The organism is Bacillus sp. NPDC077027, from assembly GCF_050269555.1.
Taxonomy (GTDB): Bacteria; Bacillota; Bacilli; order Bacillales; family Bacillaceae; genus Bacillus.
Genome location: NZ_JBNNIO010000002.1, coordinates 22670 through 253355, shown reverse-complemented (window position 1 = coordinate 253355; position 230686 = coordinate 22670). Strand labels below are relative to the sequence as shown.

At 39.0% G+C, this 230686-nt stretch carries 237 protein-coding genes, 11 pseudogenes and 2 riboswitches (1 of these 250 only partly in view); of the genes and pseudogenes, 180 read left to right on the top strand and 68 right to left on the bottom strand.

Annotated elements, in window-relative coordinates; genetic code table 11:
* On the bottom strand, window positions 1-135 hold the 5' portion of the coding sequence (locus ACQKEZ_RS06890) for a metal ABC transporter permease (RefSeq protein WP_427299576.1). Its footprint begins 738 nt before the window's first position; only the first 135 of its 873 coding nucleotides appear in the window; it begins with the start codon at window positions 133-135; its stop codon lies beyond the left edge, outside the window.
* Window positions 135-878 (bottom strand): metal ABC transporter ATP-binding protein, encoded by a 744-nt coding sequence (locus ACQKEZ_RS06885; protein WP_427299575.1) that lies wholly within the window; start codon window positions 876-878, stop codon window positions 135-137. Before ACQKEZ_RS06885 ends, ACQKEZ_RS06890 begins: the two co-directional genes overlap by 1 nt.
* A 436-nt stretch (window positions 879-1314) precedes the next feature.
* Here ACQKEZ_RS06885 and ACQKEZ_RS06880 point away from each other — a divergent pair, with 436 nt between their 5' ends.
* The 8 genes from ACQKEZ_RS06880 (at window position 1315) to ACQKEZ_RS06845 (ending at window position 12267) form a co-directional block, all read left to right on the top strand.
* Complete coding sequence (locus tag ACQKEZ_RS06880) at window positions 1315-3417, top strand: heavy metal translocating P-type ATPase (protein ID WP_427299574.1); 2103 nt, start codon at window positions 1315-1317, stop codon at window positions 3415-3417.
* A 152-nt stretch (window positions 3418-3569) separates the two neighbouring features.
* Window positions 3570-4247 (top strand): DsbA family protein, encoded by a 678-nt coding sequence (locus ACQKEZ_RS06875; RefSeq protein WP_427299573.1) that lies wholly within the window; start codon window positions 3570-3572, stop codon window positions 4245-4247.
* Window positions 4244-4657: a disulfide oxidoreductase gene (locus ACQKEZ_RS06870; RefSeq protein WP_427299572.1), complete on the top strand. Its 414-nt coding sequence runs from the start codon at window positions 4244-4246 to the stop codon at window positions 4655-4657. Before ACQKEZ_RS06875 ends, ACQKEZ_RS06870 begins: the two co-directional genes overlap by 4 nt.
* 149 nt (window positions 4658-4806) lie before the next feature.
* Window positions 4807-5418 (top strand): trimeric intracellular cation channel family protein, encoded by a 612-nt coding sequence (locus ACQKEZ_RS06865; protein ID WP_427299571.1) that lies wholly within the window; start codon window positions 4807-4809, stop codon window positions 5416-5418.
* 294 nt (window positions 5419-5712) lie between these two features.
* Window positions 5713-8037, top strand: a complete 2325-nt coding sequence (gene helD, locus ACQKEZ_RS06860) for an RNA polymerase recycling motor HelD (protein WP_427299570.1) — start codon at window positions 5713-5715, stop codon at window positions 8035-8037.
* Window positions 8038-8397: 360 nt separating this feature from the next.
* Complete coding sequence (locus ACQKEZ_RS06855; protein WP_427299569.1) at window positions 8398-10413, top strand: Na+/H+ antiporter; 2016 nt, start codon at window positions 8398-8400, stop codon at window positions 10411-10413.
* 70 nt (window positions 10414-10483) lie between these two features.
* Window positions 10484-11353: an ROK family protein gene (locus ACQKEZ_RS06850; protein WP_427299568.1), complete on the top strand. Its 870-nt coding sequence runs from the start codon at window positions 10484-10486 to the stop codon at window positions 11351-11353.
* A 68-nt stretch (window positions 11354-11421) separates the two neighbouring features.
* Window positions 11422-12267, top strand: a complete 846-nt coding sequence (locus ACQKEZ_RS06845) for an aldo/keto reductase (RefSeq protein ID WP_427299567.1) — start codon at window positions 11422-11424, stop codon at window positions 12265-12267.
* Between the two features lie 53 nt (window positions 12268-12320).
* Here ACQKEZ_RS06845 and modB read toward each other — a convergent pair whose 3' ends face one another.
* Both modB and modA read right to left on the bottom strand, forming a co-directional pair.
* On the bottom strand, window positions 12321-12980 hold the full coding sequence (modB, locus tag ACQKEZ_RS06840) for a molybdate ABC transporter permease subunit (protein WP_427299566.1): 660 nt from the start codon (window positions 12978-12980) through the stop codon (window positions 12321-12323).
* Window positions 12981-12985: 5 nt separating this feature from the next.
* Window positions 12986-13765 (bottom strand): molybdate ABC transporter substrate-binding protein, encoded by a 780-nt coding sequence (gene modA / locus ACQKEZ_RS06835; RefSeq protein ID WP_427299565.1) that lies wholly within the window; start codon window positions 13763-13765, stop codon window positions 12986-12988.
* A gap of 120 nt (window positions 13766-13885) precedes the next feature.
* Between modA and ACQKEZ_RS06830 the strand changes: the two genes are divergently transcribed.
* Window positions 13886-14800: a substrate-binding domain-containing protein gene (locus ACQKEZ_RS06830; RefSeq protein WP_427299564.1), complete on the top strand. Its 915-nt coding sequence runs from the start codon at window positions 13886-13888 to the stop codon at window positions 14798-14800.
* 115 nt (window positions 14801-14915) lie between these two features.
* Here the strand turns inward: ACQKEZ_RS06830 and ACQKEZ_RS06825 are convergent, their stop codons facing one another.
* Both ACQKEZ_RS06825 and ACQKEZ_RS06820 read right to left on the bottom strand, forming a co-directional pair.
* Complete coding sequence (locus ACQKEZ_RS06825) at window positions 14916-16766, bottom strand: LTA synthase family protein (protein ID WP_427299563.1); 1851 nt, start codon at window positions 16764-16766, stop codon at window positions 14916-14918.
* A gap of 118 nt (window positions 16767-16884) precedes the next feature.
* Window positions 16885-17376 carry a metal-dependent hydrolase gene (locus ACQKEZ_RS06820; protein ID WP_427299562.1) on the bottom strand — a complete coding sequence of 164 codons (492 nt, stop codon included), beginning with the start codon at window positions 17374-17376 and terminating at the stop codon, window positions 16885-16887.
* 170 nt (window positions 17377-17546) lie between these two features.
* Here ACQKEZ_RS06820 and ACQKEZ_RS06815 point away from each other — a divergent pair, with 170 nt between their 5' ends.
* The 3 genes from ACQKEZ_RS06815 to ACQKEZ_RS06805 all read left to right on the top strand — a co-directional run bounded on the left by ACQKEZ_RS06815 (window position 17547) and on the right by ACQKEZ_RS06805 (window position 20100).
* Complete coding sequence (locus ACQKEZ_RS06815; RefSeq protein WP_427299561.1) at window positions 17547-17972, top strand: MarR family winged helix-turn-helix transcriptional regulator; 426 nt, start codon at window positions 17547-17549, stop codon at window positions 17970-17972.
* An 88-nt stretch (window positions 17973-18060) separates the two neighbouring features.
* Window positions 18061-18201, top strand: coding sequence for a small acid-soluble spore protein SspJ (sspJ, locus tag ACQKEZ_RS06810; RefSeq protein WP_427299560.1), 141 nt, complete (start codon window positions 18061-18063; stop codon window positions 18199-18201).
* Window positions 18202-18322: 121 nt separating this feature from the next.
* A riboswitch (Lysine riboswitch) is annotated at window positions 18323-18501 on the top strand.
* Window positions 18502-18693: 192 nt separating this feature from the next.
* Window positions 18694-20100: an amino acid permease gene (locus ACQKEZ_RS06805; protein ID WP_427299559.1), complete on the top strand. Its 1407-nt coding sequence runs from the start codon at window positions 18694-18696 to the stop codon at window positions 20098-20100.
* A 38-nt stretch (window positions 20101-20138) separates the two neighbouring features.
* Here the strand turns inward: ACQKEZ_RS06805 and ACQKEZ_RS06800 are convergent, their stop codons facing one another.
* Window positions 20139-21038: an iron-hydroxamate ABC transporter substrate-binding protein gene (locus ACQKEZ_RS06800; RefSeq protein WP_427300496.1), complete on the bottom strand. Its 900-nt coding sequence runs from the start codon at window positions 21036-21038 to the stop codon at window positions 20139-20141.
* 303 nt (window positions 21039-21341) lie between these two features.
* On the opposite strand from ACQKEZ_RS06800, the gene ACQKEZ_RS06795 reads away from it, so the two are divergent.
* The 20 genes from ACQKEZ_RS06795 to ACQKEZ_RS06700 all read left to right on the top strand — a co-directional run bounded on the left by ACQKEZ_RS06795 (window position 21342) and on the right by ACQKEZ_RS06700 (window position 42849).
* Window positions 21342-22394 (top strand): FecCD family ABC transporter permease, encoded by a 1053-nt coding sequence (locus tag ACQKEZ_RS06795; protein WP_427299558.1) that lies wholly within the window; start codon window positions 21342-21344, stop codon window positions 22392-22394.
* Window positions 22395-23417 carry a FecCD family ABC transporter permease gene (locus ACQKEZ_RS06790; RefSeq protein WP_427299557.1) on the top strand — a complete coding sequence of 341 codons (1023 nt, stop codon included), beginning with the start codon at window positions 22395-22397 and terminating at the stop codon, window positions 23415-23417.
* A 21-nt stretch (window positions 23418-23438) separates the two neighbouring features.
* Window positions 23439-24254, top strand: coding sequence for an ABC transporter ATP-binding protein (locus ACQKEZ_RS06785; protein WP_427299556.1), 816 nt, complete (start codon window positions 23439-23441; stop codon window positions 24252-24254).
* A gap of 183 nt (window positions 24255-24437) precedes the next feature.
* A complete protein-coding gene (locus ACQKEZ_RS06780; protein WP_427299555.1) occupies window positions 24438-25154 on the top strand; it encodes a response regulator transcription factor in 717 nt (238 codons plus the stop codon).
* A 3-nt stretch (window positions 25155-25157) separates the two neighbouring features.
* The gene (locus ACQKEZ_RS06775; protein ID WP_427299554.1) at window positions 25158-26921 is read left to right on the top strand and encodes a sensor histidine kinase; all 1764 of its coding nucleotides are present in this window, start codon (window positions 25158-25160) and stop codon (window positions 26919-26921) included.
* Window positions 26922-27047: 126 nt separating this feature from the next.
* Complete coding sequence (gene uxaC / locus ACQKEZ_RS06770; RefSeq protein WP_427299553.1) at window positions 27048-28481, top strand: glucuronate isomerase; 1434 nt, start codon at window positions 27048-27050, stop codon at window positions 28479-28481.
* A gap of 55 nt (window positions 28482-28536) precedes the next feature.
* Window positions 28537-29547, top strand: a complete 1011-nt coding sequence (locus ACQKEZ_RS06765; RefSeq protein ID WP_427299552.1) for a LacI family DNA-binding transcriptional regulator — start codon at window positions 28537-28539, stop codon at window positions 29545-29547.
* Between the two features lie 50 nt (window positions 29548-29597).
* A complete protein-coding gene (locus ACQKEZ_RS06760) occupies window positions 29598-31058 on the top strand; it encodes a tagaturonate reductase (RefSeq protein WP_427299551.1) in 1461 nt (486 codons plus the stop codon).
* On the top strand, window positions 31055-32548 hold the full coding sequence (locus ACQKEZ_RS06755; RefSeq protein WP_427299550.1) for a UxaA family hydrolase: 1494 nt from the start codon (window positions 31055-31057) through the stop codon (window positions 32546-32548). The genes ACQKEZ_RS06760 and ACQKEZ_RS06755 overlap by 4 nt, the downstream gene beginning before the upstream one ends.
* A gap of 20 nt (window positions 32549-32568) precedes the next feature.
* A complete protein-coding gene (locus ACQKEZ_RS06750; protein ID WP_427299549.1) occupies window positions 32569-33954 on the top strand; it encodes a glycoside hydrolase family 28 protein in 1386 nt (461 codons plus the stop codon).
* A gap of 178 nt (window positions 33955-34132) precedes the next feature.
* Window positions 34133-35083 (top strand): ABC transporter substrate-binding protein, encoded by a 951-nt coding sequence (locus tag ACQKEZ_RS06745; RefSeq protein WP_427299548.1) that lies wholly within the window; start codon window positions 34133-34135, stop codon window positions 35081-35083.
* Window positions 35049-36110 carry a FecCD family ABC transporter permease gene (locus tag ACQKEZ_RS06740; RefSeq protein ID WP_427299547.1) on the top strand — a complete coding sequence of 354 codons (1062 nt, stop codon included), beginning with the start codon at window positions 35049-35051 and terminating at the stop codon, window positions 36108-36110. Before ACQKEZ_RS06745 ends, ACQKEZ_RS06740 begins: the two co-directional genes overlap by 35 nt.
* On the top strand, window positions 36103-37407 hold the full coding sequence (locus ACQKEZ_RS06735; RefSeq protein ID WP_427299546.1) for an ABC transporter ATP-binding protein: 1305 nt from the start codon (window positions 36103-36105) through the stop codon (window positions 37405-37407). The genes ACQKEZ_RS06740 and ACQKEZ_RS06735 overlap by 8 nt, the downstream gene beginning before the upstream one ends.
* Window positions 37408-37566: 159 nt before the next feature.
* Window positions 37567-38136: a cob(I)yrinic acid a,c-diamide adenosyltransferase gene (locus tag ACQKEZ_RS06730; RefSeq protein ID WP_427299545.1), complete on the top strand. Its 570-nt coding sequence runs from the start codon at window positions 37567-37569 to the stop codon at window positions 38134-38136.
* A 164-nt stretch (window positions 38137-38300) separates the two neighbouring features.
* Window positions 38301-38690: a hypothetical protein gene (locus tag ACQKEZ_RS06725; RefSeq protein ID WP_427299544.1), complete on the top strand. Its 390-nt coding sequence runs from the start codon at window positions 38301-38303 to the stop codon at window positions 38688-38690.
* A gap of 16 nt (window positions 38691-38706) precedes the next feature.
* Window positions 38707-39375, top strand: a complete 669-nt coding sequence (locus tag ACQKEZ_RS06720; RefSeq protein WP_427299543.1) for a PspA/IM30 family protein — start codon at window positions 38707-38709, stop codon at window positions 39373-39375.
* Window positions 39376-39482: 107 nt separating this feature from the next.
* Window positions 39483-40352, top strand: coding sequence for a LiaG family protein (liaG, locus tag ACQKEZ_RS06715; RefSeq protein ID WP_427299542.1), 870 nt, complete (start codon window positions 39483-39485; stop codon window positions 40350-40352).
* Between the two features lie 36 nt (window positions 40353-40388).
* Window positions 40389-41156 (top strand): cell wall-active antibiotics response protein LiaF, encoded by a 768-nt coding sequence (gene liaF, locus ACQKEZ_RS06710; RefSeq protein WP_427300495.1) that lies wholly within the window; start codon window positions 40389-40391, stop codon window positions 41154-41156.
* Window positions 41153-42214, top strand: coding sequence for a two-component system sensor histidine kinase LiaS (gene liaS / locus ACQKEZ_RS06705; protein WP_427299541.1), 1062 nt, complete (start codon window positions 41153-41155; stop codon window positions 42212-42214). Before liaF ends, liaS begins: the two co-directional genes overlap by 4 nt.
* Window positions 42214-42849: a response regulator gene (locus ACQKEZ_RS06700; RefSeq protein WP_427299540.1), complete on the top strand. Its 636-nt coding sequence runs from the start codon at window positions 42214-42216 to the stop codon at window positions 42847-42849. Before liaS ends, ACQKEZ_RS06700 begins: the two co-directional genes overlap by 1 nt.
* Window positions 42850-42890: 41 nt before the next feature.
* Here ACQKEZ_RS06700 and ACQKEZ_RS06695 read toward each other — a convergent pair whose 3' ends face one another.
* From ACQKEZ_RS06695 to ACQKEZ_RS06680, 4 genes are read right to left on the bottom strand one after another with little or no spacing between them, the layout of a single operon-like run.
* Entirely contained in the window at window positions 42891-43259 is a 369-nt protein-coding gene (locus ACQKEZ_RS06695) for a hypothetical protein (RefSeq protein ID WP_427299539.1), read from the bottom strand.
* Window positions 43260-43296: 37 nt separating this feature from the next.
* Window positions 43297-44415 (bottom strand): Ger(x)C family spore germination protein, encoded by a 1119-nt coding sequence (locus tag ACQKEZ_RS06690; protein ID WP_427299538.1) that lies wholly within the window; start codon window positions 44413-44415, stop codon window positions 43297-43299.
* Window positions 44412-45506, bottom strand: a complete 1095-nt coding sequence (locus ACQKEZ_RS06685; RefSeq protein WP_427299537.1) for a GerAB/ArcD/ProY family transporter — start codon at window positions 45504-45506, stop codon at window positions 44412-44414. The genes ACQKEZ_RS06690 and ACQKEZ_RS06685 overlap by 4 nt, the downstream gene beginning before the upstream one ends.
* Entirely contained in the window at window positions 45493-46917 is a 1425-nt protein-coding gene (locus ACQKEZ_RS06680; RefSeq protein ID WP_427299536.1) for a spore germination protein, read from the bottom strand. The genes ACQKEZ_RS06685 and ACQKEZ_RS06680 overlap by 14 nt, the downstream gene beginning before the upstream one ends.
* A gap of 114 nt (window positions 46918-47031) precedes the next feature.
* On the opposite strand from ACQKEZ_RS06680, the gene ACQKEZ_RS06675 reads away from it, so the two are divergent.
* Together ACQKEZ_RS06675 and fumC are read left to right on the top strand one after the other, a co-directional pair.
* Entirely contained in the window at window positions 47032-47199 is a 168-nt protein-coding gene (locus ACQKEZ_RS06675; protein ID WP_427299535.1) for a YvzF family protein, read from the top strand.
* Between the two features lie 89 nt (window positions 47200-47288).
* A complete protein-coding gene (gene fumC, locus ACQKEZ_RS06670; RefSeq protein ID WP_427299534.1) occupies window positions 47289-48683 on the top strand; it encodes a class II fumarate hydratase in 1395 nt (464 codons plus the stop codon).
* A 70-nt stretch (window positions 48684-48753) separates the two neighbouring features.
* On the opposite strand, the gene ACQKEZ_RS06665 is transcribed toward fumC, so the two are convergent.
* A complete protein-coding gene (locus ACQKEZ_RS06665) occupies window positions 48754-49632 on the bottom strand; it encodes a TetR/AcrR family transcriptional regulator (RefSeq protein ID WP_427299533.1) in 879 nt (292 codons plus the stop codon).
* 192 nt (window positions 49633-49824) lie between these two features.
* Here ACQKEZ_RS06665 and spxO point away from each other — a divergent pair, with 192 nt between their 5' ends.
* Window positions 49825-49989: an anti-adapter protein SpxO gene (spxO, locus tag ACQKEZ_RS06660; RefSeq protein ID WP_427299532.1), complete on the top strand. Its 165-nt coding sequence runs from the start codon at window positions 49825-49827 to the stop codon at window positions 49987-49989.
* Window positions 49990-50007: 18 nt separating this feature from the next.
* Here spxO and ACQKEZ_RS06655 read toward each other — a convergent pair whose 3' ends face one another.
* Together ACQKEZ_RS06655 and ACQKEZ_RS06650 are read right to left on the bottom strand one after the other, a co-directional pair.
* Window positions 50008-51339, bottom strand: coding sequence for a sensor histidine kinase (locus ACQKEZ_RS06655; RefSeq protein ID WP_427299531.1), 1332 nt, complete (start codon window positions 51337-51339; stop codon window positions 50008-50010).
* Window positions 51336-52010, bottom strand: coding sequence for a response regulator transcription factor (locus ACQKEZ_RS06650; RefSeq protein WP_427299530.1), 675 nt, complete (start codon window positions 52008-52010; stop codon window positions 51336-51338). The genes ACQKEZ_RS06655 and ACQKEZ_RS06650 overlap by 4 nt, the downstream gene beginning before the upstream one ends.
* Before the next feature lie 371 nt (window positions 52011-52381).
* Between ACQKEZ_RS06650 and ACQKEZ_RS06645 the strand changes: the two genes are divergently transcribed.
* Window positions 52382-53758 carry a S1C family serine protease gene (locus ACQKEZ_RS06645; RefSeq protein WP_427299529.1) on the top strand — a complete coding sequence of 459 codons (1377 nt, stop codon included), beginning with the start codon at window positions 52382-52384 and terminating at the stop codon, window positions 53756-53758.
* Between the two features lie 261 nt (window positions 53759-54019).
* Here the strand turns inward: ACQKEZ_RS06645 and ACQKEZ_RS06640 are convergent, their stop codons facing one another.
* The gene (locus ACQKEZ_RS06640) at window positions 54020-54865 is read right to left on the bottom strand and encodes an SDR family oxidoreductase (protein ID WP_427299528.1); all 846 of its coding nucleotides are present in this window, start codon (window positions 54863-54865) and stop codon (window positions 54020-54022) included.
* Window positions 54866-54991: 126 nt separating this feature from the next.
* On the opposite strand from ACQKEZ_RS06640, the gene ACQKEZ_RS06635 reads away from it, so the two are divergent.
* The 3 genes from ACQKEZ_RS06635 to ACQKEZ_RS06625 all read left to right on the top strand — a co-directional run bounded on the left by ACQKEZ_RS06635 (window position 54992) and on the right by ACQKEZ_RS06625 (window position 56739).
* Window positions 54992-55441 (top strand): YusW family protein, encoded by a 450-nt coding sequence (locus tag ACQKEZ_RS06635; protein ID WP_427299527.1) that lies wholly within the window; start codon window positions 54992-54994, stop codon window positions 55439-55441.
* A gap of 144 nt (window positions 55442-55585) precedes the next feature.
* Window positions 55586-56416: an ABC transporter ATP-binding protein gene (locus ACQKEZ_RS06630; RefSeq protein WP_427299526.1), complete on the top strand. Its 831-nt coding sequence runs from the start codon at window positions 55586-55588 to the stop codon at window positions 56414-56416.
* A gap of 71 nt (window positions 56417-56487) precedes the next feature.
* Window positions 56488-56739 carry a DUF2573 family protein gene (locus ACQKEZ_RS06625; protein ID WP_427299525.1) on the top strand — a complete coding sequence of 84 codons (252 nt, stop codon included), beginning with the start codon at window positions 56488-56490 and terminating at the stop codon, window positions 56737-56739.
* Window positions 56740-56790: 51 nt separating this feature from the next.
* On the opposite strand, the gene ACQKEZ_RS06620 is transcribed toward ACQKEZ_RS06625, so the two are convergent.
* Genes ACQKEZ_RS06620 through ACQKEZ_RS06610 form a run of 3 tightly spaced genes read right to left on the bottom strand, consistent with a single transcriptional unit; the run spans window position 56791 to window position 57580 of the window.
* Window positions 56791-57138 carry a spore coat protein gene (locus ACQKEZ_RS06620; RefSeq protein ID WP_427299524.1) on the bottom strand — a complete coding sequence of 116 codons (348 nt, stop codon included), beginning with the start codon at window positions 57136-57138 and terminating at the stop codon, window positions 56791-56793.
* Between the two features lie 11 nt (window positions 57139-57149).
* Window positions 57150-57383 carry a hypothetical protein gene (locus ACQKEZ_RS06615; protein ID WP_427300493.1) on the bottom strand — a complete coding sequence of 78 codons (234 nt, stop codon included), beginning with the start codon at window positions 57381-57383 and terminating at the stop codon, window positions 57150-57152.
* 41 nt (window positions 57384-57424) lie between these two features.
* Complete coding sequence (locus ACQKEZ_RS06610; RefSeq protein ID WP_427299523.1) at window positions 57425-57580, bottom strand: YuzL family protein; 156 nt, start codon at window positions 57578-57580, stop codon at window positions 57425-57427.
* 197 nt (window positions 57581-57777) lie between these two features.
* On the opposite strand from ACQKEZ_RS06610, the gene ACQKEZ_RS06605 reads away from it, so the two are divergent.
* The 19 genes from ACQKEZ_RS06605 to sufB all read left to right on the top strand — a co-directional run bounded on the left by ACQKEZ_RS06605 (window position 57778) and on the right by sufB (window position 74739).
* A complete protein-coding gene (locus ACQKEZ_RS06605) occupies window positions 57778-60165 on the top strand; it encodes a 3-hydroxyacyl-CoA dehydrogenase NAD-binding domain-containing protein (RefSeq protein ID WP_427299522.1) in 2388 nt (795 codons plus the stop codon).
* Window positions 60166-60178: 13 nt separating this feature from the next.
* Complete coding sequence (locus ACQKEZ_RS06600; protein ID WP_427299521.1) at window positions 60179-61354, top strand: acetyl-CoA C-acetyltransferase; 1176 nt, start codon at window positions 60179-60181, stop codon at window positions 61352-61354.
* Window positions 61355-61370: 16 nt separating this feature from the next.
* The gene (locus ACQKEZ_RS06595; protein WP_427299520.1) at window positions 61371-63152 is read left to right on the top strand and encodes an acyl-CoA dehydrogenase family protein; all 1782 of its coding nucleotides are present in this window, start codon (window positions 61371-61373) and stop codon (window positions 63150-63152) included.
* 108 nt (window positions 63153-63260) lie between these two features.
* Window positions 63261-63617: an arsenate reductase family protein gene (locus ACQKEZ_RS06590; RefSeq protein ID WP_427299519.1), complete on the top strand. Its 357-nt coding sequence runs from the start codon at window positions 63261-63263 to the stop codon at window positions 63615-63617.
* A 66-nt stretch (window positions 63618-63683) separates the two neighbouring features.
* On the top strand, window positions 63684-64067 hold the full coding sequence (gcvH, locus tag ACQKEZ_RS06585) for a glycine cleavage system protein GcvH (RefSeq protein WP_251215871.1): 384 nt from the start codon (window positions 63684-63686) through the stop codon (window positions 64065-64067).
* Between the two features lie 43 nt (window positions 64068-64110).
* Window positions 64111-64347: a YusG family protein gene (locus ACQKEZ_RS06580; RefSeq protein ID WP_427299518.1), complete on the top strand. Its 237-nt coding sequence runs from the start codon at window positions 64111-64113 to the stop codon at window positions 64345-64347.
* 130 nt (window positions 64348-64477) lie between these two features.
* Window positions 64478-64858 carry a toprim domain-containing protein gene (locus tag ACQKEZ_RS06575; protein ID WP_427299517.1) on the top strand — a complete coding sequence of 127 codons (381 nt, stop codon included), beginning with the start codon at window positions 64478-64480 and terminating at the stop codon, window positions 64856-64858.
* A 12-nt stretch (window positions 64859-64870) separates the two neighbouring features.
* Window positions 64871-65173 carry a thioredoxin family protein gene (locus tag ACQKEZ_RS06570; protein WP_427299516.1) on the top strand — a complete coding sequence of 101 codons (303 nt, stop codon included), beginning with the start codon at window positions 64871-64873 and terminating at the stop codon, window positions 65171-65173.
* Window positions 65174-65293: 120 nt separating this feature from the next.
* The gene (locus ACQKEZ_RS06565; RefSeq protein WP_427299515.1) at window positions 65294-65635 is read left to right on the top strand and encodes an SCP2 sterol-binding domain-containing protein; all 342 of its coding nucleotides are present in this window, start codon (window positions 65294-65296) and stop codon (window positions 65633-65635) included.
* Between the two features lie 101 nt (window positions 65636-65736).
* A riboswitch (SAM riboswitch) is annotated at window positions 65737-65847 on the top strand.
* Window positions 65848-65990: 143 nt separating this feature from the next.
* The gene (locus ACQKEZ_RS06560; protein ID WP_427299514.1) at window positions 65991-67016 is read left to right on the top strand and encodes a methionine ABC transporter ATP-binding protein; all 1026 of its coding nucleotides are present in this window, start codon (window positions 65991-65993) and stop codon (window positions 67014-67016) included.
* Complete coding sequence (locus ACQKEZ_RS06555; protein ID WP_427299513.1) at window positions 67009-67677, top strand: methionine ABC transporter permease; 669 nt, start codon at window positions 67009-67011, stop codon at window positions 67675-67677. The genes ACQKEZ_RS06560 and ACQKEZ_RS06555 overlap by 8 nt, the downstream gene beginning before the upstream one ends.
* A 13-nt stretch (window positions 67678-67690) precedes the next feature.
* Window positions 67691-68518 carry a methionine ABC transporter substrate-binding lipoprotein MetQ gene (metQ, locus tag ACQKEZ_RS06550; protein ID WP_427299512.1) on the top strand — a complete coding sequence of 276 codons (828 nt, stop codon included), beginning with the start codon at window positions 67691-67693 and terminating at the stop codon, window positions 68516-68518.
* A gap of 102 nt (window positions 68519-68620) precedes the next feature.
* A complete protein-coding gene (locus tag ACQKEZ_RS06545) occupies window positions 68621-68989 on the top strand; it encodes a carboxymuconolactone decarboxylase family protein (protein ID WP_427300491.1) in 369 nt (122 codons plus the stop codon).
* A gap of 215 nt (window positions 68990-69204) precedes the next feature.
* Window positions 69205-69339: a hypothetical protein gene (locus ACQKEZ_RS06540; protein WP_427299511.1), complete on the top strand. Its 135-nt coding sequence runs from the start codon at window positions 69205-69207 to the stop codon at window positions 69337-69339.
* A 211-nt stretch (window positions 69340-69550) separates the two neighbouring features.
* Entirely contained in the window at window positions 69551-70336 is a 786-nt protein-coding gene (gene sufC / locus ACQKEZ_RS06535) for a Fe-S cluster assembly ATPase SufC (RefSeq protein WP_427299510.1), read from the top strand.
* Window positions 70337-70354: 18 nt separating this feature from the next.
* Entirely contained in the window at window positions 70355-71668 is a 1314-nt protein-coding gene (gene sufD, locus ACQKEZ_RS06530) for a Fe-S cluster assembly protein SufD (RefSeq protein WP_427299509.1), read from the top strand.
* Entirely contained in the window at window positions 71668-72888 is a 1221-nt protein-coding gene (locus ACQKEZ_RS06525; RefSeq protein ID WP_427299508.1) for a cysteine desulfurase, read from the top strand. The genes sufD and ACQKEZ_RS06525 overlap by 1 nt, the downstream gene beginning before the upstream one ends.
* Window positions 72878-73321: a Fe-S cluster assembly sulfur transfer protein SufU gene (gene sufU, locus ACQKEZ_RS06520; protein WP_427299507.1), complete on the top strand. Its 444-nt coding sequence runs from the start codon at window positions 72878-72880 to the stop codon at window positions 73319-73321. The genes ACQKEZ_RS06525 and sufU overlap by 11 nt, the downstream gene beginning before the upstream one ends.
* Before the next feature lie 20 nt (window positions 73322-73341).
* The gene (sufB, locus tag ACQKEZ_RS06515; RefSeq protein ID WP_427299506.1) at window positions 73342-74739 is read left to right on the top strand and encodes a Fe-S cluster assembly protein SufB; all 1398 of its coding nucleotides are present in this window, start codon (window positions 73342-73344) and stop codon (window positions 74737-74739) included.
* 78 nt (window positions 74740-74817) lie between these two features.
* Here sufB and ACQKEZ_RS06510 read toward each other — a convergent pair.
* The 4 genes and pseudogenes from ACQKEZ_RS06510 to ACQKEZ_RS06495 form a co-directional block, all read right to left on the bottom strand.
* A pseudogene (locus tag ACQKEZ_RS06510) lies at window positions 74818-75509 on the bottom strand (site-specific integrase).
* Between the two features lie 37 nt (window positions 75510-75546).
* Window positions 75547-75948 carry an Arm DNA-binding domain-containing protein gene (locus tag ACQKEZ_RS06505; RefSeq protein ID WP_427299505.1) on the bottom strand — a complete coding sequence of 134 codons (402 nt, stop codon included), beginning with the start codon at window positions 75946-75948 and terminating at the stop codon, window positions 75547-75549.
* A gap of 59 nt (window positions 75949-76007) precedes the next feature.
* Window positions 76008-76424, bottom strand: a complete 417-nt coding sequence (locus ACQKEZ_RS06500) for an ImmA/IrrE family metallo-endopeptidase (RefSeq protein WP_427299504.1) — start codon at window positions 76422-76424, stop codon at window positions 76008-76010.
* Between the two features lie 11 nt (window positions 76425-76435).
* Window positions 76436-76861, bottom strand: coding sequence for a helix-turn-helix domain-containing protein (locus ACQKEZ_RS06495; RefSeq protein ID WP_427299503.1), 426 nt, complete (start codon window positions 76859-76861; stop codon window positions 76436-76438).
* Window positions 76862-77162: 301 nt separating this feature from the next.
* Here ACQKEZ_RS06495 and ACQKEZ_RS06490 point away from each other — a divergent pair, with 301 nt between their 5' ends.
* The 7 genes and pseudogenes from ACQKEZ_RS06490 (at window position 77163) to ACQKEZ_RS06460 (ending at window position 82627) form a co-directional block, all read left to right on the top strand.
* Window positions 77163-77366: a helix-turn-helix domain-containing protein gene (locus ACQKEZ_RS06490; protein ID WP_427299502.1), complete on the top strand. Its 204-nt coding sequence runs from the start codon at window positions 77163-77165 to the stop codon at window positions 77364-77366.
* Window positions 77366-77635, top strand: a complete 270-nt coding sequence (locus tag ACQKEZ_RS06485; protein WP_034317531.1) for a group-specific protein — start codon at window positions 77366-77368, stop codon at window positions 77633-77635. Before ACQKEZ_RS06490 ends, ACQKEZ_RS06485 begins: the two co-directional genes overlap by 1 nt.
* Window positions 77636-77714: 79 nt before the next feature.
* Complete coding sequence (locus ACQKEZ_RS06480) at window positions 77715-77882, top strand: hypothetical protein (RefSeq protein WP_427299501.1); 168 nt, start codon at window positions 77715-77717, stop codon at window positions 77880-77882.
* A 203-nt stretch (window positions 77883-78085) separates the two neighbouring features.
* Window positions 78086-78734, top strand: a pseudogene (locus ACQKEZ_RS06475) (peptidoglycan recognition protein family protein); the annotation flags it as partial.
* Between the two features lie 298 nt (window positions 78735-79032).
* Window positions 79033-79725: a hypothetical protein gene (locus ACQKEZ_RS06470; RefSeq protein ID WP_427299500.1), complete on the top strand. Its 693-nt coding sequence runs from the start codon at window positions 79033-79035 to the stop codon at window positions 79723-79725.
* 1425 nt (window positions 79726-81150) lie between these two features.
* Entirely contained in the window at window positions 81151-81753 is a 603-nt protein-coding gene (locus ACQKEZ_RS06465; RefSeq protein WP_427299499.1) for a DUF3885 domain-containing protein, read from the top strand.
* The gene (locus ACQKEZ_RS06460) at window positions 81743-82627 is read left to right on the top strand and encodes a S8 family peptidase (protein ID WP_427300490.1); all 885 of its coding nucleotides are present in this window, start codon (window positions 81743-81745) and stop codon (window positions 82625-82627) included. The genes ACQKEZ_RS06465 and ACQKEZ_RS06460 overlap by 11 nt, the downstream gene beginning before the upstream one ends.
* Before the next feature lie 1324 nt (window positions 82628-83951).
* On the opposite strand, the gene ACQKEZ_RS06455 is transcribed toward ACQKEZ_RS06460, so the two are convergent.
* Entirely contained in the window at window positions 83952-84341 is a 390-nt protein-coding gene (locus ACQKEZ_RS06455; RefSeq protein ID WP_427299498.1) for a hypothetical protein, read from the bottom strand.
* Between the two features lie 502 nt (window positions 84342-84843).
* Between ACQKEZ_RS06455 and ACQKEZ_RS06450 the strand changes: the two genes are divergently transcribed.
* Together ACQKEZ_RS06450 and ACQKEZ_RS06445 are read left to right on the top strand one after the other, a co-directional pair.
* Window positions 84844-85410 (top strand): TetR/AcrR family transcriptional regulator, encoded by a 567-nt coding sequence (locus ACQKEZ_RS06450; RefSeq protein ID WP_427299497.1) that lies wholly within the window; start codon window positions 84844-84846, stop codon window positions 85408-85410.
* Between the two features lie 58 nt (window positions 85411-85468).
* Window positions 85469-87325 carry an alpha/beta fold hydrolase gene (locus ACQKEZ_RS06445; RefSeq protein WP_427299496.1) on the top strand — a complete coding sequence of 619 codons (1857 nt, stop codon included), beginning with the start codon at window positions 85469-85471 and terminating at the stop codon, window positions 87323-87325.
* A gap of 227 nt (window positions 87326-87552) precedes the next feature.
* Here the strand turns inward: ACQKEZ_RS06445 and ACQKEZ_RS06440 are convergent.
* A pseudogene (locus ACQKEZ_RS06440) lies at window positions 87553-88029 on the bottom strand (IS3 family transposase); the annotation flags it as partial.
* A 43-nt stretch (window positions 88030-88072) separates the two neighbouring features.
* Here ACQKEZ_RS06440 and ACQKEZ_RS06435 point away from each other — a divergent pair.
* The 5 genes and pseudogenes from ACQKEZ_RS06435 to ACQKEZ_RS06415 all read left to right on the top strand — a co-directional run bounded on the left by ACQKEZ_RS06435 (window position 88073) and on the right by ACQKEZ_RS06415 (window position 92361).
* A complete protein-coding gene (locus ACQKEZ_RS06435) occupies window positions 88073-89671 on the top strand; it encodes a M48 family metallopeptidase (protein WP_427299495.1) in 1599 nt (532 codons plus the stop codon).
* A gap of 263 nt (window positions 89672-89934) precedes the next feature.
* Window positions 89935-90283: pseudogene (locus tag ACQKEZ_RS06430) on the top strand (sensor histidine kinase); the annotation flags it as partial.
* 37 nt (window positions 90284-90320) lie between these two features.
* Window positions 90321-90761, top strand: a complete 441-nt coding sequence (gene psiE, locus ACQKEZ_RS06425; protein WP_427299494.1) for a phosphate-starvation-inducible protein PsiE — start codon at window positions 90321-90323, stop codon at window positions 90759-90761.
* Between the two features lie 315 nt (window positions 90762-91076).
* Complete coding sequence (locus ACQKEZ_RS06420; RefSeq protein WP_427299493.1) at window positions 91077-91622, top strand: PadR family transcriptional regulator; 546 nt, start codon at window positions 91077-91079, stop codon at window positions 91620-91622.
* Entirely contained in the window at window positions 91615-92361 is a 747-nt protein-coding gene (locus ACQKEZ_RS06415) for a VOC family protein (protein ID WP_427299492.1), read from the top strand. The genes ACQKEZ_RS06420 and ACQKEZ_RS06415 overlap by 8 nt, the downstream gene beginning before the upstream one ends.
* Window positions 92362-92630: 269 nt before the next feature.
* On the opposite strand, the gene ACQKEZ_RS06410 is transcribed toward ACQKEZ_RS06415, so the two are convergent.
* Complete coding sequence (locus tag ACQKEZ_RS06410) at window positions 92631-92852, bottom strand: hypothetical protein (RefSeq protein ID WP_427299491.1); 222 nt, start codon at window positions 92850-92852, stop codon at window positions 92631-92633.
* Between the two features lie 239 nt (window positions 92853-93091).
* Between ACQKEZ_RS06410 and ACQKEZ_RS06405 the strand changes: the two genes are divergently transcribed.
* The 4 genes from ACQKEZ_RS06405 (at window position 93092) to ACQKEZ_RS06390 (ending at window position 96953) form a co-directional block, all read left to right on the top strand.
* Complete coding sequence (locus tag ACQKEZ_RS06405) at window positions 93092-94048, top strand: ABC transporter substrate-binding protein (RefSeq protein ID WP_427299490.1); 957 nt, start codon at window positions 93092-93094, stop codon at window positions 94046-94048.
* 69 nt (window positions 94049-94117) lie between these two features.
* Window positions 94118-95134: a FecCD family ABC transporter permease gene (locus ACQKEZ_RS06400; RefSeq protein ID WP_427299489.1), complete on the top strand. Its 1017-nt coding sequence runs from the start codon at window positions 94118-94120 to the stop codon at window positions 95132-95134.
* Window positions 95127-96164 carry a FecCD family ABC transporter permease gene (locus tag ACQKEZ_RS06395; protein WP_427299488.1) on the top strand — a complete coding sequence of 346 codons (1038 nt, stop codon included), beginning with the start codon at window positions 95127-95129 and terminating at the stop codon, window positions 96162-96164. The genes ACQKEZ_RS06400 and ACQKEZ_RS06395 overlap by 8 nt, the downstream gene beginning before the upstream one ends.
* Before the next feature lie 30 nt (window positions 96165-96194).
* Window positions 96195-96953, top strand: a complete 759-nt coding sequence (locus ACQKEZ_RS06390) for an IucA/IucC family C-terminal-domain containing protein (protein WP_427299487.1) — start codon at window positions 96195-96197, stop codon at window positions 96951-96953.
* Window positions 96954-96971: 18 nt separating this feature from the next.
* On the opposite strand, the gene ACQKEZ_RS06385 is transcribed toward ACQKEZ_RS06390, so the two are convergent.
* Complete coding sequence (locus ACQKEZ_RS06385) at window positions 96972-97853, bottom strand: endonuclease I family protein (protein ID WP_427299486.1); 882 nt, start codon at window positions 97851-97853, stop codon at window positions 96972-96974.
* Between the two features lie 264 nt (window positions 97854-98117).
* On the opposite strand from ACQKEZ_RS06385, the gene ACQKEZ_RS06380 reads away from it, so the two are divergent.
* The 6 genes from ACQKEZ_RS06380 (at window position 98118) to yunB (ending at window position 105440) form a co-directional block, all read left to right on the top strand.
* On the top strand, window positions 98118-99350 hold the full coding sequence (locus ACQKEZ_RS06380; RefSeq protein WP_427299485.1) for a pyridoxal-phosphate-dependent aminotransferase family protein: 1233 nt from the start codon (window positions 98118-98120) through the stop codon (window positions 99348-99350).
* A 169-nt stretch (window positions 99351-99519) separates the two neighbouring features.
* Entirely contained in the window at window positions 99520-100713 is a 1194-nt protein-coding gene (locus tag ACQKEZ_RS06375; RefSeq protein WP_427299484.1) for an MFS transporter, read from the top strand.
* A gap of 1217 nt (window positions 100714-101930) precedes the next feature.
* A complete protein-coding gene (locus tag ACQKEZ_RS06370; protein WP_427299483.1) occupies window positions 101931-102782 on the top strand; it encodes a DUF72 domain-containing protein in 852 nt (283 codons plus the stop codon).
* 64 nt (window positions 102783-102846) lie between these two features.
* A complete protein-coding gene (locus ACQKEZ_RS06365) occupies window positions 102847-104226 on the top strand; it encodes a bifunctional metallophosphatase/5'-nucleotidase (RefSeq protein ID WP_427299482.1) in 1380 nt (459 codons plus the stop codon).
* A 67-nt stretch (window positions 104227-104293) separates the two neighbouring features.
* A complete protein-coding gene (locus ACQKEZ_RS06360) occupies window positions 104294-104599 on the top strand; it encodes a YunC family protein (RefSeq protein WP_427299481.1) in 306 nt (101 codons plus the stop codon).
* A gap of 70 nt (window positions 104600-104669) precedes the next feature.
* Entirely contained in the window at window positions 104670-105440 is a 771-nt protein-coding gene (gene yunB / locus ACQKEZ_RS06355) for a sporulation protein YunB (RefSeq protein WP_427299480.1), read from the top strand.
* Window positions 105441-105471: 31 nt separating this feature from the next.
* Here the strand turns inward: yunB and ACQKEZ_RS06350 are convergent, their stop codons facing one another.
* Window positions 105472-106461 carry a peptidoglycan DD-metalloendopeptidase family protein gene (locus tag ACQKEZ_RS06350; RefSeq protein ID WP_427299479.1) on the bottom strand — a complete coding sequence of 330 codons (990 nt, stop codon included), beginning with the start codon at window positions 106459-106461 and terminating at the stop codon, window positions 105472-105474.
* 302 nt (window positions 106462-106763) lie between these two features.
* On the opposite strand from ACQKEZ_RS06350, the gene lipA reads away from it, so the two are divergent.
* Window positions 106764-107660 carry a lipoyl synthase gene (gene lipA, locus ACQKEZ_RS06345; protein ID WP_427299478.1) on the top strand — a complete coding sequence of 299 codons (897 nt, stop codon included), beginning with the start codon at window positions 106764-106766 and terminating at the stop codon, window positions 107658-107660.
* A gap of 38 nt (window positions 107661-107698) precedes the next feature.
* Here the strand turns inward: lipA and ACQKEZ_RS06340 are convergent, their stop codons facing one another.
* Window positions 107699-108331: a YhcN/YlaJ family sporulation lipoprotein gene (locus tag ACQKEZ_RS06340; RefSeq protein WP_427299477.1), complete on the bottom strand. Its 633-nt coding sequence runs from the start codon at window positions 108329-108331 to the stop codon at window positions 107699-107701.
* A gap of 119 nt (window positions 108332-108450) precedes the next feature.
* Between ACQKEZ_RS06340 and ACQKEZ_RS06335 the strand changes: the two genes are divergently transcribed.
* From ACQKEZ_RS06335 to ACQKEZ_RS06325, 3 genes are read left to right on the top strand one after another with little or no spacing between them, the layout of a single operon-like run.
* Window positions 108451-108726, top strand: a complete 276-nt coding sequence (locus tag ACQKEZ_RS06335; protein ID WP_427299476.1) for a YutD family protein — start codon at window positions 108451-108453, stop codon at window positions 108724-108726.
* Window positions 108727-108745: 19 nt separating this feature from the next.
* Window positions 108746-109180: a DUF86 domain-containing protein gene (locus tag ACQKEZ_RS06330; RefSeq protein WP_427300488.1), complete on the top strand. Its 435-nt coding sequence runs from the start codon at window positions 108746-108748 to the stop codon at window positions 109178-109180.
* 20 nt (window positions 109181-109200) lie between these two features.
* A complete protein-coding gene (locus tag ACQKEZ_RS06325; protein ID WP_427300486.1) occupies window positions 109201-109971 on the top strand; it encodes a TIGR01457 family HAD-type hydrolase in 771 nt (256 codons plus the stop codon).
* A gap of 39 nt (window positions 109972-110010) precedes the next feature.
* Here the strand turns inward: ACQKEZ_RS06325 and ACQKEZ_RS06320 are convergent, their stop codons facing one another.
* Entirely contained in the window at window positions 110011-110511 is a 501-nt protein-coding gene (locus ACQKEZ_RS06320; RefSeq protein ID WP_427299475.1) for a phosphatidylglycerophosphatase A family protein, read from the bottom strand.
* A 115-nt stretch (window positions 110512-110626) separates the two neighbouring features.
* Between ACQKEZ_RS06320 and yutH the strand changes: the two genes are divergently transcribed.
* From yutH to ACQKEZ_RS06290, 6 genes are all read left to right on the top strand, one after another.
* Complete coding sequence (gene yutH, locus ACQKEZ_RS06315; RefSeq protein ID WP_427299474.1) at window positions 110627-111655, top strand: spore coat putative kinase YutH; 1029 nt, start codon at window positions 110627-110629, stop codon at window positions 111653-111655.
* A 113-nt stretch (window positions 111656-111768) separates the two neighbouring features.
* Complete coding sequence (locus ACQKEZ_RS06310) at window positions 111769-112737, top strand: 2-hydroxyacid dehydrogenase (RefSeq protein WP_427299473.1); 969 nt, start codon at window positions 111769-111771, stop codon at window positions 112735-112737.
* A 222-nt stretch (window positions 112738-112959) separates the two neighbouring features.
* The gene (locus ACQKEZ_RS06305; RefSeq protein ID WP_427299472.1) at window positions 112960-114264 is read left to right on the top strand and encodes a homoserine dehydrogenase; all 1305 of its coding nucleotides are present in this window, start codon (window positions 112960-112962) and stop codon (window positions 114262-114264) included.
* On the top strand, window positions 114261-115322 hold the full coding sequence (gene thrC, locus ACQKEZ_RS06300) for a threonine synthase (RefSeq protein ID WP_427299471.1): 1062 nt from the start codon (window positions 114261-114263) through the stop codon (window positions 115320-115322). Before ACQKEZ_RS06305 ends, thrC begins: the two co-directional genes overlap by 4 nt.
* Window positions 115319-116239, top strand: coding sequence for a homoserine kinase (gene thrB / locus ACQKEZ_RS06295; RefSeq protein ID WP_427299470.1), 921 nt, complete (start codon window positions 115319-115321; stop codon window positions 116237-116239). The genes thrC and thrB overlap by 4 nt, the downstream gene beginning before the upstream one ends.
* Before the next feature lie 154 nt (window positions 116240-116393).
* Complete coding sequence (locus ACQKEZ_RS06290; RefSeq protein WP_427299469.1) at window positions 116394-118361, top strand: prolyl oligopeptidase family serine peptidase; 1968 nt, start codon at window positions 116394-116396, stop codon at window positions 118359-118361.
* A gap of 62 nt (window positions 118362-118423) precedes the next feature.
* Here the strand turns inward: ACQKEZ_RS06290 and ACQKEZ_RS06285 are convergent.
* A pseudogene (locus tag ACQKEZ_RS06285) lies at window positions 118424-118723 on the bottom strand (NifU family protein).
* A 121-nt stretch (window positions 118724-118844) separates the two neighbouring features.
* Between ACQKEZ_RS06285 and ACQKEZ_RS06280 the strand changes: the two are divergent.
* Both ACQKEZ_RS06280 and ACQKEZ_RS06275 read left to right on the top strand, forming a co-directional pair.
* On the top strand, window positions 118845-119174 hold the full coding sequence (locus tag ACQKEZ_RS06280) for a YuzD family protein (RefSeq protein ID WP_427299468.1): 330 nt from the start codon (window positions 118845-118847) through the stop codon (window positions 119172-119174).
* Window positions 119175-119274: 100 nt separating this feature from the next.
* Window positions 119275-119505 carry a WYL domain-containing protein gene (locus ACQKEZ_RS06275; RefSeq protein WP_427299467.1) on the top strand — a complete coding sequence of 77 codons (231 nt, stop codon included), beginning with the start codon at window positions 119275-119277 and terminating at the stop codon, window positions 119503-119505.
* A gap of 53 nt (window positions 119506-119558) precedes the next feature.
* On the opposite strand, the gene ACQKEZ_RS06270 is transcribed toward ACQKEZ_RS06275, so the two are convergent.
* Window positions 119559-120626: an NAD(P)/FAD-dependent oxidoreductase gene (locus tag ACQKEZ_RS06270; protein ID WP_427299466.1), complete on the bottom strand. Its 1068-nt coding sequence runs from the start codon at window positions 120624-120626 to the stop codon at window positions 119559-119561.
* A gap of 257 nt (window positions 120627-120883) precedes the next feature.
* On the opposite strand from ACQKEZ_RS06270, the gene ACQKEZ_RS06265 reads away from it, so the two are divergent.
* The 5 genes from ACQKEZ_RS06265 (at window position 120884) to ACQKEZ_RS06245 (ending at window position 124255) form a co-directional block, all read left to right on the top strand.
* A complete protein-coding gene (locus ACQKEZ_RS06265) occupies window positions 120884-121120 on the top strand; it encodes a YuzB family protein (RefSeq protein ID WP_427299465.1) in 237 nt (78 codons plus the stop codon).
* A 269-nt stretch (window positions 121121-121389) separates the two neighbouring features.
* Complete coding sequence (gene dapF, locus ACQKEZ_RS06260) at window positions 121390-122244, top strand: diaminopimelate epimerase (RefSeq protein WP_427299464.1); 855 nt, start codon at window positions 121390-121392, stop codon at window positions 122242-122244.
* Between the two features lie 75 nt (window positions 122245-122319).
* Window positions 122320-122682, top strand: coding sequence for a HesB/IscA family protein (locus tag ACQKEZ_RS06255; RefSeq protein ID WP_427299463.1), 363 nt, complete (start codon window positions 122320-122322; stop codon window positions 122680-122682).
* A gap of 246 nt (window positions 122683-122928) precedes the next feature.
* Entirely contained in the window at window positions 122929-123903 is a 975-nt protein-coding gene (locus tag ACQKEZ_RS06250; RefSeq protein WP_427299462.1) for a YqiA/YcfP family alpha/beta fold hydrolase, read from the top strand.
* A gap of 145 nt (window positions 123904-124048) precedes the next feature.
* Window positions 124049-124255 carry a hypothetical protein gene (locus tag ACQKEZ_RS06245; RefSeq protein ID WP_427299461.1) on the top strand — a complete coding sequence of 69 codons (207 nt, stop codon included), beginning with the start codon at window positions 124049-124051 and terminating at the stop codon, window positions 124253-124255.
* 45 nt (window positions 124256-124300) lie between these two features.
* Here ACQKEZ_RS06245 and yumC read toward each other — a convergent pair whose 3' ends face one another.
* Window positions 124301-125299 carry a ferredoxin--NADP reductase 2 gene (gene yumC / locus ACQKEZ_RS06240; RefSeq protein ID WP_427299460.1) on the bottom strand — a complete coding sequence of 333 codons (999 nt, stop codon included), beginning with the start codon at window positions 125297-125299 and terminating at the stop codon, window positions 124301-124303.
* Window positions 125300-125684: 385 nt separating this feature from the next.
* Here yumC and ACQKEZ_RS06235 point away from each other — a divergent pair, with 385 nt between their 5' ends.
* From ACQKEZ_RS06235 to ACQKEZ_RS06220, 4 genes are all read left to right on the top strand, one after another.
* Window positions 125685-126902 carry an NAD(P)/FAD-dependent oxidoreductase gene (locus ACQKEZ_RS06235; protein ID WP_427300484.1) on the top strand — a complete coding sequence of 406 codons (1218 nt, stop codon included), beginning with the start codon at window positions 125685-125687 and terminating at the stop codon, window positions 126900-126902.
* Window positions 126903-127034: 132 nt separating this feature from the next.
* On the top strand, window positions 127035-127163 hold the full coding sequence (locus ACQKEZ_RS06230) for a YuiA family protein (RefSeq protein ID WP_427299459.1): 129 nt from the start codon (window positions 127035-127037) through the stop codon (window positions 127161-127163).
* Between the two features lie 80 nt (window positions 127164-127243).
* Entirely contained in the window at window positions 127244-127564 is a 321-nt protein-coding gene (locus tag ACQKEZ_RS06225; protein WP_427299458.1) for a YuiB family protein, read from the top strand.
* Window positions 127565-127673: 109 nt separating this feature from the next.
* Window positions 127674-128318: a 3D domain-containing protein gene (locus ACQKEZ_RS06220; protein ID WP_427299457.1), complete on the top strand. Its 645-nt coding sequence runs from the start codon at window positions 127674-127676 to the stop codon at window positions 128316-128318.
* A gap of 46 nt (window positions 128319-128364) precedes the next feature.
* Here the strand turns inward: ACQKEZ_RS06220 and ACQKEZ_RS06215 are convergent, their stop codons facing one another.
* Window positions 128365-128841 carry a divergent PAP2 family protein gene (locus ACQKEZ_RS06215; protein ID WP_427299456.1) on the bottom strand — a complete coding sequence of 159 codons (477 nt, stop codon included), beginning with the start codon at window positions 128839-128841 and terminating at the stop codon, window positions 128365-128367.
* Between the two features lie 330 nt (window positions 128842-129171).
* On the opposite strand from ACQKEZ_RS06215, the gene ACQKEZ_RS06210 reads away from it, so the two are divergent.
* Window positions 129172-130662 (top strand): leucyl aminopeptidase, encoded by a 1491-nt coding sequence (locus ACQKEZ_RS06210; RefSeq protein ID WP_427299455.1) that lies wholly within the window; start codon window positions 129172-129174, stop codon window positions 130660-130662.
* A gap of 149 nt (window positions 130663-130811) precedes the next feature.
* Window positions 130812-132140 (top strand): Na+/H+ antiporter family protein, encoded by a 1329-nt coding sequence (locus ACQKEZ_RS06205; RefSeq protein ID WP_427299454.1) that lies wholly within the window; start codon window positions 130812-130814, stop codon window positions 132138-132140.
* Window positions 132141-132177: 37 nt separating this feature from the next.
* On the opposite strand, the gene ACQKEZ_RS06200 is transcribed toward ACQKEZ_RS06205, so the two are convergent.
* The 3 genes from ACQKEZ_RS06200 to ACQKEZ_RS06190 all read right to left on the bottom strand — a co-directional run bounded on the left by ACQKEZ_RS06200 (window position 132178) and on the right by ACQKEZ_RS06190 (window position 135372).
* Window positions 132178-132780: a biotin transporter BioY gene (locus ACQKEZ_RS06200; protein ID WP_427299453.1), complete on the bottom strand. Its 603-nt coding sequence runs from the start codon at window positions 132778-132780 to the stop codon at window positions 132178-132180.
* A gap of 114 nt (window positions 132781-132894) precedes the next feature.
* Window positions 132895-134031, bottom strand: coding sequence for an alanine dehydrogenase (gene ald, locus ACQKEZ_RS06195; RefSeq protein ID WP_427299452.1), 1137 nt, complete (start codon window positions 134029-134031; stop codon window positions 132895-132897).
* A 111-nt stretch (window positions 134032-134142) separates the two neighbouring features.
* Entirely contained in the window at window positions 134143-135372 is a 1230-nt protein-coding gene (locus tag ACQKEZ_RS06190; protein ID WP_427299451.1) for a PucR family transcriptional regulator, read from the bottom strand.
* 452 nt (window positions 135373-135824) lie between these two features.
* Here ACQKEZ_RS06190 and ACQKEZ_RS06185 point away from each other — a divergent pair, with 452 nt between their 5' ends.
* The 8 genes from ACQKEZ_RS06185 to ACQKEZ_RS06150 all read left to right on the top strand — a co-directional run bounded on the left by ACQKEZ_RS06185 (window position 135825) and on the right by ACQKEZ_RS06150 (window position 147284).
* Window positions 135825-136118 carry a WXG100 family type VII secretion target gene (locus tag ACQKEZ_RS06185; protein WP_003213769.1) on the top strand — a complete coding sequence of 98 codons (294 nt, stop codon included), beginning with the start codon at window positions 135825-135827 and terminating at the stop codon, window positions 136116-136118.
* A 93-nt stretch (window positions 136119-136211) separates the two neighbouring features.
* Window positions 136212-136451 (top strand): EsaB/YukD family protein, encoded by a 240-nt coding sequence (locus ACQKEZ_RS06180; protein ID WP_427299450.1) that lies wholly within the window; start codon window positions 136212-136214, stop codon window positions 136449-136451.
* Between the two features lie 14 nt (window positions 136452-136465).
* Entirely contained in the window at window positions 136466-137800 is a 1335-nt protein-coding gene (gene essB / locus ACQKEZ_RS06175) for a type VII secretion protein EssB (RefSeq protein ID WP_427299449.1), read from the top strand.
* Between the two features lie 54 nt (window positions 137801-137854).
* Window positions 137855-142345 carry a type VII secretion protein EssC gene (essC, locus tag ACQKEZ_RS06170; RefSeq protein ID WP_427299448.1) on the top strand — a complete coding sequence of 1497 codons (4491 nt, stop codon included), beginning with the start codon at window positions 137855-137857 and terminating at the stop codon, window positions 142343-142345.
* Complete coding sequence (esaA, locus tag ACQKEZ_RS06165) at window positions 142342-145290, top strand: type VII secretion protein EsaA (protein ID WP_427299447.1); 2949 nt, start codon at window positions 142342-142344, stop codon at window positions 145288-145290. Before essC ends, esaA begins: the two co-directional genes overlap by 4 nt.
* On the top strand, window positions 145280-145762 hold the full coding sequence (essA, locus tag ACQKEZ_RS06160; protein ID WP_427299446.1) for a type VII secretion protein EssA: 483 nt from the start codon (window positions 145280-145282) through the stop codon (window positions 145760-145762). The genes esaA and essA overlap by 11 nt, the downstream gene beginning before the upstream one ends.
* A 99-nt stretch (window positions 145763-145861) precedes the next feature.
* Entirely contained in the window at window positions 145862-146605 is a 744-nt protein-coding gene (locus ACQKEZ_RS06155; protein ID WP_427300483.1) for a (S)-benzoin forming benzil reductase, read from the top strand.
* A gap of 145 nt (window positions 146606-146750) precedes the next feature.
* A complete protein-coding gene (locus ACQKEZ_RS06150; RefSeq protein ID WP_427299445.1) occupies window positions 146751-147284 on the top strand; it encodes an HD domain-containing protein in 534 nt (177 codons plus the stop codon).
* Here the strand turns inward: ACQKEZ_RS06150 and ACQKEZ_RS06145 are convergent.
* Complete coding sequence (locus tag ACQKEZ_RS06145) at window positions 147281-148780, bottom strand: esterase/lipase family protein (protein WP_427299444.1); 1500 nt, start codon at window positions 148778-148780, stop codon at window positions 147281-147283. The genes ACQKEZ_RS06150 and ACQKEZ_RS06145 overlap by 4 nt on opposite strands.
* A gap of 176 nt (window positions 148781-148956) precedes the next feature.
* On the opposite strand from ACQKEZ_RS06145, the gene ACQKEZ_RS06140 reads away from it, so the two are divergent.
* The 9 genes from ACQKEZ_RS06140 to ACQKEZ_RS06100 all read left to right on the top strand — a co-directional run bounded on the left by ACQKEZ_RS06140 (window position 148957) and on the right by ACQKEZ_RS06100 (window position 155296).
* Complete coding sequence (locus ACQKEZ_RS06140) at window positions 148957-149193, top strand: YuzF family protein (protein ID WP_427299443.1); 237 nt, start codon at window positions 148957-148959, stop codon at window positions 149191-149193.
* Between the two features lie 184 nt (window positions 149194-149377).
* Complete coding sequence (locus ACQKEZ_RS06135; RefSeq protein ID WP_427299442.1) at window positions 149378-150481, top strand: AI-2E family transporter; 1104 nt, start codon at window positions 149378-149380, stop codon at window positions 150479-150481.
* A gap of 67 nt (window positions 150482-150548) precedes the next feature.
* Window positions 150549-150770 carry a spore germination protein gene (locus ACQKEZ_RS06130; RefSeq protein ID WP_427299441.1) on the top strand — a complete coding sequence of 74 codons (222 nt, stop codon included), beginning with the start codon at window positions 150549-150551 and terminating at the stop codon, window positions 150768-150770.
* Window positions 150771-150829: 59 nt separating this feature from the next.
* The gene (locus ACQKEZ_RS06125; protein ID WP_427299440.1) at window positions 150830-151051 is read left to right on the top strand and encodes a spore germination protein; all 222 of its coding nucleotides are present in this window, start codon (window positions 150830-150832) and stop codon (window positions 151049-151051) included.
* A gap of 96 nt (window positions 151052-151147) precedes the next feature.
* A complete protein-coding gene (locus tag ACQKEZ_RS06120) occupies window positions 151148-151396 on the top strand; it encodes a YueH family protein (protein WP_427299439.1) in 249 nt (82 codons plus the stop codon).
* Between the two features lie 27 nt (window positions 151397-151423).
* Window positions 151424-151831, top strand: coding sequence for a YueI family protein (locus tag ACQKEZ_RS06115; RefSeq protein ID WP_427299438.1), 408 nt, complete (start codon window positions 151424-151426; stop codon window positions 151829-151831).
* Window positions 151832-151891: 60 nt separating this feature from the next.
* Window positions 151892-152443: a cysteine hydrolase family protein gene (locus tag ACQKEZ_RS06110; RefSeq protein ID WP_427299437.1), complete on the top strand. Its 552-nt coding sequence runs from the start codon at window positions 151892-151894 to the stop codon at window positions 152441-152443.
* A 17-nt stretch (window positions 152444-152460) separates the two neighbouring features.
* Window positions 152461-153909, top strand: a complete 1449-nt coding sequence (locus ACQKEZ_RS06105; protein ID WP_427299436.1) for a nicotinate phosphoribosyltransferase — start codon at window positions 152461-152463, stop codon at window positions 153907-153909.
* 160 nt (window positions 153910-154069) lie between these two features.
* The gene (locus ACQKEZ_RS06100; protein ID WP_427300481.1) at window positions 154070-155296 is read left to right on the top strand and encodes an EAL and HDOD domain-containing protein; all 1227 of its coding nucleotides are present in this window, start codon (window positions 154070-154072) and stop codon (window positions 155294-155296) included.
* A gap of 41 nt (window positions 155297-155337) precedes the next feature.
* Here the strand turns inward: ACQKEZ_RS06100 and ACQKEZ_RS06095 are convergent, their stop codons facing one another.
* Window positions 155338-155688, bottom strand: coding sequence for an inner spore coat protein (locus tag ACQKEZ_RS06095; RefSeq protein ID WP_427299435.1), 351 nt, complete (start codon window positions 155686-155688; stop codon window positions 155338-155340).
* 505 nt (window positions 155689-156193) lie between these two features.
* Here ACQKEZ_RS06095 and degQ point away from each other — a divergent pair.
* From degQ to ACQKEZ_RS06065, 6 genes are all read left to right on the top strand, one after another.
* On the top strand, window positions 156194-156334 hold the full coding sequence (gene degQ, locus ACQKEZ_RS06090; RefSeq protein ID WP_427299434.1) for a degradation enzyme regulation protein DegQ: 141 nt from the start codon (window positions 156194-156196) through the stop codon (window positions 156332-156334).
* 150 nt (window positions 156335-156484) lie between these two features.
* A complete protein-coding gene (locus ACQKEZ_RS06085; protein ID WP_427299433.1) occupies window positions 156485-157408 on the top strand; it encodes a polyprenyl synthetase family protein in 924 nt (307 codons plus the stop codon).
* Complete coding sequence (gene comX, locus ACQKEZ_RS06080) at window positions 157386-157559, top strand: competence pheromone ComX (protein ID WP_427299432.1); 174 nt, start codon at window positions 157386-157388, stop codon at window positions 157557-157559. Before ACQKEZ_RS06085 ends, comX begins: the two co-directional genes overlap by 23 nt.
* 13 nt (window positions 157560-157572) lie before the next feature.
* On the top strand, window positions 157573-159879 hold the full coding sequence (locus ACQKEZ_RS06075; RefSeq protein ID WP_427299431.1) for a histidine kinase: 2307 nt from the start codon (window positions 157573-157575) through the stop codon (window positions 159877-159879).
* Between the two features lie 80 nt (window positions 159880-159959).
* A complete protein-coding gene (locus ACQKEZ_RS06070; protein WP_427299430.1) occupies window positions 159960-160601 on the top strand; it encodes a response regulator transcription factor in 642 nt (213 codons plus the stop codon).
* Between the two features lie 21 nt (window positions 160602-160622).
* Complete coding sequence (locus tag ACQKEZ_RS06065; RefSeq protein ID WP_427299429.1) at window positions 160623-161012, top strand: hotdog fold thioesterase; 390 nt, start codon at window positions 160623-160625, stop codon at window positions 161010-161012.
* A 35-nt stretch (window positions 161013-161047) separates the two neighbouring features.
* Here the strand turns inward: ACQKEZ_RS06065 and mnhG are convergent, their stop codons facing one another.
* The 7 genes from mnhG to ACQKEZ_RS06030 are packed head-to-tail and all read right to left on the bottom strand — an operon-like array spanning window position 161048 to window position 166818.
* Window positions 161048-161422, bottom strand: coding sequence for a monovalent cation/H(+) antiporter subunit G (gene mnhG / locus ACQKEZ_RS06060; protein ID WP_427300479.1), 375 nt, complete (start codon window positions 161420-161422; stop codon window positions 161048-161050).
* Window positions 161406-161690, bottom strand: a complete 285-nt coding sequence (locus ACQKEZ_RS06055) for a Na(+)/H(+) antiporter subunit F1 (protein ID WP_427299428.1) — start codon at window positions 161688-161690, stop codon at window positions 161406-161408. Before ACQKEZ_RS06055 ends, mnhG begins: the two co-directional genes overlap by 17 nt.
* Window positions 161687-162166 (bottom strand): Na+/H+ antiporter subunit E, encoded by a 480-nt coding sequence (locus ACQKEZ_RS06050; protein WP_427299427.1) that lies wholly within the window; start codon window positions 162164-162166, stop codon window positions 161687-161689. The genes ACQKEZ_RS06055 and ACQKEZ_RS06050 overlap by 4 nt, the downstream gene beginning before the upstream one ends.
* Window positions 162167-162172: 6 nt before the next feature.
* Complete coding sequence (locus ACQKEZ_RS06045; protein WP_427299426.1) at window positions 162173-163654, bottom strand: Na+/H+ antiporter subunit D; 1482 nt, start codon at window positions 163652-163654, stop codon at window positions 162173-162175.
* Window positions 163647-163988, bottom strand: coding sequence for a Na(+)/H(+) antiporter subunit C (locus tag ACQKEZ_RS06040; protein WP_427299425.1), 342 nt, complete (start codon window positions 163986-163988; stop codon window positions 163647-163649). The genes ACQKEZ_RS06045 and ACQKEZ_RS06040 overlap by 8 nt, the downstream gene beginning before the upstream one ends.
* The gene (locus ACQKEZ_RS06035; protein ID WP_427299424.1) at window positions 163988-164419 is read right to left on the bottom strand and encodes a Na(+)/H(+) antiporter subunit B; all 432 of its coding nucleotides are present in this window, start codon (window positions 164417-164419) and stop codon (window positions 163988-163990) included. Before ACQKEZ_RS06035 ends, ACQKEZ_RS06040 begins: the two co-directional genes overlap by 1 nt.
* Window positions 164416-166818 (bottom strand): Na+/H+ antiporter subunit A, encoded by a 2403-nt coding sequence (locus tag ACQKEZ_RS06030; protein ID WP_427299423.1) that lies wholly within the window; start codon window positions 166816-166818, stop codon window positions 164416-164418. Before ACQKEZ_RS06030 ends, ACQKEZ_RS06035 begins: the two co-directional genes overlap by 4 nt.
* A 224-nt stretch (window positions 166819-167042) precedes the next feature.
* Between ACQKEZ_RS06030 and ACQKEZ_RS06025 the strand changes: the two genes are divergently transcribed.
* Window positions 167043-167252 (top strand): hypothetical protein, encoded by a 210-nt coding sequence (locus ACQKEZ_RS06025; RefSeq protein WP_427299422.1) that lies wholly within the window; start codon window positions 167043-167045, stop codon window positions 167250-167252.
* Window positions 167253-167387: 135 nt separating this feature from the next.
* On the opposite strand, the gene ACQKEZ_RS06020 is transcribed toward ACQKEZ_RS06025, so the two are convergent.
* The 7 genes from ACQKEZ_RS06020 to malK form a co-directional block, all read right to left on the bottom strand.
* Window positions 167388-168728 carry a 2-hydroxycarboxylate transporter family protein gene (locus ACQKEZ_RS06020; protein WP_427299421.1) on the bottom strand — a complete coding sequence of 447 codons (1341 nt, stop codon included), beginning with the start codon at window positions 168726-168728 and terminating at the stop codon, window positions 167388-167390.
* A 176-nt stretch (window positions 168729-168904) separates the two neighbouring features.
* Entirely contained in the window at window positions 168905-169864 is a 960-nt protein-coding gene (locus tag ACQKEZ_RS06015) for an ABC transporter permease (RefSeq protein WP_427299420.1), read from the bottom strand.
* A complete protein-coding gene (locus ACQKEZ_RS06010; RefSeq protein WP_427299419.1) occupies window positions 169865-170911 on the bottom strand; it encodes an ABC transporter permease in 1047 nt (348 codons plus the stop codon).
* A complete protein-coding gene (locus ACQKEZ_RS06005) occupies window positions 170904-172439 on the bottom strand; it encodes an ABC transporter ATP-binding protein (RefSeq protein ID WP_427299418.1) in 1536 nt (511 codons plus the stop codon). Before ACQKEZ_RS06005 ends, ACQKEZ_RS06010 begins: the two co-directional genes overlap by 8 nt.
* A 163-nt stretch (window positions 172440-172602) precedes the next feature.
* Window positions 172603-173685 (bottom strand): BMP family lipoprotein, encoded by a 1083-nt coding sequence (locus ACQKEZ_RS06000; protein ID WP_427299417.1) that lies wholly within the window; start codon window positions 173683-173685, stop codon window positions 172603-172605.
* A gap of 398 nt (window positions 173686-174083) precedes the next feature.
* Window positions 174084-174791, bottom strand: coding sequence for a response regulator (locus ACQKEZ_RS05995; RefSeq protein ID WP_427299416.1), 708 nt, complete (start codon window positions 174789-174791; stop codon window positions 174084-174086).
* Window positions 174784-176385 carry a malate sensor histidine kinase MalK gene (gene malK, locus ACQKEZ_RS05990; RefSeq protein ID WP_427299415.1) on the bottom strand — a complete coding sequence of 534 codons (1602 nt, stop codon included), beginning with the start codon at window positions 176383-176385 and terminating at the stop codon, window positions 174784-174786. The genes ACQKEZ_RS05995 and malK overlap by 8 nt, the downstream gene beginning before the upstream one ends.
* A 190-nt stretch (window positions 176386-176575) precedes the next feature.
* On the opposite strand from malK, the gene ACQKEZ_RS05985 reads away from it, so the two are divergent.
* Entirely contained in the window at window positions 176576-177133 is a 558-nt protein-coding gene (locus ACQKEZ_RS05985) for a DUF5366 family protein (RefSeq protein WP_427299414.1), read from the top strand.
* A gap of 40 nt (window positions 177134-177173) precedes the next feature.
* Here ACQKEZ_RS05985 and ACQKEZ_RS05980 read toward each other — a convergent pair whose 3' ends face one another.
* The 3 genes from ACQKEZ_RS05980 to ACQKEZ_RS05970 all read right to left on the bottom strand — a co-directional run bounded on the left by ACQKEZ_RS05980 (window position 177174) and on the right by ACQKEZ_RS05970 (window position 180795).
* The gene (locus ACQKEZ_RS05980) at window positions 177174-177587 is read right to left on the bottom strand and encodes a thiol-disulfide oxidoreductase DCC family protein (protein ID WP_427300477.1); all 414 of its coding nucleotides are present in this window, start codon (window positions 177585-177587) and stop codon (window positions 177174-177176) included.
* Between the two features lie 24 nt (window positions 177588-177611).
* A complete protein-coding gene (locus ACQKEZ_RS05975; RefSeq protein WP_427299413.1) occupies window positions 177612-179474 on the bottom strand; it encodes a transglycosylase domain-containing protein in 1863 nt (620 codons plus the stop codon).
* A gap of 142 nt (window positions 179475-179616) precedes the next feature.
* Window positions 179617-180795 (bottom strand): MFS transporter, encoded by a 1179-nt coding sequence (locus tag ACQKEZ_RS05970; RefSeq protein WP_427299412.1) that lies wholly within the window; start codon window positions 180793-180795, stop codon window positions 179617-179619.
* Between the two features lie 219 nt (window positions 180796-181014).
* Here ACQKEZ_RS05970 and kapD point away from each other — a divergent pair, with 219 nt between their 5' ends.
* Entirely contained in the window at window positions 181015-181632 is a 618-nt protein-coding gene (gene kapD / locus ACQKEZ_RS05965) for a 3'-5' exonuclease KapD (protein WP_427299411.1), read from the top strand.
* Here kapD and ACQKEZ_RS05960 read toward each other — a convergent pair.
* On the bottom strand, window positions 181629-182021 hold the full coding sequence (locus ACQKEZ_RS05960; RefSeq protein ID WP_427299410.1) for a kinase-associated lipoprotein B: 393 nt from the start codon (window positions 182019-182021) through the stop codon (window positions 181629-181631). The genes kapD and ACQKEZ_RS05960 overlap by 4 nt on opposite strands.
* An 89-nt stretch (window positions 182022-182110) precedes the next feature.
* Between ACQKEZ_RS05960 and ACQKEZ_RS05955 the strand changes: the two genes are divergently transcribed.
* The gene (locus tag ACQKEZ_RS05955; protein WP_427299409.1) at window positions 182111-182272 is read left to right on the top strand and encodes a hypothetical protein; all 162 of its coding nucleotides are present in this window, start codon (window positions 182111-182113) and stop codon (window positions 182270-182272) included.
* A gap of 17 nt (window positions 182273-182289) precedes the next feature.
* On the opposite strand, the gene ACQKEZ_RS05950 is transcribed toward ACQKEZ_RS05955, so the two are convergent.
* Together ACQKEZ_RS05950 and ACQKEZ_RS05945 are read right to left on the bottom strand one after the other, a co-directional pair.
* A complete protein-coding gene (locus ACQKEZ_RS05950; RefSeq protein WP_427299408.1) occupies window positions 182290-183582 on the bottom strand; it encodes an ATP-binding protein in 1293 nt (430 codons plus the stop codon).
* A gap of 133 nt (window positions 183583-183715) precedes the next feature.
* Complete coding sequence (locus ACQKEZ_RS05945; RefSeq protein WP_427299407.1) at window positions 183716-184891, bottom strand: MalY/PatB family protein; 1176 nt, start codon at window positions 184889-184891, stop codon at window positions 183716-183718.
* A gap of 84 nt (window positions 184892-184975) precedes the next feature.
* Between ACQKEZ_RS05945 and ACQKEZ_RS05940 the strand changes: the two genes are divergently transcribed.
* On the top strand, window positions 184976-185236 hold the full coding sequence (locus tag ACQKEZ_RS05940) for a DUF1871 family protein (protein ID WP_427299406.1): 261 nt from the start codon (window positions 184976-184978) through the stop codon (window positions 185234-185236).
* A 5-nt stretch (window positions 185237-185241) separates the two neighbouring features.
* Here ACQKEZ_RS05940 and ACQKEZ_RS05935 read toward each other — a convergent pair whose 3' ends face one another.
* The gene (locus ACQKEZ_RS05935; RefSeq protein WP_427299405.1) at window positions 185242-186066 is read right to left on the bottom strand and encodes an alpha/beta fold hydrolase; all 825 of its coding nucleotides are present in this window, start codon (window positions 186064-186066) and stop codon (window positions 185242-185244) included.
* A 182-nt stretch (window positions 186067-186248) separates the two neighbouring features.
* Here ACQKEZ_RS05935 and ACQKEZ_RS05930 point away from each other — a divergent pair, with 182 nt between their 5' ends.
* The 3 genes from ACQKEZ_RS05930 (at window position 186249) to yugI (ending at window position 188532) form a co-directional block, all read left to right on the top strand.
* Entirely contained in the window at window positions 186249-186749 is a 501-nt protein-coding gene (locus ACQKEZ_RS05930) for an Lrp/AsnC family transcriptional regulator (protein WP_427299404.1), read from the top strand.
* Complete coding sequence (locus ACQKEZ_RS05925; protein WP_427299403.1) at window positions 186750-187943, top strand: aminotransferase; 1194 nt, start codon at window positions 186750-186752, stop codon at window positions 187941-187943.
* 196 nt (window positions 187944-188139) lie between these two features.
* Window positions 188140-188532, top strand: a complete 393-nt coding sequence (gene yugI / locus ACQKEZ_RS05920) for a S1 domain-containing post-transcriptional regulator GSP13 (RefSeq protein ID WP_427299402.1) — start codon at window positions 188140-188142, stop codon at window positions 188530-188532.
* A gap of 273 nt (window positions 188533-188805) precedes the next feature.
* Here the strand turns inward: yugI and ACQKEZ_RS05915 are convergent, their stop codons facing one another.
* Complete coding sequence (locus ACQKEZ_RS05915) at window positions 188806-189039, bottom strand: DUF378 domain-containing protein (protein ID WP_427299401.1); 234 nt, start codon at window positions 189037-189039, stop codon at window positions 188806-188808.
* Between the two features lie 147 nt (window positions 189040-189186).
* Between ACQKEZ_RS05915 and ACQKEZ_RS05910 the strand changes: the two genes are divergently transcribed.
* The 5 genes from ACQKEZ_RS05910 to ACQKEZ_RS05890 all read left to right on the top strand — a co-directional run bounded on the left by ACQKEZ_RS05910 (window position 189187) and on the right by ACQKEZ_RS05890 (window position 193895).
* The gene (locus ACQKEZ_RS05910) at window positions 189187-190350 is read left to right on the top strand and encodes an iron-containing alcohol dehydrogenase (RefSeq protein ID WP_427299400.1); all 1164 of its coding nucleotides are present in this window, start codon (window positions 189187-189189) and stop codon (window positions 190348-190350) included.
* Between the two features lie 120 nt (window positions 190351-190470).
* The gene (locus ACQKEZ_RS05905; RefSeq protein WP_427299399.1) at window positions 190471-191643 is read left to right on the top strand and encodes an iron-containing alcohol dehydrogenase; all 1173 of its coding nucleotides are present in this window, start codon (window positions 190471-190473) and stop codon (window positions 191641-191643) included.
* Window positions 191644-191768: 125 nt separating this feature from the next.
* Window positions 191769-193124 (top strand): glucose-6-phosphate isomerase, encoded by a 1356-nt coding sequence (locus ACQKEZ_RS05900; protein WP_427299398.1) that lies wholly within the window; start codon window positions 191769-191771, stop codon window positions 193122-193124.
* A gap of 118 nt (window positions 193125-193242) precedes the next feature.
* Window positions 193243-193464 carry a spore germination protein gene (locus tag ACQKEZ_RS05895; RefSeq protein ID WP_427299397.1) on the top strand — a complete coding sequence of 74 codons (222 nt, stop codon included), beginning with the start codon at window positions 193243-193245 and terminating at the stop codon, window positions 193462-193464.
* Between the two features lie 29 nt (window positions 193465-193493).
* Entirely contained in the window at window positions 193494-193895 is a 402-nt protein-coding gene (locus tag ACQKEZ_RS05890; RefSeq protein WP_427299396.1) for a YugN-like family protein, read from the top strand.
* Here the strand turns inward: ACQKEZ_RS05890 and ACQKEZ_RS05885 are convergent.
* The gene (locus ACQKEZ_RS05885; RefSeq protein WP_427299395.1) at window positions 193892-194878 is read right to left on the bottom strand and encodes a potassium channel family protein; all 987 of its coding nucleotides are present in this window, start codon (window positions 194876-194878) and stop codon (window positions 193892-193894) included. The two genes, ACQKEZ_RS05890 and ACQKEZ_RS05885, sit on opposite strands and share 4 nt — an antisense overlap.
* Window positions 194879-194996: 118 nt before the next feature.
* On the opposite strand from ACQKEZ_RS05885, the gene ACQKEZ_RS05880 reads away from it, so the two are divergent.
* The 6 genes and pseudogenes from ACQKEZ_RS05880 (at window position 194997) to ACQKEZ_RS05855 (ending at window position 199222) form a co-directional block, all read left to right on the top strand.
* On the top strand, window positions 194997-195221 hold the full coding sequence (locus tag ACQKEZ_RS05880) for a hypothetical protein (protein WP_427299394.1): 225 nt from the start codon (window positions 194997-194999) through the stop codon (window positions 195219-195221).
* 80 nt (window positions 195222-195301) lie between these two features.
* On the top strand, window positions 195302-195976 hold the full coding sequence (locus ACQKEZ_RS05875; protein ID WP_427300475.1) for a zinc metallopeptidase: 675 nt from the start codon (window positions 195302-195304) through the stop codon (window positions 195974-195976).
* A gap of 50 nt (window positions 195977-196026) precedes the next feature.
* Complete coding sequence (locus ACQKEZ_RS05870) at window positions 196027-197319, top strand: hemolysin family protein (RefSeq protein ID WP_427299393.1); 1293 nt, start codon at window positions 196027-196029, stop codon at window positions 197317-197319.
* A 168-nt stretch (window positions 197320-197487) separates the two neighbouring features.
* Complete coding sequence (locus ACQKEZ_RS05865) at window positions 197488-197889, top strand: secondary thiamine-phosphate synthase enzyme YjbQ (protein ID WP_427299392.1); 402 nt, start codon at window positions 197488-197490, stop codon at window positions 197887-197889.
* A gap of 18 nt (window positions 197890-197907) precedes the next feature.
* Window positions 197908-198936, top strand: coding sequence for an NAD(P)H-dependent flavin oxidoreductase (locus ACQKEZ_RS05860; RefSeq protein WP_427299391.1), 1029 nt, complete (start codon window positions 197908-197910; stop codon window positions 198934-198936).
* A 33-nt stretch (window positions 198937-198969) separates the two neighbouring features.
* Window positions 198970-199222, top strand: a pseudogene (locus tag ACQKEZ_RS05855) (hypothetical protein).
* A gap of 18 nt (window positions 199223-199240) precedes the next feature.
* Here ACQKEZ_RS05855 and ACQKEZ_RS05850 read toward each other — a convergent pair.
* The gene (locus tag ACQKEZ_RS05850; protein ID WP_427299390.1) at window positions 199241-199981 is read right to left on the bottom strand and encodes a protein-glutamine gamma-glutamyltransferase; all 741 of its coding nucleotides are present in this window, start codon (window positions 199979-199981) and stop codon (window positions 199241-199243) included.
* Between the two features lie 154 nt (window positions 199982-200135).
* Here ACQKEZ_RS05850 and ACQKEZ_RS05845 point away from each other — a divergent pair.
* The 9 genes and pseudogenes from ACQKEZ_RS05845 to ACQKEZ_RS05805 all read left to right on the top strand — a co-directional run.
* Window positions 200136-201185: pseudogene (locus tag ACQKEZ_RS05845) on the top strand (cache domain-containing protein); the annotation flags it as partial.
* Entirely contained in the window at window positions 201177-202127 is a 951-nt protein-coding gene (locus ACQKEZ_RS05840) for a methyl-accepting chemotaxis protein (RefSeq protein WP_427300473.1), read from the top strand. The pseudogene ACQKEZ_RS05845 and the gene ACQKEZ_RS05840, both read left to right, overlap by 9 nt.
* 121 nt (window positions 202128-202248) lie before the next feature.
* Window positions 202249-203295, top strand: a pseudogene (locus tag ACQKEZ_RS05835) (cache domain-containing protein); the annotation flags it as partial.
* A complete protein-coding gene (locus ACQKEZ_RS05830) occupies window positions 203290-204240 on the top strand; it encodes a methyl-accepting chemotaxis protein (protein ID WP_427300471.1) in 951 nt (316 codons plus the stop codon). The pseudogene ACQKEZ_RS05835 and the gene ACQKEZ_RS05830, both read left to right, overlap by 6 nt.
* A gap of 173 nt (window positions 204241-204413) precedes the next feature.
* Window positions 204414-205451: pseudogene (locus ACQKEZ_RS05825) on the top strand (HAMP domain-containing protein); the annotation flags it as partial.
* Complete coding sequence (locus ACQKEZ_RS05820) at window positions 205446-206393, top strand: methyl-accepting chemotaxis protein (protein ID WP_427300469.1); 948 nt, start codon at window positions 205446-205448, stop codon at window positions 206391-206393. The pseudogene ACQKEZ_RS05825 and the gene ACQKEZ_RS05820, both read left to right, overlap by 6 nt.
* Before the next feature lie 166 nt (window positions 206394-206559).
* Window positions 206560-207603 (top strand): annotated as a pseudogene (locus ACQKEZ_RS05815) (HAMP domain-containing protein); the annotation flags it as partial.
* Entirely contained in the window at window positions 207595-208548 is a 954-nt protein-coding gene (locus ACQKEZ_RS05810) for a methyl-accepting chemotaxis protein (RefSeq protein ID WP_427300467.1), read from the top strand. The pseudogene ACQKEZ_RS05815 and the gene ACQKEZ_RS05810, both read left to right, overlap by 9 nt.
* A gap of 98 nt (window positions 208549-208646) precedes the next feature.
* Window positions 208647-209171: a type 1 glutamine amidotransferase domain-containing protein gene (locus ACQKEZ_RS05805; RefSeq protein ID WP_427299389.1), complete on the top strand. Its 525-nt coding sequence runs from the start codon at window positions 208647-208649 to the stop codon at window positions 209169-209171.
* Window positions 209172-209196: 25 nt separating this feature from the next.
* On the opposite strand, the gene ACQKEZ_RS05800 is transcribed toward ACQKEZ_RS05805, so the two are convergent.
* Window positions 209197-210186: a Gfo/Idh/MocA family protein gene (locus ACQKEZ_RS05800; protein WP_427299388.1), complete on the bottom strand. Its 990-nt coding sequence runs from the start codon at window positions 210184-210186 to the stop codon at window positions 209197-209199.
* Between the two features lie 208 nt (window positions 210187-210394).
* On the opposite strand from ACQKEZ_RS05800, the gene ACQKEZ_RS05795 reads away from it, so the two are divergent.
* The 3 genes from ACQKEZ_RS05795 (at window position 210395) to ACQKEZ_RS05785 (ending at window position 212964) form a co-directional block, all read left to right on the top strand.
* Complete coding sequence (locus ACQKEZ_RS05795; RefSeq protein ID WP_427299387.1) at window positions 210395-210787, top strand: DoxX family protein; 393 nt, start codon at window positions 210395-210397, stop codon at window positions 210785-210787.
* A 64-nt stretch (window positions 210788-210851) separates the two neighbouring features.
* Window positions 210852-212003: an AI-2E family transporter gene (locus ACQKEZ_RS05790; protein WP_427299386.1), complete on the top strand. Its 1152-nt coding sequence runs from the start codon at window positions 210852-210854 to the stop codon at window positions 212001-212003.
* A gap of 127 nt (window positions 212004-212130) precedes the next feature.
* Complete coding sequence (locus ACQKEZ_RS05785; protein WP_427300465.1) at window positions 212131-212964, top strand: undecaprenyl-diphosphate phosphatase; 834 nt, start codon at window positions 212131-212133, stop codon at window positions 212962-212964.
* Window positions 212965-213086: 122 nt separating this feature from the next.
* On the opposite strand, the gene bioB is transcribed toward ACQKEZ_RS05785, so the two are convergent.
* From bioB to ACQKEZ_RS05765, 4 genes are all read right to left on the bottom strand, one after another.
* Entirely contained in the window at window positions 213087-214082 is a 996-nt protein-coding gene (gene bioB / locus ACQKEZ_RS05780; protein WP_427299385.1) for a biotin synthase BioB, read from the bottom strand.
* 188 nt (window positions 214083-214270) lie between these two features.
* A complete protein-coding gene (locus tag ACQKEZ_RS05775) occupies window positions 214271-214633 on the bottom strand; it encodes a hypothetical protein (RefSeq protein WP_427299384.1) in 363 nt (120 codons plus the stop codon).
* Between the two features lie 74 nt (window positions 214634-214707).
* Complete coding sequence (locus ACQKEZ_RS05770) at window positions 214708-215058, bottom strand: hypothetical protein (protein WP_427299383.1); 351 nt, start codon at window positions 215056-215058, stop codon at window positions 214708-214710.
* A 338-nt stretch (window positions 215059-215396) separates the two neighbouring features.
* Window positions 215397-215774 carry a helix-turn-helix domain-containing protein gene (locus ACQKEZ_RS05765; RefSeq protein ID WP_427299382.1) on the bottom strand — a complete coding sequence of 126 codons (378 nt, stop codon included), beginning with the start codon at window positions 215772-215774 and terminating at the stop codon, window positions 215397-215399.
* Window positions 215775-215931: 157 nt separating this feature from the next.
* Between ACQKEZ_RS05765 and ACQKEZ_RS05760 the strand changes: the two genes are divergently transcribed.
* From ACQKEZ_RS05760 to ACQKEZ_RS05675, 18 genes are all read left to right on the top strand, one after another.
* Window positions 215932-216165 carry a helix-turn-helix transcriptional regulator gene (locus tag ACQKEZ_RS05760; RefSeq protein WP_427299381.1) on the top strand — a complete coding sequence of 78 codons (234 nt, stop codon included), beginning with the start codon at window positions 215932-215934 and terminating at the stop codon, window positions 216163-216165.
* A 34-nt stretch (window positions 216166-216199) separates the two neighbouring features.
* Window positions 216200-216352: a hypothetical protein gene (locus ACQKEZ_RS05755; protein WP_427299380.1), complete on the top strand. Its 153-nt coding sequence runs from the start codon at window positions 216200-216202 to the stop codon at window positions 216350-216352.
* On the top strand, window positions 216327-216509 hold the full coding sequence (locus ACQKEZ_RS05750; RefSeq protein ID WP_427299379.1) for a hypothetical protein: 183 nt from the start codon (window positions 216327-216329) through the stop codon (window positions 216507-216509). The genes ACQKEZ_RS05755 and ACQKEZ_RS05750 overlap by 26 nt, the downstream gene beginning before the upstream one ends.
* Window positions 216510-216671: 162 nt before the next feature.
* Window positions 216672-217106: a RusA family crossover junction endodeoxyribonuclease gene (locus ACQKEZ_RS05745; RefSeq protein ID WP_427299378.1), complete on the top strand. Its 435-nt coding sequence runs from the start codon at window positions 216672-216674 to the stop codon at window positions 217104-217106.
* A complete protein-coding gene (locus ACQKEZ_RS05740; RefSeq protein WP_427300464.1) occupies window positions 217099-217278 on the top strand; it encodes an XtrA/YqaO family protein in 180 nt (59 codons plus the stop codon). The genes ACQKEZ_RS05745 and ACQKEZ_RS05740 overlap by 8 nt, the downstream gene beginning before the upstream one ends.
* 125 nt (window positions 217279-217403) lie before the next feature.
* Complete coding sequence (locus ACQKEZ_RS05735; RefSeq protein ID WP_427300462.1) at window positions 217404-217922, top strand: sigma-70 family RNA polymerase sigma factor; 519 nt, start codon at window positions 217404-217406, stop codon at window positions 217920-217922.
* A gap of 152 nt (window positions 217923-218074) precedes the next feature.
* Window positions 218075-218758, top strand: coding sequence for a phage terminase small subunit (terS, locus tag ACQKEZ_RS05730; protein ID WP_427299377.1), 684 nt, complete (start codon window positions 218075-218077; stop codon window positions 218756-218758).
* Entirely contained in the window at window positions 218758-220050 is a 1293-nt protein-coding gene (locus ACQKEZ_RS05725; protein WP_427300461.1) for a PBSX family phage terminase large subunit, read from the top strand. Before terS ends, ACQKEZ_RS05725 begins: the two co-directional genes overlap by 1 nt.
* A 29-nt stretch (window positions 220051-220079) precedes the next feature.
* Window positions 220080-221549, top strand: coding sequence for a phage portal protein (locus tag ACQKEZ_RS05720; RefSeq protein WP_427300460.1), 1470 nt, complete (start codon window positions 220080-220082; stop codon window positions 221547-221549).
* Between the two features lie 32 nt (window positions 221550-221581).
* Complete coding sequence (locus tag ACQKEZ_RS05715) at window positions 221582-222682, top strand: XkdF-like putative serine protease domain-containing protein (protein ID WP_427299376.1); 1101 nt, start codon at window positions 221582-221584, stop codon at window positions 222680-222682.
* A gap of 27 nt (window positions 222683-222709) precedes the next feature.
* On the top strand, window positions 222710-223633 hold the full coding sequence (locus tag ACQKEZ_RS05710; RefSeq protein ID WP_427299375.1) for a phage major capsid protein: 924 nt from the start codon (window positions 222710-222712) through the stop codon (window positions 223631-223633).
* A gap of 71 nt (window positions 223634-223704) precedes the next feature.
* The gene (yqbG, locus tag ACQKEZ_RS05705; RefSeq protein WP_427299374.1) at window positions 223705-224097 is read left to right on the top strand and encodes a protein YqbG; all 393 of its coding nucleotides are present in this window, start codon (window positions 223705-223707) and stop codon (window positions 224095-224097) included.
* Entirely contained in the window at window positions 224094-224450 is a 357-nt protein-coding gene (locus ACQKEZ_RS05700) for a YqbH/XkdH family protein (protein ID WP_427299373.1), read from the top strand. Before yqbG ends, ACQKEZ_RS05700 begins: the two co-directional genes overlap by 4 nt.
* Window positions 224447-224953, top strand: coding sequence for an HK97 gp10 family phage protein (locus tag ACQKEZ_RS05695; RefSeq protein ID WP_427299372.1), 507 nt, complete (start codon window positions 224447-224449; stop codon window positions 224951-224953). Before ACQKEZ_RS05700 ends, ACQKEZ_RS05695 begins: the two co-directional genes overlap by 4 nt.
* A 4-nt stretch (window positions 224954-224957) precedes the next feature.
* Window positions 224958-225413: a phage portal protein gene (locus tag ACQKEZ_RS05690; RefSeq protein ID WP_427299371.1), complete on the top strand. Its 456-nt coding sequence runs from the start codon at window positions 224958-224960 to the stop codon at window positions 225411-225413.
* Window positions 225400-225612 (top strand): hypothetical protein, encoded by a 213-nt coding sequence (locus ACQKEZ_RS05685; protein WP_427299370.1) that lies wholly within the window; start codon window positions 225400-225402, stop codon window positions 225610-225612. Before ACQKEZ_RS05690 ends, ACQKEZ_RS05685 begins: the two co-directional genes overlap by 14 nt.
* A gap of 3 nt (window positions 225613-225615) precedes the next feature.
* Window positions 225616-226962 (top strand): phage tail sheath family protein, encoded by a 1347-nt coding sequence (locus tag ACQKEZ_RS05680; protein ID WP_427299369.1) that lies wholly within the window; start codon window positions 225616-225618, stop codon window positions 226960-226962.
* Between the two features lies 1 nt (window position 226963).
* Window positions 226964-227407, top strand: a complete 444-nt coding sequence (locus ACQKEZ_RS05675; protein WP_427299368.1) for a phage tail tube protein — start codon at window positions 226964-226966, stop codon at window positions 227405-227407.
* Window positions 227408-227687: 280 nt separating this feature from the next.
* On the opposite strand, the gene ACQKEZ_RS05670 is transcribed toward ACQKEZ_RS05675, so the two are convergent.
* The gene (locus tag ACQKEZ_RS05670; RefSeq protein ID WP_427299367.1) at window positions 227688-227795 is read right to left on the bottom strand and encodes a putative holin-like toxin; all 108 of its coding nucleotides are present in this window, start codon (window positions 227793-227795) and stop codon (window positions 227688-227690) included.
* A 157-nt stretch (window positions 227796-227952) separates the two neighbouring features.
* Between ACQKEZ_RS05670 and ACQKEZ_RS05665 the strand changes: the two genes are divergently transcribed.
* The 3 genes and pseudogenes from ACQKEZ_RS05665 to ACQKEZ_RS05655 all read left to right on the top strand — a co-directional run.
* On the top strand, window positions 227953-228402 hold the full coding sequence (locus ACQKEZ_RS05665; RefSeq protein WP_427299366.1) for a phage tail assembly chaperone: 450 nt from the start codon (window positions 227953-227955) through the stop codon (window positions 228400-228402).
* A gap of 41 nt (window positions 228403-228443) precedes the next feature.
* Window positions 228444-228581, top strand: a complete 138-nt coding sequence (locus ACQKEZ_RS05660; protein WP_008344097.1) for a hypothetical protein — start codon at window positions 228444-228446, stop codon at window positions 228579-228581.
* A gap of 1 nt (window position 228582) precedes the next feature.
* Window positions 228583-230686 (top strand): annotated as a pseudogene (locus tag ACQKEZ_RS05655) (transglycosylase SLT domain-containing protein); the annotation flags it as partial.

Below are 230686 nucleotides of genomic sequence, written 5' to 3'. Positions count from 1 at the left end.
GGCGTCTCCCATCAGTGCCATTCCACGTAGAATAATGAAACAGCCAATGACTCCGCAAATAACACCAACCATGACAGAGGTAAATAAAGCTTTCTGTAAAAAAGCATACTCTAAAAGTCCAGATAGGAATTCCATTACAAGTCTCCTCCTGCTGTTTTTAAAAACGGAAGCTGTGTTTCATAAGCCTCCAGCATGATCTCTGGACGAAGAATTTCGTGAACTGGCCCAGCTTTAATTAATTTTTTATTTAATAACACAAGGTGATCAAAGTAATCGTCTGCTTTGCTTAAATCATGGTGGACGACAAGAATGGTTTTGCCCTCATCTCTAAGCTCCTTTAAGATGCGAACCATTGTTTCCTCACTTGTCATGTCAATTCCGACAAACGGTTCATCCAAGCAAAAGAGCTGTGCGTTTTGTGCGAGTGCTCTAGCGAGAAAGACACGTTGCTGCTGCCCGCCTGATAATTCACCAATTTGCCGTTTTGCAAAATCTTGCATTCCAACTTTTTCTAAACAGTAGTAGGCATGCTCCCGCTCCTTTTTGCCAGGTCTTTTGAGCAAGCCGAGCTGCGGATAAGTACCAAGCAGTACAGTGTCAAGGACATGAATTGGGAATGTCCAGTCTAAGTCATTGCGCTGTGGTACATATGCAACGCTCTTTCTTACTTGTTTGAATGGCTGATCGAAAAAGAGGATATTCCCTTGATCTTTTTCAATCAAATGTAAGCTCGCTTTTAGCAAAGTAGATTTGCCTGCACCATTTGGACCGATGATGCCTGTCATTGTTCCTGTTTTGATGGAGAATGATATATTTTCAAGCGCATCCTGTCCATGATATGAAACATATAGTTGATCAATTGTTAATGCGGTAGACATGTCTGACGGCCCCCTTTCGAAAAAAATTGCACTTCATAAATATATGTGCATAAATTAAAGAATTTTGACTTAACGATCAAATGATTCTCTTATGCTAATTTGTTTCCTTAAGGAAACTTTTATCTTATTTTAAGCTGACAGCGCTCATTTGTAAAGAGAATTGGGTTAAAAAAGTGGGCAAGTATTTTGAAGATCAAGTAGATTATCGCTCTCATGATATGCAATTCATAAAGGACATGAGCATGGATTTATGAATTTTTAAGGAAATGACATAAAAACAAAAACAATGACCAATAAATGATTGACAGTTTGGGAGGTCGGCTCATATAATAAAGGTAATCCAATATATGAATATGTGCTCATATATAACATATGAAGTGACTTGATAGGTTTGAAGTGAACAGGGGAAGCTACTTATATAGAAGAAGGTGAGAACATGAAAATGACGAAGCAAGAATACGTATTAAACGGTCTAGATTGCGGAAACTGTGCACGGAAAATTGAAACAGGTGTCAGCAAAATGGATGGAGTTGAAGCATGTTCAATTAATTTCGCCACAGGCACTTTAACTGTGACTCATGGTGATCAAAAAGAACAAATGTCTGAGCGTATTCAAAAAACCGTTCAATCCATTGAACCTCATATAAATGTATCGCCAAAGGACCCAGAACATCATCACCAGCACGATCATGGTGCAAAAAATTTAAAAATGATTACCCTGAAATTAGTTGGCGGAGCGCTTATCGGAACAGCTGCCTTTGCATTTCCTGTAACTGGATGGATGGAGTTTGTGTTATTCTTTGTTGCTTACTTGCTAGTTGGCGGCGACGTTGTTCTGAAAGCAATAAAAAATATATACCGTGGGCAAGTGTTTGATGAGAATTTCTTAATGACTATTGCGACGGTAGGGGCTTTTATTATTCAGCAATACCCAGAGGCTTTAGCCGTTATGCTGTTTTATCAAATAGGTGAGTTGTTTCAAGGAGCGGCAGTTAACCGTTCACGTAAATCTATTGGTGAACTGATGAATATCCGTCCTGAATATGCGAACTTAAAAACGGGTGACGAAACCAAAAGGGTCAAACCAGAAGAGGTTTCAGTCGGTGATCTCATAGTTGTGAAGCCAGGAGAGAAAATCCCTCTTGATGGTGTGGTCATAGAAGGCTACTCACTTGTCGATACGTCTGCATTAACGGGAGAATCAGTTCCAAGAGATGTTGAACCAGGAGAAGAAGTGCTTGCCGGATTTGTGAATCAGAATCGTGTTCTTGAACTTGAGGTCAAAAAAGAGTTGAAAGAATCGGCTGTCACAAAAATTCTTGATTTAGTAGAGAATGCAAGCAGTCGTAAGGCACAAACTGAAAACTTCATTACGAAATTTGCAAAATATTATACACCTGTTGTCGTTGTGTTTGCTCTCTTGCTTGCCTTTGTACCACCACTAGTAATGCCTTCAGCCGAACTATCAGAGTGGGTTTATCGTGCTCTTGTCTTTCTGGTTATTTCATGTCCTTGTGCTCTTGTAGTGTCCATTCCACTCGGCTTCTTTGGCGGAATTGGTGCTGCGTCGAAACGAGGTATTCTCATAAAAGGAAGCAACTATCTCGAAGCCCTCAACAATGTAGGTTATGCTGTATTCGATAAAACAGGGACGTTAACAAAAGGCAACTTTACAGTCAGTGATATTGTCACTACGAACAAAAAATGGTCAAAAGAAGAGTTGCTTGAATATGCGGCCCTTGCAGAAGCGCACTCCTCACATCCGATTGCTGAATCAATTAAAGCCGCATATGGATCTATGATTGATGAGAATCGTATTGAAGCATATGAGGATATAGCAGGACACGGGATTAAGGCAACAGCTAACGGTGCTTTCATCTTGGCGGGTAATCACCGTTTAATGGAAAGAGAGGGTATTTCATATGAACGAGAAGAACGGAGCGGAACAGTCATCTATATTGCATTAAATGGAGAATTCGCTGGTTCTATTTTGATTGCTGATGAGCTCAAAGAAGATGCAAAAGAAGCCATTTCTGCTCTTAAGCAAGCAGGTGTGAAAAAAACCGTCATGCTGACAGGGGATGCACACAAAGTTGGTCTAGCTGTTGCAAATAGCGTTGGAATAGATGAGGTTTATACTGAATTACTTCCACAGGATAAAGTTACAAAAATAGAAGAAATAGATCGACAAAAATCACCAAAAGAAAAATTGCTATTTGTTGGTGATGGAATTAATGATACGCCAGTGCTAGCACGCGCAGATATTGGGATTGCAATGGGCGGGCTTGGTTCGGATGCCGCGGTAGAAGCAGCGGATATTGTCATCATGACAGATCAGCCTTCAAAAGTTGCTGAAGCGATCAACGTGGCAAAAAGAACGAGAGCGATTGTCTGGCAGAATATTGCATTTGCACTTGGGGTAAAAGGTGTGTTCCTTTTACTTGGAGCGTTTGGCATTGCGACAATGTGGGAAGCTGTTTTCTCTGATGTCGGTGTGACATTACTAGCTGTCTTAAATGCAATGCGCGTCATGAGATAAAAAATTGTTAGGAAAAATTCACTTTACACTCTTTAATAAAAGAGAGGCTCTTGTTAAAATTGAAGAAGTTGGATAATAGCAAAAAAAGAGAGGCTATGATCCGCTTCTTCTTTTTTTGAAAAATTTATGATAAACATAAGGTAGGTGCTTTTGTGAGTAAAAAAAATCAATCTTCATCAGTAAAGTTCGCTGTTATATTAACCATTATTGCAGCCTTGCTCATTGCTATTTTTGTTGTTTTTGGAAACAAGGACAGCGAGCCGGCTCAAACAGTTGATGCCAAACCACCAATTAAAGGACAACCGGTTCTTGGTGAAAGTGATGCGCCTGTTCAAGTAGTAGAATTTGGTGATTATAAATGTCCATCATGTAAAGCCTTTGAACAAGACGTTTTTCCCAAGCTGAAAAAAGACTACATAGATAACGGAGATGTGAAGTTTTCATTTATACATGTTCCTTGGCACGGTGATGGTTCAGTACTTGCTGGACTTGGATCAGAAGAAGTCTGGAAAGAAGACCCTGATAACTTTTGGAAATTCCATCAAGCTGTTTTTGCTGCTCAGCCAGCAAGTGAAGCTGAGTGGGTCACACCTGCGAAGCTCACACAGCTTGCTAAAAAGACAACGGACATTGATACAGATAAGCTGAAAGAGAACCTGTCTAAGAAAACCTATCAAGCAGAAGCGGATGTCGATGATAAACTAACAAAACAGTTTAATATTACAGGCACACCAACCATCTTTGTCAACAATAAACAAGTCCAAAACTTCTATGATTACGATGAAATCAAAGAATTAATTGATGGTGAGCTTAAAGGGAAAAAATCATGAAAAACAAGCTTATCTACTTGTACAGCGCTTGGCTCGTTTCCATTGTCGCAACGATGGGAAGCCTCTACTTGAGCGAAGTGAAGAAATTTATTCCCTGTGACTTGTGCTGGTTTCAGCGGATTTTTATGTACCCACTCGTCATATTACTCGGTATCGCGACATTCCGTGGGGATGTAAAAATCAAATACTATGTACTACCATTAGCCATTATTGGTGCATGTATCTCTATTTTTCATTATATGGAGCAAAAAGTTCCTGGCTTTGCGGCAATGAGACCTTGCCTTAGTGGTGTGCCATGTTCATTTGATTACCTCAATTGGTTTGGCTTTATCACGATTCCATTTTTGGCTTTGATCGCCTTTATACTCATCATCATCAGTATGCTAATGATCAATGCAAAACAAGACTAAATATCTCGCCTCACTTTTTATGAAAAGTGAGGCATTTTATTTTTTGAAAAAGATAAAATTTAAAGGAAATTTGTATTGCTTTTCAGCTGATTCGGATATACATTTAGTTGAGTAAGCTTATCAGACAATATTAAGGAGATCAGCGGAAAATGGCGTGGGAAGTATTAAGTATCATTGGCATTATGGCGTTCGCTATTAGTGGTGCCATTGTAGCGATGGAAGAAGAATACGATATACTCGGTGTGTACATTTTAGGCATTGTAACAGCTTTTGGTGGAGGCGCAATTCGGAATTTATTGATTGGTCTGCCGATATCGGCTCTATGGTCACAGGGCAAAATGTTTACAATTGCACTTATATCCATTACAGTTGTGTTTTTATTTCCAAAAATGCTCTTAAAACACTGGAGCAAATGGGGGAATTTTTCTGATGCAATTGGTCTCGCGGCCTTTGCAATCCAAGGTGCATTATTTGCGGTTGAAAAACAACTTCCTCTTAGTGCGGTTATAGTGGCAGCAGTTTTGACTGGAAGTGGTGGAGGGATTGTTCGTGATTTATTAGCAGGACGTAAACCTCTCGTACTCAAAGCAGAAATTTATGCTGTGTGGGCAGCATTAGGTGGTTTGTTGATTGGACTTGGTTTAGCAGAAGGACAGATCAGTTTATATATTCTTTTCCTCATGTTAGTGACATGCCGTGTATGCTCTTATTTATTTAACTGGCGGCTTCCGGCTAGATCGTACTTTCTTCATAAAGGATAAACAAAAAAGAGGGCCGAGGCGTCCTCTTTTTTGTTTATCCTTTGGAAGCATGCCGTGTGGTAATACGTGAGCGGAAGCCAATAGTTTATTCCCATACAAAAAGCACCTTCTAGGGTGAAAAGGTGCTTTAGAATAGGGTGAGACCCTGATCATGTAATTGTAGTTGAAATCAAATGCAAAATAGTTTAAAATAAAAGAGTTTACTATATATTTTTTCGTAAGTATATATCTATCCAATTTTATTATACACTGTATTCTTCTGTTTGTCAAATCTTAATATGCAGGAGGCTTTATATGGCGAAATCAGATAAGTCAGTAGAAATGTTGTACCTTCATTACACGTTAGAAAATGTTCGAAAACAAAAGAAATCAGTCAATCAGCAAATGACAAACATCTCTGCTGATATTTTACATTTACGAAAAGGTTTTTTTGATGATGTGAAAATCAATGTTGATCATCCAGAGGAAGCCGCAGAAACGATGTCCAGTATCAAACAGCAAGGAGAGATTTTATCAGAAAGAGAGAGAACACAAAAACAGCTAGCAAAACAGCTCAAAAAGTTGGAGAAACAAGAGCTTATTCCGTATTTTGGAAGGATTGATTTCCTTGAAAAAGGAGCACTGGCAGCTGAACAAGTGTATATTGGCATTCATTCACTGATGGATGAAAAAGAGGAGCATTTTCTCGTTTATGACTGGCGAGCACCTATTTCCAGTCTTTATTATGAGCATACACTTGGGAGAGCCGCTTACGAAACAGAGGAAGCGGTCATTCACGGTGAATTGACATTAAAAAGACAATTTTTGATTAAAAATGGGCAGCTTGATGCGATGTTTGATACAGAATTAACGATTGGGGATGAAATGCTGCAAACTGTTTTAAGTGGAGCGGCAGATACACAGATGAAAAACATTGTATCAACGATTCAACGTGAACAAAATCTGATCATTCGTGAACAGAAAAGTCCACTTTTAATCGTGCAAGGTGCGTCTGGTAGCGGTAAAACATCTGCGGCTCTGCAAAGGGTTGCTTATATGCTTTATACACATCGAGAAACACTGCGTGCAGACGAGATCGTGCTCTTTACACCAAATCAGTTGTTTAACAGTTATATTGCCACTGTATTGCCTGAGCTTGGAGAAGAAAATATGAAGCAGCTAACCTTCCAGGAATACATCGAACAAAAACTAGACGGAGATTTTCGTTGTGAAACGCCCTTTCATCAGCTTGAATTCTGTTTGAAAAACGATGATTTACCAGTGAAGCAACTTCGAATAAGGGGAATCCAATATAAGGGATCTCTTGCATTTAAGCAAGACGTTGATCGGTTTATTGATCATTTATCTAATGAAGGAATGCAATTTAAACGCATTAAATTCAAAGGTCGGTTGCTCATTGAAAAAGAAGACATTCTGTCCTATTTTTATTCACTGGATCTAAAGAGCTCCATTCCAGACCGTTTAGAGCAAACTAAACATTGGTTGCACAAGAAACTGGACCATTTTGAAAAGATCGAAAGAAAGCGAAGCTGGGTGACAGAAACAAGCGAATTGCTAGATCCGCAGGTATATATCAAGGTATATCAAAAGCTTCAAAAAAAGCGTCAATTTGATCAAAATACATTTGATGATTATACAAGGGAAAAGCGTGTGATCGAAGCGGTCATTGTCAGAAAAGCATTTAAGCCACTACGAGATGCGATTGAAAAACTTGAGTTTGTCCACATGAAGGGCGTGTATGTGAACTTTCTTTCGGATTGGAGTTTAAGGGATGCTCCAGATGACTGGGATGCTATTTTCAAGCAAACAAAGCGATATATGGTGAAAGGTTTGATGCCCTATGAGGACGCAGCCCCTTATTTGTATTTACAAGGGATGATAAAGGGAAATGTGCAAAACCGAATGATTCAACATGTGCTGATTGACGAAGTACAGGATTATTCGCCATTTCAGCTTGCACTCATTCAAGCGGTTTATCCCAAAAGCAAGATGACGCTACTTGGAGATGTGAATCAGTCCATTTATGCACATGCTATAGAGCAAGAGGAGCCAATACTTGCAAGCATTGATGGTGATGCGACCTATTTTACTTTGTCAAAGACATATCGTTCGACAAAACCGATTGTTGAGTTTACAAAGCATCTTCTTGATCGTTCGGAGGCAGACCGTATTGAACCCTTTCAGCGGTTAGGTGAAAAACCGGTTATACAGTTAGTAACTAACAGTAATCATTACAAACAAACCTTGCTGGACATGTTCAGTTCTTTGGAAAAAAAGAATGTGTCGACCATCGCTGTCATTTGTCAAACAGCAGAGGAGTGCAGACAGCTCCATGCAATGCTCAATCAATATGTAAAATTAAAACTGATTCATGATGAAACGACTCCGTTCGAAACAGGTGTGTGCGTCATCCCTATTTATTTGGCAAAGGGCATTGAATTTGATGCGGTCATTATTGCAAATGGGTCAAGGGAGTTATATATTAACGAACATGATCGCAAACTGTTGTACACTGCTTGTACGAGAGCAATGCATGAGTTGTATGTATGCGTAAACGGTGAAATGAGCCCATTTTTAGCAAAAATCCCAACAACATGTTATCAATCATTTTATGAATAAAAAAAGTAATACTAAGAGCTAATGAATGTTCAAATGCTCATATCTTAGTGTAAAATAAAAAGAAAATACCCCTGTCGATATATATGGACAGGGATCATGCATGGTGTACGACTTCTTAATCAATTTGGCTGAATAACTGTATTCAGCCTATTTATGATGTGAGTGGATGCTGAAGCAGTTTTGCGGAATACTGTGAAGAGGAAAATATTTATTGATACTGAGGATTTTTTATGCGTGTGGTCAAATTTCCTTTTTTGATGATATTTAAGTCATTCATATTAAAAAACACCAAAACGTTTCAATCAGTCTAACCATGAGAAAAGGGTCACTCTATTACTAGACACAGGAGGTTTTGAAGCAGTGGAGATTTTTTTAGCGGTGCTAGTGCTACTAGCACTTATTGCATCATCTAATATTATCAATCGATTCGTACCATTTATTCCAGTCCCATTAATTCAGGTTGGACTTGGAATCTTGATTGCAGCCTTTCCATCAGGTTTGCATATTTCACTAAATCCTGAACTGTTTTTTGTTTTATTTATCGCCCCGTTGCTATTTAATGACGGAAAACGAACACCTAGGGATGAACTTTGGAAGCTAAGAGCACCCATTTTACTTCTTGCGCTTGGATTGGTGTTTGCAACAGTAATTGTGGCAGGCTATACGATTCACTGGATGATTCCAAGCATTCCTCTTCCTGCAGCATTTGCACTAGCGGCTATTTTATCACCAACAGATGTTGTTGCTGTTAGTGCACTATCAAGCCGAGTGAACATGCCAAAAGGAATTATGAGGCTATTAGAAGGCGAAGGGCTGATGAATGATGCGTCGGGTCTTGTTGCTTTTAAGTTTGCCATTGCAGCGACAGTAACTGGAGCATTTTCTATCGCAGAGGCATCCTTCAGCTTTGTCATCATTGCGATTGGTGGCTTGTTAACTGGATTTATACTTTCCTTTTTTATTATTCGTTTTCGATTTTTCCTTCGTCGGTTAGGTATGGATGACGTCACGATGCATATTATCCTCCAAATCCTCACCCCATTCGTTATTTATTTAGCTGCGGAAGAGATTGGGGTATCAGGCATTTTAGCCGTTGTGGCAGGTGGAGTTACTCATGCAATAGAAAAGGATCGAATGGAAGCAAATTTAGCAAAACTCCAAATCGCATCTTCAAATACGTGGAGTATTATTTTGTTTATTTTAAATGGACTGGTTTTCGTGATACTCGGCTTACAAATCCCTGATGTGGCAACGGTCATTTTCAAGGATGAAGCATTCAATAACCTGCAGGTGCTTGGATACATTATAGCCATTACCCTTTGCTTAATGGTACTTCGCTTTTTATGGGTGTGGTTATTCTGGGCTGGAAAATGGAATATCACCAAGAAGAAAAATGTGAAAAAACCAAAACTAAGAGCATCCTTGTTGATGACCTTTTCGGGTGTACGAGGAGCTGTTACCTTAGCAGGTGCGTTTTCCATCCCATTTGCACTTGATAATGGCTCACCTTTTCCTGAGCGTCATTTAATTATTTTTCTAGCGGCAGGTGTTATTTTATTGACGCTTGTCATGGCGAGTATTTTATTACCATTGCTTTCAGAGAAAAAAGATAAAAAAGCAGATATGGATATGGAAACAAAAATACAACATGCAAAACGTAAGTTGTTTAGAAGTGCAATTAAAACTTTAAAAGAAGGAATGAATGCTGAAAATAGTGAAGTGACGCTCGCTGTTATTAACGATTATCGTCAAAAGCTAAGAAACATTCAGCGTGAGCCTTATCAGTTTGGCATGAAAAAGCAAGAAAGAAAAATTCGGCTTCATGGGATAAAAGCGGAACAACTGAAACTCCAGCAATTAATTGATGAAGAAAAAATAAATATAGAAGAAGCATATGAACTTCAAGAACGCTTCCATGAGCTTGAAATGCTTTATTCCAACTCGTTTAAAATTCGTTTTTCTAAAGTGAAATTTTTGCGATTGCTTCAGTGGCTCCAATTATGGCGACCAAATCAGCACGTATCAAGCGGAATTTTAGAGAACGAACAATCTTATAAGCAAATTCGAAAGGAAACAGCCGAATCGGCAGTTGAATCAATTAAGAAACATATGACAGATGACAATCAGCAAACATGTCATCAAGTGATTGGCTTTTATAATCAAGTCATTTTTAGATGTGAACACGGTCCTTCCTTCTTTAAACAAAGAGATCGTATGTTTGACAGAAAGAAGAAGGAGTTGAACTTTCAAGCGGTTCAATCGATTCGAAATGAAGTACAAACATTATATGAAAAAGGTGAAATCAACCGCGATATTGCACATCATCTAAGAGAATATACCAATGATATGGAAGCAGTGTTGCTTGATAACAACTAATATTGTCATCTACGCACCCGTGTTTTAAGATGGAAGTATGATCGAAAAATAAGGGTGAAGGAGATAAAGGATGGCATATTATGGGGGAATTGAAGCGGGAGGTACAAAGTTTTGCTGCGCAATAGGCAATGAACATGGAGACATCATTGATGAATTAACGATAGCGACAGAACATCCTGAGGATACACTTGAAAAACTCATTCCATTCTTTAAAAAATATGAAATTGAGGCAATGGGGGTTGGGTCCTTTGGCCCGATCTGTGTGACAAAAGGTGATCCACACTATGGTTACATTATGAACACACCGAAAACGGCTTGGAAGAACTACCCGTTCATTCCTAAACTAGAAAAAGGACTAGGCGTACAGGTATCTTTCACAACAGACGTGAATGCAGCTGCGTTAGGTGAGCTGAAAAAAGGTGCCGCTCAAGGTTTAAATAGCTGTTTATACATCACGGTTGGAACTGGGATTGGTGCTGGTGCAGTGGTAAGAGGAGAATTGCTTCATGGCCATTCACACCCTGAGATGGGACATATTCTCGTCAGAAAAAATGAGAAAGATTCGTTTGACGGGGTTTGCCCGTATCATGGAGCGTGTTTAGAAGGTTTAGCCTCTGGACCGGCGATTGAAAAAAGATGGGGAACACCAGCGAAAGAGTTAGTGGACAAGCAAGCAGTTTGGGAGCTTGAGGCGGACTATCTTGCACAAGCTTTGATGCAATATACGCTGATTTTAAGCCCAGAGCGAATTATTATGGGTGGTGGCGTGATGAAGCAAAAACAGTTATTCCCGCTGATCCGTGAAAAACTAGCATTTTATTTGAATGAGTATACAGAGCTACCAGCGCTAGAAACTTATATCGTATCGCCTGGACTAGAGGATAAAGCAGGAATGACAGGCGCTTTAGCACTAGCTATGGAAGCTAAGGTGAGAGTTTGAAATTAGAGATTTCCTGATCAACGTGAGATAATCAAAAGGATAGAATCTACGAAAAGGTGGTTGGTGAAATGGTAAAAAGCTTGAAAGATACCGTTACATTAAATAACGGAGTAGAAATGCCTTGGTTTGGTCTTGGTGTATTTAAAGTCGAGGATGGCGATCAAGTCGTTGAAGCCGTAAAAGCAGCCATAAAAAATGGGTACCGTAGCATTGATACGGCAGCCGTTTATAAAAATGAGACAGGCGTTGGGAAAGCGATTAAAGAATCAGGTGTAGCTAGAGAGGAATTGTTTATTACATCGAAAGTGTGGAATAGTGATCAAGGATACGATCAGGCACTAGCCGCTTTTGATGCAAGCTTAAACAGATTAGGTCTGGACTACTTAGACCTATACTTAATTCATTGGCCAGGACCAAATGCTGCTACGTATAAAGAAACATGGCGAGCACTTGAAAAGCTTTATAAAGATGGAAAAGTCAGAGCAATTGGTGTTAGCAACTTCTATATTCATCACTTAGAGGAACTATTAAAAGATGCTGAAGTCGTTCCAGCTGTCAATCAAGTAGAATTCCATCCGAAGTTGACATTAACAGAGCTTCGTGAGTATGCAAAAGAAAAAGGGATTCAAATTGAAGCGTGGTCACCATTAATGCAAGGGAAACTATTAGATCATGACGTGTTAAAAGAAATTGCAGAACGCCATAAGAAGTCGGTTGCTCAGGTCATTTTACGCTGGGATCTGCAAAGTGATGTTGTCACCATTCCAAAATCAATTAATGAAGAACGTATTATTCAAAATGCAGATATTTTCGATTTCGAGTTGACGCAAGAAGATATCGAAAAAATCAATGCACTCAACAACAACGAAAGAGTCGGTTCTCATCCAGATTCAGTGACGAATGGATTCGAGTAAAAGCATAAATGGAACCCCCTTACCTTCACAGGCACAGGGGGTTTTTTAATACTCTACACGTGACGAGCACGTACAGCAAGCAGCATGAGAAAGGATAGAATGACAATGCAAATGGTCCATGTCCATGCGAGCTCCATTCGGCCGGAGTCGATGGCAACATATATAGCGGTTGGGAGTGTTTGTGTTTTCCCAGGAATATTGCCTGCAAACATCAAGGTTGCGCCAAATTCTCCTAGGGCTCTGGCGATGCTGAGTACGGCACCGGAAAGCAGGGCAGAGATTGCTAAGGGGATGGTGATGAATACAAAGACTTGTAACTGACTGGCACCATCTACCTTTGCTGCACCTTCTATATCTGTATCAATGGTTGAAAATCCTGCTTTAGCTGATTGGTACATGAGCGGAAATGCGACAATGGTGGAGGCGATGACGGCTGCCCACCATGTGAAAATCACTGGCTGATGAAAGAGCCATTCAATGGCTTTTCCGATGAGGCTATGTTTCCCAAAGATGATCAATAATAAAAAACCAACAACCGTTGGCGGAAGAACGAGTGGCATCATAAAAAGTGTCTCTACAATGACCTTCCCTTTAAAGAAAGTCCTTGACATCCAATATCCTGCTACTGTGCCAAGGATAATCGCTAATGTACCACTTGCAGCTGCAATTTGGACGGAAAGCCAAATTGGATCGAAAAATTCTTCAGTCGTCATGTGTTTCACCTAATTTGGAAGCCGTATTTTTTGAAGACGGTGACTGCCTCATCAGATTGGAGGTACTCATAGAAAGCCTTTGTTTCCTTTAAATGCTTAGTTGATTTGATGATACCAAGCGGGTACACGATAGGAGAATGCGTATCAGTATTTGCCTTGTCTACAATGTCGACTTTTTTTGAAACAAGTGTGTCTGTTTTATACACAATTCCAGCATCTACATTACCGGTCTCGACATAACTTAGCACTTGACGTACATCTTTTCCATAAACCGCTTTATTCCTTACTTGATTCCATAATTTCATCTTTGTTAGCACTTCTTTTCCATATGTACCAGCAGGAACGGACTCTGGTGTACCTAGAGCAATCTTCCCTTGACTGTTTTTTAAATCTTCAAAGCTTTTGATGGATGACGTGCTTTTTTTCGGAACGATGAGGACAATCTCGTTCCCTATTAAATCAATCGTATGATCCTGATTGATCTCTCCTGATTTGACTAGTGCATCGAAAGGTTCTTCAGCTGCTGAGAAAAATAAGTCTGCATTTGCTCCTTGAGCTAGTTGTTGCTGTAGTGCGCCTGATGACCCGAAGTTATTTATGAATTGAATGTTAGGGTGCTTGTCCTTATAGGTTGTTTCAATTTCTTTTAAAGCATCTTGTAAACTAGCGGCTGCTGATATGATGAGCTCGGTCTTTTTGCTTGAAGCCGAATCTTGTTTCGTTCCTGCTTGACAGCCAGCAAGTAATAAAAGAATGGTGATTAATACGATAAAAAAACGATTCATCTTTACACCTCTTATTATTAGTTATAACTATATATCACTTATTATAATAAAGCCTATTTCAATTTTCATTGGTTTTTATAAAAAAAGACACAGTATAATAGGAGATAGAGGAGGGGGCACATGAGACAAGAAACATCTTATACAATTGAAGAACTCGCTGACCTTCTAAAAGTCTCAAAGCTGACGGTTTACGATTTAATTAAAAAAGGGACGCTTACGGCATATCGTGTTGGACGCCAAATGCGGGTGGATGAAGCGGATCTATTCACATATAAAATGAAGATGAAAACGACACCACCTGTCAAACAAGAGGTAACTCAGTCTTCTGCACCACATTCGCTAGTCATTAGTGGACAAGACGTATCAATGGACATGCTTTCACGTTTATTGGAAGATGAGCTAACTGTGCCCCCATTGCGGAAGTATAGTGGAAGTTTAACGAATTTGGTGGAGCTCTTTCACGGAAAAGGGGATATTGTGGGTCTCCATTTATATGATCACGATACCAAAACGTATAATGTCCCATATGTCAAAAGGGTACTCACTGGACAGCGTTATTGTTTGATTCATGTTGTTAGGCGAACAGCTGGTCTTTATGTTCAAAAGGGAAATCCGAAAAATATCATGGGATGGAAGGATATGCTTCGGCCAGAAATTCGAATCGTTAATCGAGAAATTGGTGCAGGCGCTAGAGTGCTACTTGATGAAAAGTTAAAAGAAATAGGGGCTACATTTACAGCGATCAATGGATACGATCAGGTGGCGACAAGTCATCATGCTATTGCAGCGGCTGTAGCTGCAAATCAAGCAGATGTCGGGGTTGGAACGTTACAGGCAGCAAAATTGGCAGATATTGAATTTATTCCGATGATTGAAGAGCAATACGACGTACTCATTTTAAAAAAGGATCATACACTAAACTTAATTAAAACGGTCAAGCGAATACTAAAAAGCGAGTTCTTCATTCAAATGTTTCAAGCGATGGAAGGATACGATATCAGTCAATCTGGTACTGTTATTGAAGAATCGGAATAAATCCAGTGGACTGTCCATTCTTTTGTCACACCTAAAGTGAAAAACCACCCATTGAAGTGCCTCCTATTGTTAGAAATGTATCTAACCTTTAAGGACACTCCATCATGGGTGGTTTTTATTTTTGATAAAAGCGAAGCAAATTGCCGTTAATGACTTTATCTGATAGGGATAATTCATTATTCGCTTTTTCGATATATGGCTGACAGACAAGATCGTCTTTGACAGGTTCACCTGTATTCTTGTCATAGCAAGTGTTTTTTGTATAAAGATAATTGTTAGTGATGAAATTACCATTTCGAAGCACTGTAAATGGCGTTCGTTCGTTTGAGAAAAGATCATTTCCAAATTGAATGGAACCTTTCGTATTGATTCCTAATAAATGAAGCAATGTAGGTTTGACATCCATTTGACCCGCAGTATCTGACATCCGTTTAGGTGCTTGATCGGTTACACCTGGGATGTAAATGACGAAGGGAACACGCTGAAGTTTAACAGAATCAAACGGTGTGATTTCCTCTTGATCTAACAGCTGTGCCATTGCATCATTGTGTGCCTCTGAAATCCCATAATGGTCGCCCATCAGGACAAACATTGTGTTGTCGTAAAGTCCTTCTTCTTTCAGTCGCTTAAAGAACTGTTTAATTGCTTCATCTTGATAGCGCACTGTGGTTACATACCTGTTCAAAATGTCACTGTTTGAATCGAATTGGTCAATGAGCTGATCCTTCTCATCAATTTCAAACGGAAAATGGTTTGTGAGCGTAATGAAAGAACTGTAATAAGGTGACTTTAGCTTCTTTAAGTAATCTACCGATTGATCAAAAAATGCCGCATCCTTTAAACCCCAACCAGTCGAATTTTTTTCGTTCACAGTAAAAGAATCAACATCATAAAAACGATCAATTCCAAATGATTGATACATCACATCGCGATTCCAAAATGTTTTGTTGTTTGCATGAAATTGTACTGATTGATAATCTTCCGTTTTTAACTGTTTATATAATGTATCATAGTCATTGTCACTTGCGGTAAAAAAGACAGCGCCACTGCTAGACGGATAAAGAGAATTGGCCACAATAAATTCAGAATCTGACGTTTTTCCTTGCTCTGTCTGTTGATAAAATTCATCAAAGTAATAGCTTTTTTGAATGAGTTGATTTAGAAAAGGCGTGATTTCTTCTCCATTTATCTTCCGATCAACGACAAAATGTTGTGTTGATTCTAAGGAGATAAATACGACATTTCTTCCTTTGGCAAGACCGAAGTAGTTTTCGTTTGGCGCACTGAAATCTGCATTTGTATAGTTTGCTACAGTTGACAGTGTGTCTTCATCCGCAAATGCTTTTTGACCGATTCGGGCCGTTTGAGCGATGCCATCATAAATGTGAAACTGAAATAGCCCTAAGTTCCGAACAATGACTTCTCGGTCATAGGAGCTTGTTAAAAAGCGCGGGTGATCAATGGTAGCGGCACCAAAATGAAAAATGAGAAAGCCGCAACACACCGCATAATATGTTTTGATCGTACGTTTGGAGGCTCTCGACTTCAGTGTTCTTCGTCTAAGGAGCCAAAATAAACAAACAAAATCAATTAGTACCAACAAGAAGAGGGGATGGAACAATTCCGTAATACTGCTGCCCATATCACCCATATTTTTTGCCTGAAATAAAACAGGTATCGTAATAAAATCAATATAAAAGCCGTAAAAAATTGTGTTTGAAATCAATATCGCCGTTAAAGCAAAATTTGTCGTCAATAAAAAAACCTTTTGTTTGGCTTCATTTAAAAAAAGTGCGATGCCGAACAGAGGAAGCAAAAAGCTGAGCGGATTCACAAATAGTAGCCATTCATGAAACAAATGGGCTGTTCGAATGTTGAAACCAAACTTATAAATGATGTATGTTTTCATCCACATAAAGAGGATGGAGTACACTAAAAACCACCGGTCTTTGAAAAAGTCTTTCATCTATGTAGCTCCTCATCATCGAAAATCAGCCTGTATTTCAAAAAAAGCGCTTAACTTAAAACTACTAAAAAATTGCTCATTGATCAAATCATATCTTGTTTTTTGTTAAAACTCTTTGTTAAGAGTGGAATGGAATGGGAAGACCGCATAATGATGCGATGTAGTAAAACGTCACGATTGTGAGTGCTGCTAAAACAGCTTGTTCACCTGCACTACCTGTTTTCACATAAAGAGGAAGTCGTACTTTCAAAGTGGCAGGAAACAATAATTTAATGCCATTGACTGTTGCGGCATCAAGCAATAGATGACTTGCCATCCCAACTAGTAAACCTATCTTTAAGTTATCACTGGGAATGTATGTCGTAGCGATGAAATAAATGATGAGCATAAACAATAAACTATGCGTAAATGTACGATGACCGAATACGCTGCTAATGAGTGATGATAACAGAGGGAATTTTCTGCCGATTTTGCTTTTCGTATGACATAAATCTGGGATCAATGCACCAATTGCGCCAGAAGATGTAGCAATTATTGGATCTAATCCATAGTAATACGAAACTGCTGTACAAGCAGCAATCCCACCCATGATATGTGTTTTTCCTGTCATGATGCGTACTCCTGTTCTATCAATAGTCCAAATTAACACTATAACAAGGCTTGATTGTTTCAGCAAGGCTTATTTCACTAAAGAATAACATAAAACACTTTGGTTATATGGAAAAAAAAACTATAATAAAAAATGAGGATTTTGACATTAACAATAAGGATGCGATTGGGATGAGCAATGCTGAATTATTAAAAGAAATCGTTCTTGTACATTATGAAGTCAGTAGGAAGTTGAATCGTAAGTTACTTGAATTAGAAAAAGATATCACTCCGCCACAAATTTATGCACTCTCCATGTTGATTCAAGGTAAAGTGACGAATGCAGAGGACTTGAAGCAAAGACTTTCCTTAAATCCAGGTGCGGCATCCATTGCCTTAAACAAGCTATGTGAACATGGGTATATCCAAAGGGAAAGAGATACAGAGGATCAGTCCGTCGTTCGTCTAGAGGCAACGGAAAAAGGAGTTGCTATCTATGAGAAGCACACCTATCTTTTTGGTAAGGTCGTGCAACATATGATGGCAGATTTTTCAGAGCAAGATTTAAAGAACTTCCTTCATTATTTGCAAAAGATGAGGGAAACCTTTCAGGATTGATGATGTATTTCGTCTGCTTTGTATAAAGAATGGATTCAACGCACACATTATAAAGGCAATTCCAATCAAGAAAAAGGGGTGAATTGACTTGTCATTCTTTCAAAAAGATAAAAAAGCTAAAAGTGAAAAGGAACATAAAGAAGTGAATCAATTGCTAGAGGAAGCGAGTAAAGAACTAGCCGGAGACCCACTTCAAGAAGCGGTACAAAAAAAGAAAAACAACAAATAGTCATTAAGAACAGGCAGAGTGAAAAATCTCTGCCTTTTACTATGATTTCCCTTTGACAGATCAGTGAATGTTTGGTAACCTTCGTGTAGTAAAAATGAATAGAAATCCTCACGCTATGTCTCAGTGAGGTAGAGGTTGCGCGGATGATGAGTCACACATGGGAGAGATGGGATCAATGATCATGTGAAAAAAGGCATCAGCGCCGAAGTGTAGAGAAGCTCCACCTTTCTTTATGCTGGGTCTGCATTGAATAAATGCAGGACTGCCGCGTCTTAGATAACGCGGAGGGCTATCCGGAGATCAAGGTGTATGTTATTGAAAAGCATGGACTTTTGTTCAGGCTTTTTTATGTTCTAAATGACTTTAAAAAGGGTATGTTACGAACATCTCGCCATTCGTATGAACATAAGAACTGCATTCAATTGCTTGACAATATATCAATGTAGATACTGCCGGGTCTGGTCCAAAGTGAATGAAAACGGAGGTACAGAAATGGAACAGACAAAGAAATGGGGATTTTGGTTACTAACGGCGTTTGTCGTTGGGAATATGGTGGGGTCAGGCATTTTCATGTTGCCAAGTACACTTGCCCAAAATGCTAGTCCTTTAGGCGTGACAATGGCTTGGCTTGTGACAGGTGGCGGTGTACTTATGATCGCACTTGTATTTGGGCATCTGTCTATGCACAAGCCTGAATTGACGGCTGGACCACAAAGCTACGCAAGAGCACTTTTTAAAGATCCCAAAAAAGGGAAAGCTGCTGGATTTACAATGGTGTGGGGCTACTGGGTGGCAAGCTGGATTAGTAATGTTGCCATTATTACGAGCCTTGCAGGGTATTTAACAACCTTTTTGCCGATTTTAACAGTAAAGCAAGTTGTCTTTACCTTTGGAAAAGAAGCAATCACACTAGGACAGCTTATGACTTTTATTGTGTGTACACTGCTCTTATGGGGAACGCATTTAATTTTAATCACAAGCTTAAATGCTGCGAGTAAATTGAACTTTATGACAACTTTTTCAAAGGTTCTTGGTTTCGTTCTATTTATTGTGGCGGGACTGTTTGCTTTTCAAACGGCATTGTTTGAGCATTTTTATTTTCCTGTAGAATTATCGGGAGAAGGAACACTTGATCTTGGAGGCCAAGTCCATCATGCAGCCATCTCAACATTATGGGCATTTGTCGGTATTGAATCTGCCGTTATCCTATCTGGAAGAGCTTCTTCACAGCGGGATGTGAAGCGTGCAACCATTACAGGTCTGATCATTGCACTTTCTATCTATATGATCATTACGTTAATTACAATGGGTGTTTTGCCACATGACCAACTCCAGGGCTCAGATAAGCCATTTGTGGATGTGCTTCAACTCATTATTGGGAATGCTGGTGGCATTGTCATGGCATTACTTGCAATTATTTGTCTATTTGGCTCAATGTTAGGTTGGATTTTGTTAGGTTCTGAAGTACCGTATCAAGCTGCAAAGGCTGGTGATTTCCCAGCGGTGTTTGCTAAAACGAATAAAAAGGGAAGCCCAGTAGTTGCGCTGACGTTGACGAATATGATGTCTCAGTTGTTCATTTTTTCGGTCATGTCACGTACAATTAATGAAGCATTTACGTTCCTAACAACATCTGCGACACTCGCTTATTTGATCCCATATATTGTATCTTCTATCTACTGCCTAAAAGTCATATTGAAGGGAGATACGTATGAGATGCAAAAAGGGAATCGCGCAAGAGACGGGATCATTGCACTCATTGCAATGGGATATTCAACTTGGGTGATTGTATCAGGAACTGCTGATGTAAAAACATTCGGTTTAGGAATCGGACTGTTTTTAGTAGGGATATTGCTATATCCGTTTATGTCTAAAAAGTTTTCAAGTGAAGTATCATAAGTAAAAAAACGTTTCTCCATTTCTGGAGAAACGTTTTTTCATGAAGAAGTCGTTAGTTTTTCAACAATAAACTCAAGTTGACCTTCTAGTGAAACAGGATCGTTGAAGAAATAGCCGATAGGATCAGTCTCAAAGACTTGTTTGTTTTTCACGGCGGGTAGTGACTTCCAAATGCTGCTATTGTATACATTGTCACCATTGTTCTTTGATGCGCTCCATGGACCAGTGAAAATATAATCACCAGCGAAATCAGGAAGTTTTTCAAGAGAAATATTGGCATAACCGATACCACTATCAATCGCTTCTTTTTTCACTGCCTTTGGTGCATTGAGCTTTAATTCGTCATAAATGATCTCTCCGCCACGTCCATACGTGTTGCCGAAGATATAAATACCTTTGTCATATGGAGAGACGATAGAAACGGTTTTGTTACCAACCGATTTTTTCACTTTTGGTTCGACTTCTTTGATTTTTGCGTTCCAATTTTCAATCCATTCATCAGCCTTTTTCTCGTGACCAGTCATTTTGCCAAATTCCTTTAATTGATCCTTAAAAGAGTATTGATTGTATGTAATCGCAACAGTTGGGGCGATTTGTTTATATTTGTCAAAATTCTCATCTTCTGCCCAAGCAATAATTAAATCAGGATTCAGTACCGCGACCTTTTCAACAGAAGGTGTTTTCCCAAGGTTTTTCACCTCATCTGTTTTGCCTTTATAAAATGGGTTTCTAAAGATGGGTGATGTTGTGGCAATCGGTGTAATGCCAACCGTGATGAGATCACCATAGTAACTCTCAGCAAGGAGCACAACCTTTTTAGGGTATTTAGGAAGATTCACTTCTCCCTTTGCGTCTTTATATGTAATGGTTGTTGCCTCATTCTTTGATTGAGTAGATGGTTGATTGGAAGTATTGCCACAAGCTGTAGCAAAGGTCATGAGTGCCACAAAACAAAGAAATAGAAACCGATTTTGTTTTTTCAAGGTGTTCGCTCCTAGTTATAATTTTACTGATAATGATTCTCATTGTTGGTAAAATTGTAACATGATGATAAAAGAATTGCATTGTAATTTTGTCAAAATCTAGTCAAATAATACAGAAGAATGATCTTTCTCTGAAAAATACGAAAAAATACTTAGAACAGGATTCCAATTGGCGAAGAAAGTGATATACTAGATGTCGATATTGATAATCATTATCAACGAAAACAATAGAAGTAAACAGAAAGGAAGATATGGCTTTTGGGCGCACAATCAAAAAGACAGCCTGATTCCAATGACGATTCAATTGAAATTGTCACAAAGCCTCTTGGAACAGCAGCTGTTCTCATCTTAGGAATAATTGCATTAGCATTTGGTCTTTTTTCTTCAGTTTCTCTTGGAGCGGCAAACATCCATTTAAGTACTGTATGGGAAGCTGTTTTTCATTTTGATCATAGTAGTACATCACATCAAATCATACGAGAATTGCGACTTCCACGAACAATTGGAGCTGCACTTGTAGGCGCATTTTTGGCGATATCAGGTGCTATCATGCAAGGAATGACACGCAATGCACTGGCTTCTCCTGAAATTATGGGTGTGACCAATGGATCAGCATTTGCCATTGCTGTCGCATTTGCCTTTTTCCCAGGCCAAACTTCTTTTTCTTTAATCCTTTGGTCATTTGTTGGGGCAGCACTTGGTGCTTCAATTGTTTTTGGGGTTGGAGCCTTTTCTAAAGGAGGGTTAACCCCTGTCAAATTGGCATTGGCAGGTACAGCAGTCGGTGCACTTCTTAGTTCCATTTCTTCTGCTATTGCCATTCGTTTCGATGTTGCACAGGACATGAGCTTTTGGTATGCAGGCGGAGTGGCAGGTGTGAATTGGAGTAATGTGAAAGTCATCGTTCCTGTTGCTGTAATTGGTCTTATTGTGGCAATGGTGCTTGCACGCTCCATCACTGTTCTTAGCCTTGGTGATGATTTAGCAAAAGGGCTAGGACAATACACAAAAACAGTGAAGGTCTTCGGCATTTTGGCTGTCGTTCTAATGACTGGTGCCGCAGTATCAGTAGCTGGCTCAGTCGGGTTTATAGGTCTTGTCATTCCGCACGTGACTCGCTTTTTAGTTGGGGTTGATTACAGATGGATTATTCCGTGTTCAGCAATCTTAGGGGCTGTCCTCTTAATATACGCTGATATTGCTGCAAGACTAATCAATGCTCCGTTTGAGACACCAGTTGGAGCAATTACTGCCATCATCGGCGTTCCTTTCTTCTTATACTTAGCACGACGTGAAAGGAGCGGAATTTAGATGGAAATGGTTCAACTTGCAAAACAAAAGAAATATAAGCGAACAATGCTAATGATTTTCTTAGGCATTGTCATTGTCTTTATAATTAGTTTAAATACAGGAGAAATTCGCATTTCTCCGCTCGACACAATCAAAACACTTTTTGGTTTTGGTTCTGAAATGGATGAACTCGTCTTATTTGAATTTAGGCTTCCGCGAATGGTCATTGCCCTCTTAGTCGGAGCTTCTATCGCAGTATCTGGTGCCATTTGGCAAGGTGTTTCACAAAATGGTCTTGCTGATCCAGGGATTCTTGGTATCAATGCCGGAGCTGGTTTTGCTGTCGTCCTATTTATTTTCGCATTTCAAGGAACGATGTCAAATTTAGGTGATTTTAGTATCTTTGTTTTACCGCTTTTTGCATTTATAGGAGCCGGATTTGCGGCATTTCTCATCTATGTGTTGGCATGGAAAAAAGGAATTACACCTGTTCGTCTCATTTTGACAGGGATCGGGGTCAACGCAGCATTTTCAGCAGTAATCGTTGTCATTCAATTAAAAATGAGCCCGAATGATTTTAACCAAGCCATTGTATGGCTGTCAGGAAGCATTTGGGGATCTAGTTGGACGTATGTATTATCCATTCTACCTTGGATGCTGATCTTTATGGTATTGGCGATCGTTAGAGCACGCTATTTAAACATTATGAATCTAGGTGATCAGCTTTCATATGGGTTGGGTATTTCTGTTAATAAAGAAAGAAGTTTGATGATGATCATCGCAGTTGCGCTTGCAGGCGCAAGTGTTGCTGTTGCAGGAAGTATATCGTTTCTCGGCTTAGCGGCTCCGCATTTAGCAAGAAAACTCGTCGGACCGAAACATCAAGGAATGATTCCTGCTTCTGCTTTAATTGGTGCATTTCTGCTTTTATTAGCTGATTTGCTCGGACGTGTTATCTTAGCTCCATCGGAAGTTCCTGTTGGACTTGTTGTTTCTGCTTTAGGTGCACCTTATTTCATTTATTTATTAATGAAAACGAACTAGTGAGAAGGGAGAGGACATCAGATGAAATCGCTCGAAACAGAACAACTTTGCATCGGCTATAGTGATCGGCTGATTGTAGAGGATTTAAATATCAGTATCCCTAAAGGCAAGGTGACGACACTTATCGGACCGAATGGCTGCGGGAAATCGACAATTTTAAAGACGATGTCTCGTATTATGAAATCAGATAGAGGGGCTGTCTATTTAAACGGGAAAGCAATACATGAAACGCCAACGAAAGAGATTTCAAAACAAATGGCGATCTTGCCACAATCACCAGAAGCACCAAGTGGATTAACTGTATATGAGCTTGTTTCATATGGGCGTTTCCCACATCAAAATGGGTTCGGACGTTTGTCAAATGAAGATAAACGTATCATTAAATGGGCACTTGAGGAAACAGGGATGGTCGCATTTCATGATCGACCAATTGAAGCCCTATCAGGTGGACAGCGTCAACGAGTGTGGATTGCTTTGGCTCTCGCTCAGGAAACAGAGCTATTGCTTTTAGACGAACCAACAACATATTTAGACCTTGCTCACCAACTAGAAGTACTTCAATTGCTAGATCGCTTAAACCGTGAACAAGGACGCACCGTTTTAATGGTGATCCATGATTTGAATCATGCAGCCCGATTTTCACATTATATGGTGGCACTGAATCAAGGGAAGGTCATGAAAGAAGGCTCACCACAAGAAGTCATGACATCAGAAGTGTTAAAACAAGTATTCAACATTGATGCTGAGATTGTGCTTGATCCAAGAACGAGTAAGCCAATTTGCTTAACCTATGATCTAATTGAACATGAAAGAAAGCTTGAGGCAGTCAGTGTATAGAGACGTGAACATGAAAAACTCGGTGTGTATACCGAGTTTTTTATTTTACTTTTTTTGACCCGTAGATTCTGCTGATCAACATTAATATATTTTTTTTGCTTTTATGCATAAAAGAGGTATTTTTTCACTTTAGACAATGGTAATATACGGTTAGAGATTGATAGTCAGAAAGGAAAGAGATGCGTGGAAACAGCAAAAATATTGATTGCAGACGATGAAGAAGCAATTGTAAAAATGGTTGAACGCGTATTAAAAAAAGAAGGATTTCAACATATCTATCGTGCATATCATGCAGATGAGGCACTAGAGATCGTGAAGCAGAATGAAGTCGATCTTTTATTACTAGATGTGATGATGCCTGGAAAGACAGGCTTTGAAATTCTGCCTGATATTAGACAGTATACGAAATCGCCAATATTCTATTTAACAGCTAGAACATCAGATGTAGACAAATTAACAGGATTTGCTCAGGGCGCTGATGATTATATTACAAAGCCATTTAATCCATTAGAGCTTGTGGCACGAATTAAAGCACATTTAAATCGTACATTTATATCCTTGCAAGATGAAAAAGAAGACAATGTTTATGAATATGAATATTTCTCCTATCATCCACATTCCGCTGAACTGAAGGTAGCAGGTCAAATGACATCTTGTTCTGCACAGCTTATGTCATTACTACAGTTCTTTTGTGATCATCCGAATATTGTGTTATCAAAAGATCAGATTTATGAAAAAGTATGGGGTGTTCCTTCATATGGGGACAATAATACTGTGATGGTACATATTCGAAAGCTAAGGGAAAAGATCGAAAAAGATCCTAGTCAGCCAGAATATATTGTGACAATTCGCGGAATGGGATATAAATTCATCCCTCATCCGGTTAAGGTACTTAGCTAAATTATGAATTTACGAGCAAAACTTTTTTTTCACTTCGTTGGTCAAATGTTTATCGTGATTTTGTTGCTCAGAACTGGAAACAACTTTTCTGAAAACCTATATAATCATAAGTACTATGAAAATGTGACAGAGACTGGTTTGACAAAGGCTGATGATGAAACGCTTATGAGCTGGTTGTATTTTGACGGTGATGGAAATATGATTGCCGATTCGCAATTAAAACAAGCCGTTGAAAAACGAGATGGTTGGCTACAAGTCATTGATTCCAAGAAACAGACAATATACGATTACCATCTACCAAGCGATATTCCAAGCTCTTATCAGAAAAATGAAATGGTGCAAATCTTTGAAAAGAGGCAATATAAAAACTATAAAATGTATTTCTGGCCAATTGAAATTGGTCATGAGAGTTTTATCGTTTTATATGGATTCAAAACAAGCAGTACAAATGTTGCTGCTTATATAAAAAAACATGAAAAAAATCTCGCTGCATTGTCTCATTACTCAAAGGAGACAAAAGAATATATAAAAAAGATGAATGGTTCTGTCCATTTATTTAATGAAGAGGGAAAATATCTTCAAGGAATTCGACCAAATAAAGATTTTAAGAATGGTTCAACAGACGTTGAACTATTGAAATATCAATCAAAGCCGTGGGAATTCCGAAGTGACCTATCATATATCAATATCAATAAAGATTTATGGATGATTGTGTCCGTTCCAAACAAAGTGTATAGCCCTGATGAACGTTTTTATCAGCAAACAGATGAATTAAGACAGTATTCGACCTTTTTAATTGTATGCATCATATCCATTATCATCGGTGTGATGACGTTTTGGTACTCGTATCGTTACGCTCTACCTATCTATCACATTATTAGATGGCTCTCATTCTTATCAAGAAACAAATTACAAGAGCCAACGAATCGAAAAGGGATCCCCTATAGTAAAAATAAAAAGGGACGCATTAAAAGAGAGTATCGATTATTTGAGGATATCATCAAGACAATGGATCGGCTCACCAATACACTGAAAGAGAATGAAGAAAACCGCAGAAAAATCCAAACAACAAGGGAAGAATGGATTGCGGGGCTATCCCATGATTTAAAAACCCCTCTCAGTACGATATACGGCTATGGTTTAATGCTAGAAACCAATCAATATCAATGGTCTAAAGAAGAAGTCGTTGAGATGGGGCAAGTCATTCGAGAGAAGTCAGAATATATGTCATCCTTGATTGAAGACTTAAACTTAACGTATCGATTGAAAAATAGTGCTTTGCCAATTAACCGAAAGCCGATTGACCTTGATTTGTTTCTCGCATCCATTATGGATGAATTTGCGAGAAGCTCATTTTCTGAAGGTTATCTATCATCATTTGAAGATCAAACGAATAATGGTGTTATCTTTGATATAGACAAAGCGTGGTTTAGAAGAGTGATTGAGAATCTTCTAGCAAATGCGGTGAAGCATAATGAAAAAGGGACACATATTATGGCCATCTTGTCCGAAAATGGTCAAGAAGTGCGTATTGAGATTCGTGACAATGGGCGCGGTATGGAGACAGAAACGGTAGATAAGCTATTCAATCGTTATTATAGAGGCACAAATACCAATGTCTCTTCAAATGGAACGGGTCTCGGACTAGCCATTGCAATGGAGCTAGTGCTTCTCCATAACGGCGATATCAAAGTGGAAAGTGAAATCGATAAGGGAACATCTATTGTGATTATCCTTCAAAAGCAGAATGAAGTAAAATCAACATAAAAGCAATTTCCTTGCAAAAGGAGGTTGCTTTTTCCTATTTTGGGATTGAAAAAGAGAATGTGAATCGGTACAATAAAATTGTTAACGTGAACAAAAAAGTTTGATGAGGAAGAATGGGGGAGTTTCATGAAAGCGTTTTTAGATGAGCAATTTTTGTTAAACAGTCAAACAGCGGAAAAGCTTTATCATGAGTATGCGAAGGACCTTCCGATTATTGATTACCATTGCCACTTAAGTCCAAAAGAAATTTATGAAAATAAAGCATTTCGCAATATCACTGAAGCCTGGCTTTATGGGGATCACTATAAATGGCGAGCTATGAGGGCAAATGGTGTTTCAGAAACACATGTGACGGGGGATGCATCTGATAAAGATAAGTTTTTAGCTTGGGCAAAAACAGTACCAATGACGATTGGAAATCCACTTTATCATTGGACTCACTTAGAGCTAAGACGCTATTTCAATGTAGAGGAACTATTAAACGAAGAAAATGCAGAGCTCATTTGGGGAAAAGTGAATGAACAGCTACAAGGAGAAGGCTTTGGTGCGAGAGATTTGATCATAAAGTCCAATGTGGAAACAGTTGTCACCACAGACGATCCGATTGATTCTCTTGAATATCATCAAAAGCTACGTGAAGAAAGTTTTTCTGTTCAAGTCCTGCCAGGATTTCGCCCAGACAAGGCACTCGACATCACGAGTGAGAACTTCGCAAATTATGTACGTCAGCTAGGAGAAGCTGCTGATTTGGACATTCAAACTTATGAGGATTTTTTGAAAGCGCTTAAAATAAGAGTGGCATTTTTTCATGAGCAAGGCTGCTTAGTCTCTGATCATGCAGTGAATGAAATGGTGTTTGCTGAAACAAATGAGAAAGAGGTAAGAGAAATCTTTTTTAAAAGATTAGCAGGCTGGAAATTGACAAAAGAAGAGGAAATGAAGTTTAAGACATATACATTCGGTTTTCTTGGGAAGGAATACAAAGCGTTAGACTGGGCAATGCAACTTCATATCAATGCACTTCGCAACAATAATTCAAAAATGTTTCGTAAACTTGGACCTGATACGGGGTATGATGCAATGAATGATGAGGATATTGCGAAGCCACTTTGTCAGTTTTTAGATCAGCTCGAACAGGAAGATGCTCTTGCAAAAACCATTATATATTCATTAAATCCACGTGACAATGTGGTGATTTCGACACTCGCAGGAAGCTTTCAGGATGGGGAAACACCAGGGAAAATACAACATGGAACAGCTTGGTGGTTTAATGATACGAAGCAGGGGATGACAGAACAAATGTCTGCTCTCTCTAGCATTGGATTAATTAGCCGATTCATTGGTATGCTGACCGATTCAAGAAGCTTCCTTTCTTATACGAGACATGAATATTTCCGCCGTTTGCTTTGTGACATCATAGGAGAGTGGGTTGAAAAAGGTGAAGCACCAAATGATTTAGCGTTGCTTGGCAAAATCGTCAAAGGCATTAGCTATGAAAATGCGAAGCAATATTTTCAATTTGAACGAGCAGAACAGCCAGTGCTGCAATCTAAGAGATGAAGTTGAAAGCGGTTTTATGGTAAGATGTTGGTAAAAAACATAAAGGCGGATTAGCATGACAGTCACAATAAAAGATATAGCAAAATTGGCAAATGTTTCTCATACCACGGTATCAAGAGCTTTAAACAACAGCCCTTTTATTAAAGAGAATACAAAACAGAAGATATTGTCGATTGCAAAACAGTTGAACTATTCCCCAAACGTCCATGCGAGAGGCCTTGTGTCACAGAAATCATTTACAATTGGATTGTTTTTTACGAGTCTAACCGAGGGGACATCCTCCAGTTTTTTCGTAGATGCTTTAAAAGGTGTAAACAGTGTGATCACTGAAAATTATAATATGTTTGTCAGAGGCATTGATGATTTTCATGATTACTCTACGATTCATAAGCAACGCTACGATGGCATCTTGCTGATGAGTCAAAGCGAGCATGATGAAGCATTTATCCATCATGTAAAAAAACAAGAGATACCAATCATCGTCTTAAATCGTCGTGTGGAAAATGAAGATGTCATGAATATATTAGCAGATGATAGTCAGGGCGCTTACAAAGCAACTAATTACTTTATCCAACATGGGCACAGGCACATTGCCATTATCGAAGGAAAAGAAGGCTTTAAATCTACTCAAGAGCGAAAAGCAGGGTTTCTACAAGCACTAATTGACCATGAAATACCAATTAAAAAGGAATATATGATGAAGGGTGACTACCATATGAAAAGCGGCTACGAATCTATGGAAGCGCTCTTAGCGCTAAAACAACCACCGACTGCACTCTTTTGCTCTAATGATGATATGGCGATTGGGGCAATGAATGCTCTCTATGCCAACGGTAAAACATGTCCAGACGATCTATCAATCATCGGTTTTGATGATATTGTGTTTTCGTCGTACACAACACCGGCACTGTCGACTGTTAAAAAACCGATAGAAAAAATGTGTATTTTAGGGGCAAAGGCTATTCTTTCCATGATGAGCGGGGAAGAAACGACTGGAAACAAACCGAAAAAAACTTATGTTCACACGGAGCTCATGGTGAGAAAGTCTGTGAAGAAGGTGCGGTAACAAGTACCTTTTCGTCAAAATGTTAACGTGTGCATGATAAGGAGGACGATATGAACCGATTATCTAAAGCGTTGTATTCATCAACTACTACTTATCCAGAAACCATTTTGCAAATTGGTGAAGGGAATTTTATGAGGGGATTTATCAATTGGCAAATTCAACAATTAAATGATCGAACAAATTTTAAAGGCAGTGCGGTTGTGGTTCCTCCAAGAAAAGGGTCTGTTGATATGCTAAATGCACAGGATGGGTTGTACACATTGTGTATTCAAGGGTTTCATCAAAATAAAGCAATCAATGAAAGAATGATTATTCATTCGATTAGTAGAGGAATTAGTACCTATGTTGATTATGACGGCTTTTTACAGGTGGCGGAAAATCCTGATTTGCGGTTTGTTTTTTCGAATACAACAGAAGCAGGGCTTGTTTTTCGGGAAGAAGATCGTCTTGAAGATCGTCCGCAAGCAAGTTATCCTGGGAAGCTGACAGCTTTTTTATATCAAAGGTTCAAGACCTTCTCTGGTAATTTAGAAAAAGGATTAGTTGTTCTTCCATGTGAATTACTAGAGGAAAATGGTGATTTACTAAGACAGCTTGTGGTGAAAATGGCAGAGGCGTGGCAGCTCTCACCAGCGTTTATTTTATGGTTAAAAGAAGCCAATGTTTTTTGTAATACACTGGTAGATCGAATTGTACCAGGCTTTTCAGAGGAAGCCGCACGAACAGTGCTAAAAGAAGAGGGGTATGAAGATGATCTTCTGGTAACGGCAGAATACTACCACCTTTTTGTCATCGAGGCACCTGCTTTTGTTCAAAAGGAGCTACCATTTCAAGAGGCGGGCTTAAATGTTTTATTTGTTGATGACATAGCGCCATATCGAATGAGAAAGGTCAGAATATTAAATGGTGCGCATACAGCGATGGTGCCACTTGCCTATCTATCTGGTCTGGAAACAGTCAAAGAAGCAGTGGAAGATGAAGTAGTAGGCACATTTATTCGCAGTATGCTAGATGAAGAGATTTTGCCAGGGCTTGATTTGCCACAGGCTGAGACAACGAGATATACACAAGAGGTGTGGGATCGTTTTTGTAATCCTTTTGTCAGGCATCAACTGATGGATATCGCTTTAAATGGCATTTCAAAATTTAAAGCAAGAAATTTGCCGTCGCTTCTTGCTTACATGAAGCTTGGGTGTGGTCTCCCTAAGAAATTAGTCTTTGTCCTCAGTAGTTTGATTTATTTTTACGGCGAACTTGCGAATACGTTAAAGGATGATGAGGATGTACTCGCTGTGATGAAAAAGGCTTGGTGTAAGGGAGAAGCGCCTTTTTCAAGCGTAGCAAAAAATATACTTTCAAGCAGAACACTTTGGGGAATGAATCTAAATGAAATAGAGGGATTATGTGATGCAGTTACCTCTCACCTGACTCACATACATGAGCATGGGATGAGAGCCTCTATTAAAGAGATGCTTGCTCAACAGTATGAACAACAGGGGGAAAAAGCATGAAAGATTTTATTGTGATACACCCTTCAGATAATGTCGGAATTGCGCTTAGGGTATTGGAGCAAGGGGAAGAGGTCGAGTATCAAGATCACTCAATCGTTTTGAAAGAAACGATCGCAAAGGGGCACAAGTTTTCTTTGACTGCCATACAAGCTGGGGAACATGTAATCAAATACGGTTATCCGATTGGGCATGCGATTTCTCATATTGCGCTTGGAGAATGGGTGCATACAAGGAATACAAAAACGAATTTATCTGGAAAGTTAGATTATGAATACAATCCCACTTTTACAGAAAACCCGTATAAAAAAACAGCGCTTACATTTAAAGGGTATAAAAGAAAAAACGGTACAAGCGGGATTCGCAATGAGCTATGGGTCGTGCCAACAGTCGGTTGTGTCAATGGGATTGCAGATCAAATCATCCGTATATTTACAGCTGAAATGGGAGGAGATATTTCTCCATTTGAAACCGCTTTGGTTTTAAAACACAATTATGGCTGTTCACAGCTTGGGGATGATCATGAGAACACAAAAACCATTTTGCAAAATGCTGTAAAACACCCGAATGCTGGCGGAGTACTTGTGCTTGGACTTGGTTGTGAAAACAACGACATAGAAGATTTTAAAGAAACGTTAGGTGATTATGATCCGCAACGGGTCAAATTTTTGCGAAGCCAAGAGGTAGGAGATGAAATTGAAACTGGCGTTGCATTGCTGAAAGAAATTTATGATGCAGCAAAGAATGATCACCGGGTGGACCTCCCATTGTCTGAGCTGAAGCTTGGCTTAAAATGCGGGGGATCGGATGGCTTTTCAGGTATTACAGCGAATCCACTTTTGGGGAGGCTTTCTGATTTTATCGCTGCCCAAGGAGGCACGACTGTTTTAACAGAAGTTCCGGAAATGTTTGGAGCTGAAAAAATTTTAATGGAGCGAGCAGAGTCAGAAGACATATTTCATGATATCGTGCACATGATTAATGATTTTAAACAATACTTTCTTGATCATCAGCAGCCGGTATATGAAAATCCTTCCCCAGGAAATAAAGCGGGAGGAATCTCGACATTAGAGGATAAGTCGCTCGGATGTACACAGAAAGCTGGAACATCTCCAGTAAGAGGCGTGCTCAAATATGGTGAACAATTACAGCAAAAGGGCTTGAATTTACTAAGTGCGCCAGGTAACGACCTTGTGGCATCATCGGCTCTTGCAGCCTCTGGTTGTCAGATGGTTCTCTTCACAACAGGAAGAGGGACGCCATTCGGCACGTTTGTACCAACAATGAAAATCTCAACCAACACGGCATTATATGAAGCCAAAATACATTGGATTGATTTTAATGCTGGAGAGCTGCTAGAAGATGTTCAAGAAGATTTGGTTCTTGAAAAACTCATTTCCTATGTGATTGATGTGGCAAGTGGTCGTCAACTAAATCACGAAAAAAATCATTTTAGAGAACTTGCAATCTTTAAGACAGGTGTCACACTTTAGGCTGATGGGGGGAAAGATGGATGTCAAAGAAACGGGATTTTATGTATATCACAGCAGGAACAGTCTTAACGGGTATTGGTATCGCTGGATTAGCAAAACAAAGGAAAAAAGTTGCACACTTACAAGAACATATTTTAAAGCAAATCGAGCCTCCTGTTTTTCCAGCTAAAGAATTCAATGTGATTCATTATGGTGCTGACCCAAAAGGAGAGGGGCTTTCAACTAAGGCGATTCAATCTGCAATTGATGATGCCAACAGATTAAAAGGAGGGCGTGTCATTATTCCAGCAGGCACTTTTTTAACCGGTGCGCTTGAATTGAAGAGTAATGTAGAGCTTCATTTACATGAAAAAGCTCATCTCATGTTTAGCCAAGAGACAAAACATTACTTACCGCTCGTTTTAACTAGATACGAAGGGATTGAGCTGTATAATTATTCACCGCTCCTCTATGCGCACCATGCCGAAAACATTGCGATCACAGGTACTGGTACACTAGATGGACGAGGTGATGAACATCACTGGTGGCCATGGAAGTATGGCACGAACGGACAGCCTTCTCAAGAACGCGATCGTCAGTTTCTTTTTGATATGGCTGAAAAGCGTATACCTGTTGAAGAAAGAGTGTTTGGAGAGGAACACTATTTGAGATCAAGCTTTATTCAGCCATATCAATGTCGGAATGTGCTAATTGAAGGAGTGACTGTGAAGGACTCACCTATGTGGCAAGTACACCCCGTCCTCAGTGAAAATATCACAGTGCGCAAAGTAAAGGTGATTGGACATGGGCCAAATACGGATGGTGTTAATCCTGAATCTTGTAAAAATGTACTAATCGAGGACTGCTATTTTGATAATGGGGATGACTGTATAGCAATTAAATCGGGAAGGAATGAGGATGGAAGAAGAATTGGGATACCTTCTGAAAATATCGTCATTCGCCGCAATGTAATGCGAGACGGACATGGTGGTGTAACGATTGGAAGTGAAATATCAGGCGGTGTGAGACATGTATATGCAGAGGACAATGTGATGGATAGCCCAAACCTTGATCGGGCTTTGCGAATAAAAACGAACTCTGTACGAGGTGGAACGATTGAACACATTTATTTCAAAAACAATACCGTTAATAGCTTGAAGCATGAAGTAGTGTGTATTGACATGATGTATGAGGAAGGGGATGCAGGCATGCATCGTCCAGTCATTCGTCATATCGAGGTAGAAGGGTTAAGAAGCAAAGGAGGCAGATATGGTGTGAAAATTGCAGCTTACCCACATTCGCCTGTCAAAGGCTTTAAAATGAAAGACTGTATTATAGATGATGTCTCTTATCCGCTCTCACTAGAACATGCAGAATCACCATCTTTCACAAATGTCGTGGTGAATGGTGAAAAAATAAATTCATAGTCGAGATAAAACAGTCTTTTCACAGTAATTGCAAAGGCTGTTTTCTTTTTTTAGCCTTAAAAATCCCCTTTTAGAAACCGCATATACAAGCCTTCTCCACTGTAGTATAATATTCCCGAAATTAGAAAAGAATTGACTGAAGGAACAGGCGTCAGTACATAAAGCAGGGGGTTTATTAATGAAGAAAATTACAACCTTATGGCTATCGTTATTGCTTGTGTTTGGTGTTTTGGCAGGTTGTGCAGGTGCAAACACAGATAACAAAGCAGCGGAATCACAGAAAAAAGAAACAGTCACAGCCGCATTCCCTGTATCTATTAAAGATGCAACAGGTAAAACGGTTAAAATTGAACAAGAACCGAAGCGTATTGTGTCGTTAATACCAAGTAATACGGAGATTGCTTATGCGCTTGATTTAGGTGACAAAATTGTTGGGAGATCAGACTTTGACAACTATCCAAAAGAAGTTGAAAAAGTTGAAAAGATTGGTGGAATGGATTTCAATGTGGAAAAAGTCATTTCATTGAAGCCGGATCTTGTACTAGCTCATGCTTCACAGTTATCCTCTAAAGCCGGGTTTAAGCAGCTTGAGGATGCGGGTATTCAAGTGTTGACGGTGAGTGATGCGACATCATTTAAAGACGTTTATCAGTCGATCAACATGATTGGACAAGCAACTGGTGCGAAAGATCAGGCATCAAAACTTGTGAAAAGCATGAAAACAAGTATGAGTGATTTGAAGGAAAAATCAGGCGTGATTTCAAGTAGCAAACAAAAAACGGTATTTGTCGAAGTGTCAGGCTCTCCTGAAATCTATACGACAGGTAAAAATACATTTATGGATGAAATGATCCAAACAATCAATGCTAAAAATGGAGCTGGAGATCAAACTGGCTGGGTGCAAATGACAGAAGAAGCGATTATAAAATTAAACCCAGATGTCATTGTCACAATTGATGGTGCCTCTTTGGCTGACCTGAAAAAAAGAGATGGTTGGAGCGATTTAAAAGCAGTGAAGGAAGGACAAGTCTTTCAAATTAACACTGATCTTGCTTCAAGGCCTGGTCCAAGGTTAATTGAAGGGGTCGAGGAACTTGCGAAAAGCATCTATCCTGACACGTACAAATAAGTTAATACTGACGTACGCTTTTAGCGTCATGCTGCTTGTTGTCAGCATTGGAATGGGAATCTCATTTGGTAGTCTAGGGATTCCCATTCCATCTATTCTGAAGATTTTTGTTCATGAAATAATGGGCATTCAAATAGGTACTATTGATGCCATTGATCGTAATATTATGATGAATATACGTTTGCCACGGGTTATTTTAGCAGCACTTGTTGGCGCAGCACTTGCTCTTTCTGGTGCGGCATTTCAAGGTCTATTGAAAAATCCACTTGCTGATCCGTATACACTCGGTGTATCACAGGGGGCGTCTGTTGGAGCGGTTGCGACCTTATTCTTTGGTCTTCAGTTCCCGTTTTTAGGTGGTTTTACATTGCCTTTTTTAAGTATATCGTCAGCGCTCGTCACCCTATTTTTTGTGCTGTTTTTTGCTCGGATTGTTCATCGAGGCATGAGTATTTCTTCATTGATTTTGACAGGTGTCATTTTTAGTTCATTTCTTGGTGCGCTTATTTCGCTCATGATCGCTTTAACTGGTGACGACTTGAGACAGATTATTCATTGGCTACTAGGCAGTGTATCAATGAGGGGCTGGAGCTATATTGTGTTGTTTCTGCCGTTTTTCATTCTTGGTGTACTCGCCCTTGTGCTGAGCAGCCGAGAATTAAATGTGATGACGTATGGAGAGGAAAAAGCACAACTACTCGGTGTGAATGTCAAAAGGAGTAAGTATGTCGTTCTTTTGGCAGGTTCTATTTTAACTGGCAGTGCTGTTGCCGTTTCAGGAACCATTGGATTTGTCGGACTAGTCATTCCCCACTTCATTCGGCTTTTGTCTGTGACAGACCATCGTCACCTGCTCCCGTTATCAATGTTAAATGGGGCTTCATTCCTTGTACTATCTGATCTTTTGTCGAGAACAATCATTGAACCGACAGAGCTTCCGATTGGTATTGTGACTGCACTGATTGGAGCGCCTGTGTTTGGAATGATCCTCATCCGTAGATATAGAGGAGGTCAAATTCATGATTAACGTGGTGCAGGTCTATGGAGGTTATGGTCAGAAGGATGTCATTCAGAATATCAGCTTCAGTGTAAAGCCAGGGGAATTTTTAGGAATCCTTGGACCAAATGGAAGCGGAAAATCGACTTTACTTAAAATGATTTCAGGTATCATGACGCCAAAGAGCGGCAGTATCTGGCTAGATGGATGTCCGCTTCAATCTTATCATTCGAAGAAGCTTGCCAAAAAGCTAGCTGTCTTACCACAGAAAACCGATCAAGCCTTCTCCTTCACAGTTGAGGAAACCGTTCAGTTTGGGCGCTATCCTTATCATAAAGGGTTGTTTCAAACACTAACTGATGCAGATCATCGTATGATCAATCAATTCATGAAGCAAACCGATATTGAACGTTTTAGAGAGCAGTCTATTCACGAATTAAGCGGCGGCGAACAACAACGTGTCTATTTAGCACAAGCTCTTGCCCAAGAACCAGATTATTTATTGTTAGATGAACCGACAAGCTTTCTTGATCTGGCTTATCAAAAAAATCTCCTGGATCTAATGAAAGAAGAGACGGTCAACTCTCAGTTGGCGGTCATCGGTGTTTTCCACGATGTGAATGTTGCCAGTCTCTATTGTGACCGGCTGCTACTGTTGAATGAAGGAAAAGGAGAGGTACTTGATCGACCAGAAAGTGTTCTTTCAGCTAAGCGGATCGGTGATATATACGAAACCAGTGTAACGGAGCTGAGTCATCCTGAGCGTGCCAATCCTCAGTTCACCATTGATGCAATTCGCTTTCCAAAGGTGATAGAAAGGCGGAGCTGGGAAGATGGACTGACCACTATCGGAGCAGACGGCCTCCTCTTTTCCATTGATCAACCACTCCGCATTCTGTCCTCTTCTTCGGGCAGTGGCGGCTTCTTTTGGAAAAGAGCACTTGGCACAGGTGTGCATTTCTCTAAGTGGGAAAGGCAGATTCCGTATAAATCAGAGGAAATGTGGTTTGTTCAGCAAAAGGGTGGCATTCATCAGCATGTGAGTGATTTTGATCAAGACAATCTGTGTATCATTGGTATGAGAAATGGAAAAGGCGAGCTAGCTGTTTGGGTGATGTTAAACAGCTATATCACAGAGGGGACGTTTGTACAGCTGCTTAGCTTTGTGATGCAGACGATTCAGGCGTATATGCAAATAAAAGTTGACCATATTTGTGTGGCATCGACGCAATGCGATCAACAACGAAACAATGCCTCTGATTCACAGCTCTTTCCCTCTATCCAAAGAAAAATGATCCATGTGCTCGATCAGTTATGCTCTACGTAAAGCGGACAATTTTTAGTCCGCTTTTTGTGTGTCAAAAAAACACCATGACGTTTAAACAATCGGTGCTATTTTGAAAAGTGTTTCATAATAAAACAAATCGGATTTCCATGAAACAGGGTATACTAAAAGCATGAGCATATGAAGGAAGGAGAGAAACACATGAAACTTTACACTAGAGCTGGTGATCAAGGGAAAACAAGTTTAATAGGCGGTAAAGCAGATAAGGATCATTTACGAGTAGAGGCTTACGGCACTCTAGATGAAGCGAATAGTTTTATTGGTTTGACACATGCCTGTCTTAAAAAACAGGAAGAGCTTTTTGAAGATCTGTTATCAGAACTGACAGTCATTCAACACGAGCTCTTTGATTGCGGTGGAGACCTTGCCACAGTAAAGCGAAAGCATGACGGGAAACTAAAGGAAGCTTCGGTAGAAGTACTAGAACAAAGGATGGATCGATATGTGGAGGAAGCGTCGCCACTGACGAAGTTCATTTTGCCAGGCGGTACTGAAGGAGCTGCGCTGTTACATGTCGCAAGAACAGTGGTCAGAAGAGCAGAACGCAACATTGTCTCACTAGCGAAGCAAGAAGACATTCCTCCTGTCACATTAAAATATGTGAACCGTTTATCAGATTATTTATTTGCCGCATCCCGTATTGTCAATCATCGTCTCGGATCAGAGGATGTCGAATATGAGCGAAGTGCTAACGTTTTTCATACGGATTAATTGGAAGCACTCTTCAAGCTGAAGGGTGTTTTTTGCTGTCTGTTTAAGGGAAGTCTTAACATATTTACGACTCTGGTCGCAATCAAAAATCAAACTGCGACACGTTTTGCACAGTCTTTGATTTGACTATAGTTAAAGCAAGGAGCAAGAAAGGAGGCATATAGATGAATATGTCAGGTAAAGCAATCATCGGGTTGATCCTGATGCTGTTAGGTCTTTCCATCTTCTTTGGTGGTTCGGTTGGTGGCATCATTCCTAGTATCATTGGCGCTTGGCTCATTTATGTAGGGGTTAAAAAATATGATAAAGGCAACAAAATAGGTGGCGTCATCATCGCAATCATCGGCTTGATGATGCTGGTACACTTTCTTCCGCTATTGATCAGTATCGTGCTTGCGTTAGCTCTATTCTATTTTGGGTGGAAGCTGATGAACGTAGAATCATCTAGATCACATAGACGTTCATACAGAGAGGCAGAAACAGTCCCTCACAGCGAAGATAAATTTGAATCTTCATTTGATCAAGAATGGGAAGATTTCTTAAAGAAAAAATAAAAGGGAGGAAAACAAAATGGTATTAAGAAGAGTAAGAGATGTGATTGTTGCAACTGTAAATGAAGGGTTGGATAAACTCGAAAATCCACGTGTGATGCTCAATCAATATGTGCGTGATATGGAGAATGACATCGCCAAAGCGAAGCATGCGATCATGGAGCATCAATCAATTCAACGAGGGTTTTTACGTAAGGTGAATGAAACTGAAGCTCTATTAGCGAAACGAAAAAATCAAGCACAATTAGCCTTTGATGCAGGAGAAGAAGAGCTTTCACGCAAAGCGCTAACGGAAATGAAATACTTTGAAGAGAAATATGAACAGTACAGAGAATCCTACGATCAGTCTCAGGTACAAATGATTGAACTAAAAGAGCAGTTACAGCAGTTAGAAACAAAACTTCGAGATATTAAAGATAAAAAGCAGGCACTCATTGCAAGAGCCAATGCTGCACAGGCAAAACAACATATGAATGAGTCGATGAATAAGGTAGATAGTGAGAGTGCTTATAAAGAATTTCTCCGTATGGAAAATCGAATCGAAGACTTGGAAACAAAAGCAAGCGGATACCATCAATTTTCTGAGCAACATGGTGCCTATGCTCATCTTGATTATGCAGACGATGTAGAAAGAGAATTACAGAAGCTAAAAGCGACTAAAATAAACGAAGAAAAAGCAGCAAATTAAATCATACCTACTGATTGGAAGAAAAAACGTTTTTTCTTCCGATTTGATTTCTTTCTTAGCTGCTTTTACTTATAATAAAAAGGTCACAAGGATAAAGGGTGAAACAAATGAAACGATTGTTAGGTTTGCTGTTTATGGTCGTTGGTATTTTTTTAATCATTGGTATGTTTTTTAAAGATCGTGGCTTTGCTGATTTTGGATTCACGCGAGGAGAAGCGGTGACAACTGCTTCAGCAAAAACAGCAGATATTCAGCGTCTTGATGTCTCTCTCTCTGGTTTTCATGTCACAGTAGAGCCAGAAAAACGCAAGGATATTGCGGTATCAGTTGAAAATGGAAAAGGAAAGATGTATGCCGAACAAACAGGCAGTACGTTTCGAGTTCGTGCGGAAAACAAAAGGTTTTTGTTTTTCTCCGGAGTCGAAAAAGGTGAACTCCTTATAAAAGTACCTGTTGACTATCATCAAAATGTTACGATTACAGGAGACAGTGGAAAAATATATGTGGACGGACGAGGCGAGCTTACGCTCAATGATGTGGTCTTGAAATCCACAAGTGGCAAATTGATTGCAGAAAATCTGTCTGCCAAAAACGCTGAAATAAAAGCAACTTCTGGTAAGCTGGAAGTGTCCCATATTGATGCAGAGGATAGTGAGATTAGTGTAACCTCAGGTAACGTAGACATTGCTGATGTCAAGGGGAGCTTGAAAATGGGAATGACAAGTGGGCGTCTTCGAGCAAGCTTTGATACAATCACTGCACCCATTTCCTTTCACATGACCTCAGGAAGTGCGAAAATTGATCTGCCTGATCAAGGCGATTTTAAAGTGAAAACAAAGGTGACTAGTGGAAAAATAGATCATTCCTACAACTTTGATCAAGTAGACGGTGGCAATAGGAATTTCACAGGAATTATTGGGAAGGGAACACACCTTTTTGATATCGAGATGACAAGTGGTAAGCTACGTTTACGCTAATCGGTCAAAAAACGGAAGGAGGCGAGTCCACTGCGTATTTCAAGAAATCAAATTTTAGGCATCATTGTGGTCATCTTTGGTATTAATCTTTTTTTAAATATTATTGGCGTAGGGGGCGAGTTATTTTGGCCTCTGTTTTTTGCACTAGCCGGATATTTTCTGCATACGCGCTCTAAACGCTGGCTCGGTTCTGTTTCTTACATTTTTGCTGGTTTTCTATTTTTGAGGTTTTTGTTAAACATTACGTTCAGTTTAGCAGGGTATTTATTTGCCGCCTTTTTAATCTATGCAGGCTATCGGTTGTTAAAAAACAAGCCAGTATTTGATGCAGGTAAGAAGGAAGAACCTGACAATAAGCCAGAAACAGAGCCGGAAAAGAAGGTCAACCTTGAAAAAGAGGATGATCACAAAAAAACAAAAAGCAGTGCAAGGCCACGGAAGGAGCATGACTTTTTTATAGGAGAAGTCAGGCTTATGAAAAAGCCTTTTCAGCTTAGTGATTTGACGATTTCTGGTTTTGTTGGAGATGTGAAAATTGATTTGTCAAAGGCTATTATTGCTGAAGAGGAAAGTACCATTTTGATTAGCGGATTAATTGGTGATGTGGATATATATGTTCCTCAGGATATAGAAGTGTGTGTGAGTGCTTCTGCTGCTATCGGTGATATGAAGATCATTGATGAAAAACGGAGTGGGTTTGGTAGTAAGGTTTTTGTAATGACCAATGATTATGACGAGAGTAAACGAAAGGTCAAAATCTCTATATCTCTCCTCATTGGTGATGTGGACGTGAGATATTTATGAAGAGATTGCGTCTAGGAATTCAGTGGCAAGCTGTCCGTTTGGCAGTAGGAATCGCCCTGAGTGTTGTCATTCTGTCTACACTGCTTATGGTTTTTTATTATCGGCTCGATCCAATGCTTCTACTCTCTTATCGTTGGTCAGGCATTCCGTTCTTTTTAATTTTGCTATTAATGAGTTTGATCATTGGTGTGACGGCTGGTCTGATGTTTGGTTACCAGCAGAAAAAACGCTTGGAGCAGATCATTGAATCCATTTTGAAATTTGAGAATGGGAACTTTGCCTTCAGATTACCACCTCTTGGTGATGATGAGATCGGCATTGCCGCTGATCAGTTGAACGAAATGGCAAAACGTGTTGAAATGCAAGTTGCCTCCTTACAGAAGCTTTCCAACGAGCGTGCAGAGTGGCAAGTACAAATGAAGAAATCGGTTGTCTCAGAGGAACGTCAGCGGCTAGCAAGAGAGTTGCATGATGCAGTAAGTCAGCAACTATTTGCGATCTCGATGATGACATCTGCCATTCTTGAGGGAATGAAGGAAAAGGATGAAAAGGTGCTAAAGCAAATGAGACTTGTGGAAAGCATGGCGGGTGATGCACAAAATGAAATGCGTGCACTACTGCTTCATTTACGACCAATCACACTTGAGGGCAAAGACTTGAAAAAAGGTCTGATCCAACTGCTCAATGAATTTCAGGCGAAACAACCTATCGACATTGATTGGGAAATTGAAGACACATTACGTTTATCAAAAGGGGTAGAAGATCATTTATTCCGTATTGTTCAGGAAGCACTGTCAAATGTATTTAGACATGCGAAAGCAACAAAAGTGACGGTGCGTCTTTTAATTAGAAACAGCCAAATTCAGTTGAAAATTATTGACAACGGGATCGGTTTCCAAACAGATGTGATAAAAACCGCCTCATATGGACTTGAGTCCATAAAGGAGAGAACAAGTGAGGTTGGGGGCGTAGCAGAAATCATTTCATTTGAAGGAAAAGGGACGCAAATTGATGTAAAGGTTCCGATTTTCGATGAAGGTAAAGGAGAGAATATCTGATGATTCGAGTGCTTTTAATCGACGATCACGAAATGGTGCGAATGGGGCTTGCTGCCTTTTTAGAGGCGCAGCCAGATATTGAAGTCATTGGTGAGGCGTCAGACGGACAAAAAGGAGTGGAGCTGGCCATTGAACTGAGACCAGATGTCATTCTAATGGATCTTGTAATGGAAGGAATGGATGGCATCGAGGCAACGAAAATGATCTCCAAGCAAATGAGTGATGTCAGAATCATTGTCCTTACAAGCTTTATTGATGATGATAAAGTGTATCCTGTCATTGAAGCAGGGGCGCTTAGCTACCTATTAAAAACATCCAAAGCAGGCGAAATTGCTGATGCAATCCGTTCTGCAAGCATTGGAGAGCCAAGGTTAGAATCAAAAGTTGCAGGCAAGGTCATGAATAAACTCCGTGATTCATCAAGTGGTACACTCCTTCACCAATCATTGACCGCAAGAGAAATGGAAATTTTAAAACTCATTGCAGATGGCAAATCAAATAAAGTGATCGCAGAAGAGTTGTTTATTACGATTAAAACAGTTAAAACCCATATTACGAACATTTTATCGAAGCTTGAAGTCGAGGATCGAACGCAAGCAGCCGTTTATGCTCATCGGCATAAAATAATCCAATGAAAAAACAGCTTTCTTTTGAAAGCTGCTAGGTCATGTGTAGGTTAATCCTTTTGTCCTGATTGAGGACGTTCGGATAGTTGATGGAGTTCAGGAACTGGAAAAGCCTCCTGCTCCTCGGCCGATTTTTCTTGTAGTGTTTTCTTCATATCGGATAACAGCTCCAAGCTCTCCTTTGCCAATGCAGTCTTTTTTTCCTGCAAATCAATTACTTTTGACAATCCAGTAAGGAACCCGCCTCCAACGATCATGAGTGCAGGGGTTTGTCCATAATAAATGAGGATCATTAATGTGCTTGTTAAGCTGTTGGCTTCAATAAAGAAATCTTCTTTTGATTGTGAGAATACGACAATGAATAGAAGTATTCCTAAAACCACAAGTAGAATTCCGGCCACCAGTAAAGCTCGTTTCATGATTGACACCCTTTTTTTCTTCTCATTCTAACATACTCTACGAGGATTGTGTTGCGCCCTTAGTCCCGAAGTCACGGATTTTCACATCTGCTTTGTAGTGAATATCGGCTTCGCTAAAGGTGTCATCCCAGTGTTTTGCTTCTTTTTTGAACTCTTGAGGATAAGAAATTCGGGCTTTTGTATAAAATCCGCAAATGTCTACTTTCATATTTTTTAGATCGTGGACAAAATCAATAACCGACGATTCTATATTCTTCTTGACGGCAGATTCTATTTCGTTTAAATATTTTTCATCAAACGCATTTTCTCTTTCATTCCAATCCTCCGATAGTCTTCCATCAATAGAGACAGACACATCAAACCGGTATGTTCCGCTTTTTGTTCGACTTGTTTGAATGCTCTGCTTTAATTTATATATTTCAAATGAGTAAATGCTATGTTCATGTTCAAATTCAATGACACCACCTTGAACTTCACCAGTTAAGAGGTTATACGCCTGAACACCTAGAGGTGAAATGTTTGTCAGAAACCGTTTCTTCTTAATAATAGATGCCCCGTCAACCATCAATTTCCCCTTCTCAATGCTTATTTTAGGAACGGCAAAAGAGACATTGTTTTGCATATAGGAGGAGATATTACCAAGTGATACAGCTGGAAATAGTCGAGTCGAAGACTTTGCGTTCTTTGCAATATCATATATTGTTGTTGAAGCGGGTTGTCCAGCATCATCAATGGATAGAACTTCACTAGGATTTTCAGGTGTCATAAACACAAGGTTATCTCTTCTTGTTTCATTATCACGAATAAATTGGTTAATAACCAAATCAAATTGATTTTCATTGATTAATTCCTGAGAAAATAAAGAAATACGGAGCTGTTGGGCAAAAATGCGATGACTGGTTAAAGCCGTCGTTCGAAAAATTTGGTGGACAGAATCACCAGAAGTCTCAATGATTTTTGTTGGGTCTTTCACATTTGCTTGTTGATCAATTTTTTGCGGGACGAGCACTTGCATAGATACTTTAAGTTTCTTCCCGTTATCTCCTTTATCTACAGCATAACCAATGGCCATGTTGAGGTCTTCGATGTTTGTACTATCCCAGCATCCACATAATAAAAAAAGTATGATCAATACCGAGATGGCTCTATATCTCATGCTTGTTTACGCCTCCTTTTTATAAAAACAATGACAAATAGGAGAAATGGCAGAATGCCAAACAAAACGAAAAATAAATTGTTGACATAGATTAAGTAATCTCTGACTGTATCGACATTCTTTGGATAGATAGCCGCACCGTAAATGATGATCGTCAAGAGGGCGAGAACAATGATTTTAGGGAGCTTAGTTAATTGGCATAAACCGATAGTGGCAAAGAACGTGTATCCGACAAAACTCGTATAAAGCTGGATAAGCCATACGATGAGTAAGAACGATTCAAGGCGTTCGATGAAAATGCCATGAATATCAAATGATTGAAACAGTGCGATTGTTGGCCAAGTTAAAGTAGCGGTTTCCTTTACTGTTAATGCCCCGACAACAAGTACATACGTAAATATATAAATGATGACAGGGATCATAAAACCGATCGTGCCATAAGCAAACGTGTGCTTTTGTGTCTTTAGAAAAATCGGCATAAACAGCATCATCTCAATGCCAACAAATGAAATCGCAGATGCGTTAAATGATTGAAAAACAGGCTTCATTCCATCACTTAAAACAGGCCGCAAGTTATCTAACTCGAATTCTTGGGCACTAAAGCCATAGGCAACACATAAAATAATTAAGGTAACAATTAAAAAAAAGGGACAGAGTCTGGCAAAATCACCAATTCCACCAATGACGAGATAAAACGCAACTAGGATAAAGCTCATCATTGTAATAAATGTGGGGGTGTTTTGAAGTAAAAAAAACTTGACCATTTCTGACATGGCTCTCACTTCATAGCTTGCCACACCAAGGAAGTAAACAATGATCAATATATTGACAAACGATCCAAGCCATTTACCAAGCCCTTCTTTTGTATAGTCATAGTAGGAGGAGAAAGGCACTTTTTTCATCATCAGCACATTCAAATAGATGAAAATGATAAAGATGAAACTCATCAGCAGGAGAGCAATCCAGCCATCAGGTGTTTTACCTGCTTGTGTCATGGCTCTTGGCAAAATTATCATACTCGCACCAAGCGTCGTGTTGGCAATGATTGCTCCAGCCTGATAGCTTGTAATAGACTCTTTATGATTGACCATGTCGCTCTCCTTTCTTTTGGTTTTTTAAAGGCAATCTAATAATTGAGTTGTCCTCGTTTTTATAGCTAAACACAAAATCAGGCGAGAAGTATGGCGTGCCGAAGCTCTTTTGTCTCGATAAATGCGTCAGTAAAACGAGCATGAATAGTACGAGACCATACAACCCAAAAGCAGCTGCGGTGAACATAGAAACAAACCGAAGCACACGAAACGACATCCCCATCCCATATTGAGGGACTGTAAATGAAGCCAAGGCAATGACACTCACGATAATAACCATAATGGAGCTGACAATATGGGCCTGTACCGCCGCTTGTCCGATGACAACTCCACCAACAAGTCCGATGGTTTGTCCAAGTGGATTTGGCAGTCTAAGCCCTGCCTCTCTCAGCAATTCAATCGTCATTTCCATAATCAGTGCCTCCACAATGGGAGGGAATGGGACGTTTTCTCTCGTGCTTGAAATGGAGATCGCAAGGTTTGTTGGTAACATCCCTTGGTGAAATGAAACAAGGGAAATATAAATGGCTGATAAGAAAAGTGTAATGAAAATAGAGGTGAATCTGAGTAACCGAATCAATGAAGCTGCAATCCATCTTTCATAATAATCATCTGGTGATTGCATAATGGTAGCCAGTGAAGCCGGGACAATGAGGACAAACGGTGAATTATCCACAAAAATAGCAATGCGTCCGTTGTTCAAGGCAGAGGCTACTTTATCTGGTCGTTCGGTATTCTGAATTTGTGGAAAAGGAGAATAGACATTGTCCTCTATCAGTTCCTCAAGCACGCCAGAATCTTGAATATCATCAATTGTGACTTGCTTGAGCCTCTTTTTCAGCTCTTTTAGTGCGTACATATCTACGATCCCATCGATGTACATAATCGTAACGTTATTGTATTTTTTTTGGCCGATAGGAACTTCAATCGATTTCAATTCAGGGTTTTTTAAACGCTGTCTAACCAGTGCCAGATTTGTGGGAGTGTCCTCAATGAAGCCAACTTTTGGCCCTCTGACTACTGTTTCAGACGTCGAATCAGTGAGATTTCTTTTTTTTGTTCCAGTCGTTTCTAAAATATAGGCATGCTGAAAGCCGTTAATGAGAAGGGCACAATGACCTTGAAATATAGCGTCTAACACTTCTTCTATTGTTTTGACGGACTGAGTGGTCATCATGGACAGATTTGTTTCAAGCTTCTCTTGTGTTAAGGAAGCATGATCCTGCAAAAGGAGTTTCAAAAATGTTTGAATCTCCATTTCCTGCGTCATCTCTTTAATATACAAATAGTAGATAATCTGTCCGTTGCTCAATGTTTTTTTCTCATGGACGAGGTCATCCATATCTTTTAACTGTGGGAGAATCATTGAGAGGTTATCGTATATGTGCTCTTTCAAATTTGTTTGATTCAATGATATCACTCACCTAAAATTGATTTTTATTAGCATTACCTGGTTGAAAAAACAATATTCTGTGATACATTATTTTGTGGTAAAGAAAGTGGGATCATGTTTGGAGGAGTAAAGATGGCACAAATACGTTTAGCAGGAACGAAGGATGAGCTAGACAGCATATTGAAATCTTTTGAGAAGCATTATAAGATTACATATACGTCGAAGGAATATGGAAAAACGAACCCAAAATACAAATATTCGAAAGATCTTCGTGTTTATATTGAACTAAAATTAAAATAAAGATAAAATTTTAATTGGAAACGCTTAAAGGATTTTTGTTTTTTGTATAGAATAGGGTTGAGTGACGAGAAGCTATGGAGGGATACATAATGACGGAATATAGAATCGAAAAAGATACAATGGGCGAAATCAAGGTGCCAAAGGACAAGTTCTGGGGCGCACAAACACAACGAAGCAAAGAGAACTTTAAAATCGGTTCTGAGAAAATGCCTAAAGAGGTTGTGAATGCGTTTGCAATTTTAAAGCGCAGTACAGCCATTGCCAACGAACGTCTTGGAAACCTTGAAAGCGAAAAAGCAGAAGCGATCGCAGCAGTATGTGATGACATCATGAGTGGCAAATATGATGAACACTTTCCACTTGTCGTCTGGCAAACAGGAAGCGGTACACAAAGTAACATGAACATGAACGAAGTCGTATCAAACAGAGCGACAGCTTATTTAAAAGATAAAAACAGTGAGTTCACAATTCATCCAAATGACGACGTGAACCGCAGTCAAAGCTCGAATGATACATTCCCAACAGCAATGCATGTTGCAGCTGTACTTGCTGTTTACAACAAATTAATTCCTGCAATTGACCAATTAAGAGCAACCCTTGATGAAAAAGCGAAAGCGTATCAAGATATCGTAAAAATTGGTCGTACACACCTTCAAGATGCAACACCACTGACTTTAGGACAAGAAATTAGCGGTTGGGTGTACATGCTCGATCGTTCAAAAGAAATGGTGCTTGAATCTACTGAAAAAATCAGAGAGCTTGCCATTGGGGGAACAGCAGTTGGTACAGGAATCAACGCACACCCTGAATTCGGGACATATGTTGCTGAAGAAATCAGCAAGTTAACTGGTCAAACTTTTAGCTCTTCACCAAATAAATTCCATGCGCTTACAAGCCATGATGAAATCACATATGTACACGGTGCTTTAAAAGCCCTTGCCGCCGATTTAATGAAGATTGCTAATGATGTCAGATGGCTTGCAAGTGGTCCGCGCTGTGGTATCGGTGAATTAATCATTCCTGAAAATGAACCAGGAAGCTCAATTATGCCGGGTAAAGTAAACCCTACGCAGAGTGAAGCATTAACAATGGTTGTCGCCCAAATTATGGGGAACGATGCGACGATCGGGTTTGCAGCGAGCCAAGGGAACTTTGAATTAAATGTATTTAAACCAGTGATTATCTATAACTTCTTACAATCTGTTGAACTTCTTGCAGACGGAATGAACTCATTCCATGACAAGTGTGCAGTTGGGATTGAACCGAACCGTGAAACGATTGAAAAGAATTTACAAAATTCATTAATGCTTGTTACAGCATTAAATCCGCATATCGGTTATGAAAATGCAGCAAAGATTGCGAAGCTTGCTCATAAAGAAGGCTTGACATTGAAACAAGCAGCACTTCATTTAGAACTTCTTACTGAAGAGCAATTCGAGCAATTTGTGAAACCAGAAGAAATGGTTACACCAAAAGCAAAATAAAAAAAACAGGGGCGCCAGTAAAATGCGCCCCTGTTTTTAGTCGTTTTAAATAGGGAATCTAGAAATGATGTTATAGATGATCCTCTTTCACAATCCTTAGGAGTGCTTCAGCATGAGGCTGAAGTGGTATAAACGTGTTTAATTGATGAAGCATGCCTTTTAGAATAACCTGTCTAGGCTTTTGCTTCCTTAATTCATTTTCTAAAATCGTTAATGCTTCAAAAATGTCAGGCTCCTCTGACGCATCATAGTGTGCTTCAGCCTCTTCAATAAGGTGAATCAAAAGTGACTGAGTGAGCGGATCAACTGCTCGTTCGTAAATGGGACCGAACCATTTACTAGCTTGATCAAGAGTGATGAGCGGAGTATCTTTTCTTTTCATCATCCCTGCCATGAGATCATCAATACGATAAAGGATGGTTTTGGCAAGCTCGTCCGCTTCTACTTGATAATCATATAACATAACCAGTTCAAAATAGACATGACTAATCCCTTCAATCATCAAACAAGCGTCCGCTGTATACGTTCTCGCATCATCTCCGTAAATACGCTGAATGTTATCAATGTGGAGCTGAATCGTAGCAAGTCTAATTTTTTTAGCAAGCTGTTGAGTTTCCTCATTGAGTGGCAATGAACTATCGCTCATTTGCATTTTAATAAAATCTTTTTGTTTTAAAATATTCTCGTAATAGACTGTTAATTGCTTACGATAAGCCTCTCTTGGTGTGCCACCTTCTGTTTGAAGCTCGTGAATACGGGTAAATACCTTATCATAATAGTAATGCAGGATGGCTATGAGCAAAGCTTCTTTAGATTTGAAATAAAGATAAAATGCGCCCTTGGACATATGGCATTCATCGGCAATTTCTTGAACAGAGGTCGTGTTATAGCCTTTATTGGCAAATAATCTCATACCGGCTTCGATCATCATTTTTTCCTTTTTCTTCAATACGAATGTCATCCTTTCTGAACCGAGAGACAAATGTCTTAGGAAATGTTGCAAATAGAATATGACTTATCGGTCATAAAGCGGGAAAAATTTAAAAAATTAATCAGATTGTAACTTGTTTTTTACAGTGTAATTCTTTATATTATAAAGTAAGGTGACCAACTGGTCAAAAAATAGAAAGGATGATGATTCATGAGAGAGATCGACGATATGATTAGACGTTTGCGTAGCAAAGGCATTCAAGTAGAAAAAGTGAAAATGCCGAAGGAAACGACGATTGAGAAAAAATGGATCTATCAAGCTGGCAAGAAGATCAAAACAACGTACCGCGATTTTAATGGATATTCGTTCATATAAAAAAGACTGCGGTCAAGCCTACAGTCTCTTTTGCGGAACGATGATTGTATAACGTACGCCTAGCTCATCATTTTCTATTGAAATGGATGCTTGATGCATTGATAGGATTCGTTTCACAATGCTTAAACCAATGCCGAATTCGCCTTTTTTTCCCTTACTAAAAGGTTCATACAGGCTTGTTAGCATTTCCTGTTCAATAGGAGGGCCGTCATTACGGATCACGATATGAATTTGATTGCTTTCTTGTGTCATGTGAATGTCAATCTTACTTTTGGCATAACGAAGTTGGTTTTCTAAGACATTTTCAAATAGTTTACTCCATTGTTCTGGATCGCCTTCAAGTGTAGCCTCATCATCTAAGTCCACGTTCCATTGTAATTCATTTTTCGACCAGCGTATTCGGTCGACCACTTCCATCAGCGTATTACCAATAAGAAATGAATCATGTGATCGTTTCTGTTTTGATAAATAATCAAGCTTCGTTAAATAAAGCAAATCCTTGATTTTCTTTTCAAGCTTTTCTGCTTCACCTTCAATGACTTCAACTGTGGTTTCAAGATCTCCCTTTGGAAAAATTCCATCTTTAATTGATTGTGTGTATCCTCGTATGACCATGACAGGTGTTTTCAGGTCATGTGAAATGTTTTGCAGAAGTGTTCGTTCGGTCTCGTCTTTTTGAATAAGCTTTTGTCTCATATCTTCAATGGTGTAACCGAGTTTGCCGATTTCATCCTGACGGTCAACGATGACAGGATCATCCCAATCCTCCTGTGAGATGCGCTTCACATGTTTTTCAAATGCAACAATTGGCCTGGATAGATAACGTGCGAGCCATATGGATGGAATCCAGCTGAGTAAGATCACCGATCCTAAAATAAAGAGTAGCTGTTTAAAGAGTGTGAAGGACAGATCATCTCGGTAAGAATCGGGCGCATATGAAAGTAAAATATATTGCGTATCGTTGACAGATACCTTTTTAATGACAAAAAAGATATTTTGTCCATTTACTTCATCAGAATAGCGTTTTGTGACGCTTTTTTGTTTTTTGATGAAGGTCTGTACTTTCTCAATAAAAGATTGCGGGAAAAACTGCGACATCCGATTGATTTCGTCTGATGGGACGAGCATATGCTGAACAGAGCGATTCTCAGGAGTTGGCTTCGTCTTACCATCCTCAGAGAGAGGATATTCGGTCAAAACCTGTTGTTCATTTTCTATTGTTTTATAAATTTCATTCGTGAAGAAATTGCGTAATGTGTTTGAAAATAAAATGATCAGGACAATGGAGATGGTTAACAGAATGCCTGATATGACCACCCAGATTTGAAAGGCAAGTGGCTTATTCTTCATCCTTTTAGCATCCTGTAACCGAAGCCATAAATGGTTTCCACTTTTAAGTCTGGCATTTTTTTGCGTAAGCGCCTGACAAGATCGTCAACGACACGGTCTGTCCCAAAGTAATCATGTCCCCAGATCTTTAATAAGATATCTTCACGTGAAAAAGCATGCCCTTGATGATGTGTAAATAACAGCAGAAGATCAAATTCCTTTGAGGTCAAATTAATCAGTTTGTCCTGTTCATATACCTCCCGTATGTCTTCGTGAATGACATACGAAGAGACCGGTGTGACGCTCTTATTTGGGATATCACTTTTTTTATAGACAAGCTCAAGTAATTTTTGTACGCGAATGATCAGCTCACGTGGGAGAAATGGCTTCGCGATATAGTCACTGCTGCCAAGCTCAAGACCAAGAACACGATCAATATCTGCATCCCGTGCCGAGATAAAGATGACTGGTACGTCAGGGTTTTTCGCCTTGATTTCTTTAATTAATGTATACCCGTCTGTATCTGGTAGCATAATGTCCAAAATCCATAGGTGAGGCGATTGATTCATCGCTTTTCGAGCAGCTTCTCCTGTTAAAAAAGATGATACATTCCAATTTTCACTTTCTAAATACTTGGTCAGTAGTTCATTTAAATTTTGTTCATCTTCAACTAAATAAATCGTGTACGACAAGGTCTTCCACATCCTCTCAACGTCATTATAACGGCAAACAAAGGCGGCATGTCAACAATCACACGCTTTTTCATAATTTCACATATTCTTCTCATTTTTATCCCACAATGTTTGCGTACGATAGGGTCAAGGGAAAAAAGGGCAATGAAAAAAAGCGTTATTTGATGATTAAAAATGAAATGAATGATGAACAAAAGGTGATGAACGAGTACCGATGTGCACACCTTGCTTTTTTTTTGTAGATAAGTATTATATAATTTGACATACTGTAAGAAGCCTTCATTAGACTTACACAATCAAAGGGTCTCAGATCCTATCTAAACATATGCATGAGAGTAATTCATGAAAATGATGGCGAAGGAGTGCGAAAGATGGATTATCGAAGAGAAGACGAAGAAAAAAATCTAACAAATCACGAAGAACATGTAAATGAAGAGAATTCCAATCAAATAGAAGAAACACCAGTTGAAAAAGAACTTGTCTTACAGCACCGTGAAGATGAAACACCGTCACCATATCAAGCGGAAAAAACTAGCACTACGCATCAGGTGATTGATGAAAAAGCCTCTAAGAAAGAGAAAAAGCGCAAAGCAGCATGGCTTAGCCCTATTCTTGGAGGAATCATCGGTGGTGGTCTCGTGCTTGGCATTACGCCACTTCTACCACAATCACAGGAGACGACGACAAACAGTCAAACACAAACCGCTTCAAGCGAAGCGACACCATCTGAAAATTTCTCAACGAAACAAATCACGAAAGCAACAAATGTAGCAGATATGGTGGAAGACTTAGAACCAACCATTGTCGGTGTATCAAACTATCAATCTACTCAAAACAGCTTCGGGCTAAACGGTGATTCAACTGAAGCAGAAGCAGGTACTGGATCAGGGGTCATCTTTAAGAAAGATGGCAATAAAGCATACATTATCACCAACAACCATGTGGTAGAGGGTGCAAATAATTTAAAAGTATCCTTGTATGACGGAAAATCGAAGGAAGCGAAACTTGTCGGTAGTGATGTCATGACAGATTTGGCTGTCTTAGAAATCAATGCAGATGGTATTGATAAAGTGGCAAGTTTTGGCGACTCATCTAAGTTGCGTGCTGGCGATAAAGTCATTGCGATTGGTAACCCGCTAGGCGCACAATTTTCAGGAACAGTGACAGAAGGAATCATCAGCGGTGTAGATCGTACAGTAGAAGCAACTACGTCATCAGGTAATGTAGAGATGAACGTTCTTCAAACAGATGCGGCAATCAATCCTGGAAACAGTGGAGGTCCGCTCATCAACACAAATGGTCAAGTGATTGGAATTAATAGCTTGAAGATTAGTGAGAGTGGTGTAGAATCACTAGGCTTTGCAATTCCAAGTAACGATGTGAAGCCAATTGTTGACGAATTGTTGAAAAACGGAAAGGTTCAACGACCATATCTTGGCGTACAAATGATTGATCTTGAGCAAGTGCCAGAAGCCTATCAAGAAAATACGTTAGGATTATTCGATAAACAAATCGGAAACGGTATTTATGTGAAAGACGTCTCTCAAGGATCACCAGCACAAAAAGCAGGTCTTAAGACTGGTGATGTTATTGTGAAATTTAATGGCAAAGATGTAGCCAATAGTTCTGTGTTAAAGGAAATTTTATATAAAGAAACAAAAGTTGGCGACAAAACAACCATGACGATTATTCGTAACGGGAAAACAAAAAAACTAGATATTACCCTCGGACAGTCTGATACAGAGTAAAACAAAAAGCAGGTGGCAATAGCCCACCTGCTCAGTGTGTAGACAAACCCTCGCATTCGTTGTCAGATCTGCGCGCTGGTGCTCACGAATGTTCAATTCGCTCCGCTCCAGTGCTCAATCTTCCTAGACTTCAAGGGTTTTCAATTCACGCTGAAAAGAAGACAAAGGGCTAAAATAAAAAATCATTTTAGCCCTTTGTCAACAATCTGAAGCAGGTGGCAATAACCCACCTGCTTTTTGTTTTGAAGACAGATTAAATGGTTATTTTCGAGAAAATAGAGTGCGTAAAATGATGCCTTCCCACAGCCTCCAAGGCAATATGCGTTTAGCAATGAGCGAGAGGAGAACCCCTTTTCCCACCATATAACGGAGTTGTTTCAAATGCTTTTTGGCGGCGAGTTTGCTCACAAGCGTAGCCACTTCATTTGGGTCACCGTACTGAGTTTTTTGTGCTTCGATGTAGGCAAGCATTTTACGGTGATAGTTCGCATATTTTGAATCCGCTGTGGGCGGAATAAATTGCTTGTTTATTGATGTGTCCCATATATTCGTTTTAAACGATCCAGGCTCAATCAGTGCAGCTTCAATACCAAACGGGGCAAGCTCTATGCGTAAGCTCTCTGTATAGCCTTCTAGTGCGAACTTGGAAGAAACATACGGGGAAAGAGCGGGCATGCCCATCAAACCACTCACACTGCTCATGTTCAAAATTTTCGAGCCGTTTCTCATATAAGGTAGAACAGCTTGCGTCATCTGCATGACGCTGAACACATTTGTTTCAAATTGCTGCCTATAGTGGTCAATTGGCACTTCTTCGGCAAAACCCGCAAAAGCAGTCCCAGCATTATTCACTAATAAGTGGATAGGTGCGAGCGTCTCAAGTTTTTGCGTAAATGCTTCAATTGACTCGGTATTTGTAACATCAAGGGAAGTAATGTGAACGCTATCTGCCAAACCTGCTTGATTGACTTCCTCTGCTAATTTTTCAGCATTTGCTGCTTGTCTAACCCCTGCAATCACCGTATATCCTTCAGACGCAAGACGCATGGTAATTAATTTTCCAAACCCGCTGTTTGCTCCAGTGACGATGGCTGTATTTTTTTCCATATGTTTCTCTCCTATGTACAGATTTTCTTTCTTTCACCTTATCACATCTCTCCAATCGTTGGTGAATAAGGAAAAAGTGGTTAGAGAAGAATAGAACAGATTGAATGTACTTATAGGAGGAAGCATATGTTTTTAGTAAAGAAAATGTGTCTGATATGTGGGATACCGTTACTCATTGCGGGATGTCAATCATTTGAGTCCATTCAAGATACACAGGATGCACAGGTAGAAAGCTTGACTGCTATTCAAATGAAGGAATTATCTTTTCAGCGGATGAGCCTGCATGTTCAATATGGTCATCAAAAGCAGACCTATCAAGCAACATATCAGCAATCAGGTGGCAAAGAGGAAGCACTCATACGTGATCATATGAATGGCGTACGTTATGAAGGTGAGGAAGCATTAAACGAAGTGAAAATGAAGCTGAGCGAAATGGATGATTCTGTTCACACAATCAATGAGGCGTTTGTCAGTGAGCTATTATCCGCCTTTAACCTTGATGATGATTATCGGTATATCAAAGTAAACCTAACACTTGCTGATGGGACGACTCGCTCATTTGAAAAGAAACAATAATGAGAACTTTTCTCATCTTTTAAATGAAAATGATTTTCAAGATCACTTAAATCTGTTACACTTGGATTAGTAAAATGAACTTTTGCGTCTTTTAAGACGATCATATTATAAAACATAGATGAGCAAAAGGAGCGGGTGAGCGTAATGAGTGCCATTTCTACTGAAGGCCTAAAATTAGGATACGGAGAAACGATCATCATTGATGAATTAAACTTATCAATTCCTAAGGGAGAAATTACAGTATTTATCGGCAGCAATGGGTGCGGAAAGTCAACGCTTCTTCGCTCTTTGGCACGTCTAATGAAGCCGATGGGCGGATCTATCTTGCTTGAGGGTCATTCGATTGCAAAGCTACCAACGAAAGAAGTAGCAAAAGAACTTGCCATCCTTCCGCAAGGTCCTGATGCACCCGAAGGTTTGACAGTTCATCAGCTTGTGAAGCAAGGAAGATATCCGTATCAAAATTGGCTGAAACAATGGTCTAAACAAGATGAAGAAGCGGTTAATCGGGCATTAAAATCGACAAAAATGGAAGAACTCGCCGAACGAACAGTCGATTCACTTTCAGGTGGACAAAGACAACGTGCATGGATTGCGATGACGCTTGCTCAAGAAACCGACATCATTTTGTTAGATGAACCAACAACATATTTAGACATGACACATCAAATTGAGATTTTAGACTTGTTATTTGATCTTAACGAAAAAGAGCAGCGAACAATTGTGATGGTGCTTCATGATCTCAATTTGGCTTGTAGATATGCCCATCATTTAGTCGCAATTAAAAATAAAAAGATTTACGCTGAAGGAAGGCCAGAAACGGTGATCAGCTGTGATCTTGTGAAAAATGTCTTTGAAATGAATTGCCAAGTGACAACAGATCCTTTGTTTGGAACGCCATTATGTATTCCGCATGGCAGAGGTCGCTGTATCGTCCAAGAGGCACAATCTGAAACATTTGCAGCCGCTAGATAAAGACATTTTAAAAAGCCTGTCATCTGCACAAAGCAGAAGCAGGCTTTTTTGATGGAGGAAGGGGACGAATCATGTTGAACAAAGAAACAGAAGAAAAGGTAGACGGATTGCTTGAGAAGTATACAGAGCTGTTACTTGGTGAGACAAGTGATGAGTTAAAAAAGGATGTTTTGAACTGGATCATATACACACACATGGCAAAAAGTATGCCTCCATTGGTCAAACATTTTAACGCAACCTATCCAGAGGCAAAGCAGGAGATTAAAGAAACCATAGAGCAAATAAAAGCATTAAACGAAGCGCATCGGGGAAAAAAAGATTAAAGTATGCGTCATTCTAAAAAACTGCCAGATCATGATCTGGCAGTTTTTTCGTTATGACATGGGAGATGCACCGTATGGTGATTGCTCAGTCAACATCTTCTGGAATTTTTGATGTGCCTGCGTGAGTTTTTGTTGATCGGCGGCTTCGACAGAATACCAGCCATATTGGAACATCACATCGTATAGATGTCTTTGTGTTTTGTGTGTCTCAAGCGCAATATGTTGAATATCCTGATATAAAGATTCATGACTGAATTCATTTAATGCTGTGTTGTACCCGCTTGTCATATATTTTTCAGTTGAGAGAAGGTCTGTGATCATATCCCGATCGTTCATTGTTGGAGTAGCAGGTACAGGAGTTTGTTCATTACCGATTTTTTGTTGGTTTTGCTGATTCATTCTTTTTCCTCCTATTGCATCAAGCCGGATTGCAGCCCTGTTTGTGAGCTACCTAAATGATGAAGTATTTGTATATAATGCTTTTGATGCATTTGTCCAACTTGATTAAGTTCATTTTTTAATGTTTGATCCTGACAATGCTCTGCCATAAAATGTGCTTTTTTCATTGCGATTAAATTCCAGTTCAACATATCCTCTAAATACAAGGAGTCTTTGACTGAAATGACATTTGGTGGTGTACTCATTTGCTGTTGCTGCAAGGCTTTTTCCTCCTTCGATGCATGCTTTACTTGTGATCCTGATCCATGTTGTGTTTTTTATATTGCTGATTTTGACTTGTTTTTTTCCCGCCAAGATTAGCTTCCTGTGATGGGCCTGCATTACCTTTGACACTTGCTGCGCTAATGCCAGCTTTAGAAGGGTTCTTCTTTAATCGAGACATGTGGACATCACCTCCATTCTTACAGTTCCCCAAGCTTCTTATTTCATACGCTAGAAGAAAGAGTTGATGGGAAAGTGTCAATTTTTGAAATCTGCTATTGAACTGTTTCGGAAAATCTTTTAAGATAAAGGAAGTGGGACTGCTTTTTTTTGATTAAAAAATGAATGACTATTCATTCAAAGTTTAGGGGGATTTATATGGGCAAACATATTCGGAAGGCGGCCGTCATAGGTTCAGGTGTCATGGGGTCAGGTATTGCCGCACATCTAGCGAATATCGGTATACCTGTTGTATTGCTTGATATTGTGCCAAATGAACTCACAAAGGAAGAAACCGCTAAGCAATTGACGCTTGATCATCCCATTGTTCGGAATAAATTAAGTCAGGAAGCATTAAAAAAATTATTAAAACAAAAACCCGCACCTCTTACTTCAGCTAAAAATCTACAATATATCACACCTGGAAATCTGACAGATCATCTTACCTTACTCCAAGATGCGGACTGGATCATAGAAGTGGTCACAGAAAAGCTCAGCATCAAACAACACGTATTCACACTCGTTGACGAACATCGAAAGCAAGGAAGTATTGTTTCAAGTAACACGTCCGGTATTTCTGTTGAAAAAATGGCAGAAGGCAGGTCAGAGGATTTTAAACGACATTTCCTCGGTACACATTTCTTCAATCCTGCAAGGTATTTAAAGTTGCTTGAACTCATTCCAATTCAGGAGACAGATCCAGACGTGCTAGCATTTATGAAAACGTTTGGAGAAGATGTGTTAGGAAAAGGTGTTGTCGAAGCGAAGGACACCCCTAACTTCATTGCCAATCGCATTGGCACATACGGTCTACTTGTGACAGTACGAGAAATGCTTGAGAACAAATATACAATTGGAGAAGTCGATTCAGTGACAGGTCCCCTGATTGGCAGACCAAAGAGTGCTACGTTTCGGACATTGGATGTGGTTGGACTGGATACGTTCTCTCACGTTGCCCGAAATGTATATGAACAAGTAGAGGGAAATGAAAAGGACATCTTTCAACTGCCTGAATTCATTGAAAGAATGCTCGAGAACGGCTGGATTGGGAGCAAGTCCAAACAAGGCTTCTATAAAAAGGAAGGGAAAACCATCCTAGAGATTGATCCACTCAGTTTAACGTATGGTGAGCGAACGAAGCTAAAAAGTCCTGAGATTGAAGCGTTAAAGCAGCAAAAAGGAACAAAGGCAAAATTGAAAGCGCTTATCTATAGTGAGGGACGAGCGGGGAAACTACTTTGGAACATCACATCTCCAACCTTGCTCTATTCAGCCAAGCTCACAGGTGAGATTGCAGATCATATTCAATCCATTGATGATGCCATGAAATGGGGCTTTGGTTGGCAGCATGGTCCTTTTGAACTTTGGGATGCAATTGGCGTCAAATCATCCGTGCAACGAATGGAAGAAGAAGGCTTGCATGTACCAAAGTGGATTCATGAAATGCTCGCTGAAGGACATGAATCATTTTATCAAGAGAATGATGACGGAGAGCGAGCGTTTTATCAAAATGGTCAATATGTGCGGATGAACGTGAATCAAAAAAATATCTCCATTGCTTCGCTGAAAAAGAGAAACGGGGTTATTTTCAAAAATAGTGGGGCCAGTCTAGTGGATGCTGGAGATGATATTGCTCTTCTTGAATTCCATTCAAAGAGCAATGCGATTGGACTGGATGTCATCGATATGCTCAATCGTTCAATTGAAGAAACAGAAAAGAATTATAAAGGCCTTGTGATCGGGAACCAAGGAAAGAACTTTTGTGTTGGTGCAAACCTCGCCATGATCTTAATGGAGGCACAGGACGATAACTTCTTTGAAATTGATTTTGTCATTCGTCGTTTTCAGCAAGCTATGATGAAAGTGAAATATAGCGAGCGTCCAGTAGTTGCCGCGCCGTTTGGCATGACACTTGGTGGTGGAACAGAACTGTGTCTACCAGCAGCAGGGATCAATGCTTCAAGTGAGACGTATATGGGACTTGTTGAAGCAGGTGTTGGTTTGATTCCGGGAGGCGGTGGCAATAAAGAATTGTATCTCCGTCACTTGCAATCTGTTCAAACTCCTTCTGCCACAACGATTCAAGAAGCAACATTAAAAACATTTGAAACAATTGCGATGGCAAAGGTCTCTACATCTGCCGAAGAAGCAAGGGATATGAACATGCTTAAAGGTGGAGATAGAATCAGTATGAATGGAGACCATCTCCTTTACAATGCGAAGCAGATGGCACTTTCACTCTATGAGAGTGGGTACAGACCACCGCTTAAAAAAAAGGTGCCGGTGATGGGAGAAACCGGCTACGCTGCGATGATTTTGGCAGCAGAGAACATGCGATTGTCCGGCTACATTTCAGAGCATGATATGAAAATTGCTAAAAAACTCGCTCACGTCATTTCAGGCGGTCTGCTTCCATTTGGTACAGAAGTTGATGAACAATACTTATTAGAGCTTGAAAGAGAAGCATTCCTAAGCCTAGTAGGCGAAGCGAAATCTCAGGCAAGAATGCAACACATGCTGGTCAAAGGAAAACCTTTACGGAACTAGGGGGGAGCAAAAAATGAGAGAAGCAGTAATTGTTGCTGGAGCAAGAACGCCAGTTGGAAAAGCAAAAAAGGGGTCTTTGAAAAGCATTCGTCCAGATGATTTGGGCGCACTTTGTGTCAAAGAGACATTAAAACGAGCTGGTGAATATGATGGGAACATTGACGACCTCATTATTGGGTGTGCGACACCAGAAGCCGAACAAGGATTAAATGTAGCCCGCAATATTGGGGCATTAGCTGGACTTCCTTATACCGTACCGGCGATCACAATCAATCGCTATTGTTCATCAGGGCTGCAATCTATTGCTTATGCTGGAGAACGGATTATGCTTGGGCAGGCAGACACCATTTTAGCAGGCGGAGTCGAATCAATGTCACAAGTTCCAATGATGGGACATATGATTCGTCCGAATGCGCATCTAGCAGAACGAGCGCCAGAGTATTACATGAATATGGGGCATACAGCAGAACAAGTAGCGCAAAAGTATCAAGTCACAAGAGAAGATCAAGATGCGTTTGCGGTCAGAAGTCATCAAAAGGCAGCAAAGGCACTAAAAGAAGGAAAGTTTGCTGAGGAAATTGTGCCAGTCGATGTCACTGAAAGAAGCGTCAGTGAACAATATCAGTTGGAAGAAAAACAATTTACATTTTCACAAGATGAAGGAGTCAGAGCTGGAACAACAGAGGAAGTGCTTGCAACATTACGTCCTGCGTTCTCTACAAAGGGAACCGTAACAGCAGGGAACTCCTCACAAACGAGTGACGGAGGAGCTTGTGTGATGATGATGGATCGAGAAAAAGCATCCTCCCTCTCGCTTCAGCCAATAGCCAAATTCAGAGCTTTTGCAGTCGGAGGCGTACCGCCAGAAGTGATGGGAATTGGGCCAATCGAAGCGATTCCAAGGGCACTCAAGATAGCGGGACTTGAGTTAAAGGATATTGGGTTATTTGAACTAAATGAAGCCTTTGCCTCACAAGCCATTCAAGTCATCCGTCATTTAGGAATTGATGAAGAAAAAGTGAATGTAAACGGAGGTGCCATTGCATTAGGACACCCGCTTGGCTGTACTGGCACAAAACTCACGTTATCACTTATTCACGAAATGAAACGACGTAATGAGCAATTTGGAATTGTCACGATGTGTATCGGTGGTGGAATGGGCGCAGCTGGTATCTTTGAACTTATTTAAAAGGGGGATGAAAAGGATGAAGGCAATGGAGGAAGTGAAAAAGGGTGGTAGCTTTTTAATAGAAGAGACGAATCACGAACACATTTTTACCCCAGAGGATTTTACTGATGAGCATCAGATGATTGGCAAAACAACAGAGGATTACATTTTACAAGATGTTGTACCTCATATTGATGAAATTGAAAACCACCAGTTTGATCATTCTGTTCGGTTGCTTAAAAAAGCGGGGGAGCTTGGACTACTTGGTGCAGATGTTCCTGAGGAGTTCGGCGGTCTCGGGTTAGACAAAATCAGCTCTGCGATTATTACAGAAAAATTTGCAAGAGCAGGTAGCTTCTCACTTTCTTACGGTGCACATGTAGGCATTGGCTCTTTGCCTATTGTTCTATTCGGCAATCAGGCGCAAAAGGAAACATATTTGCCAAGCCTCGCTTCAGGAGACACGATCGCTGCCTATGCTTTAACGGAGCCAGGGTCAGGCTCTGATGCGCTTGGTGCAAAAACAACGGCTATTTTAAATGAAGCGGGTACACATTACGTGTTAAACGGAGAAAAACAATGGATCACAAACTCTGCTTTTGCTGATGTCTTTGTTGTATACGCTAAAATTGATGGTGAACATTTCTCAGCATTTATTGTTGAAAAGGATTATCCAGGTGTGAAAACAGGACCAGAAGAGAAAAAAATGGGGATCAAGGGATCATCAACACGGACACTAATTTTAGAGGATGCACAAGTACCGATAGAGAATCTACTTGGGGAAGCTGGCAGAGGGCACGTGATCGCATTTAATATTTTAAACATTGGTCGCTATAAGTTAGCAGTTGGAACCATAGGCGCATCCAAACGAGTCATTCAGCTTTCAGCCGAATACGCCAATCAGCGTAAGCAATTCCAAACGCCAATATCTCGGTTTAGCTTAATTGGTGAAAAGGTAGCGAATATGTCTGCAAAACTGTATGCCATGGAAAGTGCTGTTTATCGCACAGTCGGTTTATTTGAACAACGCATGGGCATTTTAAGTGACGAAGAGCAAAAGGATGGGAAACAAATTGCGAAATCCATTGCTGAATATGCGATTGAGTGCTCGCTCTGTAAAGTACTTGGCTCTGAAACATTAGATTATATTGTCGATGAAGGAGTCCAAATTCATGGTGGATATGGATTTATGCAAGAGTATGAGGTAGAAAGAGCTTATAGAGACTCACGTATTAACCGTATTTTTGAAGGAACGAATGAGATTAACCGCTTGCTTGTGCCAGGAACTTTTCTGAAAAAAGCGATGAAGGGCGAACTGCCTCTTCTTGAAAAGGCCCAAACATTGCAGGAAGAATTAATGATGATGATGCCAGAAGAACCAGGAGATGCACCGCTAGATCAAGAGAAGTTCCTGTTGGAAAATGCGAAAAAGATCGCCTTAATGGTGGCTGGAATGGCAGCAATGAAATACGGCAAAGCACTTGAACGTGAACAAGAAATCCTTGTCAACATTGCGGATATTGTCAATGCCATTTTTGCTGCAGAATCTGCTGTGCTTCGCACTGAAAAGGCGATTGCAACAACAGGAGTGGAAAAGAACGATCAAAAGCTTTTATATACACAAATTTTCACACAAGAAGCGTTATTAGAAATTGAAGCTCATGCGAAGGAGTCGCTAATTGCCATGGAAGAAGGCGATTCTCTCCGCATGACGTTATCTGCACTGCGCAAGCTGACTAGATTTACACCGATCAATGTCATTGAAACAAAACGTCAGGTGGCAAAGCGTATATTTGAAGCGGAAAAATATGTTGTCTAAACGACTAGAGAAAGGTGCGGATACCCTCCGCACCTTTTGTAAGCATACACTTAGGTTTTTAAAATGATTTATGGTAAACTGTTGTCACGAATTGCAGGGGGTGAAAACATGGCTTTAGATTTTTATGAATACCCGACATGCGGAACATGTCGAAAAGCGAAAAAGTGGCTTGAGGAAAATGGGAAAGACATCAACAACATACATATCGTTGAAGAAACGCCAAGCAAAGAAAAGCTCAAAGAACTATATGAAAAAAGTGGCTTAGAGCTGAAAAAATTCTTTAATACGAGTGGACAAAAATATCGAGAGCTAAAGCTCAAGGATCAGCTTCCTGCAATGTCAGAGGACGAGCAATTAGAACTGCTTGCTTCCGACGGTATGCTGATTAAGCGTCCAATCACAACTGATGGCAAACGAGTAACAGTTGGATTTAACGAGGATACATTCAAAAGCGTCTGGAAATGATGTAACTTTCATCAGATTATGGTATCTTCAATATAGATGGAATGAAAAGACTGGAGGGGTAAGTAAATGAGCACACCAAAAGATTTACGTTATTCAGAAGAGCATGAATGGGTGAAAGTAGAAGGCGATAAAGTTCGCATCGGGATTACGCATTTTGCACAATCCGAGCTTGGCGACATCGTTTTTGTTGAACTACCTGAAGTAGGGGACAAAATTACTGCGGACGAGCCTTTCGGAAGTGTTGAATCTGTTAAAACGGTTTCTGAACTATATGCACCAATCAATGGTACAATCGTTGAAGTGAACGATGAGCTTGATGACAGCCCAGAATTCGTCAATGATTCACCTTATGAAAAAGCATGGATGATTGTTGTTGAACCATCTGATGCCTCAGAGATCGAGAACTTAATGACAGCTGAGCAATATGAAGAAATGACAAAAGAAGATTAATTCAAATGAAATTGGACACTCTATTATTATGGGGGTGTCCAATTTGTCTTTTCAAAAAGAACAAGTAGACATAACAAGCCATATTACAGGACGCTTTAAAGAAAACGGAATGGTCCTGTATCACAATAAAGAAGAAATTGGAAAAATGATAAGCGAAGATCAATATGAGCTGAAATCAGGCTATTCTTACGACGGAAACAGATTTTATCAACTAGCTGATACACTGACGAGCGGTACTGAAAAATACGTCGATTGTGATGAAGAAAATGGCTGGTGCTGACAGCGACAAATGAGTATGAAGACTGCAAGCGAGTATGCTGCAGTCTTTTTGACGATTGAATGCGATGATGCCTTTCACCCGAGCCTCACGTCTTTACATCATCTGCTAAAGATTGTAATCTAAAAGAGAAATGAATCAATGTCAAAAGGGCCAGGTGATCGTGATGAAACATCTTGAAATAGAAAAGGTCATCATCGTGGAAGGAAAGTCTGACAAACAAAAAGTAAAAGAAGTGATAAGCGAACCTGTCACCATTATTTGTACCAATGGCACGATCAGCACGTCAAAGCTTGATCAATTAGTGGACGAACTGTTTGGTAAAGAAGTCTACATATTAGCAGACAGCGATGATGCTGGAGAAAAATTGCGCAAACAGTTTCGGAAGGAATTCCCGGAAGCACTTCACCTTTTCATTGATAAAATGTACCGAGAAGTAGCGACCTCACCATCTGCCCATCTTGCATCTGTCCTTTTAGCTGCAAACATTGATGTTCATTCGAAATATTTATGAGGGTGGACGCACATGAAAGACATTCAAGAACATGAATTAAAAAACATACAAGATGATATATTTCTTTTATACTTATACACACCTTTTTGCGGAACGTGCCAGCTCGCCAAGAAAATGCTCACTGTCGTAGATAAGATGCAACAGGACGTACCATTTTATGAAAATAACCTAAACTACTCTCCAAACATTGCCAAAGCACTAGAGATTGAAAGTGTGCCTTGCTATTTACTGTTTAAAAAAGGAGAACTTGTTAAAAAAGGTTACGCCTTTCATTCTGTTCCATATCTTCACGAAATGATTGAAACCGCTAAATAAAGCGGTTTTTTGTCATATTTCAAGCCATTCCTTTGTAAATTTGTCGAGTTATTTATAAAGGACTAGCAGATGTTGATAGAGAAATGTTATGTATAACCAAATGATAGGGAGGTTATACATGTGAAAAATGTCAATGCCAATGGAAATGCAAAGCAACGCTTTCTGTTAAAGCCGTTGCTCTCATCATCATCCTTGAAAATCACATTTGAAGCGGAATCGGATTCTTGTACTCTGATTGTGGATGAACGTGGTCAAGTAGAAAAACTACCTACAATTGAGTTATCAGACCTCACTTTCTACGGCGAGAAAAAGGAGATTCTCCAATTATTAGATGGGGATTTATCCTTACAGCAATTAATAAACCGGGGTCAAGTGAAGGTAAAAGGGTCCTTTCGAGCCTTATTAAGACTAGAAGCAGTCCTTTGGCTTACAAACGGATTTTTCAGGAAAATGATAACTTAGTTGTTTACTGGGAGATTAGCGATTTACAGCGTTGACATATCTCAATTAGCATGTTATCCTACGTTAGGAAAAGAAGATCATCACATAAAACAACATAATTTCTCTTATTAAGAGAGGTGGAGGGACGTGCCCTATGAAGCCCGGCAACCGTCAGCATAAAGCTGAAATTGGTGCCAATTCACTCAAAGCGAGCTCGCTTTGAAAGATGAGAGAAAGGCGTATTTTAGATAAAAGGCCTTTCTGCTTGTGTTGCAGTTAGGTCTTTTTTACTGACCTTGAGCCTATAACTCATAATGAATAAACCTTCGTATGTGATGGCACGTATAGATTCAGCAAGAAAGCAGGTGATCAGACTGTGATCCATTTACAAAATGTATCAAAAACATACCATTCAAAAAATGGAGATGTCGACGCAGTAAAAGACGTTAATCTATCGATTGATAAAGGTGAAATATTCGGAATTATCGGCTATAGTGGTGCAGGGAAGAGCTCTCTGATCAGACTACTAAACGGTTTGGAATTGCCAACAGAAGGCACAGTCGAAGTAGCGGGTAATAAAATAAATGACATTTCAAGTAGTAAGCTTCGAAAAGCAAGACAGGAAATCAGCATGATTTTTCAGCACTTTAACTTACTCTGGTCAAGAACTGTCAGACAAAACATCATGTTCCCACTTGAAATTGCCGGCGTTCCGACGTCAAAGCGGATTGCTCGTGCAAATGAACTAATTAAACTGGTCGGATTAGAAGGAAAAGAAAACGTCTATCCATCTCAGCTTAGTGGGGGACAAAAACAACGTGTCGGGATTGCAAGAGCACTTGCAAACGATCCAAAGGTTCTCCTTTGTGATGAAGCAACCTCAGCACTTGACCCGCAAACAACAGATTCCATTTTGGAACTGCTTGCGGATATTAACAAACGATTAGGCTTAACCATCGTCCTGATCACACATGAGATGCACGTCATTCGTAAAATCTGCCATCGTGTAGCTGTCATGGAAAATGGTCGAATTGTAGAAGAGGGCGAAGTTCTTCGCGTCTTTAGACAGCCAAAGGAAGAGATGACAAAGCTATTTGTGAAACAACTCGCTGATCCGGAGGAAGCTCAAGAAACGATTGAACATGTGTTGGAGCGAGTAAAAGAAGGAAAGGTCGTTCGTTTATCCTTCATTGGTGATTCTGCGGAACAACCGCTCATTACAGAAATCATTCGAGAGTTTCAAGTGGATGTGAACATCCTTCAAGGGAAAATCTCGCAAACGCAGGAAGGTGCGTTTGGAACACTTTTTATCCATATTAATGGAGAAGAAGCTGAGGTTCAAAAAGTCATCGCCCATATTCAAAGCAAACAGGTAGAAATTGAGGTGATGACAAATGTTTGAGAAATGGTTCCCAAACGTTCATTTAGATGTCATTTGGAATGCAACTAGTCAAACGATCTATATGACACTCATTTCTCTCGCTTTTGCTTTTGTGATCGGAATATTGCTAGGTCTATTGCTATTCCTAACTGGAAAAGGCGGATTATGGGAGAATAAGCCGATTAGTGTCATCATCGGTGCAATCGTGAATATTTTCAGGTCGATTCCCTTTATCATTTTAATTATACTTTTATTAGGATTTACAAAGCTAATAATGGGCACGATTTTAGGTCCAAATGCAGCACTTCCTGCACTTGTCATCGGCTCAGCACCGTTCTATGCTCGTCTTGTGGAAATCGCATTGCGAGAAGTAGATAAAGGTGTCATTGAGGCAGCAAGATCAATGGGCGCTAAAACAACGACCATTATATTCAAAGTGCTTCTTCCAGAGTCGCTGCCGGCCCTTATTTCTGGAATTACTGTGACAGCAATCGCACTGATTGGATCAACAGCCATTGCTGGAGCTATTGGTGCAGGCGGTCTTGGAGATTTAGCTTATGTTGAAGGCTATCAATCTGGAAACACTGACGTGACACTCGTCGCAACTGTATGTATATTAATCATCGTGTTTATTATCCAAATCATCGGTGATTTTATAACTAATAGAATTGATAAACGTTAAGGAGGAAATATAAATGAAGAAATTGATTTTAAGTGCTCTATTTCTTGCTTTTGCAGGGATTTTAGCTGCTTGTGGTTCATCTAACAACACGAGTGATTCTGACAACAAAACGATTACGGTTGCTGCTTCAAAAACACCTCATGCTGAGATTCTTGAAGAAGCGAAGCCACTTTTAAAAGAAAAAGGCTATGATCTAAAAGTAAAGGTACTCAGTGATTACAAAATGTACAACAAAGCATTGTCTGAAAAAGAAGTGGATGCAAACTTCTTCCAACATATTCCTTACTTGAATGAAGAAAATAAATCGAACAAAGATTACAATTTAGTGAGTGCTGGTGCAGTACACCTTGAGCCATTTGGTATTTACTCTAAGAAATACAAAGCTGTCAAAGATATTCCAAACGGTGGGACAATCATCATGACGAACAACGTAGCAGAACAAGGACGTATGCTTACTCTTCTTCAAAATGCAGGCGTCATCAAGCTTGATCCGAAAGTAGATACAATTGAATCAACTGTTGAAAATATTACAGAAAATCCAAAAAACTTGAAGTTCAAAAAGATCGCTCCTGAACTTACAGCAAAAGCGTATGAGAACAGTGAAGGCGACGCAGTCTTTATTAACGTGAACTACGCCATTCAAAACAAATTGAACCCAAAAACGGATTCTATCGAACTTGAATCAACGAAAAACAACCCATATGCAAATATTGTTGCTGTTCGTAAAGGTGATGAGAAGTCAGATAAAATCAAAGTATTAATGGAAGTTCTACACTCTGACAAAATTAAAGAATTCATTGATAAAAAATATGAAGGTGCTGTATTACCAGTATCTGAATGAAGTGCCTAAAACCCCGTTTAGCAAAAACGGGGTTTTTTGTGTATTTTTTCAAAACTCGTTCATAATAAAAACGTACAAATGACCTGAAGGGATTGAATGAGAATGAACGAACAGCACGCAAGCGGTTCCATGCAGCAATCACTTTCTGATTATAAAAATGCGATGGGGGCCTTTCAGAAGAAAATGCCGGTGTTCGGTAAAAAGTTTAACGAATTCACTGAGCAATGCTTTAGTAGCGACTCTCTCACTCAGAAGGAGAAGCAAATGATCGCACTTGGCATTAGTATTCATGCACAGGATGAATACTGTATGATTTATCATACAAAAGGGGCACTTGATCAAGGAGCGACAGAAGAGAACATCTTAGAGGTTGTGAGTGTGGCAGCTGCTTTTGGCGGCGGAGCGGCATTGAGTCAAGGAATTACAGTTGTTCAGCAATGTATCGATGAATTTGGAGGAACAACGCATTAAATGGAGAAATAAAAGGTATTATTCCGTTATGAAGAGATGAATACACCTCTTCCCTATGTTTGAGGTGAGATGACAATCTGAAGCATCATACCCCTTTTGTGTGGTGGTACATCAATTTGTTAAAATGAATGTATACCAATTGAAGGGAATGGTTTATTATCTGTTCAGACCAGAGTATACTCGGCTTGGAATATACGGCTGAGATGGAAAAGGCGATGCACAAATCTCATGGCATGAGCTATGCAGAATATGAAAGAGACCATGACTTACGGATGAAGGTAGAATATAAACGAGAACAATCTTACCGAGATGAAAAAAGACAGCTTGCAAAGATGAATATAAGAGGTTAAACAAGCAAAGGGGTGGGGAAAATATTTTCCTGCCCTTTCTTCATGAAAACAGTCTTTTCGACATAAAACCTTTTATCAACCTGCATTTTTTGTTAGAATTTTTAGTGCATCTACTCCATTGGACGTGAATGTGTTGTATTCACTTTTAATTTGTTATAATATTAGAATGAGAATAAATTGAGAATAATGATTATTTTGGAGGTATCGATATATGACTGCTTCGACATTAACAATTAAGGACTTGCACGTTGAGATTGAGGGAAAAGAAATCTTAAAAGGTGTGAATCTTGAGATAAAAGGTGGAGAATTCCACGCTGTAATGGGACCAAACGGTACAGGTAAATCAACTTTATCTGCTGCGATTATGGGTCATCCGAAATATGAAGTCACAAAAGGTAGCATCATCCTTGATGGTGAAGACGTGCTTGAAATGGAAGTAGATGAGCGTGCACAAGCTGGTCTATTCCTTGCTATGCAGTACCCAAGTGAAATTAGCGGTGTAACAAACGCGGACTTTCTTCGCTCTGCAATCAACGCGCGCAGAGAAGAAGGAGACGAAATCTCTCTAATGAAATTTATCCGCAAAATGGATGAGAATATGGAATTCTTAGAAATGGATCCTGATATGGCACAACGTTACTTAAACGAAGGCTTTTCAGGTGGAGAGAAAAAGCGTAATGAAATTCTTCAATTGATGATGATTGAACCAAAGATTGCGATTTTAGATGAAATCGATTCAGGTCTTGATATTGATGCCCTAAAAGTAGTGTCTAAAGGAATTAATCAAATGCGTGGGGGCGATTTTGGTTGTCTAATGATCACTCACTATCAGCGTCTACTGAACTACATTACACCTGATGTTGTACACGTGATGATGCAAGGACGTATTGTGAAATCTGGCGGACCAGAACTTGCACAGCGTCTTGAAGCAGAAGGCTATGACTGGATTAAAAAAGAGCTAGGTATCGAAGACGAAACTGTTGGTCAAGAAGCGTAAGCGTTAGGAGGATTATTGATGACATTAGAAACGAAATTATCAGTAGATCAAGATTATGTCAAAAGCTTCTCCAAGAAGCATCAGGAACCGACATGGATGAGTTCCCTTCGCTTACAAGCTCTTGAAAAAGCAGAAGACCTCCCAATGCCGAAACCTGATAAAACAAATATCTCAAAATGGAACTTAACGAACTTCAAACAGCATACTGTAGAAAATGTACCTTACCAATCATTAGAGGAGCTTCCAGAGGAAGTAAAATCTTTAATTGATTTAGAGAATACAGACAAGACGTTATACATTCAGCGTGATCAAACACCTGCATATTTAACGCTATCTACAGAGGCAAAAGAGAAGGGTGTTATTTTCACAGACATTCACACAGCCATTCGTGAACATTCTGATTTAGTAGAGAAATATTTCATGAAAGATGCAGTCAAAGTTGATGAGCATAAGCTCACAGCACTTCACGCTGCATTGGTAAACGGCGGGACTTTCCTTTACGTACCAAAAAATGTTGAACTTGAAGCACCAGTTCAGGCTGTTTACTTACATGAAAAAGACGAAACAACTCTTTTCAACCATGTGATTGTGGTGGCAGATGACCACAGCTCTGTCACTTATGTTGAGAACTATATTAGTACAGCGAAGCCAGAAGAAGCGATTTACAACATCGTGTCTGAAGTGATTACTGGTGCAAATGCACACGTCACTTACGGTGCAGTTGATAACCTTTCTGAAGGAGTCACTGTTTACGTCAATAGACGTGGTATTGCAAATGGACGTGACAGTAAAATCGAGTGGGCGCTTGGTCTAATGAATGACGGTGATACAGTGTCAGAAAACACGACAAAACTGATGGGCGATGGAACGTTTGGTGATACAAAATCTGTTGTTGTCGGTCGTGGCAAACAAACACAGAACTTTACAACAAGTATCATTCACTTCGGTAAAAACTCTGAAGGCTACATCCTGAAGCATGGAGTTATGAAGGAGCAAGCATCTTCTATCTTTAACGGAATTGGTAAAATCGAGCATGGGGCAACAAAGTCAAATGCTGAGCAAGAATCACGTGTACTCATGCTTAGTGAGAAAGCACGTGGAGATGCAAACCCAATCCTATTAATCGACGAAGATGACGTAACAGCAGGACACGCAGCCTCTGTCGGTCGTGTAGATCCACTTCAACTTTACTACCTTATGAGCCGCGGAATTTCCAAAGAAGATGCAGAAAGACTCGTTATTTTTGGCTTCTTAAATCCAGTTGTAAAAAAACTGCCGATTGAAGGAGTTAAAAAACAGCTCATTTCTGTCATTGAAAGGAAAGTAAGATAATGAATATCAAAGACGTTCGTGAGCAATTTCCAATCCTTCATCAGCAAGTGAATGGACATGATTTGGTGTATTTGGACAGTGCGGCTACCTCCCAAAAGCCAAGGGTCGTCATTGAAACATTGAATGAGTATTACCGATCTTACAACTCCAACGTCCATAGAGGTGTTCATACCCTCGGTACAAGAGCAACGGATGCATATGAGGGTGCTAGGGAAAAGGTGAGGAAATTCATCAATGCCTCCTCTGTGCAGGAAGTGATCTTCACAAGAGGAACAACAACAGCGTTAAATACAGTTGCCATCAGTTATGCTAGAGCTAACCTGAAGGAAGGTGATGAGATTGTCATCACGCATATGGAACACCATGCAAACATCATCCCTTGGCAGCAGGCAGCAAAAGCAACTGGCGCAACGTTAAAATATATTCCTTTACAAGAAGACGGCACTTTATCTCTTGATGATGTGAAGGGAACGGTGACAAGCCATACGAAAATTGTCGCCATGACCCATGTATCTAACGTACTTGGAACGATCAATCCGATAAAAGAAATCGCAAAAATTGCCCATGAACATGGTGCAATCATTGCAGTTGACGGTGCTCAAAGTACACCGCACATGCAAATTGACGTGCAGGACATGGATTGTGATTTCTTCGCATTCTCTGGGCATAAAATGTGTGGTCCAACAGGAATTGGTGTACTTTATGGGAAGAAAGATCTTTTGAATAATATGGAGCCTGCCGAATTTGGTGGCGAAATGATCGACTTTGTAGATCTATATGATTCAACATGGAAAGAGCTTCCGTGGAAATTTGAAGCGGGTACTCCAATCATTGCAGGAGCGGTTGGACTAGGAAAAGCAATTGATTTCCTAAACGAAATCGGAATGGATGAAGTGAGCCGTTATGAGCATCAGCTTGCTTCGTACGCACTGGAACGCTTCAAGGAATTAGACGGTGCAACGGTTTACGGACCAGAGCATCGCGCAGGTCTCGTTACGTTTAATTTAGATGATGTTCATCCACATGATGCGTCAACGGTTCTTGATACAGAAGGTGTCGCCATTCGTGCCGGACATCACTGTGCACAGCCGCTCATGAAATGGCTTGGTGTGTCAGCGACTGCAAGGGCTAGCTTCTATATTTACAATACAGAAGAAGAGATTGATCGCCTCATTGCAGCGCTCCGTAAGACAAAGGAGTATTTTACGAATGTCTTTTAATGTAAACTTAGATACACTGTATAGACAAGTGATTATGGATCATTATAAAAATCCGAGAAACAAAGGCGTGCTGAATGACAGCATTGTTGTCGATATGAACAACCCGACATGCGGCGACCGCATCAGATTAACAATGAAGATTGAAGATCAGAAGGTCACTGATGCGAAGTTTGAAGGAGAGGGATGCTCCATTTCTATGGCATCTGCTTCGATGATGACGCAAGCGATTAAAGGGAAAGATATTGAAACAGCCTTAAAATTATCTCAGATTTTCTCCGATATGATGCAAGGCAAAGAATATGACGATTCCATTGATCTTGGTGATATTGAAGCATTACAAGGGGTTGCAAAATTCCCTGCACGCATCAAATGTGCCACATTATCATGGAAGGCGCTTGAAAAAGGCGCAGCTGCCGAAGACAACGGCAAATAATGAGATTGGAGTGAAAATGGATGGCTAAAAAAATGCCAGATGTTGGTGAATATAAATACGGCTTTTCTGATAAAGACGTTTCCATTTTCCGTTCAGAGCGCGGACTGACAAAAGAGATCGTTGAAGAAATTTCTCGCATGAAGGAAGAGCCTCAGTGGATGCTTGACTTCCGTTTGAAATCTCTCGAACACTTTTACAACATGCCGATGCCACAATGGGGCGGAGATTTAAATGCACTGAATTTTGATGAGATCACCTATTACGTAAAACCATCAGAACGCTCTGAAAAATCGTGGGATGAAGTACCTGAAGAAATCAAACAAACCTTTGATAAATTAGGAATCCCAGAAGCAGAACAAAAGTATTTAGCAGGTGTATCTGCTCAGTACGAATCTGAGGTTGTTTATCATAACATGAAGCAAGAACTTGAAGATCAAGGCATTGTGTTTAAAGACACAGACAGTGCACTCAAAGAGAACGAAGACATTTTCCGTGAACACTGGGCAAAAGTCATTCCACCGACTGACAACAAATTTTCTGCACTGAACTCTGCGGTATGGTCTGGTGGTTCATTCATCTATGTTCCAAAGGGTGTGAAGGTGGATACGCCACTTCAAGCATACTTCCGTATCAACTCTGAGAACATGGGCCAATTCGAGCGTACACTCATCATCGTTGATGAAGGTGCACATGTGCATTACGTAGAAGGCTGTACAGCGCCAGTTTATACAACGAACTCACTGCACAGTGCAGTTGTTGAAATCATCGTTAAAAAAGGCGGCTACTGCCGTTATACAACGATTCAAAACTGGGCAAACAACGTGTTCAACCTTGTGACAAAACGGACGGTATGTGAAGAGAATGCGACAATGGAATGGATTGATGGTAACATCGGTTCTAAGCTGACAATGAAATATCCAGCGGTTATCCTAAAAGGTGAAGGCGCTCGTGGTATGACATTAAGTATTGCCCTAGCAGGTAAAGGTCAGCACCAAGATGCAGGTGCAAAAATGATTCACCTTGCACCAAACACATCTTCAACAATCGTATCGAAGTCGATTTCCAAACAAGGCGGGAAAGTCACATACCGCGGTATCGTTCACTTCGGACGCAAAGCAGAGGGTGCACGCTCAAACATCGAGTGTGACACACTCATCATGGATAACAAATCAACTTCTGATACAATCCCGTACAATGAAATCTTGAACGACAACATTTCATTAGAGCACGAAGCGAAGGTATCTAAAGTATCAGAAGAACAACTTTTCTACTTGATGAGCCGCGGAATTTCTGAAGAAGAAGCAACAGAAATGATCGTCATGGGCTTCATCGAGCCATTCACAAAAGAACTACCAATGGAATACGCCGTTGAAATGAACCGTTTGATTAAGTTTGAGATGGAAGGTAGTATAGGTTAACCGTTGATATACCGGGGATTAAAGGTGTTTAGGCATTACATTTTTATTAAGCACCCACAAAACACCCACAAAATTTAATTATTGAACATACCGCAGATACATTTCCATTGCTTGGTCCTCAATTTTTTTGGTGACATGGAGATACTTATCTGCGGTTGTTTTTATACTAGAATGCCCTAATCGTTCTGATACATATTTAATATTCACGCCAGCTTCTAAAAGGTGTACAGCATGGTATGTCTTAAAGCATGAGGAGACAGAACGGGAAGATTTGCCCTTTTACAGACTTCTTTAAAATACTCTCTCACAACATTTGTTTTTAACCATTTGCCCTCATGTTGAAAGAACACAATGTTATTTTCCGGCTGAACAAAGTTGGTGTACATCAAAACGACTTCGTGTCTGTTAACTCGGTGTTTTTTCAATAACGATCCTTTGTGATCATCAAGTTTTATTGTTCTGTAACTAGATTGTGTTTTAGGTGTTGAGATGTATGGTTGAGTATTCAAGGGATATATAAGAGTTTTATCAACTGTTAACTCTCCATCTTTTAAATTTATATCATCCCATGTTAATGCGAGAGCCTCTCCAATTCGTAAACCTGTTCTTGCAATTAAAGTGAAAAGGACGTAATACTGAATTGAATGTGAATATTTTGCATTCTTAACAGGTGTTTTTACTTGATTTAAAAATATTTCAGTTTGTGAAAGGGTAAAGTATTTTAATGTTTTTTTCTGTTCCTTCTTTTTAGGTATTTTTATGTTTACCAACGGGTTTTCTCGAAGGATTCTAAAATCATGTACAGCTTCATTTAAAGCTTCTAATAGTTCCTTCGCTATATTTTTCAATCAATTCATTTAACCATTTTTGATATTCATTCCGTTCAATATCTCTTAAACGATAATGTTCCCATCTAGGTAAAATATTGATTCTAATAGTTCTTTCTTGTAAAGAGTAGGTTGTTTTTTTTTTTACGGATGGCTTTTTATATATTTCTAACCAATCGGGAAAGTACCCCCCGACTGTTTCGTTTGTTGAATCAAAACCAACATATTCAAGATCGTGCGCTGTTTTTTCCGCAGCGATCCTAGCCTCTTTTTTTGTTTTAAAGCCCCTTTTTGATTTCTCTTTATACTTCTCCGTTCTTTTATCTTTATATCTAATTCTATATTCCCAAGTACCGTTTTCATGTTGTCTGAAACTAGCCAAGATAGTTCACTCCCTGCTTTTATTTTCAGAACCATCAAAGAACATTTGTTCGGTTTTGTTTAAAAAATACTATGGTAATTTTGTACAAGTTCTTTTGGAATGCCATAATCTTTAAATTCACAATAAGTAACACCCCTTTGAACGGAAGAAAACAATAAATGCATTGCGAAAAAGTTTGCTTCCAGTTCAATTTTTTCAGTCGAAAAGAAAGTGTTTCTTTTCAAGAATGGAGTATTAGAGTCGCTATGAAGCAAAGCGTGTCCTAGCTCGTGAGCGCAAACAAAGAAACTAGATTTTTCACTCACCTTCTCATTAATGTGATTGAATTTAGTACGAAAATGTTTGCTGTAATATCCGAGGTTATTCCCTAAGTCTTCATGAATTGTAATGATATTAAGTTTGTTTGCAATGAAAAAAGGATCAGATGACTTAAATTTATTTTGTAATTTTGAAACAATTTCAGTAATATCGCCCATGATGTAAAATATCATCCCTTATCTATATTTTTAGGAGTATATTTTTGTTTTGCTATTTTCTTTGCTATTCTCAAAGTGTTTTCAAGACTAGCGATTAAAAGTTCCTTATCTTCTTCTTCCATATCATCAAGAATTTGACCATCAAACGCTGCATAACTATTTCCTTCAAGTCCGTTTATAATGTTTTGCAATTCCTTTTGTATGTCCTTCTCATCTTTTTCCGTTAAATCAAAAGTTTTTTTAACTTCGGTGCGTCCCAAAAGGTAATCCGTTGACACGTCAAAATAATCCGCAATTTTTTGCAGTTTATCAGCCCCAGGGGTTTGAGTTTTTAACCTGTATAAAGTGTTTTTTGAATAACCAAGCGATTTTTCTAAATCATTAATTGAGATTTTTCTTTCGTTGCATAACTCTTTTACTATGTCAAAAACCGTCATATCAACCATCCTTATGAGCTAGTCAAACAAAGTTAAATTTTAAGCATAAAAATACGCGATTAATTTATTCTTATAGTTTAATATTGGTGACATAAGCTAATTAGTTAGCTAAAAGACAATAAAAAATACGACCTACGAAAAATACATTTTAGACGCTGGGGAGCAATGAAATGTACAATTACAGGCTTTTTAAAGTCTTATTTAGCTATGGGTATATATTAAACTATACGCATAAAAATATCGATAATATTTAGCTAATTAATTAGCTTTTTATATTTTTTGGAAGGAGGTAAGACTTTAAATGCAATTTCTTACAGCCGCTAGAGTTAAGTCGGAAATGTATATGCGAGGTATGACGCAAAAGCAGTTAGCAGAAATGTTGGGTGTGTCTGCCCCTTATATCAGCGACATCATCAACGGTAAAAAAACGGGAAGAAAAGCACAAGAACACGCCAAACACATTTGCAAAATATTAGGGATATCCGAGAGAGGTGGATGGGATTAATGATCACTTTTGAAATTGATCAAAACCTCTTAGAAGAACAGGTTTCAAAAGAACTTTCAAAACGACTTGAAGCGATTGAACACAGGGTTACATTTTGGGACACAAAAGAATTGTGTAAGCAAACAAATATGAGCCTCAACTTCATAAAAGAAACATTTTTTTATGATCCGAGATTTCCAAAATATCGAGTCGGAACAAAATGGCTTTTTCCTGCAAAAGAATGCGAACAGTTTTTAATAACTTGGTTGAAAGAACAATCCAGGGGATAGAGTTTCGATTTTTCCTAAAAAGTGGGGAAAAACGCAAATTAAATATTTATAAATCCGCATTTGATAGGAGGAAATAAAAATGAATACAAATATAAAAAATCCATATGCGCCTGGTCCGGTGAGGGTTTGGAAAATGACGAAAGAAGAACTCGAAGCGTATATCGAAAAGCATCCTAATATCTACCGAGAAGAATTAAATCCTTCTCCGACCTTCCGTACAGGAAATTGGGGGGCAGAAAAACTATGAGCCTACCAAAACATATCGAGTTGTTGCATATCGTCAAAGCCTGTAAACATCAAACCATGAAAATTGATGATGCAGCGGCTTATCTACAAGTACCCGATTTTGTCATTCCTATGTTAGTCAAGAAAAATGATGACTTGAGTATTCAGGGGAAGCTGATTGTAGCAAAAAGAGATTCAACGGGACAAGGCATTTTCATATTACTAACATTTGTTAGCATCATCTACACTGTAGATGAAAATGTGATCTATCAGCATTTACCACTAAACGAAAACGGTTGGCACGCAGGAGATGGCAGAGGAACGGGCAATATGAAGTCAATCGGCATTGAAATTTGTGAAAATAGTGATGGGAATTTTGAGAAGGCGGTCGAAAATGCTCAATGGTTGATTCGCCAGTTAATGCAAGATCAAGGCATTTCACTTTCAAACGTTGTGCCGCATAAGCATTGGAGCGGGAAAGAATGCCCCCGCCGGCTGCTTAATCGTTGGGACAGCTTCAAAGCCGGTATTGCTATTGCTCACACAAATAAAAAGCCGACTGTTAAACCAACAAAAGCAGAACCATCCAAAACAGCAGCTTCCAAGCCTGCTAAAAAGTCATATGGTTTGCCAACAGGCATTTTAAAAGTTACAAAGCCTCCTTACAAAGGGAGCAGCAGTAAAAGCCGTACAGCAAGCCCTAGCGGCGGTTTACTACTACCCGAACAAAGGAGCAAAAAACAACGGCTTTGATGGCTATTATGGTGCGAAAACAGCGGATGCGGTCAAACGATTCCAATTAATGCACGGTCTTTCAGCTGATGGTATTTATGGTCCGAAGACTAAAGCGAGATTGAAAGCATTATTGAAGTAATAATCCCTCTTTTAGTGGAAATAAATCTTTTTTAACTCTGTTTAAAACTTTAATTATCGTAATCAACCATTTGCTTTTTATTACGTGTTCTCGTAGAATTATTCACTGCATTTCAAAAATCTTTTTTGTTAATAATAGAAAGGAGTTTTGAAAATTATCTACATTTTTCAATAATTTGTGATACGGTAATTGTATTGGAAATATTTTATAATAGAAAGGAATGAAAGTGAAAAAAATCATGTGTTTTACCCTGGTACTTACTTTAATTATGTGTTTGGTTGGAGGTGGAGGTGTGTCAATGGCCTCAAATATTGAAACCTCATTAAACGATGATGTTAAAGACGCGATTAAAGCGTATAATGAATTAAGTGAACAAACTGAAAAAGTCAGTAACAATAAAGTTGAGAAGTTGGTGACTAAAACAACTGAACTTGTAAAAAACAAAGAGGTAACGCTTTACAGCAAAAATGAGCTTAATTTGGATGGTGCTACGGCTTTGTTTAATAAAGAAACTAACGAATTCTTTCTGAATGTACCTATAAAGACATCAGATCCCCTGAATAATATGGAAGGTATAGTACTAACGTTTGATCAGAATAATACTTTAGTTAATTATTCAGAAATTCATTTGAAAACTAATAAGGAAGAACTTGAAGGAACTTCGTCTTATTGGGTTAACGGAAAATTGGTAAGCGAAAAACTTCTGAATTTTTCAGAAAAAGACTTTGATAAAATTGTAGCTTTCGAAAAAAGTGATACAAACAAAATGAAGCTTCAGGCTTCCCCACAAAAAAATTTCAAAAAATGGTGGAATGGTTTTAACAATTGTTTATCTTCAAAAGGAGTTAGTTGGGCGATGATTACATTAGCAGGAAGCATTTGTGGCGGAGCTTGTAGTGTAACAATGGGTACAGCTTGTGCGCCTTGCTTTTATGGCTTAACATTCTTATCAGGGTTTAACATAGGCGAATGCTTTTGGAAAAAATATTAGTTAGGTGGTATATAAATGAATCTAGCTCGTGTAATGTGTATTCTCATTTTTATAGTATCATTAACGGGATTTATACAAATAATTATAAATAAACAATTTATTTATAATGGGATTATATATATATTAATATTCCTATTATCCTTAGCTCTTTCAATCACTATCCCTATACAAAATAAGAATAATAATTCGTCTACACAAAAGTGAAAGTAAACACAATGTAAAAACTTCATCCCTGTTATTGACATATCATCATACAGTCAAAGGTGCAGTTTATCAGGAGCATAATAATAAGCCTTTCGCATAGCGAGAGGTTTTTTAAATATATTCAATCGTACCGCAAGGGTGGTAAGTGGTGGGAGTATTCATAAAAACCCACCAAATGGCGGGCTACTTGAATAGTTTACCTAACAATTTTCCAGTCGTTTTCCCCGCAGCACGTCGCATGATACGCTTGCCTATAGTGCCCTTTTGAACGGCGTTGACGTCACCCAGGTATTTTGATGTTTTATAAAGGAATGATCTTAATTTATTTATGTTCATGTATTTCACTTCCTTCATTAATATGTATTTATGTGGGCACACCCACAAAACACCCACAAACTTACGACAGCTTATTATTTTATATGACGCAAAACAAATATAAAACGTGGGAATCACTATCACGAGAGAACGTATGTTTGTGTGTGATTCCCAAAAATAATTAAGTTCGAGATGGAAGGTTCTATTGGTTAATACAGAGGATTGAAAATGATTGATATAAGAGGTTGATGAAGCGTGCCGAATTTGTGCCGATCAAGATGACCTTTTAGTGTAGGAGACGAACTTTTTAAGTTCGTCTTCTTCTATTTCATTGGTTACATCTAAGTTGACTATGAATAAAAGCAGGGGATTTACTATAATATAAAAACAATATAAGTCTTTATATTAATGATAGAAATGAATATCTGTTATTATTTGTAGTTAAAATAACAAATTTTAAAATAGATGGTTTTAAAAAATCAATTTCTAACGCATTGGTTCTGAAAATAAGAAAATTCAATTTCAAAGTATTAGGATGGTTTGCAAGGTACCATACACTTAAGAGTGATATAGTTACAAAAGTTATTGCATTTATGGTAAGAAGGTTGTTACTAACGCTCTTAACTCTTCAGCAAGACTAGCTACAAAAAATGTAAAAAAATCTTTATTGAATGATACTGGAGTTAAGATTTCTCTTTTCACTAAGAAGGTTAAAGGTAAACAAGAGTGGAAAGATCCTAAATCTGGTTGGTCCATTTCAAGAGATCTTGGGAAAGGGAATTCTCATGGAGGAAGTTACTACAAATTAATGAATAAATCCGGAGAGCGTATAGCTACACTAAATAAAAGTGGTCATATATTAAGAAACTAAAAATTGTACATAAAAGAATGAAAGGAGAATGAGATATGGTTCACCTAGATTATTTACAAAGTGAATTCAATATTGATTTAATTAATGATTCCTTTAACGAGTTACCTCTAAGCCTTCATATTCAACTCGAAAAAGAAATGTATCAGTTTAATGATCAAGGCAATTTAAATCCTCAATATTTTAATAAGGTTTATAATGTTGCAATAAGTATATTTGATGAACTTTTTTGGGGGAACGATTTATTGTTCGTCGTCACAATTGTTCGAAGCGAGCATTCATTACGGAGGCCGATAGGAGTATATAGTAAGTATTCAAAAAAAATTAATAAATATAGACTCAATGTAAAAAATTCTAAAGATGAGAATGGAAAAGTAATTCAGTATTCTTTAGAAACAAAAAAACAGCATATAGAGTACAAGAAAATAATCAAGGCAATATGTAATCAAGATTTTAAAAGTATGGCTCCGAGGTTCAATGACAAATATAGTAGTTATCCTGAAATATTCTTTATAAATAAAGATTTTATTTATCATATTTATGATGACAGAGGGGCATTCTTATTATTTAAGGATGAGAGAAAGTATGAAAAATTTAAAACAAAGTATAGTACTTTAATGGTAGGAGAAGATTATAATTAAAAGAAACTCTCTTATTGTTAGTTTCCTCTCACTATTAATAATTCATCTTGTTGGATGCTCTGCTGACGAAAATAACTCTAGGGAAAGCAAAGAAATCGTTACATGGGGTCATGAATATATAGGGATTGCTAATAAAGAAACAGGCAAAAAGATAAAAGTTGCAGTTGTAGATAGTGGGATTTTTTCAGAACATGAAGACCTTGAAGGAAAAGTTGTTGAAAGTTTTAACGCTATAAACGCTACAGATAATATAGTAGATGATTATGGCCATGGTACAAACATCGCCGGTATTCTAAATGCAAACCAAAATTCAATTGGCATGATCGGTGTTAGTCAAGACATTGAACTATTTGATGTAAAGGTACTAAATTCTGAGGGTAAAGGAGAAATTGATGATATTTTACGAGGATTAATGTGGGCTTATGAAAAAGAAGTAGATATTATTAATATTAGCTTTGGTTTTTCAAAAAGTTATATTGAACTCGAAGAGACTATTAACACCTTAACATCAGAGGGGATTATAGTAATTGCTTCAGCTGGAAATAGATTGGGGCAAGAAGTAGACTTTCCCGCAAAATACCCAAATGTAATTTCAGTAGGTTCTATGAATGAAACAGGAGAAGTCGATGTTTTGAGTTCGTTAGGTAAAATAGATGTTTTTGGTCCAGGAACTAATATTTACACTACTAATAAAGATGGAACTTATGAAACAGTACGAGGGACTTCTTTTGCAACAGCCTTTATAACCGGAGCAGTAGCTAAAGGAATGTTAAATGAAGAGATTGAGCGATCAAAAAACTCTTTTGATGAAAGTTTATCTTATCTAGAAGAGACCGGGCTTAAATATAACCGAATACAGACTGACAAAGGTTAATTTTTAACAGAATTCCGGAAGAGTCTGTTTTATACCTGATGAGAAAAGCTCATCAGGTTTTTAATGATTGTGTGTAGATATTAAGGTTGATATTGGAAAAATTATAATTAAAGTTGTTAATTCAATTTTTAACTTTTGATTACGTACATTCTACCTTTTAAAGTGAAATAATAATACTCTTTATTTCTAACCAATTTCGTTTCCACAATCCTTCCAGTGCATATTAAAGTATTTAAAATAGATGTAATACTTTAATATATCTATGCTACTCAAAATCCTGGTTAATTTACGGTGTACCGATTGAATTATATACATTTTGAAAGCTTGTATACAAAAATCGCTCCTAGGATTCCAGATAGTTTTGATACACTCTAAAATCCTAGATTAATTAAGTTTGAGATGGAAGGTAGTATCGGGTAATACACCTGAAATACCTGATATATAAGGGTTTTAGAGGTTTTGGAAGAATAATGAAAAATCGGCCGAGCCTAAAACGTGGCGATTTATATTTTATCTTTTGTAGAGGAGGCGAACTTTTTTAGTTCGTCTTCTTCTATTTTCTCAGAAATATCTAAGTAAGTATCAGAAGTTGTTTTAATTGTCTTATGCCCTAATCGGTTAGAAACAATTTTAAACTGGCTACTGATTCCAAAGGTAAAACTGCATGAGTATGTCTGAAACAATGCGTTCCTTTATAATCTACCCCAGCTTTTTTACAATACTTTCACGTACTGTAGAAGGCGTTAAATAAATGCCAAGATAATTTTGAAAGATGATATTATCACTATTTTTATTAAATGATTTATTACTTAATATCATTTCGTTCTGTTTCAACTTGAATTTTTTAAGTTCTTTTAATACTGCATCAATTATTCCTATAGTGCGATAAGATGATGTGCTTTTTTGGTTGTTAAAGTCACTTTATTGCTGTTATCCCGCCTAACCTGTCACTTTATTATCTTCAATATCCCACCACTTCAAAGCTAACGCCTCGCTTATACGCAAGCCTATTTCGCTCGAAAAGTACATAAGCATATAATACAATTGATAATCTATGCATCGTTGGTGTTTATAGGTTTTCATGTAATCGAGTATTTTTTTTAATTCATCCAAACTAAAATTTTTCACTTCATCTTTATTTAGCTCAACATTATCTTTCACTAAAACCTTGTTAAATGTCCGTTTAGCAGAATTGTATATTACAATTCAACAAAGACGTAATAAATAAAGGAAGACCAAGATAGCTTAATTGCCGTCTTGGTCTTATATGCACAAATTTAAATAAATATTTAAAAAGCATTTTTTCTAAATATGTACTAACAAATTAACCCCATTGTATTTTTAAATCATAGTATGATGCACCAAGACTAGGTCTTGTATCTACTACTTCAAGATAATTCCAACCCAAAGTTAGATCCGGAAAAAGTGCAAAGTCTGTTCCGAATTGGATTAATTTTCCGTTTAATATACTTAGTTTATGAGACCCCTTACTATTAAATATTACACTGACGTCATCAGAACCATCAAAATAAAATTTATAATATTTAATAGGGTTATACTTGCCGGTATAAGAATTACCTATACCTCCATTTTTTAGTTCAAAAGCTTTATCATGAATACTGCTAGATGTATTCATGATAGTAGAATGAGTTTGATTTTGACTGTAATTTTCTGTTTCAGCAGCAGATACACCACCAGGTATTCCACTAATCAATCCTAGAGAAATAACAGGAACGAGTAATAACTTTTTTTCATAAAGAAAACCTCCTGTAGGTAGTAATATATTACAATTTTATGACAACATTAATATTTTTAGTTATCAAACTAATTATTGAATTTAGTTAATTGGTAGATATGCTAATCAGGCCCTTAAGACACAGGTGGAGGAATTATTGATTAGTCACTAAAATAAATAACCAGGCGCTCATGAAAGTGAGAACCTGGTTATTCGTCATACGGTCTATACTTTTTGCGTAACGTTTCGAGTTCTTTTTTCTCTATCATTCCGTTCAATATTTCTTAAATGATAATGATCCTATATACAATAATGTTTCTAATGGTGATTTTTTTAATGGTTAGGGTCAATTCAACTTTATTTAAAATAAGATTTTAAAATCAAAGTTAGTGGAACTTTTTGATCAAACTTTTTTAAACATAAATACTTGCACTAAATAAATTAGTACTGTATAGTTCTAATTATGACAAAGGTAAAATTAATGAATCAAAAACGTGTACTTGAAGTAGCTGCAACATTATTTTTAGAAAAAGGGTTTGCTTATACAAGCATGGATGAATTAGTACGTGTAAGCAAAGTATCAAAGTCTAATGTGTATTATCACTTTTCTAATAAGGAAGAATTATTAGAAGGGGTCGTTGATTATTGGATTGACATGTATCAATCTGCAATTGATGATGTACTGTCTCAGAACCAATTTTTAGTTGAAGATCGTATTCAGCTGTTTTTAAAGCAATTATCACAAGGGGTTCAGTCGAGAGACTATAAGGGCGGCTGTCCATTTATTACTCTTTATATTCAAAGTCCTACACAGGCTACGCAAATTAAAGAAAAAATAGGTCTTTTTTTTACAGGATTACAAAAGAAAGTTTCTTTATTACTGAAACAAGGAGTAGAGAAGGGAGAATTTAGAAATACGATTCAGATTGATGAGGTGGCATCACTTTTTATTACAAATCTTGAAGGAGCGTTATTTATTTCAGAAACATTGAAGGATGCAACTGTCATCACGAAAACAGCAGATCATTTATTTAACTTGCTTCGATAAAAGAAGCATTTTTTTTACACTAAATTAGTACTGAGTGGTACTAAAAAGGAGATTTCATATGAAAACAGTATTTTTAATTGGTGGAACAGGCTTTATTGGAAAGCAGTTAGTGAAAGAATTAGCCAAAGAGGATGTGAACATTCTTCTTTTAGTGAGGTCGAAAAGTAAAGCAGCACGCATTTTTCAAGAAAGAGGCATGTTAAAAAAGGAAGTTATGCACTTTGTTGAAGGTGATTTGACGAAAATAGATTTAGGTCTAAATGCTGAAGATAAGGAGAGGATATTGAAAACGGATGTGATGATTCACGCAGGAGGCCCCATGGATATTCAAGCGACAAGTAAAGAGGCAGCTTCCGTATTTTTAAATGGCGCCAAACATATTAGTGAATTAGCTAAGAGTATTCATCAATTGAAGGGATTGCAGCAATTTATTCATGTTGTAGGTTATATGAGCCCGTTTGATGATAAAAATAGCAAGATTGCAATGGATGTGTTTAAAGAAGGAAACAAATATTTGAAAATAAAAAATCCATATGAGAGAACAAAATTTTTAGCAGATCTTTATATCCGTCAACAGGCATCAGCAGTCGGTTATCCGCTTTCTGTCATTAATCCACCAACTGTAGTCGGCAGTAGTAAAACAGGGAGTACAGAGCAGATAGCAGGATTAGGTTTGCTTGTGACGAGTATGCGAAGAGGGCTCATGCCAGTGATTCCTGGAGGTAAGAGATATAGGTTACCACTTATTTCAAACGATGAGTTTGCGAAGTTTATTGTGCAGGTTTTCAGATTGGAGCAGCCGGCTATTCAAACATATACACTTGTTGAAGACAAAGAGCACGATCAGAACATTGCTGAGTTATTAAGTATGATGTCGGAAAGTATGAATATGAAGGCACCAAAAATTTCTGTCCCAATGCCACTTATGAAAGGAATAATGAAAAGTGGAGTAAGTAAAATAACAAAAATTCCTTCCGATGGACTGAATTTTATGACAAAACGAACATTTTCAAATGCTTCAGCGAAAAAAATAATGGGAGAAGATTGGTTTAAGAAGACGAGTGTCATGAAATTTTTCCCTGCTGTAGTAGCTGATCTAGATTATCGAATGATGTATCAAAATGGTGAGCAGCATCATTTATTTAAACGAACACTATGCGATAACACAACCATTTATCAATTAAAAGGAGAAGGGAAGCCGTTTATTTTATTACATGGTTTATTGAGTGATGGAGAAGATTTATTTCCTTTAGCACAAGAGCTTCATGAAAAAACGGGTCAACCTGTATGGATCTTGGATCTTCCTGGTTTGGGGCGTTCTCCTTTTAAACGAGAGAAACATCTTCTAGATATCTATTTAAATGTAGTGAAAAAAGTATTAGAGAAAGCGACGAATGGTGCACATCTAATCGGCCATTCATTCGGTGCGTATATTCTTTTGGAAGCATTGGGACAAGAATACATAGATAAGAAGTATTCAATCACTTTACTTCAGCCGCCTGTTGCTAAACAAAATGCAAAATCACTATATGTTCCTCAATTTCTGAACAAATGGACATTAAGATTGGCAACGACTCATTTGATAGAGCGTTATTTATTAAGACATGGTTTGTTTGAAAGCACGGAGAGCATTCCTGAACATTATATTGAAAAAATCAGAAACAGTTTTACTTCTCCTAGAATTTTAAATACGACGATTCAGCTCAACCATTTACTACTGAAAACCGATCAAGATGATTTCAATGAAGTCACAAAGGATCATCTTCATATTATTTGGGGGGATTATGACAAAGGCTATTCTGCCCCATCGCATCTTGGTCAAGTTGATTTTGTTCCATATGGTCATCATTTCCCTCTTAGCCATCCGAGTGAAACAGCAGCATTCATCATCAAAAATAGTATGATTAGCAGTTGAGAATGTGGGATAAATAAAAGTATGTAGTAATTGAAATAAAATTGTATTGCTTGGGATCCCCCTATGTCCATCAACTGAAAGATTTTATAACACCCTAAAACGAAAAAGGTGATTTTTATTAAAAAAGCACGATTTTTGGGACGGGACTGACCCCCATTTTTAAGACAGGGATCAAAACACCTTTATGAAACAGCCAGTTGCCGAAACTCTTTCGGTGACTGGTTGTTTCATTTTAATTGAATTCGGATATTGTTATAATAATGAATATACTCCCTGACTGTCTTTTCTACAATGGCTGTTGTAGTGTTTGTCAGGTGGTGGTGATAGAATCTTTCTGATTTTAAACTAGAGTGGAAGGATTCGATTGAGGCATTATCAGCGGGCATACCCTTACGGGACATGCTCATGATAATGCCTTTTTCCTTCATCTCCTTTTGATAAGCATAAGAAGTGTAGACCGATCCTTGATCACTATGAAGTATGCAGCCTTCTGGCAATGCCTGTAGCTGATTCAAAGTATCTAGAACAAGAGTAACGTCTTGTTTATCACCAATCGTATAAGCGACAATTTCACTTGTATATAAATCTTTTATTGTGGATAGATAAAGCATTTTTTGACCAAATGGCAGATACGTAATATCGGTCACTAATTTTACAAGTGGCTTTGTCGCAGAAAAATCCCGCTTTAAGTGATTTTCTGCTATATAATTGTTTTAACCCTATAATCTGTCAGTAGGATGTGATGAAATGTTACGAAAAGCCTCACTTTCTTATCTTATTGCAAGCATTATTACAATAATAGTCATTTTGATTGAAGTTGGTATCCGTTCAGCAGTTGTTTCTCCATTTGTTCTACTTGATTCGAACAAAGATAACAATCCAAAAGTATTAATCTCCCATTCTCTTTATCAGGGTGATTTTTTATTAACCTATCAAGATGGTGACTCCAAAGATCGTTCAGAAGCAGCCTTTCAATTGGGGGGAAAGCAAATAAATTTCACGGAGATTCCATCTAGGAATGGAATTAGCACGATTGAAACTGACAAATTAATGAAAGATAAGGCAACGGTTTTTCTAAGAAGAGGTTTTGTACTTATTCATGATGATACAATCAAGATGGAACAGGTATCGCAAAATCCTTTTTTCTCTAAATACAATCTAACGAATCTAACAGAAACTACTAAGGTCAAAACAGGTTTTAAGCATAATACGACATATATTATTTTAATTACTTTAATGGGAATCCTTTTTCCAGCTCTGTTATTTTTATTTTTTAATCTTCATGAATCTATGAAAAACCTATTCACATTATTTATTCCCTTTGTTCTAGCCATTTTTCTTCCCTTGGGATTAAATTATTATTTTTTAATGGGATATGTGCTATCAATAACAGGCTCTTATGTCTTAAGTATTATTCTCTCTATACTTGTACCTAGTTTCCTGTCAGTCTTATTGACAGCTTATTCATTTGGATATACTACAAAAGATACGCCTGAAGAATTAGAAGAAAATGAAGGCGCGTCAGGAAATTCGTTCTTAATGAATGTTAGGGAGCAAGTCGTTTTGTTTGGTGCTGCCACATTATCCTTGTTATATTTCGGATCTTATTTATTACTTCCTTTGTCGTTTCAAGCGAAGATCATGGATAACATTTTTCTATTTTGTGGCTGGTACTTCGCCCTAATCATATTATTTATTATTGGTTACTCAATCATTCAAAAAATAATAAACAAATATGAAGTTTTAAATACGGAAGCATTCATGAATATTCGCAAGGATATTGAGTATAAGACAAACCAAAAGGTAAATATTTGGGTGAAAAAAGACTCACAACAGGATGTGAATGCTTGGATATATTCATTTAAACTTCCATTTACAAGAAGAGTCGATGTGTATGTGACAGAAGGGTTGTTAGATAAGTTTGATAAAGAGGAAATTCGTGCTATCTTATACCATGAAATGGGACATGCGAAGTTAAAACACGCACATTATACCATGTTTCTAACTTTGATCGTAACATTACTTATGGGCATCAGTATGTATTATGCCAGACAGGTTATGCTTGCCAACGGATGGTGGCAATATATTCTTATTTTCCCAATAGGAATAATTCTCATGATCTTCATTACGGAATGGCTGCCAAAGAAAATCAGCCGGTTATTTGAGATTCAGGCTGATAACTTTGCTGTTTCCCATCTTGAGAGTAAAACAGTGTATCTCAATACTTTGATTAAATTAAGCAGTCTTATTGAGGAAGAAGATGGAGATTATGGAAGAAAGTCTGAATGGCGTGAAAGTCATCCCTCTTTTGAAAAACGAATTGAAAACATAAAGAAAACCAATTAAGTCAATAAGGTGATCATGTGGAGACTAAACTGTACCATTCCAAATATAATTGGCTAAATCTATTTATAAAGAGAAATTCCCGGGTGTTGAAGTTTTCTTTATTAGTTGTTTTTATCAGCTTTTTCGGTACTATACTATTCTTATCAATTAACAACGATATGAATGTGACTACCATTCCCCTTAGTTATTTGGAGAAAGGCGTTAGTGATAGTGAGAATGATGGGTTTGCTGTTTGTTTCTCAATTTTCTCGCATAATTTCATTATCTTGTATCAAGAGAAATTCCGGGTTCATCTTTTAGGAGAGCTACCGGACAGCCATATCAACGTGAATATCGAGGAGCTTGGCCGAGTGTTTGATAATGTGATGTCAAACTTACGTAAATACGCAGATCCAAAAAAGGACATCAATATGACGTTTTTATCCGATCAAGAAATCTTTGAGATTCCATGTGAGCAATGCGATAAAAGAGATGGATGTCATGCCGGAAAGCAACGGACTCGGTGAACGAAGCATTGCACGAATGATGTCTCGCATGCAGGGGCAGTTTGAAAGTAAAGAAAGGAACGCTGTTTACTACATCGTGCTGCGTTTTTGGAACATCAAAATGTAGACGACAAATCAATATACTGGAATGGAGAGACTATCCAATGAAACGATTCAACAACTTCCAAAAGGTACCTGATCTCTTGCAAGCCCTTCTGAATATCTGCCTGTTCTTTCTGGCGATCGCTTTAAGCGTCCTCTTAATCAGTGAAACATGGTACATTGTACAATTTGTCTACAAGACATTGTTCAACAAAGGAGAAAGCTATTATGGCATGCTGGGAGAACTGCTGATCTTCTTTATGTATTTTGAGTTTATTGCCTTAATTATTAAATACTTTAAATCAAACTTTCATTTCCCGCTTCGCTATTTCATTTATATTGGCATCACAGCTGTTATCCGTTTGATTATCATTGATCATGAACAGGCTGTATCGACGTTCTGGTGGGCGCTGGCCATTCTTGCCATGACCTGTGCACTCTTTATCGCCAATAAAAGGCATTCTGCTCATGAGCATGAGCATGAGCATGAGGAAGTGAAGTGAAGAAAGAAGACGAATGGTTGCCGTTCGTCTTTTTTTTAGTTTGATCGAGGGGGCTCACTCATGAGTCACCTGTCTATTAATGAAAGGTTAAAATTGAGGAAAAGCTCAATGAAATTGATGAAGTTCAACCTGATCCAGTTGATCACTCATCGTATTGCACACCTCTTCATTTATGAACATCGCTCTAACGCTTGCTTACAGGATTTTTTGAGAGCTCTGAAAAAGTGTTTAGCATGAAAGAAAATTTTAATCTAATCTTGAAACAATACTCAATGTTGAGTATTGTGTAAATAGATATTGATTTGGAGGAATCTGATGACGGACTTATATATATTAGGATTAATATCGATGAAACCGATGTCAGGGTATGATGTTGAGCAGAATTTAAAAAATACAATGGTAGATAGATGGGGAGGAATTCTAGTTGGCTCAATCTATTATGCGCTAAATAAATTAGAAAAAGGAAACTATATAAAAGTTTGTGAAACTAGGACGGTAGGGAAAAAGAGTACTAAAATTTACGAGATTACAGAACTTGGAAAAGAACACAAGAAAGAATGTGTGATGAAATGTCTTGTAGAATCTCAAAATACTTATCCAACTCAACTTTTTGCTGGACTAATGTTTGCTGACGAAATTGAAAAACAAGAAGCTGTTAAATCATTAAATATTCAAATTGAAGCGCAAAAAAGACATTTAGCAGAAATAAAAAAGGGAGAAGAAGAAAAAGAGAAACAAATGAATCTATCTCCTTTAACAAGACTAACGTTTGATTACATTTATGAAATGGAAGAATTGAAAATGAAGTATCTTTATGAAACTATCCATTTAATTAAGATGGGGGAGTTAACCGATGAATAAAATCGATCATATTGTTATCAATGTTGATGATAAATATCAAAAAGACAAAAAAATGATAGATATGATACAACAAAATGGTTTTCCGTATGCACCTAAAAAAGGTAAAAGAACGAAAGGCTTTAAAATAAGCAATCTTTGGATTGGAAAGGAGTATCTTGAATTAGTGAATATAACACAGAAGGATGGCGGTGGCTGGAAAAAAGATTGGACAGAGTTGTATAATCGAGGCACAAGAGGAGCAATATGCTTAATGATTGATGTATCAGATATTGATTCTGTACATCAATCGCTTTTAGACAAAGCATTTGATGTACAAACGCCAGAAAGAATCGAATATAAATTATTTGGACTACTTAAAATTTCATCACTATGGAGAAACATGTACTTACCTTATTTTGAAAAAGAGGCATTTCAAATTGGATTTCAGCAATTAGATAACGAAGATATTTCTGAAAAATTTCAAAAGAAAATGATTCCCAATAGTATCAGTCATAAGATAATGGGGATGACCAAAATTATAATCAATGGCAAGTGGACTGAATTAGACTACAATATGATTGAGAATACCTTTCGTAATACTCAAAAAGAAGGTAATGCATTAAAAATAAAACTTAATAATGGAAGCGATATAATTTTTGTTGAAAACAATGATTTTTCCCTTTACGTAGAAATGGATAATCACAGTTTGCAATCCAAGTCTATAACAAAAATAGAAAATGTATATTTAGTAAACAATTAGATTCAATACATACAGATCATCATAAAAAAATGATTGTTGTTCTGAAATTCATCAGCATATGGCTTATTGTTGTGACCGCCGAGTAAAATGAACATCATTAACTGGAAAAAAGTATGTCATCTTATCTAGTAAAAAAGTATCTCATTCTGCTCAGTGGTCACATGTGTCCTTATTTGTTGAGAACGTATTTGAACTTATATTTCTTTCCTAATCACCCTGAGTTGTTATTGGGATAATCTGTATAAAGAGAATGGTGATATTTTTCTTTATTAAAATGCTAGAATAGCTGTGTCGGAGTACATACATAAGTAAGGCTTGTTTGATTTTCGGAATTTCCTTAAAGTTTCATCAGGGCAGGAAGTGATAAAAGCACTTGTACGCGCAACGCCATCTGTTGTACTGCCTGTTGTTGAAGTAGCGCTAGCTGTTGGAACATACGAAGAAAGAAGTAACCCAAAAGAAAGAGCGACACCAGTCATTGTTTTTTCCATTTCATTACGATCATTTTCTTTCCGAAATATTCATTTTATTATAGGAAAATAGAATACGATAAAAAAGAGACAAAAGTATTGTGTTTTCCTATAATTTGTAATGGTGTTTTTAGGAGATCATCATCTGTTATTTTCATATTTTACATTGACACCATCTTTTTCTATGATAAAATCAAATTGTGATAATGAGAATCGTTATCAAACGATATGACTACATATAGAATGGATAGGTGAGGTACATGTTCAGAAAATCTTTTTGGTCTTTGCTAGTTGTGCTCTCCATCGTTTTGCTTGCAGCTTGCGGTAATAATAGCAGTGAAGGCAAGTCTGGTGATAATAAAGAAAAAACTCGTACGGTTGAAAGCGCTATCGGTTCAACGGACATTAAAGGTACACCAAAGCGAGTTGTGACTTTATACCAAGGTGCAACAGATGCAGCAGTTGCGATGGGTATTAAGCCAGTAGGTGTTGTAGAATCTTGGCTAGAGGCACCTAAATATAAATATTTAAGAGATGATTTAAAAGATGTGAAAATTGTTGGTCAGGAAACACAGCCAAACTTAGAAGAGATTGAGAAGCTGAATCCTGATTTGATCATTGCATCTAAGGTCAGACATGAGGAAATTTTTGATCAATTGTCTGAAATTGCACCAACTGTAGCGACAGAAACAGTTTTCACATTTAAAGATACAGTGAACCTATTAGGTAAATCATTGGATAAAGAAGATAAATCAAAAGAGCTTCTTTCAAAGTGGGATGATCGCGTTGCTGATTTTAAAGCAAAAGCTGAGAAAAACATCAAAAATTGGCCAATGAGTGTAGCGGTTTTAAATTTCCGTGCAGATCATGCTAGAATTTATCAAACAGGCTTTGCGGGTTCTATCTTAACGGAGTTAGGATTTGAAGGTCCTAAGGATGTGAAAGACAAGAAACAGGACATTATTACACTGACGGACAAAGAAAGTATTCCACAAATGAATGCAGATGTGATTTACTATTTCATGGATAAGGAAGACAGTGCTGTACAGAAATCATACAAAGAGTGGACAAGCCATCCTTTATGGAAGCAGCTTGACGCAGTCAAAGCAGATCAAGTCCATGAAGTTGATGAAATTACATGGAACATGGCTGGTGGTATTATCGCAGCTAACTTAATGCTTGATGATATTTACGATCGTTTAGGACTTGAAAAATAAGCAAGACAGAAGGAGAAAATGAGAGACCATTTTCTCCTTTTTGAATAACAGATTGAAAGCGGGAATCAGATGAGAAGTTTATTGACAAAGGATTCAAGCAAGACGCTGGTGTTTATTGGCTTCATCCTCTTGATGATCATCTTTTTTATGCTTAGCATTTCGCTTGGACAGACCTCTATTTCCTTCAAAGAAACCATTCAGGCATTTATTCATTTTGATGATACTGATGCAAACAGTGTGATCGTGATGACATCGAGATTATCACGTGCCATCATTGCGGCTGTGGTTGGATCAAGTCTTGCAATTGCCGGTGCACTGATGCAAGCATTAACGAGAAATCCACTTGCTGCCCCTGATTTATTAGGCATCAATGCAGGAGGGCTTTTTTTCATTGTGATTTCGATTGTTTTCTTTTCCGCAGAGTCATTGACTGGTTACATGTGGACTGCTTTTTTAGGTGCGGCGATTGCTGGGGCGTTTGTGTTCTTTTTAGGCTCTATCGGAAGAGATGGGCTCACGCCAGTGAAGATTGTTCTTGCCGGTGCGGCCATTTCAGCATTATTTGCCTCTTTTACGCAAGGGCTCTTAATCGTCAATCAACAGTCCATACAAAGTATTTTGTTTTGGATGGCGGGTTCTGTGTCAGGAAGAAACTTGGAGATGCTCGTGCCAGTTTTACCGTATATCGGCGGTGCAACCATTGTTGCATTGTTTCTAGGGAGATCTATTAATGTGCTCTTATCAGGTGATGACATTGCAAAAGGGCTTGGACAGCGTACAATCTTATTAAAAGTGGTGATGGGTATTCTCGTTGTCTTTTTAGCAGGTGGTTCAGTCGCTGTTGCGGGATCTATTGGTTTTGTTGGCTTCCTTGTGCCACATATTGTGAAAAAGCTTGTCGGTCCAGATCATCGTTGGGTCCTTCCCTACTGTGCTGTTGTTGGTGCCTCGCTTTTGCTTGTGGCAGATATTGCCGCGCGCTTTTTAATCATGCCTGAGGAGGTGCCGATCGGAGTGATGACTGCTGTAGCTGGTGCCCCGCTCTTTGTATATCTCGTGCGCAAGGGGTTGAAAACGAGTGGCTAAAACATATACAATCCGAACGAAAGATGGACGGATCTCCTTTCAATTTTCTAAAAGAACATGCTTCATTTTATGCATGCTGAGTGTGATCGCCTTTCTTCTATTTATCACAAGTTTATCGCTTGGTAGTACACTGATCCATCCGATTGACGTGTTCAAGCATATCATCGGACAGGGGGAAGGCAATCGTTTTGTATTAAATACATTGAGAATTCCACGAACGTTATTAGCAGTACTTGTTGGTGCGTCTCTTGCTGTGTCAGGACTCATTTTACAAGGATTAATTCGTAATCCGCTGGCTTCACCAGATATCATTGGGATTACGAGCGGAGCATCCTTTGGTGCCATTATGTTTATTGTTTTTTGGATGGGCACTGTACCGATTAGTTTTCAACCTTTATGGGCGATTACTGGTGCATTTGCTGTCTCATCTCTTATTTATGTGTTTTCATGGAAAAAAGGAGTAAAGCCGATCACACTTGTGTTGATGGGGATTGGTATTTCAGCAATCATGAAGGCCTGTGTCACATTTACGCTTGTATTAAGCGACTCGATGACAACGACGAAATCATACATTTGGTTAACAGGTAGCCTTTATGGTTCAACGATGAAGGATGTCACTGCCATGCTCCCATGGGTGGTCATACTCATACCGGTGGTCATGATTCTAGCAAGAACGATGAATGTCAAAGAGCTTGGAGATGACCTTGCGACAGGGCTTGGTGTACAGGTGCAATCAAAGCGAGTCTTCTTTTTGTTAATTAGTGTGACTCTTGCGGGGATAGCTGTTGCCTTTGCAGGAGGCATCGAGTTTGTGGGGCTGATGGCTCCGCATGTTGCGAGATTAATAATTGGTCGTTCGTTTGTGGCACTCGTGCCAGCCTCTGCATTGATCGGGAGTATCCTTGTGATGCTGGCTGATCTAATTGCCAGAACGGCATTTTTACCGCTTGATATACCAGCGGGCGTGTTTACTGCTGCAATCGGCGCGCCATTCTTTATTTACTTACTGTATCAACAAAGGAATCATTAAATTTAGTATGCGGAAGGTGGGATTGATGAAATGAAGCCTTATCCAGAGTGGGTTAAAAAGGAATTGCTTGATTTTGGTATTCAGTTAACGGATCGTCCAGAGGAAGGAAGGACGCTATCTCATTTATTCGTTGAGGAAAATGGTAGCAAGCTTTTGGCGTCAGAAAAGGCTGCTATGCACGCACCAAATCTTGTTGTTGCAGCATCCATGTTTTCAAAACGGTATGCGTACCTTGTAGTAAGCTCTTCTTTATATATGATGACGAAATACAATGGCTTGTATCAATTTCCACCTGAAGCATGCTCTTTTCGAGAGGATAGGAAACTTTCATTAGATCAAACGAACTGTGTGCTAGCTATGCTAGAAGGTGATCGAGCTGAATGGAGAAAAGAAGTGGTCAAATCCTTATTTACAGAAAGTGTAACACCACTTCTCCATATGCTTCATCGAGTATCAAGATTGCCTTATTCGATTCTTTGGGAAAATATTGCGGTCAGGATTAATTCAAATTATAAGAGTATGATGGCAGAGGAAACGGATCCCTTACTGAAAGAACGGATAAGAGATGACTATTTGTTTTTAAAGCAAGCAGATGGTGACATTTTTGGCTGGGCTGACAACCCGTTTCAAGCAAGCTTAAATTTAGATGAGGCACTTCTTCAAACGGGAGAGAGGAAGACGTGCTGTATGTATTATAAGCTTGAGAAAAAAGCAGAGAGTCTTGACTACTGTCTCGTCTGTCCGCTTGAAAAAAAGCATCAAGCAAATAAGAAGGACACTGCATGTTAAATGCAGTGCCTTTTTTATTTACTCCCAAATCGAGCTTACCCATTCAGGATGATCAATAAATGGATTCCGGTTATGCTGATATTGGCTATAAATGATGTCATTGCGGCTTCTCTCTATTTGATCTACTGGATCTTGTTTGTGCCATTTGAGGAGGACAGACATTTTACCATGATACGGTGCACTTCCGTTATTGACCTTATCATTTAATTCTAGATCTGGGAAACTGTCATCACCTTCGTAGCGGACTGTCATATAAAAAAGCATTCTTGCTACATCACCTTTGACCCGATCACTTGGCTCAAATGAATCGTGGTCGTAATAGTTACCGGGAGCACCTTTGTATTCATTCCCACCGAGATCAAAATCTAAATTCCCACGTGTACTGTTTGTTTGTACATCAGTTGCTCGCAGGTGATGGAGATCTGTGCCTGGTCCTTTGCTTGTCCCAAAATTTCCATGTGATTTTGCCCAGACATGCTCTCTATTCCACTGTCCAACATTTCCGCCATTTGCATTTTTAGAGCGGGAGATACCGCTATACAGCAGAAAAACGTTATTTTTATTGTTCGGATCCTCGTCAGTTACCTTCAAGGCATTCCATACGTCACTGTAAGACAATGGCGTATGGTCATCAATCAAGTCATGTAATTCTTTTTTTAAAGCGAATCCTGATTTACTAGTCACAGTTTGATAGTATGCGTCAATGCTATTAGTGGTAGAAGCCTGTTTCGTAGAGGACAATGTTTCCACTTCAAGCCGTAGCGGAGAGAATGTCAATGTGGAGAGTGTTTCGTTTTGTGTGGATACTTGATTTGTAATGGCTCCTATTGGCGTAAGTGGAACGACACTGCCAAGAATGACGAGACAAGCGGTAAAGGTTCCTATCAGCGCTTTTTTCATTATGTTTTCCTCCTCAACTTTGAATCTATTCTCTCTATTTCTATCACAATCGTATGAAGAAATAAATGGATCTTTTATAAAAATAATGTAAATAATAAATGTATTTGTTGAAGTACAGTCGGCAATGGGATTGATCCGAGGCAAGAATGATATTGATGATAAATGCGTTTACAGAAGGATGTTAGATCAGCTAGAAAAGGGGATTGCTATTTTAGAAGCTTTGCTGTATAAGTTGGCATATAAGGGCGATAGCTAAGGGAAGGAATGATTGAAATGAAAGAGCTGCAAACACCTTCAAGAACCATTATGACACCTGGACCTGTTGAGGTTGATCCACGTGTTCTACGCGTGATGGGTACACCGATTCTGGGTCAATTTGATCCGGCATTTACACAGATTATGAATGAAACGATGGAGCTTCTAAGACAGCTTTTTCAAACAGAAAACGAGTGGGCATTTCCGATTGATGGTACATCGCGATCAGGGATTGAAGCTGTACTTGCAAGCATCATCGAACCAGGTGATCGAATGCTTGTCCCAGTGTATGGTCGATTTGGACATCTTTTGATTGAAATAGGTCAGCGTTATGGGGCAGAAGTACATACAATAGAAAGTGAATGGGGAACAGTATTTGAACCGGAGGTCATCATTGCGGAAATCGAACGAACCAAGCCGAAAGTTGTTGGCCTTGTACATGGCGAGACATCTACAGGGAGGGTTCAGTCACTTCAGGGAATTGGTGAAGCTTGCCGTGCTCTTGATGTGCTACTTGTTGTCGATGCTGTTGCAACCATTGGTGGAGTAGAGCTGAAGGTCGACGACTGGAAAATTGATGCCGCAATTGGTGGAACACAAAAATGCTTGTCCGTTCCTTCTGGAATGTCTCCAATCACGTATAATGACCGAGTCGCAGCAATCATTGAATCACGAAAAAAAGTCGAAAAAGGGATTGCGACGCAGGAAGAGCTGGAGCGTCAGACAGGCATTCCACATATTAAGAGTAACTATTTTGATTTGAGTCAATTGCAGGATTATTGGAGTCCTCGACGATTAAATCATCACACTGAAGCCACGACAATGTTATATGCTTTGAGAGAGGGCGTGCGTCTAGTTCTTGAAGAAGGTTTGACAGAACGTTTTATACGCCATCAATCTCATGAAAAGGCGCTAGTTGCTGGCCTTAAAGCAATGGGACTCCAGTTGTTTGGAGATGAGTCGTGTAAATTGTCTGTTGTGACCTGTATAGAAATACCTGAGGGCGTGGATGGTGAGGCGGTGCGTGCTGATTTACTTACCCACTTTGGCATCGAGATCGCAAGCTCATTTGGACCGCTTGCGGGCAGAATTTGGCGGATTGGAACGATGGGCTACAGTTGCAGGAAAGAAAATGTCCTTTTTGTTCTAGCTGGTCTTGAAGCAATTCTCATCAGACACGGGGCACCAATTATTTGCGGTACTAGCTTGCAGGCGGCATTAAATGTATATGAACAGAAATAAAGTTAGCTGGAAAAATACTCGCTCATGGCGGGTGTTTTTTTATTGTAATGAATAACCATTTTTAGAATAAAGTAGACTTGTTGATCGTGAAGTCGATATACTGAATAGGTTCTTTCTTTTTTTTGTCATCATTTATCTTTTTTATCTATTTTTAGAAAGAGGTTTTTTTATGAAAAAGCTAGGCAGATTGTATATTCTCATGCTGAATATTTTTATTGCCATGTTAGGTTTTGGTCTCATCGTGCCTGTGATGCCGAGTTTTATTGATGCGTTTGGAGCGACTGGCAAAACGCTCGGATTTTTGGTTGCTGCGTCAGGCCTCACGCAATTTATTTTTTCGCCAATTGCAGGTCATCTAACAGATAAGTTTGGTCGTAGAAAATTAATTATCGCAGGTATCGCAGGATTTGCCATTGCGCAATTTATCTTTGCCTTTGCAGGGCAGCTATGGATGCTTTTTGTGTCACGCTTTCTGGGTGGTGCTTCGGCTGCATTGCTCATGCCTGCAATGTTTGCTTATATAGCGGATATCACAACAGAAAGAGATCGAGGCAAAGGAATGGGATTGTTTAGTGCATCCATGACACTTGGATTTGTTATTGGCCCAGGAGTAGGCGGTTATTTAGCTGAGTACGGTATTTCGTTTCCTTTCCTCATTGCAGGCTCATTCGCAGCTGTCTCCACACTGCTATCTATTCTATTTTTGCCTGAAACATTAAGCATGGAAAAACAACACGAAGCACGCCGTAAAAAAGGAGCGAATTTGAACCCGGTCATCCAGATGATGCAAGCATTACGAGCGCCGTATGCCTTTTTGCTCATGCTTGTTTTTGTCTTAAACTTTGGGATTATTCATTTTGAATCCGTATTTGGTTTATATGTAAACCAGAAACATGGATTTACCCCTAAGAACATTGCCTTTGTCATCACGGTCGCAGGGCTGGTGGGGGTGTTCATTCAAGCTGTAGGTGTCAATGCACTAGTGAAGTGGCTTGGTGAAAAGCTTGTTGTTCGATATGCGCTTTTAGGTGCCGCTTTTATGTTAGTTGCTTGTCGCTTTGCACCATCTTTTTGGTTTATATGCACGTTTGCCATTTTATTTTTAGCGTGCACCTCCTTAGTTCGCCCTGCTCTGAACACACTACTTTCGAAAATGGCAGGTGATCAACAAGGGTTAGTCGGTGGTGTAAACACTTCATTTATGAGTCTTGCTAATATTGTCGGACCAAGCCTTGCAGGGATCTTATTTGATCTGCATATTGAACTACCATTCATGTTTGGGACACTTGTTCTTTTAATTAGTTTTGCTACTTCTATTGCTTGGGCAAAAAAAGAGCAAGTAGCTCGTTCTGTTTCTAGGTAGAAAAGCGAATCGATTTTACTTTTGTTAAAAATACAATTGCTTCTTCCTTTGGAGTTCAAGAAATTCAAGCTGCTAAAAAGAAGAAAAAGTCATTAGGTATAAAGATCAGTGTATCTATTAAATTTGAGGTCATGGCTCACAATTACATAATCAATTAAAAAAGCAGGCTACAATGGGACTGTTTTTTTGTTTAGAATTGTTCAATAGTCATTTTTGGGGTATTTTAACAGTATGTGACAAATTAGCGGAAGTGAGACGTGTTTTATAAATACTAAGAGGTAAGGAGAATAATAAAATGTATTTATTCTTATTGACTTTAATTTACTGTGTGTTAACACAGATTTTGAATTTGTCCTTTGCACTTTCTTTTGGGGTTTATTTGATAGGTCTAGGTTTGATAAAAGGAATTTCCAGCGAGGAAATTAAAGATGTCTTTAATTTCAAAAAGACAAGGGACTTGTACAAAGAAAACAGAGTTATAGACTCTTTGATGGAACTGTTTTCTTTAATATTAATTTTTATTAATTCTTACCTAGTCGATTATGAACCTTTCTCCCTTTTTGAATTTGTTTATACGTTTTTTCTTATCGTACTACTATATCGATTTCTAATTTGGGGGATAATAAGGGAGTCTAGAAAATGGTTACATAAAGAAAAATAAGTGATGTTGTCATCGGTTTTGTAGAATTGACATATAAAGATCCCTCTCCTTTTTTGGATATATGTGCATCCTAGTATTGATTGGTATTGTATTGGTAATTCATGAGGTGATTTATTTTTTGATTGCGGTGTCCGCAATCCTTTTTTTATTTTTAAGCTGAGAATTGTTTGGTTTTACTTTTTGAAATTATGTTCATTCGCCTCAATTTCCTTTTATTCAAGCCAAAATCAGTTGGTGAAGATGAATAAAAATAACGGTTATCACTGTCAGAGTGTCTGATGTGATGTTTATGTTATCAGCAAATCAAATTTTATATAGCAAGTCGTCAATTAATATGACAAACAAAAACGAAGTCTGACATGAGTCTTAAACAGACATAGCCATTCGAGTGATGAGAAATGTCTCGTTCATCTTAATTCAGAATTACGGCTAAATGTGATATCTTGTAGAAAGACGAAATTCTTTAAACGAACAAGCGTGATTCTGAAAAATTGCGGCATGATAACAGATGGCAATGTGAGAGGACACGCTTTGATTGTGGCAAGAGGTGACAGAGATGATTTATATCGGATTAACTGGATGGGGAGATCATGATAGTATATACCCGCCAAAAACAAATGGCTCAAAAAAACTGTTTCATTACTCTTCATACTTTCCAATCGTAGAATTAGATGCGAGTTTTTATGCCGTACAACCAGAACGAAATCATGAAAAGTGGATTAACGATACGCCAGAAGGCTTTCAATTTGTCGTTAAGGCTTATCAAGGGATGACTGGGCATCAAAGAGGTGAGATTCCTTTTGCCTCAAAGGATGAGATGTTTGAAGCCTTTAAAAAGTCGATGACGCCACTAATACGTGAACAAAAGCTAGCTATGGTGCTGTTTCAATTTCCACCTTGGTTTGATTGTAAAAAAGAGCATGTTCACTATTTAAGATGGTGTAAAGAAAAGATGGGTGATATTCCTTGTGCACTAGAATTCCGAAATCGGACGTGGTTTTCAAAGGAGTTCTATCATCAGACGCTCTCTTTTATGGAGAAGGAGGGCTGGATTCACTCTGTATGTGATGAGCCCCAAATTGGTGAAGGGTCAATCCCGCCAGTGATACACGCCACACATCCTGACAAAACCCTCGTCCGTTTTCATGGAAGAAATAAACAGGGATGGCTGCATCCGGCAGATCATGAAAACTGGCGTGAAGTCAGGTATTTATACTTATATAATGAAACAGAACTGAAAGAATGGAAAACACATTTAGAAACGCTTCACGAGCAGTCAAAAGATGTGTATGTCGTCTTCAACAATAACTCTGGTGGAGATGCTGCGACAAATGGACAACAAATGATTGATCTGATGAAGCTCACTTATTCCAGCCTATCGCCAAAGCAGCTAGACTTATTTAGCTAATTAGAAAGAGTGCGGCTTTCACACTGAAATGAGGTTTCAGTGACAACTTGAGGGAGAGATAGAGATGCTGCAAAAGCTATGGTTTTATCATACAAACGATTTACACAGTCATTTCGAAAATTGGCCAAAAATTGCGGCTTACATCCAAGAAAAACGGCAAACACATGAACATATGTTGTTATTCGATATTGGTGATCATATGGACAGGGTGAACCTTTTATCTGAGGCTGATTTCGGAAAGGTGAATGTAAAATTGCTCAATCAGCTTAGATACGATGGTGCCACAATCGGTAATAATGAAGGCATTACATTACCTCATGACAAATTAGATCATCTGTATGATGATGCACAGTTTCCTGTGATCGTTTCTAATTTATTTGAAAAAGGGGAACGACCTGCCTGGGCAAAGCCTTATCGAATCATGACATTAGATAGTGGTCTCACTCTTTGTATTCTTGGTGTGACGATTGCGTATACACCTGTTTATCGCCAGCTTGGATGGGAAATGACTGATCCGTTTGAAAGCATTCGTGAAGTACTTCAGGAGGTTCGAGGGAAAGCGGATATGATTATTTTATTATCGCACCTCGGTATCCTCCATGATCGTGATGTCGCTCGTGATTTTCCAGAGATAGATATCATCTTCGGATCGCATACACACCATCTGTTGGAGAACGGGGAGATGGAAAACGGAGTCTTATTAGCTTGTGCTGAGAAGTATGGACATTACGTTGGGTGTGTCGAACTGACAATTGACACTGAATTAAAACAAATCATTGAAAAAAAAGCGAGTGTTCAACGTGTCGATCAGCTGACAAAAGAATCTAGTGAGACTGTCACTTTATTAAAACAGGCGGAAAAAAGAGCAAAGGCTCTAATGCAGGAAGAGGTTACATTTCTTCAGGAGGCATTGCATACGAAATGGTTTGAACCGTCTGCGCTACCTCAGCTTTTAACCGATGCCATTAAGGAATGGTGTCAAGCAGACATTGCCATGATGAATGCAGGCATGTTACTTGATTCATTGGATGAGGGTGTGATGACAAGAGAAGACATCCATCGCATTTGTCCGCATCCTATTAACCCAATTCGTGTTGAATTCACTGGTAGACAACTTCGTGAAACCGTGCAACAAGCAGCAGAGGAAAAGATGGAACAGCTAAGAATCAAAGGCTTTGGCTTTAGAGGTGAAGTCATGGGGAAAATGCTATATAGTGGGTTAACATATACAATCGAAGAAGCCGATAAAAGGCAAAAGAAAGTGAATGATATTCTCATTCATGGACGACCACTTAACGATGATGACACCTATTCGGTTGGAACTGTTGATATGTACACACTCGGTTCTTTATTTCCTCATATTCGGGATCATGAGAGTATTGAATACTTTATGCCAGAGTTTTTGAGAGATCTACTCAGCTGGAAACTGAAGGGAACATCTTGATTTCCGCTTATGCCTAACAACACCTGCCCCCTTTTCACATAGATTGTGTTGAAGGGAGTGAAGGGGTTTGGTAAATTTAACGCCTATTATCATTGATGGCCAATCCTTTACAGCCGTCACCGTCAAATTGCCGAAGACGAATTTTATGGCAGTGACAAATGAGCATGGCTATATTATGTGCGGCGCACTCGATGTGGCACTCTTAAACGAAAAGCTAGCAGACAGAGGAATCATCGCGGGTAGAGCCGTCGGTGTCAGAACGATCGACCAGCTGCTTGATGCTCCTTTGGAATCTGTAACATATGGCGCAGAAGCGCTTGGCATTAAAATGGGAACGACGGGAAGAGACGCATTATTAAAAATGGTCAAATAAAGTTGTCAGCTTGATTCTTATACCCCCGCCTGTCTGCATACACTTGTTATGGAGAAGGGGGGATTTTTTATTGAGAAAGCATCGTCGTTATCGCCCCGTCAAAAAGGGACCATTGCCATTTAGATATGTGATGCTACTCGCTGTGATGTTTTTTATTTTATCAACCGTCATTAGCCTTTTAGTGATTAACCGTTCGATCAAACCGACACTGATGCATATTGCAGAAATGGAAACAGAGCGAATTGCCAACCATTTAATTCAATATTCAGTGCAAGATTTTGCGGCTGATCAACAAAATATGAAGGACATGGTCGTGATGAAAACGAGCGAGAACGGGAAAGTGACGACCATTGATTTCAATGCACAAGCCACCTCTAAAGCCATGGCGGATTTGTCACGCTTCCTTCAGAAAAATTTAGAGGAAGTTGAAAAGGGGAACTTTCAAAAAGAAGCGAAGGAAACGTTAAAAGATAAAGCAGCTGGTCACGACGGCATTATATACAATATCCCGTTGGGGCAGGCTTCTGGTAATGCGCTTATTGCCAATTTAGGTCCAAGAGTGCCTGTTCGATTTAGTGTCATCGGTGATCCGCATACAGATGTCGAAAAAAATGTGAAGCCTTATGGCATTAACAATGCACTCATAGATATTAGTGTACTCATCGAAGTGAAGGTGAGGGTCATCATTCCATTTGCTTCAGATACGATTGTTGTAAAAAATTCTGTACCTGTATCTATTCAAGCTGTACAAGGAGATGTTCCAGACTTTTACAATGGTAATGGTTCGACTTCTCCTTCAATTATGCTTCCTGGTAAAAAAGAAAAGGATGACGAAGATTAAAACAGCCCAAAAGTCTCAGTGGGCTGTTTTCTTATGATGTTCGTTTTCTTTTTCGTTCAGCTCTTTCCCATGCTTTTAAATGCGGGTAAGGGTCAAATGACCATTCAATTCTGCCATTGTCCTTGTACATCCCATAGTGTAAATGGGGCGGAAATTTTCCAGCGGTTCCAGGTGGTCCATACCCAGAGCTTCCTACCGATCCAATGACCTGTCCAGGTTCAACAATTTGCCCAACCTTTAATCCTTTAGAGAAACCGTTGAGATGAGCAAAGTAATGATAGTTGTTATGGATATCCCTGATGCCAATTCTCCATCCACCGAAACGGTTCCAGCCTTTCATTTCTATGATGCCGTAGGAAGTGGCACGTACAGGGAGTCCATAGTGTGCAAATAGGTCAGTTCCCTCATGAATTCTTCTACCGCCAAACCCTCTAGCATCCCCCCAGGTGCTACGGTAGCTATAATCTGAGCCAACAGGAAGCGGGAAGGCATGCTTGCCTAGGTCAATATGACCGTAATGCTTAAATATTTTCATGAATTCTGTGATAATACCAACTGTTTGATCGCGTCCATAATAATCCCAAAGAGCTATTTTTAATTGATCCATTCCACTGCCGTAATAAAGTAAATACTGAGCAAATGTGAATAAAACGTCTTCGTCATTGTCACTTTCCGCTTTTCCATCACCGTTGCCATCAAGACCGATTCCATCGAACACCTTGATGCTAAGTGGAGCCGTATCTTTTTTATTAGGATTCTCAAGTCCAATCCACATTTCCCGGGGAATGTAGATGCCAACGAGTCCCTTTTGTTTAGGGAGATCTCTTCTACTTTTACGGACATTTTGTTCATATTGATCAACAGCGGCTAGTACATACCAAGGAACTTGTGTTGTCATCGCAATCTTCTCGTATAATGCCATGCGTTGTTTTACTTCATCAGCGGGTTTTTCAGCCGTTTTTGCATGAACAGAAATAGGTAAAATTGAGAGCGCCATCATAACGGCTAAAACAAATTTCATAGCCTTCGATCTCCTTCCTTCCGTTTACACGTCCTAATGATTAGTGTGGTTTGAACGAGAGGAATCATAAGAAGAAAATGTTAGTAATTTTCTCCGGGTACTTTAGGAGGGATTTGGATATTTTCACAGCTCATTCCCTTGTTGTTCAAACTCCACTATGTTAAAGTGTCTAAAGAAAAGGCTTTATGCCGAAGAACTTTTATGCAGCAGTAAAAGTACACGAGCACTCGCTGCATCCATCGTATATTGCAGGAAGATTTTTGTATATGTACCCTTAATGAATTCATATGGAGATGATGGAATTGGCAAAGAAGGAAGAGCACGTAAGGAAACCGGACTGGCTTAAAATTAAGCTGAATACAAATGAAAACTATACCGGTCTGAAAAAAATGATGCGAGAAAACAACCTGCATACTGTTTGTGAGGAAGCGAAATGTCCGAATATTCACGAATGTTGGGCAGTAAGAAGAACTGCTACATTTATGATCCTCGGTTCAGTATGTACGCGCGCATGCCGTTTCTGTGCGGTGAAAACCGGACTTCCAACGGAGCTTGATTTACAAGAGCCAGAACGTGTAGCAGATTCGGTTGCTTTGATGAACTTAAAACATGCTGTTATAACAGCGGTTGCAAGGGATGACCAAAAAGACGGGGGCGCAGGCGTTTTTGCTGAAACGGTTCGTGCGATTAGAAGAAAAAGCCCATTTACCACAATTGAAGTTCTCCCTTCAGACATGGGCGGCAATTATGATAACCTGAAGACATTAATGGATACACGCCCTGATATTTTAAATCATAATATCGAAACAGTTCGCAGGTTAACACCAAGAGTTCGTGCACGTGCTACATATGATCGTTCGTTAGAATTTTTGCGTCGTGCAAAAGAAATGCAGCCTGACATTCCAACAAAATCAAGCATTATGATTGGATTAGGCGAAACGAAAGAAGAAATTATCGAAGTCATGGATGATCTTCTTGCAAGTAACGTAGACATTATGGCAATTGGTCAGTATTTACAACCTTCGAAAAAGCATTTAAAAGTACAAAAATACTACCATCCAGATGAGTTCGCAGAGTTAAAAGAAATCGCGATGTCTAAAGGATTTAATCACTGTGAAGCTGGCCCGCTTGTCAGATCTTCATACCATGCAGACGAACAAGTAAACGAAGCGTCCAAAAAGCGTCAGGCGCAAGCATAACAAGAAAACGCCAGAGAGTTCTGGCGTTTTTTCTCGTGTTAATTTTGACCATAAGGCACATTTCGTCTCATGGTACGGTCAGAGTTTGTCAATCCATTTGGATCTTCTTTGTTTGAAATATCCCCACCTTGAGGAGAGTATTTCATTTGCTGTATGGTTTTTGTTAAAATTTGATCGAAATCACGTGAATTGGTTTGAAGACGTGAAAAATTGGCAATGGATTGAAAGTGCTCTGGATTATCAGAGACATATACATGATAATAACGAGGGAGAACAGAAACGGCTGTTTTCTTCACTTGATCGGCTGATTCCTCTCTATTTCGATTTCCTGTTCGATACACAATGAGTGCATCCTCATCAGTGACAAGTGTCGCTGCATCTTGAATGTTAGGCAGTTGCACGGCTAAACTTGTAATTACATGGGCAAGGTGTTCACGGTTCAAAGCAGGTGTTTTTTCCTTTTGATCAGTCATTTGTTGTCTTTGATAACGAACATAACCTGCTCTATTTGTGTCTGTTTCCGGCATGTTTGAATTGTTTCCTTCATGACGGTCAGACAGTCGAATGGTTTTACTTGAAGAATCTTTATCCACTGGTTGATTCATGCCTGATTGAAAGCCACATCCGCCTAAAAGTATACAGAGGAGGATGCTAGTTGTAATTCGTTTCATAATAAGTGACCTCCTTTTCCTTTAGCTTCGGCTAAAACGGAAAAAACATGCTTTAGCAATTGATGGAGTTGTTCTAATGAATTATCATTAAAGATGGATCGGTAAAAAGAGGTGAGAAGATGATTGTCATTCAAAATGCTACATTTGACATCATGAAAGATGTCAAAGAAGGCTTTAATGAGGAAGCGTTTAAAGCAAGATACTCAGATATTTTAAATAAGTATGATTATATCGTTGGTGATTGGGGCTACAATCAGCTGAGGTTAAAAGGATTTTTTGACGACCAAAATCAAAAAGCGACATTTGATACGAAAATAAGCACACTCGATGAGTATATTTATGAATACTGTAATTTCGGATGTGCATACTTTGTCTTAAAACGAATCAGAAAATAGCGCAAAGGGGAGCGTCATGATGTATTTCGTAGACAGAAACAAGGTGGAAGAGACATTACGTTTTTATGAAGCACAATATAAGCTTTTAAGCGATCATCAATCGTGGACGAGTCCATTAGAGAAAAAGGCATTGGAAAGAATCGCTCACTTATTAGTAGAATGCATCCTTGATACAGGAAATGACATGATTGACGGTTTTATTATGCGTGATCCGGGAAGCTACGACGATATCATGGACATCCTAGTCGATGAAAAGGTTGTGTCGGCTGAAGAAGGGGATCAACTGAAAAAACTTGTGGCATGCAGAAAAACCCTCGTTCAGCAATATCAGGATGTCTCACATGGTGATCTTTTGCAAGTCTTTCGTATGGTGGAAGGTGCTCTTCAATCATTTCCAAAGCGCGTTCGTACTTATTTGGAACAAGAGCTTGGCCCAGTATCTGCATTTAAATAAACAATTGGAGTTGTGAAGACATCATGAAATACAAAGGCTATTTAATTGATCTGGATGGAACGATGTATAAAGGAACAGAAAAAATTGAAGAAGCAGGAAAGTTTGTTAAAAAGCTAAATGAAAAGCAAATTCCCTACTTATTTGTGACGAACAATTCCTCTCGTACACCGAAACAGGTAGCGGAAAAGCTTGTTTCCTTTGATATTCCAGCAACAGAAGAGCAAGTGTTTACAACAAGTATGGCAACAGCCAATTATATTGTAGAACAAAAAAAAGATGCGTCTGTTTATATGATTGGAGAAGAAGGCATTAAGCAGGCAATTGAAGAAAAAGGGTTAACCTTTGGCAAAGAAGAGGCTGATTTTGTTGTCGTTGGCATTGACCGAGACATTACATATGAAAAATTAGCCGTAGGGGCAATTGCGATCCGAAACGGGGCACAATTTGTTTCAACAAATGGCGACATTGCCATTCCGACTGAGCGAGGACTCTTGCCTGGAAATGGCTCATTAACATCTGTATTGACGGTTTCGACTACAGTACACCCAATATTTATTGGAAAGCCAGAACCGATCATCATGAAACAAGCGATGCGTGTACTTGGAACAGATGTATCTGAGACACTGATGGTTGGAGACAATTATGATACGGATATTAAGGCTGGCATGAATGCAGGGATGGACACATTACTTGTACACACAGGTGTGACCACACAAGAATTGCTCAAACAATATGATGAACAACCAACATACGTGATTGATTCGTTATCAGAATGGTTTGACCGAATCTGAATAAGAAGGAGGACATCTTGATGTGTCCTCCTTCTTAATTTATTCTGTGTTTTTAGCGCTATGGGCAAGCCGACTTGATGCAGCCGCAGCAATAGCACCTACAATGTCGTCTAAAAATGTATGGCACTCACCAGTAGACTTGTCATTTAATCTGCCGAGAATCCCCGGTTTTTTTTTATCAATATATCCGTAATTGGTAAAGCCAATAGAACCGTAAATATTGACGATCGCAAAAGATAAAATTTCATCAACCCCATACAAACTCTCATCTGTTTCAATAATGGATTGAAGCGGCTGTGTGAGCTTTTTTTGCTCTGCAAGAACATCTAGCTCAACTCCTGTAAGAATCGCATTTTGCACCTCGCGTTTTTTCAGTACACGTTCTACATTCTTAATACACTCTTCCATTGCCAAGCCCGGATGATACTTTTCCTGTAAAAAATAGACGAGGTCAGCAATATCCTGAATAGTTACGCCTCGCTCCTGCAAGCGATCTCTTGCTGTTTGTTCGACATGATTCATCTCATGATGATTTGGCATCAATTTTCACCCAATCCTCGTAATTTGTCCACAATGTGTAAAAGCTTAGGATAATAAATTGTATTCATATTTCCTCAAAACTGCGACTACGATGTGATAAAGGCAGTCGATTCAAATGAACGTAGGTGAAAACATGAAAGAGACCATTTATCACACATTTGGCATTGATGTCAGACAGTTTATACAATATGGTACGTATCAAAGCTTTCAAACAGCTCAGGTTCTTTATTTGGTTGTCCCCATCTCTCATTTGCGAGAAGAGGAAATCACTGAGCTTTATCATATCAGTCAGTATTTACTGAATGATGGAGACCCATACGTTGCTGTCTTTGAATTAACGAGTGAAGGCAAGCCAACCTTTGAACATGGTAAACAGCTTTATGCGCTTTTAAAAGCAACACCACCTGCGCCTGGTCGCTCGTTTCAGCATGCGGCAGAGCTTGCAGCATTTCATCAGAGAGGAAGAAGGTTTCCTTATGAAGTATCCGAAACAAAACGAGTAGGTGCATGGAAAGAGCTATGGGCGAAGCGATTAGACCAGCTTGAAGGCTTTTGGATGCAGCAAATGCATCAGAAGCCACTTGAACGATTTGAAAAGCAATTTATCGAATCCTTTCCTTATTACCTTGGTTTAACAGAAACTGCAATTCAGTATTTAGTTGATACAGAGCTTGATGATGATCCTAAGGAATGTGATTCAGGAACAGTTTGTCACCAGCGCTTTTCCCGTGTCACATGGCATGGTGATCAGCTGCTCCGCTTACCAGTCGATTGGGTATTTGATCATCCCACAAGAGACATTGCAGAATATTTAAGAGAAACCTTTGTTCAGCATAAAGAGGACTTATTAGAAGAAGGATTCTCCTTTTTACAGCAATATGAACAAATAACACCTCTTTCCTCATTTTCAAAACGCCTTTTATATAGCAGGCTTCTTTTTCCACTTCATTATTTTGAAATTGTTGAGGGCTATTATATGTCAAGTGAGTCTGAGAAGCATTATTATGAACAGCGATTAGACTATTTATTAGACGACCATAAGCGATATGAACATTTTCTAAAGGTATTTCAAGAGATGTCAAACATGCGAGCGCAAGCAACTAGCATTCCGGCGATTGGTTGGTTGAACAGCACCACTCTTTAGGATGTATCATGTCATGTCTCGTTACCTCGAAATAGTCCCAAGACTAAACGTCTCTTTCATATAGAGGCGTTTTTCGTTATGCTTGAATCAATACAAAAAAGGAGTGGTCTTTTTTGACGAAACCTTATGTTTATATCACAAGAAAATTAGATGATAACGCACTAATTCCATTAAAAGAAGCTGCTCATATTGAGATGTGGCCACATGAAGATGAGCCTTGTCCGAGAGAAGAATTAGAAAGGCAGGCAAATAGAGCTGATGGTCTTTTAACAATGCTATCTGATCAAATTGATCAGGCGTTGCTAGATCACGCACCGAATCTAAAAGTTGTCGCAAATTTAGCGGTCGGCTATGACAATATTGATCTCAAAGCAGCACACGCAAACGGAGTAACTGCCTGTCATACACCTGATGTACTGACAGAATCTACTGCTGACTTAGCGTTTGCACTGCTCATTTCTTCCGCTAGACGCATTGTAGAAGCAAGTGATTGGGTGAAAGAGGGGAAGTGGACAGGCTGGGGACCACTCTTACTTGCTGGTGCTGATGTTCATCATAAAACACTCGGAATTGTTGGCATGGGAAGTATCGGAACAGCTCTTGCGAAAAGAGCGAAAGGTTTTGACATGAAGGTGTGCTATCACAATCGTACAAGAAAAAAAGAGGCCGAACAGCAATTAGGCGTGACGTATTCGTCCTTTGATGACCTTCTCATGCAATCAGATTTCATTGTTTGTTTAACACCGCTCACTTCGGAAACAGAGAACATGTTTAACGCAGATGCGTTTGCCAAAATGAAAGAAACGGCATTTTTCGTTAACGTATCAAGGGGACAAACCGTTGATGAAACCGCACTTTACGACGCAGTCACGACAGGGAAGATTGCTGGTGCAGGGCTAGATGTATTTCGAAAAGAGCCAGTGAGCAACACACACCCACTAACACAATTAAAAAATGTGACCGTCCTTCCACATATCGGTAGTGCAAGTGTAGAAACAAGAAAAAACATGATGCACCTTTGTGCAGAAAACATTGCACTTGTGTTAAATGGCAAAAAAGCAAAAACGCCAATCCAAGCATAAACAAAGGCTTCTGATATTCGGGAGCTTTTCTAACAAAAATATTTTGAAAATATAGAATCTTGATTTATATAGGAGTTAAGCGGTTTCATGTTTGCATCTCCGCATTTTATCATCTTGTCAAAATGAGGAGAGACCTATATAATGTGTTTACATTGAATGTCTGTGATGGGTTAACAAATGTCTTTTTAGGGAGGACATTTACGGAGAAAGGTGGAATTTTAGGTGAAGGCAATTCGAGTAGGACTACTAGGATTAGGCACAGTTGGCAGTGGTGTTGTCAAAATTATTCAAAATCATCAGGATAAATTGATGCACCAGATTGGCTGCCCCGTTTTAATACAGAAAGTACTTGTCAGCAATCCCGATAAAAAAAGAGACGTGGATGTGGCAAAGGAAGTCTTCACAACAGAAGTATATGATGTGATCAAAGATCCGGAAGTAGATGTCATCATTGAAGTAATGGGTGGAATTGAAGACACAAAACAGTACTTGATTGATGCATTAAAGGCAAAAAAGCATGTCATTACTGCAAATAAAGACTTAATGGCACTTTACGGTACAGAACTATTAAATGTAGCAAAAGAAAACGGTTGTGACCTTTATTATGAAGCTAGTGTAGCCGGAGGCATCCCTATTTTACGCACACTAGAAGAAGGCCTCGCTTCTGACCGTATTACCAAAATGATGGGTATCGTCAATGGGACAACGAATTTTATTTTAACGAAGATGAATGTTGATAAAAGTGCCTATGAGGATGTCTTAAAAGAAGCGCAGGATTTAGGCTTTGCAGAAGCTGATCCAACAGCTGATGTAGAAGGACTTGATGCCGCACGAAAGATGGCCATTCTTGCACGACTTGGATTCTCTATGAATGTCGACCTAGAAGATGTAAAAGTAAAGGGAATTTCAGCAATTTCTGATGAAGACATTAATTTCAGTAAACGTTTCGGTTATACAATGAAACTCATTGGTATTGCCCAAAGAGATGGTGATAAGGTCGAGGTAAGCGTCCAGCCAACACTGCTTCCAGATCATCATCCTCTATCTGCCGTAAACAACGAATATAACGCTGTTTACGTCTATGGGAGTGCAGTAGGAGAGACGATGTTCTATGGACCAGGTGCAGGCAGTCTGCCAACTGCAACAGCCGTTGTTTCTGACTTAGTCGCCGTGATGAAAAATATGCGTCTTGGTGTGAACGGAAGCGGTTTTATTGCACCCCAGTTTGAAAAGAAAATGAAAACACCTTCTGAAGTATTTGCACAGCAATTTTTAAGAATCCATGTCAGAGATCAAGTTGGTGCGTTCTCACGTATTACGTCTATTTTCTCTGAAAGAGGAATCAGTTTTGAAAAAATACTTCAGCTCCCTGTTAAAGAAAACGACGAACTTGCGGAAATTGTGATTATTACACATCGTACATCTGAAGAGGATTTCTCAGATATTTTACAAAAACTAAATGACCTCGACGTAGTGGTTCAAGTGAAAAGCACATACCGAGTGGAAGGGAACGGTTTAAGCCGATGAAGTGGAATGGATTAATTGAAGAATTCAAAGAATATTTACCAGTGAATGAACAAACACCAAAACTAACATTAAATGAAGGAAATACACCGCTCGTTCATCTTGCCAAACTTTCTGAAACACTTGGTATTGAGCTTCATGTGAAAACAGAAGGCGTAAACCCAACTGGCTCTTTTAAAGACAGAGGGATGGTTATGGCAGTAGCGAAAGCGAAAGAAGAAGGCAATGACACTGTGATGTGTGCATCTACAGGGAATACATCCGCAGCAGCAGCAGCATATGCCGCTCGTGCGAATATGAAGTGCATCGTGATTATTCCAGATGGAAAGATTGCATTCGGAAAGCTAGCGCAAGCCGTCATGTATGGTGCTGAAATCATTGCCATTGATGGTAACTTCGATGATGCACTTAAAATTGTGCGAAGCATTTGTGAAAAAGAACCGATTGCTCTTGTCAACTCAGTGAATCCTTATCGAATTGAAGGGCAGAAAACAGCCGCGTTTGAAATTTGCGAGCAGCTTGGATCTGCACCAGACGTGTTGGCGATTCCCGTTGGAAATGCAGGGAACATCACAGCATACTGGAAAGGATTCAAAGAATATAATGAGAAAAAAGGAACAGGCCTTCCTGCTATGCGTGGTTTCGAAGCAGAAGGAGCAGCGGCAATTGTACGGAATGAAGTCATTGAAAGTCCAGAAACTGTAGCAACAGCTATCCGTATTGGTAATCCTGCAAGCTGGAAGCAAGCAGTTGCAGCGGCTGAAGAATCAAATGGGAAAATTGATGAAGTCACAGATGAAGAAATTCTGCATGCGTATCAATTAATTGCTCGCGAGGAAGGTGTGTTTGCAGAACCAGGCTCGTGTGCTTCCATTGCAGGTGTTCTAAAACAGGTGAAATCTGGTGAAATCAAACCAGGCAGCAAAGTAGTTGCTGTATTAACAGGAAATGGATTGAAAGATCCAAATACAGCTATCGACATTTCACAGTTAAAGCCGGTAAAATTACAGGCAGATGAGGAGAAAATCCTTAAGCATCTAGAAGGGGCAGCACGAGTATGAGTGAAGTCTCCATGCTTTTTTCAATTACAGTTCCGGGAAGTACTGCAAATTTAGGGCCAGGTTTTGATTCAATCGGAATGGCACTTAGCCGCTATTTAAAGTTATCCATCTACGACCATGATAGTTGGCTATTTGAAGCAGAGACCGATGCTGTGGCCGGCATTCCAGTCGGAACCGATAACTTAATCTATCAAACGGCAAAAAAGGTAGCAGATTACTATGGAAAAACGCTCCCGTCTGTTCATGTCAAAGTGTGGAGTGATATTCCGCTCGCACGCGGATTAGGAAGTAGTGCAGCTGCGATTGTCGCCGCAATAGAGCTAGCGAATCAACTGCTTAGCCTTCATATGTCTGATGAGGAAAAGCTATATTTTGCGAGTAAAGAGGAAGGGCATCCTGATAATGCGGGTGCGTCTCTTTTTGGCGGATTATTAATCGGCTTTCATGAGGAAGGAGCAACACAAGCTGTAAAGGTGCAACACGTTGATGTTGATGTTGTGGTTGTCATTCCTTTTTATGAAGTGCTCACAAAGGATGCACGTGACGTATTGCCGGATGACTTTTCATATAAAAATGCAGTCAAAGCAAGTTCGATTAGTAATGTGCTAGTTGCCGCGTTATTTACGCAAAATTGGCCGCTTGTTGGTGAGATGATGAAAAAGGATTTATTTCATCAGCCATACCGTACGATGCTTGTGCCAGAGCTATCAAAGGTAGAACATGTCGCCTCTTTAAAAGGTGCATACGGGACGGCATTAAGCGGAGCAGGTCCGACAATTTTAACGTTAACGGAAAAAGGAAAGGGAGAAGCGCTAAAAAAGCAGCTCGCCCTCAATTTTCCTCATTGTGAAGTCGATTTGTTAACAGTACCAACAGAAGGTGTGGTCGTCGAACACTATTCTGTTAATCAAGTATAAACCTTAAAAAGCGTGTGTCCTTCAAGGCACACGCTTTTTATTTATTGAAAGAAGTGCTAGCATCAAAAAGAAAAAAACTTTTTTATATAAGATAAAGGAATTTTTATTTAGCTGATCGAAATATTTTTATAGATAAAGGGAGGAGATACATTCGATGAAAAAAGCAGTTTTAGCAGAAGATCTTGCGAAACTTGTATCTGTTGCAAATCCAATTTATTCACCTGATGGTCAAAAAGCCGTTTTTACAAAAGTTACGGTAAATGAGGAGCAGGATGATTATGATATGCATTTGTGGATGCTTGATGAAGTGAGTAAACAGATAAGTCAATGGACATTTGAAAAAGGAAAGCATCATCAGCCTGCTTGGTCAAAGGACAGCAAACAGCTTGCATTCATTGTGCAGAAGCCAAAAAGCACGTCGCAGTTAGCTGTTTTTCATAGAGAGGGAGGCGGTGTAAAAACACTTACCAACATCCCTTATGGTGTATCAAACCCAGTTTTTTCACCAGATGGAGCATCCATTTTCGTTTCTGTGTCATTGAAGATAACGGAATCAATTCATGATGAGAAAAAAGAAGAGCAAGATGAATTTGCTCCTGCTATTTATAATGAATTGCCATACAAAGCGGATGGCAAAGGTTTTTTAAATGAGCGGTATACTCAGATTGTGAAAATAGATGTGAAAACAGGAAAAGCAAAACAAATCACAGATGAGCCGGCACAGCATGGAAATTATAGTTTTTCATCATGCGGTAAATGGCTTGCATACACACAACTAGCAAAAAATGAAGCTTACATAAGTGATGTGTTTCTCTATTCATTAGAAGATGGGACAAAACAGCAGGTGACACAATCAAAAGGAGTATTTTCAGAGGTTTCTTTTTCACCAGATGGTCAAAAATTTGCATTTATCGGTCATGAACGCGAGTTTAAAAATGCCACATACCCGCAGTTGTGGGTTTATGATATAAAAGAGAAAAAGACCATCTGTTTGTCAGAAATGCTTGATTTGTATATTGGAGATTGTGTTGCTGGTGATAGCTTTATAGGAGGCGCAAGCCAAAAGCCGCAATGGACCAAAAATAGTGAAGGGTTCTATGCGCTTGTTTCTGATCAAGGGAACACAGGGATTTATTATTTTTCTACAGAAGGGCTTGCCTATCCCATTCGGTTAGAATGTGAGCAAATCACAAACTTTACACTTCATCCGAACGAAACGCATATGCTTATCAGCCGCCTATCACCTGTTTCTCCGAGTGAGCTATATCTTGTCGAGCTCGGTCAGGAAGAGCTAAAGCAGCTTACCTTTGACAATGAAGAATATATAAAAAAACATGCGCTGTCAGAGCCTGAATCTTTTTCCTTTCAGTCACAGGACGGTGATGACGTGCATGGCTGGCTGATGAAGCCTGCTCACTTTGAAAAGGGGAAAAAATATCCACTCATTTTAGAGATTCATGGTGGTCCACATGCGATGTATGCTCATACGTATTTTCATGAATTCCAAGTGCTTGCTTCTAAAGGGTATGCGATTGTATACATCAATCCGCATGGGAGTCATGGATATGGACAGCCATTTACAGATCGCGTGAGAGGAAGCTATGGAGAAATTGATTATCAAGATGTCATGGGCGCGATTGATCATGTACTTGCTTTACATGATTTTCTAGATGAAACCAGACTTGGTGTCACTGGCGGAAGTTATGGCGGGTTTATGACCAATTGGATCATTGGTCAAACGGATCGTTTTAAAGCGGCTGTTACCCAAAGATCAATCTCTAATTGGCTCAGTTTTTACGGCATGAGCGATATAGGCTACTTTTTTACAAAATGGCAACTTGATGCGGACCTTTTTGCATCGCCAGAAAAGCTATGGGATCGTTCGCCTTTAAAATATTCGCAAAAGATAACAACACCTCTTTTAATATTGCATAGTGACGAAGATTATCGTTGCCCTGTCGATCAGGCAGAACAACTGTTTGTTGTGTTAAAAGAACTCGGTAAAGAGACACGTTTGATTAAATTCCCGAAAGCTTCACACGACCTTTCAAGAAGCGGTCATCCAAGGCAAAGAATACAAAGACTCACATTTATTAGTGAGTGGTTTGAAGAAAGACTGTAACAAAAAAAACGCCCCACGTGAACTGTAATTCACTGTGGGGCGTTTTGATTTGAATTTATTTATTAGAAGACCTGTTCAACTTCAACCACACCTGGCACTTCTTCTAGAAGAGCGCGCTCAATTCCGGCTTTTAATGTAATTGTTGAACTTGGGCAACTGCCGCATGCACCGAGAAGACGTAATTTTACAATACCATCTTCAATATCTACAAGCTCACAGTCTCCACCGTCACGTAATAAAAATGGACGAAGTTTGTCCAGCACTTCCTGTACTTGGTCTTTCATTTCGACTTCAGTCATCGTACAAAATCGCTCCTTTCACAACATATCACCATTATATTCATCTGGACGATAAAAATCTATTGATTGGTTTCAAAGTTCCCTACTCATTATAGCACAATCTCATATTGAAACAAAAAGTCAAATTGGCTTTTTTCAAATAGATATTTCGGCTAAAATAAAGAAAGAACAGGGGGCGTGTGGAATGAATAAACCAGTTGAGCTGTACGTCTACGGAGCAGAAGTAATTTGCGCTAGCTGTGTAAACCTTCCTTCTGCGAAAGATACGTATGAGTGGCTAGATGCGGCATTAAAGCGGAAATATCCAAATCAGCCTTTCCATATTACATACATTGATATCGAACATCCGCCAGAAGATGAGAAATTAAAGGATTTGTCTCACCGTATTTTAGAGGACGAATTTTTCTATCCGCTTGTGCTAGTGGAGGATAAAATAGTAGGGGAAGGAAATCCGAAGCTCAAAGATATTTATCAAGAAATGGAGAAATACGGCTACAAAGAGAGCAGTGAATAAGCTGTTCTTTTTTATAGTCAAAAAGAGAACATAAGTTCTTGATTTTTGATTGATAAAGAACGTTCGTTCGTATATAATCTTTTTAAAGGAGGGCATTGGTGTGAATCAACTATTAGAAAAATCGCTCCATCAACATATGCCAACCGAAATGATTTATATGAAGACGAATGGAGATTGTTCAAAACGAAAGGTAATTGTGCATAAACATCAAGAAGACTATATTCAGGCCTATTGTTTGTTAAAAAAGAAAATAAGAACGTTTCGTAAAGATCGTATCCTAGCCCTTTCTCCAATCCGTATCATGAATCAAAGGACAAATGCCGTCTCATAGGAAAAAGCCCCTTGAGCAAGACAAGGAGCTTTGAAGAAAAAATTCACAAAGAATTATCCATTATGATGCTTGTACATCCAAAGGAGTCCTGATTTTAATAATCTCGGTACACGTCCAACAAGAGGACGATCTGCCACTAAACCGAAGCCAGCTTTTTTACCTAACGAACCAAGTACCCCTTTGAGTTTAAATTGTGGGTATGTTTCAGGAAGAGGTTCATATTTCCATCGTTTTTGAAGAGATTGAACAATTTGTTCTGCTTGCGCTTCAGCAAGCTGGGCACTTGGTGCATGTGGAAGGCTTGCACAATCACCAACAACATAGACATGCTCATCCCCAGGAATATTGTGGTGAGGTGTTAACACGACACGTCCTTGTGCGTCTTTTTCAACCTCCATGTCTCGTACAACTTTACTTGGCTGAATGCCAGCTGTCCAGACGATGACCTCTGCTTCAGTCGGCTCATCATGGTTATAGAGGATTCCTTCTTCAACCTTTGTAATATTGGCACAGTTAATGATCTTAACCCCATGTTCTTCAAACCATTTCTGCACATATTGACCTAATCTTTGCGGGAAACTAGATAAAATCAGCTCTCCACGATCGAATAGAATAATGTCTAAGTCAGCTCGGCTTTCACGCAGTTCACTGGCAAGCTCTACCCCGCTTAACCCAGCACCAACAATCGCAACCGTTGCACCTACACTTAAGTTGTTTAAGTTTTTGTAAGCAAGCCTTGACTGATCAATGGTTTGAATACTGTATGTATGCTCTTCTGCACCAGGAACATTATGGTATTTGTCTTCACATCCTAGTCCAATGACAGTATCGTCATAAGGAATCGGTTCACGATCACTGAACACGATTTGTTTGTTTTCAATATCAATTTTTTCTACTTCCCCATATTGAATATCGAGCTTTGGATGCTCTGGAAAGGATACTCGAATATGGTGATCGGAAATCGTACCAGCAGCAAGTGCATAATATTCTGTTTTTAAACAGTGGTAAGGATTTCGATCAATTAACGTAATAGAAACATCATCTGGTAATTGATTTGGCAATAAGCGGTGGAGCACCCGCATATTCCCATAACCTCCGCCGATCAAGACTAAATTTTTCATGACGATTCTCCTTTTCCCCATAGACATTGAAAAAACACTTATACTAAAAAACTTTAAGTTAAAATACCAAATAAAATTATATCGAACTTACCCTGAAACTACAATAATTGTTTCAAAATAACCTACATATTCATTAGTTAGTCCTAAATAGTAAAACATTTTAACTGAAATATGTGTAACGTTTCATATGAAGGTTATTTTTTTGACTAATGGACATAAATTCGGTAGGATGTAAAGGCAATGTGAGGTGAAGCACAGTGTTTCCACTGATCGAATTTTGTGTAAGTAATCTTGCACAAGGGTCTCAGGCAGCAAAAGAAAAGCTTGAGAAAGACCCAAACTTAGATGTAATGGAGTACGGTTGTCTAAGTTACTGTGGCAAATGTATGGATTCTCCATTCGCGCTTGTAAATGGCGAATTTGTTTCAGGTGAGGATGCCGAACAGCTAGTGGAACGTATATATGCTTTTATAGAGGAAAATGAGATGTTTTAATGCACCGCATGATTCATGAGGTGCATTTTTTCAATAAGTTGATTTCCATTTTTAAGGAGAAATATAAGAAAACGCATTCAATATGTTATGCTAATTAAATATCATCAAAATGAATGATCACAAGGTCAAAGAGAGAGGCGTATACATAATAAAAGCCCTTTGCCATGACAGCAAAGAGCTTCTATGTATGAAAAACGGGGGATGATAAGATTGTCTCCTGATTCGACTCCTTTTATACTATAAAGAAACAACATTTTTGGAGGACTTTCATGACATCATTTCAATTTACGAAAATGCATGGACTAGGTAATAACTATATCTATGTGAATCAATTTAAAGAACAGCTTCCAGAACATCAACTATCGGATATCGCCATTCGTGTGTCGTCCGTCTATACAGGAATTGGTTCAGATGGAATGATCTTAATTTGTCCATCAGACATTGCACCTGTGAAAATGCGCATTTTTAACAATGATGGATCTGAAGGTAAAAACTGTGGGAATGGACTGCGCTGTGTAGCGAAATATGTGTATGAGCATCAAATGGTCACTAACACGACATTTCACATCGAAACATTGTCAGGGCTAGTGGAAGCTACTGTTCATGTAGACAACGGTACGGTTTTTTCTGTGACAGTTGATATGGGCAAGCCTCGTTTTGAGAAAAAAGCCATGCCGATGCTTGGTGAGGCAGACGCAACGACAATCAATGAAGTGCTTGATTTTGGCAAGGCGACTTTGCGCGGTACGGCTGTATCTATGGGGAATCCTCATATTGTCTTTTATATTGAGAACATTCAAGACGCTCCACTAACAACTCTAGGTCCAGTCATAGAAAAACACGAGATGTTCCCAGAAGGCGTCAACGTTGAATTTGTTGAGCTTGTCAGTCAAACTGAACTGCATTTCCGCGTATGGGAAAGAGGATCTGGCATCACTCAAGCCTGCGGGACAGGAGCCTGTGCCGCAGCTGTATCAGCCATTGTAAACGGCCACGCTGAAAAAGAAACAGACGTGACAGTACACTTGGCAGGCGGAGATTTAATGATTCGCTGGCAAGAGAACGAGCATGTACTGATGACAGGTCCAGCAGAAACCATTTGCGACGGTCAATTTTATCTGTAAACCATTTGTTTGAGAAAACGACTCATCAGGTTTATAATTTATGAGAAACATCCAGTCGAAAAAGGAGGGATGATCATGGGTACACCAGTCAAAATCACAGAAGCGGCTGCTTTGCAGATTAAAGATATGATGAAAGAACATGAAGAGGAACAAGCCTTTTTAAGAGTTGGCGTAAAAGGCGGTGGGTGCAGTGGTCTTTCATATGGAATGGGATTTGACCATGAACCATCTGATAAAGACACGCAGTTTGAACAACACGGTATTCAAGTTCTCGTCGATTCTGAAAGCCTAGATATCATGAATGGTACAATCATTGATTTTAAACAATCATTAATGGGCGGCGGCTTCACCATCGACAACCCAAACGCCATCGCATCATGCGGGTGTGGTTCTTCTTTTAGAACAGCCACGAATACCGGTAAACCGGAAGAGTGTTAGGGTATCACTAGATTGTTGGATAAACATGAAAAACTTTCTTAAGCTCTATTATGAAGAAACGAAACGTCTTTTTGATGTATAAAACCATCATGAAAAGGCGTTTTTTTGGGTCTTTATATTAGTATTTATTATCTATAAATATTTTTTTGGGAAGTTATTTTTGTAAAAGATAAAAAAATAAAGAACTTGTATTAAATGAAATTCTTGTTAAAATTGATACATATTACATGTTGAGGGGATGTATAAATGTATAAAAATGAGAAGGTGTTTGAATCAGAAAAATCAATACGTTATCTATTTCAAAAGTCCTATCAAAAAACTAAGGGATTAGTCATTGTTTTTTCAGCTTTTCATCCAATCGGAAAAGAGCCGCGTTACAATTATGTACGCACCTTGGCTGAATTTGATTGTAATAAGTTATTTATCTTAGATGATTTTGGATGTCGCGCTTCATATTACTTATGTGAAAATAGAGATTTTTCAATTGAAAGAAGTGTCATTCAATTGATTAATAAAATTATCGAAGAAAATGGCGTTGAATTAGTTATTACTTGTGGCTCTAGTAAAGGTGGATATGCAGCTTTGTATTATGGTATAAAGTATGGTTTTGACCATGTCATTGCAGCATCTCCTCAATATTTGCTTGGAGATTATCTGACGAGGACTCGTACTGAAGAGGTAATATCGTTTATGGCAGGAGCAAACACTGAAGAGGATTATCAATTTCTTAATAAAATTATGAAGAAAATGATACATAATACTGAAAGAAATCCACATATTTTTATTCATTTAGGCGAGGGAGAGTATCATTATACCGATCATGTCATCCCACTGATTAAGGATTTAGAGGAGAAGGGGATCACATGTGAATTAGACCTTGGAGATTACGATAAACATAGTGATGTTATAAAATTTTATCCCAATATTCTTAAAAATAAAATTAGAACAATCTTAGATTATCCAAAAGTTAAATTACAGCAAATCATTAATAAAGATGATACAATTTTAGAATGTGAATATAAGGTTTTATCAAATTCTCCAACTAATAAAGTAGCATGGTATGTTTATAAAGACAACAAGAAAGTTGACACGATCAACTATGGATATAATCAATATTTAAAGTTATCACTAAATGAGCCAGGCACTTATAAGATTAAAGCGTTTGTTATAAATGAAAAAAAATTAAAGGTTTCAATTGAATCTCCTGTAATTAAAGTATGATTTAAAAAGACATTCTTAAGCGACGTATGTCTTCTTTAAATGAATCAATTTTGTTACAGCTTGTTCGGACAGCTAGCTATTTTAAAATGAAAAGAGTATCATGAAATCAAACATAAACTGTAGTCAGAAAAGAGGTTGCTGAGGATTGAGTGAACAAATCAATTGCAGGAACTGTCATGAACTGATTCCATATCGTTCAAAAACTTGTCCATCTTGCGGGATAGACAAGCCGCTTCCGAAAAAGGAAAGTGTGAAGGATCGGGTTATTTTGATTGTGGCAGGAATTGTTGTGGTGCTACTTGCTGCAATGGTACTCGGAATGGCAAATGCGTATATGGGTATTTTTAAATAAACGAAAAAAGGAGTTCCATAAGAGGAACTCCTTTTTTGATCTAGCTTATTTATTTTCAAATAAGCTTGTAGAGTGAAGTGGTTGTACACGGGCTTTCGGGTCCATGTATGCTTTTGCATTGTTCACAGCGGTTGGTGCTTCACCGAAGCCGCTTGCAATCAGTTTCACCTTTCCTTCATACGTACAGATATCTCCTGCTGCGTAGAAGCCTTCGATGTTTGTTTCCATGGTTGGTTTCACAACGATGGAGTTTTTTTCGATTTCTAGTCCCCATTGTTTAATTGGACCAAGTGAGGAGACGAAGCCGAAGTTCACAATCACATCATCAACATCAATGACTTGCTTGCGGTCGCCTTTTACTTCTTCAATTACAACTTGTTCAATTTTGTCATCACCAATCAGTTCAGTTGGAACGAATGGTGTTAAAACATTTACTTTGGAGTTGTGCAAGTTTTCCACACTATGTTCATGTGCACGGAATTTGTCACGTCTATGAATAATAGACACTTCTTTTGCGATTGGTTCAAGCATGAGTGCCCAATCAACAGCAGAGTCTCCACCGCCAAGCACGACAACACGTTTTCCAGCGAATTGATTGAGGTCATTGATAAAGTAATGTAGGTTGCTGCCTTCGAAGGCTTCAGCTGTGTCTAGTTCAAGTTTTCTCGGCTGGAAAGCACCGTTTCCGGCAGTAATAATAATCGTTTTAGAATAATGAACCTCTTTATTTGTCACCAGCTTAAAGATGCCATCAGCTTGTTTTTCGACTGTTTCGACAGCTTGCTCTAAGCAAATGGTTTGATCGAATTTGTCCATTTGTTCTTTTAGGTTGTCAATGAGTTCCTGTGCACGGATCTTTGGAAATCCGGCTACATCATAAATGTATTTTTCAGGGTAGAGCGCAGAGAGCTGACCGCCAAGCTGAGGCAGACTTTCAATAATTTTGACACTTGCCTGTCTCATGCCTCCGTAAAAAGCAGTAAACAATCCAACTGGGCCGCCCCCGATAACGGTAATATCATATACCTTAGAATCTTCTTGCATTACGTTGATCCTCCCAAATGAAAATTGTTTTCATTATATCATACCATACATCTTTTATTTTTCCGTTTTGAAAAACTTGTCGTTTTTTGATGTCGTTGCATTTAAAATGATAGAAAAAAGGGGAATGTCCAATCATATCGATGATTTTCCTTTTAAAGTCTTGAAAAACGGAACGGAACTCGCTATTATTGTTAAGGGAACTAATTATTAATTTTTTATGAATTTTTGTCGGAAACGGTCAAAAGCTTTCGTTATTTGTAGGTGAAAGTTCAGATTTTCACATACTTATTTTTGTTTGAATTTCATAAAATGCCGGAAAACGGTTGAGAATAACGTTATGTAATTCTTTATCCGTTTTACAGCAAACTTAGAAAAGGTGGATGTGATTCCAATGAATAAACCGAAAATAGTTGTATTAGGTGCAGGTTATGGCGGATTAATGACAGTGACAAGATTAACAAAACAGCTTGGCACAAATGATGCGGACATTACACTTGTGAACAAGCATAATTACCATTACGAAACAACTTGGCTTCATGAAGCAAGCGCAGGTACACTACATCATGATCGTTGTCGTTACCAAATTAAGGATGTGATCAACGGTTCCCGCGTTGATTTTGTACAAGCAACAGTGAGTAGCATTGATAAGGAAGCAAAGAAAGTTGTGACAACTAGTGGCGATATTTCTTATGACTACCTTGTTGTAGCACTAGGTGCTATTCCTGAAACATTTGGTATTGCAGGACTGAAAGAGTATGCATTCTCTATTTCTAACATTAACTCGGCTCGTCAGCTTCGTGAGCACATCGAGCTTCAATTCGCAACATATAATACAGAAGCAGAAAAACGCCCAGAGCGTCTAACAATCGTTGTTGGTGGTGCAGGTTTCACAGGTATTGAGTTCCTTGGTGAGCTTGCAAACCGTGTACCTGAGCTTTGCAAAGAGTACGATATCGATCAAAAAGATGTGCGCGTCATCTGTGTAGAAGCTGCGCCAACAGCACTTCCTGGTTTCGATCCAGACTTGATTGATTATGCGATGAACTACCTTGAAGGTAAAGGTGTTGAGTTCAAAATCGGCACAGCCATCAAAGAATGTACACCAGAAGGTATCATTGTTGGAAAAGATGATGATACAGAAGAAATCAAAGCAGCTACTGTTGTATGGGCTGCAGGTGTGCGCGGTAACCCAATCGTTGAAGAAGCAGGCTTTGAAAATATGCGCGGACGCGTAAAAGTAGCACCAGATCTTCGTGTACCAGAGCATGACGATGTATTCATCATCGGTGACTGCTCACTCATTATTAACGAAGAAATCAATCGTCCATACCCACCAACTGCTCAAATCGCGATGCAACAAGGTGAAACAGTGGCGAAAAACCTTGCAGCTCTTTTGAAAAATGGATCGCTTCAAAGCTTCAAGCCAGACATCAAAGGAACAGTTGCTTCCCTTGGTGAGCATGATGCTGTAGGTGTTGCATTCGGTAAAAAACTTCAAGGAACAAAAGCTTCCGCAATGAAGAAAATCATCGACAACCGTTCACTATTCATGGTTGGCGGACCAGGACTTGTTCTGAAAAAAGGAAAGTTCAAATTCTTCTAAAATAAGTCATCAAAGCGTGTATCCTCGTGATGCACGTTTTTTTATTGAAAAACGGTACATTTTCTTACTTGGTGATTGACAGAAGATATGATATGATTAATTATCAGAAAATTTAGATAAGGAGTGAGCAATATGAAGACACAAACGAAAGAGAAGACAGCATCATGTCAATATTGTTCAGGTCAAGGATACTTTCAGCTTCTGCTTGGGGGATCTGAGACGTGTGAGGAATGTAAGGGAACGGGGAAAAAACAAGCATAGTAACACCATTCTTTCACTGATTGACTTCATCTCTATTTCCAAGTTACACTAATGATGGGATATTTGGGGGTGGAGATGAAGTGATCAGTTTACCAGTTGTCATCATTTCAGTCATTTTATTTTTCGTGCTGTTTTTTGGCATCGGTTTTTTATTAAATATGTTGCTGAGGATGTCATGGATAATGGCTATTTTGTATCCAATTGTATGCCTTTTCATTATTAATAATGAAAAAATGATTAGGTATGTCAGAGAGCCTAGTGAGGCCTTTTCAGGGGTATGGGATCGCATTCTTTCTTTAGCTGCGGCAGACATTCTTATTTTGTTAAGCGGTCTTCTGGGGGCGTTTGCTTCTGGTTTTGTCATCAATGCACTTCGAAAAAGAGGATATCAAATGTTCTAATTTATCAACCTGCTTGTTATTCTTACAAGCGGTTTTTTTTTGTGCTGCTCTGAATAGTTTCTATTTGGTTTGGAAACAAATAGATGAGTGGAGGAGTGAGCATAAAACAATGAAAATTTGGATCAAACGAATGGTGATGACGACCTTATTCATGACCGCTCTTATGACAAGTTTTATGGCGATTTCAGGGGTGGAAGCAAGTGATTTAACAAATTGGGCGAAGCAAACTTCCGTTGGAAGACAGTTATTTGCACCCTTTGATGAGAGAAACAAACAGACGTTAGCGCATAAAGGAGAAAAGCAGCGAGCTGTAACATTAGATGAAGCTTTTAATTGGAATGACTATCCGAAGCAAAAAGTGATTGCGACTGGTTATACAGCAGGCGTTGAATCGACTGGGAAAACAGAAGAACATCAAGCATATGGTATTACATATTCCGGTGTAAAAGTAAAAAGGGACTTATATTCAACCGTTGCTGCTGATCCAGTCGTTTTTCCTATTGGCACTGTTCTGTATATTCCGGATTACGGATATGGTGTTGTGGCAGACACAGGAAAGGCGATTAAAGGGCATAAGCTTGATCTGTATTATGAGACAGTGGATGATGTCTACAGGGAATGGGGAAAAAAAGTCCTCGACGTGTATGTCATTAAAAAGGGAGAAGGCACACTAACTGAACAAGATCTGAATCAGCTAAATGAAGCAGAATCAATGCAAGTGTTCCGTCAGCAATTTAAAGCAAATAAAGAATGAAAAAAAGCTTTGGCCCTTTAAGGGAACCAAAGCCTTTTTTCTGCTTTTACATGAAGTAATAGTCAAGGATGAGTGTCAGCAAGATGCCAGTCAATCCACCAAAAAACACTTCAATCGGCTTATGTCCAAGAAGTTCTTTTAGCTTCTTCTGTTTTTCTTCTTCTTTTGCATTAGGGAAAAGTTTAGCTTCAGCAACGAAACGATTAAAGTCTGTTACAAGCTTATTTAAAACCGTTGCTTGTTCTCCCGCTTGTCTACGGACACCAGTGGCATCAAACATCGTAATCACAGCAAAAATGGCGGCAATCGCAAAGATGGATGACCCTACTCCATGCTCTAATGCGATCCCAGTTGAGAGAGCAGTGACTGCTGCGGAATGTGAACTTGGCATGCCACCTGTGCTTGTAATGAGCGACCAATCTAGTCGTCTGGAAATAATAAATTGAATCGGTACTTTTACAAATTGAGCAAAAAAGATGGCTGCAAGGCTAGCAAGCAGCGGGAAATTCGTTAGTACGCTCATGAACAAGAAACATCCTCTCTTAAGAAAAAATAAAATGATCAATCATTGCTGTTTTGCCTAGTATGATGAAGTAAAAATAAATGCAAGAAAATGATTGCCAAGTCCAATTTTATTATAACATTAAAAGGAAAAGAATGTGGGTTTCACATTGAGGTGGACAGGCATGTGAATCATGGTTTCTTCATGTTTCCCTACAATGTAAATAAATATTAAATTTTATCATCGGCATTTATCATAGATGAAATAAGTATCGCAGCATAAAGTTTGATATAATGAAAGTTCCAATGCGAAGGATGGAAATGGAGTTCTTTTAAGGAGCGTGTGATAAATATGTTTTTCTCGACAAATGAGTTGCAACATAAAGATACACTGGCAGTTGGACTTTTTCAAAAAAGCCAGTTGACCGGAAAGGCAAAAGAAATTGATGAATTACTTGAAGGCAGATTAACGGAGTTATTAAAAGAAGGCGATATTTCATCTAAACGAAACCAGCTATCAAAGTTTTTCCCATCACCTGAAACAGGGATTAAACGCATCTATTTTGTAGGGCTAGGTAAAGAAGCGGATTATAGCTTTGACGAGGCAAAAGAAGCCTTTGCCTATTTATTTAAAAAGCTCCATCAAGATAAAAAACAAGCAGTATCCGTATTGCTTGACACATTTACTGGCAAAGAGTTGCCTGTGAATGATGCGGCACATGCTCTTTCAGAAAGCTGTTTGCTCGCTACATATGAATTACAGGATTTTAAACATAAATCAAATGAACCAGATCGTTTTATTGAGTTTGTCTATGCGACAACAGACCATGATGTGACTGAAATTCAGGCGAGTCTCAAAGTAGGAGAAGTGTATGGTCAATCAGTTAACTCTGCCCGTACACTTGTGAACATGCCCCCAAACATGTTGACTTCGTCAGATCTTGCTTCATATGCAGCAGAGCTCGCGTACAAGTATGAATTTGAGATTGAAATTTTAGACAAAGAGCATATGGAAGAGCTCGGCATGGGTGGAATTCTGGCAGTGAATAGAGGCTCGACGGAACCGCCGAAGCTAATTGTTCTGAAGTATCAAGGCAAGGACGAATGGACAGATGTCATTGGGCTTGTTGGAAAAGGAATCACGTATGATACAGGTGGTTACTCATTGAAGCCAAGAACGAGCATGGTTGGCATGAAAACAGATATGGGCGGATCTGCATCTGTTTTAGGGGCAATGGAGATTATCGGTGAGCTACGCCCAGAGCAAAACGTCATTGCGGTGATTGCATCTACAGATAATATGGTATCAGCTGATGCGATGAAGCCAGATGATGTCATCGTCTCACTAAGCGGAAAAACAATTGAAGTTCTAAACACTGATGCAGAAGGCAGGCTTGTTTTAGCAGATGGAATCACATACGCGAAGCAGCATGGGGCAACTGTATTGGTTGATGTGGCAACATTAACTGGCGGCGTCATTGTTGCTTTAGGGAATGAGACAACGGGTGTCATGACAAACAACCCTGAACTTTATGGACAATTTAAAGAAGCATCAGAAGAATGTGGGGAAATGGTTTGGCAGCTACCGATTACGGAAAAGGATAAGAAGCGTGTGAGAAATAGTAAGATGGCAGACTTGAATAACTCTCCAGGCCGAGATGGTCATGCAATCATGGCTGGCGCATTCATTGGGGAATTTGCTGAGGAAACCCCGTGGGTTCATTTGGACATTGCAGGTACAGCAACAACACAGCAAGCTTCATGCTTTGGACCATCTGGTGCGACAGGTGTCATGGTACGTTCTCTTGCTACCTTTGTGGAAAGATACGAATCAAAAGAATAGATCACAATGGGGCTCTGCAACACAATGCAGAGTCTTTTCTTATTTTTAGGATATGGAGCATTTGACGAAGTTTTTTTTCTATGTTAACATACGTTAGTACTTTAATTATCTACTACATTAGTAAACTAAAGGATTTCGGAGGTTTCATCATGAATGCAGTTGTTTTAGCTGTTTTACTTATGCTTGTGTTAAGTCTGCTCAGAGTCAATGTTGTCATTGCACTGGCACTCGGTGCGCTTGCTGGCGGACTAGCAGGTGGATTAGGTCTTGGGGGAACAGTTCAAGCTTTTACTGATGGACTTGGAGGCAATGCCACAGTAGCTATTAGTTACGCTCTTCTAGGCGCATTTGCGGCTGCACTGACCAAAACGGGTCTTCCAGATGCAATGGTGGAAGGTGCAGTGAAGCTCCTAGGAAAAGAGGGAGATACAAGAAGAAAAACACTTTCTAAAGTGCTAATTATCCTCGTCATTTTGATCGTGTCGATTTTCTCGCAAAACGTGATCCCGGTTCATATTGCCTTTATACCAGTATTAATCCCACCACTCCTAAAAGTGTTTAACGAGCTTGAAATTGATCGCAGACTGCTTGCATGTGTGATGACTTTCGGATTGACTGCACCATATATTTTACTTCCAGTCGGATTTGGGCAAATCTTTCATGGGATTTTAAGGGACAACATGAGGGATGCAGGCCTAACAATCAATTTGTCTGATATTCCGTACGCAATGGTCATACCTGTAGCTGGCATGGCTCTTGGACTTGTGATGTCACTTTTTGTTTATCGGAAACCAAAAGTGTATGAAGATCATGATATTACAAATGTAGAAAAATCAGTGTATACGAAAAAGAGCCTGCTTTTGGCAGCCTTGGCGATTGTTGTTTCTCTTGTCGTACAGCTTTATCTATCTCAAGCGCTTGGCGTAGAAGGGATGATTTTTGGCGCACTTGCGGGGCTCATTGTGTTGTTTGTAACAGGTATGATGAAACGTGATGAAGCCGATCATTTAATTACATCTGGAATGAACATGATGGCATTTATCGGTTTTGTGATGCTCGTTGCAGCAGGTTTCGCGAATGTTCTGACAAAAACTGGCGATATCGAATCGCTTGTCAAAGCATCATCACAGCTAATAGGTAACAATCAAAGTTTAGCCGCTATTTTAATGCTGATGGTTGGCCTGCTTGTGACAATGGGGATAGGATCTTCTTTTGCAACAATTCCAATTATCACGACCATCTTTGTGCCACTTTGTTTACACCTCGGATTCAGTCCAATGGCAACAATTGCAATTATTGGATCAGCCGCTGCTGTTGGAGATGCAGGGTCACCTGCAAGTGACAGTACGCTTGGACCGACTTCAGGGCTGAATATGGATGGACAGCATCATCATATTTGGGGAACGTGTGTACCAACTTTTATATTCTATAATATTCCGCTTGTTCTATTTGGGTGGCTAGCCGCCATTGTTCTTTAAGCGAAAAGGTTCCTTCTATTTGAAAGGAACCTTTTTTCTATTTAAGAGCTGACTGTTCTCTGCGAAATGACGTAGCTTTTGAAACAGAGCGATAAATTTTAGGTGCTATGATTGCTAGTAAGATGGTAAAGGCATAATCCTTCACCATAAACCAAATCATGAAGAACCAAGTGGTCCGATATGAAATTGGTGCGTTGAGCCATATTTGAAGTGCAAGATACGTATAGGTTGTCCCAATAACATAGATCATGGTTGTGCCACCGATTGCTGCGACTAAAAAGTTGATAAAGTTTGGGTTTTTTCGTTTCTCAAGAATGAATCCTGCAAACCAAGCCGCTGGAATATAAGATAAAATAAACCCACCACTTTTGCCAAGAATCACTGCAAAGCCTGCTGAAAAATAAGCAAAAACAGGTGCGCCTGCAAGACCTACTAAGGCGTATATGATCATAGCTAGTGCTCCAAGCCGTCTTCCAAGTAAAAGTCCAGCTAGAACACAAAAGAAAGGCTGCATTGTGAGCGGAATTCCGCCAACCTGTAAAAATGGAGCAATGGCGGCGATGTTTGCACCAATGGCCATTAGTGCAGCAAACATGCCGACTAGAACAAAATTAGCGGTTTTCCTTGTGTTTCTTTGCATGTTGTTACCCCCTGTCTGTAAAAATAGATTAAGGGCAGGTGGGTATTTTGTCAACATTTTTTATAATTTGGTTAACAATAAAAGCGCTGCCAAATGATTGGCAGCGACTAACATCTAAGCTTCCGTCATTGTAGAGGAGTGGATCGCCTCTTTGACAGGTACATATGGATATCCAAGGTCTCGTGCAACAGCTTCATACGTAATATGACCATTCATGACATTGACACCTTCAGCGATCGCTTTATTTTCCATCATTGCTTTGGCGACACCCTTGTTTGCAATTTGTAGTGCATAAGGGACCGTTACGTTTGTCAGAGCGACCGTGGAGGTTCTTGGTACAGCTCCAGGCATGTTGGCAACTGCGTAATGTAAGATGCCGTGTTTTTCATATGTTGGATTGTCGTGTGTTGTGATATGATCAACTGTTTCAACAATTCCTCCTTGGTCTATGGCAACGTCAACAATCACTGAACCAGGCTTCATTTGTTTCACCATTTCTTCTGTAACAAGTGTAGGTGCCTTTGCACCAGGAATGAGCACTGCACATATCAAAAGGTCTGCTTCAACTACTGAATCGGCAATATTCACTGGATTGGACATGAGTGTTTTCATTTGATGACCAAACTGGTCGTCGAGCTGACGAAGGCGTTCTGCATTCAAGTCAATCAATGTCGCATCTGCGCCAAGACCAATGGCCATTTTGGCTGCGTTTGTGCCAACAACACCGCCACCAATAATGGTGACTTTTCCTCTTGATACACCTGGAACTCCTGCGAGTAAAATACCTTTTCCGCCTTTTGGTTTTTCAAGAAATTGTGCACCGATTTGTGCCGCCATTCTGCCTGCAACTTCCGACATTGGCGTTAAGAGTGGGAGTGATTTTCCGTCTGTTACGGTTTCATAAGCAATAGCTGTCACACCTTTTTGTTTAAGTGCTTCAGTCAAGGAGGGTTCTGCTGCGAGATGGAGATAGGTAAACAAGATGAGACCTTCTTTGAAATAGTTGTATTCCTCAGGTAGGGGCTCTTTGACTTTCATGATCATATCAGAAGAAGCCCACACTTCTTTCGCCTCTTGGATAATCTCTGCACCAACAGAAACATAATCGTCATCGGTAAATCCGCTGCCTGCACCAGCATTTGTTTCAATTAAAATACGGTGTCCAGCAGAAAGCAATTGAGAAGATGCACCAGGTGTCAAAGCCACTCGGTTTTCATTGTTTTTAATCTCTTTAGGAATGCCGATTATCATGTTAGGTTCCTCCTAAGCTTATCTATTTGTATTGTATGTTTAGTGTATACTGAAAGTTTAGAAAATTCTTCGGTTGAAACAAAAAAACAAAAAACGCCCTTTTGTGAAATTTCACAAAAGCACGCTTTTCAGCTTCATATCGAGATAAATTGTCATTTTTTCGTTGATGTTTTTTAAATCAATTTCAGCAATATCAGTAATTCGTTTTAGTCTGTAGTTCAGTGTATTAATATGAATGTTTAGTTGCTGGGCAGCGATATTTGCGTTACTGTCACAATCGATGAATCGCTCTAATGTTTCCACAAGGTTCGAGTGATGGCGTAAGTCATAATCCTCGAGCTTAGATAACGAGTAGCTTGAATAGGAAGAATGTTTACGCTTTTCTGCCAGCACATCTAGATATTGATAGATACCTAGCTCAGAAAAACTGATAAAGCGTTCTGTTTCGTTTGGAAATCGCTCTTTTGTTTTTAACACAGCTTGCGCTTCACGGTAAGAAGGCTGGATATTTGTGATATTGTCATAGATACCACCAATCGCTGCCTGTGCATCATGAATTTTATAACGATCTGATAATTGATGTAACAGGCTGTTTGTAAACTGCTTCATATCCTGTAAAGGGTGATCCGTTTTTGGCGACACAAGGATGATAAGTTCATGAAAATCAACAGTTGTTAGTAACACTTGTACCTGCTGCGTTGTTTCAAGCAAGTAAGATAGTTTCTTCTCCGTCTCATCGTCTAGCTCGTCTCTTAGGCGAATGATGATGATCGCATACGTGTCAGGGCACCTTAAACCAAGTCTCAAGAAGAGATCGGTCATTTCCTCTTTTTCTCGGATATGACCTGTTAACATTTTCCAAAATAGTTCTTGATTTCGTTCTTCTGTTTTTGATTTACGAATTTGTAAATGAATTAATTTGTTTTTGACAGCGTTTGCCGCCATTTTAAGAAGGTCCATTTCTTCGTCGGTGAACGGTTTCGGTGATTCTATCGCCCATATAAAACCAAGCACTTCTTTGTCTTTCCAGATCGAAATGGCAATTCTGCTTGAAAGACCGACTTCTGCAATTTGATTCACACGAAGTGGTTCATCTGTTTTTAGGAGTGTAGGAATGATACCGTCCTTCCATAGTCGATTAATGACTTTTTCCGGTACACGGCGAGAGATAATGGTTGAGGTTCTAGCAGGATCAGTAAAGTCATTATGTGTGCTATAGGCTAACAACCTGTGATGAATATCTTCTATTGTAATGGGACATTCCAAGACATCGCTAATTTGGTCAGCTACATCCTCTAAGCGATCAAAGCTATACTTAAATGGATCCGTTTTCTTTGTCATAAAAAACCCCTGCTTCTTCAAATATATCTCGTATCTACTATTATGAAGAACCGTACGTTTAAATCAATAAAAAACTGTAAAAAACGTGAAAAAACAAGGGTTGAGTGTTTTGCACTAAGTAGATTGTCTTGGTTTTGCGTGAGAGAGAAGGAATTATGGGAAATGTTTAAAAAAGAAAGAGCGGGAGGTGAATAGTCCAAAAATAACATAGTAAAAAATAAATAGGTGAAAAGATTCATTGGAGATCAACGGATTTTTTTAAGGAAAAATAACCACTTTTTTGTTAAATACTAGATAAAAAGCGAAAATACAGTAATTCAATAGACTCATTTTGTAAAATAAAAACATATTTGTTTGACTGTGTATCATTTCTGTTTTTATAATAAGGACGTTCAAAAAATAAGTGGATTAGCCCATTTCCTAGCGGCTATACACGGGAGGTAATGAGGAATATGTCAGGAATTATTCGCGTAACCCCAGAAGAACTTAGAGCGACCGCTAAGCAGTATGGTGTCGAAAGTCAAGAAGTATTAAACCAAGTTGATCGTCTAAACAGAATGATCTCTGACTTAAAAGGAATGTGGGAAGGTGCTTCTAGTGAAGCCTTCGCTGATCAATATGAACAGTTAAAGCCTTCATTCATTAAAATGTCTGATTTATTAACAGATGTCAGCAATCAGCTTGATCAAACTGCAAATACACTTGAAAGCACTGACCAAGACATCGCAAGCCAAATTCGCGGCTAATCAATGTTGTGTTTTTTATGTGTAATGAGCGGAAGAAGCGCCGAATCTGTAAGTTGATGCCGGCGCTCTTTCTATTTTGTGAGGTGGAAATTTGTGTATATTGATATTACCATCGACTTAAAAAACTATGATGGCAGTGTGTTTGATTTGAGATTATCAAATTACCTACATATAAAGCAAGTGATTCACATCGCATGGCAAGCAAAGCAAATCTCTATTCCAAAGCGAGAGGGCGGCTGGGTTCGTGTGGTGAATAAGAAAGCTGTGTTTTCAGGCGAATATAAGCTGTCTGAATGTGGCATAACCACCGGGGACAGGCTGGAAATACTATGAAAGGACTTTTGTAAATGGCAGATAAAAAGAGTTCCTATTTAGAAGAGCAATTAGAAGCAGTCATGAAAAAAGAAGAGGGTACTTTTACTTTCATTTTTCAAAGAGAGACGATTAAACTCTTAGATGGTTTGGAAGCTAATCCAATAAAGGATATCAATCCTTCTTTCAAAAAAGACATTCAATTAACCGAAGGAGAGGTCGTTATATCAATCGAACCGCCTCCTGCCTATCAGGAATTCCGTTTCATCCATGCAAAAGATGAAAAAAGCAAATGGCTTTTCTCATACCAGCTTGTTGATGCAGTACGTAAACACGACGTGAAACGACTGCATTTGATTGTTTCCCCTGAAAACATTGTTTTTAACAAGGGTTTAACACCTGCTTTCCTTCATTATGGCGTGAAAGAAAGCATTCCACCATATGAAACAGACAGTGACAGGCTACTTCAGGAGGTTAAAGCGGTTGTTTTGCGAGCCGTTGATCATGAATTTAGTTTCATTGAATATTTGAAATACAGTGATACGCTCAAGCTCTCTGAGACGGCGAAAGAACTGAGTCAAGCTCCTTCGTTTGAAGAGCTATCCACTTTTATTCAAAAGAGAATTGATGCGATTGAAGCAAATGAGAAAACATTGCTATCGATTCCAAAAAAGAAATGGAAGATTGAAAGGTATGTTGGTTTAGGTTTAATGGTCCTTCTTGTGCCAGCCCTTGTTCATACCATCTATACCCTATTTTTTGCAATGCCAAAACAAGAGGATTATGTTGAAGCGAATAAGTATTTCTTAAATGAACAATACAGTCAAGTGGTAGATACGTTAGAAAAGTACCCTGCGAAAAAGATGCCGATTTCTCTTCAGTATCAGTTGGCCATTTCGTATGTGCAATCGAACAGTGATAATCTGCTGTTAGCCAATCATAAGAAAGAAATTACCGAGACATATACACTTCAAACAGACCCACAATATTTTCTGTTTTGGATTCATATTGGTCAAGGAAACAGCAAAGAAGCACTTGATATCGCTAGGGTGCTTGGTGATGATCGATATATTTTTGCAGCACTGGTGGCGTATCGCAACGAAATTCAAAATGATGACAGCCTTTCCGCTGAAGACAAGCAAAAGCAACTAGAGCCGATCATCAAGGAAATTACAGACTATGAAACGAAAGAAACGACGGAAACAAATACTCAAGAGCAGTCTGAATCAAGTCAAACAGAAGAGGCAGACGACGAAAAACAGAAAGAAACTGAAGAAGCTACAAATCAAAAAGCAGAACAGGGAAAAAAAGAGAAAGAAGCCCAAGCTAAAAAGAAAGCGTCTGATACGAAGAAAGATGATAAAAAATAATTCCTTTCACAAACAACTGACAGTAGACGCTGTCCCATTAGGAGGTGGAAGCATTTGAGTCTGCTATGGGTTTTTTATGATGATCATTATCAAACGGTCCGTCTGCATGAACAGCTGAATCGAGAGGCGATCATTGGCTCGGAAGTTGAGCATACAGTAACGATTCCTTCCTATATTTTTGAAAAGGGAGAAGTGCTTTTAAAGCCAGATGAGCAAAACGGTGGTTTTCATGTCTTCCAAGGAAACAAAAAAGAAGGGAAATTACTTCCTTATGAAACGTTAACGATCGAATCCTCACATGAAAAACAATTGACACTCGTATTGACAAAAGGACATCCTGATCAGACCGTTTATTACCTAGGAAATAGAGTGGACATTTCTTTTTCATTCGAACAGCAAGAGAATGCCGACATCTGGAAGGACCAGTCAGCTTCCATTCACCAAAAAGTAGGGGATTTTTCGCTTATTAAGCTTGAGGGAATTTGGTATGTGATGCCTGAGGAGGCGCAGGTATATGTCAATGGCAAGCGCATCGCAAAGCCAACAAAGATTGAAATTGGTGATGAGTTATTCTGGAATTTTATTTCCATTGTATTGAAGGAAGAAGATTTTCTTCAAATCACGGCTCATGAGGCTTTTCAAACAAATCTGGAAAGAACAAAACAACCGAGTACAGAAACAAAACAAAAGTATCCACAATATCGTCGAACCCCACGTTTAATCTATGATTTGCCTGATGATCGGGTATCGTTTAGTTTTCCATCTCAGGAAAGTGAAAATAGCAATAGAGGGCTATGGCTTGTTGTACTGCCACCACTCGTCATGTTAATTGTGATGGGAATTGTTGCGCTGATCCAGCCACGTGGAGTGTTTATTATTGTCTCTATGGCGATGTTTATTATGACGCTCATTACATCATCTGTTCAGTACTTCAAAGAAAAATCACAGCGTAAAAGAAGAGAAGAAAAAAGACAGCGTGTGTATTCACTCTACCTAGAGAATAAACGAAAAGAACTGCAAACGTTATATGATCAACAAAAATTCATCTTGGCGTATCATTATCCGTCTTTTGAACAAATGAAGTATTTAACATCAGAAATCAGTGGGCGTATTTGGGAAAAGACCCTTGTCAGTGAAGATTTCTTAAAGCTCCGTCTTGGAACAGGTGTGATACCTTCCAGCTATGAAATTTCTATGAGTGGTGGAGATTTAGCAAACAGAGATATTGATGACCTTATGGAACAGTCACAACAAATGCAGCGCGTGTATCGTGAAATGAGAAATGTTCCTATTACGTTTGGTCTTGCAGATGGACCGACCGGCCTGATCGGTAAGGCAGCGATTGTAAAAAATGAAATTCATCAACTCATCGGTCAGCTTGCTTTCTCTCATAGTTATCATGATTTACGATTTGTATTTATTTTCAACGAACAAGAATATGAGAATTGGGAATGGATGAAGTGGTTACCACATTTCCAATTGCCTCATACATATGGAAAAGGATTTATTTACAATGAACAAACACGAGATCAGCTATTGTCATCAATTTACGAAATTCTTCGTGAACGTGATTTAGAAGAAGAGAAAGAAAAGAAAATCTTCACACCACACTTTGTCTTTATTATTACAAATCATGAATTGATCGCTGAGCATGTCATTTTAGAATATTTAGAGGGAAATCGGACAGATCTTGGGATTTCTATCATCTTTGCAGCGGAAACAAAAGAAAGTTTATCCGAAAATATATCAACACTTGTTCGTTATATTAATGAAGAAGAGGGCGATATTCTGATTCAACATAAAAAAGCTGTTCGGGTTCCCTTTCGATTAGACCATCATCAAAGAGAAAATAATGAAGCATTTTCTAGAACACTTCGTACGTTAGACCATCAGGTAGGGATGACCAATTCAATACCAGAAACGGTTTCTTTCCTTGACTTATTTCATGCAAAGCAAGTAAGCGAAATAGGTATCTTGCAAAAATGGCAAACCGCTGAAACGGCGAAGTCACTCTCTGTCCCGATAGGATATAAAGGGAAGAATGACATCGTTGATCTGAACTTGCATGAAAAAGCCCATGGTCCACACGGTCTGTTAGCAGGAACAACAGGATCGGGAAAAAGTGAGTTTTTACAAACATATATTTTGTCTTTAGCGGTTCACTTTCACCCACATGAAGTGGCATTCTTGTTGATCGACTATAAAGGTGGCGGGATGGCACAGCCGTTTCGAAACATTCCCCACTTGCTTGGGACGATTACAAACATTGAGGGCAGTAAGAACTTTAGTGAAAGAGCACTTGCATCTATTAAAAGTGAATTGAAAAAAAGACAACGCTTGTTTGATCAATACAATGTCAATCACATTAATGATTACACGAAGCTTTATAAGGAAAATAAGGCAGAGCAAGCCATGCCACATTTGTTTTTAATTTCAGATGAATTTGCTGAACTGAAAAGTGAGGAACCAGATTTCATTCGCGAACTTGTCAGTGCGGCACGTATCGGACGAAGCCTTGGGGTGCATTTAATTTTGGCCACTCAAAAACCTGGTGGTGTCATTGATGACCAAATCTGGAGTAACTCACGTTTTAAGGTCGCTTTAAAGGTGCAGGATGCTTCAGATAGTAAAGAAATTCTCAAAAACAGTGATGCAGCTTCCATTACGGTCACAGGTCGAGGCTACTTGCAGGTCGGCAACAACGAAATTTATGAATTGTTCCAGTCTGCATGGAGCGGTGCGCCATACATGGAAGACGGATACGGCTCAGAGGACGATATTGCCATTGTCACTGATACAGGGCTCATTCCTCTTTCTGGTGTCAGCACAGAGCCTGCGGTGAAGAAAGAAACGATCACTGAAATCTCGGCAGTTGTTGATGAAATAGAGCGTATGCAACATGAACTTGGGATAGAAAAACTACCAAGCCCGTGGTTACCACCGCTTGAAGATCGAATTCCAAAAACACGATATGCCGCAGAGAAAGAGAATGTTTTCCACTTTGCATTAGTGGATGAACCAGATCAACAAAGTCAGCACCCAATTTCCTATCAAATGATGGAAGATGGTAATATCGGTATCTTTGGTTCATCTGGCTATGGGAAATCAATGGCGGCAACGACGCTTCTGATGAGCTTTGCAGAAACGTACACACCTGAAGAATGGCATACGTATATTTACGACTTTGGAAATGGCACCTTGTTACCACTTGCGAAATTGCCTCATACGGCAGATTATTTCTTAATGGATCAAACGAGAAAAATTCAAAAATCGCTGAAAAGATTACGAGAAGAGGTTGAATACCGTAAACGTTTATTTAGACAGCAAGAGATCAGTCATATCAGAATGTACAATGCTTTAAATGAACAGAAACTACCTTTCATCTTTATCGTCATTGATAATTTTGACATCGTCAAAGATGAAATGCATGAGCTTGAGGCTGAATTTATCCAATTTAGCCGTGACGGACAGTCACTAGGGATTTATTTAATCGTGACAGCCACTAGAGTCAACGCTGTTCGCCAATCGCTCATGAACAACCTTAAAACCAAAATCGTTCATTATCTTATGGATCAAGGGGAAGCGTATTCGATCATTGGTAGACCGAAATTTAGTCTCGAACCAGTTCCAGGACGAGTCATTATTAATAAAGAAGATCTTTATTTTGCTCAAATGTTCTTACCAGTTGAGGGAGAGAATGACCTCGAATTATTCGAACACTTGAAGCAGGAGATTCAGCATCTTCATACGCGTTTTGCGAAGGCAAAGAAACCGACACCTGTTCCAATGCTGCCTGACAGGCTGACAGTAAGAGACCTTGCTGATCAATTCGAGCTAGAACCAGTACCATATCTAATTCCAGTTGGATTAGACGAAGAATCTGTTTCACCAGTCTATTTCGATTTGAAGAAAAATAAACATTGCCTCATCATTGGACAAACGCAACGGGGAAAAACAAATATTGTGAAACTAATGCTCGATCAGTTACTAGAAGCTCAACCAGAGCGTCTTGCAGTATTCGATTCGATTGATCGTGGCCTTTCCAACTATACAAAAGAAGAGAGCCTGCACTACCTTGAAACAAAAGATGAAATAACCGAATGGGTAGAGGAAGTGGAGAGCTTATTTAAAACAAGAGAAGCTATGTATGTGGAAGCTGTACATAGTGGAGAAGTGGATCAACTACGCTTCTCGCAAATTGTACTCGTTGTTGACGGGATCACACGCTTCCAGCAAACGATTGACCCTCGTTTACAAGATCAAATCGCATATTTCATGAAGTCGTATGCACACCTAGGATTTAGCTTTATTGCTTCTGGTAACCATACAGAATTCAGCAAAGGCTATGATTCACTAACAAACGAAGTGAAACAAGTTCGCCATGCGATGCTATTAATGAAGAAATCAGAGCAAAATATCATACCGCTTCCGTATACAAGGCAAGAACCAGACATTCAGCCGGGCTATGGCTACTTTGTCGAGAATGGGAAAGAGAAGAAAATTCAAGTTCCTTTATGTACGGTAGAAAGGAAGAGTATACAATGACAGAACAGCAAAAAAGCTCAGTGAAAATCGTGTCCACTATGATCCTAATCCTCGTGTTGCCTATTCTGTTCTTTCAATTGATTGGTGAGAATCCAACAAAACAGATGAAAAATGCGACACGTAATATCGCTGTAGTGAATGAGGATGTGGGGGCGAGCGAGAGTGAAAATACGGCTCGTTTTGGGCAAGATGTCGTGGCTGCTTTATCAGAGCGGCCTGATTATACATGGACTGTTGTAAACCGTAGTGCAGCAGATAACGGTTTGAGGAATCGTAAATACGATGCCGTCCTTTACATTCCATCCGATTTCTCAAAGAATGTGCTTAGTTACGACAAAGACCAACCAGAAAAAGCATCCATTGAGTTTGCCATTCAAGATCAGCTCAATTCAGTGAACAAGGAAAAAGTGCAACGAGAACTAGAAAATGCACAAAAGAAAATGAATGAGCAAATGTCTACCTTGTATTGGAGCTTTGTTTCTCAAGAGATCGGCAATGTCCGAGAAGAGTTTGATAAAATTGTGGGCAAAGAGATTGAATTTCAGAATACGATGTATAACTTCTATAAGCCAAGCTCTAACAAACTTGCAGATGCCGTCCTGAGTCAGAAAAAGCAAATTGAAGATTTAAAAAAAGCAATGACCGATTCTCAGCAATCTTATCAAGAGGGGCTGAGTACAACAGAAGGGGCAAAGAAACAGCTGAAAGACTTTATCGATGTTGTGAAACAATATAAAGACTATCAAGAAAAACAAAAGGATTTGCTTGTGACCACACAATCAGCCAATACGAAACAAATTCAAAAAGGACTCACAGCCCTTTCAGATTTACAAAACCAAAATGCCCGCAGTTTTAGCGAGCAAATGAGCGGCTTGAAAACGGAGATGAATGGGGTACAAAGTCAGCTTAGAACGACAGATAGCTCTGTTCTCTCACTTCAAAAAGCAAGAGAACAAGCGATTCCTGTTCAGTCTAACGGACTGAAAGATTTGATGAAACATTCACAAGAGGAGCTCATCAAAAAATATGAAGAGAAATATCTTGCATATATTGGAGGGAGTATCACCAATCTCCAAGAGAAAATCAAAAGCTCCAGAAGAGAACTAGTGAACACGTCTCCTGACCCAACTGATCCGAAAGATCCTGGCAAAGATCAAGAAGACGATGATTCTTCTAAAGAGTTGAAAATCAATTTAGACGAAGAAACCAATGAATTGTCCAATATTTCAAGTGCAATCGACGAGATTGCAGACCAATTAAAAGGACAAGAAGAACCGTCCATTCCACCTAGCGAGGAAGAAAATCCTGAAGAGAGCGAATCGACTCAATCAGATGATGACCCGAAAGCTCAATCAGATGATGACCCGAAAGCTTCAGACAATGAGCAACAGAAAGAAGCGCTGAAGGCATTAGCTGTTCAGTTAGAAGAGGTCAAAAAAAGTATTCAGAACAAGACAACTGAACACAATGATCAGCTTCAAGGTAAACTTGATCAATTGAGTGAAGAAGTAAAGGACTTAACACAGAAGTTAGAAAAGCTAGAAAAGAAATATACAGAAATCAATCAGAAATATGATAAAAATTTTACCGATATTCAAAATAAAATTAATAGACAAGAAGCTTCAATCGCTAATAAATTAAGCAATATGAACAAGAAATCATCGTCATTAACAGCTTACACACTCAAACCTGAATATTTTATGCGTGGTTTCTCGTCTCATTCAAAAGACACAACAGATTTGATCAATTATTCAAGTCAGTTATCGCAGTATGAAGCCATTTTGGATACATTCTATGAGGGGCCAAACAAATACACTCTTATAGATCAAAAAGAAGACAACATCAAATCTATCCTAGCCATCCAACATGATGAAACAGAAAGCTGGGAGTATTTAAAAAATAATATGCTCACTTCAAACGAGGATGTGGAATCTTTCATTGAAGGAATGCGGAAATTCACAGACGGCTATGCTGAGTTTATTTCGAAACAGCAATCGAATATGGAGCAGGAGTTAAATACAATTTCTGATAGTGCAGACAAAGTTGCCGAGCAGATTGCAGATAATGGTGACGCTGTTTATACTGCTGACCTTGCAAGTAGTAGCATCGTGGTGAGCGCTCAGGATTCTATTGGAAACGAAGTGTTGCGATTGTCTGAAAATATGAGCTCACTCACTGATCGCCAAAATGGTGTGGCGGAGTATACGCAAACAATCGAACAAAGTGTAACGACTGTACAGGAAAAAGCAGACACCTTAAATGAAAACTGGAGTAAAAACGTTGATTCGACCAAGCTTATCAAAAATGATCTGTATAGCATTTTAGGAAATACACTAGATGATCAAGCAAATAGTGGCTATGTGTACAACTATTTGGCGAATCCATTGAAAATTAGTGGTGATGTGCCAGAAGAAAAGACACAAACTGTTCCACCAGTCGTGATTTTGGTCATTATTATGATCAGCAGTTTGCTTATTGGCTATTTCAGCTCATATTATGCAAATGCACCAATGCTTGTAAAAGCAGCGTTGTTCGGCATTTTGAACATTTTGGTTGGATTGATGATCAGCTTGTTTGGCTTAAATATTTACGCTTTAGCCGATGATCAAGCGATTAAATGGTCTATTTTCACCATCCTACTGCTTATCGCTTGTTCGGCATTTATTCGGACAGCGTTCTTGTTTGGCGCCATTTCTGGATGGACGGCAGCAACGGTATTGATTTTCTTCTTTGTTGCACCATTAATTGATCTGGTCATGCCGAACTTCTACTTTACAAACCCAGTGACGGACATCTATATTTCCTTACAATATGGAAGTGGAGACGAGTTTGGCATGGGTATTACAGGTTTACTCATCTTAACCGCTGTGCTGATGATCATTCCGCTTGTCGTAAAGTTGATCAAGAGTAAGGCTGAGGAAAGTGATGCAACGCATGAAGCTTAAATTGCTCTTAAAGGGAATCGCTCTTAGTGTGATTTCCTTTTTCCTCCTATTGCCTGCCGCTCTTGCAGATACAGGTGAAGATACTGATACAAATGTGAAACCGAATGAGTATAAGGAGAAGGAATTGCATATCAACTCGGGCATTTTAAGAGATCAAGCGAAATATGAGCAAAGCAAATCAACTTCAAAGGTAAAGGCGAACATCGACTTTAGAGAGCCTTCAAAAGCACCTGGTGCAAGTCTTGCGCCTGATTTATTCAGTGATCTCAAAGAAAATCCACCCAAAACAGCAGCAAGTATTATGAGTGATATGAACATTTCTTTTAGTGATTCTGCCACCACTACACTGTCTCATGAAGCAAAACAGACATCTTCTATTTTATCAGTGATGTTTGCTGTACTGATTGTCATAGGGCTTGTCGCCATGGCAATCCTCATTCCAAAAGTAAATGCAAAAGCAGAAAAGAAATAGCCTACTCCCTTTATTGAGGGAGGGGTTTTCTTTATGCAGATAACTTGCTGAGATGGCAATAAGCTACGTAAAATGAAAATAGAAAGGGAGGCGATTGTTATTCGAATATCAATTGTAACTGGAGGATCAAAAGGATTCGGGTTAGCACTTGTGAAACAGCTACTTGCACGAGGGGATAAAGTGTATTCAGCTGCTAGGGGGAAAACCCCATTGGCACATACAAACCTTATCCATACACAGGTGGACCTGACGAATGAAACACAAGCGGAAAATTGGTTAAAGGTGTTGTTTCAATCACTGTCATTTGAGGAAGTAGAAGAAGTGGTGTTAATCAATAATGCTGGCATGGTCACACCGATGAAACGAGCAGGTGAAGGCGAGCGTGATATGTTAAGTAAGCATTACACCTTAAATCTCATCATACCCGTCATATTGAGCCATCTTTTTGTTGAGCTCACACGTTCATTGAGAGGGAAGAAAACGCTAATTCAAATCTCTTCAGGAGCGGCAAAAAATCCATATAAAGGATGGAGTGCGTATTGCAGCTCAAAAGCAGGTCTTGATATGTTTATGAGAACCCTACATTTTGAACAGCAGGATGAATCATATCCAGTAAGAACATTCTCATTTTCACCAGGGACGATTGATACCGATATGCAAGCGGATATTCGTAGGTCTTCTAAAAACGATTTTGAACAAATTGAACGATTCCAAACCTTACATGAAACAGGAGCACTTAAAAGCCCAGATGAGGTCGCGGAAATCTTACTCGAATTAATGGCAACCGATGTAGCAGGGGGCGAAGTATATGATGCACGAGAGTATGCAAATAAGCAGTCATAATGACTGTTTTTTTTTGCCAGTGTACAAGCAAAGAGTGACCTTTCCTCATACACTAATCTTAACCCCTGTGTAAAATATAACAGATCATTTGAGTTTCTTATGAGAATATGATAGGATGCTAAAAATATATAAAGGAGGGGTTTCCATGAGAAAAGTGACACTAATGGATGTTTACACCCATCCAGTTGCACAAAAATATTTAAATCGTTCAGGCAAGGCGCATGCGATTGCTTGTGCATACCATGCATTTAAATTAGCAAAACAAGCAGGCGTTGATCCTGATTTGGCTGTTAAATCTGCTCTTCTTCATGATATTGGTCACTATGAGTGGTACACAGATGGTGGAGAGTGGGATTATGAAACATATAGACGCAATGATATTCACGCCATAAAAGGAGCCGAGCGTGCTCATAAGCTGTTAATTCGCCTTGGCGAGGAACCAAAAGCAGCCAAAGACATTGCACTTGCGATATTGCTTCATACAGATTCATATTTGCCAGAGGGTGACCTTCATAAGGACACGCTCCAGCAAATCGTGAAAAAAGCAGATGAGATGGACGAAGAGCCCGGCGGAAACCACCATTATCGCAACATTGAAGAATCGCTTGCACTGCAAAAAATAGCAGATTTAGATGAGATGGTCAGCAAGGCGATTCAGCCAATACAACGTTCTGTCTAATAAGGTAATTCACCATGAATTTGGCCATCATGATCAACATACACTGTGCGAATGATTGTGCGATTGAAAGCGGATTTCCCAGATGCAGTTAGTCCTGTATAGTTGACAGTGACTGAATAAGCCCCTTCCTTTTTAAAGGATAGTTGAGAGGAATCACTCGAATGGGTAGAAAGTTTTTCTTTCTCTTTTGTCTTGGAATCTTTAAAATAAACCGTTTCAACCGTTTTACTTAGGCGTTTAATAAGTTTACTCTGATGTGTTGACGCATTGCCAGTTTTCGCTGCCATCACTTTGATTTCATCACTTAATGGTGAATCAAAGGATACAAGCAGCAAATAAGGCATTTCTTGCCCAGAAGTAGACCTTATCATCCATTCACCAGGAACAGGTTTATTGATCTGTGCATGATGTGAAAAAGCACCGTTATATGGAAAAGACGCATCTGTTGTCGTGAATTTCGTCAACACATCCCCATTTGGAGCCACGATCTCCAAATTGTCTTCTTTCAGTTTGTTGATCCACTGAATCGATAATTCTTCTGTTCCTTCCTCTACATAAAATTCTTCCTTCTTATTTTTTTCACTATTCCCACCCTTCACATAGAGGTCTGTATTTAGATCTGTCGACGGAATTTGATCATCAATATCTTCGTGATCCTCTTTACTTGTGGTACTGGCCAAAAGCTGATTTTGGATAACAGGGAAAATACTCGTTCCGTTTTTAATAGAGTAATGATCCCATTTGCCAGTCAAAATATTGTTTGCGTAAGATAATTTTGTACTACTCACAGTGACCGCACCATCATTCGTACCAAAACTTTTTAGATACATGCCGCCTAAATATAAAATGCTGCCAAAGGTTCCCCATTCAGAACCAGAATAGGTGACATATTTATTAGGATACATCTCTTTAGCATCTGTCTCACTACGGAAAGCTGCCATAAGCCCTGTCTGTAAAGAATACAGTGCAGCGGTTTTTTGCCCAAGAATCTCGGCAAGCCAGCTACCGCCTTTACTGTATGCTAAATCTGCTAGCGGTGTCCCGTAATGAGGGGTTCCTAGTGTCACCACTTTCGCAACATATGGATGGGCATCATAATGGACGAGTGCAGCTTGTGTATCGATCCCGCCTTTACTATGACCGACGACAATCAATTTGCGTCCGAAGAGTTCATAGATTTCTTTTAATTTTTCAGCTAGTAATTGACCGTTCTTCTGCATATCCTGATCAGGATGTAAATCTATGAATGCGCTTTCGTATCCGTTCCTCAGCGCTTGTTCTGCCATATCGTTTTTATCAAACCAAGTGGAGGATGAGCTATTGATTCCATGTACAAATACAAGTGGAGGTTTCGATTCGTCAATTTGTGTCGGCTCTTCTCCTCTAAACCATTTACCTGGCGTGCCAGGTTCATCACCGATTGAGCCTGCATACGCGGTATTTACAGATGATAACAACAACATAACAGCAATTAAACATATCAATCTTTTCAACATGATTCACCTCTTAAAATGATTTAGGTTGGCGGCAGCACAATCTATTATACGACTAAAAATTGTAAAAAAATATAATATGTCAAAATATGGTATTAACGTCGGAGGTATGCAGAGTGACATCCACATAAACTTTTGCATACGCTGTGGGTAAATACACAATTAAAGGGGCGGGTAGGATGGCACAACAAGGAAGTCCACAGCTTGTTTCATTAGTTGATCCATATGTTTATCAAACATTACAGAAAGTCATTGGAATGAGACTCATCGTACAAACAGTGAAAGATACATTGCGAGGAAAATTGAAAGAAGTCATGCCGGATCACATCGTACTTGAGGCAGGTTCTAAATCAGTCTTCTATGTGCGGATCCAGCAAATTGTATCAGTGATGCCTGACCATAGTGAACGGGTGTAGCAAGCAGACGCATTTGTGTCTGCTTTTTTATGTGTTCATTGAATTTATATCGGATGAATACGCAAGATATACCAAATGTTCTTATATTTTCATAAAATGAGGTTCTAAAGAAAGAAGCAGTTGACAGGAGGAAGATGGAATAGTAGGTTTTTATTAAGATATTAGAGAAGCAGGAGGAGCAACGTTGCTAAAATCTAAAGTTCATTTTTGGACATTCCAAATATTACTTGTCTTACTCATCATTTATGTATCAACGAAAGTGTCATTTCTTTTTCAACCGATCATTTTATTTGTTTCCACTTTATTTGTGCCAATCTTACTTGCAGGCATACTGTTTTTTATCTTTAATCCAATCGTTCGATTCCTGTCAAAAAAAATGCCGAGAACACTGGCCATTTTATTGATTTATCTACTGTTTATTGGTCTCGTCACAACTTTGGTGAACGCTGCTGGACCGGTGATTGTTACACAGTTGACTGGACTTGTTAAAAGTTTTCCAGGTTACGTTACCGACATGCAGAAATTTATCAATGATTTCTCTCATACCAAAACATTTACTTGGATGATGAATCAGGATTATGTGTCTGTATCGAAATTTGAACAGTCCATCGTATCTTCATTGAAGGCACTTCCAGAAAATATTGCGGCTAGCATGTCTGCGATATTTGGCGTGATTGCCAATATTGCACTTGCTGTAATCACTGTACCGTTTATCTTATTTTATATGCTAAAAGATGGACATAAGTTTCCGGACATGCTCGTCAAGTTTTTGCCTGCCCCTTATCGCAAGGAAGGATTGAAAATTTTCAAAGAGCTGAACGATACACTTGCTGCTTATATTCAAGGGCAAATTGTTGTTTGTCTATTTGTTGGGGTTGCTTGTTTCATCGGTTATTTATTAATCGGTGTGAAATATGCGCTTATCCTTGGTATCATTATTGCAGTAACAAATGTCATTCCATATCTTGGACCATACCTAGGTGCGGCACCGGCAGTGTTAATTGCATTCCTTGATTCGCCTGGGAAGGCCATCGTGACAGTCATTGTCATTTTAGTCGTCCAACAAGTTGACGGGAATGTGATCTCGCCACTAATTATTGGAAAACGTCTGAATACACATCCGCTAACAATTATTTTGTTATTAATTGGAGCTGGTAGCTTTGGCGGTATTTTAGGCATGATTTTTGCTGTGCCGGTTTATGCACTCTTAAAGGCGATTACGCTAAACATTGTCAGACTTGTCCAGCTTCGTCAGCGTTCACGTGCCGAGCAAAACCTTAGTGTATAGGGCAGGTGCACCTCTTTTCCTCTTTTGCATAAGATAACTCACAATCAGGAAAAGAGGTGGAAGAAATATGCCTGCAATCGTTGGACCTGTTCATATTGAAGTGTTAGGAGGAAGTGGATCAGCTACTTTTGGAGATGTTCTTGCCATTGCTCCTTTAGCCACTGATCATTCCACTGGAGGAGCGGGAGCCTTTAATTCGGGAGACTATATGATCGTAACAAGTGATCCAAACGCGACCATGCTTTGGGATTTCACATTATTTGGTCAGCCTCAATCATTTAATGCATAAAACAATATGCACTGTTTGACTTTATAGGCATATGATGAGAAGAGAAGAGGTGATGGTTCATGCCAGCGATCGTAGGTCCTATTCATATTGATCGTGTCATTGGAAATGGATCTGCACAATTTGGAGATGTATTTGCGATTTCTCCGAAAAGTGTGGATCACTCAGCAGGTGGATCAGGTACGTATAATGCCGGAGATTTTATTCGTTTTTATAATAGTCCTAACGTTACCTTTGTATGGGATTCTAACCTAATTAGCCAACCAAAAAGCTTTAACGCATAGGCAGCTTCGGAGGGGAATCCCTTCTGAAGCTGTCTTTCTTTATGGTACAATAAATGTGAAACGATTTGATGAAAAAAGAGGTGCACACAACGTCAAATGAAAATTAGAAAAGCAAATCTAAGTAGCAGCATTCAGTCTGTATTGAATGTATATTTACATGAAAATAAAAAAGAATATAAAACACTTGTGGCAGTACCTGATATTGAATGGAGTATATCGATAGGCTATGAGGATGACAAGCAATTACTAGAACAAACATTAGAAGATTCACTCACTCAAAGACTTGAGACAGATGTAGCACGTGAGCTTGCACGTAAGATTGTGCATTGGGTCACAGAGATGTAAATAAACAAACTAGGAGTGAAAGCAGCTATGAGGGAAGAGTCATTAGATTTTTATTTGCAGCAAGGGATGTTTGGCCACACTGAAACAAAACCGGATGAAAGAAGAATGTTTCTTGGTTCACTCAGAGAACGAACACTTCTTGCATTGACGAAGGGACAAGTCATGAGAAGTCAGCTATATAAAGAAGTGCAACAAGCGTTGAAATCGAATCAAAACGCAACCGTGCTTTTAAATGGTGAGCTCTCCTATCCCTCGTATGCAACCTATGTCAAAATGGCAAATGCGGCAGGCTGTGGTTTTAAAGTCGTGAATCATCATGACGCTCATTCACCTTTTGGATTAATTATTGAAGTGCCTAGTGCAGTGAACAATGAACGTATCTTTATAGAGGATGAGCTATTTAAAAAGGCTTTTTCTCAGGAATCCTCTGAATAGGTTTCAATTGTGAAATAGAATAGGCTATAATGTTCAAAAGAACATAATGGAGAGATGCGGATGGACAAAGCATTGATATGTATTGATTATACAGTTGATTTTGTTGCAGACGAAGGGAAACTCACTTGTGGGAAACCAGGACAAGCGATCGAATCAGCGATCACAAATATTGCAGCTTCATTCATCAATGAAGGAAATTATGTCGTGTTTGCAATTGATTGTCATGATGAGAATGATGCTTATCATCCTGAGTCGCGCTTGTTCCCACCCCATAATATATATGGTTCAGAGGGAAAAGAGCTTTTTGGAAAACTAAGTTCACTGTTTCACACGTCGAAACATCAAAAAAATGTCTACTATATGGAAAAAACAAGATACTCAGCCTTTGCAGGAACTAATTTAGAGATCAAATTGCGTGAACGTGGCATTACAGAGCTTCATTTAGTTGGAGTGTGTACAGATATATGTGTGCTACATACAGCGGTTGATGCGTATAATAAAGGCTTTGAGATCGTGATTCACAAAAGTGCTGTAGCCAGCTTTAATGAAGCGGGGCATGACTGGGCACTGTCTCATTTTGAGCATACGCTTGGTGCGAAAGTGGTTGAGTAAGGGAAGGAGAATGGAAGTTGGAGCATCGGTTTATTGACGACAGTTTATCATTGCATACAGACCTATATCAAATCAACATGGCAGAAACGTATTGGAGAGATGGGATTCATGAAAAGAAAGCGGTCTTTGAGCTCTTCTTTAGAAAACTTCCATTTGATAATGGCTTCGCAGTATTTGCTGGCTTAGAAAAGGCGATTGAATACTTATCGGACTTTTCCTTCACTGAAAGCGATCTGGACTATTTGAAGGATGAGTTAGGATATAAAAGTGATTTTATTGAATACTTAAGTGGATTAACTTTTACAGGAACACTCCATTCAATGAGAGAAGGAGAGATTGTCTTTGCAAATGAGCCAATTATGCGTATTGAAGCCTCTCTTGTTGAAGCGCAACTAATTGAAACAGCATTGCTCAACATTGTGAACTTCCAAACATTGATTGCAACAAAAGCTGCGCGTATAAAGGGAATTATTGAGAATGAAACAGCGTTAGAGTTTGGAACAAGACGAGCACATGAAATGGATGCTGCAATGTGGGGAGCAAGAGCAGCACTCATTGGTGGATTCCAAGCGACAAGCAATGTACGAGCAGGAAAACGCTTTAATATCCCAGTGTCAGGTACTCATGCACATGCACTAGTGCAAGCGTATCGAGACGAATATACGGCTTTTAAGAAATATGCTGAGAGTCATAAAGATTGTGTCTTTTTAGTGGATACATATGATACGGTAAAATCCGGTCTTCCTAATGCCATTAAGGTAGCAAAGGAATTTGGTGACAAAATTAACTTTATCGGTGTCAGACTTGATAGTGGCGATCTTGCCTATTTATCAAAGAAAGCGCGTGCAATGCTAGATGAAGCTGGTTTTTATGACGCAAAAATTATTGCGTCAAGTGATCTTGATGAACATACAATTATGAACCTGAAAGCGCAAGATGCCAAAATCGATGTATGGGGTGTTGGGACAAAGCTAATTACTGCCTTTGATCAGCCTGCGCTTGGTGCCGTGTATAAATTGGTCTCTATTGAAGAGAACGGCAAGATGGAAGATACAATTAAAATTTCATCTAATCCAGAAAAAGTGACCACACCTGGCTGTAAACGTGTGTATCGTATTATCAATCAGCTCAATCACCATTCTGAGGGAGATTACATTGCCCTTGAAGATGAAGATGTGCATAGTGAAGAGAAGATCAAAATGTTCCATCCCGTTCACACTTTTATTAGTAAATTCGTGACAAACTTTATTGCGAAAGACTTGCATGTTGCTATTTTTGAAGAGGGAGAACTTGTATATGAAAACCCTGATATTCAAACGATTCAGGCATATGTACAGGAGAGCCTCGGACTCTTTTGGGAGGAGTATAAGCGTATCAGCAAACCCGAAGAGTACCCAGTCGATTTAAGTCAAAAATGCTGGAACAACAAAATGCAGTTTATTCACGATGTGAAAAATAAAATATAAAAGAGCTCAATGAAAGCTACGTTTGTGAGTAAAGGGGATCATCAAGGAGGATGGTCTTCTTTTTTTGGTCGTACGTCTCGGAGAATGATACAGGGCATAGATCATTTGGTATACTGAGAGAGCATTAAGTTTGTCTCTGCATAAAGGAGGTTTGAAGCAATTGAGGGTGTTTGTTGCAAGACAGCCTATTTTTAACCGGAAAGAACAAGTTGTATCATACGAACTACTATATAGAGATAGTGAAACCAATGCATTCAATGGCGAAGATGGTGATAAGGCTACAACAGACCTCATTATTAATAGCTTTTTAAACATTGGAATTGAAACCTTAACGGAAGGTAAGAGGTGCTACATCAATTTCACTGAAAGTTTGCTTTCATCGGATCTGCTCACTTATTTTGATCCACATCAGCTTGTGATTGAGATTTTAGAAAATGTGCCAATCACACCAAAACTGATTGAAAGATGTAAGCAGTTGAAAAAGTGGGGGTATACAATTGCACTCGATGATTTTTCTGTCAATGGAAAACATTTTTATGACAAATTACTCGGGGAACTCCTCTATTGCATTGATATTTTGAAAATTGATTTTCTTAAGACAACTTCCGAAGAACGGAAGAGATTGCTAAAGACGTATAAAAAATATCGGCTACGCTTTCTTGCTGAAAAAGTGGAAACACGGAAGGAATATGAAGAGGCAGTCGAAGCAGGTTTTCATTTATTTCAAGGATTTTTCTTTAGCGAACCGCATGTGATTTCAGGCCGGGCGCTATCAACTAGTTTCCATGCTTATCATCAACTCTTAGAAGAGTTAGGCAAAGATCAACCGAACATTCAAACAGTCACACATTATATAGAAAGTGACCTTTCGCTATCATATCAATTATTAAAAATGTTAAATTCGGCTGGAATGAGAAGACTTTACAAAATCAAAAGCATTAGGCAGGCAATTATACTACTCGGTTTTACAGAGATCAGACGATGGATATTTATCCTTTCCTTTAAGGAATTAAATGTACAGGCCAATTCAAGCCAAAAAGAGATTATTAAAATGTCCTTTATTCGTGCGAAAACGTGTGAATTAATTGCCCATAGGACACAAAGGGAGCAGCCAGCCTCATATATGCTAACAGGTATGTTCTCATTAATTGATACATTGGTGCATGCGGATATTTCAGAGCTTGTAAAGGAGCTACCTCTTTCAGATGAGGTAGGACAAGCGTTACTTGGCTATGAAAATGACTATGCGTTCGTCTTGCAGGTGGCAATGCTCATTGAACGAAATGAATGGAATGATCACATATTTAATGAGAAATTACCAAAGCAAGAAGCATATGCTTGTTATTTAGATGCAATTGAATGGTGTCATAAAATGTTTGAATCATAAAACGAAGCCGATCTGTCAAAGATCGGCTTTTTAATATATACTTATCCCCATCTCAGTAATAGAAACAGCCTGCTAGAAGACAAGGATAAATATATGCGAATGCCCTCAGGACTGAATCTAATATCAACAGCGCTTTTGACACCAATTTGTTTGAGCAATTGGATAACGGATGCGGTATCAGAGTGTTCTGCCGCTTCCATAATACGCTTTGCAAAAGAAAGAGAGTGACCAATTTGATTTGTAATCAGTTTTGCATCTTCTACGAGTCGCATTGATTCCTTTGCGGCATTTTGAAATGAATGAGCATCAACTGGCGGGTACGTTGTAGGCACACGTAGATGTTGGGGCATTGCGGGATATTGCAAAACAGGATAAGGAACATAGTAAAACAAATGTACACCTCTTCTCTAAATGAAGTGAAATTGGACGGATATCTGTTCTAAATGTATGTAGAAAATCAGAATAAAGAATCAAAAAGGACTTTCTACTGCAGAATGTTGATCCTAAAACTAGGACATTTTGCGGTCAATTTCGGTCATCTCCGCCAAAAAATTGCGGTGTATACAGTTGAATCAGTCGTCTGACCTATTTCATGAAAAAACACGAAAAACAAAAGGATCATACGTTCGTTTTTATGGGAATTCAGACGAATGGTGCTCTTTTTTGTCACAAAAATGACCCATCTCTTTCAGAATTAAGATAAAAGTATGATCTGAAAAATCAGAAAATAATGAAGAAAGACCTATTGAATTTTGCGGTATCACGCACAGGTTTTGTGAATAGTTTTCGGTGAAAAAATACTCAATTACATTTAAACTGTTAATAATAGATCAAATACTTATGACCCAATCAACATACACAAACACATTGATCTTCCAGAAAAGGAGAGTGGAATCGATGGAAAAGTATGAAATCGAAGAACTTAAACAATTATTATGGCGACTTGAAAACGAAATTAGAGAAACAACAGCTTCTCTTCATAACATTAACAAGAGTATCGATCAGTACGACAAATATGAATATGTGAAAATTTCCTGAAGACTTGGTGGCGATCAAGTCTTTTTTTGTTCAAATACATACAAAAAAAGGATATATTATTATATAATTGTTAAATAGTGATGTCAGTGGACATCTACTTATTTCTTTTTAGTTAAATAAAAGAGGAGAGGGTGAGGAACCGGCCTGAGTATGCTAAACTATCTAGAGAACGCAAAAATCAAGCAGAATATGTCTGATTTTATTCATGATGCGCTCGAAAGCAAAGATTTGAAACAATTACTTCTAGAATATACAGATATAAAGCACGAATTTCCTTTTGGTCAATTGGCTTATCAACATTATGAGGCATTTGGCGGACAAGACAAGCAAGCGATTACAAAACTTGCAGCAGGAATTGAACTTCTCATTTTATCAGCCGATATATTAGATGATATTGAGGATCAGGATAATGATTCATATCCATGGATGAAGTGTCAGAGCGGAATAGCGATTAATGCAGCGAATGTTCTTTTTACAATGAGTTTAAATGTCTTTTTAAAACTTGATCATGCAACAGAGCTTCTAAACGATGTACATTCCTATTCCATTCAATCAATGCAAGGGCAACATATGGATATGACATTGGTGCCAGAGAATGAGCAGGATTGTTTAAATATCATGAAATCAAAAGCAGGATCACTTTTTGTATTACCTTGTGTGCTGGGGGTTACCTTGGCGACAGGTTCTTTTGAGAAGAAAGTAGAAGAGTATGCTTATTTTGTAGGAATGGTAGAGCAGCTTGAAAATGACTATTTAGGCCTTTTTAAAAAAGATAATATTGATTTTAAAAGAATGCAAACGTTGCCGCTCTTATATTTGAAAAATGAGTTTAACCAATCAAGTTCAGACTTACTTCGTTATTTTAAATCAACGGATAAAAACCTTGGTTCTGAAGAGTTAAAAGACAAGTTAAAAGAATCAGGCGTTCAACAATACGTATTTATTATGAGAAACCTACTCATAAACAAATTTAAACAATCAATCAAAAAACTACATTTAGAGGCTTCTAAAAAGGAGAAGCTTATACACTTTTTAATTGGAGGTGGAGAAGATGAATATTCAAAAATTGGTTAGTTATTTAGTGGAGAACCCTTTAGCATTAAATCAAGTTGTTAATGGAAATGCATCATTACTTCACGTTGATCAAGTGACTGCTAACATTATCGTTGAGGGTTTTAAGAAAGAAGATACAATAAGATCAAAAAGATGGTATGATGCTGGCTAAGAATAGAATTTCTATGCAAAAGTTTTACTCGAAATTAACCGTTATATTAGTTATCCTTAGCTTCATTTATGTGATTTATATTTCCTACATCAATGTGTTTAATATTTTTGTAGGAGCCGTCGTTTCGGTGAATAGTCACGGGCAACTTGAGATAGTAGATGTCGAAGATTTTACAGACAGCTATTATGCTGGTGTTAGAAAAGGCGATATCATACTTGAAGTGAACGGTAACAAAGAACCAGTCGAAGAAGTCAGAAGAGGTTATTTAGCGAATGTCAAAAGTTTAGTCGTTGATAGACATGGCGATGAAATTGTATTAGAGAATGTCAGGTTATTAAGCCGAGAAAATCTGTTTATTTATTTAATTCCAGTCATACTATATTCAATATGTCTATTTTGTATATTTATGATCTTAAAAATGAATAAATCAAACAAAAAAGAGTCTGCATATATTCTAGCTCTCTTTCTCTTGGCTGTTTCTGTAGCATATGTAAGTTCTGGTGGTTCTGGTAAAGGGGAATATATTAGTGGTTATATCGTAAGTACTACGATGATTAGTGTACCTCCATTATATATGCACTTTATGTATCAGTATTTAAAAGAATTAGGAACAGAAATTATTAGTTGGCGAGTGCTTCTTTATTTGTATCTGGTCCCCGTCATAAATATCGTTTTAGAAATTCTTTTGAAAGATAACTTGCAACCACTTAGTTTTTTACCGTATATCAACTTACTTTCATTCTTTGTACTTGCATATGTTACGATTATTATCACAATAAGGGCTGCCAAAAAATTGAAGGGTACCGAGATTGGCAATGTACTTCGTGCCTTTGCGCTTGTTTTAATCACTTCATTCAGCCCATTTATGCTATTTTTTATTATTCCTTATTTTTTTGATCAATATTTTATTTCACCTTATATTGTTGCATCGTTCGCTCTATTAATTCCTTTTTTCTTAGTCTATCAATTTATGTCAAATAAGCTGTATAATGTCGATTTCTTTATGGGGCGAATCAGATATTACAGTCTTTTAGCAATTACACCTACTATATTAGTAGTCATTATATTTGATTTCATCCAGAAGCCAAGTGCTAATTTTTACACAGTTAAATTTACAATTATTACGTATATTCTCTTAATAGCAGTTTTCTATTTTAAAGAAATCATTGATTTCCGTTTTCGTCTCAAGCGTTTTTCAGAGAAGCATAATTATCAGGACAGTGTGTTTAAGTTTACTCAGCTCATTCGAGAGGCGTCCGCACTCAATCAGGTATTGCATCACTTGAAACACACGATTTTAGAAGTGCTGATTGTCAATAAGGCATTTGTGCTTGAGGGTAAGGCGGATAGACAGATTGAAGAGATTGATGAGTCAACAGACGACAGTAAGTTATGGAAAGATTACGTCGATCAATTTAAAGACACCCTAGGTGAAGTAGGAAAAATCATTGAACTCGATAAAGGGTTTATGATGAAAATTGGAGAACGTGGTGGTTATTCATTTGTGATTTGCTGTTTATCAAATTTAAATACACCGAAGCTGACGAGAGATGAAATCTCGTGGCTGAAGACATTGGCATTTTATACGAGTGTCAGCTTAGAAAATGTTGTGAAAATTGAAGAATTGATGCATCATCTTGAGGATTTAAAGCAGCGGGAAGCGAATCCTGCATGGCTGAAAAAGGTCATGTTCGCCATTGAGGAAAAACAACGCTCTGATTTAGCAAGAGATCTTCACGATTCAGTTCTTCAGGATTTGATTTCATTGAAAAGACAATCAGAGATGTTCTTAACCAATTTTAAAGATGATAAATGTCCTCAGGCAATTGAGCATGCACTTGTAGATATGAATAATCAGATGTCAAAAGTCATTCAAACGACAAGAGAAACTTGCCATGAATTACGGCCGCAATTGTTATATGACTTAGGTCTTGTGAAGGCATTATCTAAATTGACTTCTCACGTACAAGAAGAGGCACTATTTCATATTCGACTGAATACAACTCGTTTTGATAAAGAAATGAATATTGATATTGATTCACAGTTGAACATATATCGCATTGTTCAAGAGCTGTTATCAAATGCAGTCAAACATTCTAAGGCGAATCAAGTGCTGATTATGTTAATTTGCATCAAGGACAAGGTTGTCCTACATTATGAAGATGATGGCGTAGGTTTTGATCCAAGCCATCTTGAAGAGCATACGATGAGTATGGGTGTCTCTGGTATCAGGGAGAGGGTTAAAGCGTTAAATGGTGTTTTGCAAATTCATACAGCACGCGGGCAGGGTATGAAAGTCGAAATTGAAATGGAATTGTAACGTTTTATTAAGGAATAAGACTTGGCATATGCCAAGTCTTTTATATAAAATGGAAGTGAGTGATTTAAAGGGAGGAAGACATGAAGAAGATATTGGTCATTGATGATCATCCGGCTGTCATGGAAGGGACAAAGAGTATCTTAGAATCAGATAAGCAATTATCGGTTGATTGTTTAAGTCCTGATGCAGAAGCCGCCTTTTTAAAGACGTATGACTTTTCAAGTTATGACGTGATTTTAATGGATTTGAATCTCGGAGACATCAATGGAATGGACATTGCTAAACAGATTCTTGAGACGTATCACCAAGTGAAAATCATTATTTATACTGGATATGAAGTAGACGATTATTTTGAAGAAGCCATCAGAGCTGGCTTGCATGGGGCGATTAGTAAGACAGAGACAAAAGATAAGATTATTGAATACATACACCGTACCTTGCAAGGAGAGGTTGTCATTCAGCTAGCCTATTTAAAAAGATTAATCTCACAGCAACAAGAAAAACCAGAACAAGCACCGCAAACGGATCATGAGCTATTGACGGAACGGGAATGCTTAATTCTTAGAGAAGTAGAGAAGGGTTACACGAACCAAGAAATTGCAGATGTGCTTCATTTAAGTAAACGATCGATCGAATATAGTTTGACCTCTATCTTTAATAAGTTGAATGTAGGATCACGCACAGAGGCTGTGTTAATCGCAAAATCAGAAAGTGTCCTATAAAAAAGAAAGGAGTGGTCAATCATGAATGTGAACGTATCAAATACGCTTCTTGAGGCACTCGGAATAGAGATAATAGAATGTAATCAAACACATTGTATCGCAACAATGCCTGTTGATCATCGCACGAAACAGCCGTTTGGACTACTTCATGGCGGTGCATCTGTTGCTTTGGCAGAAACGGTCGCAAGTATGGGAGCTGCCGCTCATTTAGATCTAAACAAGCAAGTCTGTTCAGGTATTGAAATCAATGCCAACCATTTGAAATCGGTTCGTGAAGGTTTAGTAACGGCTACTGCTGTCCCTGTGCATGTAGGCAGACGGACCATGGTATTTCAAATTGAAATCAAAGATGATCAAAATCGACTGATTTGTACATCAAGATGCACACTTGCTGTTATCGATCACACATAAAAAAAGCTCCCGGTGCAGCGGAAGCTTTTTTTTCTTTATAAATAAGAGTCTTCTTTTCGTTTGATCACGAAATTACGAAAACCACCATAATCATCTTGTACACTTCGTTTATCCATTTTAACACCCATGTTATAAGCCGCTCTGCAGATCAAATGTCCGCCTACCGGTGCTGTCAGAAAGATAAACACAATGCCAAGTAAGATTTTTGCAGAGACAATCCCCACCAAAAACCATTCATGGAAAAACACTCCGAGTAAAATACAAACAACACCAAGTGTCGATGCTTTAGATGCTGCATGCATACGTGTATACACATCTGGCAGACGCATTACGCCGATGGCAGCAATGAGACAAAGAACAGCACCAAGTAAAACGAAGATGACAACAATTGCTTTAGCGATGACGATCATTTTCAATCACTTCTCCTTTCTCAAGGAATTTGGAAAAGGCGACCGTTCCGATAAAAGCCAAGATACCGAGCAGCAAAATGATCTCAAAAAAGGCAGTTGTTCTAAGCAAAATCGACACAATTGCTGTAATCCCGATTAAATTGATCCCAATGGCATCAAGTGCAATGATACGATCAGGAATGGATGGTCCTTTAATGACGCGAATCACAAACATAAAGGTAGAGAGAGCCAGAATGCCAAGAGAGATTTGCATGATCAACTCCATCATTTTCCGGTCACCTCCTTGATTGCTTCTTCAAATGATACATGGATGTCGTGGATGGCTTTTTCTGCATCTTCAATATCCATCGCATGGATATAGAGAATTGATCTGTCATCAGAAATATCAATCACCAATGTTCCAGGTGTCAGCGTAATTAGATTAGCCAACGTTGTGATTTCCCAATCACTTTTTAATTCGGTACGAAAAGCAAAGATGCCTGGTTTAATATCCAGTTTCGGCGCTATGATGGTTTTCAGTACGCTTAGGTTAGCCAAGAGCAGTTCACGAATAAAAATGATCAGTAGCTTTAAGATTGCATACACAGCATATCCATAAAATCGTTGCGGAAAGAAATGTCTTAGCATAAAGATTGCAAGCAGACCAAGAACATAGCCTGAAATAAATCCTGCTGCCGTATAACTGTCATTAAGAAACATCCATGTAAAGGCGAGGAGAACATTTAATAATATTTGAAAGGCCATGTCAATCTACTCCTTCAGCACAGCTTGAATATATTTTTCTGGTGTTGATAGCATTTCCGCTGCTTGGCTGATATAAGGTGCTATGAGCTCTGTGCCAAAACCAATAGCAAGTGATAAAAGCACAAGAATGACACCTGGATAAACCATTCCCTTGATGGACCGTTCTTTCTTCACAGGCAGCTCTTTTTTCTCGCCCCAAAATGCAAACATAAAAATTCTCATGACTGAATATAAGACGAGGAGACTAGAAAGTAACACTAATAACGAGAACGTCATTTGTCCAGCAGAAAATCCGCCTTCAACAATTTTCAACTTGCCTATAAAGCCACTAAATGGTGGAATTCCTGCTAAAGATAGAGCTGAAAGGAAAAACATCCATCCGAGTAGCGGGTGCGATTGAATGAGACCACCCATTTTTTTGATATGGTTAGTGCCAGCTAATACGAACAGGGCACCAACAAGCATAAATAAAGCTCCTTTGATCACCATATCATGAATCAGATAGTAAATCGTACCTTGCAAGGATGCTGGTGTATTTACTGCGATGCCAAATAGAATCACACCGACGGCTGTCACAATGTTATAAATGACGATTTTTTGAGCATCAGAATATGCGATGGACCCAATAACACCGAAGATGACGGTGAGAGCTGCCAGCCAAGCCATCAGTTGATGCGTAAATCCAGTATCATGAATAAAAATCAAGGTGAATATACGTGCGATGGCGTATAGCCCAACCTTTGTTAATAGGGCTCCGAATAAAGCAGATACAGGAGCAGGTGGTGCATGATAAGATCCTGGGAGCCAGAAATAAAGCGGGAAAATTCCAGCTTTTAACCCAAAGACAATCAAGAATAGTACCGAAATCACGGTCAGCAGTCCGGTTTGTCCAGACTCTGCAATTTTTACACTTAAATCTGCCATGTTGAGTGTCCCTGTGACAGCATATAAACAGGCAACCCCTACAATAAATAGCGCAGAAGAGATAATGTTAAAGACAATGTATTTTAATGATTCACGGAGCTGCGCCTTTGTTCCGCCTAGTACAATCAACATATATGAAGCCATGAGTAATAACTCAAAGAAAACAAATAAGTTGAAAATATCCCCCGTTAAAAAGGCGCCACTCACGCCTGCCAATAAAAACTGGACTCCAGCATAATAGAAGAATCTTTCTCTTTCCTTTCCAATCGTTTTAAAAGAAAAGAGAATGGTGACAAGCCCGATGATTGAGCCAGTTAAAACAAGCAATGCTGCAAATTGATCGGCAACAAGTGCAATACCAAACGGGGCAGCCCAACCGCCTAAATAAAGCGTCTGGATGCCATTTGTGAAAATCATTTGGACAAGAAGGAAGTTACAGACGATGGCAGCAACTGATGCAACAACACTAAATCCCCTTGACAGCATGGTGCTTTTGTTCATAAAAATTAAAAGCGTTGCTGAAAGCAATGGGATCAAAATTGGAAGGATGACAAGGTTATTCATGTTGATCATTTCCTCTCATTTGATCCATATCATCTGTTTTCAGCTCTTGGAAGGCACGGAATGCCATGACGAGCAAAAAGGATGTGACACCAAAAGCGATAACAATCGCTGTTAAAATTAATGCTTGTGGCAATGGATCGACATAGGATGTAAGGCCCTCTTTTAATATGGGAGGAGCCCCTTTTTTAAGACCGCCCATTGTTAAAAGGAGCAAATGGACGCCATGGCTGAGAACTGCTGTACCGACGATCACCCGAAGAAGGCTTTTCGACAGCATTAAGTACGTAGCCGCCATGAAAATAATACCGACTAATATAGACATTAAGAATTCCATTATTCCTTCTCTCCAATCGTTTGAATAATGGTCATGGTAACCCCAACAACAACTAAGTACACACCGATGTCAAACAGAACGGCAGTGGCAAGCTCTGTTTGACCTAAAATCGGCAAATTGAAATAGTCAAATGTGTGTGATAAAAACGGTACATCAAACAGAAACGAACCCATTCCTGTTAATATTGCGATACACAGCCCCGCTCCTACCACATAAATAAAGTTGAAGGGCAGGATTCGTCTGACCGTTTTCAGATCATAGGCAAGTAAAAGAAGCACCACAGCGCCTGATGACATCAGGCCCCCGATAAAGCCACCGCCTGGGTTGTTATGTCCCGCAAGAAATAGATGGAATGAGAAAAGCAAGATGATAAAAACAACAATTTTAGTGATGGTTTGTAAGAGTAAATCATTTGTATCGTGTTTTCTCATCGCCTTTCTCCCTTCTCACGCACTTGTACTTTTAGCAATCCATAAATGCCAAGTGCTGCAATGGCAAGTACGGTAATTTCAAATAGTGTATCAAATCCCCTAAAGTCAACGAGGATGACATTGACGATATTATCTCCACCTGCTAACTTATAGCTATTTTTAATAAAATATGTGGCAATGGTGTCTGCCGATTGCTGACTAGTTGATGCAAAGGCGAGACAGGTTACAACCACACCAACACCTAGAGAAATAAAGAAATTCGTTAAGCGAAATCTTCTTGTTTTTTGCTTGCGACTGAGCTTTGGCAGATGGTAGAAGCAAAGCAGGAACAGAGCAACAGAAATCGTCTCAATAATAAGTTGAGTCAGTGCAAGGTCAGGTGCTCTGAAGATCACGAAGAACAGAGATAACGTATAGCCCATCACACCTAGAGCAATAATTGCAGTTAAACGCGAGCGTGCAAAAACAGTGGTGACTGTTGCTGCAACCATCACCAGGGATAAGATCGCTTCATAAACTCCAATTGGTGCGGCATGTGCCGTATTAATAGTAAATGCTTGTTTATACACAATGACACTCCCAATAAGCAAAATGAAGAACGCAAAGGTATAGACAAGATAATCTCTAAGAAAGCCAGTCATATAGGCGTTTGTAACACGGTGAGTTCCTTTTTCTAAACCGAGAAGTGACTGATCATATACATTGTTCAATGACCATTTCTTTTTAAACACACGATAAATCGGTCGCCATTTTGCAAGTGTTAAATAACCGATAATACCAAGAGCAACAACGGCGATTGTCATATAAAGCTCTCGCTTGAAACCATGCCATGCTTCAATTTTCACCACAAAACGATCTCCTGGCGCTAATGCATCAGGAATGATTGCTGCCATTGCAGGTTCAATAACGGAATAAGCAAGCACATTCGGGAAAAAGAAAAAGGTCACAACAAGCGCTGCTAAAATAATCGGTGGAATGAGCAAACCGATCGGTGCTTCGTGTGGTTTTTTCTCAAGTTGATCTAACTGAAGCTTCCCTCTGAATGTTTTAAAGAGGAGCATCGTGCTATAGATAAATGTAAAAACACTCGCAAGCCAAGCGATGGCAGGGAAAAGTACACCCCATGTCGAGAGATCAGTAAAGCTGATTTCTGAGGTACGAAGCATACTTGTGAAAAATAGCTCCTTGCTTAAAAATCCATTGAATGGTGGAAGACCAGCCATGGAGAACGTGCCGATGAGCGTAATGGTAAATGTAATCGGCATGAGTGTCATCAAGCCGCCGAGCTTGCGAAGATCACGAGTCCCTGTTTCATGATCAATGATGCCTGCTGCCATGAACAAGCTTCCTTTAAATGTAGCATGATTAATTAAATGAAAAATGGCGGCAAGGATTGCTGCTCCAAAATAAGCATGATCGTTTTCATGGATAGCAGCAGAACCAACGCCAAGCATTAACATAATCATGCCTAGCTGACTGACGGTTGAATAGGCAAGAATGGCTTTTAAATCATTTTGACGCACCGCATGGAATGAACCCCAGAATAATGTGAAAAGTCCAACAATAGAAATGGTCCAGAACCAGACCTCAGAAATTGCAAAGACTGGGCTAAAGCGTGCGACTAAATAAATACCTGCTTTTACCATTGTTGCGGAGTGCAGATAACTACTCACTGGTGTTGGTGCTTCCATCGCATCAGGCAACCAAATGTAAAATGGGAATTGCGCTGATTTCGTAAATGCACCAATTAAGATGAGCACCATCGCAGGAATAAAGTAAGGTGATGCAGTGATCAGTTCAATTTGATTAACTGCTTCTCGAATACTAAAAGAATCTGTTACAAGATAAAGGAGGATAAAGCCCCCAAGCATAGATAATCCACCTAATACAGTAATCAGTAAGGATTTAGTTGCGCCATAACGTGAACGCTCTCTTTGATACCAATAACCGATTAAAAGGAAGGAAGAAATACTGGTGAATTCCCAAAATAAATAGAGGACAACCATGTTGTCGGATAGAACGACTCCAAGCATAGCACTCATAAACATGAGCAAATACGTATAGAAAGAACCAAGCTGCTCTTTTTCTTTCGATAAGTAGAAGATACTGTACAGTACAACGAGTGCACCAATGCCAGTAATTAGGAGTGCAAATAAAATACTAAGACCATCAACATAGACAGTGAAGTTCATCCCAAGAGATGGAATCCATTCGGCTTGAGAAAACAATGTCCGTCCATTTGAAGTAAACTTTAGCATTTGAATAAAATAGCTAAATAAAAGAATCGGCAAAATGAGAACAAACCATCCGGTATGTATGCGCCTTACATATTTAAAAAGGAAGGGAACAAGAAAAGCGAGTAAAAACGGTGATAGGATGGCAAAATGAATAAGCTGCAAAAAATGAACCTCCTTTAATAAAACATCATTCGCGTTCTAATGAACTGTTTATAAAAATTATATCCTAAATGCTTACATAGTGCATTGGTTTCAGACGATTTACATAAAACTCGCATCTCCTTTTTTTGGAGTTCTATTGACCATGAAAATAATTTTATCAAAAATTGTGCACTTTGTATAATGATTTTTATTTTGTACATGCTTTTCTTAAAGGGGCTGATTGGATGAAGCTGAAATTATGGATTAGCATAAGTATATTCTGCACGATTATTGGCGGGGCATTCTTGCTTGAACGAAATGATCAAAAAAGATGGCAGGTTGAAAGCGGATGGCCGCTGTTTACAGAACAATTACTTCATATGACGTATCAAGAGGCAAGACAATATCCATTTCAACCAAGAGAGTATATGAGAATCGTGATCGCGGAGGAATAAGAAAAAATAACTTTCACTAAAGTGAATGAGTGTGTTTAGCACCCGCAAAATAAAAAAGGCATGATCCCAGTGGAATCCTGAGTTCATGCCTTTTTAACTGCCTAACGAGCCCGCTTGTCTAAGTAGGGTTCTTTTTTATGATGCAAAAATACGTAGTAAAATGGTTGCGCAAATAACAGTTGCTGCACCGCCAAGGCGTGTAGATACTTGAGCAAACGGCATAAGCCCCATTCTTCCTGATGCAGAAAGAATGGCTACGTCCCCAGTACCACCTAAACCACTATGACAGCCAGTAACGATCGCAGATTCAACTGGATACATGTTCATTAATTTACCAACAAAGTAACCAGAACCGACCATTGCAAGTACGACAGCTATACATACGAATACAAATGGAATAGAGATAACAGCTGCTACATCATCAAGCGGAATGTAGAGAATCCCTAAACCGACCATCAATGGCCAAGTGAAGCTTTTTGATACGAACTTGTAGAACTGTTGAGAACCGGTTTGTAAGTTTTGTGGTAATACATTTAAGTACTTCACAAATGCTGCAAGAACAATCATTAAGATTGGTCCTGGAATGTGAACAAAAGTTTCTAGAAGACCACCAAAGATGAATGTTGTACAAGCAAGAAGAACACCTGCACCCATGAGACCGAAATCAACTTTAGCATCCATTTCTGGCTGTTCAAAAATTTCATTTGCTTCTTTAGATTTCACTAGGCGGCCATTTCCGTTTAATTCTGGACGTTTTTCGCCAAGCTTTTTCATTGCACCAGCGCAGATGATTGCGATGACATTACCAATAACCGCAGCAGGAATCAATTGAGAAATTAAAGATTCTGATGATACACCGAGAATTTGAGAATAAGCGATGGATAATGGCAGAATTCCTTCTCCAACCCCCCCAGCAATAATCGGAACAATGATAAAGAAGAATGAATGATATGGCGTGTAGCCAAATAAAAGGCCAACGAGAATACCAGCAGATACTGCTGCAATTGTACCCGCCAAAAGCGGAACAAACATACGAATAAGTCCTTGTACTAAAACAGTCCTTTGCATACCGAGAATACTTCCAACTACAAGAGCAGAGATATAGAAGTAAAGGAAGTTAGACGTTTTCATTAGAGACGTAACCGCTTCCAATGAGTTCGGGTTTAGTGCATTAAAAAAGACCAAGAACGATGGTACGAATAGTGAGAGAATCGCTGGTCCACCAATGTCTTTTAAAATTGGAATTCGTTGACCGATGTCTCCAAGGAAAATCCCTAAAATCATAATGACTGCGAAACCGCCGAGCATATTTTCAGGAATTTTATTAAAATAAGCAGCAGTTAAAATAATGGCTGCAAGTACTAAATACACAGGTAGATCAATAACGCCAACTTTCCAAGAAATAATTTTTTGGAAAACGCTTTTATTATTATCAGAATCATGTGTAATCGATTTCAATTGTTTTGCAGAAGACACAAAAACACCCCCAAATGTTATTTGTCTCAATTGTAGAAGATTAGGAGTTTTGCATCTATTTATTAAATTAAATTAAGTGTAATAAAAGTAAAATAAATAGTTGTTCAACTTATTTTTTATCATACAAAAATCCCCTGAACATCTTTGTCGTTCAGGGGATGGATCATACAGTATATTTATCGTTTTCCTTTTAAATAAGGAGTTCCAAGTGCTTTCGGTGCATCTGCGCGTCCGATAAAGCCTGTAAGAGCAAGGATCGTTAACACATAAGGTGCAATCAGCATATACACGTTTGGAATATCTTTAAATAATGGCAGGAGTGAGCCGATAATGCTTAAGCTTTGAGCAAATCCAAAGAATAGGGCTGCTCCCATTGCGCCAAATGGATGCCATTTACCGAAGACAAGGGCAGCGAGAGCGATAAAGCCCTGACCTGTAATGGTTGCGTGTGAAAAATCAAGAGCGACGGTTGAAGCGTAAACTGCACCGCCAAGTCCTCCGAATAATCCACTAATCATCACACCGATATAGCGCATCCGGTACACTTTTATGCCCATTGTATCGGCTGCCATCGGATGCTCCCCAACTGCACGAAGGCGAAGACCAAACGGCATTTTAAATAAAACAAACCAAGCAACCACTGCAAGTACAATGGCAAGGATTGACGTATAGTACACATCTTTAAAGAAAATATCACCAATAATCGGTATGTCGCTTAAAAGGGGAATATCTCCTTTATAGAAAGGTTCTGTGATTTTGTCTGTCTGTGCTTTTCCGTAGATCAATTTGACAACAAATAATGAAAGGCCAAGGGCAAGCATGTTAATGGCTACACCACTTACCGTCTGATCTGCTCTAAATGTAATGGTTGCCACTGCATGTATGAGTGAAAACAAGCCACCAACGATCATTCCGACGATAAGACCGAGCCAAGGGGTGAGTGCACCAAATACATCTGCATACATTAGGTTAAAGATAATGCTGGAAAATGCTCCGACGACCATCAAGCCTTCAAGACCAATATTTACGACTCCTGATCTTTCTGAAAAGACGCCTCCTAGAGCGGTTAAAATAAGCGGTGCAGCATAAACAAGTGTAGCAGGGACAATGATTTCAAGTATCTGCAGAAAACCCACTTATTTCCCCCCCTTTTTCTTTATTTGTTGAATAGCGAGACGAATGATATAGCTTGATGCCACGAATAAAATGATAATTGCAATGACGATATCAACCACTTCTGTTGGAACGCCTGATTCAAGAGGCATGTTTAATGCGCCGACCTTTAAGCCACCAAGTAAAAATGCAGCAAGAACGACACCAATAGCTGTATTTCCGCCTAATAGAGCGACTGCGATTCCATCAAAGCCAACACCTGTAAATGAGCCTTTAATTGAAGCGTACTCAAATGTACCGAGTCCTTCCATTGCGCCTGCAAGTCCTGCGAAAGCACCAGAAATCAGCATTGCATAAATGATATTACGACGTACATTCATCCCAGCGTATTGAGAGGCATGCTGGTTCATCCCAACGGCTCTTAGTTCAAAGCCTTTTGATGTTTTTTGGATAATGATCCACATGATAACTGCAGAGATGATCGCAACAATAATGCCATTATGCATCCTTGAAAAATCTGTAATTTGTTCAAAAAAACCAGAACGAAGAGAGGCTGTCGCATCAATCTTGCCTGTTTTATCTTTATTGCTTGTTAGTACATTTGAAATCATATAGTTTGTAACATGAAGAGCAATGTAGTTCATCATAATGGTGACAATGACTTCATGTACATAAAAGCGAGCCTTTAAAAATCCAGGAATAAAGCCCCATAATGCACCAGCAACAGCAGCTGTCAGTAGGGCAAGAGGCAAGTGAATATAAGCTGGAGCGTGTACAGTTGTTCCAATCCACACTGCTGCAACCCAGCCGACAAGCATTTGACCTTCTACTCCAATGTTAAATAGGCCTGTCCGAAAAGCGAAGGCGACTGCAAGTCCAGATAAAATATAAGGTGTTACTTGTCTGACGGTTTCACCCATATAATATGTTTCACCGAAAACCCCATTCCAAAGGGCTCCATAACCCTCAATAACACTGTAGCCACTTGCAAGCATAATGAGTGCCCCGACTAAAAGACCAAGTCCAATGGCTACTAGCGGAATGAGCAGATTTGATAATCGTTTAGCCATTTGCTTCTTTCCCCACTTCCTTTTGCGTACTTCCAGCCATTAATAGACCAAGTTGTTGCTCTGTCGTCTCTTTAGGATCAACGAAGGCAATAATACTTCCTTCAAAAATGACCGCAATTTTATCACTGACATTAATAATTTCATCAAGCTCAAAAGAGATCAGGAGAACGGCTTTGCCAGAATCTCTTTGTTCAATTAATTTTTTGTGTACGAACTCAATAGCACCAACATCAAGACCCCTTGTTGGCTGAGCTGCAATGAGAAGGTCTGGGTTACGATCGACTTCACGACCGATGATCGCCTTCTGCTGGTTTCCTCCTGAAAGCGCACGAGCTTCCGTATACTCGCTAGGTGTTCTCACATCATACTCAGAAATAATTCGTTTGGCTTTTTGGTAGATTGTCTTCATATTCATCAAACCGAATTTAGAGTATGGACGTTGATAGTACGTCTGTAATGAGATGTTTTCTCCAATTGAAAAATCCAGGACAAGACCATGTTTATGGCGATCTTGTGGAATATGTCCAATACCTGATGCTGTTACTTTTCGTGGCGGTAGGTTTTGAATGTTTTTGCCGTTTAAGGAAATCGTACCAGCCTCTGCTTTTCTTAGTCCCGTAATTGTTTCAATGAGCTCAGACTGTCCATTTCCATCGACACCTGCAATTCCGACAATTTCACCAGCTCTGAGAGACAAGTTTAATTGTTTGACTGCTTCAATCCCGCGTGCATCTTTTACCGTTAAGTTGTGAATGTTTAATACTTCTTCTGTAGGAGAAGCTTCCTTTTTGTTTGTTTTAAATGAAACTTCTCTGCCAACCATTAAACTAGCCAGTTCATCCTTATTTGTGTTCGCAACATCAAGTGTTTGAATTCCTTGTCCTTTGCGGATAATTGTGACTCGGTGGCAAGCATCCATGATTTCTTTTAATTTATGAGTGATCAAAATGATGGATTTACCTTCATGAATTAAATTTTTCATAATTTGAATGAGTTCTTTAATTTCTTGAGGCGTTAAAACAGCCGTTGGTTCATCGAAGATCAAAATTTCAGCGCCACGGTAAAGAGTTTTTAAAATCTCTGCTCGCTGCTGCATACCGACCGAAATGTCCGATACCTTCGCAGCAGGATCTATTTTAAGTCCATATTTGTCTGAAAGCTCTTGCACTTGCTGAATCGCTAATTCTTTATCAATTTTCCCGAGTTTTTTCGGTTCTTTTCCAAGAATGATATTTTCAGCAACAGTAAACGTATCAACGAGCATAAAATGCTGATGCACCATGCCGATGCCTAAATCGTTGGCATCATTAGGACTTGAAATTTGAACAGGCTTACCATGTACCTTGATTTCACCTTGTTCAGGCTGGTACAGACCAAAAAGCACGTTCATGAGCGTTGATTTCCCAGCGCCGTTTTCACCAAGCAGCGCATGAATTTCGCCCTTTTTTAATTGCAGCGTAATGTTGTCGTTTGCTACAATGCCAGGGAATTCTTTACGTATATTCAACATTTCAATGACATAATCCACAGGTTTGACCGCTCCTTTTTTAGGGTGCTTTGAAGATAAAAACTAGCAAAAGAAAAGCTGCAATTCAGGGCTGCAGCTTTTCTTTTGCCACCTTTTATAAAAAATAAAGAGGAGGCAAAGGAGAAGCAAGGGGACAAGCTGTGAGCTTACCCCAATGCTCAAATTAAGCTTTAAAATCTTTTAGTTCGTCACGTGTTGCTGGAACTTTGACATCACCTTTGATGATTTTTTCTTTCCATTCTTGGACTTTTTTCAATACGTCTTTTGAAAGGTTGTCCTGAGAAGGAGAAATATCAACAGCGCCTTCATTCAGACCATAAGTAATGACTTCACCGCCAGGGAATTTACCCTCTTTTGCTTTTGTTGTAAGGTCTAAAACAGCAGCGTCTACTTTCTTAATCATAGAAGTAAGGGTAACACTTGTATCTGTTCCAGGTACTTTACCTTCGTCATATTGATCTTTATCGACACCGATTACCCATACTTTTCGATCTGGATCAGCTTTTTTCAAGTTTTTCGCTTCAGTGAAGACCCCTGTTCCAGTGCCTCCAGCTGCATGATAAATAATATCAACGCCAGATTTGTACATGCTTTCAGCTGTTGCTTTACCAATATCAGCTTTATCAAATGCACCAGCATATTTCACTTCTACTTTTGCTTTCGGATTTGTTGCTTCTACACCAGCACGGAAGCCAACTTCAAACTTTCTAATCAGTTCTGAATCAACTCCGCCAACAAAACCAATTTTGTTTGTTTTCGAAGAAAGTGCGGCTACAACGCCTACAAGGAAAGAACCTTCATTTTCATTAAAAGTGATGCTTGCTACGTTGTCTTTTTTGACGACAGCATCAACAATGGCAAAATGATTTTTCTTACGCTGATCTGCGATGTCACTGATTGAATCTTCCATCAGAAAGCCAATACCATAAATGAGGTCAAATTTTTCTCGAGCTAGTGTGTTCAGGTTAGTTGTATAATCGGCATCTGATTTAGATTGTAAGTAATCATAACCATTTTTGCCTTTTTTCAAATTATTTTCTTTACCAAAGGCTTGAAGGCCTTCCCAAGATGATTGGTTAAAGGATTTGTCATCGACACCACCGACATCTGTTACCATTGCAACTGTGAAATTGTCTTTATCTTTAGTGTTTTCACCACTGTTTGAGCCGGAGTTGCCGCATGCTCCAAGGATGGTTCCAGCTGCTACGACTAAGGACATAGCTAGTCCAATTTTGTGCTTCTTCAAAACATAACCCCCCATAAATTTGAAAGTTTCAGAAAAGTCGCACGAAAAACGTCGGATGCTCTTCATTTCTCTATTTGCTTAAAAGTAAAAAAGGTAATTTATCCTGCTTTCTTATTAGGCATGGAAAAGAGAGGTAGAAAGATGTAAGACATCAGACTTATATCGCTGTGAACTAATCAATCATAATTTATCATTTCCCAATCAATAAATAAATAGAAATTTGTTTTATTTTAAAAAAAATGTTAAAAGGCAAATTCTTTGTCTTTTTACCCTTGGAAATGTGATATAATGCCGCTTTCATGATGTGCTCTATCAAAGTGAAGCCAGTGTTTGCAAGGGTTTTGTAGCATTTTATGCAAAAAAAACATCTGACCGTCTCAAAAGGTCAGATGTTTTGATTATAGATATTGTTGAATTAAATTCATGTTGCTTGTGCTTAATTTGTATTGAAAGACAGGACGACCTATTGTGCCATAGGCCATTTCAACATCAACTACTTCAATATCCTCAAGAAACTTCAAATATTTTCTAATCGATACTTGGGAAATTTCAGTGTGGTTGGCAAGGTCTTCTGTTGTAAAGGCTTGCTGTTCAAAGGAACGAATACTTGTCCAAATTAATTTTAGCGTGCTTTTTGTTAAGCCTTTAGGTAGAAGAACTTTTTCTACCTCTCCTTTTTTATGGAATAGCTTGGCATCTAGGTCCTTTTGGGAAACACAGTTCATTGTTTGATAAAGTGCTTGTTTTCTTTTATATTCTGAAAGCGCTGATTGGAAACGATCAAATTCAAACGGCTTGATTAAATAATCGACAGCACCGTTCCTCATTGTTTGCTGAATGACATCGACTTCATTTGCAGCCGAAATGATCATTACATCGACATGATGATTTTGCTGCCGAATTTCAGATAGAAGGTTCAATCCGTTTTGACCTGGCATATAAATATCAAGCAGTACAAGGTCGATATCTTCATTTTTTAACATGACAAGTGCATCTTGAAAAGACGTGGAAATTCCTTTTAATTCAAAACCATCCATTTGGCTGAGGTAGCGCTTGTTCAGCTCGCCAACCATTGGATCATCTTCAACTATTAATACATTAATCATTATAATCCTCCTTCGGTTTATAAGGAATACGGAGACTAAAAGTCGTTCCTTCTCCTTTTTCACTTGTGACGATCATATGCCCGTTCAGATTCTTCAAGCTTTGGTCGACAAAGTATAAACCAAACCCTCTATCTTCACCTTTGGTTGAAAAGCCTTGTTCGAACATTTTTTGTTGATCTTCTATTGAAAGGCCAATCCCTGTATCTGTAATTTCAATGTGGAGCTGATTTTGAACATAGCGAAAAGAAATAGAAATATTCTTCATGTCTGTTTGAGTCACAGCATCCAGTGCATTATTCAGGAGATTGCCAATGACTGTGATGAGATCGTGGGTTGTTGCAGCGTCTTCAGATCTTGGAACTGGAGTGCTACAAATGACCTCTAAAGAAGCGCCTTGCTCTCTAATATAGCTTTGCTTCCCTAATAAAAATCCAGCGAGCACAGAATTTTTCACATGATTGATGATTTCGTTTGTTTCAGTTTGTTGATAAATCGCTATATCTTTTATATATGTGCCAAGATCATCATAATTTTTGAGCTGTACCAACCCTAGGATGACATGAAGCTTGTTCATAAATTCGTGTGACTGAGCGCGCAGGGCGTTGGCATACATTTTGACACCACTAAGTTGTTCGGCAAGATGCTTTACTTCCGTTTTATCACGGAAAGTTGCAATGGCACCGACAATTTCGCCTTTTACTGTAATAGGGACTTCATTAAAGACAAGCTCAAGACCATTCATTTTCACATCTCGATCAAGTAGCGGCTTTCGTGTCTCGATCACTTGTTTCAGGCCGCTTGAAGGGAGCAAAGCTTGTACATCCTGTTCATTTGGTTCAATCATGATGCCCATGTTATGAAAAAGTCGCTTCGCTTCAGCGTTCGCCAACTTGATTTTACCATGCTGATCAACTGCGAGTATTCCTTCCTTTGTTGATTCTAACATAGCACTTCGTTCCTTTAATAATGTCGCAATCTCATCAGGTTCAAGTCCAAACATAATCTTTTTTACTTTTCGTGCGACAATCAAAGCACCAACGATACCAGTCAGAAGGCTGATGGAAATGACCAAGTAGAGTGGTTTTAAGCTTTGATGAATAATGAGGTCAATTTCCTGTAATGTGATACCGACTGCTACAGCGCCAATCTGTTTGCCATCTTTATTATAGACAGGGACAAAAGCACGCATGGATTGACCGAGTGTTCCTGCTGCCGTACTAATGTGCTCTTTCCCATTTAGAGCTGGTCTTTCATCCCCACCTGCAAAGGGTTTCCCGATTTTTTGTGGGTTGGGGTGTGTTTTGCGAATGCCATTCATATCCATGATCACAACAAATTCCGTCTTGGTGATCTTTTGGACGCTCGTTGTGTATTTGCGTAATGCTTCGCTATAGGATTCATTTTCTAATGCTTCAACCGTAATTGGTGCTTCGGCTACCATTTTTGCTGTTGATAACGCGATATCACGTTCCTGCTGATGAATATTTTTTGCAGTATCAGACCATATGGTGAAGAATGTAATGCACAAGGAAATTAAAACAACGATACATACAAAAATCGTCAGCCTTGTTTGCAATCTTAATGTTTTTTTCACGAGTATACTCCTAACGATCAATTTAATAGTCAATAGTATTACTTTAACGGGAAAAAGTAAGTTTGTGAAGGAATGCGCGTGCAAAATGATGGGAAAATAGCAAATTTGAATGAGTTTCCTTGGAAAGTATCTTGTCAATCGGTTTTAAGTGAGCCATAATAAATGTGAGTTTATGAGAAAGGATATATTTATGAAAAATACATACTTGACTGGATATTTTCCGCTGATATCAATTTTACTATTTAGCTCAGCCTTTTCGATTTATACAGTTGGCATCACAACCGACCTTCTATCAGAGGCAGGGATTTTAAAGGGGATGCTCGAATTTTTTTCTGAACAAGGCATTCGTCTCGCATTATTTGCTGCATTTGCTTTGGCTTATTTTATGGTACTATCGGCATTAAAGCTAATTGCTGATACGGTAACAGAGCTATCATTGCTATTTTTTGCAAAGGACCCTGAAGGGGAAAATTTGAAAAAAATTCGTATTGGTTCATTGATTTATTTAATTGCGAGTCTTTTGTCTTTTATTCTGACACAGCAACTTATTTGGATTATGGCAGTTCTTGTGCTTGCAAGTCTTGTGTACTTTATTTTTATCGTTGCAAGAATTTATCAGACATTATCTATTATGAATTTGATCGGCTTTATGTTGTTTATTATTTTATTCTGGGCAACGTTTTTAATCGGTATTTTGTATTTATTTATTAAACTTTATAATAGTGTGATGGCAAGTCTTCCATCGTAAGCGTATAAAAGCATCCTTCCTAAGCGGAAGGATGCTTTTTTTAGTTGAGAAATCGTTTTTTGATATTGTCAGTTGGCATTAAGCATGACGTTCTTTTGCCGAACCATTTGTAGCGGTTTCGGGCAATGAGCTGATAAAACCAGTCACGAAGAGGACGTGGGATGACCAAAAGCAGATGGCTCCATCTGGAAATGCCTTTTAAATGGCGGGCAACTTTTAAAATCCCTGTAGATTTTGTATACAGCACGCCATCTTCAAAATAAAGAAATGAATCCCAGTCATCAGTGCGAAGTCCGTGTTCTTTTAAAATGTGTTGTCCACTTTCTGATTGAAGGGAAGCAAACATGATTTGACCATCTGGATCTCGTTTGATCACAAATTGTACAGCACCACTACATACATGACAAACACCGTCAAATAGGATCAATCGCTTCGGAAGTGATTGTTTCATAATGATCAGGCCCCTCGAAAAGATTCCTTAGTACTGTAAAGTGTTTTTCCAAATGAGCAAATGCGGACTTAAATTGTAAATTGATTCTACCGTCCCTCGGTCTCTGCCGACCCAAACGCCCATCGTATACGTGTCAGTTAATCCAACAAACCAGATGTCTTTATAGTCGTTGGAAGTACCTGTTTTTCCTCCAATATAAGGTGAACGGAAGTTTGCTTTTTTCCCTGTTCCACTTTTCACAACAGAAGCGAGTAGCTTACGCATCGTTTCATTTGTGCGAGCAGAATATACTTGTTTCGGTGATTCTCTCCATTTGTAAAGGGTTTTCCCGTTTAAATCAGTTACCTTTGTGATCGCATGGCTTTCAGTATATGTACCGCTATTGCCAAACACAGTGTATGCGTCTGTCATTTCAAGCGGTGAAAAGCCTTTTGTAAATCCGCCTAACGCAGAGGGAAGGCGATAATCATCTGCGACAATATGTTTAAAGGAGAATTTCTCTAAGTAGCTAAAGCCCTTGTTCACACCAACTGTATCAAGCATGCGAATAGCAGGAGTGTTGTAGGAATTTTTAAATGCCGTCTCTAAAGTCACCGTTCCATACGTTTTATGGTTATAGTTTTGTGGGCAATAGCCACTATTACAAAACTTTTCTGCACTAATCTTACTAGATGTTGTAGCGCCAGTTTGTTCAATATAAGGGCCATAATCTAATAGCGGTTTTATAGCAGAACCGGGCTGTCTTTGTGCTTGATAGGCATAGTTAAAATCGAATTTTTGATAATTTTTCCCTCCAGCAAGCGCAACAATTTGATGCGTTTGATGGTTCACAACGGCTGCGCCACCTTCCACACCTTGGTATGGCAGCTTTGCATTAAGTTGATAGACGGATCGTTGTTGAAGAAAAGGGTCAAGTGCAGTATAGATTTTCACTCCATCTTTGAGCAAGGCACTTACCTTTTCCGAAAGTTCTTTATGAATGGCTTTCTTTTCGGCATTCGTTTTGGCTTTATTTAACCGTTTGTTAAAGCCCTCAGATTCAGAGATAAGATCTGTAAACTCTTCATTAGCATATGTGACATAATCAGGATAGAGATTTTTCTTTTCGCTTAAATTGAGTTTGATTTTTTGTTTGATCGCTTTTTGATATTGTTTGTTGGTGATGATGCCATCTTCTTTTAAAATGCCAAGAAGTCGTTTTTGGCGTTGTTTTGTATGTTTGAATTGCTTAATCGGATCATACAAAGTCGGGTTATTTGGTATAGCAGAAATAAAAGCCATCTGTGCAAGAGACAGTGAACTGAGCGGCTTATTAAAATAGTAATTTGCTGCAGAACCAACACCGTATACGCCATTGCTGAAATAAATTGTATTGAGGTAGCTTTCTAGAATGTCTTCTTTTGTGAATTTTCGTTCTAATTCATAGGCATATAAAAGCTCTGTGAACTTCCGACTGAAGGAACGTTCGTGGCTTAAATACAAGTTACGAGACAGTTGCTGTGTAATGGTACTTGCACCTTGGCTAATGCCTTGGTTTTTGACATTTGCAGCGAGTGCTCGAACAACCCCTATAAAGTCGACGCCCTTATGATCATAAAAATTCCGATCCTCAGATTTAAGGAAGAGTTCCTTGATGTGATCCGGAATTTTATCGTAGTCTACGAAAATACGATTTTCATCATTTGAGACGATTTCTGAAATTAGCGAACCATCTTGGTCATACATGTAACTGTTTTGGGCAAAATCTATTTTTTCTAGTTTTATTTTTCGGTCAAGCACTTCATTGACAGGTTTTACACTTGCAGCTTCTTCCTTTGATAAGTAAAAAGTAAGTAAGAATAATGGGATAAGCACAGCAAGTAATATCCAACCGATAATTGCTCTGAACATGAGGTCACTCTCTTTCTTCAGATTTCTAGCCATATCGTACCATTCTTTTGCGAATACGAGAAGGTTATTTTTAGAAAAAGAATGGATGAAAAGACCAGAGGGATATTGGGATAAGAATGAAAAAAGAGTGCCTGATCATGCATCAGACACCTTTTTCTTTCGCTTTTGTTTGATACTTCACAGCCCAAAGAAAAAGGGCACCAAACAGAAAAATCATAGCTGTGACATAAAAAACAGCAGGGATGCCGTAATGGCTTGCAACGATACCGCCGATAACTGGCCCGACGACATTCCCGAGAAAACGGAAGCTGACATTATACCCAAGGACTTCACCTTGCATTGAAGTAGGTGCTTTTAAGCGAATATAAGCTGTCGTACAAGGAATAATTCCGCCAAGTGCCATGCCATATAGGAACCTAAACACGACAAGCATCAAATAGGAGTTTGCCATGGCCTGTGGGATGAACAAAAGAGATGAAAGGATGAGTAAAGCAAATAGCACCTTATCATGGCCGATGCGATCCCCAAGCTCTCCCCATTTCCTTGTGAAAAGTAGGTTTCCAAGCCCTGTGGCAGAGAAAGCCAATCCAGCAAAAAAGGCAAGGCTTTCAGGTCCGTGTAGGTCATTGATATAAAGCGCCAAGAGCGGCTGAATGCTAAAATTCCCGACTTGTGTAATAAACGTCAGTAGCATGGTCACCACAAGAAGTGGCTGTTTCAAAATATGAGCAATCACTTCCTTACGAGTATAGGAGACACGTCTAGCTTCTTTTGCACGAAGAGGCTGTTCTTTGACGGCGACAATAATGACGATCACTGATGCAAATATGACAGAAGCCGTTAAGAAAAAGGTATAAATAAATCCTACACTATCTGCCATAAATCCGCCCATGAGTGGCCCGAATAATCCTCCTGCAACATTACTCATCTGCATTGTGCCAAGTGTTTTCCCAGCTGTGGCTTTTTCAGTTTGGGCAGAGATCAGTGCCATTGATGTTGAAATAAAGCCAGTGACAAGCCCCATAAATAAACGAAGAGCAAAGAGCTGATAGACGGTTTGCACAAGTCCCATCAGCAAGATGCTCGTGGCAATGCCGATTCCATTGACTAATAAAATCTTTTTGTAGCCATGTCGATCTCCAATTCTTCCCCAAATCGGTGAAATGAGAAAGGCTGTTAGAAATGTAACCCCAAATACATAACCACTCCACCTTTGGACAAATTCATTGGAATAACTACTATCGAGTGACTCTATGTAAAGAGATAAAAAAGGGACGATCATTGTAATACTTGCCGATACAAAAAAGTTCACAAACCACATGATGTATAGGTTTTTCTTTCTGGTTGTGATAAAGATCACCTTCTTTATATATTTCGTGTTCCTTAATAATTATAAAGCAAAATAAATGATCTTTCATCCCGAGGTAGGTTGGGCATAGTGAATCTGCATTATTTTAGCAAAAATGAAGTGATTTCAAAGTCCGTCTTAATATAATAGTATCAAGACGAAAATGAAACGGGAAAGTGAGGTGAAGACGCTGTGGAACAGAAGGCGTTGCTTGTGGTTGATTTTGAATTTACGATGCCAGACGGTAAGTATCATCCGCAGAATTTTTTTCCTGAAATTATTGAGGCTGGAGTAGTGAAAGCAGTCAATGGAGAAATCCAAGAAACCTTTTCAAGCTATGTCAAACCGAAAAAATTTCCGAAGCTCACAAAACGATGTAAATCATTCTTAGAGATTACTCAGCAAGAGATCGAAAGTGGGATTTCTTTTGAAGCTTTTATTGAGAAGCTCAGTTCACTTGATGGAGGATTGGATTGTGAAATTGTTACTTGGGGGAATATGGATATGAAGGTATTGAAGCAAAATTGTATGCTTAATCATATTACCTTTCCGTTTAAAGGGAAATTACGAGATCTCGCATTTGAATATAAAAACTTTTTTGGTGACAGGACACTTACAGGGCTCAGGAAGGCGGCAAAGGAATATGGCAGTGAAGGAGCTGGTAAGCATCATAAGGCACTCGATGATGCAATGACAACCTATCAGCTACTTACATTATTTGAAAAAGACAAAGCATATTTAGAAAACCCACAGCCAACAAAAATTGGCGAGCTGATAGATTTCTCACATTTTTTTGACTCGACTGATTAACGAGCGTCTTCTGGGAAGTAATCTTTTTCAAGAGAGGTTAAGCAAACGAATGATTTTTTTGCCCATTCAGAATCATCTGAGCTGAGCACCGCTTTCAATTTATTCACAGCTTGTCTAAGCGACACGTGGTAATCAGGCACTTCGCCATCATATGTCTTCACCATATGGTGTGGGATATTGGTTTGTTCTCTAAATGCCAGTGCTCTTCTTTCTTGAAACAAAGGCACATCTATCTGTTTTGGATGGTGAAGATCACCTTGAGTGGGGTGCGTGATGACAGCTTTCACTTGAACGAGATATGCCTCCTGCTTAATCGCTGTCACTTCTCCGATGTAAACACCTGTTTTATAAAAACCTTTCACAATTTGTCCAATATGAACCTCTGTCATTTGAAAATCCTCCATAACCTTCTCATAAGGAAGGTATTTCATGTTTTTTAGCTAATATAGTGGAGTAAAGACTAGAAAGGGGGATCAGAATGTTTCCTTTCGTTGTATCCTTTCTCCTGTACTTCCCTGAAGACAAAAGAGAATATATCCCCGCAGCCATTACAACCGTTCTCTTTTTTATCGCTGCATTGATTTGTTTTCGTCTAATCGTTCGCCATTCTAAAAAAGAAGAGCGAAAACACGAGAAATAGTCAAAAAAATGGAGTGCTCATTTTCTTCTTGTATCTTCAGGAAACTTCACTGTAACCGTCGTACCAGATTGTAAGGAGCTTTTAAAGCGGATGGTTCCATGATGATTTTCAATGATTGAAAAAGTCACAGTGAGTCCAAGACCAGTTCCTTTATTTTTTAAGGTGTAATAAGGTTCGCCAAGCTTTTTCATTTGACTTTCAGTCATGCCAACACCGTTGTCGCTGAAATAGAGGCATATTTTGTGATTCTCTTTTGTAGCCAACAATTCGATCTTTCCTTCATGCTCTGGTGCGGCTTCTATCCCATTTTTAATTAAATTGATCATCACTTGCTTAATTTTCGTTTCGTCCCCTTGTATGTATAAGTCAGTCTCAATTGATTTATGAATGGTCACGGATTTGAAATTCGCATATGAAGTCATAAGTGATGCGCATTCTTCAAGCAAGACGGAGAGGTTCAAGGATTCAATTTGATAGTAGTTTTGTTTGGCGATGTCTAAATAACTAGTAATAATCTCTTGCGCACGGTCAAGCTCAGATAGGACAAGGTTTTTATAATCTTTGCTCGGGTGCTGTTCCTTCGTCGAGTCATTAGAGAAAAGCAATTGAATAAAGCCTCTGACCACTGTGAGTGGATTACGCACTTCATGTGCGACACTTGCCGCAAGCTCACTAACAATCGTCAGTTTTTCTGAATGGACAAGCTGTGTTTTCATTTGTGCATTTTCCTTAATAAACTCAATTGCATAAATACTAATCACGAGGACGAGCACATAATAAAGTGTTGAGAAAAATAATTCGTGAACTTTTTGTTGCATGATAAAAGCTGGACTGTATTCCATTAAACTGACGACAAATAGGCCAATGAATATAAATCCGCTCTTTGCTAAACCAATTACTGCACCGCACATCAGTTTTTTCGTTTTGCTGAACTGCTTCCATTTTTGATAAAAAAGGCAAGGGATGAGAAAGTAGAGCGGAACAACAATCAGTCCGACCCATAGAAAAGAGTCGTACATCACGATCTTCACTGTCGAACTAACCAATATGGCAATGCCGCCAACTGTATAACCTCCATATAAGATGGCAAGTACAAGAGGGACAGATTGAAGTCCAGTCTGCAAATCTAAAATCGAACCAACTGGGTAGATAATACATAGTGCCGAAGAGATAGATGCGAATATTGTGATGAGCAGTTTATTCGTTTTTGGGAAATGAGCAGGTGTTCGGCTGAGCCAAAACGCATGATATAAAAAGATTGGAAATAGAATAAAAGATACATGGAGCAGAAAGTCCTTGAACATTTCCATTTAAATGCTCTCCTCGTAAATAATAGTAATTCCTCTCATTATATCATTTCATGAAGAAAGTAGATATGATAAAAGGTCTGTTTTTTTCTTTAAAAAGAACACCCGCTAGGATGTTCTTTTTGAAAAAATGGGATTATTCGGATGAAGGAGTGAATGCCTTCTGAAGACGTGAAAGTCCTTCTTTTACAGTAGAAAGTGGACAACCAAGGTTCATCCTCATGAAATCTTTCCCTTCATGCCCATAAATATGGCCAAGTTCAAGGATGATTTTTCCTTTTTTAAGCAAATTTCGTTTTAGATCAGCCTGGCTCAACTGGTAATTGTGGTGATCTAACCATAATAAATAAGAGGCATCTGGTTTCATATAACGCATACTTGGAAGTTGTTCATCCACGAAGTTCATTGTAGTGATAAGATTGTTCTCTAAATAAGGTATCAGCGCATTAAGCCACTCGTCTCCATGTAAATATGAAGCTTCTATTGCAGGGATCGCAAAGGTATTGAGTTTTGCTAATCCAGTGCGCTGCAGTGCCTTTGTGAAAAGTGCTCTTTTTCTCTCGTCAGAGATGATGATAGCAGATGCCTGAAGTCCTGCCAAATTAAAGGTTTTACTTGGTGCGACACAGGTTACAGTGATGTCGGCTACTTCATCAGAGACACTGGCAAATGGAGTATGTTTTTTTCCGTATAGCATAAGATCTGAATGAATTTCATCTGAAACAACGATAACGCCATATTGAAGACAAAGCTCGCCAATTTTTTTCAGTTCATCCTGTGACCATGCTCTTCCAGATGGATTGTGCGGATGGCAAAGGAACATAAGCTTAGCCTGTGGGCGCCTTAGTTTCTTTTCTAAATCATCGAAATCAATCATGTATCGGTCATTCTCTATCTTTAACGGGTTGGTCGAAACAATGCGGTCATTCCTCTCGATCATATGGTAAAAAGGGGTGTAAACCGGTGATTGAATGACCACTTCGTCTTGTGGAGACGTAAAGGCTTGAACAGCCATACTAAGAGCGTTCACGATACCTGGTGTGAATGTAATATGTTCTGGATCAACTACCCAGTCATGGCGCCTGTTCATCCAACTAGATACTGCACGCTGCGTGTCAGCATCCTGAATTGAATAACCAAATACCCCATGATCAAGTCGCTCCTTTAAAGCATCTATAACAACCTGTGGTGCTTTAAAATCCATATCTGCCACCCACATAGGTAAAGCATCCTTTGTGAGAAATAAGGACTCTGCTTGATCCCATTTAAGTGATTTTGAACCTCTACGTATTATGTGTTCATCAAAATTCATATTAGCCACCTCTAGTACATTTTTAAAACAATGTTTGTTGTGTTAAAATAAACATCTCAAAATTCATTATAAGCGGTGATTTCCATGAAAGATAGTCAGGCTGTTGAAGAGATGATTCATTTAATTAAGACATGGGACCCTTTTCAATACGGAGAGGACTTTTACGAGACTGAGCCTGCGGATGTCATTGGCGCTGTGTATGACGCAGAAGATCCGGCATGTCTTGCAAAAGACATACAAGCTATCTACCATCACTCATTTGAACAGCTGTTACCAATCAAAAGCTGTCAGGATATAGCGCTAAAGCTGTTTTCAATAAAAGAAAACAGCTCTTGCTCACTCTGAATCATTTATGACAAACTAAAATTGCCAATTTGATCTGAAACAAAGACCGGGTTTTCTTCAGGAATAAGATGCCCGGTTTTTTTTAATGCATGCAGTGTTGAATAGCGTAAATCCTTGTGAAGCCTCTCTCCGATTTGAAGAGGGACAATCCGATCTTCCTCACCCCAAATTAATAGGACAGGGGTTTCCACTTTTTTTAATACATCTGACGTCAAATCACCTTCCCGATGGCGAACGAAGCGCAATAATCCTCTAAATATTTTGTCATCATCAAATGGTCGTAAGTAACCGTCAATCATCTCTTGATCAATAATGGAATGGTCATGGACAACAGCGGTTAAATTTTTCATAATTCCTTGCTTGAGCAGCTGTCTTTTTAAAATTAAATAAAAATAAGGAATATAAGTGCTGTACACAAGTGACCGTTTCGATTTATTCAAGTAGCCTGAACTGCATAGAAGAACAGCTTTTTCAAAAAGGTCAGGTCTTTCTGTTGTTGCATATAAGGCAATTTGTCCACCCATAGAATGACCTACAATGATGGCTCGTTTTACTTTTAAATAGTCTGTTAATTCAATGACAATTTTCGCCATGTTGCGATAGCTGTAGATAAATTTGTTCGACTTCTCTGATTGTCCAAATGGCGGTAAATCAATCGCGATGAGGTCGAAATCTTTTTTTAGTAACGGTATTAATTTTCGATAGCTGAAAGTAGAGGAAAAAAGGCCATGTAACAAGATCAAAGTCTTTTTCCCTTCATTTGGGTAATGCTCATAATAAATGTTTAAACCAAATTTGCTTTTCATAAAAGCTGGCTGGATGATGTCCATACATATCACTCCGATACTCACGTACTGACTGTCTGTTGAATGACTGTATTTTACCCTGAAAAGTGGATCTCAAGCTATGATTTGAACTTTTTCCCTGTTTAGCATAATGGGAAAAACGTGCTATAATGTTCAGAAGATTTTTTAAAAAAATAAGCTTTTTAAATGCAAAGGTGTGAGATCAAATGAAACTAACAGAAAAAGAAACTGAAATATTAGAGATTTTAGATGAAAACAGCCGCGCCGATTTAAAAACAATTGCAAAAATGGCGGATGTAACGTCAGAAGAAGCCGAAGCGATTATTCAAAAGCTTGAAGATAAAAAAGTCATTATCGATTACTCAACGATGATTGATTGGCGCAAGGTAGACGGTCATGAAGGCGTTACAGCTATGATTGATGTCAAAGTAACACCTAAAAGAAGCGTAGGATTTGATGAAATCGCCGAGCGAATTTACCGTTTCCAAGAGGTAGAATCGGTCTATTTAATGTCAGGTGTGTATGATTTATCAGTTGTCATTCGCGGCAGAACGATGTCTGATATTGCAAGTTTTGTTTCGGAGAAGTTATCAACGCTTGATTCCGTTGTTTCAACGACAACCCATTTTATTTTGAAAAAATATAAGCATGATGGGAAAGTGTTTGAAACAGGAGATGATGATAAAAGAATCGTGGTGTCACCGTAAATGAAAAAGTCCTATTTATCTGAAACGGTACAGAGCATTCAGCCGTCAGGTATTCGAAAGTTTTTTGATTTGGCGGCGACGATGGAAGGTGTCATTTCTCTTGGTGTTGGAGAACCTGATTTTGTCACAGCCTGGAATGTTAGGGAAGCGAGCATCATATCACTTGAGCAAGGCTTCACGTCATATACAGCGAATGCGGGTTTACTTTCTTTACGCCGAGAATTAAGCCAATATTTATATAAGCGTTTTCAAGTTGATTATAGTCCAGAAGAAGAACTCATCATTACAGTAGGTGGAAGCCAAGCGCTCGATTTAGCGTTCCGTGCCATTCTAAACAGCGGTGATGAAGTCATTATTCCAGAGCCTTGTTTTGTTGCATATGGTGCACTGACAACACTTGCAGGCGGAGTCCCGATTTATTTAAGCACATCATCAGAAAAGGATTTTAAAGCGAACTCTGATGATTTTAAAACAAAACTTACGACAAAAACGAAAGCCATTTTGCTTTGTACTCCTTCGAATCCAACAGGCTCTGTTTATTCTAAGGAAGAATTAGAAGATATTGCGAACTTTGCTAAAGAGCATGATCTTTTAGTGATCACTGATGAAATATACGCAGAATTAACTTATGATGATGCCTTTACGAGTGTTGCAGCCATTGATGAAATGAAGGAAAGAACGATCTTGATTTCTGGATTCTCAAAGGGGTTTGCGATGACAGGATGGCGCTTAGGGTATGTGGCGGCACCACCAATTCTTCGAGAAGCAATGCTGAAGATTCATCAGTATTCTATGATGTGTGCGCCGTCTATGGCACAGTATGCTGCCGAAGAGGCACTCAAAAACGGTCTTGAAGACGTAGAAAAAATGAAAAAGAGCTATCGAAGACGTAGAAATTTATTTGTTGGCTCATTAAATGAATTAGGTCTTTTATGCCATCAGCCAAATGGCGCGTTTTATGCGTTCCCATCGATTAAAAGCACTGGCATGACCTCAGAGCAATTTGCGGAAGAACTACTTTTAAGTGAAAAAGTAGCAGTGGTTCCGGGGAATGTATTTGGTCCAAGCGGGGAAGGACACATCCGCTGTTCTTATGCATCTTCACTCGACCATCTGCAAGAGTCGCTTTCAAGAATTCAGCGCTTTTTACAAAATAGAGAAGTGAAACAAGAGGCTACCGCTATTTTAAAATAAAAAAGGCACCAATCTTTATTCGACTGATGCCTCACATTAGGGGGGAATACTAGAAAGCATTCTTGTTTTCAGGTATTCCCCCTTTTCATCCAAAGTAAACCTCATTAAAAAAAATTTTGCTATAAAGCCGGTTCTATGATATAGTTTTTAATTGCGTATAAACGATTATTAAAACATTTATTTAGGAGTTGTTATAATGGCGACAAAGTTTGAAGTAGGCAGTGTTTACACTGGTAAAGTAACAGGATTACAAGCGTATGGTGCGTTTGTTGCATTAGATGAAGAAACTCAAGGACTTGTTCATATTTCTGAAGTCACTCATGGTTTTGTAAAAGACATCAACGAGCATCTGACAATTGGTGACGAAGTACAAGTGAAAGTTCTTTCTGTTGACGAAAAAGCTGGAAAAATCAGCCTTTCTATCCGTGCGACTCAAGAAGCACCTGAAAGAAAAGAAAGCAAACCAAAGAAACAAAGACCACAGCAAGTGAAAGAAGATTCTGCTCCACCACAAGGTTTTAATACGCTAAAAGATAAGCTAGAAGAGTGGATTGAGCAATCTAACCGCAAAGACTTGATCAATAAATAAGAAAAGCACCGAATGATATCGGTGCCTTCAAATTGTTGACAAAGGGCTAAAATGATGTTTATTTTAGCCCTTTGTCTTCTTTTTAGCGTGAATGGAAAATCCTTGAAGTCTAGGAAGGTTGAGCACTGGAGCGGAGCGAATGTTAGATTCGTGAGCACCAGCGCGCAGACCTGACAACGAATGCGAGGGTTTGTCTACACGCTGAAGCACCGAATGATATCGGTGCCTTTGGCTGCCACTAGAGGCAGCCTTTTTCTTTATGACGCTCGTGAATTAACGAACCTCTGGCTTTGGTTCGTCACGAACAACCTCTTCACTCGGTTTGAACAACAGACCAAGGTTAACAAGACCTGCGATACCAACAAGACCATAGATAATACGTGATAGTGCAGAACCTTGGCCGCCAAAGATCGCTGCTACTAAGTCAAATTGAAAAAAGCCGATTAGTCCCCAGTTAATAGCACCGATAATCGTGAGCACGAGGGCAGTACGTTGAATGGCGCTCATTGTGATTCCTCCTTTCACTACAGCATTAATACATTTATATTTTGTAGAATTTCAGCCAAACTATGCATAAGAAAAATTGAATCAAGCAAATTCCTTTACAATTTTGAGAAATGAGGCGCATAATGTAGCGCGAGGAGGAGATAACATATGGATCGATTTACGTTTTGGAATCCAACGAAATTAATTTTTGGAAAGGGAGAAGTATCAGCCCTTTCAGATGAACTGAAAAACTACGGTAAAAACGTATTGCTTGTATATGGTGGAGGTAGTATTAAAAGAAATGGTCTTTATGATCAAATGATTGACATTCTAAAGGAATCTGGCGCTATAGTAAGTGAGCTTGGTGGTGTTGAGCCGAATCCACGTTTAACAACTGTAAGAAAAGGCATCGAAATTTGTAAGGAAAACAGTATCGACTTTATTTTGGCAGTCGGAGGCGGAAGTGTTATCGACGCAACGAAAGCAATCGCAGCAGGAGCCAAATATGATGGAGATGCATGGGATATTGTCACAAGAAAACATGTTGTAACGGAGGCTGTCCCATTTGGTACAGTATTAACACTTGCAGCAACAGGCTCAGAAATGAACGCTGGCTCTGTTATCACGAACTGGGAAACAAATGAAAAATATGGTTGGGGTAGCCCAGCAGTATTTCCTAAATTCTCTATCCTTGATCCGGTAAATACATTCACAGTACCAAAAAATCATACAATCTATGGAATGGTGGATATGATGTCTCACGTATTTGAGCAATACTTCCATCATACTGAAAATACACCATACCAAGACCGTATGTGTGAAGGGTTACTTCGGACAGTGATTGAAACAGCACCGAAACTCATCGACGACCTTGAGAACTATGAACTGCGTGAAACGATTTTGTTCACTGGAACAATAGCTTTAAATGGAATGCTTTCAATGGGAGCACGCGGTGATTGGGCATCGCATAATATCGAACATGCTGTGTCTGCTGTATATGACATCCCGCATGCAGGCGGACTTGCCATTCTGTTTCCGAACTGGATGAAGCATGTCATCAAAGAAAACCCAGCTCGCTTTAAGCAATTAGCGGTTCGTGTGTTTGATGTAGATCCAGCTGGTAAAACGGATGAAGAAATAGGATTAGAAGGTATTGAAAAAATAACTGCCTTCTGGACAAGCTTAGGAGCACCAAGTCGTCTTGCTGATTATGATATCAATGATGAAAAAATTGATCTTATTGCTGATCGTGCAATGGCACGAGGTGAATTCGGTCACTTTAAAAAGTTAAACAAAGAGGATGTTCTTGCGATTTTAAATAATTCCCTATAAAATGGAAAGAGATAGCTGCATTCGTGCAGTTATCTTTTTTGAGTTATTCGTGTAAATATGTTACAGTGGTCATTCTTGATTTTTCGTAGAAATACTTGTAGTAAGGAGAGGCTTTGCCCAATGGAAAACTTTATTTATTATAATCCTACTAAATTAATGTTCGGAAAAGGACAGATAGAAGAACTGAAAAACGAGCTTTCTCGTTATGGAAAGCGAGTATTACTTGTATATGGCGGAGGAAGTATTAAGAAGAACGGTCTTTATGACAAAGTGCTTCACGCTTTAAAGGATGCAAATGCTACTGCATTTGAACTAGCGGGAGTTGAACCAAACCCACGTCTTTCTACAGTAAAAAGAGGCATCGACATTTGCCGTAATGAAAAGATTGATTTCTTGTTAGCTGTAGGCGGCGGCAGTGTCATTGATTGTACGAAGGCTATTGCAGCTGGTGCTGAGTATGATGGCGATGTATGGGATATCATTTCAAAACAAACAACTGCACAAAAAGCCTTACCATTTGGCACAATCTTAACATTAGCGGCAACAGGTTCAGAAATGAACCCTGATTCTGTTATTACAAACTGGGAAACAAATGAAAAATATGTTTGGGGCAGCTCAGTGACTCATCCTACTTTCTCTATTTTAGATCCTGAGCATACGTACTCTGTTCCTGAGAATCAAACGGTTTATGGAATGGTTGATATGATGAGCCACGTCTTTGAACAGTATTTCCATAATGTTCAAAATACACCTCTTCAAGATCGTATGTGTTTCGCTGTATTACAAACGGTCATTGAAACAGCACCAAAGCTACTTGAAGACTTAAGCAGCTATGAACACCGTGAAACGATTTTGTATGCTGGGACAATTGCGTTAAATGGCACACTGCAAATGGGCTATTTTGGCGACTGGTCATCACATACGATTGAGCATGCTGTATCTGCAGTATATGATATTCCACATGCAGGCGGTCTGGCGATTCTCTTCCCGAACTGGATGCGTCATACCCTCGATCACAATGTAACACGCTTCAAAAACTTGATGCTCCATATGTTTGATATTGAGACCGAAGGCAAATCTGATCGAGATATTGCACTAGAAGGAATTGAGAAGCTCTCTGCCTTCTGGACAAGTCTAGGTGCCCCAAATCGCTTAAGTGATTATGGCATCGGAGAAGAAAAACTTGAAATGATCGCAGATATTGCGGCAAAAGAAATGGAACACGGTGGATTTGGTAACTTCATGAAATTGAACCGTGATGATATCCTTTCGATCTTAAAAGCATCTCTATAAAACACTAGCCGTTTTTCCTTTGTGGGAAACGGCTTTTTTCATGTGGAGGGAGGATTACTTGATTTCATGGGGCAGTTCGGCTAAAGTGAAAGGGATAGACTAACGTAATGGAGGGCACACAAGCGATGACACATATTCAATTTGACTACTCAAAAGCGTTACCTTTCTTTAAGGAACATGAGATTACATATTTGAAAGATTTTGTGAAAGTGGCACATCATAATATTCATGAGCAAACAGGGACAGGCAGTGATTATTTAGGATGGGTAGACTTACCGAAAAATTACGACCGTGAAGAATTTGCTCGTATTCAAAATAGTGCAAAGAAAATTAAATCCGATTCTGATGTTCTACTAGTTGTCGGAATTGGTGGCTCTTATCTTGGCGCACGTGCTGCGATTGAGTTTTTAAATCATTCCTTCTACAACGCTTTGCCAAAAGGAAAGCGTAAAACACCACAAATCATCTTTATCGGTAACAACATCAGCTCTTCTTATTTAAAAGATGTAATGGATCTGCTTGAAGATGCAGACTTCTCCATCAACGTCATATCTAAATCAGGTACAACAACTGAGCCAGCCATTGCGTTTAGAATCTTTAAGAAGCTCCTTATTGAAAAATATGGTGCAGAAGAAGCGAAGAAACGCATTTATGCGACAACAGATAAAGCACGAGGCGCATTGAAAACATTAGCGAATGAAGAAGGATATGAATCGTTTATCATTCCAGATGATGTCGGTGGTCGCTACTCTGTTCTAACAGCGGTTGGTCTCTTACCAATTGCAGTTAGCGGTGCAGACATTGAGCAAATGATGGAAGGTGCTGCGAAAGCTAGTGAAGATTTCTCTTCTTCTGAGCTATCAGAAAATGCGGCTTACCAATATGCTGTCGTACGAAATGTTCTTTACAATAAAGGTAGAACCATTGAGATGCTGATTAATTATGAGCCGGGGCTTCAATATTTTGCGGAATGGTGGAAACAGCTATTTGGCGAAAGTGAAGGAAAAGATGAAAAAGGGATCTATCCATCATCTGCCAACTTCTCAACGGATCTTCATTCTCTTGGTCAATATGTACAAGAAGGAAGAAGAGACTTGTTTGAAACTGTTGTGAATGTAGACAAGCCTAGACATGAACTTGTGATCGAAGCCGAGAATCAAGATTTGGACGGACTCAACTACTTAGCGGGTCAAACGGTAGATTTCGTGAACAAGAAGGCGTTTGAAGGAACAATGCTTGCTCATACAGATGGGAAAGTACCGAACCTCATTGTCACGATTCCAGAAATGGATGCTTACACATTTGGTTACCTCGTCTACTTCTTTGAAAAAGCTTGTGCAATGTCAGGTTACCTTCTAGGAGTTAATCCATTTGATCAACCAGGCGTTGAAGCATACAAGGTCAATATGTTTGCCCTTTTAGGAAAACCAGGCTTTGAAGAGAAAAAAGCAGAGCTTGAAAATCGTCTAAAACAATCTTAAATTGTGAAAAAGCACATCCTGACAATAGGGTGTGCCTTTTTTCATTGTGCAAGAAATAAGTGCAAGCAATCCTGTCCCGTCCTTCATATGATGCATAACAGAGGAGTGTGAAACTTACATGAAAACCAATAAGATTTACATTCAAGATATTTCTGGGCAGGCAATTGTGAATTTCGGTAATGTAGGCAGGATTTGTCCCATGAGTGCATCCAAGGATGTTGCAGGATCTGGTAGTGCGAATAATAGTGGCAATCTGACAGCTGATCAGAGTGTATATAGTGCAACCTTTACAAAGAGTGTACAAATCAATAGAGGCAGATGTATGAATTCTTCACTTTGACGAACCCTATGAAAAAAGGAGGGTTCAATATGATCCATGTACCATCCAAGCTAACAGATGAAAGCTTTTCGTTATATCATTTAGAAGAAACAATGAAACCGCTTGGCTATGTCATTAATGGCAACTGGGATTATGATCATGGCTACTTTGATTACAAAATTGATAACCGTGACGGCTACATCTTTCTTCGAGTTCCATTTACAGCTGAAAAAGGCCAGCTTGATGAGCCTGGAGTTGTTGTCAAACTGGGATTTCCTTTTTTACTTAAACATGTATATCAAGACAAACTAGATGATCATGCGATGATCGGTCATTTGCAAGCTTCATTCAACCAGTTTCAAGAACCGAAAGATAAAGATGGAGACGTCTCACAAGTATACGTTGAAATTGGCTTTTCCTTAGTCAAAGAATTAGAAGAAGCACTGCTTTAAAGAGCAATCAGCTCATCTTCTGGGTGAAGCTCATATGTAAAAGGAGGATTCATCATAGGTCCTTCTTTTTTTTGTACGCCAATTAAAATCACATGATGATCTAAAAAATGCTGTAGGGCAGTTAAAAAGGTTTCGCCAATGAGCGCCTTTGGAACAGGAATGATGGTGATATTTTTATGGAGGGTCATTTTCTTTTTTTTCTTCAAGGAAGTAAGCTGCTCTTTCAATAGAAAATGCTCTACCATTAAATGATTGACTGCATCAGATGTGTGAATCACCTGGTTTGCCCCAGCCCGTTCTGCATTTTTTACATACCGATCAGTCAAAATTTCAATCAGACAGTATAATGTGGGATTGAGCCCTTTTGCTGCAAGTAATGTTAAAACGCTTTGCATATCCGCTGTTAATTCATTTTCGTGCTGATCAGCAGTGATGATCAGCGAATCTGCTTCAAAAATATTTGCTTTGCGGAGTGTAGCATCCTCTGTACCATGTCCCTTAATAAAATGTACATTTCTAAGAAGCGGTCCTTCTTTTAAAGACTCATCAATGAGTACAACAGTCATCATGGGATCAATTGTATGAAACGATTGAAGCAGCTTATTGGTCTTCTCGTTCCAGCCAACAATAATGAGATGGCCTTTTCCTTTAAAGGAAACTTTGCCTTCTACATAATGATGCTGTTTACTAAAAATCGCTGCGGCAAATGTGGCGAAATAAGCCGTTATAAAGCTTGCACCAATCAAGATCAATGCCATTCCAACAATTTGTCCAGGAACGGTTTGGGGAACAAAATCACCGTAACCAACCGTTGAAATCGTAATTAATGCCCACCATACCCCGTCGAGAACCGTATGATATTGCTTAGGCTCTATCCAAACAATGGCTTGACCAAAAAAAAGAAGGATAAAACAAATAATAATGGCAATTCGTAGATAAATCGGCCACCTTAACCAAGCGATGAAGATTCGATTTGATTTCATATCACTCTTCCTTTCAAAGGCAAGTAATGTCAGTATGCCCGAATTTCCAAAAGTTTTTTCATCATCGGCATGTATGTGGGCGGATACCATATCTTAAAATAAGAAGGAGGGAATGTAGATGACATTTTTTCAAAAGACCTTACTTCTTTTTATCGGTGCACAGTTTTTATCTTCGGCAATGATTTTACTGATTTTTGATTTAAATGCCGTCAATCACTTTATGAATGGCTTTTCATGGGGAAATTTTTTTCAGGAGATTTATGGAACATTTACCTTCTATACGGCTGTGATTGGAATGTCCGTCTTTTTAGTAGGAGTAGCAGTTCCGCTCAAAAAGACCTAGTGCTTTTTACTGTACATGCTACATAAAAATCATTAAAATTGTAAATAAATATATAAAATAAAAGGAAGCTGATAAACATGCTGATATTTTATTTTTTAACTTTTGCCGCATTGGGTTTATCATTTTGGGCACAATTTAAAGTGAAGAATAATTTTGAAAAATATTCAAAGGTAGAGGCAGCTAGTATGAAAACAGGTGCTGAAACCGCTAGATATATCTTAGATCGCAACGGGTTATATGATGTACCTGTTGAACCGGTAAGAGGAACCTTAACTGATCATTACGATCCAACGCAGCGCGTCGTCCGTCTATCTGAGTCAGTCTATTATGGTCACTCCATTTCAGCGATTTCGGTGGCTTCTCATGAGGTCGGACATGCTCTTCAGCATCAGGAATCATATGGTGCACTTGTACTGAGACATAAAATCTTTCCTGTCGTCAACTTTGCATCTGGCGTTGCTCCGCTCCTTTTCCTTGGCGGACTTTTGCTTGGAAGCTTAAACTTAATCGGCTTAGGTATCATCCTGTTTTCAGCTGCGGTGTTTTTCCAGCTTGTGACATTACCTGTTGAGTTTAATGCAAGTTCGCGTGCAAAAGATATCATTGTTTCAGAAGGAATCATTAGAAGTAGTGAAGAAAGAGGCGTAAATAAGGTATTAAATGCAGCGGCATTAACTTATGTGGCAGCAGCACTTGTATCGCTCTTTGAATTACTCCGATTTGTGATGATCTTCCTTAACGGTCGTAATGATTAAATGATGCCAGAGGAGGTGAGCCCTTACCTAGCCAGTAGGTGAGGGTTTTTTTGTATATTTTGAACGTTTTCCTAGTCATTTTACTCATTGCTGCAACTGCATTTTTTGTGATAACAGAATTTGCTATTGTTAAAATTCGAGGATCAAAAATTAATCAACTGATTGAAAGTGGAGACAAGCGTGCCATCCATGTTCAAAAACTAATTTCAAACCTAGATGAATACTTATCGGCATGTCAGTTAGGGATTACCATCACTGCATTAGGACTTGGGTGGCTTGGTGAACCAACTGTCGAGTATTTTCTTCATCCCCTCTTTGAACAACTAGGCATTCATGCCGCATTAACAGATATATTATCTTTTATTATTGCGTTTGTGATCATTACCTTTTTACACGTCGTAGTAGGGGAACTAGCACCAAAAACAATTGCCATTCAAAAGGCGGAAGCAGTCAGTCTTATGACAGCGAAGCCACTTATTCTCTTTTATAAACTCATGTACCCCTTTATTAAAGCCTTGAACGGGGCAGCAAGAGGGATAGTGAAATTGTTTGGCTTTCACTCAGTGAAGGAGCATGAAGTGGCGATCAGTGAAGAGGAATTGCGCCTCATCTTATCTGAAAGCTATGAAAAGGGGGAAATAAACCAATCTGAATACAAATACGTGAATAAAATCTTTGAATTTGATAACAGAGTAGCTCGTGAAATTATGATCCCACGTACTGAAATATCTGCCGTTGATGTAGAACAATCACTTGATGAAGTGACGCATTATATGCTGAATGAAAGGTATACCCGTTATCCTGTCATTAAAGAGGATAAAGATCATGTCATTGGCGTTATCAACAGCAAAGATGTCTTCAAAGCAAATTTTCTTCAACAAGATGTCTCCATTGAAGGCTTAATGCGCCCTGTTATTCGTGTCATTGAAAGCACACCAATACAGGAATTGCTTATTCTGATGCAAAAGGAACGGATTCATATGTCTATTCTAGTTGATGAGTATGGTGGAACAGCTGGGCTTGTGACAGTCGAAGATATATTGGAAGAAATCGTGGGAGAAATTCGCGATGAATATGATCAAGATGAAACACCTCACATCGTAAAAAAAGGCGACTTTCACTATGTCATGGATGGAAAAGCATTAATTGACGAAGTGAACGACCTGCTCGATTTAGCTATCGAAAATGATGATGTTGATACAATTGCTGGCTGGATGATGACTCATAAAATTGATTTTGACGTTGATGATGTGATTGAAGCAGAAGGCTGTGAATTTAAAATTATTGATGCTGAGGAGCATCATATTAGAACAATAGAAGTCAAAAAAATTCATTTTGTATAGTGCTTACTTCCTTAAACCTCGCCTATATTGCGGGGTTTTTTTCAATTTTCCCACCAAAGTAAGCGATATCTTTATATAATATAAAGATACCCCACAATATGATTGCTTTACATGAAAACGGGTATGGACTAATAGATCAATCATGACATGTTGAAAAGGAGCACAAAGATGAAAAAAATCAATCTGCAAACAAATCGACGAGATGACATGATAGATGTGACTGATCAAGTACGACAATATGTAAGCGAAACTAAAATAACAGACGGAACGGTCATTGTGTATTGCCCACATACGACCGCAGGTATCACGATAAACGAAAATGCTGATCCTGATGTCAAACATGACATGCTTCACAGGCTAGACGAGGTGTTCCCATGGGAGCATTCAAAAGATCGTCATATGGAAGGAAATACAGCTGCGCACATGAAAGCTAGCTATATGGGAGCATCACAACATATTTTGATCATAAACGGTGAGCTAGTTCTTGGTACATGGCAAGGCATTTACTTTTGTGAATTTGATGGACCACGCTACAGACACTTTTTTGTCCAAGTCATGACAAACAGATAGAGAATGGGGGAGGAGTACATGGCAAATCTGAAGACTTTATTAAGTATTGAACATAAAATCATACAAGCACCAATGGCAGGTGGGGCGGTCACACCAACCTTAGTAGCGAACGTCTCAAATGCAGGAGGGCTTGGAAGTCTTGCGTCTGGTTATCTCAAGCCCGAAGTGATGAGAGATCAAATTTATCAGGTGAAAGAGATAACGGATCAACCCTTTCAGGTGAATGTATTCGTCCCAGAGCCTATCTGTGAACCAAATAAATACGATATTCAATTTTGGAAAAACAGATTGCCCTATGTTGACGAGGCAAATCCTTTTCCGGATGACCAAACATTGTGGCAGGATTTTTATGAAAAAATTGATATTGTTCAAGCGTCAAATGTTCCAATCGTGTCGTTTACATTCGCTTGTCCCCCAGATGATGTGATCCACGCATTAAAACAAGAGGGGATCACTTTAATGGGAACTGCAACGACGCTAGAAGAAGCCCTTTTTTTAGAGGAGAAGGGCATGGATGCAATCATTATACAAGGTAGTGAAGCAGGAGGTCACCGTGGGACGTTTCTTCAAACAAAAGGAGATGCGTTGCAAGGACTATTGAGTCTCATTGGTGAGGTGAAGGAGCAGGTACATATCCCAGTCATCGCATCAGGAGGAATTGTTGATCGTCAGAGTGTTCAAGCTGTGTTACAACTTGGAGTAGATGCGGCACAAATTGGTACTAGATTTCTAGCGAGTGAGGAAAGTGCCGCACCACCTGTGTACAAACAGGCACTCCTAGAAGCGAATGGAAATGATACAGCGATCACAAAACTGTTCTCAGGTAAACGGGCAAGAGGTATCGTCAATCAATGGATGACGACAGAAGAAGTATATGGACAACGAACATTGCCTTACCCATTGCAACATGTGCTAACGACACCAATGAGGAAAGAGGCAGCAGCTTCAGGCAATAAAGAACAAATGGCCCTTTGGGCAGGGCAAGGTGTTGGACGTATTCGTTCAATTTTGACAGTAAAAGAAATAATGGATCAATTATGCGAATGACTAGGTCTATTCGGTTTGGTGGTGAAGCACATCATGCACATCATAAAACACTCATATCGTAAAAAAGGGGAGCTCGAATTTATTTTTAACGATTTTCCTCATTCTACTGTCGCACTTATTCCCATACGGCATTATTATTTTGTCCGTTATGTGAAGTGGAGTAAGCTTGCCCCCCCCTGTCTCGCGAAGAGATCTAGAACAAATGGAAATAGCGGCGAATGAGCTGCTCGGAACTCTTCACAACTATCGAAAAAGAAAAGCATATCAAGGCCCCTTGTCTTCATAAGGAGACAAAGGGGCTTTTTTAGCTGTCAAACATCTGTCTTAAATAGATGGTATCCATTCGTGTGGTTTGTGGAAGTAAATAAGCAGATTGAACAGCTCCTGGACGTCTTCTTTGGTTTAATTTCTCAATTATTTCTCCTGCAGATAAAATGCCAAGTCCATGTCCATAATATTGATCTTCACCTACATAAATCACATTTTCTCCACGCCATTGTGATTGCTGGTAGCTAAACTCTGGATTCTCAAAATATAAACAATCCCCATAAATAAAGTCATTCCCACGTTCTGTATAAATGGACAATGTGTCATAATGCCAGTCATACAAAGTTAACGTGCGAAGTCGTCTATTAAATTTTTTTTCGCCTACTGTCTGCAAAACCCCCATATAAAAAACAATGACAATCGCTGTAGCACACTCGAATGCGTATTGCGAGCCATTTTCGAAAATATCTTTTATCCCTCTTGCTGGTTCTACTTGATACCGTAATTCAAGTGCACCAGCTTCTGATACACGCCACAGCTCTTGATTCGCACGTGATCGCTGGAAAACCGCAAATGAAGCGCCGCTCTTGTTCAATTCTCTGGCAGCATTCATCACATTTGATCTCAATGTCACTTCAAATAATAAATCTGAAGCGTGCCTAAAACGAAATGTATCATTTGAAGCTTGCAATTGCATCAAAATGACTCGCTTTTGTCCTTCTAGCTGAAAGGATGTCAGTTGGTCATTTGTCACCGGCTGTCCTGATATGATAATCATTTGAAATGATCCCCCCTTATATTAGCGTATGCGTAATGCTTGGGTAATGAGTCACTTTGTGAAAATAAACAAAAGAACTACCTTTTTATTAGAAAAACATGAAAAATATATAAAAACATCCGATATTAGAGATAACGTCTAAAGGAGGAGAAACATGAAAAGTGCAATAAAATGGCTCAAAAAGCCATCGATTTCAAAGAGACTAATCATCTCATTTATACTTATTCTTGTAGTGCCCGTTATTTCACTTAGTACGATCTCATATCAGATTGCCAAGAAAAAAATAGATGAAGAGATCATGTACGGCGCAACTGCAAGAGTGAACGAGTTGAATGACATGATTGAACAGAAGCTCGTGAATAAAGCAAATGCGGTCAAGCTGTTCACCCAAAGTTCAACAGCATCAGATTTTAAAAAGAAAAATCGTAGGGAACTCGAAGAACATTTCGAGATATACAGCAAAATTAATGAGGATGACGTTGTCGGGTTTTATGCTGGAAGCAAAAAAGGAGATTTTATTCAGTATCCTGAAATGAAAATGTCAGATGATTATGATCCTTCCACACGTGATTGGTTTAAAGATGCCATGAACGATGAAAAAGGGGAAGCGGTCATTACAAACCCGTACATTTCTGCAACAAACAATTCTATGGTGGTGACGATTGCACAAAAAAATAAAGATGGTTCTGGCGTCATCGGAATTGATATTGAAGTTCAAGATATTGTTGACAAAATCAAGGAAATCAAAATTGGGCGAGAAGGCTATCCGATTATCGCCAATAGAAGTAAACAAATCGTTGCTCATCCAGAAGAGAATTCAGGATCAACAGTGACAGAAAATATTTCATCTATCCTTTATAGTGAAAAAGAAGGTACAGCCACATATGTGAATCAAGGAGAAGAAAAGCGGTTAGTCTTTCAAACGAATGAACTGACAGGATGGAAAATTGCTGGGACAATGTTTGTCTCTGAAACAGAAGAAGCAGCGCAGCCAGTATGGAATTCTGCCATTATTCTTTTAATTTCTTCATTTGTTCTTGGCGGCATTGCAATCTTCTTCATCGTGAGATCCATTACAATTGGTTTAAGACAGCTTGTTATTTTTTCCACGAAAGTCAGTGAAGGCGACCTAACCGAAACGATTGAAACCAAATCAAAAGATGAAGTGGGTGATTTAACTCGAAGTTTTAGCAAAATGAGTGAGTCCCTACGTGATGTCATCAGTGCTGTTCAAAAATCCGTAGAAAATGTAGCTTCTGCCTCTGAAGAGCTAACAGCAAGTGCGAGCCAGACGAGTCAAGCAACAGAGCACATCACCATGTCGATTGAACAGTTCTCTAATGGAAACGAAGCACAAAATGAAAAAGTCGATACGAGCACTAATCAACTCGTTGAAATGAACGACGGCTTACAGGAAATGTCTACTACATCTTCAGAAGTAACGGCAGTTTCACTGGAGTCAACGGAAGCCGCTGGTAAAGGTGGACGTATCGTTGAAAGCACAGCAACACAAATGAAACATATAGATCAATCTGTACGAGAAGCAGAAAATGTGATAAAAGAATTAGAATATAAATCCAAAGATATTACGAACATTTTAAGTGTCATTAATGGTATAGCTGATCAAACCAACCTCTTAGCTCTTAACGCTGCAATTGAAGCGGCACGAGCAGGAGAATCTGGACGAGGCTTCTCAGTTGTAGCAGAAGAAGTCAGAAAGCTTGCGGTACAATCAGCGGATTCTGCCAAAGAAATTGAAAAACTCATACAAGAAATTGTGATGGAAATTGCCCATTCAAAAAATATGTTTAGAGAAGTGAATCGTGAAGTGAATTCAGGACTCGAAATGACAGAGGAAGCAAAGGACAGCTTCCAACATATCTATGATGCAGCACAAGGGATGTCTAGTAAACTAAAGCAGCTAAACGACACTGCCATTGATCTATCAAGCGGCTCTAAACTTGTATCACAAGCGATGCAAGAAATGAGACAAGTATCAAGGGAAAGCGCTGCAAACATTCAGGATATTGCAGCATCTGCTGAAGAACAGCTGGCATCAATGGAAGAAATCTCGTCATCATCTGTCACCCTTTCGAAGATGGCAGAAGAATTAAAAGAATTAACAAGTCAATTTAAAATTAAATAATCACATCGAAAAATATCCGGTATTATCTGGATATTTTTTTGTTTTTTATGGCTCTATGAACCTCTAAAAACAATACTTTTATCCGATAATAACTTTAGATAAGTAAAGGAGGAATGAAAAAATGACCAAAATCATCCAGTGGTTAAAAAAACCATCTATTTCCAAAAAATTAATCGCAGCCTTTTTAATTGTGCTCATTCTGCCAACAGTCGTATTAACTGTCAGCGCATTTTACACATCTAAGACAGAATTAGATAAGCAAATCATGGGTAGTGCAATGAGTCAAGTGAATGCATTTGACACATTGATCAATGAAAATATTGGAAACAAGTCAGAAGCTGTTACATTGTTTACGGAAACATTAAAAGCGTCAAATATTCAAGAGAAAAACAGAAAATCAACGATTGCTGAATTACAGCAATATGGAAAAATTAATGAAAAAGATGTCTCTGCATTTTATGTCGGCTCTGAAAAGGGCTTGTTTATACAATATCCTGTTCAAAAAATGCCAGAAGGTTATGACCCAAGAGAGAGACCTTGGTACCAAGAGGCGTGGAATGCCGAAAATGGGGAGCAAGTCATAACCAAACCTTATACGGCTGCATCTACTGGTAAAATGGTCATTACGATTGCTGAAAAGATGAAAGATGGCTCAGGAGTAATTGCCATTGATATGGAAATTGATAGCCTTCTTCAAAAATTAAAAGAAATTAAAATTGGACAAGAAGGTTATGCCTTCATCATGGAGGAAGACAAAACAGTTCTTGCTGATCCAACGCAAAAACCAGGTAGTAACGTAGATGCTTCACTTGCAAAAATTTTATATAAGAATAAAGAAGGAAAAGGAAGCTACACGCTAGATGGTACGGATAAAAAAATAGCTTACGTCACAAACGATTTAACTGGCTGGAAAATCGGTGGAACGATGCTCGTATCTGAAGTGGAGGATGCGGCAAAACCTGTATTTAATACAGCAATCATCGTATTCAGTGTGACATTGGTCATAGCAGGAGCGCTAATCTTCTTTATGGTTCGCTCGATTTCAAGAAGACTGTCTAAGCTCGCCAGTTTCTCTAAAAAAGTCAGCGATGGAGATCTACGAGATAAACTTGAGGTTCAGTCAAATGATGAAATTGGACAAGTGGGACAAGGCTTTAACGCCATGGTTGATTCATTAAAATCCCTCATTGGTGCTGTCCAAACCTCAGTAGAGAATGTTGCCTCCTCATCCGAAGAGCTGACAGCAAGTGCCGGACAAACAAGTAAAGCCACTGAGCACATTACACTAGCGATTGAACAGTTTTCAAGTGGAAATGAAAGTCAAAGTGAAAAAGTCGAATTAAGCTCCGCAGAATTAGATGAAATGAACAATGGATTCAAACAAATGAATGAAGCGGCTCAAGCAATTACAGCGTCTTCTATTAAATCAACTGATGTTGCCGGAGATGGAGAACAGCTCGTTGAACAAACAACAGAGCAAATGTATGTCATTGACAAATCAGTCAAACAAGCAGAAAGTGTGATTAAAGCACTTGAAACCAAGTCAAAAGATATTAATCAAATTCTCGGTGTTATTAACGGGATTGCTGATCAAACGAACTTACTCGCACTAAACGCTGCGATTGAAGCAGCCAGAGCAGGAGAATCAGGACGCGGCTTCTCAGTTGTTGCGGAAGAAGTACGAAAGCTCGCAGTCCAGTCGGCTAGCTCAGCAAAAGAAATCGAAAACTTAATTAAAGAAATTGTGCAAGATATTGATACATCACAAGAAGTGTTCACTGGAGTGAATCGTGAAGTTCAATCCGGCTTAAATATGACAGAACAAACGAAGGTCAGTTTCAATCATATTTTTGAAATGACAAAAGAAATATCAGATAAGCTACAAATAATGAACCAAACAGTGGCACAAATGTCAGCAGGCTCAGTACATGTATCTGAAGCCGTTCGAGAAATAGCAGATGTGTCTAGAGAAAGCTCAGCGAACATTCAAGACATTGCGGCTTCAGCTGAAGAACAGCTTGCTTCTATGGAAGAGATCAGCTCATCATCTGCCACTCTATCATCTATGGCAGATGAATTAAAAAGTCTAATTAGCAAGTTCAAAGTAGAATAATAAGTGAAAAGGAGCTCAAAGCAGGGGCTCTTTTTTTATTTCATTTAAAACAAATAGGTCTTTTGATTTACTTTTTTGGGGTTTTGGAACATTCGATCTTGAAAAATGATTCTTATTACCTAAAATAGAGGGGTACGACCAACAACAAAACATAAGACAAAAGGAGTATTGAGATGAAAAAATTCAATTTATTTAAGCACTTTACGATGTCGAAGAAATTAATCACAGCATTTTTAGTCATTCTCCTCGTACCGACCCTTGTTTTGGCCGCATTTTCTTATGAAGTTGCTTCAAGGTCATTGAACGAAGAAATTATGGCAAGTGCAGCAAACGGCGTGAGTCAATTGAACGAACTGATTAATAAAGATGTACAGCCAAAGATTGATATGGTCAACTATTTGTCAAAGTCTATTAAAAAGAAAGAGTTAACCTCAAAAAACAAACAGTCCTTGAATACGAAGTTTGAACAGCTATCAGAAACCGATCAAGATGTTGTTGAAGTATTTATTGCTGACACGAAAGGTAATCTCATTGAATATTCTGAGCTTCATAAAAATGAAAAAAAGAATGTCGAAAATGAAACATGGTACAAAGAATCGATAGAAAAGGGTAATGAATTGGTTATTTCCAATCCTTTTGTAGACAAATCATCAGGTGACCTGCTCATCACAATATCAGAACAGTTAGAGGACGGTTCTGGGGTCATCGGTGCGAATGTGTTACTGAATACGATCGTAAAAGATACAAATAGCGTAAAAATTGGGAAAGAGGGCTATACATTTATTGCCTCATCAGACCAGCACTATATTGCACATAAGACAGAGAAACCTGGCTCTAAAGTGACAGGGGATTTCATATCAAAGTTATATAATGGTAAAGAAGGTAGCTTTCAATACGAATTCAAAGGTCAGCCTAAAGAGATGTTCTTTGTCACAAACGAAGCAACAGGTTGGAAGCTGGCAGGTACAATGTTTTCGAATGAAGTAAAAGCAGCAGCGACGCCAGTATTGAATATGACAATAGTTATACTTGCTATAGCTATCGTAATCGGAGGAATTGCGATTTATTTCATCATCAAATCGATTAAAAAACCATTACTAGAACTCTCTGAGTCTGCAGAGAAAATTAGTAAGGGGGATTTGACCCAGCATATTGAAGTCCGAACACATGATGAAATTGGCAAGCTTGGGCACAGTTTTAATGAAATGGCTGCAACGTTGAAAAATGTCATCAAAGCCGTTCAAAATTCAATCGAAAATGTCGCATCCTCATCAGAGGAATTAACAGCTAGTGCTGGTCAAACTGCACAAGCAACAGAGCATATTACATCTTCTATTGAACAGTTCTCAAACAGCAATGAATTTCAAAATGACATGATTGAGAAAAGCTCAGTCCAGCTAAATCAAATGGATCGCAGCTTATCGGACATGGTTCATACAACGTCTGGAATGACAGAATCATCAATAGAATCAAGTAAAACCGCTCAGGTTGGTGGAGAACTTGTTCAAAAAACAGCGGGCCAAATGCAAACAATCGAGCAGGCTGTGAAAGAAGCAGAGCTTGTCATTGCAGGACTTGAACAAAAATCAAAAGACATTACAAGTATTCTTAGCGTCATTAATGGTATTGCCGACCAAACAAATTTACTTGCACTAAATGCAGCAATTGAAGCTGCTAGAGCTGGAGAAGCAGGAAGAGGGTTCTCCGTTGTAGCTGAAGAGGTACGTAAGCTTGCAGAGCAATCAGGTAGTTCCTCAAAAGAAATTGAAAAACTGACCAACGAAATTGTGGGGGAAATAGAGAAATCTCAGCAAATGTTTAAACAAGTAGCAGGAGAAGTCCAATCAGGATTAAAAATTACCGATGAGACAAAGGGAAGCTTTGAGAAAATTAATGATAAAACGCTTGAAATGACAGAACAAATGAAACAAATGAATGTGACAGCTCAAGAGCTTTCTCATGGATCAAATGATATTGCAAATGCAGTCAATCAAATCAAAGAGCTCTCTCGTGAAAGCTCAGCAGGCTTCCAAGATATCGCGGCCTCCGCAGAAGAGCAACTTGCTTCGATGGAAGAAATTAGTTCATCCTCTGTCACATTGTCTTCGATGGCAGAAGAACTAAAAGGGCTCATTAAGCAGTTTGAAATTTAAGGAATCATGAAAACACCTGGTCTCACAAAGACTAGGTGTTTTGCATTTTTTTGATAATCTTTAGGAGTTTTGACCTCTAGGTAATTTAAATAAATAAAAAAAAGTAAAAAAACCTTGTAGCAAGTCCGATATAAATACTATCTTACTAAAAGGAGTTTTCAATTTTATGAAATTAATACAGTATTTTAGAAAGCCATCTATTTCAAAAAAGCTAATATATTCATTTTTATTCATTCTTCTATGTCCAATGATTGTTTTGGCTATTTCTTCCTATCATACAGCGAGTAGCTCTTTAAGTGACCAAATCATGCAAAGTGCCTCAGAAAATGTCAAACAGCTGGATAACAATATTACAAGAATCGTTAAAGTGAAAAAAAAAGCTGCTGTATTTTTTGGGAAATGGGTTACAGAGAAAAAATTAAAGCAAAAGGGAACAACCGAAATCCAAGGACGTTTTGAGCAATTTATCAATATGAATGATGACACAGATGGAATCTTTGTTGCCTCTAACGATGGAAAAGTCCATTCAAGATTCCCACATGAAAAACTACCAGCCGATTATGTTGCAACAGAGCAAGGTTGGTACAAGGATGCTTGGGCGAAAAATGGAGAAATTGTTTTATCATCTCCTCGTGCTACAACTACAACTGGTACACTCGTCGTCACGGTTTCAAAAAAACTGGACGATGGTTCGGGTGTTATAGGAATGAACATTAGTATTGATGACTTAGTAAAAGAATCGAACAGTGTAAATATTGGGAAAAGAGGACATGCCTTCATCGGAAGTCTTGATCGTACATTTGTCGCGCATCCAACCGAAAAAGCTGGCACAAAAATGACGGGGGATTGGGTAGAGAAACTTTACAATGAAGACAAAGGATTAATAAGTTATTTATTTGAAGGTCAAGAAAAGAAAATGGAGTTTGTCACAAACAAACTGACTGGCTGGAAGATTGCCGGGTCGATGCTTGTAGATGAAGTTCATGATGCATCACAGCCTGTATTTAATATGGCTGTCCTTATTTTAGTAGGTGCCCTTATCATCGGTGGTGTTCTCATAGTCTTCATTATTCGATCTATCACAAAGCCACTTTCCGTGCTTGTTTCATCTTCGAAAAAGATTAGTGATGGTGATTTAACGGAAAGAATCTCTATTCATTCAAAAGATGAAATTGGTCAATTAAGTACAAGCTTCAATGAAATGAGTGAATCATTAAGAGAAGTGATTCAAGCAGTCCAAACCTCTGTTGAAAATGTGGCATCCTCTTCAGAGGAATTAACAGCAAGTGCCGGACAAACAACAAAAGCAACAGAACATATCACATCGTCTATTGAAACATTCTCTAATGGAAATGAGAATCAAAGTGAAATGGTCGATCAAAGTGCACATCTCCTTAAGGAAATGAACGGTGGATTAAATGAAGTTGCACAAACGTCGGCAGTGATTACAGCATCATCTGTAGAATCAAAAGATGTCGCTGAAACTGGTGGAAAACTTGTTGATCAAACAGTCGGTCAAATGAAAACAATTGACCATTCAGTGAAAGAAGCTGAAAGTGTTATCAACGGACTTGAACATAAATCTAAGGATATCACCAATATTTTAGGCGTCATTAATGGCATTGCCGATCAAACGAACCTACTTGCATTAAATGCCGCCATTGAAGCAGCGCGTGCGGGTGAATCAGGTAGAGGCTTCTCAGTTGTCGCGGAAGAAGTCAGAAAACTAGCTGTCCAATCATCAGACTCTGCCAAAGAGATCGAAAAGCTCGTCAAAGAAATTGTGTCTGAAATTGAAAAATCACAAAATATGTTTAAGTCTGTGAATGAAGAAGTGCAAAGTGGACTTGCTATCACTGATCGGACGAAAGAGAGCTTTGCACGAATCAACGATAAAACGGCTGAAATCGCCACAAGAATTCAAGCTATGGATACTACGGTTGGAGAGCTCTCAAAAGGATCTGAACAAATTTTTACTGCGGTAAACGAGATTGCCGATGTATCTAGAGAAAGCTCTGCCAGCATTCAAGACATTGCGGCATCTGCTGAAGAACAGCTTGCCTCTATGGAAGAAATTTCGTCTTCATCTGTGACATTGTCCAAAATGGCGGAAGAACTACGTAATTTAATTAAGAAATTTAAAATTAGCGAATAATGACAAACAAAAGCGGTTCTCCTCAAGGGGAACCGCTTTTAAATAAGTAGGACTATCACGTACAATAGGAAGAGGACAAGGAAGGGAGAGAATCAATCATGCGTTTATCAGACAAAAAGGTCATAGCGTTTGTCAGTGACGAATTCGAAGATTTAGAGCTTTGGTATCCAGTGCTTCGTTTACAAGAAGAGGGGGCAACGGTTCACCTTGTAGGAGAAAAGGCAGGGCATCAATATATCGGAAAATATGGCGTACCCGCTCAATCAGATGTTGATTTTAAATCGGTATCAGCTGATGAATATGATGCTGTGTTAGTTCCTGGTGGCTGGGCACCAGATAAACTGCGCAGATATCCTGAAGTATTGGAGATCGTCCGTACATTACATGAACAAGGAAAAGCCGTCGGTCAAATTTGTCATGCAGGCTGGGTATTGATTTCTGCGGGGATTTTATCAGGAAAGAAAGTGACGAGTACACCAGGCATTAAGGATGACATGACAAACGCTGGTGCTGTATGGCTTGATGAAGCTGTTGTCATTGATGGAAATCTCGTTTCAAGCCGAAGGCCACCTGATTTACCACCATATGTGAAAGCTTTTGCTGATGTATTAGCGACACAATAAAGCCCCTTCTCAGGGGGCTTTTTACTTATTCTTGTTGATCAGCAGGAAATACAATATGCATCTGTTGCCTTGCTTCATCCATAATGGACATCGTCTGTACTGACAATGCAAAGGTGTTGATAGTCGACTGCCATTCTTTATTTTGAATACATGATATAAAGTGATCAATTTCATAGTACATAGCCGGTTTTTCATCTACTATTGATATACTTTCCTGTTCACCATTTCGATGCATGATAGTGATGCTAGAAGGACGATGGAATCGATCAATGACCATAGTCGCATCTTCGCCTTGAATTTCTGAAGACAAATAGGATGTTGATATTTTGGAGTGAAATAGGACGGCTTGATGATTGTCATACTGTAAGATCAACGTACCGTCTCCATCAACACCAGAAGAGAGCTTAGAGCCGCTTGCCAATACTTGGTTTGGCAGACCAAATAAATAGACGGTCGGGAATACAAGATAAACCCCTATATCCATTAAAGATCCGTTTGATAGCTCTGGCTTAAAGGCGTTTAATACGTTACCTACTCTATACGCATCATATCTAGAGGAATATTGACAATAATGGGCGATGATTTTACGAATCGGCCCTAGTCGATGAAGATGCTTTTTGATTTGCTTAAAGTTTGGGAGAAAGGTCGTTTTCATGGCTTCTATGAGACATACTTCATGTTTTTTTGCTACAGCTATCATTTCTTCAACCTCTTTGTGATTAGAAGCTAAAGGCTTTTCACAAAGCACATGCTTTTGATGTTGCATCATGAGAATCGCTTGGTCTTTATGCAGTGCATTTGGACTTGCAATATAGACAGCGTCAAACTCATCACTTGCTGCCATTTCTTGTAGATCAGAAAAGACAAAGTCTGCACCATGTTGATGTGCAAAAGCTCGCCCCGTTTCTTCTGATCTTGAATAGACGGCAGTGAGCTGAAAGTTACGAATGTTCTCCGCAGATTGCAAAAAGCGGTCTGTAATCCAATTTGTACCGATGACAGCAAAACGAATCATGTTTTTCCCTCCTTCAATCTTATGATGATTATACAAGGTTTCGAAAATGTTCGCATGATGGAGAAGAAGCCTTTGGGTGCTTGGATGAATCGAAATGAAACCTTTAGGCGGACATAAGCGTCTTACATAGTGCGTGAAAAATGTATGAGAAGTGGGTAGTTTCCTCCTTTATTCGGGTAATACTCAAGTATAGGAGGAGGAATAAGGGATGAAGATGATTATACATAGAGTGAGTACTTATTTATTTGCTTTCTTATTTTTCGGAGCAGGAATATTCCATTTGATGGAGCTTGATGGGTTCGCTCGCATGCTTTATGCTCTGCCATTTCCATATTTTATTGTTTATGCTACTGCATTCATTGAATGGGGAATTGCGGTGCTACTGTTGATCCCGCGGGCAAGGAGGCAGACAGCAAAGTGGACAGCCATTTACCTTGTACTCATTTTTCCTGCGAATTTATTTGCGACAAAAGAAGGAATACCGTTTCCTGGACAAGAACACACAGATTCGTCGTTTTTATGGGGCAGACTAATCGTACACCCACTTCTGATTTTGTGGGCAATGTCAATTGTAACGGGACAGGAGAAGTCCATTAAATAATTTCAAAACAATCATGATTTAGTGTACAATTTACTAATATAAAGCTCGAGTTTGGAGGGACAAAATGAACTCTATGCAAATGTGGAGCAGTCGTTTTAAAAAATTCTTTCTTGATAACAAATTTGTTTTGTTTTTACTAGTCCTGTTATTGATTGGGTTAAATATACTTGTTTTCATGAAAACATCATTTATTTTTACACCACTGATCGTTCTTATCAAAACCATTGCTTTACCGATTATTTTAGCCGGGGTCGTTTTTTATTTATTGAATCCTGTTGTGAATTTCTTAGAGCGATTTAGAGTGAAACGTATTTATTCCATTTTGCTATTGTATATTGTGATTATTGGTATCATTACAGTCACAATCGTCGCTATTATTCCGTTTTTACAAGCACAGACCATGAGTCTGTTTCATAACCTTCCTAAATATGTGGATATTGTGGAAGATCAGATTAAACAGTTAACGGGCAGCAACTTTATTACCCAAGCACAGAAATCAATGAATTTTAATGTGTCAGAGTTAGTAAATAAAGTGTCAAGTCAAGGAACGAAGATATTAGAAAGTACCTTTACAGGTGTTGGTACATTCCTAGGTGCGCTAACAGAAGTGATCATCTCTATTATCACTGTCCCATTTATTCTGTTCTATTTGCTAAAAGATGGTAAAAAACTACCTTATTACTTTTTGAAGTTTATCCCTACGAAGTTAAAAGAGCATACGCATGTCGTTCTTAATGAAATGAACCATCGCCTTAGCTCTTACATTAGAGGTCAAATTATTGTCAGCTTCTGTATTGGTATACTACTGCTCATTGGTTATTTAATCATTGGTTTAGACTATGCATTCCTTCTTGCTAGCATTGCGGCATGTACAAGTATCGTTCCTTACCTTGGTCCGACCATTGCGATCACGCCAGCGATTGTGATTGCACTCGTTACATCACCAGTGATGCTCTTAAAGTTAATTATTGTATGGACAGTTGTTCAGTTAATTGAGGGGAAATTTATTTCACCACAGGTCATGGGGAAAAATCTCCACATTCACCCTGTTACGATTATCTTTGTTCTACTAACAGCCGCCAAGCTCTTTAGTGTGGTTGGTGTGATCGTTGCAATTCCTACCTATGCAGTGCTAAAAGTGATGACCACTCATTTGTTTGATTGGTTTAAAATACGATCAAGCCTGTACAAAGAAGAAAAAAGATTAGAGTCATAATCCTTTTCTGAAAAAAATATATTACCGTAAAGACGAGCTTTCGTGGAAGGAAGCTTGTCTTTATGTGGACATAGATGGTTCACCACTCACCATAATTAAAAGATAAGAATTGAAAGGAAAGAAAATGATGAATCTATGGGATTTATTCGTGGCACTGATTTTAGGAATTGTTGAAGGTTTAACGGAGTATGCACCCGTTTCCTCTACTGGACACATGATTATTGTTGATGACCTTTGGCTAAAGTCAAAAGAGATTATTAGCCCTGAAGCGGCAAATACGTTTAAAGTCGTCATTCAACTAGGTTCTATTTTAGCCGTCATGATCGTATTCAAAGATCGTATTCTCAACTTGCTAGGACTAAAGAAAAACATTACAGAGGAACAAAAACGAAGCGGTCAAAAGCTAACAATTGCTCAGATTGCGGTTGGTCTAGTACCCGCTGTCATTTTAGGCTTCCTGTTTGAGGATTACATTGATAAATACTTGTTTGATGTGAGAACAGTAGCAATCGGTTTGATTTTAGGGGCAGTGCTTATGATTATTGCAGACTATATCAATAAGCGAAAAGCAGAGACGAATTCAGTGGACAACATCTCATATCGTCAAGCGCTTTTCATTGGATTGTTTCAATGTTTAGCCCTCTGGCCCGGGTTTTCACGTTCTGGTTCAACCATTGCAGGTGGTGTCATACTCGGCTTGAATCACCGAGCAGCAGCCGATTTCACATTTATCATGGCGATGCCTATCATGGCAGGTGCTAGCTTATTGACCCTCATTAAAAATGCGGAGTATTTAACACCAGATATGCTACCATTCTTTATTGTAGGTTTTGTCAGTGCCTTTATTGTTGCCCTATTCGTTGTTCGATTCTTCCTAAAATTAATTAATAAAATCAAGCTTGTTCCCTTTGCAATCTATCGAATTATTTTGGGAATCGTCTTGTTCATTGTGTTTATGTAATAGGCTAATGGAAAATTGGACTTTTGTAGGTAGCTTTGATCACGAAGAAGAAAGCGGGACGGTCAATTTTCATAAACGATTCTAATAAAGAAAAGTCTGCCGTTTAATGGGCAGACTTTTCTTTATAACGCATATTCTTCAATTTCAAACCCTAAATCTTCAATCATTTGCTGATCGATTTGTACTTGTTGTCCCTTTGTTGTTAAATAGTCACCTACAAATATTGAGTTTGCAGCATATAGCGCAAGCGGCTGGAGAGTACGTAAATTAAGCTCTCTTCCACCGGATACACGTATTTCTTTAGTCGGATTAACAAACCGCATCAATGCCAGTACTTTAAGTGCTTTTATTGGATGTGTTCGTAGCTGATTTTCTAATGGTGTCCCCTCAATGGCATGAAGGAAGTTGACTGGAATGGAATCAGCGTCTAGCTTCCTCAATGCAAAAGCCATCTCAACAATTTGCTGATCGGTTTCACCCATTCCGATAATTACACCAGAGCAAGGAGACATTCCAGACTGTTTGACCTCATTTACGGTTGTGACACGGTCATCATATGTATGGCTTGTTGTGATATGAGTATGTTGGTCTTTATGCGTATTTATATTGTGATTATAGCGATGTACACCAGCTTCCTTGAGCCTTTTCGCCTTCTCTTGATTTAACAGTCCTAGACAGGCACACACTTTAAGGGGCATCGTTTCAGTTATTTCTTTGACCGCTGCCGTCACTTCATCTAATTCACGATGAGAAGGAGCCCTGCCGCTTGCTACAATACAGTATGTACCGGCTTTACGCTTTAATGTCTCACGAGCGCCTGCAACAATCGTTTTTTTATCGAGCAACGTATACTTTTCAACTGGAGCATTTGAAATGATGGATTGTGAACAATATCCGCAGTTCTCTGGACAGTACCCACTTTTTGCATTAAATATCATGTTCAATTTTACTTTTTTCTGAAAGAAATGTCGCCTTACCCGAAAGGCAGCATGCATTAATGGTAGTAGCTCATCCTCATCTACGTGAAGAATATCAATTCCTTCTTGAAGTGTAATCGGCTCATTCCTCAACGCTTTTTCAACTAAAAAACCCCAACAAAAAGCCGCTTGTTGTGTCATAAAAAAGCACTCCATATGTTAACTTATTTTAATATAAAGTTAACATATGGAGTGAGACATAACAAGCTTTGGTAATAAGTGAAGTTGCTTTAAACTGCAAGAATGACCCACCGAAAATAGGATGAATTTGTCTAAAAATAGAAAAAAGCGTACTGGAATAAGTACGCTTTTTTCTGTATGTTCGCTTCTTATCGAATGACAGTAATATTATTGATGACGAGTTCGCCTTGTGAATTGTAGTAAGTAATCCGAACAGTACCTGGTGAAACAGCACGTAACCAAGTGAAATTCGGAGCTGTTTGTTCAAGGCGAATTGAATGAACATTTCCGGTTACAGAAAGACTGCTTGCAGGTAAAGAATAGGCAATTGAATAGCCAACACGCAGAGTGTCGTTGAGCACAATTGTTTTTGCACTAATCGGTGCCTTGGATGCAACAGGACTTGTTGAAGCAGGGGCAGCATGAGCACCCTCTGCACTAAATAAAGTAAGAGCACCAAAAGCAGCCAAAGACATTGTGATCGCTTTTATCGATTTTTTCAAATAGAACACTCCTTTATTCAGTGATCACCATTTGATGACTGAGTTAATGTTTATTTACCTGAGAGTGAACAGGGACGCTTTAATTAGCGCACTGTAATGTAGTTAATGACTAATTCACCTTGTGAGTTGTAATAAGACACTGTGACAGAGCCACGTTGAACAGCACGAATCCAAGTGAAATTAGGAGCAGTCTGTTCAAGCTGAATTGCATATGTAGCGCCTGATACAGAAATTTGACTAACTGGAAGTGAGACAGCAATAGATGAACCCACTGTAAGAGTACGATCGACTCGAATCACTTTGTTTATAATCGGAGCTTTTGAAATAACTGGATTTGTGTCAGCCTGAGTTGCATGAGCGCCCTCCGCATTGAAGAAAGTAAGAGCACCGAAGGCAGCAAGAGACATTGTAATAGCTTTAATAGATTTTTTCACTAGTAACACTCCTTTTTTTGGTATATACATATATTAGTAACTAAATTAAAAAATGTCAATTAAAAATTCCAAAAATAATCAATTTAGATGAAAAATATTTCTTTTTTCTCGTACTTTTGCATGTAATGTATGAGAAAAAAGAAATATTTTAAGTAGAAAGACATGAAACAGCTCTGTTCTACAAACGAGACATACTTGCTTTGGAATCAATAGAAAAAAGCCGAGACATTCATCTCGGCTTAAAAAATGGACAATGTGGATTTTGTGAAAGCTACTCCATCTTGTCACATGTACTTATGATAGGTGAACGTTTGTCACGGAATGTTAAGACAAATATTTCATTTATTGTCTTTATCCTTAAACTGACGACCTTTTCGTTCCTCTTTTTCTCTAATGTAATTGATAAAGTCGATCGTTTGTCTTCGTGCTTCCTCAGAAAAGTCAGAGGCTGCTTTGAAGGCGATTTGCAAATCAGGGTCGGTAGAAAAATCGGTGTCCACTTGACTCTTTTCTTTTCCAGTAAGGATATAGTCAGTTGTCACTCCAAATAGTTCTGCTATTTTTACTATCATTTCACCATCAGGCTTTCGCAAGCCATATTCCCAATTTGCATATGTTGACATTGCCCTAAGACCTAACTTCTTCGCGACAGTTGACTTGCTCCATCCTTGCTTTTCTCTTAATTCAGTTAAAATCTTGCCAGTCATATTTTCCATAGGAAACACCTTTTTTCATATTATGTGTAAATTTTATCATGAATTACACGTAAAAAATAACAATATACACAAAAAGAATAAAAAATCGTTGACTTACCCTTTTTGTGTATATTATGATGGGTTTATAACTTACACAAATCGAGTAAGAGGTGAGTCGATGAAACTTGAAAAACTACGGGCTGAACGAATATCTCAGGGAAAAACGCAAACATATATGGCAAAGCAACTTGGCTATAAGTATACAAGTGGCTATGCAAATATTGAAATGGGTCGAACTAAGCCAAGTTTAGATATTGCTAAACAAATATCCGACATATTGAATGTTGGAGTAAATGAGCTTTTTTTTGAACAAAAATTACCCAAAAAGAGTAACTTTGTGTTGGAAGGATGAAATAGAGCAAGGACAAAGTGAAGGAGGAAAACAATTGAATATTGAGCACCCGATCATCACCGAAATCAATGATTTTGGTTACCCAAAAAGCCATTGGCAGTATGAACTTGAACGAAATGGATACAAGTTAGGTAAGAATGAGGATAAGGAGGCTGATCATCTTGAAGAAGCACCTATTAGCATTTGACAGTCGTTCAGAAGCTCAGCGGCGTTTAATACAAGCAGGTGGTTGGATTGCCTTTGAAAAAGGGCGCCCCATTTTTCAATTTGCGACACTAGAAGGCAAGCAGAGATATTTACAGCTTGGTAGAGAAGCCTTTCATAGAAAAAACCACTCTTCCTAACAACTGAAATAAAGGAAAATCAAAAGATCAACAAAGAAGGAAAGGATCATCTCTCAATGGAACGATTCAAACGAATATTAGAATGTCTGACACTTTTGTTGACAGCAAGTCAGAAGGAACAAGAAATGTTGCAATGGATTCAGGATGACGGAAGATCATAATATGTCGATATGCTTTACCGTCTACTGTGAACCCGATACACAAGGAGAGTTACTCAAAAAAGAGATCGCTAGCAATCTAGCAGAAGCGAACCGAAATAAATTGATTAAAGGACCCATTTCGCTCGAAATGAGAATATTTACAGCACTCCCACTGAACATCGCCAAATGTCAAAGAACAAGAGCGTATGCGGAAAGAGGAATGATTCGACCTCTCGCTAAACCACATGTTGAATACTATGTAGAACTGATCACACACGTGCTACACAGTCTTGTTGACAAGAAACATAGTCAGGTGGTTGATTTGCGAGTTTACAAGTTTTATAGCGAAAACCCAAGAGTGGAAGTCATTATGAATAAAATCATTGATCACACAAGTTCTTATGGAAAAGGAGGCTGTCAAATTGAACAAGCCAAAGCAACTATCAATCATGGATAATCTAACGTTTGTCGGCGAAATTGAAAAAGGCAAAGTACATGTCATCGTTTTGGATGGAAATGAAGGAACTGCACACATTATGGATGCTCCTGAACATGGGAGAACCATTATCCAAACGGCAAAAGGTCATTTTGCCAGAGTTGATCATGAAATAGGTTTTAAGATCAACTAAACGAACATACAAAAAATAAATAAGTCCAAGACGGAAAGCCTGCGGACACTGATCACTGCCTTGATAAAAGAGGCGATGATTGGTGTCCGTTTTTTTATTCTCAAAAACCAAAAGGAGCAAAAATGATGCAGGATTTAATCATTGAATATAAAAGAGCACTAAAAGACACACGAAAAATATACCAACCATTCAAAGAAAAAGAAGATGTTCATTTAACAGATAAAGAGAAGCATGATAAAAAAATCATTGCAAGTATGATAAGCGATCTTGAATATGTGTTGGAGTGGCTTCAAAGTGGCAGAGAGCCTGGCGCACGTCGGGGGTTAGATCGGCGGTCTGTTTATCAACGTACAATGCTAGCAAATCCACAGGTCCTTGAAGCCTTATCACATGAATATACGATCATTCAGGATCACCAGCGAGAAGTGAATGAAAAGGATAAGCGGCGAATAGAAGATGCGCTATCCGTTTTAACAGAACGAGAGAAAGATGTGTTTTTCATGCATACCACACAAGGTATGTCCTTTAATGACATCGCAAATATGCTAGAGGTAAAAAAAGGAACTGTCCAAAAACATATGGAGCGTGCTAGAACAAAAATGTCTCATAGAATAAAAGAACGCCTATTCGATGCTGCTGAATAGGCGTTTTTTCTAAAAAAAATTAAAATGATTTGTGCTTGTCTTACAGTTGCCACCTATAGATAGGAAGACCAAACAGACGTTTGCTACCCGCTAAAGATGATTCAATGAAAAGAGAAGCATTCGAACTTAAAGGAGGCGGCAGGTGAATGTAAATGAAAGAAAAGCAGATAGAAGCACAGCAAGATTACAACAATGGAATGAAGTATAAAGACCTTGCAGAAAAGTACAGTGTCTCCATTCATACCATCAACTCTTGGAAAAGACGGTATGGATGGAAGAGGGACAAGCTTCAACCACTTGATTCATTGCAAAAACAATTGGATCAGGACGCGCACGCCATTTTCACAAAATTTTTGTCTGATGAGACACTTGAAATTATGGAAAAAATGGGGGGGCGTTCTTCACTGGATCTCATATGGGATCAAATTCAAATTCAGTATGCAGCGATTATTAGGGCGCAGCGAATCATGTTCGTTGTAGACCAAAACGACATGATGAAAGAGCTGAAAAAAGCCAAATATGCTTATCATCCATTAGAAGAAGAGACAGCAGAAGGCGCCAAGTTGGAACAATCTCTTATAGAAGAAGAGTTTGCCTTTCAGTTTTCATGGGATCGGCATGCAACATTTTTAAATGCCCAGTCCCGTGCAATGGGGGAGCTTAGACGCCTCATCAAACAGTTCGAGGAATTAGCCCATGCAAAAGATGAACGTAGGCTTAAGCTAAAACAAATAGAACTTAGCATTGAAAAAACGAAAAAAGCCGTTAATAAGGGAAAAGAAGAATCCATGAATATTACGATTAAGCGTAAGGATGACGATACATGTCACGAATGATTGAGAAAGAAGTAAATCCTCATTTTGAACACTTTCTCTTTGATTGGAACCAAAAGTTTCAATTCCTTGTTGGTGGATACGGTTCTTCAAAAAGCTATCATATTGCACTGAAACTGATCTTAAAACTTTTAGTCGAAAAGCGCACGGCACTCATTGTGCGAGAAGTGTACGACACGCATAGGGATTCGACATTTTCTCTTTTTGAAGAAATCATTCATGACCTTCACTTGCATCATGTGGTGCAGTGCAGAACATCACCACTGATGCTGAAATTTCAAGGTGGCAGTCGAATCATTTTTAAAGGGTTGGATAAGCCAGCCAAGCTGAAATCCATTCACAATATTTCAATGATTTGGATTGAAGAATGCTCAGAAGTGTCATATGAGGGATTCAAAGAGCTTCTTGGCCGATTACGTCACCCGACATTGCCGCTTTATTTCATCTTATCAACGAATCCGACTGGAGAGGATAATTGGACATATCGTCATTTTTTCAAGGATATCGAACAAAAACGATATGTGCTCGATGATCACAAACTATATGAAAAACGAACAGTTGTTATCGGTGATACGTACTATCATCATTCAACCGCAGAGGATAATTTATTTCTTCCAAAAAGCTATGTTCGTCAGTTGGATGAATTAAAGGAATACGACCCGGATTTATACCGAATCGCCAGAAAAGGACATTTCGGCTTAAATGGAGTTCGTGTGCTCCCACAATTCGAGGTATGTCCACATGAAGAAGTCATAAAAGCGATGGATCAATTGCATTATCCGATCAAGAGGGTTGGGATGGACTTTGGTTTTGTTGAATCTTATAATGCCCTCATTCGACTGGCTGTAGATCATGAAAAGAAATATTTATACATCTACTGGGAGTATTATGACCGGGATAAAACAGATGATGAAACGGCTCATGATCTGAAAGAATTTAGCGAATCGAAGGAGCTCATCAAAGCTGATGCAGCTGAACCTAAAACGATCCGCTATTTCAGGCAGCAAGGTTTTAACATGGTGGCTGCACATAAGTTCCAAGGCTCACGTCTTCAATATACGAAAAAGATCAAACGGTTTAAAAAAATCATCTGTTCTGATGCATGTCCGCATACGATCCATGAGCTTCAGTCGCTTACCTATAAGATTGATAAAAATGGTCATGTGCTTGAAGACGAGTTTCAAATCGATCCACACACATTATCGGCAATATGGTATGCGCTTGATGACTACGAGGTAACCGATTTGAAAAATGGCTCAATAGAGCGGACTCGTCCAAATAGAGAGAGGAGGTAACGCTTGTGAATCAAGTCAAGGCAACAATTATGAAAGCACGAATGTCAGATAGTACAAAACAAATGTATGAGGATGAATTTTCCTATGAAAAAGATGATATTGTTCAGCCGCCATATAACATAAAAGAATTAAAAAGCATGGCAGAGTATTCAACGATTCTTCAGCAATGCATTGATGCCTATAAAACCAATATTTTAGGATTTGGATTTGGCGTAGAGTACTCATTTGACTTTAACGCTGAAGATGTTTCCCCTGAAAAAAAGAAGGCGGCTGAATGGGAATGGACAAGACTTGAAGAGTTTACTCGTTATATGAATTATGATGAATCCGCCGATGTTGTATTAGGTTATGTACTTGAAGATCGTGAGAAAACAGGAAATGGTTTTTTAGAGGTACTCCGTGATGGACAAGGAAAACCAGCAGGTATTGAGTATCTTGATGTACTTCATATTCGCGTATGTAAGCTAAGTCATCCGGTCGAGGTGACATTTCAATATACTGAGAATGGTCTTGTGAAAATCATGAAGCGACATAAAAGGTTTCGAAAATATGTTCAGATCATCAATGAAAAGAAAGTCTTTTTTAAGGAGTATGGAGATCCACGAACACTTAATTGCGAAACAGGGGAATACGATGACAATACACCTGATCATCTCATCGCCAATGAAGTAATCCATTTTAAAATTGGTAGTGGGGCATATGGTGTTCCGCGATGGATTGGAAATATTGTCAATATGTATGGTGCTCGTAAAGCAGAAGAGCTGAACTATCTTTATTTTAAGCAAGGCCGTCATGTACCCGGGGCTATTATTGTCGAAAACGGTATGTTATCTGAAACCTCGTATAGACAGCTTCAGGAATACATGGACGATATTGAAGGCTCAGATCATGCACACAAATTTCTTTTACTGGAAGTAGAAGGGTTGCCAACAGAAAAAGGCATCACAGGAGAAGAAGATGTATCAAATGTAAAAGTGAATTTCAAGTCTTTAGCTGAAATCTTGCAGGAGGATGCGCTTTTCTTAGAATACGATGACAAAACAAGGAATAAAATTCGTTCCGCTTTTCGCTTGCCACCTATTTACACAGGAGAGTCTCAGGACTACAACAAGGCGACAGCTGATACAGCGCGTAAAACAACGGAAGAACAAGTATTTCAACCGGAGAGACATCTGATTACAGGGAAGCTCAATACACTGTTTCTCCCTGACCTTGATCTATGGCACGTCCGCTTTTTACTCAATGGTCCTGATTTCCGTGATCCATTAGAAATTGCCAAGGTGTTAACCCCGTTTATACAAGCGGGTGCTGTTTCGCCAAATGATTTGCGTGATCTGGCAGGACGCATCCTCGGGAAAACGTTAGAGGAGTGGCCGGAAAATCAATACCATAGGCCACTTGGTAACGATGCGTTGTCTTCAGATGAACAGCTTCAAACAACTGCAAATCAAGATGAGATGCTTCAAATCATGCAGGAAGTTCGCGGCGCTTTCTCATAAGGCGCAATGCGCTTTTGAAAGGAGGTGAACATATGCCACGAGAATTACTTAACGCAAAAATTACCCATGTTTCGTATGTTGACAAGGCTGCCAATCAAAAACAGTTCTTCTTCATGAAATCTGAAGGACAGCCTGACTTTCAAAAAGAAGTAAGGGTTCTGACAAAAGCAGAAGATATACAGCGGCTTGTGTATGGTGTTGTCTATGAGCCGAATACACCTGATGCACATGATGATTTTATGTCAGCAGAGGAGATCGAAAAAGCGGCTCATGGCTTTATGAAAGATGCTCGTCACATTGATAAGCAGCATGACTTTCAAGAGGGTGTCGGAGAAGTGGTTGAATCCTATATTGCTCCTGCTGATTTTAAGGTAGGAGGCCAGCATATTAAAAAAGGTTCCTGGGTGCTTGTCACAAGAGCGTCAAAGGATATTTGGCAACAGATTCAACATGGAGAAATCACCGGCTACTCTATGGCAGGAACAGCAGACATCATTGCAACAGAAGCGGATGAGCTTCTATCTCAACAATCAAATGAGAAGGGGCTTTTTTCTTTGCTTAAAAACTTCTTTTTAAAAGAGGAGGCGACAGCCGAAGTGAGTGAACAAATTTCACAGGATTTCTGGACAGCTCAAGATGCGCTTGATTCAGTCCTATTCCAAGATGAACGAGGCGATGAGGAGCATGTAAGAACAGCGCTTCAAGATTTTATTCAAATTGCACAAGAAGTATTGAAGTCAGATGATGTGCTCACAGCAATTGGAGAAAGACCAGTAGAACGGCAAACACCACATCACTCATTCATGGATAATCAATTACGTGAGCTACAAAAAGCCAAAACAGCAATTGAAAATGTATTGGAAAAAGTAGGAGAACAGCAGGAAGTTGAAGTGAACCAAGATGACATTCAGAAGATGCTAGAGCATGCTGTCGCACCAATACGAGATCAGCTTACCGCATTAGAAAAAACAGCTGGCGGAGAAACAACAACGATCAAAGATGTGTTAGATGAGAAGCTGACCCCATTGACAGAGCGTATTCACGTCTTGGAAAAAGCACGTAGTATCTCTAAACAAACAATGACTGATACACAAAATGACAACAAAAAACCCGTATGGGATGGCTTGCTATAAAAAGCCTAGACAAGGAGGAAAAAAAGCGTGAGAAACCAAGAGATGATTCGCAAGGCAGAAATGACACTTGCGAGCTTAAAAACCGGCGGGTTAATGAATGCTACGCAATCAAATACGTTTATCAGAATGATGCAAAACACACCGACTGTTCTAAATGATGCGCGTATCATTCCAATGGAAAGTGATGCGCAAAAAATTGAAAAGATCGGCTTTGGTCAACGGATTTTACGTCCGGCTGAAGAAGGAAAAGCATTAGCAGCAGCTGAGAGAGTGGTGCCAACAACAAGCACTGTACAGCTCAATGCAAAGGAGGTAATTGCTGAAATTCATATGACTTACGATAGCATCGAAAACAACATTGAAAAAGATGGGATCCAAAATACCATTATGCAAATGTTGGCTGAACGAGCTGCCGTTGATATTGAAGAACTCATCGTGAATGGGGATACCTCTTCAGAAGATCCTTTTTTAGCACAAATAGATGGTGTGCGAAAGCAAACAACATCTCATATTGTTGATGCGAACGGAGAAGAGGTGAGCCGACAAACGTTTAAACAAGCGTATAAGGCACTTCCTTCAAAGTATTTACGTGTTCCACAGGATTTCCGTTTCTATACATCACCGAGTCTTGAAGTAGAGTGGAAAGATCAAGTGGCAAATCGTCAAACGAGTTTAGGAGATGCCGCAGTTCAAGGAGGTCTTTCCTCGGCATTTGGTGTCCCTGTCAAAGGCATTGCGAATATGCAGCCATATGATCAAGATGGAACCGATATGTCTGATATTCTCCTGACACATCCAAAAAATATCATTGTCGGTTTCTCCCGTCATATTCGAATTGAAGTAGAAAAAGATATTCGAAGACGTAAATTTATTATTGTGCTGACAGCAAAGCTCGATAGTAAATTTGAAGAAGAGGATGCAGTGGCAAAAGTGATCAAAGTGAAAGAGTAGGTGACTTTCATGTATACATGTTTTCTAGTCACACAAAAGTGCCAGATGCTACATTTCAGGAGCGGAATATCATGTTGATTTCAGTCGAAGAAGTGAAGGCATATTCTGCTTTTGACGATATCAAGAACCGATCTGATGAGCAGTTGACGTCAGATATTATCGAGGCAGAAGCAGAGATCATTCGGATCGTCGGGCATCACTTTACGAAGGAGAAATATCAACCGCTTCCTGAAAAGGCAAAGATCGCACTTTTAAAAATGGCACAATACTTTGCTCTTATAAATGGTGATGAATCAATGACGAAAGGGTACACCTCAGAAAAAATGGGTGATTATTCGTATGCACTAGCAAATGACAATACGGTATCAAAGCCCAATATATATCATTTGCTCATCGACTTTATTGAACCGGCAGAGGTGTCTGAGCATTCAGGAAGTGCCCAAATGAGGCTAAGATCGCTATGAGCTATCAATCTCTATTAACAGATCGTTGCGATATTTATCACCTTCAGGAAAAGAGTGCGGTTGCTAGTAAATTCGGTGTACCTGCCACAGACATCCAATCAACTTTCACTTATCCTGATGAGCCTGATGTGAAACAGCAGTCTTGTTACTTCACGGAGAAGAGCCAAACACTGATTCAGCAAGAGCCAAACACAACGATTTATCAATCATATCTTGTCCATTTCCCAGCCAGTGCTGATATTCGCATCCATGACAAGATTGTTTGGGATGGATTGACGATGACATTACAAAAACCAAAAAAGCTCAAAAACCATCATTTAGAGGTCATGGCCATTAGGAGTGAGAATTTATGAAAATTGAAGGGTTGGCTCAATTGCTTACAAAGCTTGATGTAGCGATTGCTGGTGGATTGAAAGCTGAATATGAAGAGTGGCTAGAGGAAATGGGACTTCAGTTTCTCGACATTGTTCAGGATGAGGTCATCAAGGCAAAGGCTGTTGATACACGTCAGTTGCTTCGCTCATTTCAAAAAGGAGATCGTGAAAACCTGTTCTCAATGGAACAAGGCGGTCTGACACTGAACGTCGGAACAAATCTTGAGTATGCGTCCTATGTCAACGATGGACATTTGACGATTGACTCGTCTAAAAATCAGGATCGTAGATGGGTTCCTGGACGATGGGTAGGAGAACGGTTTGAATATGACCCAAAGGCGAAGACGGGCATGATGTTAGTTTCTCAATGGATTGAAGGTAGTGGATATTGGGATCATGCACTCATGATATTTGAGCAAATGTTCGAAAGTTCATTGAACCGTAAGCTTCAAAACTGGATTGACCGTCATTTTAGGAGGTGATTGATTGAATAGGGAAGTCGGGGCAATCATGCATTATGTCTACACACAATTTCCTGTCAAAATGTATAATCGAGAACTACCAGAACGCTTTCAAGTACCTTCAATATATATTCCGCCTGTTTCAGCTATGAGTGGACCAGATACTGTCTCTACTTTTATGAAGACATATTCGCTTCATGTGAAATTATTTCATCATGATTCTGAAAAAGCGTTTGATACGGCGGAAACCATTGTAGATGCATTAAATGCCGATCGCAATATGATTCAAATGGTCAGTGAAAAAGGACAATGGCTTAATGATTATATCCGCATCAAAAGGGTAGAAACAAGGAGTGGTGATCAAGGTGTAGCAACGATTGTCCTGACATGGGATAGCACGTATTGGTATAACCGAGACAAGCATCTAAGCCTTGAAGATGTATATTTTTCAGATGGGGTGATTAAAAATGAGCAAAACTAAAAAAGAACAGGTAGAAAAAGTGCCTGTCACAGAAAAAGAATATGGCTTTTCATTTGAAGCCTTGAAAGAGCACAGCAAGGACTTGTTTGGGGTAAAACCTGAAATCCTTGAAGGTGCTCTTTTTTATATCAAACAACAACCAATTACAAAAACAGAAGCAAAAAAGCACCTTGATGCTTTTTTGTCCAAGGAGGTTTAAAGGATGAATGGAGGCACTTTTACACCAGGTACAGAGAAAAAGCGACCTGGTATCTACTTTAATTTTAAAACAACAGCGGAGCAACGTATTTCTTTAGGGAACCGAGGAACGGTAGCAATTCCCATTGCAATGAGCTGGGGCGAACCAAAGACCTTTATTTCGATCTCTAGTATTGAGGACTTAAATAAAAAGATTGGCTTGAATATTGACGACAAATCACTTCTTCTTTTCCGTGAGGCGAAGAAAAAAGCACAAACCGTGCTGCTATATCGCCTGAACGAAGGAGAACCAGCAAAAGCGGAAATTAGTGAGAATTTCAACGTGGTCGCAAATTATGGCGGTCAAAAAGGGAATGAAATCACAGTTCAAGTTGCAGAAAATGTACTTGATAGCGCGAAGCGAGATGTCCTGACATTCCTTGGAACAGATCTTGTGGACAAGCAGGTTGTCTCTAATGTAAAGGACCTTGTGAAAAACAAATATGTTCAATTCTCTGGTGAAGGGGAAGCCACCATTACAGCAGGCATCACATTAAAAGGTGGTAAAAATGGTGTCGCAAGTGTTGCGGATTACACAGCATTTCTTGAGGCGGCAGAAACGGAATATTTTGATGTGATTGCACTTCCTGTAGAAAATAGTGAGCAATTAAAAGCCACTTTTGCTTCGTTTATTAAGCGTCTACGTGACGAACAAGGGCGAAAAGTGCAGGGGGTCGTAGCGAACTATGCGGCTGATCATGAAGGATTGATCAATGTCACAAGTGGTGTTGTCCTAGAGGACGGTACAGAAATCACACCTGCCAAAGCAACAGCATGGGTAGCTGGAGCAAGCGCAGGAGCTAACTTCAATCAATCGTTAACTTTTGTTGAGTATGAAGGAGCAATTGATACGCTAGAGAGACTGGATAATGATCAAGTGGAATACCGCTTATCACAAGGTGAATTTCTTTTCACATTTGACGCACGTGATCGTACGGTCAGTGCTGAAAAAGACATCAACTCACTTACAAGCATTACGACTGAAAAAAATCAACAGATGGCAAAAAACAAAATTGTTCGAGTATTGGATGCCATCAACAATGATTTAACATACGAACTGAAAAATTTAATCAAATTACGTAAAGCAAATGGGAATGATATTCCTGCTTCAGAAGACGGTCTACAGCTCGTGAAGACACTGATCACCCAGTATCTTACTCAGCTTCAAGATGGTGACGGCATCACTGGGTTCAACTCAGAGACGGATATTACCATCAATTTAAACGAAGATCGTGATGGGTTCCTGATTGATCTGGCCGTTCAGCCGGTAGATGCAGCAGAAAAATTCTATTTCAATGTGGAGGTGAAGTAAGATGGCATTTAAAGCACAAAATACAATTTCAGGTAAGGAAGGTCGTCTTTTCTTAGATGGTGAGGAATTAGCCTTTATTAAAACGTTTGAAGCGAATGTTGAAAAAAATAAAGCGGAAGTTAACGTCATGGGGCGTCGGATGACGGGCCATAAAACAACTGGTGCTAACGGAACAGGAACAGCCACTTTCTATAAAGTGACATCTCGTTTCGTTCAGCTCATGTTGAACTACGTGAAAAAAGGAGAAGATCCATACTTCACACTTCAGGCGGTACTAGATGACAAAGCGTCAGGGCGTGGAGCTGAACGAGTCACGTTATTTGATGTGAACTTTGATTCTTCAAAAATTGCAGGACTTGATGTTGATTCTGAGGCGCTTGAAGAAGAAGTTCCTTTCACGTTTGAGGACTTTGATCTGCCTGAGAAGTTGAAGGATACTTTCTAAACAGCAGATAAATAAAGTACCTCTCAAATGTTAAAAAAATAAACATTTGAAAGGTATTATGTTATAATGACACCAATATTACAGAATACTGTCATTACATTATGGCGTAATGATAAATTTATGTTTACATGCAGTGCGACTTGCATAAAATAAAAAGAAGCTAGGATGCGTCAACATCCCAGCAATGTACAATGAGGCCCTTCAAAGGGGCTGGCTTATCGTTAGATACTTTTCAAAGGATAGACTTTCCCTTTTACTTTTCCACGAGCTCAAGGGAGGTCTATTTTTTCTTTGTAAATAGTGTCAACAATGCCACGACTACAGTCAGAATGCTTAGGGTATAAACCCCGAAAGCAATCATTAAGCTAATCGCTTCATACGTTGACATAAGCATCACCCCCTTTCTAACGGGGATGAGCCAGACCGCCCTTGAGTAAGCCGTTCAATTGTACGATACTTATTATACATCAAAATATTGGAAAGCACATTCGAAAACGGATGTGCTTTTTTGCATTCAAAAAACAAATCAAAGGGAGTTTTTAAATATGAGCGAAAAACAAACAAACAACGTATATGATCTTTCATTCTTTATGCCAGGACAAACTGTAGAAGCTGAGGAAGTAAAAGTTCCTATTTCAAAGCGCTTCGTTGACAAAAAGGGAAATGTCATTCCTTTCGTATTCAAAGCCATCACAACAGAACGCATTGATGAGTTGGAAAAAGAAAACACAACCTACAAAAATGTCAAAGGCAGAGGGCGCGTGAAAGACTTAGACAGCCAGCGCTTCTATGCACGTATTGCCATTGAATCAACGATTTATCCAGATTTCCGCTCAAAGGAATTAAGAGAGGCATACAGCACACAAGATCCAGTTGAAGTAGCAAAACGTGTTCTGTCTGTCGGCGGTGAATACGCGAACTGGTTAAACAAAGCCATCGAAATCAACGGATTCGAAGACGAAATTGAAGATTTAGAAGAAGCAGCAAAAAACTAATAAAAGATGGGGATAAAGAAGCGGTATTTTTATATTACGCCATGCACGAGCTTCACTACTCCCCATCAGAACTGCTTGATTTATACGAAGCACCAAGACAATTCAAAGCTTTCCTATTTGGACTCATAAGTTACAAGTTAGACATGCTAGAAAAAGAAGCAAAGAAAGGAGGTAAATAAATTGGCGAAACTCACTGCACGATTTGAATTAGAAGACCGGGTGTCGAAGAAGCTTTTACGCATTCGAAAACGGTTTCGAACGTTTGAGCAGCAACTCAAGCCATTTAGAAAACCTGTCAAAATAAGCTTGGAAATGGATGAAAAAAAGTTAAGAAACTTCACTTTATCGATTCGTAAATTTTCAGTATTAACGATGAGACTAGATCAGGGGATCTATCGTGATCTAAAATCATTAACAAATCAATTGAACATGATAAAAAATCATATTGACATATCCATTCAAGCAAAGGGACTAGATTTTATTAAGTCTAGCATCGATCGCTTGAAAAAAGCAGGAACAAGTCCACTTATTCTGACATTTAAACTAAATGATCAATTGTCAGGAAAACTATCATCGATAAAAAAATCGATCCTTCAGCTCATGAACAGAACTTACTATATGAGATTAACCATCATGGATCAAGCCACCGCTGCGATTCAGCGAATAAAAAAGACACTAAAAAGCTTGTCCATGTCTAAACACGAGATCAGAGTGTCTGTTCAAGACAATGCGAAGAGTAAGTTGAAAAAATGGGAAAAGGCAGATTCGGTTGTAAAAGAAAAGAAAATAAAAAAGAAGCCTAATGCCACAGCCGCTACTAAAACGAATGAAAACAAACAAAACTGGTTGGGTAATTTTGGGAATGAAGCGATAAAAGAAGTTCAAAAATATGCAGGTGACGTTGCAGATAAAGTGAAGGAGAAGTTGAGTCCAAGAAATTTTTGGGACAATAAAGCACTTCCTTGGATCGACAAGAAAATGGACGATTACAAACAAGAAGTGATCGGGCGAATTCGCGAGAAGATTAAATTTAATGCTGAAGAACACCTAGATAAATGGGTGAGTGCTGGATTAGATCGCATCTTTGGTTCAAAAAACCAATCGAGTGAAAACAACAGTACCCCTTCAACCCAAAATCCAACTACAGAAACACCAACAAATCCAGCTCCTAAAACGCAGCAAAAGTCACAGAACGGAAAAGGTTTGTTTCGTAATAGCTGTTGTCCTTGTTGTGCTAGAGGTTTAAGCAGACGTGGAGCTACTAGAACTAGAAATAGAAATGGCCGTTCACAAAGACAGCCAACAAATCCAACCGCCACTACAAGAGCTGAAAGAAACAGAAGACCTCCAAGTAGATTAGGAAAACTGAAAACAAACGCAGGTAAGATTTTTGGAAAAATCCCTAGTGGATTGAAGAAAAGTACAGGTATAGTGGCCTCTGTTGCAGGGCTTGCAGGTTTGATGAAAGGTAGTGGAGGATTAAGTGGATTAGGAGATGCACTTAAAAATATAGGTCGAGGAAGTAGCCAGTTATTAAAGAGAGTGCCTATCTTGGGGAACTTATTAAGTGCAACAGATTTAATAGGAACAACGAAAGAAAACGTTGGAGAAAAAGTAGGGGGCTTCTCTGGAGGGCTTGCAGGAGGAATTAGTGGAGCTGTAATTGGTCAAGCTCTAATTCCAATACCACTTGTAGGAGCAGCTGTTGGTGGTGTTGCTGGAGGCATAGCCGGAACTTTTGGTGGGTCAAAACTAGGGGAACTATTTGATACTTCAAAGTTAAAAGAAAATATTTCAAAGACTTTATTTAATGGAGAATGGTGGAGTGAAAAGTGGGGGAGTGTTAAAACTTCCGCAGAGAAATCTTTAGGGAACTTAAGTGGAAAATGGGAAGATATAAAAACTACAGCATCTAATACGCTATTTAATTCAGAATGGTGGGCAGAACAAGCTGGGTACGTTACTGGAATGTTAGAATCTACTGTTTTTAATGGAGAATGGTGGAGCGGAAAATGGGATGCTATCAAGGATTGGACTCAGGAAAAGTGGGATAGTGCAGTCGAAATATGGGATTCTATTAAAGGGAAACTTAGTGAGACCGTTTTCAACGGAGAATGGTGGAGCGAAAAATGGGATAACGTAAAAAACTGGACTCAAGAAAAGTGGGACAGTGCAGTTGGAATATGGAATTCTATTAAAGGGAAACTTAGTGAGACCGTTTTCAACGGAGAATGGTGGAGCGAAAAATGGGATAACGTAAAAAACTGGACTCAAGAAAAGTGGG

Excerpts from the sequence above, each read along its gene's own strand:
- ACQKEZ_RS06885 (WP_427299575.1), bottom strand. The coding sequence starts at position 878 with ATGTCTACCGCATTAACAATTGATCAACTATATGTTTCATATCATGGA.
- ACQKEZ_RS06880 (WP_427299574.1), top strand. The coding sequence starts at position 1,315 with ATGAAAATGACGAAGCAAGAATACGTATTAAACGGTCTAGATTGCGGA.
- ACQKEZ_RS06870 (WP_427299572.1), top strand. The coding sequence starts at position 4,244 with ATGAAAAACAAGCTTATCTACTTGTACAGCGCTTGGCTCGTTTCCATT.
- ACQKEZ_RS06865 (WP_427299571.1), top strand. The coding sequence starts at position 4,807 with ATGGCGTGGGAAGTATTAAGTATCATTGGCATTATGGCGTTCGCTATT.
- helD (WP_427299570.1), top strand. The coding sequence starts at position 5,713 with ATGGCGAAATCAGATAAGTCAGTAGAAATGTTGTACCTTCATTACACG.
- ACQKEZ_RS06850 (WP_427299568.1), top strand. The coding sequence starts at position 10,484 with ATGGCATATTATGGGGGAATTGAAGCGGGAGGTACAAAGTTTTGCTGC.
- ACQKEZ_RS06845 (WP_427299567.1), top strand. The coding sequence starts at position 11,422 with ATGGTAAAAAGCTTGAAAGATACCGTTACATTAAATAACGGAGTAGAA.
- modB (WP_427299566.1), bottom strand. The coding sequence starts at position 12,980 with ATGACGACTGAAGAATTTTTCGATCCAATTTGGCTTTCCGTCCAAATT.
- modA (WP_427299565.1), bottom strand. The coding sequence starts at position 13,765 with ATGAATCGTTTTTTTATCGTATTAATCACCATTCTTTTATTACTTGCT.
- ACQKEZ_RS06830 (WP_427299564.1), top strand. The coding sequence starts at position 13,886 with ATGAGACAAGAAACATCTTATACAATTGAAGAACTCGCTGACCTTCTA.
- ACQKEZ_RS06825 (WP_427299563.1), bottom strand. The coding sequence starts at position 16,766 with ATGAAAGACTTTTTCAAAGACCGGTGGTTTTTAGTGTACTCCATCCTC.
- ACQKEZ_RS06820 (WP_427299562.1), bottom strand. The coding sequence starts at position 17,376 with ATGACAGGAAAAACACATATCATGGGTGGGATTGCTGCTTGTACAGCA.
- ACQKEZ_RS06815 (WP_427299561.1), top strand. The coding sequence starts at position 17,547 with ATGAGCAATGCTGAATTATTAAAAGAAATCGTTCTTGTACATTATGAA.
- ACQKEZ_RS06805 (WP_427299559.1), top strand. The coding sequence starts at position 18,694 with ATGGAACAGACAAAGAAATGGGGATTTTGGTTACTAACGGCGTTTGTC.
- ACQKEZ_RS06800 (WP_427300496.1), bottom strand. The coding sequence starts at position 21,038 with ATGACCTTTGCTACAGCTTGTGGCAATACTTCCAATCAACCATCTACT.
- ACQKEZ_RS06790 (WP_427299557.1), top strand. The coding sequence starts at position 22,395 with ATGGAAATGGTTCAACTTGCAAAACAAAAGAAATATAAGCGAACAATG.
- ACQKEZ_RS06785 (WP_427299556.1), top strand. The coding sequence starts at position 23,439 with ATGAAATCGCTCGAAACAGAACAACTTTGCATCGGCTATAGTGATCGG.
- ACQKEZ_RS06775 (WP_427299554.1), top strand. The coding sequence starts at position 25,158 with ATGAATTTACGAGCAAAACTTTTTTTTCACTTCGTTGGTCAAATGTTT.
- uxaC (WP_427299553.1), top strand. The coding sequence starts at position 27,048 with ATGAAAGCGTTTTTAGATGAGCAATTTTTGTTAAACAGTCAAACAGCG.
- ACQKEZ_RS06765 (WP_427299552.1), top strand. The coding sequence starts at position 28,537 with ATGACAGTCACAATAAAAGATATAGCAAAATTGGCAAATGTTTCTCAT.
- ACQKEZ_RS06760 (WP_427299551.1), top strand. The coding sequence starts at position 29,598 with ATGAACCGATTATCTAAAGCGTTGTATTCATCAACTACTACTTATCCA.
- ACQKEZ_RS06755 (WP_427299550.1), top strand. The coding sequence starts at position 31,055 with ATGAAAGATTTTATTGTGATACACCCTTCAGATAATGTCGGAATTGCG.
- ACQKEZ_RS06750 (WP_427299549.1), top strand. The coding sequence starts at position 32,569 with ATGTCAAAGAAACGGGATTTTATGTATATCACAGCAGGAACAGTCTTA.
- ACQKEZ_RS06745 (WP_427299548.1), top strand. The coding sequence starts at position 34,133 with ATGAAGAAAATTACAACCTTATGGCTATCGTTATTGCTTGTGTTTGGT.
- ACQKEZ_RS06735 (WP_427299546.1), top strand. The coding sequence starts at position 36,103 with ATGATTAACGTGGTGCAGGTCTATGGAGGTTATGGTCAGAAGGATGTC.
- ACQKEZ_RS06730 (WP_427299545.1), top strand. The coding sequence starts at position 37,567 with ATGAAACTTTACACTAGAGCTGGTGATCAAGGGAAAACAAGTTTAATA.
- ACQKEZ_RS06725 (WP_427299544.1), top strand. The coding sequence starts at position 38,301 with ATGAATATGTCAGGTAAAGCAATCATCGGGTTGATCCTGATGCTGTTA.
- ACQKEZ_RS06720 (WP_427299543.1), top strand. The coding sequence starts at position 38,707 with ATGGTATTAAGAAGAGTAAGAGATGTGATTGTTGCAACTGTAAATGAA.
- liaG (WP_427299542.1), top strand. The coding sequence starts at position 39,483 with ATGAAACGATTGTTAGGTTTGCTGTTTATGGTCGTTGGTATTTTTTTA.
- liaS (WP_427299541.1), top strand. The coding sequence starts at position 41,153 with ATGAAGAGATTGCGTCTAGGAATTCAGTGGCAAGCTGTCCGTTTGGCA.
- ACQKEZ_RS06700 (WP_427299540.1), top strand. The coding sequence starts at position 42,214 with ATGATTCGAGTGCTTTTAATCGACGATCACGAAATGGTGCGAATGGGG.
- ACQKEZ_RS06695 (WP_427299539.1), bottom strand. The coding sequence starts at position 43,259 with ATGAAACGAGCTTTACTGGTGGCCGGAATTCTACTTGTGGTTTTAGGA.
- ACQKEZ_RS06690 (WP_427299538.1), bottom strand. The coding sequence starts at position 44,415 with ATGAGATATAGAGCCATCTCGGTATTGATCATACTTTTTTTATTATGT.
- ACQKEZ_RS06685 (WP_427299537.1), bottom strand. The coding sequence starts at position 45,506 with ATGGTCAATCATAAAGAGTCTATTACAAGCTATCAGGCTGGAGCAATC.
- ACQKEZ_RS06675 (WP_427299535.1), top strand. The coding sequence starts at position 47,032 with ATGGCACAAATACGTTTAGCAGGAACGAAGGATGAGCTAGACAGCATA.
- fumC (WP_427299534.1), top strand. The coding sequence starts at position 47,289 with ATGACGGAATATAGAATCGAAAAAGATACAATGGGCGAAATCAAGGTG.
- spxO (WP_427299532.1), top strand. The coding sequence starts at position 49,825 with ATGAGAGAGATCGACGATATGATTAGACGTTTGCGTAGCAAAGGCATT.
- ACQKEZ_RS06655 (WP_427299531.1), bottom strand. The coding sequence starts at position 51,339 with ATGAAGAATAAGCCACTTGCCTTTCAAATCTGGGTGGTCATATCAGGC.
- ACQKEZ_RS06645 (WP_427299529.1), top strand. The coding sequence starts at position 52,382 with ATGGATTATCGAAGAGAAGACGAAGAAAAAAATCTAACAAATCACGAA.
- ACQKEZ_RS06640 (WP_427299528.1), bottom strand. The coding sequence starts at position 54,865 with ATGGAAAAAAATACAGCCATCGTCACTGGAGCAAACAGCGGGTTTGGA.
- ACQKEZ_RS06635 (WP_427299527.1), top strand. The coding sequence starts at position 54,992 with ATGTTTTTAGTAAAGAAAATGTGTCTGATATGTGGGATACCGTTACTC.
- ACQKEZ_RS06630 (WP_427299526.1), top strand. The coding sequence starts at position 55,586 with ATGAGTGCCATTTCTACTGAAGGCCTAAAATTAGGATACGGAGAAACG.
- ACQKEZ_RS06625 (WP_427299525.1), top strand. The coding sequence starts at position 56,488 with ATGTTGAACAAAGAAACAGAAGAAAAGGTAGACGGATTGCTTGAGAAG.
- ACQKEZ_RS06620 (WP_427299524.1), bottom strand. The coding sequence starts at position 57,138 with ATGAATCAGCAAAACCAACAAAAAATCGGTAATGAACAAACTCCTGTA.
- ACQKEZ_RS06615 (WP_427300493.1), bottom strand. The coding sequence starts at position 57,383 with ATGAGTACACCACCAAATGTCATTTCAGTCAAAGACTCCTTGTATTTA.
- ACQKEZ_RS06610 (WP_427299523.1), bottom strand. The coding sequence starts at position 57,580 with ATGTCTCGATTAAAGAAGAACCCTTCTAAAGCTGGCATTAGCGCAGCA.
- ACQKEZ_RS06605 (WP_427299522.1), top strand. The coding sequence starts at position 57,778 with ATGGGCAAACATATTCGGAAGGCGGCCGTCATAGGTTCAGGTGTCATG.
- ACQKEZ_RS06600 (WP_427299521.1), top strand. The coding sequence starts at position 60,179 with ATGAGAGAAGCAGTAATTGTTGCTGGAGCAAGAACGCCAGTTGGAAAA.
- ACQKEZ_RS06595 (WP_427299520.1), top strand. The coding sequence starts at position 61,371 with ATGAAGGCAATGGAGGAAGTGAAAAAGGGTGGTAGCTTTTTAATAGAA.
- ACQKEZ_RS06590 (WP_427299519.1), top strand. The coding sequence starts at position 63,261 with ATGGCTTTAGATTTTTATGAATACCCGACATGCGGAACATGTCGAAAA.
- gcvH (WP_251215871.1), top strand. The coding sequence starts at position 63,684 with ATGAGCACACCAAAAGATTTACGTTATTCAGAAGAGCATGAATGGGTG.
- ACQKEZ_RS06575 (WP_427299517.1), top strand. The coding sequence starts at position 64,478 with ATGAATCAATGTCAAAAGGGCCAGGTGATCGTGATGAAACATCTTGAA.
- ACQKEZ_RS06570 (WP_427299516.1), top strand. The coding sequence starts at position 64,871 with ATGAAAGACATTCAAGAACATGAATTAAAAAACATACAAGATGATATA.
- ACQKEZ_RS06555 (WP_427299513.1), top strand. The coding sequence starts at position 67,009 with ATGTTTGAGAAATGGTTCCCAAACGTTCATTTAGATGTCATTTGGAAT.
- metQ (WP_427299512.1), top strand. The coding sequence starts at position 67,691 with ATGAAGAAATTGATTTTAAGTGCTCTATTTCTTGCTTTTGCAGGGATT.
- ACQKEZ_RS06545 (WP_427300491.1), top strand. The coding sequence starts at position 68,621 with ATGAACGAACAGCACGCAAGCGGTTCCATGCAGCAATCACTTTCTGAT.
- ACQKEZ_RS06540 (WP_427299511.1), top strand. The coding sequence starts at position 69,205 with ATGCACAAATCTCATGGCATGAGCTATGCAGAATATGAAAGAGACCAT.
- sufC (WP_427299510.1), top strand. The coding sequence starts at position 69,551 with ATGACTGCTTCGACATTAACAATTAAGGACTTGCACGTTGAGATTGAG.
- sufD (WP_427299509.1), top strand. The coding sequence starts at position 70,355 with ATGACATTAGAAACGAAATTATCAGTAGATCAAGATTATGTCAAAAGC.
- ACQKEZ_RS06525 (WP_427299508.1), top strand. The coding sequence starts at position 71,668 with ATGAATATCAAAGACGTTCGTGAGCAATTTCCAATCCTTCATCAGCAA.
- sufU (WP_427299507.1), top strand. The coding sequence starts at position 72,878 with ATGTCTTTTAATGTAAACTTAGATACACTGTATAGACAAGTGATTATG.
- sufB (WP_427299506.1), top strand. The coding sequence starts at position 73,342 with ATGGCTAAAAAAATGCCAGATGTTGGTGAATATAAATACGGCTTTTCT.
- ACQKEZ_RS06500 (WP_427299504.1), bottom strand. The coding sequence starts at position 76,424 with ATGGGCGATATTACTGAAATTGTTTCAAAATTACAAAATAAATTTAAG.
- ACQKEZ_RS06495 (WP_427299503.1), bottom strand. The coding sequence starts at position 76,861 with ATGACGGTTTTTGACATAGTAAAAGAGTTATGCAACGAAAGAAAAATC.
- ACQKEZ_RS06490 (WP_427299502.1), top strand. The coding sequence starts at position 77,163 with ATGCAATTTCTTACAGCCGCTAGAGTTAAGTCGGAAATGTATATGCGA.
- ACQKEZ_RS06485 (WP_034317531.1), top strand. The coding sequence starts at position 77,366 with ATGATCACTTTTGAAATTGATCAAAACCTCTTAGAAGAACAGGTTTCA.
- ACQKEZ_RS06480 (WP_427299501.1), top strand. The coding sequence starts at position 77,715 with ATGAATACAAATATAAAAAATCCATATGCGCCTGGTCCGGTGAGGGTT.
- ACQKEZ_RS06470 (WP_427299500.1), top strand. The coding sequence starts at position 79,033 with ATGGCCTCAAATATTGAAACCTCATTAAACGATGATGTTAAAGACGCG.
- ACQKEZ_RS06465 (WP_427299499.1), top strand. The coding sequence starts at position 81,151 with ATGGTTCACCTAGATTATTTACAAAGTGAATTCAATATTGATTTAATT.
- ACQKEZ_RS06450 (WP_427299497.1), top strand. The coding sequence starts at position 84,844 with ATGAATCAAAAACGTGTACTTGAAGTAGCTGCAACATTATTTTTAGAA.
- ACQKEZ_RS06445 (WP_427299496.1), top strand. The coding sequence starts at position 85,469 with ATGAAAACAGTATTTTTAATTGGTGGAACAGGCTTTATTGGAAAGCAG.
- ACQKEZ_RS06435 (WP_427299495.1), top strand. The coding sequence starts at position 88,073 with ATGTTACGAAAAGCCTCACTTTCTTATCTTATTGCAAGCATTATTACA.
- psiE (WP_427299494.1), top strand. The coding sequence starts at position 90,321 with ATGAAACGATTCAACAACTTCCAAAAGGTACCTGATCTCTTGCAAGCC.
- ACQKEZ_RS06420 (WP_427299493.1), top strand. The coding sequence starts at position 91,077 with ATGACGGACTTATATATATTAGGATTAATATCGATGAAACCGATGTCA.
- ACQKEZ_RS06415 (WP_427299492.1), top strand. The coding sequence starts at position 91,615 with ATGAATAAAATCGATCATATTGTTATCAATGTTGATGATAAATATCAA.
- ACQKEZ_RS06410 (WP_427299491.1), bottom strand. The coding sequence starts at position 92,852 with ATGGAAAAAACAATGACTGGTGTCGCTCTTTCTTTTGGGTTACTTCTT.
- ACQKEZ_RS06405 (WP_427299490.1), top strand. The coding sequence starts at position 93,092 with ATGTTCAGAAAATCTTTTTGGTCTTTGCTAGTTGTGCTCTCCATCGTT.
- ACQKEZ_RS06400 (WP_427299489.1), top strand. The coding sequence starts at position 94,118 with ATGAGAAGTTTATTGACAAAGGATTCAAGCAAGACGCTGGTGTTTATT.
- ACQKEZ_RS06390 (WP_427299487.1), top strand. The coding sequence starts at position 96,195 with ATGAAGCCTTATCCAGAGTGGGTTAAAAAGGAATTGCTTGATTTTGGT.
- ACQKEZ_RS06385 (WP_427299486.1), bottom strand. The coding sequence starts at position 97,853 with ATGAAAAAAGCGCTGATAGGAACCTTTACCGCTTGTCTCGTCATTCTT.
- ACQKEZ_RS06380 (WP_427299485.1), top strand. The coding sequence starts at position 98,118 with ATGATTGAAATGAAAGAGCTGCAAACACCTTCAAGAACCATTATGACA.
- ACQKEZ_RS06375 (WP_427299484.1), top strand. The coding sequence starts at position 99,520 with ATGAAAAAGCTAGGCAGATTGTATATTCTCATGCTGAATATTTTTATT.
- ACQKEZ_RS06370 (WP_427299483.1), top strand. The coding sequence starts at position 101,931 with ATGATTTATATCGGATTAACTGGATGGGGAGATCATGATAGTATATAC.
- ACQKEZ_RS06365 (WP_427299482.1), top strand. The coding sequence starts at position 102,847 with ATGCTGCAAAAGCTATGGTTTTATCATACAAACGATTTACACAGTCAT.
- ACQKEZ_RS06350 (WP_427299479.1), bottom strand. The coding sequence starts at position 106,461 with ATGAAATTTGTTTTAGCCGTTATGATGGCGCTCTCAATTTTACCTATT.
- ACQKEZ_RS06340 (WP_427299477.1), bottom strand. The coding sequence starts at position 108,331 with ATGAAACGAATTACAACTAGCATCCTCCTCTGTATACTTTTAGGCGGA.
- ACQKEZ_RS06335 (WP_427299476.1), top strand. The coding sequence starts at position 108,451 with ATGATTGTCATTCAAAATGCTACATTTGACATCATGAAAGATGTCAAA.
- ACQKEZ_RS06330 (WP_427300488.1), top strand. The coding sequence starts at position 108,746 with ATGTATTTCGTAGACAGAAACAAGGTGGAAGAGACATTACGTTTTTAT.
- ACQKEZ_RS06320 (WP_427299475.1), bottom strand. The coding sequence starts at position 110,511 with ATGCCAAATCATCATGAGATGAATCATGTCGAACAAACAGCAAGAGAT.
- yutH (WP_427299474.1), top strand. The coding sequence starts at position 110,627 with ATGAACGTAGGTGAAAACATGAAAGAGACCATTTATCACACATTTGGC.
- thrC (WP_427299471.1), top strand. The coding sequence starts at position 114,261 with ATGAAGTGGAATGGATTAATTGAAGAATTCAAAGAATATTTACCAGTG.
- thrB (WP_427299470.1), top strand. The coding sequence starts at position 115,319 with ATGAGTGAAGTCTCCATGCTTTTTTCAATTACAGTTCCGGGAAGTACT.
- ACQKEZ_RS06290 (WP_427299469.1), top strand. The coding sequence starts at position 116,394 with ATGAAAAAAGCAGTTTTAGCAGAAGATCTTGCGAAACTTGTATCTGTT.
- ACQKEZ_RS06280 (WP_427299468.1), top strand. The coding sequence starts at position 118,845 with ATGAATAAACCAGTTGAGCTGTACGTCTACGGAGCAGAAGTAATTTGC.
- ACQKEZ_RS06270 (WP_427299466.1), bottom strand. The coding sequence starts at position 120,626 with ATGAAAAATTTAGTCTTGATCGGCGGAGGTTATGGGAATATGCGGGTG.
- dapF (WP_427299464.1), top strand. The coding sequence starts at position 121,390 with ATGACATCATTTCAATTTACGAAAATGCATGGACTAGGTAATAACTAT.
- ACQKEZ_RS06255 (WP_427299463.1), top strand. The coding sequence starts at position 122,320 with ATGGGTACACCAGTCAAAATCACAGAAGCGGCTGCTTTGCAGATTAAA.
- ACQKEZ_RS06250 (WP_427299462.1), top strand. The coding sequence starts at position 122,929 with ATGTATAAAAATGAGAAGGTGTTTGAATCAGAAAAATCAATACGTTAT.
- yumC (WP_427299460.1), bottom strand. The coding sequence starts at position 125,299 with ATGCAAGAAGATTCTAAGGTATATGATATTACCGTTATCGGGGGCGGC.
- ACQKEZ_RS06230 (WP_427299459.1), top strand. The coding sequence starts at position 127,035 with ATGAAGACACAAACGAAAGAGAAGACAGCATCATGTCAATATTGTTCA.
- ACQKEZ_RS06220 (WP_427299457.1), top strand. The coding sequence starts at position 127,674 with ATGAAAATTTGGATCAAACGAATGGTGATGACGACCTTATTCATGACC.
- ACQKEZ_RS06215 (WP_427299456.1), bottom strand. The coding sequence starts at position 128,841 with ATGAGCGTACTAACGAATTTCCCGCTGCTTGCTAGCCTTGCAGCCATC.
- ACQKEZ_RS06210 (WP_427299455.1), top strand. The coding sequence starts at position 129,172 with ATGTTTTTCTCGACAAATGAGTTGCAACATAAAGATACACTGGCAGTT.
- ACQKEZ_RS06205 (WP_427299454.1), top strand. The coding sequence starts at position 130,812 with ATGAATGCAGTTGTTTTAGCTGTTTTACTTATGCTTGTGTTAAGTCTG.
- ACQKEZ_RS06200 (WP_427299453.1), bottom strand. The coding sequence starts at position 132,780 with ATGCAAAGAAACACAAGGAAAACCGCTAATTTTGTTCTAGTCGGCATG.
- ald (WP_427299452.1), bottom strand. The coding sequence starts at position 134,031 with ATGATAATCGGCATTCCTAAAGAGATTAAAAACAATGAAAACCGAGTG.
- ACQKEZ_RS06190 (WP_427299451.1), bottom strand. The coding sequence starts at position 135,372 with ATGACAAAGAAAACGGATCCATTTAAGTATAGCTTTGATCGCTTAGAG.
- ACQKEZ_RS06185 (WP_003213769.1), top strand. The coding sequence starts at position 135,825 with ATGTCAGGAATTATTCGCGTAACCCCAGAAGAACTTAGAGCGACCGCT.
- essB (WP_427299449.1), top strand. The coding sequence starts at position 136,466 with ATGGCAGATAAAAAGAGTTCCTATTTAGAAGAGCAATTAGAAGCAGTC.
- esaA (WP_427299447.1), top strand. The coding sequence starts at position 142,342 with ATGACAGAACAGCAAAAAAGCTCAGTGAAAATCGTGTCCACTATGATC.
- essA (WP_427299446.1), top strand. The coding sequence starts at position 145,280 with ATGAAGCTTAAATTGCTCTTAAAGGGAATCGCTCTTAGTGTGATTTCC.
- ACQKEZ_RS06150 (WP_427299445.1), top strand. The coding sequence starts at position 146,751 with ATGAGAAAAGTGACACTAATGGATGTTTACACCCATCCAGTTGCACAA.
- ACQKEZ_RS06145 (WP_427299444.1), bottom strand. The coding sequence starts at position 148,780 with ATGTTGAAAAGATTGATATGTTTAATTGCTGTTATGTTGTTGTTATCA.
- ACQKEZ_RS06140 (WP_427299443.1), top strand. The coding sequence starts at position 148,957 with ATGGCACAACAAGGAAGTCCACAGCTTGTTTCATTAGTTGATCCATAT.
- ACQKEZ_RS06130 (WP_427299441.1), top strand. The coding sequence starts at position 150,549 with ATGCCTGCAATCGTTGGACCTGTTCATATTGAAGTGTTAGGAGGAAGT.
- ACQKEZ_RS06125 (WP_427299440.1), top strand. The coding sequence starts at position 150,830 with ATGCCAGCGATCGTAGGTCCTATTCATATTGATCGTGTCATTGGAAAT.
- ACQKEZ_RS06120 (WP_427299439.1), top strand. The coding sequence starts at position 151,148 with ATGAAAATTAGAAAAGCAAATCTAAGTAGCAGCATTCAGTCTGTATTG.
- ACQKEZ_RS06115 (WP_427299438.1), top strand. The coding sequence starts at position 151,424 with ATGAGGGAAGAGTCATTAGATTTTTATTTGCAGCAAGGGATGTTTGGC.
- ACQKEZ_RS06110 (WP_427299437.1), top strand. The coding sequence starts at position 151,892 with ATGGACAAAGCATTGATATGTATTGATTATACAGTTGATTTTGTTGCA.
- degQ (WP_427299434.1), top strand. The coding sequence starts at position 156,194 with ATGGAAAAGTATGAAATCGAAGAACTTAAACAATTATTATGGCGACTT.
- ACQKEZ_RS06085 (WP_427299433.1), top strand. The coding sequence starts at position 156,485 with ATGCTAAACTATCTAGAGAACGCAAAAATCAAGCAGAATATGTCTGAT.
- comX (WP_427299432.1), top strand. The coding sequence starts at position 157,386 with ATGAATATTCAAAAATTGGTTAGTTATTTAGTGGAGAACCCTTTAGCA.
- ACQKEZ_RS06075 (WP_427299431.1), top strand. The coding sequence starts at position 157,573 with ATGCAAAAGTTTTACTCGAAATTAACCGTTATATTAGTTATCCTTAGC.
- ACQKEZ_RS06070 (WP_427299430.1), top strand. The coding sequence starts at position 159,960 with ATGAAGAAGATATTGGTCATTGATGATCATCCGGCTGTCATGGAAGGG.
- ACQKEZ_RS06065 (WP_427299429.1), top strand. The coding sequence starts at position 160,623 with ATGAATGTGAACGTATCAAATACGCTTCTTGAGGCACTCGGAATAGAG.
- mnhG (WP_427300479.1), bottom strand. The coding sequence starts at position 161,422 with ATGATCGTCATCGCTAAAGCAATTGTTGTCATCTTCGTTTTACTTGGT.
- ACQKEZ_RS06055 (WP_427299428.1), bottom strand. The coding sequence starts at position 161,690 with ATGATGGAGTTGATCATGCAAATCTCTCTTGGCATTCTGGCTCTCTCT.
- ACQKEZ_RS06050 (WP_427299427.1), bottom strand. The coding sequence starts at position 162,166 with ATGGCCTTTCAAATATTATTAAATGTTCTCCTCGCCTTTACATGGATG.
- ACQKEZ_RS06045 (WP_427299426.1), bottom strand. The coding sequence starts at position 163,654 with ATGAATAACCTTGTCATCCTTCCAATTTTGATCCCATTGCTTTCAGCA.
- ACQKEZ_RS06040 (WP_427299425.1), bottom strand. The coding sequence starts at position 163,988 with ATGGAATTCTTAATGTCTATATTAGTCGGTATTATTTTCATGGCGGCT.
- ACQKEZ_RS06035 (WP_427299424.1), bottom strand. The coding sequence starts at position 164,419 with ATGAGAAAACACGATACAAATGATTTACTCTTACAAACCATCACTAAA.
- ACQKEZ_RS06025 (WP_427299422.1), top strand. The coding sequence starts at position 167,043 with ATGAAGCTGAAATTATGGATTAGCATAAGTATATTCTGCACGATTATT.
- ACQKEZ_RS06010 (WP_427299419.1), bottom strand. The coding sequence starts at position 170,911 with ATGGCTAAACGATTATCAAATCTGCTCATTCCGCTAGTAGCCATTGGA.
- ACQKEZ_RS05995 (WP_427299416.1), bottom strand. The coding sequence starts at position 174,791 with ATGATTAATGTATTAATAGTTGAAGATGATCCAATGGTTGGCGAGCTG.
- ACQKEZ_RS05985 (WP_427299414.1), top strand. The coding sequence starts at position 176,576 with ATGAAAAATACATACTTGACTGGATATTTTCCGCTGATATCAATTTTA.
- ACQKEZ_RS05975 (WP_427299413.1), bottom strand. The coding sequence starts at position 179,474 with ATGTTCAGAGCAATTATCGGTTGGATATTACTTGCTGTGCTTATCCCA.
- ACQKEZ_RS05970 (WP_427299412.1), bottom strand. The coding sequence starts at position 180,795 with ATGTGGTTTGTGAACTTTTTTGTATCGGCAAGTATTACAATGATCGTC.
- ACQKEZ_RS05960 (WP_427299410.1), bottom strand. The coding sequence starts at position 182,021 with ATGACAGAGGTTCATATTGGACAAATTGTGAAAGGTTTTTATAAAACA.
- ACQKEZ_RS05955 (WP_427299409.1), top strand. The coding sequence starts at position 182,111 with ATGTTTCCTTTCGTTGTATCCTTTCTCCTGTACTTCCCTGAAGACAAA.
- ACQKEZ_RS05950 (WP_427299408.1), bottom strand. The coding sequence starts at position 183,582 with ATGGAAATGTTCAAGGACTTTCTGCTCCATGTATCTTTTATTCTATTT.
- ACQKEZ_RS05945 (WP_427299407.1), bottom strand. The coding sequence starts at position 184,891 with ATGAATTTTGATGAACACATAATACGTAGAGGTTCAAAATCACTTAAA.
- ACQKEZ_RS05940 (WP_427299406.1), top strand. The coding sequence starts at position 184,976 with ATGAAAGATAGTCAGGCTGTTGAAGAGATGATTCATTTAATTAAGACA.
- ACQKEZ_RS05935 (WP_427299405.1), bottom strand. The coding sequence starts at position 186,066 with ATGGACATCATCCAGCCAGCTTTTATGAAAAGCAAATTTGGTTTAAAC.
- ACQKEZ_RS05930 (WP_427299404.1), top strand. The coding sequence starts at position 186,249 with ATGAAACTAACAGAAAAAGAAACTGAAATATTAGAGATTTTAGATGAA.
- ACQKEZ_RS05925 (WP_427299403.1), top strand. The coding sequence starts at position 186,750 with ATGAAAAAGTCCTATTTATCTGAAACGGTACAGAGCATTCAGCCGTCA.
- yugI (WP_427299402.1), top strand. The coding sequence starts at position 188,140 with ATGGCGACAAAGTTTGAAGTAGGCAGTGTTTACACTGGTAAAGTAACA.
- ACQKEZ_RS05915 (WP_427299401.1), bottom strand. The coding sequence starts at position 189,039 with ATGAGCGCCATTCAACGTACTGCCCTCGTGCTCACGATTATCGGTGCT.
- ACQKEZ_RS05910 (WP_427299400.1), top strand. The coding sequence starts at position 189,187 with ATGGATCGATTTACGTTTTGGAATCCAACGAAATTAATTTTTGGAAAG.
- ACQKEZ_RS05905 (WP_427299399.1), top strand. The coding sequence starts at position 190,471 with ATGGAAAACTTTATTTATTATAATCCTACTAAATTAATGTTCGGAAAA.
- ACQKEZ_RS05900 (WP_427299398.1), top strand. The coding sequence starts at position 191,769 with ATGACACATATTCAATTTGACTACTCAAAAGCGTTACCTTTCTTTAAG.
- ACQKEZ_RS05895 (WP_427299397.1), top strand. The coding sequence starts at position 193,243 with ATGAAAACCAATAAGATTTACATTCAAGATATTTCTGGGCAGGCAATT.
- ACQKEZ_RS05890 (WP_427299396.1), top strand. The coding sequence starts at position 193,494 with ATGATCCATGTACCATCCAAGCTAACAGATGAAAGCTTTTCGTTATAT.
- ACQKEZ_RS05885 (WP_427299395.1), bottom strand. The coding sequence starts at position 194,878 with ATGAAATCAAATCGAATCTTCATCGCTTGGTTAAGGTGGCCGATTTAT.
- ACQKEZ_RS05880 (WP_427299394.1), top strand. The coding sequence starts at position 194,997 with ATGACATTTTTTCAAAAGACCTTACTTCTTTTTATCGGTGCACAGTTT.
- ACQKEZ_RS05865 (WP_427299392.1), top strand. The coding sequence starts at position 197,488 with ATGAAAAAAATCAATCTGCAAACAAATCGACGAGATGACATGATAGAT.
- ACQKEZ_RS05860 (WP_427299391.1), top strand. The coding sequence starts at position 197,908 with ATGGCAAATCTGAAGACTTTATTAAGTATTGAACATAAAATCATACAA.
- ACQKEZ_RS05850 (WP_427299390.1), bottom strand. The coding sequence starts at position 199,981 with ATGATTATCATATCAGGACAGCCGGTGACAAATGACCAACTGACATCC.
- ACQKEZ_RS05840 (WP_427300473.1), top strand. The coding sequence starts at position 201,177 with ATGAGTGAGTCCCTACGTGATGTCATCAGTGCTGTTCAAAAATCCGTA.
- ACQKEZ_RS05830 (WP_427300471.1), top strand. The coding sequence starts at position 203,290 with ATGGTTGATTCATTAAAATCCCTCATTGGTGCTGTCCAAACCTCAGTA.
- ACQKEZ_RS05820 (WP_427300469.1), top strand. The coding sequence starts at position 205,446 with ATGGCTGCAACGTTGAAAAATGTCATCAAAGCCGTTCAAAATTCAATC.
- ACQKEZ_RS05810 (WP_427300467.1), top strand. The coding sequence starts at position 207,595 with ATGAGTGAATCATTAAGAGAAGTGATTCAAGCAGTCCAAACCTCTGTT.
- ACQKEZ_RS05805 (WP_427299389.1), top strand. The coding sequence starts at position 208,647 with ATGCGTTTATCAGACAAAAAGGTCATAGCGTTTGTCAGTGACGAATTC.
- ACQKEZ_RS05800 (WP_427299388.1), bottom strand. The coding sequence starts at position 210,186 with ATGATTCGTTTTGCTGTCATCGGTACAAATTGGATTACAGACCGCTTT.
- ACQKEZ_RS05795 (WP_427299387.1), top strand. The coding sequence starts at position 210,395 with ATGAAGATGATTATACATAGAGTGAGTACTTATTTATTTGCTTTCTTA.
- ACQKEZ_RS05790 (WP_427299386.1), top strand. The coding sequence starts at position 210,852 with ATGAACTCTATGCAAATGTGGAGCAGTCGTTTTAAAAAATTCTTTCTT.
- ACQKEZ_RS05785 (WP_427300465.1), top strand. The coding sequence starts at position 212,131 with ATGAATCTATGGGATTTATTCGTGGCACTGATTTTAGGAATTGTTGAA.
- bioB (WP_427299385.1), bottom strand. The coding sequence starts at position 214,082 with ATGACACAACAAGCGGCTTTTTGTTGGGGTTTTTTAGTTGAAAAAGCG.
- ACQKEZ_RS05765 (WP_427299382.1), bottom strand. The coding sequence starts at position 215,774 with ATGGAAAATATGACTGGCAAGATTTTAACTGAATTAAGAGAAAAGCAA.
- ACQKEZ_RS05760 (WP_427299381.1), top strand. The coding sequence starts at position 215,932 with ATGAAACTTGAAAAACTACGGGCTGAACGAATATCTCAGGGAAAAACG.
- ACQKEZ_RS05745 (WP_427299378.1), top strand. The coding sequence starts at position 216,672 with ATGTCGATATGCTTTACCGTCTACTGTGAACCCGATACACAAGGAGAG.
- ACQKEZ_RS05740 (WP_427300464.1), top strand. The coding sequence starts at position 217,099 with ATGGATAATCTAACGTTTGTCGGCGAAATTGAAAAAGGCAAAGTACAT.
- ACQKEZ_RS05735 (WP_427300462.1), top strand. The coding sequence starts at position 217,404 with ATGCAGGATTTAATCATTGAATATAAAAGAGCACTAAAAGACACACGA.
- terS (WP_427299377.1), top strand. The coding sequence starts at position 218,075 with ATGAAAGAAAAGCAGATAGAAGCACAGCAAGATTACAACAATGGAATG.
- ACQKEZ_RS05720 (WP_427300460.1), top strand. The coding sequence starts at position 220,080 with ATGAAAGCACGAATGTCAGATAGTACAAAACAAATGTATGAGGATGAA.
- ACQKEZ_RS05715 (WP_427299376.1), top strand. The coding sequence starts at position 221,582 with ATGCCACGAGAATTACTTAACGCAAAAATTACCCATGTTTCGTATGTT.
- yqbG (WP_427299374.1), top strand. The coding sequence starts at position 223,705 with ATGTTGATTTCAGTCGAAGAAGTGAAGGCATATTCTGCTTTTGACGAT.
- ACQKEZ_RS05700 (WP_427299373.1), top strand. The coding sequence starts at position 224,094 with ATGAGCTATCAATCTCTATTAACAGATCGTTGCGATATTTATCACCTT.
- ACQKEZ_RS05695 (WP_427299372.1), top strand. The coding sequence starts at position 224,447 with ATGAAAATTGAAGGGTTGGCTCAATTGCTTACAAAGCTTGATGTAGCG.
- ACQKEZ_RS05685 (WP_427299370.1), top strand. The coding sequence starts at position 225,400 with ATGAGCAAAACTAAAAAAGAACAGGTAGAAAAAGTGCCTGTCACAGAA.
- ACQKEZ_RS05680 (WP_427299369.1), top strand. The coding sequence starts at position 225,616 with ATGAATGGAGGCACTTTTACACCAGGTACAGAGAAAAAGCGACCTGGT.
- ACQKEZ_RS05675 (WP_427299368.1), top strand. The coding sequence starts at position 226,964 with ATGGCATTTAAAGCACAAAATACAATTTCAGGTAAGGAAGGTCGTCTT.
- ACQKEZ_RS05670 (WP_427299367.1), bottom strand. The coding sequence starts at position 227,795 with ATGTCAACGTATGAAGCGATTAGCTTAATGATTGCTTTCGGGGTTTAT.
- ACQKEZ_RS05665 (WP_427299366.1), top strand. The coding sequence starts at position 227,953 with ATGAGCGAAAAACAAACAAACAACGTATATGATCTTTCATTCTTTATG.
- ACQKEZ_RS05660 (WP_008344097.1), top strand. The coding sequence starts at position 228,444 with ATGCACGAGCTTCACTACTCCCCATCAGAACTGCTTGATTTATACGAA.